This window comes from Acinetobacter dispersus, from assembly GCF_009884975.1.
GTDB classification, from domain to species: domain Bacteria; phylum Pseudomonadota; class Gammaproteobacteria; order Pseudomonadales; family Moraxellaceae; genus Acinetobacter; species Acinetobacter dispersus.
The window spans coordinates 865070-1095755 of record NZ_CP041970.1 but is presented as its reverse complement, the minus strand read 5'-3'; the positions used below and the strand labels follow the sequence as shown (position 1 = coordinate 1095755).

247 protein-coding genes, 1 other RNA gene and 2 pseudogenes (3 of these 250 running past the window's edge) are annotated in these 230686 nt (G+C 39.5%); 91 read left to right on the top strand and 159 right to left on the bottom strand.

All coding sequences use genetic code 11. The annotated features are described in order from the left end of the window. Positions 1-619: the 3' portion of a heavy metal response regulator transcription factor gene (locus FPL17_RS04875; RefSeq protein WP_005203769.1), read on the top strand. Its footprint begins 65 nt before the window's first position; the window shows 619 of its 684 coding nt (coding positions 66-684); its start codon lies beyond the left edge, outside the window; its stop codon occupies positions 617-619. After that, on the top strand, positions 609-1988 hold the full coding sequence (locus FPL17_RS04870; RefSeq protein ID WP_159883623.1) for a heavy metal sensor histidine kinase: 1380 nt from the start codon (positions 609-611) through the stop codon (positions 1986-1988). Before FPL17_RS04875 ends, FPL17_RS04870 begins: the two co-directional genes overlap by 11 nt. A gap of 85 nt (positions 1989-2073) precedes the next feature. Here the strand turns inward: FPL17_RS04870 and FPL17_RS18725 are convergent, their stop codons facing one another. The 5 genes from FPL17_RS18725 to FPL17_RS04850 all read right to left on the bottom strand — a co-directional run bounded on the left by FPL17_RS18725 (position 2074) and on the right by FPL17_RS04850 (position 6989). Further along, complete coding sequence (locus FPL17_RS18725) at positions 2074-2223, bottom strand: hypothetical protein (protein ID WP_005212443.1); 150 nt, start codon at positions 2221-2223, stop codon at positions 2074-2076. 147 nt (positions 2224-2370) lie between these two features. Beyond that, complete coding sequence (locus tag FPL17_RS04865; protein WP_159883621.1) at positions 2371-3402, bottom strand: M20/M25/M40 family metallo-hydrolase; 1032 nt, start codon at positions 3400-3402, stop codon at positions 2371-2373. A 183-nt stretch (positions 3403-3585) separates the two neighbouring features. Next, positions 3586-5049: an indoleacetamide hydrolase gene (gene iaaH / locus FPL17_RS04860; RefSeq protein WP_159883619.1), complete on the bottom strand. Its 1464-nt coding sequence runs from the start codon at positions 5047-5049 to the stop codon at positions 3586-3588. An 85-nt stretch (positions 5050-5134) separates the two neighbouring features. After that, positions 5135-5848 (bottom strand): response regulator transcription factor, encoded by a 714-nt coding sequence (locus FPL17_RS04855; protein WP_159883617.1) that lies wholly within the window; start codon positions 5846-5848, stop codon positions 5135-5137. Positions 5849-5963: 115 nt separating this feature from the next. Next, positions 5964-6989 carry an AraC family transcriptional regulator gene (locus FPL17_RS04850; protein WP_159883615.1) on the bottom strand — a complete coding sequence of 342 codons (1026 nt, stop codon included), beginning with the start codon at positions 6987-6989 and terminating at the stop codon, positions 5964-5966. Positions 6990-7104: 115 nt separating this feature from the next. Here FPL17_RS04850 and FPL17_RS04845 point away from each other — a divergent pair, with 115 nt between their 5' ends. From FPL17_RS04845 to cueR, 3 genes are all read left to right on the top strand, one after another. Then, positions 7105-8637 (top strand): flavin-containing monooxygenase, encoded by a 1533-nt coding sequence (locus tag FPL17_RS04845; RefSeq protein WP_159883613.1) that lies wholly within the window; start codon positions 7105-7107, stop codon positions 8635-8637. 177 nt (positions 8638-8814) lie between these two features. After that, positions 8815-11301: a heavy metal translocating P-type ATPase gene (locus FPL17_RS04840; protein ID WP_159883611.1), complete on the top strand. Its 2487-nt coding sequence runs from the start codon at positions 8815-8817 to the stop codon at positions 11299-11301. Positions 11302-11312: 11 nt separating this feature from the next. Next, positions 11313-11771: a Cu(I)-responsive transcriptional regulator gene (gene cueR / locus FPL17_RS04835; protein ID WP_159883609.1), complete on the top strand. Its 459-nt coding sequence runs from the start codon at positions 11313-11315 to the stop codon at positions 11769-11771. 101 nt (positions 11772-11872) lie between these two features. Here the strand turns inward: cueR and FPL17_RS04830 are convergent, their stop codons facing one another. The 5 genes from FPL17_RS04830 to FPL17_RS04810 all read right to left on the bottom strand — a co-directional run bounded on the left by FPL17_RS04830 (position 11873) and on the right by FPL17_RS04810 (position 16532). After that, positions 11873-12061 (bottom strand): heavy-metal-associated domain-containing protein, encoded by a 189-nt coding sequence (locus tag FPL17_RS04830; RefSeq protein ID WP_004653564.1) that lies wholly within the window; start codon positions 12059-12061, stop codon positions 11873-11875. A gap of 105 nt (positions 12062-12166) precedes the next feature. Next, positions 12167-12508: an ISC system 2Fe-2S type ferredoxin gene (gene fdx / locus FPL17_RS04825; RefSeq protein ID WP_159883607.1), complete on the bottom strand. Its 342-nt coding sequence runs from the start codon at positions 12506-12508 to the stop codon at positions 12167-12169. Positions 12509-12615: 107 nt separating this feature from the next. Continuing rightward, positions 12616-12927, bottom strand: a complete 312-nt coding sequence (gene copM, locus FPL17_RS04820; RefSeq protein ID WP_151716309.1) for a CopM family metallochaperone — start codon at positions 12925-12927, stop codon at positions 12616-12618. A gap of 280 nt (positions 12928-13207) precedes the next feature. After that, on the bottom strand, positions 13208-15412 hold the full coding sequence (locus FPL17_RS04815; protein WP_159883605.1) for an OsmC domain/YcaO domain-containing protein: 2205 nt from the start codon (positions 15410-15412) through the stop codon (positions 13208-13210). A 247-nt stretch (positions 15413-15659) separates the two neighbouring features. Next, positions 15660-16532: a LysR family transcriptional regulator gene (locus FPL17_RS04810; RefSeq protein ID WP_159886791.1), complete on the bottom strand. Its 873-nt coding sequence runs from the start codon at positions 16530-16532 to the stop codon at positions 15660-15662. Positions 16533-16621: 89 nt separating this feature from the next. On the opposite strand from FPL17_RS04810, the gene FPL17_RS04805 reads away from it, so the two are divergent. From FPL17_RS04805 to FPL17_RS04795, 3 genes are all read left to right on the top strand, one after another. Continuing rightward, a complete protein-coding gene (locus tag FPL17_RS04805) occupies positions 16622-17521 on the top strand; it encodes a DMT family transporter (protein ID WP_159883603.1) in 900 nt (299 codons plus the stop codon). 85 nt (positions 17522-17606) lie between these two features. After that, positions 17607-17966, top strand: coding sequence for an ArsR/SmtB family transcription factor (locus FPL17_RS04800; protein ID WP_159883601.1), 360 nt, complete (start codon positions 17607-17609; stop codon positions 17964-17966). Next, complete coding sequence (locus FPL17_RS04795) at positions 17944-18414, top strand: SRPBCC family protein (protein ID WP_159883599.1); 471 nt, start codon at positions 17944-17946, stop codon at positions 18412-18414. Before FPL17_RS04800 ends, FPL17_RS04795 begins: the two co-directional genes overlap by 23 nt. A 70-nt stretch (positions 18415-18484) precedes the next feature. On the opposite strand, the gene FPL17_RS04790 is transcribed toward FPL17_RS04795, so the two are convergent. The 6 genes from FPL17_RS04790 to FPL17_RS04765 form a co-directional block, all read right to left on the bottom strand. Continuing rightward, the gene (locus FPL17_RS04790; RefSeq protein ID WP_159883597.1) at positions 18485-19651 is read right to left on the bottom strand and encodes a hypothetical protein; all 1167 of its coding nucleotides are present in this window, start codon (positions 19649-19651) and stop codon (positions 18485-18487) included. Continuing rightward, positions 19651-20985: a TolC family protein gene (locus tag FPL17_RS04785; RefSeq protein ID WP_159883595.1), complete on the bottom strand. Its 1335-nt coding sequence runs from the start codon at positions 20983-20985 to the stop codon at positions 19651-19653. Before FPL17_RS04785 ends, FPL17_RS04790 begins: the two co-directional genes overlap by 1 nt. After that, positions 20982-22568 (bottom strand): GH3 family acyl-acid amido synthetase, encoded by a 1587-nt coding sequence (locus FPL17_RS04780; protein ID WP_159883593.1) that lies wholly within the window; start codon positions 22566-22568, stop codon positions 20982-20984. Before FPL17_RS04780 ends, FPL17_RS04785 begins: the two co-directional genes overlap by 4 nt. Further along, positions 22565-23386 (bottom strand): hypothetical protein, encoded by an 822-nt coding sequence (locus FPL17_RS04775; RefSeq protein ID WP_005188289.1) that lies wholly within the window; start codon positions 23384-23386, stop codon positions 22565-22567. Before FPL17_RS04775 ends, FPL17_RS04780 begins: the two co-directional genes overlap by 4 nt. A 151-nt stretch (positions 23387-23537) precedes the next feature. Next, positions 23538-25085, bottom strand: coding sequence for a DHA2 family efflux MFS transporter permease subunit (locus FPL17_RS04770; RefSeq protein ID WP_159883591.1), 1548 nt, complete (start codon positions 25083-25085; stop codon positions 23538-23540). A gap of 24 nt (positions 25086-25109) precedes the next feature. Then, positions 25110-26171 (bottom strand): HlyD family secretion protein, encoded by a 1062-nt coding sequence (locus FPL17_RS04765; RefSeq protein ID WP_151716299.1) that lies wholly within the window; start codon positions 26169-26171, stop codon positions 25110-25112. 745 nt (positions 26172-26916) lie between these two features. Between FPL17_RS04765 and FPL17_RS04760 the strand changes: the two genes are divergently transcribed. After that, entirely contained in the window at positions 26917-27789 is an 873-nt protein-coding gene (locus FPL17_RS04760) for a bile acid:sodium symporter family protein (protein ID WP_159883589.1), read from the top strand. 74 nt (positions 27790-27863) lie between these two features. Here the strand turns inward: FPL17_RS04760 and FPL17_RS04755 are convergent, their stop codons facing one another. The 12 genes from FPL17_RS04755 to FPL17_RS04700 all read right to left on the bottom strand — a co-directional run bounded on the left by FPL17_RS04755 (position 27864) and on the right by FPL17_RS04700 (position 41713). Then, entirely contained in the window at positions 27864-28865 is a 1002-nt protein-coding gene (locus FPL17_RS04755; protein ID WP_159883587.1) for a 2-dehydropantoate 2-reductase, read from the bottom strand. Between the two features lie 123 nt (positions 28866-28988). Then, positions 28989-29666: a winged helix-turn-helix domain-containing protein gene (locus tag FPL17_RS04750; protein ID WP_159883585.1), complete on the bottom strand. Its 678-nt coding sequence runs from the start codon at positions 29664-29666 to the stop codon at positions 28989-28991. A 237-nt stretch (positions 29667-29903) separates the two neighbouring features. Then, positions 29904-30779, bottom strand: a complete 876-nt coding sequence (gene hchA, locus FPL17_RS04745) for a glyoxalase III HchA (protein WP_151716295.1) — start codon at positions 30777-30779, stop codon at positions 29904-29906. A 100-nt stretch (positions 30780-30879) separates the two neighbouring features. Continuing rightward, a complete protein-coding gene (locus FPL17_RS04740; protein WP_159883583.1) occupies positions 30880-31893 on the bottom strand; it encodes an NAD(P)H-quinone oxidoreductase in 1014 nt (337 codons plus the stop codon). Positions 31894-31897: 4 nt separating this feature from the next. After that, positions 31898-32776 (bottom strand): AraC family transcriptional regulator, encoded by an 879-nt coding sequence (locus tag FPL17_RS04735; RefSeq protein WP_159883581.1) that lies wholly within the window; start codon positions 32774-32776, stop codon positions 31898-31900. 314 nt (positions 32777-33090) lie between these two features. Further along, positions 33091-33405 (bottom strand): hypothetical protein, encoded by a 315-nt coding sequence (locus FPL17_RS04730; protein WP_159883579.1) that lies wholly within the window; start codon positions 33403-33405, stop codon positions 33091-33093. A 70-nt stretch (positions 33406-33475) separates the two neighbouring features. After that, positions 33476-34180: a GntR family transcriptional regulator gene (locus tag FPL17_RS04725; protein WP_159883577.1), complete on the bottom strand. Its 705-nt coding sequence runs from the start codon at positions 34178-34180 to the stop codon at positions 33476-33478. Positions 34181-34186: 6 nt separating this feature from the next. Further along, on the bottom strand, positions 34187-37792 hold the full coding sequence (gene uca, locus FPL17_RS04720; RefSeq protein ID WP_159883575.1) for an urea carboxylase: 3606 nt from the start codon (positions 37790-37792) through the stop codon (positions 34187-34189). A gap of 19 nt (positions 37793-37811) precedes the next feature. Then, the gene (gene atzF / locus FPL17_RS04715) at positions 37812-39641 is read right to left on the bottom strand and encodes an allophanate hydrolase (RefSeq protein ID WP_159883573.1); all 1830 of its coding nucleotides are present in this window, start codon (positions 39639-39641) and stop codon (positions 37812-37814) included. 250 nt (positions 39642-39891) lie between these two features. Further along, positions 39892-40248 (bottom strand): winged helix-turn-helix domain-containing protein, encoded by a 357-nt coding sequence (locus FPL17_RS04710; RefSeq protein WP_005188250.1) that lies wholly within the window; start codon positions 40246-40248, stop codon positions 39892-39894. A 59-nt stretch (positions 40249-40307) separates the two neighbouring features. Beyond that, a complete protein-coding gene (locus FPL17_RS04705) occupies positions 40308-41417 on the bottom strand; it encodes an S-(hydroxymethyl)glutathione dehydrogenase/class III alcohol dehydrogenase (RefSeq protein ID WP_032859012.1) in 1110 nt (369 codons plus the stop codon). Positions 41418-41437: 20 nt separating this feature from the next. Further along, positions 41438-41713, bottom strand: coding sequence for a metal/formaldehyde-sensitive transcriptional repressor (locus FPL17_RS04700; RefSeq protein ID WP_004806866.1), 276 nt, complete (start codon positions 41711-41713; stop codon positions 41438-41440). Between the two features lie 296 nt (positions 41714-42009). On the opposite strand from FPL17_RS04700, the gene FPL17_RS04695 reads away from it, so the two are divergent. Next, a complete protein-coding gene (locus FPL17_RS04695; RefSeq protein WP_159883571.1) occupies positions 42010-43518 on the top strand; it encodes a phospholipase D family protein in 1509 nt (502 codons plus the stop codon). Between the two features lies 1 nt (position 43519). Here FPL17_RS04695 and FPL17_RS04690 read toward each other — a convergent pair whose 3' ends face one another. From FPL17_RS04690 to FPL17_RS04660, 7 genes are all read right to left on the bottom strand, one after another. Next, positions 43520-43966: a DUF6334 family protein gene (locus tag FPL17_RS04690; protein WP_159883569.1), complete on the bottom strand. Its 447-nt coding sequence runs from the start codon at positions 43964-43966 to the stop codon at positions 43520-43522. Between the two features lie 63 nt (positions 43967-44029). After that, positions 44030-44620: a uracil-DNA glycosylase family protein gene (locus FPL17_RS04685; RefSeq protein ID WP_159883567.1), complete on the bottom strand. Its 591-nt coding sequence runs from the start codon at positions 44618-44620 to the stop codon at positions 44030-44032. A 156-nt stretch (positions 44621-44776) separates the two neighbouring features. Continuing rightward, complete coding sequence (locus tag FPL17_RS04680) at positions 44777-45400, bottom strand: LysE family translocator (RefSeq protein ID WP_228277593.1); 624 nt, start codon at positions 45398-45400, stop codon at positions 44777-44779. Between the two features lie 70 nt (positions 45401-45470). Beyond that, positions 45471-46292 (bottom strand): AraC family transcriptional regulator, encoded by an 822-nt coding sequence (locus tag FPL17_RS04675; RefSeq protein WP_159883563.1) that lies wholly within the window; start codon positions 46290-46292, stop codon positions 45471-45473. A 188-nt stretch (positions 46293-46480) separates the two neighbouring features. Then, positions 46481-47278 carry a class I SAM-dependent methyltransferase gene (locus FPL17_RS04670; RefSeq protein ID WP_159883561.1) on the bottom strand — a complete coding sequence of 266 codons (798 nt, stop codon included), beginning with the start codon at positions 47276-47278 and terminating at the stop codon, positions 46481-46483. Positions 47279-47356: 78 nt separating this feature from the next. Next, a complete protein-coding gene (locus tag FPL17_RS04665; protein WP_159883559.1) occupies positions 47357-47617 on the bottom strand; it encodes a hypothetical protein in 261 nt (86 codons plus the stop codon). 179 nt (positions 47618-47796) lie between these two features. Continuing rightward, on the bottom strand, positions 47797-48888 hold the full coding sequence (locus tag FPL17_RS04660; RefSeq protein WP_159883557.1) for an LLM class flavin-dependent oxidoreductase: 1092 nt from the start codon (positions 48886-48888) through the stop codon (positions 47797-47799). Between the two features lie 318 nt (positions 48889-49206). Between FPL17_RS04660 and FPL17_RS04655 the strand changes: the two genes are divergently transcribed. Further along, entirely contained in the window at positions 49207-49692 is a 486-nt protein-coding gene (locus FPL17_RS04655) for a DUF2867 domain-containing protein (protein ID WP_159883555.1), read from the top strand. 81 nt (positions 49693-49773) lie between these two features. Here FPL17_RS04655 and FPL17_RS04650 read toward each other — a convergent pair whose 3' ends face one another. From FPL17_RS04650 to FPL17_RS04605, 10 genes are all read right to left on the bottom strand, one after another. Next, on the bottom strand, positions 49774-52104 hold the full coding sequence (locus tag FPL17_RS04650) for a TonB-dependent receptor (RefSeq protein WP_159883553.1): 2331 nt from the start codon (positions 52102-52104) through the stop codon (positions 49774-49776). A gap of 133 nt (positions 52105-52237) precedes the next feature. Next, complete coding sequence (locus FPL17_RS04645) at positions 52238-53113, bottom strand: MBL fold metallo-hydrolase (protein ID WP_159883551.1); 876 nt, start codon at positions 53111-53113, stop codon at positions 52238-52240. Positions 53114-53123: 10 nt separating this feature from the next. Then, positions 53124-53534 (bottom strand): DUF6691 family protein, encoded by a 411-nt coding sequence (locus tag FPL17_RS04640; RefSeq protein ID WP_159883549.1) that lies wholly within the window; start codon positions 53532-53534, stop codon positions 53124-53126. After that, complete coding sequence (locus tag FPL17_RS04635) at positions 53534-53950, bottom strand: YeeE/YedE family protein (protein WP_159883547.1); 417 nt, start codon at positions 53948-53950, stop codon at positions 53534-53536. Before FPL17_RS04635 ends, FPL17_RS04640 begins: the two co-directional genes overlap by 1 nt. Positions 53951-54083: 133 nt before the next feature. After that, positions 54084-54560, bottom strand: coding sequence for a DUF6438 domain-containing protein (locus FPL17_RS04630; RefSeq protein ID WP_005204016.1), 477 nt, complete (start codon positions 54558-54560; stop codon positions 54084-54086). A gap of 148 nt (positions 54561-54708) precedes the next feature. Next, positions 54709-55413, bottom strand: coding sequence for a 2-C-methyl-D-erythritol 4-phosphate cytidylyltransferase (ispD, locus tag FPL17_RS04625; RefSeq protein ID WP_159883545.1), 705 nt, complete (start codon positions 55411-55413; stop codon positions 54709-54711). Further along, a complete protein-coding gene (ftsB, locus tag FPL17_RS04620; protein WP_159883543.1) occupies positions 55397-55768 on the bottom strand; it encodes a cell division protein FtsB in 372 nt (123 codons plus the stop codon). Before ftsB ends, ispD begins: the two co-directional genes overlap by 17 nt. A gap of 126 nt (positions 55769-55894) precedes the next feature. Continuing rightward, positions 55895-57184, bottom strand: a complete 1290-nt coding sequence (eno, locus tag FPL17_RS04615; RefSeq protein WP_151715178.1) for a phosphopyruvate hydratase — start codon at positions 57182-57184, stop codon at positions 55895-55897. A gap of 45 nt (positions 57185-57229) precedes the next feature. After that, positions 57230-58087, bottom strand: a complete 858-nt coding sequence (kdsA, locus tag FPL17_RS04610) for a 3-deoxy-8-phosphooctulonate synthase (RefSeq protein WP_005153309.1) — start codon at positions 58085-58087, stop codon at positions 57230-57232. A gap of 33 nt (positions 58088-58120) precedes the next feature. Then, positions 58121-59752: a CTP synthase gene (locus tag FPL17_RS04605; RefSeq protein ID WP_004772379.1), complete on the bottom strand. Its 1632-nt coding sequence runs from the start codon at positions 59750-59752 to the stop codon at positions 58121-58123. A gap of 370 nt (positions 59753-60122) precedes the next feature. Here FPL17_RS04605 and FPL17_RS04600 point away from each other — a divergent pair, with 370 nt between their 5' ends. Then, entirely contained in the window at positions 60123-60602 is a 480-nt protein-coding gene (locus FPL17_RS04600) for a hypothetical protein (protein WP_005188213.1), read from the top strand. A 59-nt stretch (positions 60603-60661) separates the two neighbouring features. Here the strand turns inward: FPL17_RS04600 and FPL17_RS04595 are convergent, their stop codons facing one another. The 4 genes from FPL17_RS04595 to FPL17_RS04580 form a co-directional block, all read right to left on the bottom strand. Then, complete coding sequence (locus FPL17_RS04595) at positions 60662-61747, bottom strand: YheT family hydrolase (RefSeq protein WP_159883541.1); 1086 nt, start codon at positions 61745-61747, stop codon at positions 60662-60664. A 19-nt stretch (positions 61748-61766) separates the two neighbouring features. Next, positions 61767-62486: an SGNH/GDSL hydrolase family protein gene (locus FPL17_RS04590; protein ID WP_159883539.1), complete on the bottom strand. Its 720-nt coding sequence runs from the start codon at positions 62484-62486 to the stop codon at positions 61767-61769. Between the two features lie 39 nt (positions 62487-62525). Next, positions 62526-62933, bottom strand: a complete 408-nt coding sequence (locus FPL17_RS04585; RefSeq protein ID WP_159883537.1) for a nuclear transport factor 2 family protein — start codon at positions 62931-62933, stop codon at positions 62526-62528. Positions 62934-63003: 70 nt separating this feature from the next. Further along, entirely contained in the window at positions 63004-65028 is a 2025-nt protein-coding gene (locus FPL17_RS04580; RefSeq protein WP_216070850.1) for an NADPH-dependent 2,4-dienoyl-CoA reductase, read from the bottom strand. Between the two features lie 125 nt (positions 65029-65153). On the opposite strand from FPL17_RS04580, the gene FPL17_RS04575 reads away from it, so the two are divergent. Then, a complete protein-coding gene (locus FPL17_RS04575) occupies positions 65154-65714 on the top strand; it encodes a PadR family transcriptional regulator (protein WP_159883533.1) in 561 nt (186 codons plus the stop codon). Further along, entirely contained in the window at positions 65714-66634 is a 921-nt protein-coding gene (locus FPL17_RS04570) for an alpha/beta fold hydrolase (RefSeq protein ID WP_159883531.1), read from the top strand. Before FPL17_RS04575 ends, FPL17_RS04570 begins: the two co-directional genes overlap by 1 nt. A 51-nt stretch (positions 66635-66685) precedes the next feature. On the opposite strand, the gene FPL17_RS04565 is transcribed toward FPL17_RS04570, so the two are convergent. Continuing rightward, the gene (locus tag FPL17_RS04565; RefSeq protein WP_159883529.1) at positions 66686-67729 is read right to left on the bottom strand and encodes a 3-deoxy-7-phosphoheptulonate synthase; all 1044 of its coding nucleotides are present in this window, start codon (positions 67727-67729) and stop codon (positions 66686-66688) included. Positions 67730-68342: 613 nt separating this feature from the next. Here FPL17_RS04565 and FPL17_RS04560 point away from each other — a divergent pair. Beyond that, entirely contained in the window at positions 68343-69917 is a 1575-nt protein-coding gene (locus FPL17_RS04560; RefSeq protein ID WP_159883527.1) for an ATP-binding cassette domain-containing protein, read from the top strand. A 52-nt stretch (positions 69918-69969) separates the two neighbouring features. Here the strand turns inward: FPL17_RS04560 and FPL17_RS04555 are convergent, their stop codons facing one another. The 5 genes from FPL17_RS04555 to argC form a co-directional block, all read right to left on the bottom strand. Then, positions 69970-70332 (bottom strand): YnfA family protein, encoded by a 363-nt coding sequence (locus tag FPL17_RS04555; protein WP_005257818.1) that lies wholly within the window; start codon positions 70330-70332, stop codon positions 69970-69972. Continuing rightward, a complete protein-coding gene (gene clpA / locus FPL17_RS04550) occupies positions 70332-72617 on the bottom strand; it encodes an ATP-dependent Clp protease ATP-binding subunit ClpA (RefSeq protein WP_159883525.1) in 2286 nt (761 codons plus the stop codon). Before clpA ends, FPL17_RS04555 begins: the two co-directional genes overlap by 1 nt. A 685-nt stretch (positions 72618-73302) precedes the next feature. Further along, positions 73303-73716, bottom strand: a complete 414-nt coding sequence (clpS, locus tag FPL17_RS04545; protein WP_167515355.1) for an ATP-dependent Clp protease adapter ClpS — start codon at positions 73714-73716, stop codon at positions 73303-73305. A gap of 22 nt (positions 73717-73738) precedes the next feature. Beyond that, positions 73739-74488, bottom strand: a complete 750-nt coding sequence (locus FPL17_RS04540; RefSeq protein WP_159883523.1) for a DUF6776 family protein — start codon at positions 74486-74488, stop codon at positions 73739-73741. A gap of 81 nt (positions 74489-74569) precedes the next feature. Further along, a complete protein-coding gene (argC, locus tag FPL17_RS04535; protein ID WP_159883521.1) occupies positions 74570-75619 on the bottom strand; it encodes an N-acetyl-gamma-glutamyl-phosphate reductase in 1050 nt (349 codons plus the stop codon). 274 nt (positions 75620-75893) lie between these two features. Between argC and FPL17_RS04530 the strand changes: the two genes are divergently transcribed. After that, positions 75894-77405, top strand: coding sequence for a hypothetical protein (locus FPL17_RS04530; protein WP_159883519.1), 1512 nt, complete (start codon positions 75894-75896; stop codon positions 77403-77405). A gap of 198 nt (positions 77406-77603) precedes the next feature. After that, entirely contained in the window at positions 77604-78191 is a 588-nt protein-coding gene (locus FPL17_RS04525) for a CDP-alcohol phosphatidyltransferase family protein (protein WP_159883517.1), read from the top strand. Between the two features lie 41 nt (positions 78192-78232). On the opposite strand, the gene FPL17_RS04520 is transcribed toward FPL17_RS04525, so the two are convergent. Both FPL17_RS04520 and rpiA read right to left on the bottom strand, forming a co-directional pair. Further along, positions 78233-78925 (bottom strand): M48 family metallopeptidase, encoded by a 693-nt coding sequence (locus FPL17_RS04520; RefSeq protein WP_159883515.1) that lies wholly within the window; start codon positions 78923-78925, stop codon positions 78233-78235. Continuing rightward, a complete protein-coding gene (gene rpiA, locus FPL17_RS04515; RefSeq protein ID WP_005188157.1) occupies positions 78925-79596 on the bottom strand; it encodes a ribose-5-phosphate isomerase RpiA in 672 nt (223 codons plus the stop codon). The genes FPL17_RS04520 and rpiA overlap by 1 nt, the downstream gene beginning before the upstream one ends. Before the next feature lie 98 nt (positions 79597-79694). Here rpiA and ilvA point away from each other — a divergent pair, with 98 nt between their 5' ends. Next, complete coding sequence (gene ilvA / locus FPL17_RS04510) at positions 79695-81239, top strand: threonine ammonia-lyase, biosynthetic (RefSeq protein ID WP_171519511.1); 1545 nt, start codon at positions 79695-79697, stop codon at positions 81237-81239. A 107-nt stretch (positions 81240-81346) separates the two neighbouring features. On the opposite strand, the gene FPL17_RS04505 is transcribed toward ilvA, so the two are convergent. Further along, on the bottom strand, positions 81347-81778 hold the full coding sequence (locus tag FPL17_RS04505; protein ID WP_159883511.1) for a hypothetical protein: 432 nt from the start codon (positions 81776-81778) through the stop codon (positions 81347-81349). A 415-nt stretch (positions 81779-82193) separates the two neighbouring features. On the opposite strand from FPL17_RS04505, the gene FPL17_RS04500 reads away from it, so the two are divergent. Both FPL17_RS04500 and FPL17_RS04495 read left to right on the top strand, forming a co-directional pair. Further along, a complete protein-coding gene (locus tag FPL17_RS04500) occupies positions 82194-82844 on the top strand; it encodes a potassium channel family protein (protein ID WP_004653749.1) in 651 nt (216 codons plus the stop codon). A 1-nt stretch (position 82845) separates the two neighbouring features. Next, a complete protein-coding gene (locus tag FPL17_RS04495; protein ID WP_159883509.1) occupies positions 82846-84183 on the top strand; it encodes a TrkH family potassium uptake protein in 1338 nt (445 codons plus the stop codon). Here the strand turns inward: FPL17_RS04495 and FPL17_RS04490 are convergent. The 4 genes from FPL17_RS04490 to FPL17_RS04475 form a co-directional block, all read right to left on the bottom strand. Further along, positions 84171-84698, bottom strand: a complete 528-nt coding sequence (locus FPL17_RS04490) for a cysteine peptidase family C39 domain-containing protein (RefSeq protein WP_159883507.1) — start codon at positions 84696-84698, stop codon at positions 84171-84173. The two genes, FPL17_RS04495 and FPL17_RS04490, sit on opposite strands and share 13 nt — an antisense overlap. Further along, a complete protein-coding gene (locus FPL17_RS04485; protein WP_159883505.1) occupies positions 84699-85868 on the bottom strand; it encodes a phospholipase A in 1170 nt (389 codons plus the stop codon). 20 nt (positions 85869-85888) lie between these two features. Then, complete coding sequence (locus FPL17_RS04480) at positions 85889-88828, bottom strand: insulinase family protein (RefSeq protein WP_159883503.1); 2940 nt, start codon at positions 88826-88828, stop codon at positions 85889-85891. A gap of 128 nt (positions 88829-88956) precedes the next feature. Further along, complete coding sequence (locus FPL17_RS04475) at positions 88957-89391, bottom strand: GNAT family N-acetyltransferase (RefSeq protein WP_159886789.1); 435 nt, start codon at positions 89389-89391, stop codon at positions 88957-88959. 208 nt (positions 89392-89599) lie between these two features. Between FPL17_RS04475 and FPL17_RS04470 the strand changes: the two genes are divergently transcribed. The 8 genes from FPL17_RS04470 (at position 89600) to FPL17_RS04435 (ending at position 95450) form a co-directional block, all read left to right on the top strand. Further along, positions 89600-90613, top strand: a complete 1014-nt coding sequence (locus tag FPL17_RS04470) for an adenosine kinase (RefSeq protein ID WP_159883501.1) — start codon at positions 89600-89602, stop codon at positions 90611-90613. A gap of 16 nt (positions 90614-90629) precedes the next feature. Then, positions 90630-90935, top strand: a complete 306-nt coding sequence (locus FPL17_RS04465; RefSeq protein WP_159886787.1) for a Rieske (2Fe-2S) protein — start codon at positions 90630-90632, stop codon at positions 90933-90935. 22 nt (positions 90936-90957) lie between these two features. After that, positions 90958-91569: an OB-fold-containig protein gene (locus FPL17_RS04460; RefSeq protein ID WP_167515391.1), complete on the top strand. Its 612-nt coding sequence runs from the start codon at positions 90958-90960 to the stop codon at positions 91567-91569. Positions 91570-92122: 553 nt separating this feature from the next. Beyond that, positions 92123-92314, top strand: a complete 192-nt coding sequence (gene cydP / locus FPL17_RS04455) for a cytochrome oxidase putative small subunit CydP (RefSeq protein ID WP_004806751.1) — start codon at positions 92123-92125, stop codon at positions 92312-92314. Beyond that, complete coding sequence (locus FPL17_RS04450) at positions 92314-93891, top strand: cytochrome ubiquinol oxidase subunit I (RefSeq protein WP_159883498.1); 1578 nt, start codon at positions 92314-92316, stop codon at positions 93889-93891. Before cydP ends, FPL17_RS04450 begins: the two co-directional genes overlap by 1 nt. Then, positions 93888-95033: a cytochrome d ubiquinol oxidase subunit II gene (gene cydB, locus FPL17_RS04445; RefSeq protein ID WP_159883496.1), complete on the top strand. Its 1146-nt coding sequence runs from the start codon at positions 93888-93890 to the stop codon at positions 95031-95033. The genes FPL17_RS04450 and cydB overlap by 4 nt, the downstream gene beginning before the upstream one ends. A 14-nt stretch (positions 95034-95047) precedes the next feature. Then, the gene (gene cydX, locus FPL17_RS04440; protein WP_004653762.1) at positions 95048-95149 is read left to right on the top strand and encodes a cytochrome bd-I oxidase subunit CydX; all 102 of its coding nucleotides are present in this window, start codon (positions 95048-95050) and stop codon (positions 95147-95149) included. Between the two features lie 4 nt (positions 95150-95153). Continuing rightward, on the top strand, positions 95154-95450 hold the full coding sequence (locus tag FPL17_RS04435) for a cyd operon YbgE family protein (RefSeq protein ID WP_004806745.1): 297 nt from the start codon (positions 95154-95156) through the stop codon (positions 95448-95450). A 60-nt stretch (positions 95451-95510) separates the two neighbouring features. Here FPL17_RS04435 and FPL17_RS04430 read toward each other — a convergent pair whose 3' ends face one another. Next, positions 95511-97724: a TonB-dependent siderophore receptor gene (locus FPL17_RS04430; protein WP_228277592.1), complete on the bottom strand. Its 2214-nt coding sequence runs from the start codon at positions 97722-97724 to the stop codon at positions 95511-95513. A 230-nt stretch (positions 97725-97954) separates the two neighbouring features. On the opposite strand from FPL17_RS04430, the gene FPL17_RS04425 reads away from it, so the two are divergent. From FPL17_RS04425 to FPL17_RS04415, 3 genes are read left to right on the top strand one after another with little or no spacing between them, the layout of a single operon-like run. Further along, entirely contained in the window at positions 97955-98212 is a 258-nt protein-coding gene (locus FPL17_RS04425; RefSeq protein ID WP_159883492.1) for a hypothetical protein, read from the top strand. Continuing rightward, positions 98213-98500 carry a hypothetical protein gene (locus tag FPL17_RS04420; protein WP_005212618.1) on the top strand — a complete coding sequence of 96 codons (288 nt, stop codon included), beginning with the start codon at positions 98213-98215 and terminating at the stop codon, positions 98498-98500. A gap of 1 nt (position 98501) precedes the next feature. Further along, positions 98502-100163: a PepSY-associated TM helix domain-containing protein gene (locus FPL17_RS04415; protein ID WP_159883490.1), complete on the top strand. Its 1662-nt coding sequence runs from the start codon at positions 98502-98504 to the stop codon at positions 100161-100163. 50 nt (positions 100164-100213) lie between these two features. Here the strand turns inward: FPL17_RS04415 and FPL17_RS04410 are convergent. From FPL17_RS04410 to FPL17_RS04385, 6 genes and pseudogenes are all read right to left on the bottom strand, one after another. After that, a pseudogene (locus FPL17_RS04410) lies at positions 100214-100720 on the bottom strand (GNAT family N-acetyltransferase). Positions 100721-100783: 63 nt separating this feature from the next. Continuing rightward, positions 100784-101467 (bottom strand): YccT family protein, encoded by a 684-nt coding sequence (locus FPL17_RS04405; RefSeq protein WP_159883488.1) that lies wholly within the window; start codon positions 101465-101467, stop codon positions 100784-100786. A gap of 221 nt (positions 101468-101688) precedes the next feature. Next, complete coding sequence (locus FPL17_RS04400) at positions 101689-102285, bottom strand: nitroreductase family protein (protein WP_005188087.1); 597 nt, start codon at positions 102283-102285, stop codon at positions 101689-101691. A 182-nt stretch (positions 102286-102467) separates the two neighbouring features. Beyond that, positions 102468-103586, bottom strand: a complete 1119-nt coding sequence (ftsY, locus tag FPL17_RS04395) for a signal recognition particle-docking protein FtsY (RefSeq protein WP_005212624.1) — start codon at positions 103584-103586, stop codon at positions 102468-102470. Between the two features lie 119 nt (positions 103587-103705). Next, positions 103706-104035 carry a hypothetical protein gene (locus tag FPL17_RS04390; protein ID WP_151715205.1) on the bottom strand — a complete coding sequence of 110 codons (330 nt, stop codon included), beginning with the start codon at positions 104033-104035 and terminating at the stop codon, positions 103706-103708. A gap of 111 nt (positions 104036-104146) precedes the next feature. Beyond that, positions 104147-104506: a hypothetical protein gene (locus tag FPL17_RS04385; protein ID WP_004806721.1), complete on the bottom strand. Its 360-nt coding sequence runs from the start codon at positions 104504-104506 to the stop codon at positions 104147-104149. 226 nt (positions 104507-104732) lie between these two features. On the opposite strand from FPL17_RS04385, the gene FPL17_RS04380 reads away from it, so the two are divergent. The 3 genes from FPL17_RS04380 (at position 104733) to FPL17_RS04370 (ending at position 106319) form a co-directional block, all read left to right on the top strand. Further along, complete coding sequence (locus tag FPL17_RS04380; protein WP_159883486.1) at positions 104733-104966, top strand: SEL1-like repeat protein; 234 nt, start codon at positions 104733-104735, stop codon at positions 104964-104966. 405 nt (positions 104967-105371) lie between these two features. After that, positions 105372-105749 (top strand): DUF2750 domain-containing protein, encoded by a 378-nt coding sequence (locus FPL17_RS04375; RefSeq protein WP_005188075.1) that lies wholly within the window; start codon positions 105372-105374, stop codon positions 105747-105749. A 138-nt stretch (positions 105750-105887) separates the two neighbouring features. Then, on the top strand, positions 105888-106319 hold the full coding sequence (locus tag FPL17_RS04370; RefSeq protein ID WP_004806717.1) for a CBS domain-containing protein: 432 nt from the start codon (positions 105888-105890) through the stop codon (positions 106317-106319). 59 nt (positions 106320-106378) lie between these two features. Here FPL17_RS04370 and FPL17_RS04365 read toward each other — a convergent pair whose 3' ends face one another. Then, entirely contained in the window at positions 106379-107593 is a 1215-nt protein-coding gene (locus FPL17_RS04365) for an aspartate aminotransferase family protein (protein WP_159883484.1), read from the bottom strand. A 163-nt stretch (positions 107594-107756) separates the two neighbouring features. On the opposite strand from FPL17_RS04365, the gene grxD reads away from it, so the two are divergent. Next, positions 107757-108098: a Grx4 family monothiol glutaredoxin gene (grxD, locus tag FPL17_RS04360; protein ID WP_004639270.1), complete on the top strand. Its 342-nt coding sequence runs from the start codon at positions 107757-107759 to the stop codon at positions 108096-108098. Between the two features lie 51 nt (positions 108099-108149). On the opposite strand, the gene FPL17_RS04355 is transcribed toward grxD, so the two are convergent. Then, positions 108150-108473: a hypothetical protein gene (locus FPL17_RS04355; protein ID WP_005204097.1), complete on the bottom strand. Its 324-nt coding sequence runs from the start codon at positions 108471-108473 to the stop codon at positions 108150-108152. 79 nt (positions 108474-108552) lie between these two features. Between FPL17_RS04355 and FPL17_RS04350 the strand changes: the two genes are divergently transcribed. Both FPL17_RS04350 and FPL17_RS04345 read left to right on the top strand, forming a co-directional pair. Next, on the top strand, positions 108553-108981 hold the full coding sequence (locus FPL17_RS04350; RefSeq protein ID WP_159883482.1) for a guanosine-3',5'-bis(diphosphate) 3'-pyrophosphohydrolase: 429 nt from the start codon (positions 108553-108555) through the stop codon (positions 108979-108981). A gap of 55 nt (positions 108982-109036) precedes the next feature. After that, positions 109037-109957 (top strand): LysR family transcriptional regulator, encoded by a 921-nt coding sequence (locus FPL17_RS04345; protein WP_004806707.1) that lies wholly within the window; start codon positions 109037-109039, stop codon positions 109955-109957. Positions 109958-109983: 26 nt separating this feature from the next. Here the strand turns inward: FPL17_RS04345 and map are convergent, their stop codons facing one another. Next, on the bottom strand, positions 109984-110778 hold the full coding sequence (gene map, locus FPL17_RS04340; RefSeq protein ID WP_005313487.1) for a type I methionyl aminopeptidase: 795 nt from the start codon (positions 110776-110778) through the stop codon (positions 109984-109986). A gap of 360 nt (positions 110779-111138) precedes the next feature. On the opposite strand from map, the gene brnQ reads away from it, so the two are divergent. Together brnQ and FPL17_RS04330 are read left to right on the top strand one after the other, a co-directional pair. Beyond that, the gene (brnQ, locus tag FPL17_RS04335) at positions 111139-112440 is read left to right on the top strand and encodes a branched-chain amino acid transport system II carrier protein (RefSeq protein WP_159883480.1); all 1302 of its coding nucleotides are present in this window, start codon (positions 111139-111141) and stop codon (positions 112438-112440) included. A 413-nt stretch (positions 112441-112853) separates the two neighbouring features. Next, a complete protein-coding gene (locus tag FPL17_RS04330; RefSeq protein WP_004806700.1) occupies positions 112854-113114 on the top strand; it encodes a hypothetical protein in 261 nt (86 codons plus the stop codon). Positions 113115-113126: 12 nt separating this feature from the next. Here FPL17_RS04330 and FPL17_RS04325 read toward each other — a convergent pair whose 3' ends face one another. Further along, positions 113127-113582 carry a hypothetical protein gene (locus FPL17_RS04325; protein WP_159883478.1) on the bottom strand — a complete coding sequence of 152 codons (456 nt, stop codon included), beginning with the start codon at positions 113580-113582 and terminating at the stop codon, positions 113127-113129. 135 nt (positions 113583-113717) lie between these two features. Here FPL17_RS04325 and FPL17_RS04320 point away from each other — a divergent pair, with 135 nt between their 5' ends. Together FPL17_RS04320 and FPL17_RS04315 are read left to right on the top strand one after the other, a co-directional pair. After that, positions 113718-114575 carry an alpha/beta hydrolase family protein gene (locus FPL17_RS04320; protein ID WP_159883476.1) on the top strand — a complete coding sequence of 286 codons (858 nt, stop codon included), beginning with the start codon at positions 113718-113720 and terminating at the stop codon, positions 114573-114575. A gap of 702 nt (positions 114576-115277) precedes the next feature. Continuing rightward, a complete protein-coding gene (locus FPL17_RS04315) occupies positions 115278-115742 on the top strand; it encodes a MarR family winged helix-turn-helix transcriptional regulator (protein ID WP_004653790.1) in 465 nt (154 codons plus the stop codon). 67 nt (positions 115743-115809) lie between these two features. On the opposite strand, the gene FPL17_RS04310 is transcribed toward FPL17_RS04315, so the two are convergent. From FPL17_RS04310 to FPL17_RS04290, 5 genes are all read right to left on the bottom strand, one after another. Next, complete coding sequence (locus tag FPL17_RS04310; protein ID WP_159883474.1) at positions 115810-116472, bottom strand: SOS response-associated peptidase; 663 nt, start codon at positions 116470-116472, stop codon at positions 115810-115812. 76 nt (positions 116473-116548) lie between these two features. Further along, on the bottom strand, positions 116549-117169 hold the full coding sequence (locus FPL17_RS04305; protein ID WP_005313478.1) for a 2OG-Fe(II) oxygenase: 621 nt from the start codon (positions 117167-117169) through the stop codon (positions 116549-116551). 184 nt (positions 117170-117353) lie between these two features. Continuing rightward, the gene (locus tag FPL17_RS04300) at positions 117354-119516 is read right to left on the bottom strand and encodes a malate synthase G (protein ID WP_159883472.1); all 2163 of its coding nucleotides are present in this window, start codon (positions 119514-119516) and stop codon (positions 117354-117356) included. 288 nt (positions 119517-119804) lie between these two features. Then, positions 119805-120950: a cell division protein ZapE gene (zapE, locus tag FPL17_RS04295; RefSeq protein ID WP_005153415.1), complete on the bottom strand. Its 1146-nt coding sequence runs from the start codon at positions 120948-120950 to the stop codon at positions 119805-119807. Positions 120951-121068: 118 nt separating this feature from the next. Beyond that, complete coding sequence (locus FPL17_RS04290) at positions 121069-122088, bottom strand: AraC family transcriptional regulator (RefSeq protein ID WP_159883470.1); 1020 nt, start codon at positions 122086-122088, stop codon at positions 121069-121071. A gap of 155 nt (positions 122089-122243) precedes the next feature. Between FPL17_RS04290 and FPL17_RS04285 the strand changes: the two genes are divergently transcribed. Together FPL17_RS04285 and FPL17_RS04280 are read left to right on the top strand one after the other, a co-directional pair. Next, entirely contained in the window at positions 122244-123758 is a 1515-nt protein-coding gene (locus tag FPL17_RS04285) for a flavin-containing monooxygenase (RefSeq protein ID WP_159883468.1), read from the top strand. Between the two features lie 201 nt (positions 123759-123959). Beyond that, the gene (locus tag FPL17_RS04280; RefSeq protein ID WP_159883466.1) at positions 123960-125186 is read left to right on the top strand and encodes a multidrug effflux MFS transporter; all 1227 of its coding nucleotides are present in this window, start codon (positions 123960-123962) and stop codon (positions 125184-125186) included. A 28-nt stretch (positions 125187-125214) separates the two neighbouring features. Here FPL17_RS04280 and FPL17_RS04275 read toward each other — a convergent pair whose 3' ends face one another. Further along, entirely contained in the window at positions 125215-125784 is a 570-nt protein-coding gene (locus FPL17_RS04275) for a TetR/AcrR family transcriptional regulator (RefSeq protein ID WP_159883464.1), read from the bottom strand. 240 nt (positions 125785-126024) lie between these two features. On the opposite strand from FPL17_RS04275, the gene FPL17_RS04270 reads away from it, so the two are divergent. Continuing rightward, entirely contained in the window at positions 126025-126942 is a 918-nt protein-coding gene (locus tag FPL17_RS04270; protein WP_159883462.1) for a LysO family transporter, read from the top strand. 12 nt (positions 126943-126954) lie between these two features. On the opposite strand, the gene pyrF is transcribed toward FPL17_RS04270, so the two are convergent. Beyond that, positions 126955-127635, bottom strand: a complete 681-nt coding sequence (pyrF, locus tag FPL17_RS04265) for an orotidine-5'-phosphate decarboxylase (protein ID WP_159883460.1) — start codon at positions 127633-127635, stop codon at positions 126955-126957. 113 nt (positions 127636-127748) lie between these two features. Then, positions 127749-128297 (bottom strand): helix-turn-helix domain-containing protein, encoded by a 549-nt coding sequence (locus tag FPL17_RS04260; protein ID WP_005188020.1) that lies wholly within the window; start codon positions 128295-128297, stop codon positions 127749-127751. Between the two features lie 89 nt (positions 128298-128386). On the opposite strand from FPL17_RS04260, the gene FPL17_RS04255 reads away from it, so the two are divergent. Then, the gene (locus FPL17_RS04255; protein ID WP_151715334.1) at positions 128387-129043 is read left to right on the top strand and encodes an AzlC family ABC transporter permease; all 657 of its coding nucleotides are present in this window, start codon (positions 128387-128389) and stop codon (positions 129041-129043) included. After that, on the top strand, positions 129040-129366 hold the full coding sequence (locus tag FPL17_RS04250) for an AzlD domain-containing protein (RefSeq protein WP_005188015.1): 327 nt from the start codon (positions 129040-129042) through the stop codon (positions 129364-129366). Before FPL17_RS04255 ends, FPL17_RS04250 begins: the two co-directional genes overlap by 4 nt. Before the next feature lie 83 nt (positions 129367-129449). On the opposite strand, the gene FPL17_RS04245 is transcribed toward FPL17_RS04250, so the two are convergent. From FPL17_RS04245 to FPL17_RS04105, 29 genes are all read right to left on the bottom strand, one after another. Then, positions 129450-129815, bottom strand: coding sequence for a lipopolysaccharide assembly protein LapA domain-containing protein (locus FPL17_RS04245; RefSeq protein WP_004806665.1), 366 nt, complete (start codon positions 129813-129815; stop codon positions 129450-129452). Between the two features lie 14 nt (positions 129816-129829). Beyond that, the gene (locus tag FPL17_RS04240; RefSeq protein ID WP_005153429.1) at positions 129830-130132 is read right to left on the bottom strand and encodes an integration host factor subunit beta; all 303 of its coding nucleotides are present in this window, start codon (positions 130130-130132) and stop codon (positions 129830-129832) included. A gap of 156 nt (positions 130133-130288) precedes the next feature. Then, positions 130289-131971, bottom strand: coding sequence for a 30S ribosomal protein S1 (gene rpsA, locus FPL17_RS04235; RefSeq protein WP_005053831.1), 1683 nt, complete (start codon positions 131969-131971; stop codon positions 130289-130291). A 115-nt stretch (positions 131972-132086) separates the two neighbouring features. Continuing rightward, positions 132087-132767 carry a (d)CMP kinase gene (cmk, locus tag FPL17_RS04230; protein WP_151715217.1) on the bottom strand — a complete coding sequence of 227 codons (681 nt, stop codon included), beginning with the start codon at positions 132765-132767 and terminating at the stop codon, positions 132087-132089. A gap of 9 nt (positions 132768-132776) precedes the next feature. After that, positions 132777-133217, bottom strand: a complete 441-nt coding sequence (locus FPL17_RS04225) for an SRPBCC family protein (protein WP_005188009.1) — start codon at positions 133215-133217, stop codon at positions 132777-132779. Positions 133218-133283: 66 nt separating this feature from the next. Continuing rightward, entirely contained in the window at positions 133284-133793 is a 510-nt protein-coding gene (gene tadA / locus FPL17_RS04220; RefSeq protein ID WP_151715218.1) for a tRNA adenosine(34) deaminase TadA, read from the bottom strand. A gap of 5 nt (positions 133794-133798) precedes the next feature. After that, positions 133799-134923 carry an enoyl-CoA hydratase/isomerase family protein gene (locus FPL17_RS04215; protein ID WP_171067238.1) on the bottom strand — a complete coding sequence of 375 codons (1125 nt, stop codon included), beginning with the start codon at positions 134921-134923 and terminating at the stop codon, positions 133799-133801. After that, a complete protein-coding gene (ung, locus tag FPL17_RS04210) occupies positions 134920-135633 on the bottom strand; it encodes a uracil-DNA glycosylase (RefSeq protein ID WP_005188001.1) in 714 nt (237 codons plus the stop codon). The genes FPL17_RS04215 and ung overlap by 4 nt, the downstream gene beginning before the upstream one ends. A gap of 44 nt (positions 135634-135677) precedes the next feature. After that, a complete protein-coding gene (locus FPL17_RS04205) occupies positions 135678-136274 on the bottom strand; it encodes a 6-pyruvoyl trahydropterin synthase family protein (RefSeq protein WP_159883458.1) in 597 nt (198 codons plus the stop codon). Between the two features lie 107 nt (positions 136275-136381). After that, positions 136382-137416 carry a type II secretion system minor pseudopilin GspK gene (gene gspK, locus FPL17_RS04200; RefSeq protein ID WP_171519510.1) on the bottom strand — a complete coding sequence of 345 codons (1035 nt, stop codon included), beginning with the start codon at positions 137414-137416 and terminating at the stop codon, positions 136382-136384. Next, on the bottom strand, positions 137373-138083 hold the full coding sequence (gene gspJ, locus FPL17_RS04195) for a type II secretion system minor pseudopilin GspJ (RefSeq protein ID WP_159883456.1): 711 nt from the start codon (positions 138081-138083) through the stop codon (positions 137373-137375). Before gspJ ends, gspK begins: the two co-directional genes overlap by 44 nt. Continuing rightward, positions 138080-138433 carry a type II secretion system protein gene (locus FPL17_RS04190; protein WP_266095748.1) on the bottom strand — a complete coding sequence of 118 codons (354 nt, stop codon included), beginning with the start codon at positions 138431-138433 and terminating at the stop codon, positions 138080-138082. The genes gspJ and FPL17_RS04190 overlap by 4 nt, the downstream gene beginning before the upstream one ends. A 295-nt stretch (positions 138434-138728) precedes the next feature. Next, positions 138729-139277, bottom strand: coding sequence for a pilus assembly FimT family protein (locus FPL17_RS04185; RefSeq protein WP_005187985.1), 549 nt, complete (start codon positions 139275-139277; stop codon positions 138729-138731). 11 nt (positions 139278-139288) lie between these two features. Next, entirely contained in the window at positions 139289-139897 is a 609-nt protein-coding gene (locus FPL17_RS04180; protein WP_032857741.1) for a TetR/AcrR family transcriptional regulator, read from the bottom strand. A gap of 40 nt (positions 139898-139937) precedes the next feature. Further along, on the bottom strand, positions 139938-140711 hold the full coding sequence (locus FPL17_RS04175) for a TatD family hydrolase (protein WP_159883452.1): 774 nt from the start codon (positions 140709-140711) through the stop codon (positions 139938-139940). A 24-nt stretch (positions 140712-140735) separates the two neighbouring features. Continuing rightward, complete coding sequence (locus FPL17_RS04170) at positions 140736-141080, bottom strand: PilZ domain-containing protein (RefSeq protein ID WP_005187977.1); 345 nt, start codon at positions 141078-141080, stop codon at positions 140736-140738. Between the two features lie 601 nt (positions 141081-141681). Continuing rightward, complete coding sequence (locus FPL17_RS04165) at positions 141682-142191, bottom strand: hypothetical protein (RefSeq protein WP_159883450.1); 510 nt, start codon at positions 142189-142191, stop codon at positions 141682-141684. Between the two features lie 162 nt (positions 142192-142353). Then, entirely contained in the window at positions 142354-142659 is a 306-nt protein-coding gene (locus tag FPL17_RS04160; RefSeq protein ID WP_159883448.1) for a hypothetical protein, read from the bottom strand. Positions 142660-142847: 188 nt separating this feature from the next. Next, positions 142848-143831: a DNA polymerase III subunit delta' gene (locus FPL17_RS04155; RefSeq protein ID WP_159883446.1), complete on the bottom strand. Its 984-nt coding sequence runs from the start codon at positions 143829-143831 to the stop codon at positions 142848-142850. A 4-nt stretch (positions 143832-143835) separates the two neighbouring features. Further along, positions 143836-144597: a 3-deoxy-manno-octulosonate cytidylyltransferase gene (gene kdsB / locus FPL17_RS04150; RefSeq protein ID WP_159883444.1), complete on the bottom strand. Its 762-nt coding sequence runs from the start codon at positions 144595-144597 to the stop codon at positions 143836-143838. A 9-nt stretch (positions 144598-144606) separates the two neighbouring features. Next, positions 144607-145614, bottom strand: a complete 1008-nt coding sequence (gene lpxK / locus FPL17_RS04145) for a tetraacyldisaccharide 4'-kinase (RefSeq protein ID WP_159883442.1) — start codon at positions 145612-145614, stop codon at positions 144607-144609. Positions 145615-145616: 2 nt separating this feature from the next. Next, positions 145617-147344, bottom strand: coding sequence for a lipid A export permease/ATP-binding protein MsbA (msbA, locus tag FPL17_RS04140; RefSeq protein ID WP_151715227.1), 1728 nt, complete (start codon positions 147342-147344; stop codon positions 145617-145619). Further along, positions 147341-147769: an ExbD/TolR family protein gene (locus FPL17_RS04135; RefSeq protein WP_004806616.1), complete on the bottom strand. Its 429-nt coding sequence runs from the start codon at positions 147767-147769 to the stop codon at positions 147341-147343. The genes msbA and FPL17_RS04135 overlap by 4 nt, the downstream gene beginning before the upstream one ends. Before the next feature lie 14 nt (positions 147770-147783). Continuing rightward, positions 147784-148413, bottom strand: coding sequence for a MotA/TolQ/ExbB proton channel family protein (locus FPL17_RS04130; protein ID WP_005187949.1), 630 nt, complete (start codon positions 148411-148413; stop codon positions 147784-147786). A 47-nt stretch (positions 148414-148460) separates the two neighbouring features. After that, on the bottom strand, positions 148461-149348 hold the full coding sequence (locus tag FPL17_RS04125) for a ParB/RepB/Spo0J family partition protein (protein WP_159883440.1): 888 nt from the start codon (positions 149346-149348) through the stop codon (positions 148461-148463). After that, a complete protein-coding gene (locus tag FPL17_RS04120) occupies positions 149345-150127 on the bottom strand; it encodes a ParA family protein (protein ID WP_005187941.1) in 783 nt (260 codons plus the stop codon). Before FPL17_RS04120 ends, FPL17_RS04125 begins: the two co-directional genes overlap by 4 nt. Before the next feature lie 18 nt (positions 150128-150145). Then, positions 150146-150781 (bottom strand): 16S rRNA (guanine(527)-N(7))-methyltransferase RsmG, encoded by a 636-nt coding sequence (rsmG, locus tag FPL17_RS04115; protein ID WP_005212683.1) that lies wholly within the window; start codon positions 150779-150781, stop codon positions 150146-150148. Positions 150782-150955: 174 nt separating this feature from the next. Further along, positions 150956-151645 (bottom strand): N-acetylmuramate alpha-1-phosphate uridylyltransferase MurU, encoded by a 690-nt coding sequence (murU, locus tag FPL17_RS04110; RefSeq protein ID WP_151715230.1) that lies wholly within the window; start codon positions 151643-151645, stop codon positions 150956-150958. After that, positions 151645-152658, bottom strand: a complete 1014-nt coding sequence (locus FPL17_RS04105; protein ID WP_151715231.1) for an aminoglycoside phosphotransferase family protein — start codon at positions 152656-152658, stop codon at positions 151645-151647. The genes murU and FPL17_RS04105 overlap by 1 nt, the downstream gene beginning before the upstream one ends. A 118-nt stretch (positions 152659-152776) precedes the next feature. Here FPL17_RS04105 and FPL17_RS04100 point away from each other — a divergent pair, with 118 nt between their 5' ends. Next, positions 152777-155248 (top strand): LPS-assembly protein LptD, encoded by a 2472-nt coding sequence (locus tag FPL17_RS04100; RefSeq protein ID WP_159883438.1) that lies wholly within the window; start codon positions 152777-152779, stop codon positions 155246-155248. Next, complete coding sequence (locus FPL17_RS04095) at positions 155248-156561, top strand: peptidylprolyl isomerase (RefSeq protein ID WP_151715233.1); 1314 nt, start codon at positions 155248-155250, stop codon at positions 156559-156561. Before FPL17_RS04100 ends, FPL17_RS04095 begins: the two co-directional genes overlap by 1 nt. A gap of 100 nt (positions 156562-156661) precedes the next feature. On the opposite strand, the gene fba is transcribed toward FPL17_RS04095, so the two are convergent. The 3 genes from fba to FPL17_RS04080 form a co-directional block, all read right to left on the bottom strand. After that, positions 156662-157699: a class II fructose-bisphosphate aldolase gene (gene fba, locus FPL17_RS04090; protein ID WP_005153496.1), complete on the bottom strand. Its 1038-nt coding sequence runs from the start codon at positions 157697-157699 to the stop codon at positions 156662-156664. A 212-nt stretch (positions 157700-157911) separates the two neighbouring features. Further along, positions 157912-159063, bottom strand: coding sequence for an ATP-dependent RNA helicase RhlB (gene rhlB / locus FPL17_RS04085; protein WP_005187925.1), 1152 nt, complete (start codon positions 159061-159063; stop codon positions 157912-157914). Between the two features lie 109 nt (positions 159064-159172). Continuing rightward, entirely contained in the window at positions 159173-159385 is a 213-nt protein-coding gene (locus tag FPL17_RS04080) for a cold-shock protein (protein ID WP_004653893.1), read from the bottom strand. 356 nt (positions 159386-159741) lie between these two features. Here FPL17_RS04080 and FPL17_RS04075 point away from each other — a divergent pair, with 356 nt between their 5' ends. From FPL17_RS04075 to FPL17_RS04050, 6 genes are all read left to right on the top strand, one after another. Next, on the top strand, positions 159742-159981 hold the full coding sequence (locus FPL17_RS04075; protein WP_216070849.1) for a sulfurtransferase TusA family protein: 240 nt from the start codon (positions 159742-159744) through the stop codon (positions 159979-159981). Positions 159982-160112: 131 nt separating this feature from the next. Continuing rightward, the gene (rpoH, locus tag FPL17_RS04070) at positions 160113-160982 is read left to right on the top strand and encodes an RNA polymerase sigma factor RpoH (protein ID WP_005187919.1); all 870 of its coding nucleotides are present in this window, start codon (positions 160113-160115) and stop codon (positions 160980-160982) included. Between the two features lie 108 nt (positions 160983-161090). Further along, complete coding sequence (locus FPL17_RS04065) at positions 161091-161456, top strand: DUF423 domain-containing protein (protein ID WP_159883426.1); 366 nt, start codon at positions 161091-161093, stop codon at positions 161454-161456. 9 nt (positions 161457-161465) lie between these two features. Then, positions 161466-161663: a sulfur carrier protein ThiS gene (gene thiS, locus FPL17_RS04060; protein WP_005187915.1), complete on the top strand. Its 198-nt coding sequence runs from the start codon at positions 161466-161468 to the stop codon at positions 161661-161663. Between the two features lie 23 nt (positions 161664-161686). Beyond that, positions 161687-162472: a thiazole synthase gene (locus FPL17_RS04055; protein WP_004639328.1), complete on the top strand. Its 786-nt coding sequence runs from the start codon at positions 161687-161689 to the stop codon at positions 162470-162472. Positions 162473-162651: 179 nt separating this feature from the next. Next, on the top strand, positions 162652-162978 hold the full coding sequence (locus tag FPL17_RS04050) for a hypothetical protein (RefSeq protein ID WP_159883424.1): 327 nt from the start codon (positions 162652-162654) through the stop codon (positions 162976-162978). A 65-nt stretch (positions 162979-163043) separates the two neighbouring features. Here the strand turns inward: FPL17_RS04050 and FPL17_RS04045 are convergent, their stop codons facing one another. From FPL17_RS04045 to yaaA, 3 genes are read right to left on the bottom strand one after another with little or no spacing between them, the layout of a single operon-like run. Then, complete coding sequence (locus FPL17_RS04045; protein ID WP_159883422.1) at positions 163044-163664, bottom strand: HD domain-containing protein; 621 nt, start codon at positions 163662-163664, stop codon at positions 163044-163046. 9 nt (positions 163665-163673) lie between these two features. Then, entirely contained in the window at positions 163674-163937 is a 264-nt protein-coding gene (locus tag FPL17_RS04040; protein WP_004639332.1) for a hypothetical protein, read from the bottom strand. Positions 163938-163957: 20 nt separating this feature from the next. Then, positions 163958-164740, bottom strand: coding sequence for a peroxide stress protein YaaA (yaaA, locus tag FPL17_RS04035; protein ID WP_159883420.1), 783 nt, complete (start codon positions 164738-164740; stop codon positions 163958-163960). Positions 164741-164864: 124 nt separating this feature from the next. Here yaaA and FPL17_RS04030 point away from each other — a divergent pair, with 124 nt between their 5' ends. Together FPL17_RS04030 and FPL17_RS04025 are read left to right on the top strand one after the other, a co-directional pair. Beyond that, on the top strand, positions 164865-165494 hold the full coding sequence (locus FPL17_RS04030) for an alpha/beta hydrolase (RefSeq protein WP_033132930.1): 630 nt from the start codon (positions 164865-164867) through the stop codon (positions 165492-165494). Between the two features lie 92 nt (positions 165495-165586). Further along, positions 165587-166657, top strand: coding sequence for a DUF2157 domain-containing protein (locus FPL17_RS04025; RefSeq protein ID WP_005187898.1), 1071 nt, complete (start codon positions 165587-165589; stop codon positions 166655-166657). On the opposite strand, the gene rtcR is transcribed toward FPL17_RS04025, so the two are convergent. Continuing rightward, complete coding sequence (gene rtcR, locus FPL17_RS04020) at positions 166658-168259, bottom strand: RNA repair transcriptional activator RtcR (protein ID WP_159883418.1); 1602 nt, start codon at positions 168257-168259, stop codon at positions 166658-166660. Between the two features lie 67 nt (positions 168260-168326). Here rtcR and FPL17_RS04015 point away from each other — a divergent pair, with 67 nt between their 5' ends. The 6 genes from FPL17_RS04015 (at position 168327) to FPL17_RS03990 (ending at position 174139) form a co-directional block, all read left to right on the top strand. After that, positions 168327-169289 carry a ribonuclease Z gene (locus tag FPL17_RS04015; protein WP_159886783.1) on the top strand — a complete coding sequence of 321 codons (963 nt, stop codon included), beginning with the start codon at positions 168327-168329 and terminating at the stop codon, positions 169287-169289. A gap of 297 nt (positions 169290-169586) precedes the next feature. Next, a complete protein-coding gene (locus FPL17_RS04010) occupies positions 169587-170855 on the top strand; it encodes an RtcB family protein (RefSeq protein WP_159883416.1) in 1269 nt (422 codons plus the stop codon). A gap of 4 nt (positions 170856-170859) precedes the next feature. Then, positions 170860-171786, top strand: a complete 927-nt coding sequence (locus tag FPL17_RS04005) for a hypothetical protein (RefSeq protein ID WP_159883414.1) — start codon at positions 170860-170862, stop codon at positions 171784-171786. Positions 171787-171802: 16 nt separating this feature from the next. Continuing rightward, the gene (locus tag FPL17_RS04000; protein ID WP_151715244.1) at positions 171803-172261 is read left to right on the top strand and encodes a DIP1984 family protein; all 459 of its coding nucleotides are present in this window, start codon (positions 171803-171805) and stop codon (positions 172259-172261) included. A gap of 253 nt (positions 172262-172514) precedes the next feature. Further along, positions 172515-173564 carry an RNA 3'-terminal phosphate cyclase gene (gene rtcA / locus FPL17_RS03995; RefSeq protein WP_159883412.1) on the top strand — a complete coding sequence of 350 codons (1050 nt, stop codon included), beginning with the start codon at positions 172515-172517 and terminating at the stop codon, positions 173562-173564. A gap of 5 nt (positions 173565-173569) precedes the next feature. Next, complete coding sequence (locus tag FPL17_RS03990; RefSeq protein WP_159883410.1) at positions 173570-174139, top strand: RNA 2'-phosphotransferase; 570 nt, start codon at positions 173570-173572, stop codon at positions 174137-174139. Positions 174140-174157: 18 nt separating this feature from the next. On the opposite strand, the gene FPL17_RS03985 is transcribed toward FPL17_RS03990, so the two are convergent. The 4 genes from FPL17_RS03985 to pheA form a co-directional block, all read right to left on the bottom strand. Further along, positions 174158-175618, bottom strand: a complete 1461-nt coding sequence (locus FPL17_RS03985; protein ID WP_159883408.1) for an aminoacyl-histidine dipeptidase — start codon at positions 175616-175618, stop codon at positions 174158-174160. 103 nt (positions 175619-175721) lie between these two features. After that, positions 175722-176105: a hypothetical protein gene (locus FPL17_RS03980; RefSeq protein ID WP_004653914.1), complete on the bottom strand. Its 384-nt coding sequence runs from the start codon at positions 176103-176105 to the stop codon at positions 175722-175724. A gap of 289 nt (positions 176106-176394) precedes the next feature. Continuing rightward, positions 176395-178644, bottom strand: coding sequence for a bifunctional prephenate dehydrogenase/3-phosphoshikimate 1-carboxyvinyltransferase (locus tag FPL17_RS03975; protein ID WP_159883406.1), 2250 nt, complete (start codon positions 178642-178644; stop codon positions 176395-176397). Positions 178645-178719: 75 nt separating this feature from the next. Further along, the gene (gene pheA / locus FPL17_RS03970) at positions 178720-179829 is read right to left on the bottom strand and encodes a prephenate dehydratase (RefSeq protein WP_004653917.1); all 1110 of its coding nucleotides are present in this window, start codon (positions 179827-179829) and stop codon (positions 178720-178722) included. A 191-nt stretch (positions 179830-180020) separates the two neighbouring features. Here pheA and FPL17_RS03965 point away from each other — a divergent pair, with 191 nt between their 5' ends. Both FPL17_RS03965 and FPL17_RS03960 read left to right on the top strand, forming a co-directional pair. After that, positions 180021-180968: an alpha/beta hydrolase gene (locus FPL17_RS03965; protein ID WP_159883404.1), complete on the top strand. Its 948-nt coding sequence runs from the start codon at positions 180021-180023 to the stop codon at positions 180966-180968. A 104-nt stretch (positions 180969-181072) separates the two neighbouring features. Beyond that, a complete protein-coding gene (locus tag FPL17_RS03960; protein WP_159883402.1) occupies positions 181073-181693 on the top strand; it encodes a hypothetical protein in 621 nt (206 codons plus the stop codon). A 53-nt stretch (positions 181694-181746) separates the two neighbouring features. Here FPL17_RS03960 and FPL17_RS03955 read toward each other — a convergent pair whose 3' ends face one another. After that, positions 181747-182892 (bottom strand): acyl-CoA dehydrogenase family protein, encoded by a 1146-nt coding sequence (locus FPL17_RS03955; RefSeq protein ID WP_159883400.1) that lies wholly within the window; start codon positions 182890-182892, stop codon positions 181747-181749. 247 nt (positions 182893-183139) lie between these two features. On the opposite strand from FPL17_RS03955, the gene FPL17_RS03950 reads away from it, so the two are divergent. Then, positions 183140-184135: a glycosyl transferase family protein gene (locus FPL17_RS03950; RefSeq protein WP_159883398.1), complete on the top strand. Its 996-nt coding sequence runs from the start codon at positions 183140-183142 to the stop codon at positions 184133-184135. A gap of 149 nt (positions 184136-184284) precedes the next feature. Here FPL17_RS03950 and FPL17_RS03945 read toward each other — a convergent pair. The 6 genes and pseudogenes from FPL17_RS03945 to FPL17_RS03920 form a co-directional block, all read right to left on the bottom strand. Further along, positions 184285-184642: pseudogene (locus FPL17_RS03945) on the bottom strand (hypothetical protein). A 52-nt stretch (positions 184643-184694) separates the two neighbouring features. After that, positions 184695-185054 carry a hypothetical protein gene (locus FPL17_RS03940; RefSeq protein WP_159883396.1) on the bottom strand — a complete coding sequence of 120 codons (360 nt, stop codon included), beginning with the start codon at positions 185052-185054 and terminating at the stop codon, positions 184695-184697. Next, positions 185055-186332, bottom strand: coding sequence for a hypothetical protein (locus FPL17_RS03935; protein ID WP_159883394.1), 1278 nt, complete (start codon positions 186330-186332; stop codon positions 185055-185057). Beyond that, the gene (locus tag FPL17_RS03930; protein ID WP_159883392.1) at positions 186319-189084 is read right to left on the bottom strand and encodes a type VI secretion system Vgr family protein; all 2766 of its coding nucleotides are present in this window, start codon (positions 189082-189084) and stop codon (positions 186319-186321) included. Before FPL17_RS03930 ends, FPL17_RS03935 begins: the two co-directional genes overlap by 14 nt. Before the next feature lie 218 nt (positions 189085-189302). Beyond that, entirely contained in the window at positions 189303-189575 is a 273-nt protein-coding gene (locus FPL17_RS03925) for a YeaC family protein (RefSeq protein WP_159883390.1), read from the bottom strand. Continuing rightward, positions 189572-190480 carry an NAD(+) kinase gene (locus FPL17_RS03920; RefSeq protein ID WP_032858065.1) on the bottom strand — a complete coding sequence of 303 codons (909 nt, stop codon included), beginning with the start codon at positions 190478-190480 and terminating at the stop codon, positions 189572-189574. The genes FPL17_RS03925 and FPL17_RS03920 overlap by 4 nt, the downstream gene beginning before the upstream one ends. Positions 190481-190714: 234 nt before the next feature. Between FPL17_RS03920 and mrcB the strand changes: the two genes are divergently transcribed. After that, positions 190715-193123, top strand: coding sequence for a penicillin-binding protein 1B (gene mrcB / locus FPL17_RS03915; protein ID WP_159883388.1), 2409 nt, complete (start codon positions 190715-190717; stop codon positions 193121-193123). A 21-nt stretch (positions 193124-193144) separates the two neighbouring features. After that, positions 193145-193693 carry a tetratricopeptide repeat protein gene (locus FPL17_RS03910; RefSeq protein ID WP_159883386.1) on the top strand — a complete coding sequence of 183 codons (549 nt, stop codon included), beginning with the start codon at positions 193145-193147 and terminating at the stop codon, positions 193691-193693. A gap of 2 nt (positions 193694-193695) precedes the next feature. On the opposite strand, the gene FPL17_RS03905 is transcribed toward FPL17_RS03910, so the two are convergent. Continuing rightward, the gene (locus FPL17_RS03905) at positions 193696-194607 is read right to left on the bottom strand and encodes a thiamine phosphate synthase (RefSeq protein ID WP_159883384.1); all 912 of its coding nucleotides are present in this window, start codon (positions 194605-194607) and stop codon (positions 193696-193698) included. Positions 194608-194784: 177 nt separating this feature from the next. Between FPL17_RS03905 and hemP the strand changes: the two genes are divergently transcribed. Then, on the top strand, positions 194785-194955 hold the full coding sequence (gene hemP / locus FPL17_RS03900) for a hemin uptake protein HemP (RefSeq protein WP_004653932.1): 171 nt from the start codon (positions 194785-194787) through the stop codon (positions 194953-194955). Between the two features lie 94 nt (positions 194956-195049). On the opposite strand, the gene FPL17_RS03895 is transcribed toward hemP, so the two are convergent. From FPL17_RS03895 to tsaA, 5 genes are all read right to left on the bottom strand, one after another. Beyond that, positions 195050-196381 carry a sensor histidine kinase gene (locus FPL17_RS03895; protein WP_159883382.1) on the bottom strand — a complete coding sequence of 444 codons (1332 nt, stop codon included), beginning with the start codon at positions 196379-196381 and terminating at the stop codon, positions 195050-195052. 4 nt (positions 196382-196385) lie between these two features. Beyond that, positions 196386-197045, bottom strand: a complete 660-nt coding sequence (locus tag FPL17_RS03890; protein ID WP_159883380.1) for a response regulator transcription factor — start codon at positions 197043-197045, stop codon at positions 196386-196388. A gap of 107 nt (positions 197046-197152) precedes the next feature. Then, entirely contained in the window at positions 197153-197518 is a 366-nt protein-coding gene (locus FPL17_RS03885; RefSeq protein ID WP_159883378.1) for a NirD/YgiW/YdeI family stress tolerance protein, read from the bottom strand. Between the two features lie 88 nt (positions 197519-197606). Next, positions 197607-199385 (bottom strand): type IV pilus assembly ATPase TfpB, encoded by a 1779-nt coding sequence (gene tfpB, locus FPL17_RS03880; RefSeq protein WP_159883376.1) that lies wholly within the window; start codon positions 199383-199385, stop codon positions 197607-197609. Between the two features lie 49 nt (positions 199386-199434). After that, positions 199435-200166 carry a tRNA (N6-threonylcarbamoyladenosine(37)-N6)-methyltransferase TrmO gene (tsaA, locus tag FPL17_RS03875; protein ID WP_159883374.1) on the bottom strand — a complete coding sequence of 244 codons (732 nt, stop codon included), beginning with the start codon at positions 200164-200166 and terminating at the stop codon, positions 199435-199437. A gap of 100 nt (positions 200167-200266) precedes the next feature. On the opposite strand from tsaA, the gene FPL17_RS03870 reads away from it, so the two are divergent. Next, positions 200267-201046 carry a ferredoxin--NADP reductase gene (locus tag FPL17_RS03870; protein WP_005212762.1) on the top strand — a complete coding sequence of 260 codons (780 nt, stop codon included), beginning with the start codon at positions 200267-200269 and terminating at the stop codon, positions 201044-201046. Positions 201047-201181: 135 nt separating this feature from the next. Here FPL17_RS03870 and FPL17_RS03865 read toward each other — a convergent pair whose 3' ends face one another. Next, the gene (locus FPL17_RS03865; RefSeq protein ID WP_005187836.1) at positions 201182-201742 is read right to left on the bottom strand and encodes a TetR/AcrR family transcriptional regulator; all 561 of its coding nucleotides are present in this window, start codon (positions 201740-201742) and stop codon (positions 201182-201184) included. A 448-nt stretch (positions 201743-202190) separates the two neighbouring features. Between FPL17_RS03865 and FPL17_RS03860 the strand changes: the two genes are divergently transcribed. Beyond that, a complete protein-coding gene (locus tag FPL17_RS03860) occupies positions 202191-203045 on the top strand; it encodes a hypothetical protein (RefSeq protein WP_159883372.1) in 855 nt (284 codons plus the stop codon). A 168-nt stretch (positions 203046-203213) separates the two neighbouring features. Continuing rightward, positions 203214-203669: a DUF441 domain-containing protein gene (locus FPL17_RS03855; RefSeq protein WP_005187826.1), complete on the top strand. Its 456-nt coding sequence runs from the start codon at positions 203214-203216 to the stop codon at positions 203667-203669. A gap of 88 nt (positions 203670-203757) precedes the next feature. Here FPL17_RS03855 and FPL17_RS03850 read toward each other — a convergent pair whose 3' ends face one another. Then, positions 203758-204678 (bottom strand): LysR family transcriptional regulator, encoded by a 921-nt coding sequence (locus tag FPL17_RS03850; protein ID WP_159883370.1) that lies wholly within the window; start codon positions 204676-204678, stop codon positions 203758-203760. A gap of 391 nt (positions 204679-205069) precedes the next feature. Between FPL17_RS03850 and FPL17_RS03845 the strand changes: the two genes are divergently transcribed. Further along, positions 205070-205765 (top strand): epoxyqueuosine reductase QueH, encoded by a 696-nt coding sequence (locus FPL17_RS03845; RefSeq protein WP_159883368.1) that lies wholly within the window; start codon positions 205070-205072, stop codon positions 205763-205765. A 51-nt stretch (positions 205766-205816) separates the two neighbouring features. Here the strand turns inward: FPL17_RS03845 and FPL17_RS03840 are convergent, their stop codons facing one another. From FPL17_RS03840 to FPL17_RS03750, 22 genes are all read right to left on the bottom strand, one after another. Then, positions 205817-206608, bottom strand: coding sequence for a DUF4198 domain-containing protein (locus FPL17_RS03840; RefSeq protein ID WP_159883366.1), 792 nt, complete (start codon positions 206606-206608; stop codon positions 205817-205819). A gap of 173 nt (positions 206609-206781) precedes the next feature. Further along, a complete protein-coding gene (locus FPL17_RS03835; protein ID WP_032874652.1) occupies positions 206782-207234 on the bottom strand; it encodes a Mor transcription activator family protein in 453 nt (150 codons plus the stop codon). A 12-nt stretch (positions 207235-207246) separates the two neighbouring features. Further along, complete coding sequence (locus FPL17_RS03830) at positions 207247-207690, bottom strand: gp16 family protein (protein WP_159883365.1); 444 nt, start codon at positions 207688-207690, stop codon at positions 207247-207249. After that, positions 207687-207890: a hypothetical protein gene (locus FPL17_RS03825; RefSeq protein ID WP_032874648.1), complete on the bottom strand. Its 204-nt coding sequence runs from the start codon at positions 207888-207890 to the stop codon at positions 207687-207689. The genes FPL17_RS03830 and FPL17_RS03825 overlap by 4 nt, the downstream gene beginning before the upstream one ends. Next, positions 207890-208117 carry a hypothetical protein gene (locus FPL17_RS03820; RefSeq protein WP_032874646.1) on the bottom strand — a complete coding sequence of 76 codons (228 nt, stop codon included), beginning with the start codon at positions 208115-208117 and terminating at the stop codon, positions 207890-207892. Before FPL17_RS03820 ends, FPL17_RS03825 begins: the two co-directional genes overlap by 1 nt. Continuing rightward, positions 208114-208842 (bottom strand): DUF2786 domain-containing protein, encoded by a 729-nt coding sequence (locus FPL17_RS03815; RefSeq protein WP_032874644.1) that lies wholly within the window; start codon positions 208840-208842, stop codon positions 208114-208116. The genes FPL17_RS03820 and FPL17_RS03815 overlap by 4 nt, the downstream gene beginning before the upstream one ends. Before the next feature lie 58 nt (positions 208843-208900). After that, on the bottom strand, positions 208901-209155 hold the full coding sequence (locus FPL17_RS03810; protein ID WP_032874642.1) for a hypothetical protein: 255 nt from the start codon (positions 209153-209155) through the stop codon (positions 208901-208903). 16 nt (positions 209156-209171) lie between these two features. Further along, positions 209172-209240: hammerhead ribozyme type II (locus FPL17_RS03805), an RNA gene on the bottom strand. Continuing rightward, positions 209239-209421 (bottom strand): hypothetical protein, encoded by a 183-nt coding sequence (locus FPL17_RS03800; protein WP_159883363.1) that lies wholly within the window; start codon positions 209419-209421, stop codon positions 209239-209241. The genes FPL17_RS03805 and FPL17_RS03800 overlap by 2 nt, the downstream gene beginning before the upstream one ends. Next, positions 209421-209693 carry an HU family DNA-binding protein gene (locus tag FPL17_RS03795; protein WP_159883361.1) on the bottom strand — a complete coding sequence of 91 codons (273 nt, stop codon included), beginning with the start codon at positions 209691-209693 and terminating at the stop codon, positions 209421-209423. Before FPL17_RS03795 ends, FPL17_RS03800 begins: the two co-directional genes overlap by 1 nt. Then, positions 209686-209859, bottom strand: coding sequence for a hypothetical protein (locus tag FPL17_RS18720; RefSeq protein ID WP_167515354.1), 174 nt, complete (start codon positions 209857-209859; stop codon positions 209686-209688). Before FPL17_RS18720 ends, FPL17_RS03795 begins: the two co-directional genes overlap by 8 nt. Before the next feature lie 2 nt (positions 209860-209861). Then, the gene (locus FPL17_RS19060; protein WP_266095742.1) at positions 209862-209996 is read right to left on the bottom strand and encodes a hypothetical protein; all 135 of its coding nucleotides are present in this window, start codon (positions 209994-209996) and stop codon (positions 209862-209864) included. A gap of 11 nt (positions 209997-210007) precedes the next feature. Beyond that, positions 210008-210625 carry a DUF3164 family protein gene (locus FPL17_RS03790; RefSeq protein WP_159883359.1) on the bottom strand — a complete coding sequence of 206 codons (618 nt, stop codon included), beginning with the start codon at positions 210623-210625 and terminating at the stop codon, positions 210008-210010. 10 nt (positions 210626-210635) lie between these two features. After that, a complete protein-coding gene (locus FPL17_RS03785) occupies positions 210636-210992 on the bottom strand; it encodes a hypothetical protein (RefSeq protein WP_032874635.1) in 357 nt (118 codons plus the stop codon). Next, complete coding sequence (locus FPL17_RS18975; RefSeq protein WP_228277591.1) at positions 210989-211375, bottom strand: hypothetical protein; 387 nt, start codon at positions 211373-211375, stop codon at positions 210989-210991. Before FPL17_RS18975 ends, FPL17_RS03785 begins: the two co-directional genes overlap by 4 nt. Before the next feature lie 4 nt (positions 211376-211379). Continuing rightward, positions 211380-211589, bottom strand: a complete 210-nt coding sequence (locus tag FPL17_RS03775) for a TraR/DksA C4-type zinc finger protein (protein ID WP_159883357.1) — start codon at positions 211587-211589, stop codon at positions 211380-211382. 3 nt (positions 211590-211592) lie between these two features. Further along, positions 211593-212795 (bottom strand): ExeA family protein, encoded by a 1203-nt coding sequence (locus tag FPL17_RS03770; protein WP_159883355.1) that lies wholly within the window; start codon positions 212793-212795, stop codon positions 211593-211595. A 2-nt stretch (positions 212796-212797) separates the two neighbouring features. Further along, entirely contained in the window at positions 212798-214540 is a 1743-nt protein-coding gene (locus FPL17_RS03765) for a DDE-type integrase/transposase/recombinase (RefSeq protein WP_159883353.1), read from the bottom strand. 2 nt (positions 214541-214542) lie between these two features. Continuing rightward, entirely contained in the window at positions 214543-215484 is a 942-nt protein-coding gene (locus tag FPL17_RS03760) for a coiled-coil domain-containing protein (protein ID WP_159883351.1), read from the bottom strand. Continuing rightward, positions 215484-215801, bottom strand: coding sequence for a helix-turn-helix domain-containing protein (locus FPL17_RS03755; protein WP_032874621.1), 318 nt, complete (start codon positions 215799-215801; stop codon positions 215484-215486). The genes FPL17_RS03760 and FPL17_RS03755 overlap by 1 nt, the downstream gene beginning before the upstream one ends. Then, positions 215788-215934, bottom strand: coding sequence for a hypothetical protein (locus FPL17_RS18715; protein ID WP_167515353.1), 147 nt, complete (start codon positions 215932-215934; stop codon positions 215788-215790). Before FPL17_RS18715 ends, FPL17_RS03755 begins: the two co-directional genes overlap by 14 nt. A 55-nt stretch (positions 215935-215989) precedes the next feature. After that, positions 215990-216205: a DNA-binding protein gene (locus FPL17_RS03750; RefSeq protein WP_032874619.1), complete on the bottom strand. Its 216-nt coding sequence runs from the start codon at positions 216203-216205 to the stop codon at positions 215990-215992. Positions 216206-216306: 101 nt separating this feature from the next. Between FPL17_RS03750 and FPL17_RS03745 the strand changes: the two genes are divergently transcribed. The 8 genes from FPL17_RS03745 (at position 216307) to FPL17_RS03710 (ending at position 221413) form a co-directional block, all read left to right on the top strand. Beyond that, positions 216307-216966 carry an XRE family transcriptional regulator gene (locus tag FPL17_RS03745; protein ID WP_032874617.1) on the top strand — a complete coding sequence of 220 codons (660 nt, stop codon included), beginning with the start codon at positions 216307-216309 and terminating at the stop codon, positions 216964-216966. 14 nt (positions 216967-216980) lie between these two features. Beyond that, complete coding sequence (locus FPL17_RS03740; protein WP_159883349.1) at positions 216981-217574, top strand: hypothetical protein; 594 nt, start codon at positions 216981-216983, stop codon at positions 217572-217574. Positions 217575-217654: 80 nt separating this feature from the next. Continuing rightward, a complete protein-coding gene (locus FPL17_RS03735; protein WP_159883348.1) occupies positions 217655-218155 on the top strand; it encodes a glycoside hydrolase family 108 protein in 501 nt (166 codons plus the stop codon). Next, positions 218152-218601 carry a DUF7940 domain-containing protein gene (locus FPL17_RS03730; protein WP_159883346.1) on the top strand — a complete coding sequence of 150 codons (450 nt, stop codon included), beginning with the start codon at positions 218152-218154 and terminating at the stop codon, positions 218599-218601. Before FPL17_RS03735 ends, FPL17_RS03730 begins: the two co-directional genes overlap by 4 nt. After that, positions 218601-218906, top strand: a complete 306-nt coding sequence (locus tag FPL17_RS03725) for a hypothetical protein (protein WP_159883344.1) — start codon at positions 218601-218603, stop codon at positions 218904-218906. The genes FPL17_RS03730 and FPL17_RS03725 overlap by 1 nt, the downstream gene beginning before the upstream one ends. A 5-nt stretch (positions 218907-218911) precedes the next feature. Beyond that, the gene (locus tag FPL17_RS03720) at positions 218912-219208 is read left to right on the top strand and encodes a VpaChn25_0724 family phage protein (protein ID WP_159883342.1); all 297 of its coding nucleotides are present in this window, start codon (positions 218912-218914) and stop codon (positions 219206-219208) included. Between the two features lie 16 nt (positions 219209-219224). Further along, complete coding sequence (locus FPL17_RS03715) at positions 219225-219773, top strand: phage protein Gp27 family protein (RefSeq protein WP_159883340.1); 549 nt, start codon at positions 219225-219227, stop codon at positions 219771-219773. Beyond that, entirely contained in the window at positions 219773-221413 is a 1641-nt protein-coding gene (locus FPL17_RS03710) for a hypothetical protein (RefSeq protein ID WP_159883338.1), read from the top strand. The genes FPL17_RS03715 and FPL17_RS03710 overlap by 1 nt, the downstream gene beginning before the upstream one ends. On the opposite strand, the gene FPL17_RS03705 is transcribed toward FPL17_RS03710, so the two are convergent. Beyond that, positions 221391-222089, bottom strand: a complete 699-nt coding sequence (locus tag FPL17_RS03705; protein ID WP_050676016.1) for a hypothetical protein — start codon at positions 222087-222089, stop codon at positions 221391-221393. The genes FPL17_RS03710 and FPL17_RS03705 overlap by 23 nt on opposite strands. Before the next feature lie 299 nt (positions 222090-222388). On the opposite strand from FPL17_RS03705, the gene FPL17_RS03700 reads away from it, so the two are divergent. Then, positions 222389-223156 carry a DNA adenine methylase gene (locus tag FPL17_RS03700; RefSeq protein ID WP_159883336.1) on the top strand — a complete coding sequence of 256 codons (768 nt, stop codon included), beginning with the start codon at positions 222389-222391 and terminating at the stop codon, positions 223154-223156. A gap of 213 nt (positions 223157-223369) precedes the next feature. Further along, complete coding sequence (locus FPL17_RS03695; protein ID WP_159883334.1) at positions 223370-224962, top strand: DUF935 domain-containing protein; 1593 nt, start codon at positions 223370-223372, stop codon at positions 224960-224962. Next, positions 224955-226298, top strand: coding sequence for a phage head morphogenesis protein (locus FPL17_RS03690; protein ID WP_159883332.1), 1344 nt, complete (start codon positions 224955-224957; stop codon positions 226296-226298). The genes FPL17_RS03695 and FPL17_RS03690 overlap by 8 nt, the downstream gene beginning before the upstream one ends. An 89-nt stretch (positions 226299-226387) precedes the next feature. Next, positions 226388-226882: a phage virion morphogenesis protein gene (locus FPL17_RS03685; RefSeq protein WP_159883330.1), complete on the top strand. Its 495-nt coding sequence runs from the start codon at positions 226388-226390 to the stop codon at positions 226880-226882. Between the two features lie 59 nt (positions 226883-226941). After that, positions 226942-228021, top strand: coding sequence for a phage protease (locus FPL17_RS03680; RefSeq protein WP_159883328.1), 1080 nt, complete (start codon positions 226942-226944; stop codon positions 228019-228021). Then, positions 228021-228443 carry a hypothetical protein gene (locus FPL17_RS03675; protein ID WP_032874596.1) on the top strand — a complete coding sequence of 141 codons (423 nt, stop codon included), beginning with the start codon at positions 228021-228023 and terminating at the stop codon, positions 228441-228443. The genes FPL17_RS03680 and FPL17_RS03675 overlap by 1 nt, the downstream gene beginning before the upstream one ends. Next, positions 228443-229369 (top strand): Mu-like prophage major head subunit gpT family protein, encoded by a 927-nt coding sequence (locus FPL17_RS03670; RefSeq protein ID WP_159883327.1) that lies wholly within the window; start codon positions 228443-228445, stop codon positions 229367-229369. Before FPL17_RS03675 ends, FPL17_RS03670 begins: the two co-directional genes overlap by 1 nt. 14 nt (positions 229370-229383) lie before the next feature. Continuing rightward, positions 229384-229815: a gp436 family protein gene (locus FPL17_RS03665; RefSeq protein ID WP_159883326.1), complete on the top strand. Its 432-nt coding sequence runs from the start codon at positions 229384-229386 to the stop codon at positions 229813-229815. Then, a complete protein-coding gene (locus FPL17_RS03660; RefSeq protein ID WP_159883325.1) occupies positions 229809-230420 on the top strand; it encodes a phage protein Gp37 in 612 nt (203 codons plus the stop codon). The genes FPL17_RS03665 and FPL17_RS03660 overlap by 7 nt, the downstream gene beginning before the upstream one ends. Positions 230421-230423: 3 nt before the next feature. After that, positions 230424-230686, top strand: partial view of a hypothetical protein gene (locus tag FPL17_RS03655; RefSeq protein WP_159883324.1) — the 5' portion only. The gene runs 28 nt beyond the window's last position; the window shows 263 of its 291 coding nt (coding positions 1-263); its start codon is at positions 230424-230426; its stop codon lies beyond the right edge, outside the window. Next, positions 230684-230686, top strand: partial view of a hypothetical protein gene (locus tag FPL17_RS03650; RefSeq protein WP_159883323.1) — the 5' end (the start) only. 750 nt of this gene lie beyond the right edge of the window; the window shows 3 of its 753 coding nt (coding positions 1-3); it begins with the start codon at positions 230684-230686; its stop codon lies beyond the right edge, outside the window. Before FPL17_RS03655 ends, FPL17_RS03650 begins: the two co-directional genes overlap by 31 nt.

Here is a 230686-nt window from a genome sequence, read left to right as displayed (position 1 = left end):
AGCAGGCTATGTGACAGATTGGAGTCAAGATGGCATTTCTGGTCTGCATCATGCTGTGACAGAACAATATGACCTGATTATTTTAGATGTCATGCTTCCGAAGCTGGATGGCTGGAAAATCCTCACTGAAATTCGCAAAGTAAACACCTTCCTCCCAGTGCTGTTTCTTACTGCAAAAGATCAGATCGAAGATCGTGTCAAAGGCTTAGAACTCGGTGCAGATGATTTCCTGATTAAACCCTTTGCCTTCGCAGAACTACTTGCACGTATTAAAACCCTATTAAAACGTGGGCAAATTAAAGAAGAGCAAACCTTTTATGCCGTTGCAGACCTACATCTCGACTTGATTAAACGCCGTGTGGTGCGTTCTGGACAACGCATTGATCTGACCGCCAAAGAGTTTTCATTATTAGAACTGTTCATGCGCCGCCAAGGCGAAGTCTTGCCTAAATCACTGATCGCTGCTTTGGTTTGGGATATTAATTTTGATAGTGATACTAACGTGGTCGAAGTCGCGATTCGCAGGCTCAGAAATAAAATTGATACCGATTTTAGCCCCAAACTAATTAGAAACATCCGTGGCATGGGCTATGTCCTAGAGATCGAAGATGAGAACTAAATTATTTCGTTCAATCGGCTTTCGAATCAGTTTTATTTCCACCTTATTTACGATTCTGATCTTGATCGTTATGGGAATATTCGTCAATCAGCATGTGGTCAATTATTTTTATCAACAAAATCAAAAAGAAATTGAAGGTAAAATTCAGCTGATCGAAAACCTATTCCAACAGAAACCAAGTAATTTTAAAGATGGATTAGATGAGGCCTTGATTGGGCATGATAATCTGGTGATTCAGATCAAACTGGCCAATGGTCAAACCATTTATAATAAAAAGAATAATCACACCGATCTCAGCCAATTAATTCAAACTAAAAATGGGCAATGGATTAATTGGAAAAATAACAATCAAAGCTATCAAGGCATCATGGTGAATAAGGTTCTTCGCTATGGCGAAACCAATCAGAACATGCAAATCATTGCTGCAATTGAAGTCACCGATAATTTCTACTTCCTACATTCTTTTAAACAGCAACTACTGATTATTGGTCTTCTAGGTGTGATTGGTCTGATGTTTTTAGGCTGGTTAGCCACTTGGCAAGGTTTAGGTCCGATTCGGAACATGGCAAGACTTTCAGAAAATATATCTGCAAATAATCTGTCCAATCGTCTAGATCTGAAAAATATCCCGATTGAACTTGCACCATTAGCTACAGCATTCAATGACATGCTGGATCGCTTAGAAATTTCGGTAGATAAACTTTCTGCATTCTCAAGCGATTTAGCCCATGAGATCAGAACACCGATCAATAATTTAATGATGCAAACCCAAGTTTCCTTAACTAAACCAAGAACGATTGAGCAATATCAAGATGTACTCTTTTCAAATTTGGAAGAATACGAACACTTAGCAAAAATGATTTCAGATATGCTGTTTCTAGCAAAATCGGATCATAATCTGGCGCTAAAAAGTAAAAAGAATATTGATTTAGCGCAAGAAATGAAGATCCTATTTGAATATTTTGAAGCATTTGCTTCAGATAAGAATATTCATTTAGAGCAATTAGGTCAGGCACATATTGAAGCTGAACCTGCAATGATCCGTCGTGCCTTTAATAATTTGATCTCTAATGCAATTAAATATGGCGAAGCTGATTCTGTTTTGCAAATCCAGTTAAGTGAAGATGCTCAAAACTCTGTGATTCTGATTAAAAATAAAGTGCCCGCTGAAATGCAGACGCTCACATCTTTACAACTTTCACGTTTCTTTGACCGCTTCTATCGTCTGGACTCATCGCGACACAAGGCTGAAGATGGTACAGGTTTAGGGTTAGCCATTACCAAATCGATTATCGAAATTCATGATGCGGCAATTGATGTATTTATTGAAGGTGAAAACATCGTTTTTCGGATTATTTTCCATAAATAAAGGTGGCTAATTTAGCAGCCCAAATACGATAAAGGATCATAAAGCTCATCCCTAAGCGTTATGATCCTACTATTGAAATTCTGTATTACTTTGATGGATTCTGACCATCATTGCCTTGTATAACAGTATTACGTTCCTTATTTTTCTCTAGGAACATTAATCCACCATCTGCGTAGCTTAGACTTGCTGTTGATGCAAATGATACGATCAGGATGAGTTTAACCAATGCTTTCATTTGTATTTACCTGTTCTCTCTTAACTCTCTATAAGATAGAACAGGTAGCCCAACAGCAGCATGACCTGAAAATGACAATTTTGTCATTTTTATCAATGCTTAATACTACAGCGGTTGATCCAATATAGATGATCCCTTAGTTGGATATTAGTGTTGATCTAAAGATGTTAATAAATGAACCACAGCATCACCTGCCAGTTGCATTGACTTTGGATCGACCTGCTCAATCGTGTCACATGCTTTGTGATAGCAAGGTGCGAACTCAAGCTCATCGCCTTTCATTTGCTCATTAAATAAGATCACAGAGGTCACTGGAACTTTACCTAAGAACGGTGCTGTATCACTTGCGGTTAGGGTTGCAACATCTTCTTTAATTTCCAGATTTTTTGCTTTAAAAAATGCTTTGAGCGTATTCTCTAATGCTAAATCACCGCTATGACTTGGAATACTACGTAAACCATCAAGGAGTGGTTTATAGTCCTGTTCCTGCATGCCACGCTCTTTTAACATTTTTTCCATTTCATCTAGAGATGATTTATCACCATCTGCAATCAGGATTTCAGGATCTTTGGTGCCGACCATATCCACATTGATATAGGCTTTAATGGCTTTTAACTGTTCAGCAGTCAGTTTCTCCACATAAGCTTGAGAACCTGCAATCCCTACTTCTTCCGAATCCCAAAATACCAGATAAATGGTGTGTTTCGGTTTTACTTTTTGGCTCGATAATTGTGTCATCAAGTCGAGCAACAAGGCCACACCTGAAGCATTATCATTGATGCCAGGTCCCATTTTGACTGAATCATAATGTGCTCCCAGCAAAATTATGCTTTGTGCTGATTCTCCGGGAATCTCCACAATAATATTCTTGCCTTTGGTCTTTTCCCGATTTTCAAAAGTTTGAAGCTCTGTACTAAAACCTGCTTTCTTGGCTTGATCTAAAATATAATTTGCACTTGCCAAACCGCCTTGCGTACCCACAGCACGATTGCCACCATGCTGTTTGGCAATTTGTTCAAATGCATGTAAATGCGTCATCATCTGTGCCACATCCAGTTTTAAAACAGATTGACTGACATCTTCAACTTTTTCTTTAGAATGTTGCTCGTTTTTTTGACAGCCGCTGATTGCGAACATGCTAGTTAAAATACAAATACCTAAAATTTTCTTTAAAAACATAAAACAAACTTAAACCGTTTTTATAAAGTAAGCCTAATACTAGATTTGCACCTGTGGATTTGCCATTTCAATTTGTATCCTCTGTTCTTATCGATCTAATCAGAAAGATATCGGTGCTTATTTCAAGTGACAGACAAAGCCCATTCTCAATGAAACGGACTTTGTTATAAAACTGAAGTCATTTTAGCGATGATTTAAACTGTTAAAAATCTGCTCTAGTACTTGCCCAATTGCAAGAATGTCATGATCTGTATTCGGTAAACCATCAATTTCTAATCCGACAGGTAATTTTGATTTTGTACCACATCCAATCGGTAAGCTCAGCCCTGGTAAGCCAATATTACTCCCCGGATCGGTATTACGAATCAGCCTTTGAAAGTTTTCAATTGAACTCACCTGCTCATTCGCCAGTGGCGCAACAATGGCTGAGGTTGGAAAAATTAAAGCATTGAGTTGATGTTTATTAAAGGTTTTTTCATAGAGTGAAAGCAACTGTGGTCGCGCCGTTGTGATCGCATCCTGATATAAAGCTTCAACCGCCACAGACTGACCCGTTTCATCTACAATCCGTTCAGGCAAAATATTCTGCTGAAAGAGTTGCTGCACATCTGGGCTTGAAATTTGCTCTACGATAGCGTCTAGATCTATTCCAACTTCATGATTCTTTAAATATTCAATCAAGTCATATTTGCCTTCGTAGATCACCACTGGAAAAGAAATACGATGATTCAGCTGCTCTAACTCAGGCATTTCCACACTAATGATTTCAATCCCAGCATTTTTTAAAAGTTGCAGTGCCTGATCAGCCTGTTGCTGAACATCTTCATCCAGATTTTCCCAAAAATATGCACATAGCCCAAGCCTGATGGGTTGCGTCGATATACGAGCTGGGATTTGTTGTTGAGTAATCAATTGATCAATCAAGATGATATCAGATACCGAATGTGTTATTGGGCCTGCGGTATCCCGTGTATGCGAGATTGGCGTAATACACTCTTGAGCATAGCGCCCAACCGTTGGACGAAAACCAACACAGCCATTCAATGCACTAGGTAGTCTGACCGATGCACCTGTATCAGTTCCCATTGCAATCGGCACCATAGCTGCAGCAACTGCGACTGCACTTCCGGAAGAAGAACCGCCTGCAATATGTAAAGGATTAACCGCATTACGAGTGCCAATCACACCATCAATATGCATCGCGGTATTATAACCTGTCACGCCAAATGCCAATTCATGCATATTGGCTTTACCCACAACAATCGCACCTTGATCAATCAATGCTTGAATCACTGGAGCGGTTACTTTGGGTCTGAATCCAGTTAAGGCAGGTGTTCCCGCCGTATTGCTAAAACCAGCAACATGAATATTATCTTTAACCGCCAACAATACCCCAATTAATATAGGGCAAGGTTTCCCTTCCGCAATAGATTGATCCCAAAATTGAGCCTGTTGACGCGCTGCAGCATAATCAAGACTAATAAAAGCATTGAGTGACTGCTGCGCATCAATCTTTTCGAAATAGTGATCTACTAATTGTTCACAAGAAACTTTTCGCTCAGCAACCAATGCTGTAATTTCCTTGATTGTTGCTTTATCAAGATGAATACTTTGATCTAAAAATACTTTTTCTTTCATATTTAACATTGTGACTTAAAATCCATTTAAGTAATAATGTTTATAATTTGTACCGTTTTCAGTTTATTAGATATCCTCAAAATTGAGGAGACCATTAAGCATGCATCAATGCAGCCATTTCAGTACGATTATGACAATCCATTTTTTTCATAGCACTTTTTAAATGCGTCCTCACCGTGGTGAAGCTGATATCCAGTAAATTGGCAACATATTTATCACTCAACCCCTTACTCACTAGCATGACCACTTCTTGCTCCCGTGGGGTTAAAAAGTATTGGGTCAATAAATCTATCGGCAAAGCTTGAATCATATAAGGTTCAATTAGATTTAAGATTCTTTTCTCTCGTTCACTAAACATCACCGAATCTTGAGCACGCCAAATACGCAAGTCGCCAATATCTATCCCATCCCGAACAAAATAGATATTTAAACCATGATACAGACCATAAGGGCGTAGAAACTCATTGTAATAATCCGTTTTTTTTAGTTCTGATATCGAAATGATTTCATTCACGAAAGTTGCTTGTTGTCGTTCCCGCAGCCGAGACGTAATCGGGTCATCGTGCTGCCAAATACGATCATATTCTAGGATTGCTTTGGGATCGATTTGCCACATAATGCCTTGTTTGGATAGATGCTGTTTTGCATCCCAAATATAAGAAGCAGCAAAATCGGCTCTTAATAGAGTCGCAATATCTACCAAGACTGTTTCACGTAAATTCTCTTGTCCTTTTCCTGAACCTAGTTTCCATAATATTTCTGACAAAAGACTAAATTCGGATCGACTTAAGTCGTGTTCTAAAAGCATGGCCTGCTACCTTTCTATCTTCCTGACACCTGTCCACTCGAATAAAGATGAACAGTTATCCTTTTTGTTTATTTCGCTTTCCTCTATCTTTTATATGCCACTGAATCGTTATTTTCTACACTTTATTTTTTAGTCGGCTTGCATGAGGCGTTTTGCCATACCAGCGTTTATAAGCATGAATAAAACTGGAAGGTTCAGCATAGCCTAACCATTCAGAAATTTGCTCAATTGAAATTTGTGTTGATGACAAATAGGAGTTTGCCATCATTTTTCGGGCTTCCTCCCTGATTTTAATAAATGTGGTTTGTTCTTGCGCCAAATAACGACGTAAGGTGCGAGAGTTTAGATATAAATGATCTGCAACCTCCTCCATCGCTGGAATTTTCCCCTTGCTATTCATAAGGATGTGTTGCACTTGATCAGTATATTTTTTTTGAGATTGCCTCTTATCTAGTATTTCTCGGCATTGTTGCTCAGCTGAATGTAGCACCAGTTCATTTGCCATACTCAGCTTTTGATCTATTTTTTCTGCATTTAAGATAATAAAGCTTTTCGATCCACCAAATTCAGGCATCACCCCAAACAATTCATGATAAGGCAGCCGTTCTCCACAGGACTGAAAGCCAAATACTACTTTTTGGCAGAGATTCTCTGAAATCAAATCATGTTGGACTGTTATCAGTGCGGCAATATCTCGCTCAATAATGAATTGCCGTAATATTTGAGGAATTCCCTCATCTACCTCTATATCAATTCGAATATTATCAGTCTCAGGTAGTTCTGATACCACAAACTGACTAAAAGCAAAAGATAAAGGAAAATAGGCCAAAGCAAAGTTCAAAGCTTCACGAATATTCGCACTACTGATCAAGCCTAAGCCGAGAAAACCAAAGGTGGTAAAGTGATAACGTTGACCAACCTCCAAGCCAAGCGAAGGTCTCTGGCTAAATGTCTCAACTAAATTGCGAATCAGCTGGAATTCCTGTTGCCCAGTTACCAACATATTTGGATCAAGCAACTGTTGCTGCTCCAGTCCTGTTCCCTTGAGGATCTGTGCATGACTCACGCCCAGTTCAGCCGCAAAATCTGCCATGAGACGAATACTATGGATACTACGTTGATATGACCATAAGTAGTTCAAACCTATTTTCTCAATGTCCGCTAATCACAATATTTTGTCCTGATCCATCCTCTAAATCAATGCACGAAACGATTATTCTGCAAGCAATACATGATACTTTTCACTTGAGTCCGTTATGTTTAAACAACAATTATCTTCAAATAAAAATATTCGTATCGCCATTATTGGAACTGGATTTGGTGGATTAGGGCTAGCCATTCAGCTCAAACGTGCTGGATTTGAACAATTTACCTTATTTGAAAAAGCCAATGATGTCGGTGGTGTCTGGCGTGACAATACCTATCCAGGTGCTGCTTGTGATGTTCCGTCTCACCTATATTCATTTTCTTTTGAACAAGATCTTGGCTGGAAAAACCGCTATGGTTCATCGCAGGAAATTTATCAGTACTTAAAACACTGCACCGAGAAACATCAGCTTTATCCGCATATCCAGTTTAATACTGAGATTGCCAGTGCTGATTTTGATGCCACTCAAGGTGTTTGGCAGATTCAGAGTTCAACTGGGAAAAAATTTGAGGCAGAATTTCTGATTGCTGCGGTGGGTCAGCTCAACCGCCCCGCGTACCCGAAAATTAAAGGTTTGGATCGTTTCAAAGGAAAAGCTTTTCATTCAGCACGTTGGGAGCATGACTACGACTTAAATAATAAACGTGTGGCAGTCATTGGGACAGGTGCCAGTGCGATTCAATTTGTGCCTGAGATCGTTAAGCAAGTTGCACATTTAGATATCTATCAACGTTCCGCACCTTATGTTATTCCCAAACCAGACCGTGTATATTCAACATTGGAACGAAAAGCATTTCAAAAACTTCCAATTTTGCAAAGTCTTGATCGTGTATTTCAATATAGTTATAACGAGATTCGCCTTAAGAGCTTTACCGCCACGCTGAATGAAATTCCTTTGGCCGAATATATTTTTCAACGGCATATCCGTGAAGAAATCAAAGACCCGCATTTCCGCCACCGTCTGATGCCCGACTACCCGATTGGTTGTAAACGAATTCTGATTTCAAACTATTGGTATCGAAGTTTGGTTCGTCCTAATGTTGAGGTCATTAATAGCGCGATTCAGGAAGTCACTGAAACTGGTATTGTCGATAAAGATGGCAAACATCGCGAAGTCGATGCCATTATTTATGGAACAGGTTTTACGGCAACTGAGTTTATGGCACCCATGCAAATTACAGGACTGAATGACAAAAAATTAAAAGACCAATGGGTCGATGGCGCAGAGGCTTATTTAGGTTTAACTGTAAGCGGCTTCCCTAATTTCTTTATGCTGTATGGCCCAAATACCAATCTTGGGCATAACTCAATCGTGTATATGATTGAAAGCCAAGTAAATTACATCCTAGATGCACTTCAAGCCCATATCCAAAATAATTTATCCTTCACCGATCTGAAAGCTGAAATCCAAGTACAGTTTAATCAAGAAATTCAGGAGCGTATGAAGCCAACCATGTGGTCTCAAGGCTGCACCAGCTGGTACCAAACCGCGACGGGTAAAAATACCAATAATTGGCCAGGATTCACATTAGAATATCGTCAGCGTACCCGTCGCTTCGATCTGGAAAATTACACTCAAGTACAAAAGTCGGCACAGTCACAAACTCAGATAGACGATGAAGCCAAAAAAATAGCTGTTTAAATCCCCTCATTGAACCATTCTGCATTTGGATTGTCCTTGAATGAAATAAAGGACAATCCATGAGCCTGCCCCAACTCCGTTTGCATAAAATCCTAAAATTTGATAAATCCGCTTGACCTTCCCATAATGTTAAGGTCTATGCTGAAAGCAATCGGATTATCTCTATAGGTATAACTTATGGAAACGCAAACAAAAACATCGTCTAATAATATGAATGTCAGCCTTCAAGTCGAGGGCATGACTTGCGCCAGTTGTGTTGGACGCGTTGAAGCAGCACTCAAAAAAGTTGACGGCGTTCAGTCTGCATCAGTGAATCTAGCCACAGAACGTGCAGATATCACGCTTGCTAAGCCCATAGACCAACAAGTGCTAATTCAAGCCATAGAACAAACAGGCTATGACGTCCCTGCCAGCAAGGTCGAATTGTCGATTGAAGGCATGACCTGCGCTTCATGTGTTAGTCGTGTTGAAAAAGCATTGAATGCGGTTACTGGCGTAAAAACTGCCAACGTCAATTTGGCAACTGAACGTGCCACGGTAACGGGTACGGCTAAGGTCGAAAGCTTAATCGCAGCGATTGATAAAGCAGGTTACGATGCCAAAGAAATTCAGGCATCCATTCCGGATCAAAGTGAACAACTTGAGAAAAAAGATCAAGAAAGAAATGAACTCAAACGTGACCTGATTATTGCAACCATTCTAGCCTTACCTGTGTTTATCTTGGAAATGGGCTCACACTTGATTCCGGGTGTTCATCATCTGATTGAACAAAGCATTGGTATGCAAAATAGTTGGTACCTCCAATTCGTTTTAACCACCCTAGTGTTGATTATCCCGGGTCGTCGTTTTTATCTCAAAGGTCTACCCGCTTTAGTCCGTTTAGCTCCCGATATGAACTCTTTGGTTGCAGTCGGTACACTGGCGGCTTATCTGTTTTCACTGGTTGCAACCTTTGCACCAAAGCTATTACCTGCTGGCACGGTCAATGTTTATTACGAAGCTGCTGCTGTGATTGTGGCCTTGATTCTACTCGGTCGTTTTCTTGAGGCGAAAGCCAAAGGACGCACTTCTGAAGCGATTCAACGCTTAGTCAGCTTACAGGCAAAAGTTGCCCATGTTTCTAGAGATAATCAGATAGTCGATATTCCAATCGATCAAGTGCTTGCGGGCGATTTTGTGATTGTAAAACCAGGTGAAAGAATCCCTGTCGATGGTGAAGTCATTGAAGGCCAAAGCTTTGTCGATGAATCGATGATCACAGGTGAACCGATTCCTGTTGAGAAAAATATTGGTAGCCAAGTAGTGGGTGGAACCATTAACCAGAATGGTACTTTAAGTTTTAAAGCCGTCGCTGTCGGTGGCAACACCATGTTGGCGCAGATTATCCGTCTGGTCGAGCAGGCACAAGGTTCTAAAATGCCGATTCAAGCCGTGGTCGACAAAGTGACCTTATGGTTTGTACCCGCAGTGATGATTGCCGCTTTACTCACCTTCCTCGTATGGCTAGTTTTCGGCCCTTCACCTGCTTTAACTTTTGCATTGGTCAATGCAGTTGCGGTACTGATTATTGCCTGTCCATGTGCCATGGGCCTAGCAACCCCCACCTCGATTATGGTTGGTACTGGGCGTGGTGCGGAACTTGGCATCTTGTTCCGCAAAGGTGAAGCGCTACAACTGTTAAAAGATGCACAAGTAGTTGCCGTTGATAAAACAGGAACATTGACCGAAGGTCATCCCGTACTGACTGATTTTGAGGTGACATCAGCTTTTGAGCGTAATGATGTGCTCAGCCTCGTTGCTGCAGTAGAGTCGCTTTCTGAGCATCCCATTGCCAAAGCAATTGTCGATGCGGCAAAAAATCAAGGTCTGACCCTGCCTAAAGTTGATCGATTTGATTCAGTCACAGGGATGGGTGTTAATGCCACCGTGAATGAAAGCCAAAATATCTATATCGGTGCAGACCGCTATATGATTCAACTTGGTCTGGATATCACTCCATTTTCCCATACGGCACAACGTTTGGGTGATGAAGGAAAATCTCCACTCTATGTGGCAATTGATGGTGCTTTGGCAGGGATTATTGCGGTTGCCGATCCAATCAAAGACACCACACCTGCTGCAATTCAAGCCTTACATCAACTGGGTTTAAAAGTGGCAATGATTACGGGTGATAATGCTCGTACCGCACATGCCATTGCCAAACAACTTGGCATTGATGAAGTGATTGCCGAAGTGCTACCTGAAGGTAAAGTCAATGCCGTGCAGGAACTGAAAGCAAAATATGGCAATATTGCCTTTGTGGGCGATGGGATCAATGATGCACCAGCATTGGCTCAAGCAGATGTCGGCCTTGCAATTGGCACAGGTACAGACGTGGCAATTGAGTCTGCGGATGTGGTGTTGATGTCTGGGAACTTGCAAGGTGTGGCCAATGCAATTGCCTTGTCTAAGGCAACCATTGGCAATATTCACCAAAACTTGTTCTGGGCCTTCGCTTATAACACCCTATTGATTCCAGTGGCTGCGGGTGTGTTATACCCTGCTTATGGCATCTTGATGTCACCGATTTTTGCTGCGGGTGCGATGGCACTTTCAAGTGTGTTTGTGCTTGGGAATGCCCTACGTTTACGTCGTTTCCAACCGCCGTCAGTGCATATAGGCTAATGGAGGATCTTATGAATATAGGTAAAGTTTCTCAAGCTTCAGGTGTGACGGCCAAGATGATTCGTTATTACGAGCAAATTGGTTTGATTCCTGCGGCAGGACGTAGCAATGCAGGCTACCGTTCTTATTCAGAGAACGACGTGGAACGTTTGAAATTTATCAAACGTAGTCGCGAGTTGGGTTTCTCAGTCACGGAAATCACCGATTTACTGGATTTATGGAATAATCGCAATCGGCACTCTGCCGATGTAAAACAATTGGCTCAGGCACATATCCATAAATTGGAAGAGCGTATCCAAGACCTACAGCAAATGGCGCAAACCTTACAGAACTTGGTTGATTGCTGTGCGGGTGATAATCGCCCCGACTGTCCGATTCTCGAAGGCTTAAAAGAGCCAAGTCATGAAATGAAGGACATCCATCATCATAATGATCTGCTCTCACTGTCCCCACTCACTGGGCGCAAGTAGAACAGTATAAAAGGTGATCTTATGATTGCCTTTTATTTTTTAGAAGATTTTATCTCACAAAAAAAGCGGCTGTTTTAGCCGCTTTTGATTTACCCACAGAATTAACGAGGTGGAAAACCTGCTTCAGATAAAGCCTCGACCACTTGTTGCTGTGATGCTGTAGTTTCAACTTTAACACTGCGGTTAGGTGGATCAGTAATCACTTTTGCATTGGCATCTACGGCTTGAATCGCACGGGTTACGCCACGTGCACAACCACCACAGGTCATATTTTCGACATGAAATTCCATCGTAAAACTCCATTCAGTTATTTAAGAAGATAAACACACTATAAAGGTTGCCATAATGGTAAGGTCAAGCCTTTTACACATTAAAATAAACAATATTTCATCTAATCATTCCTTCTTTTCGGAAACATAATTGATCGTGTATTTGGGGATTTCTATTTCTAAAGGCTGATCCTGAATATTCACCTGACAAGACAGTCGAGACTCTGGACTTAACCCCCAAGCACGATCAAGCAAGTCTGCTTCAACATCATCCATTTCCTGCAAACTTTCAAAGCCTTTTCGAATAATGACATGACAGGTGGTACAGGCTCCTGAAAGATCACATGCATGTTCAATTTCAATGCCATGATCGAGTAAAGTTCGACACAGGTTTGCACCCGTTTTAATGTCTAGAATAATGCCTTCTGGACAGACTTTTTCATGTGGAAGCACGGTTATCTTCGGCATAATCGCTACCTTTCTATCTAATTACGAAAAGCTGTAATCCATAAAAGGCTGTTTTGATTCAGCCTTTTATGGATGAAACTATCAAATCAAGAATAAGATCGAAGGCTTTATAATAGATGCCGTTGTAACCAAGCATTGATCACTTTAATTTCAATATCTTGAGCTAAAATAATATTTTTTGCCAACATCCGAACTTCTGAATCATAACAATATTTCAAGGCAACCTTGGCCATATCTATGACCACTTGATGATGTGGAATCATTCCACGCATAAAGTCGATGTCCGCATTACCTGTGTAATTGATTTGCATATCAACATGCATACGGTTGGTTAGTTCCATATAAGCACGTGTAGAGAGACTATAAATATCACTTGCATCATTTGGGTTAGGCATTATTGCCGATTGTTGTTCACTCATTATTGTTTCCTTTCTATTCAGCAGCATCACATTCATTTCAGATGTGATTGACATGCTATATTGATGAAAATAAAGGAAGTGACACCATCAATAGATGAGGGTTTCTATCTCATGTGGCACAGTTACCTTTATGAAAGACACTGTAGTCCTTCCAATAATTGCAAGGTCAAGCAATCAATTTATTAAAATTTTGAGTGACCCAAAAAACAAAATTTTATAGGTTCTAAATAAAAAAAGTGCATGATCAACATGCACTTTTTAAAACAATATTTATTGAGTTTTAGCCATTTAAGCTAACTGCCTTAGCACGTGCTTTATGCAATTTCTTATAGCTGTCAATTAAACGTAAATGACGATCAAGCCCTTCCAGTTTCATACTGGTTGGTGTAAGACCATAGAAACGGACTGTGCCTTCAACAGAACCAACTACAGCATCCATACGCTCATTACCAAACATACGGCGGAAATTGGTTTCGTAGTCTTCAAGCTCCATTTCATCATCGAGTAAAACTTCTAACACCACATTCATGCATTGATAGAACAAACCACGTTCTACCGTGTTGGTATTGTATTGCAAGAAAGTCTCAACCAATTCTTTCGCTTCTTCAAACTGCTCTAAAGCAAGATAGATCAACAGCTTGAGTTCAAGCAGGGTTAATTGTCCCCATACCGTATTGTCATCGAATTCAATCCCGATCAAGGTGGTGATTTCGGTGTAATCATCCAATTCGCATTCTTCTAAACGCTCAACCAAAGCTTCCAGTTGCGCGTTATCTAAACGATGTAGATTAAGGATATCTTCACGGAATAAAATCGCTCTGTTGGTATTGTCCCAAATTAGGTCTTCAACAAGATAAATTTCAGAATAATCAGGCACCAAAATACGGCATGCGGTTGCACCTAAGTGCTCATATACCGCCATGTAGACTTCTTTGCCCATTTCTTCAAGGATGCCAAACAATTCTTCTGCTTCTTCAGCATTGGAGTTTTCACCTTCATTGGTGAAATCCCATTCCACAAAATCATAATCTGATTTGGCACTAAAGAAACGCCAAGAGACCAAACCGCTTGAATCAATGAAGTGTTCAACAAAGTTGTTTGGTTCGGTCACTGCATTGCTTTGGAAAGTTGGTTGCGGTAAATCGTTCAAACCTTCAAAACTACGGCCTTGCAATAATTCAGTCAAACTACGCTCTAATGCCACTTCCAAGCTTGGGTGCGCACCAAATGAGGCAAATACACCGCCTGTACGTGGGTTCATTAAAGTCACACACATCACAGGGAATTGACCGCCTAATGATGCATCTTTTACAAGGACTGGGAAACCTTGCTCTTCCAAGCCTTGGATACCTGCCACAATACTTGGGTATTTGGCCAATACCTCTTGCGGCACATCGGGTAATGCAATTTCACCTTCCAGAATTTCACGTTTAACCGCACGTTCAAAAATTTCAGATAAGCATTGAACCTGAGCTTCTGCCAAGGTATTGCCCGCACTCATACCGTTACTCAGATATAAGTTCTCAATCAGATTCGATGGGAAATAGACAATTTCATCATCAGATTGGCGTACAAATGGCAATGAGCAAATACCACGTGCTGTATTCCCTGAGTTGGTGTCATATAAATGTGTACCGAGTAACTCATCATCTGGATTATAAATTTCGAGACAATATTCATCCAAAATTTCTTTTGGTAATTCGCCATTTGGACCCGGTTTAAACCACTTCTCATCTGGATAATGCACAAATTCTGCATTGGCAATGTCCTCACCCCAGAATTGATCGTTATAGAAGAAGTTACAGTTTAAACGTTCAATGAATTCACCTAAAGCCGATGCCAAAGCACTTTCTTTGGTTGAGCCTTTACCATTGGTAAAGCACATTGGTGATTGTGCATCTCGGATATGCAAGGACCAGACATTCGGTACGATATTGCGCCAAGATGCGATTTCAATCTTCATGCCTAGACCTGCCAGAATCCCTGACATATTGGCAATGGTCTCTTCTAATGGCAGATCTTTACCCGCAATGTAGGTGCTGCTTTCAGAGGTAAGGCTTGGCATCAATAAGGCTTGTGCATCTGCATCAATGCTTTCAACCTCTTCAATGATAAATTCTGGTCCGGTTTGAATCACTTTCTTAACCGTACAGCGATCGATTGAACGCAAGATACCTTGACGGTCTTTTTCAGAAATATCAGCTGGTAATTCAACCTGAATTTTAAAAATCTGTTTGTAGCGATTTTCAGGATCAACAATATTGTTCTGTGATAAACGAATGTTGTCGGTTGGAATATCACGCGCAGCACAATACACTTTGACAAAGTAAGCTGCACATAACGCAGATGAAGCAAGGAAATAATCAAATGGACCGGGTGCAGAACCATCGCCTTTATAACGAATCGGCTGATCGGCGATTACCGTAAAGTCATCAAACTTCGCTTCTTGGCGAAGATTGTCGAGATAATTAACCTTGATTTCCATGCGAGCACCTAAATATTCTTATGTGTTGCAAGTACATAAGATTGAAAATATTAATCTATAAGCCGAATCGTGGATCACAAATGGACTTAAAAAACTGTGGCTAAGGTCGTCTTATGACTCTATCTAAACACTGACCTTAGTATTGATGGGCGCTATTATAGAAGTATTTTGTGTAATTGATAACTTTTGTCTGTTTTTCTAGCCTTTTTATGAACAATTAAACAAGTTTTACCATATTGACCTAAACTTAGAGCTGCACGGCAATCTCAACAAAGGCTTTTGCAATCGGTGTCATCTGTTGCTTGTTTTTGACTGCTAGACCTATTGAACGTTTAGTATTAGGAGATAATGGCCGTTTTACCACATTGGGATATAGCTGAAGAATATTGTTGTCTAGGGCTAAATCCGCCACGATCGAAACCCCAGCACCGTGATTGACCATATTTAAAATCGACAGGATTTGCGACAAGTTATACTTAATCTGCGGCGTCAATTGTGCAGCCTTAAAAAGTTCCATGACATGGTTTTGACTGCCCGCACTGGTCAGGATAAAAGGATGATCAATCAACGCTTGCAATTGCACTGCTGGCTTTTGTGCTATCTCTAAATCCTTTGGCAATAAAGCAACAAAGATATCCTCCAGCAAAGCAAAACTATCAAAGCGGGTTTCAGGCAGCACCACAAACCCAAGATCGACTTTGCGTTCATCTATCCATTGCAATACTTCTTTATCCGTACCTTCCATCATCAACACCTCAACATCAGGATATTGCCGCGCAAACTGTTTTAAAATCAGTGGAATCAGCACATTGGAAGATGATGCACCAAAGGACCCTATCCTTAACGTTCCCGCTTTTAGACCTTTTAGGTCCATTACTTCTTGATGAATAATGTTAGAAACATTCAAGATTTCATTCACATAAGGCAGTAAGCGTTGTCCTGCAGCAGTCAGTTCGACTTCATTGTTATTTCGATAAAACAGTTGGGTTTCCCACTTCTTTTCCAACGCTTTCAGTGCATGCGAAATCGCTGACTGTGAAATATTCAGTTGTTGTGCAGTATGGGTAAAATTTTTTAGTTCCGCGAGTTTTGAAAATATTTCGAGTTGGGTCAGCGTCATCATGATGCATTCATGAGTAAAAGCTCATTTTACTATAAAAATAAATTAGTTTTACGATTTGATTTAATTCTATATTGATTAAGACTTTCATGCGTCATTTAGCCATTTCTCTTTCAAGCTCCACTGTTTATTTTAAGCTGATCTGTGTTGCCATGATGTGGGGTGGTACCTTCATCGCAGGACGTATTGTTGCTGCGGAACTCTCTCCAAACTTATCTGCATTATTACGCTTTGGCTTTGCTGCGATCTTACTGGTCTTGATCTTGTTGAAAAGTACAGGAGGATTTCCCAATCTTTCTGTACAACAACATGTCTATGCCATCTTGATGGGATTGACGGGTGTGCTTGCTTATAATTTATTTTTCTTTGCTGCTCTATCCAGAATTGAAGCAGGCAGAACGGCACTGTTTGTGAGCTTATCCCCTATTTTAACCATCTTAGCCATGCGGATATTCTTTCAGGAAAGGCTTCGAAGCATAAATTATTTAGGTGTATGTCTCGCTTTAGTTGGCACACTGATCGTCGTGAGTAAAGGTGAACTTTTTGCTGCATTCACTCAATCTTTTGGCACAGGTGAAATGATGATGTGTGGCGCGGTCTTGAGTTGGGTCATTTACACAATCTGCTTTAAGCAGACCCATGCACCCGCTTTAACCATGACCACGTATTCAGTACTTTGGGGAACATTATTTCTATTCATCAGTCTTATGCCTGAATTTATGCAGTTTTCTCTGCCGCATATTTCTCTTCGTAGCGGGTTATCAATTGTATTTCTAGGTGCCTTTGGTACTGTACTGACTTTTGTCTGGTATGCCGAGGCGATTCACAGCATTGGTGCATCTCGAACCATCGTATTTAATAATTTAGTACCTGTATTTGCAGTCTTACTGGCATTTCTTATTCTGAATGAACCCATCACTTGGTCAATGCTGGTGGGTGGTAGTCTAAGTTTTATTGGGGTTATTTTAACCAATAAACAAGAAAAATAGAGCGATACAAACGGCAATAAAAACTTAGCTAAAAAGCTAAGTTTTTTATTGCAAGATGAGTATTTTTTGTGCAATACTTAGCTTTATGGCTAAGTATGATTCTAAACTCGATTTGTTATTCAGTGCTCTCAGTGATCCAACGCGCAGAGATATCTTAACGCGACTGTCTTTTGGGACGGCATCGATCACTGAACTGGCTGAACAACATGACATGGCCCTGCCATCTTTTCTAAAACATTTAAATAAATTAGAAGAAGCAGGACTTATTCATTCAGAAAAAAATGGACGAATCAGAACTTGTGCTCTGACACCCGATGCATTCATCCCCATGCAAAATTGGTTAAGTGAGCAACGGGCAATCTGGGAACAACGACTTAATCAATTTGATCGTTATGCACTCGAATTAAAAAGGAAAAGAGAAAATGAAACTGGATCCAAAAACTGATTTAAAACTAGAAAGAGTGATTGATGTGCCACGTGAACTGGTCTGGGAATGTTGGACCAAACCCGAACATATCCAACACTTCTTTATTCCTCGCCCTCACTCAATCAAAGCCTGTGAAATTGATTTACGAGTCGGTGGAAAATTCAATACCATCTTTGATGTTGATGGCAATGAAATCAAGAATGAAGGTGTTTATCTAGAAGTGATTGATGGCAAAAAATTGGTCTTTACCGATACTTATACTGAGGACTGGAAACCTGCTGAAAATCCATTTATGACTGCGATTCTGTTGCTAGAAGATGCAGGCAATGGTGCGACCAAATATACCGCAATTGCCAGACACCGTACTGCTGAAACTCGCCAACAACACGAAGACATGGGCTTCTTTGAAGGTTGGGGAACGGTGATTGATCAACTGGTTGAATATGCTCAAGGACTAAAAGCCTAATCTATTTACATATAAAAAAGCCTCAAAGCCCAATCATTTACGCACTTTGAGGCGTTTTTTATTGCTCCAATCAAATTCGCCCAACTTCTAAATACGGAATTAGACTCTTATCAAAGTTTGGACGTGGATCACCCAGAAAACTAATAAAGCCATGCATGCCTGTTAAGCGTTCACCCTTATAAAACTGATTCAGCTGAAAACGTGGATCTTGATGCGATAAGGTAAAACTGACGATTCCTACACCTCGTTGCTTAGAGAGTTTCTGCGCATCTTCAAGCATTAAATGATGCAGTGCTAACTGCTGCGGATGGCACAACAAGCTGTGTAACACATGATATTTTAAGGAATCACCGAGTTTAGGTAATGGCATAGCTTTAGTGACTTTGGTCAGTAAATTATAAATCGGACGCAGTACACCAATCGCTGAACTGTAATGCAAGATTTTGGTTTGTTTAAGGCCGTGTTGATCCCATAATCCAAACATTCCAACGAGTTTCGCATCTTGAAAATAAAGCTGAAAGTCTGAAAGCTTCAAGCCCGTAAAATACTGATGCCCTGCCTGTAATTCTTCGAAATTATAAGCAGGGATAAAATTATAATGCTGCGACATTTCACCAATAAACCGATTCATTGCCGTAATATGTTCAGGACGCGCCACACAAGATTTAATCTCGCTGACCTCTGTTTCAGTCTTGGTTTTACGATCTATAAAGGTTTTAATTTTTCTTTTGGCTCCAAGATGAGTCAAGGTTAAAGTCTCAATCAGGCCTTCGTCATAATAATCAGGAATTCCTGTTTTTCCAGTTTGTATTGCTGCTCGTGCCGCATAATTATCATTAAAAATAATCATCTGACTAAAATCAGGCTGGTGCATGGTTTGTTTGACATGTACACCCAAAGCCTTGACCAATGATTTACCACGATAGTTTGGATCAACACGCAAATCACTGGCATAGCGTACATTTTGTACCGCTTTATCGACATAGCATGGACGATGGCCATTACTGTAACAGGCGACATTTTTCTGACTTTCCGTATCTTCAATCACCACATGCAGCTTATGCCGATACAGAATATCTGAAGCCTTAAAATAACTTGGTTCACGCTGGAAACTGATTTGCACCCCTTTGGTGGTCATCGGCACCGCAATCAGTTGACGTAAAGCTTGATCATCAGCCAAGGTTGCTTCACGGGTAATCAACGGATTATTTTGAATATTTGGTGGATTTGTTTTCATTAATTATTCACCTGTTCAGTATTTTGTGTAGACACCAAATCATTGAGGTGTCCCATTTGGTCTAAGAGCTGATAAACAAAAACAATTTCATCCTGCTCGTTGACCGTTTTCTGAGTTTGAACATCCAATAACTTTTGTTCAGTATTCAATAAATCAAAAGTGGTTTTGGTCCCCAGCTCAAACTCTTTACGGGTATAAACAAAAGCAATTGAAGCAGCATCAATGGCATTTTGCAGTGCATCTTTGTTCTGACGGATCGTCTGTAATTGTGCATAGGTGGTACGTGCCCGTTGATTCAAATCCAGTTCAAGGCTACGAATCTTTTGATTGGCCAAATCAACATCCGCTTGTGCTTTACGAATATTGGCGCGATTCAAACCATCGTCATAGAGTGGCACATTAAGTTGCACTCCCACCATGTAGTTGTTACTTTCCGAACCAATATAACTGGCCTCATGCTGTGCGCCAGCACGACTGGTAAGCATAACTGTTGGCCATAGCTCTCGTTTGGTTAAAGCATATTGCTTTTCAGAAGCTTGTTTCTCATATTTGGCACGTAGTAAGGCAGGATGATTCTTGGTTTTAGTCAAGATCTCATCCAGATTATTGGAAACCTCTGGTAGACGCTTAACTGCGGTTAAATTATCCGCGTTCAGACCTGTAATTTGGTAGAATTGAGCTTCACTCACCGTGAGATTGGATTGGGCTTGCGTAATATCGGCTTGTCCCTGAGCGACTTGAGCCAGCACTTGCGCTAAATCTGCACGGGTAATCATCCCCACATCAAAACGTCGCTGTGACTCATACAGCGAACGCTGTAAGTTAGACATGGTTTTTTTTCTCAGCTCCAGAATCGCTTTCTTTTTCAGTACATCGGTATAGACCATAACTGTATTCAAAATCGTTTCAGAACGTTGATCTGAAAGACCCTGAGAATGTGCAGAAAGTTGATTTTTAGCAACATCAATACCCAAGCGATGTCGCCCTGATGTGTAGATAGGGTAATCCATTTGTAATTGCAAACTACGACCTTTTCGATTTCCTTCAGTTGGAAACATGACATTAGTCGGGGTCTCGACTCTTTCATAATCGAGTTGCCCAACCAAGTTCACTTTGAGGCCATCACGTTGTTTTGCCTGTTCCAGCATTGCTGTCGATTGATTGACACTTAAACGACTCACCTCCAATTGGCTTTCATGCCTTAAACTGGCGGACAAAGCTTCGTCTAAAGTCATGGCATCCACCATACTGGATGCCAACAACAATCCCATACAGAACGCGTATTGGGAGAACTTAAAGAATCGATGGTTAAATTTCGTCATCCTTTTCTTCATAGTTGTTCCAAACTATTCAAGGTAACTTTCTTAAGTGGTTCAGGCTTAATATTGCCCTCGATGATGCCATCGAACATAACCAGCTTTTTGTAGGCGTTCCAACCATTATTGGCTTGACGAATCTGAGGCTGATCTAACTGACCGAGATTACGAGCCAACTCATAATGAAAGTTTTGACGCAAAATCTGATCAATATAATCATCATCAATACTGTGATGAATCTCACCCTCAAACAGAACACAATAGAACGGCTTAACTAGTTGCTCAGTATCAATTGCCAACAACGAGATTGCTTTAGAGTCGGTTTCATTCAGTTGTGAAAGCAATTGCTGTGCTGTTTCTGGTGCAAGCTTCTCTCCCACTAAATCCACACCAAAACGGCGACCTTGAAACTCAAAACACGGTACTTGTTCAAGAAAACTGGTCACCCGTAAGCAGTCATCAAGGCAATAACGTAATAAACCATTGCCTGATGTGATAATTGGACTGACCACATCTCCGACCTTGAGCTCCCAAGATGGAATGATTTGTCCCGTTTTTTCACCTTCTAAATATTCAAATTCATAGAAATGACTTTGATAAGCCAGTGGATAATGATCGTTATATGGAATGGTGACTACACCTTCGGTGGCCCATAAGCCTTTACCTTCAAATTGTACAGATGGAAGGCGTTGCTTTAGTTTTTCCGCCCAAGCTTTAGATCCTGCGGTATCCCAACTCGATACTAAACTCAGTATTGGCCATAACCTTTTAAAATCAATGTGTTCACCATTTGAACTGTCCATCAGACACTTTGCACTTTCTGGACTGAATGGCGCTTTGACTTCTTTTAATGAAGCTTGGCGCGCTCCCCATCGACCTGTTTCTAAAACTTCAATCACCTCTTGCTGCATAGACTCTAAACGATCTAAAAGTTGCAAAGCAAAGGTCGGACTCCATACTGAAATCATGGCCAGATTGCGGTTAGCGACCAGATAGCAAATGGTGGCAAATAAAGCATCATCGGCATTGGCAGCAAAAGCCACATTACTGGGAACTGCTTGAGTAAATTTAGATAAAATACGCTTACCAATGCCCAGTAATGCACTGTCGTCATTGAGATTTTTATCTTTAAGTACCTCACGTTGGCTTTCTGGCAACCATGAAACTGACCAATAATGAGTGCCTGAACGTAACTGCGGGCATTTGCGATAGAGACTGGCCATCCATGGTGCAATCGCGTGATCTAGTTCATCTAAAAATAGTTTGGTGTAAGGGATAAATTTAATTTGCTCACTCGAACCACTAGTCGGTTGAAAACGAACCAGTTTACTGCTTGAGAGTTGTAATTCCTGGTCTCGATAACGCTGAATATTCTCACGCCATGCACTATAACGCGAAGCAGGAAAAGCCTGTACAAATTGCGCATAATCTTTGACATTGTGCTTTTTGGCAAAATGCGAGCTTTGCAAAATTGAGTTTAAAATTTGTCGTTGTGTCAGCTCTAAGCTGTTCGCATGCTTTTTAAAATCTCGATCAGAAACATCACACCATTGTTTTAGAATCAGGTGTGAACCTGAGGTCAACCATTCAGAATACTTCATTGTAAGACTCCTTGACGATTTGCAGGTGTCTTTAACAATGCTTCGCATCGACCTTTACTGGCAGGTTTGGTCATCAATTTAACTGGAAAACGTGCAATATCTTTCCAGCCTAAACGACCAATACACGGTAGCTCTGTACCTACTGTCCATGTTGGATTCATCTGTTCAAAGAAATGAATATTTGGATTCTTTGCTCTCATTTCTTCAGTAATAGGCGCAACTTCACCTTTCAGCGGTTGATAGTCATTTCCAAAGTTTAATAAACCTGCTTCTTTATCATAGTACTCACCAAAGAAATTCTCACAATAATGTTCAACCACTGTCGACAAATGCTGATTTTCATCTTTGATATTTGGATAGTACACATAATAGTTGTTCGCGAGCAGTAAATAGGTTTTATAACCTTTTGAAATCAGTAACCAATACAGCTCATTAAACGGATATTTCACCCGTAACTTAATCATCAGCTTAAGCATAGTACTTTGCAGTGTACGTGTGCCCCAATACGCTCTTAAAATCACCGTATCGCCACTAAATAACACCGTATAGTCTTTACCATTTAAATAAAAATGTTGAACCACCACTGTAGAGAACCCAACAATTTCATCCGTTTCTGAGTTGAAAATTAAGATCGCACCACTTTTCTTTTTAAAATCATCTACAAAGATGGAAAATTTGGTGTTCTCATAATACTGCTCATAAATGGAGTACATCACTTTTAAGCGGTCAATATCGATTTGTTCCTTCTCGACATATTGGCCATAGGTAGATTCTTTGTTATTGAATCTTGAGATCAGTTTATATGTTGTATTAATCATCAGCTTGTACCTCTAAATTTGGATATGCAAATTCCCCTATCTCATAAAGAAATATAAAAATGCGTATCACTGTTCTTTTTATGACGGGGTATGTTGTTATAGATGCCCCGATTATTTTTTCGTTATATGAAAACCCTCTAGCATTAAATCTCTATATGTCCATTTTCTTCCCCCTATCCATAAAAATGGTTAAGAAAGCCGCCACAAACATAATGATGGCCAACATACGCAATAAATCATTAAAACTTGAAGTAAGTGCTTGGTAGTGAATATCGCGATAAATCACACTCAGGGCGATTTGCTGCGCATTGGCACCGACTTCTTGGTACTGTGCAGTCAGTTGGTCTAACCTTTCAATAAAGATCCAATTTTGCGGTGTCATATATTGATTAATTTGGGTGACATGTAATGCCGTTAGCCAGTCCAGTGAAGAATTGATTAATGCCAATCCCACAGCACCACCAATGTTGCGCATCAGGTTGTAAATACCACTAGCATCAGCAACTTTAGTTAGTGGTAAGGTGCTCATCGCTAAATGCGAGACCACGATCAGACAAATCATCAGGCCAATGCCACGATAGATTTGCGGCCAGAACATAAAGTCATAATCGCTGTGAATACTGAGATGTGAATTGAGCCAAACACCAAAACCCGCCAAGACCATGCCAACAAATACGGTTTTTCGGGTATCAAAATTCGGAATAAGCCAAGCAAGAAATGGCGCAAAACAGAACATGACAATGCCTGTTACCATCATGATATGACCGATTTGACTACTGTTCATTTCTCGGACTTGCCCAAGAAATACAGGAATCATGTAGCCCAAGCCATACAGGGCCATACCAATCACAAAGGTAATCATGCAACTTAGAGCGAAGTTTTTATTTTTAAATACGCTGAGATCTAATAGCGGTTTAGGCTGAGTAAAACTGCGTGAGAAGAAAATCATTCCACCAATCAGGCAGATGATGAATGCAATACGTACACCAGTATCGGCTAACCAGTCATGACGTGCCCCTTCGTCCAAGAAATACTCCAAACCACCCAAGAACATCGCCATACCAATCAAGCTGAACCAGTCCATGGTTTTGATGAGTGAGTAATTCGCACGATCTATATTGGGGCCAGAGTAAATAATCGTCGCGATTAAAATGCCTGGGATGATATTGATCAGGAACATCCAGTGCCATGAAAAATTGTTGGTCAACCATCCGCCAATGGTTGGGCCAATGGCAGGACCTAAGGTACTGATCATGCCGAACATCACCAATGGCAAAGCACGTTTTGCTTCAGGAAACAGCAGGTATAACGCCGTCATTGAGGTTGGAATCATACCTCCGCCCATAAAGCCTTGAAACGCGCGAAATACCAACAGACTTTCCAAGTTCCAAGCCAAAGCACACAGTAAAGAACTGATCGTGAATCCAATGGCACAAATGGTGTAATAGATACGTGTCGAGAGTACCCGAGATACAATACTCGACATTGGAATGGCAATAATTTCAGCAATTAAGTAAACCGTTTGAACCCATGTCACCTCATAACGGCTGGCACTCATGCCTGCTTGTACTTCGTTCAAAGAACTCGCAACAATTTGAATATCCAGAATCGCCATGAAATTACCAAAAATCATGGCAGCAAAAATCAGCCAAGCTGTTTTTGGCGCAAACTTCCACTCATCTTGGTTCGATTTATTCATTTTCTTATACCTAAAACTTTCTGATTAAGTTCTTAGATCAACAGTCGCACTGACTGACATTCCAGGTTTTATAAGATCAATGTGTGGACTCGAATCAATTGCAATCCGTACAGGAATACGCTGTACTACTTTGTTAAAATTCCCCGTCGCATTGTCTGGTGGCATCAGTGAAAAAGTTGCACCTGATGCGGGAGAAAAGCTTTCAATTTTTCCTGTATAGGTCAGGCTTGGATAAGCATCAATTTTTAATTTAACTTCCTGCCCAATATGCATTTTTTCAATTTGGGTTTCTTTGAAGTTTGCTTGTACATACAAACTTTTCTCAGGAATAATCGCCATCAATCGTGTTTGCGGTGAAACGCGCGAACCTTTTTGGATTGCAAGACTGCCGACTTTGCCTGTTACAGGGCTGACCACTTTCGAAGATGAAAGATCGATTTGATAAAGATCTAAAGTGGCGTTGGCATTTTGGATATCAGCCAATAACTGCGCACGACTGGCTTGTAAGCTACCCAACTGAGCTTCAGCAGCATTCACCGTTGCCTGTGCTTTAGAAACCTGTGCTTGTGCAGTTAAGTACTGAGATTGGATACCTTCAAAATTCTGTCGGGTAATTACCCCATCTTTGAGCAAATCCTGATAACGGATGAAATCTTTTTTCAAGCGAGATAAATCCGCTTGCGCTGCAACAACCCCACTATTGGCTTCACTAATCGATGATTTTGCGGATTTTTCATTTTGTTGCTGTACTGCAAGTGCAGCTTGTTTGAGCGTCACCAAAGACTTTGCTTGATCATAACGCGCTTGATAATCACGGTGATCTAAAATTGCTAAAGCTTCCCCCTTTTTCACAAACTGATTGTCGTTAATAATCAGCTCGACAACTTCTCCTGATATTTTTGGCATCACCCAAGTGACATCAGCTTGCACATAGGCATTATCAGTAGATTGGTAGAATCGATAGACCAAAAAATAATATGCAATACCTAAGATCAGAAATAAGATGAGCACACTAAAAACAGCCCAAGTTATTTTTTTTCGACTTTGGAAATTAGTATCAGTTTCGAGCTGAGCTACGTTATCCATATTTATTCCGCTATTTGTAATAATACAGTTTTTATTTTGAGCCACACTAAAATGGTCATCTTTTCACATAACTATTCACTTATTTTTATATAAATAAATAGTTACAATGTAATAATCGGCGCAAATTATCTTTCTTAAAGTAACAAAGAGTCATTGACCTTTTTTACATCTGATTTTTATTTTTCTGCCAATTGGTCGCATATTATAAAGTTATTGTTTAAGAATCATGAAAGTTTGAAGAAAACCTAAATGATTCGCATTTTCATATGTGAGGATGCAGTATACACCATTGTTAATTATATAAATATTATTTTCATAAATTTAAATTTTGTTTTTACTATTTAGTCAAATAAACTTTGCAGTTTGGTTAATTTACACACAACAATTAGCCAATTAACAAAACTAATAAAGAGTTATAAAATGTAAAAATGCAAAAACTTGATTTTTCTCTTATTAATTTTTCTAAACTCCAATTAAATAAAATGTGATAAATCGCACACTTTGAAATAAAAATGAATAATTTTTTTTAGCTAAAGAAATCATTAGAATTAATAATCTAAATATGTTAATTGATTAGCTAGACAGTAAAAATCTTAAATTTTATGTTAAAACTGTTATTTAGATATGTTTTAAGGTTAAAAATGATATCAACTTAGATGCTGCTAAGTTGTGATTTGATCGGACAAAATCCTATAAAAATGATTGGGAAATAATATTGAATTGATCTAAAAAGGAATAACGAACTATGGATTCTGGACTAATTACACTTTTTTTACCCATCGCTTTGGCAATCGTAATGGCGGGCTTGGGTTTAGAACTCACCCTTAAAGACTTTGCACGGGTGAGTAAGCACCCTAAAGCGGTTTTAATTGCTCTGTTTTGTCAGCTGATTTTATTGGTTGGTATTGCATTCTTGATTTGTAAGATACTGGCTTTACCTCCATTACTTGCCGTAGGTTTAATGCTACTTGCAGCATCTCCTGGCGGCTCTACAGCAAATCTCTTTAGCTATTTATACAAAGGCGATATCGCACTGAATATTAGCTTAACTGCAATCAATGCCATTATTGCAGCCATTTTCTTACCTTTTATTGTGAATTTCTCGATTCTACATTTTATGAATGAAGGTCAGCAGCTTGGATTGCAATTTTCTAAAGTACTTCAAGTATTTGCAATCATTCTCGTGCCTGTAGCTATTGGGATGCTGATCCGACATTATGCCCCTCACACAGCTGAAAAACTGAATCGTCCTGTTCGCATCTTTGCAGTGGTTTTTCTTGTCATTATCATCCTTGGCGCAATTATAAAAGAGCGAAGTAATCTTATTGAATATATTGGTCAAATTGGACTAGCCACAGCGCTATTCTGTGCAATTAGTCTTTGTATTGGTTATTTTGTACCTCGACTATTTGGTATCAGCTCTTATCAAGCGAGAGCCTGTGCTTTTGAAATCGGGATTCATAACAGTACGCTCGCAATGACCATTGCATTGACTATTATGGCCAGTACTACTATTGCAATGCCTGCCGCAGTCTATTCAATCTTTATGTATATCTTCGCAACCATTTTTGGCATTTTGATTACTCGATTTGGACCACAAGAAACAGCCAAGATTTAAAGTCTTTTACATTTACGATCAAAACAGCCTTAGCATAGATCTCAATATGCTAAGGCTTTTATTTTGTTCGTGAATTAGGCAGTTTCTAACACCTTTTTTAGTTCTTTCGCAGACCAAGCTTTAGATATATTTTCTGCCTGCTTAACCAGTTGGATTAACTTACTATTGATGGGTGCCTGTAAGTTGAGCTGTGTGGCTAAGTTAACAATTTCACCATTAATCCAGTCAATTTCAGTGGCTCGACCCGCCGCAAGATCATCAGCCATTGAAGATCGAGCCAGTGGATCAATCGCCAACATTTTCTTGCTGAGTAGATTAAAAATAAAATTTGGAAGACTTAATACTTTAGGCAGAACCTGAGCAGGCACAGCAGTAAGTTGTGCAGGCTTAATTTTAGCAAATTTCAGAAGTTCTAAGGCTTCCGCCTGTGCCATTGCCAAACATTGACGATAGGCTCGAATAGAAAGTTGTTGCTTGAGTGGAAGCTGAGATAAAGCATTGACTGAATTATTCAGATTTAGCAGTAACTTTGCCCATTGAATCGCTTGCATATCTTGTTCAAGTTTAAGCTCAAGATGGGCTGCATTAAATGCGTTCACAAGCTCGCCTAAGGCTTCATGTTTTTTCACATACAAAGCCCCTTCCGTACCTTGATGAAAGACACCATTCCCTAAAGCAGCGACATTAAAAGGAACCATACCTTCAAGAATTGTATGTTCAGATAAAACCTGCTTTAGAATTCCGACATTAGTTAAGCCGTTCTGAAAACTGATGATGATGGTTTTTTTCTTCAGAATATCTTTTAATTCAGCAGCGACTTGCTCAGTCGCTGCTGATTTCACACAGACAAAAATGATATCAGTCTGAGCAGCAATGTTTGGATCTGTACCAAGTTGCAGCTTACTTGCTGGAACACTATTTTTTTCACAGAGATAATCCGAAACAGTCAGCCCATATTGTTCAAGTTGTTGCTGTATTTTAGGCCGAACAATGAAATCGACATCATACCCAGCGACGGCTAATCGCCCACCTAGATAGCATCCGATACTGCCTGCGCCATAAATACATATTTTCATTCATCATCCCAAACTAGTTGTTTTACATCTCAGCATTACTTTAATCAGAATCTTAATCCTGAATTGTCAAATAGCTGACAATTGATCAGTACAATTTATTTAATCATTTCTAATGACTGAATCTTAATGTTTTCTGGCACGAACCCGATTCCACTCTTCGAGTACATAACCCATTCCATAAATATTATGAATAAGCTTGGGTAAAAAGTTGCGATCAATTTTATTTCTTAAACGACTAATTGCCACTTCTACTGCTTTTGTATCACGATCATAGCTCATATCACAGATCTGAGACGCAATGAGGGCTCTAGGCAAAATTTCCCCACGTCTACTCATAAATAGTTCCATCAATGCGTATTCTTGGGCTGTGAGATTAATCCGTTGCCCTGCACGGCTGACACAACGTTTCCATAAATCCAATTCAAGATCTGCAACACTGATCTTGCTACTTTCACTACTTCGTGGCTCTCTGGCCAATAAGCTTTTAATCCGTGCGAGTAATTCTGCAAAAGTGAAAGAAAGACCAAATCCTTTAATACGCTCTCCAATTTGATCATGGGCTATCAAAAATAAAATCGGCATTTTTCTGCCATTTCTTCCGACATCATTCAGTATATTCCAGTCATTTAAACCAGAAAACATCACATCCAATACCACCAAATCATATTCGCCCAAGATGAGTGTCAGATGTTTTGCTGTAATTTCATCTGTCACCCAATCAATCATATAACCCGCTTCTGATAACGTTTGTTTAAGATAACTCCCTGTTTTCTGATCATCTTCGACTAGTAATATCTTCATCTTAAACCTGCTAAAGCTATGCTTAAGATGATAATAGCGTCTCAAAACTGGAAATAGGTTCAAATGACATAAATGTAATTTAGCTGTCAGTTAAATGTTACTTTGTCGAAGATTGGGCATGGAAAATACTGTGAAAATTAGACGGCGAGATAAGCAAATTTTAATCATGCTCATCAGAATCTTTTATATAAAAAAGCCCAACAATTGAGTTAGGCTTTTTACTTTTTCAGCAACTATTTAATTGAATTCTGGATCTGCCAATAAGGTTGTCGCAGCAAGTTTCCCAAGATTATTAGATGCAAGTGGACTATCACCTGTTAATAATTTTCGATCTTGATGTACTTGTCCTGTAATTCCCTTGTTCAAGATTTTGACGCCCAGCTTCTCAAGATTTTCACCAACCAACCATGGCAATTGACCCGGCATGTAACCAATCTCAATATTCGGACCTTTATCCAAAGCATCTGGGAACACACAAATCTGATAATCTTTAAAAATATAATCTTGTGGATTTTCATCAACAGCCGCAGCGAGTAAAGATGCAGGACCATGACACAGCGTAATCACATATTTATCATTTTCAACAGCCCACTTTAGCAGAGCTTTTACTTCTGCACTTTCTGGAATTTTAGCCAGTACACCATGCCCACCTGGAATAAAGATACCTGCATAAGGTGAATCTGGACTTAGGGCTTGTTCCAAAATATCTGCCAACTTCAGTGGTGCTTTGAGTTGCTTTTCATATTTTTTATAAGTATCTAAGACCACTTGTTCTTCATTCGGCATCGCCCACATTTCCAACTTAACTGGATTGCCCGAAAGTGTTGCCACATCAAAGGCAAAACCTGCATTATCCAAGTGGAACATTGGCAATAACATTTCTACTGGGTGATTTCCTGTAGAAAAGAATTTTTCGTTTTGCATCAAGATATAACGTTCATCTGTTGCAATCATTAAAATCCGTTTGTCGCCTTGATATGGGTTTGGATAAGTCGTGCCATCGTAATCTGTTTTTGCCGAGGTGTATTGGCTGAGCGAATATGGCGATGGGAAAAAAGCATTGTCTTCTGCATGGTCTGGACTTGGGTTGCGATCATCAGGATTTGTTGTCATTTTTGAGATTCCTCATCAGGTCGTTATGTTTATATACATACTGCTTGAGTGACCTGTCCCACTCAAGTTTTGAGTATGAACAGGCATGGATTGAACACAATTAGGCAAATTCAGATTTAATTTCGAGTACCACTTTGCCTGTATGTTGACTGCTTTCCAGACATTGATGTGCCTGAGCCACTTCATCAAATGCAAAAGTTTTGTAGATCATTGGCTTGCATTGATCTGCTTCAATCAAGGGCCAAACAAACTGCTCAAGCTCTTTGGCAATTTTAGCTTTTTCAGCATTGGTTCTTGCACGCATGGTTGAGCCAGTCACTACAGCACGTTTTAACATCAACTCCTGTATATCAAAGCCATCGACTTTTCGACCACCCATAAAGCCAATAATCACCAATCGCCCATCACGCTTTAATAATCTCAGATTTTGATTGAAGTAGGCTGCACCAATGATATCCAAGATCACATCTACACCTTGGCCATCGGTTTGAGCCAAAACCTCTTTTTCAAAATCCTGTGTTTTGTAATTGATCACCTGTGACACAGAGGATAATTTTTCAACTTTGTCATCACTTCCAACCGTGGAGAAGTTTTTGATGCCCATTGCATGGCATAAGCTGATTGCTGTGGAACCAATGCCACTGGCCCCACCATGAATCAACACAGTTTCATTCTTATTTAACTGTCCTATCTGAAACAAATTCGCCCAAACAGTAAAATAGGTTTCAGGAATAGCCGCAGCTTCGACAAAGCTCAAGTTCTTTGGAATTTTTAAAGTTTGATTGGCTGGAACTGCACAATATTCTGCGTATCCACCACCATTGGTCAGTGCACAGACTTTATCACCGACTTTAAATTTGCTGACCTGAGCACCCACTTGTACGACTACGCCCGATACCTCAAGTCCAGGAACCAATGTGACCCCTTTGGGCATTGGATATAGTCCTTGGCGTTGTAAAATGTCAGGTCTGTTGATCCCTGTTGCATAGACTTCAATGAGTACTTCGTCTTCTTTTATCTCTGGTCGAGGCCCTTGAGCCACTCGTAAAACTTCGGGACCGCCAGCTTGTGTAATTTCGATATATTTCATTTGTTCTACGCTATTTTGATTCATCTGATCATGACTCCGTTTCAGTATTAAATTCAGCATGTTTCGGTGGAAAACCAAACTGCTTTTTAAATTCTCGGCTAAATTGAGAAGAGCTCTGATATCCAACAGCATAAGCCGCCTGAGCCACACTTTGGTCTGCGTTTTGCAACAATTGTTTTGCCTTATGCAACCGAACCACTTTTAAATATTGCAATGGTGAATATTGTGTGACTTGTTTAAAGGCTTTATGAAATGCAGAAGTACTCATATTAGCTTGCTCTGCCAGCATCTCAACTGTTAATTTTTCTGTAAAATGATGTTGAATATATTCACAAATTTTATAAATCGGTCTGAGATTGCCCTGAGCGACCAAGCCTGTTAAGGCATCAGCACCTGAATGTTGTATCACTCGATAGAGCAACTCCCGTTTAATTTGATCTCCTAAGATCAATACATCCTGTTCAGACGTCAAGGTATTTAATAAACGGATGAGGACATTCGATATCGTTTGGTCATATTGGATCACACTCATTCCTGTGGTGAGTGGCTTAAACTGGTAATTCTCAAAATAGGTTTTAGCCAGTAGCTCATTTACAGTATCTGCCTCTAACTTCATGCTGATCGCAATCATTGGTGCTTCTGGACTGGCAATAGTGTCACAATCAAAGGGCATGGAAACTGAGACAATTAAACATTCGCTTTGCTTGAATGAATAAGTCTCTGTGCCGATATAGCCACGTTTTTGACCTTGCAATACAAACACGAGGGTTGGTTCTTGCAACACCGCAATCGGTGGTGTGTTGTGATCGACACGCATTAGGGTAATGCCATCAATGGCTGTAGCAAAAAAACCTTCTTTATGTACCAGTTTTAGAAATAATTTGATTAGGGTTTGGTCATTCATCATGTGTCATCTGATGATTTGAAATGTGATTTTTATTATTAAATAGCAAACAGATAAAAACTGTTAGTTTTATGCAGAATTAGGCATGGAAAAGAGAGTTTTGTGAAGCCTAGCTTTCATATACTACTTGGCTAAATCATCAAAACTAAAGCGCATGACTTGACCAGAAATCATTTTTTATTATCGGAAAAGATGATAGAAAAGTGACAAAAAAATATCCCAATCTCACTAAAATAATCTCCAAGTTCAGGCACTCTTTCCATACACCTGATGCTCCCCAGTCTTCTCCCTCAAAACCATGATTATTTGACCGTCTCCTAGCTTTCAGATAATTTAAAATATATTTGGTAGTTCTTAAAATATTTATTAATTAAACGGTCTTCCCATTCTTTTACATTATTGCAAGAGGCATCAATAGCTACATTAACACAAGAAAAAGGTGCATCTAGATATTTTGTAAAAACTACAAGAAATCCTTTTTCTTCATAGATATGAGTTGCTAGAACTTTTCCTAAGCCCTCCTCATAAAACTCGAAAAGTTCCAATTTTTGTTCTTCACAAAATTTATATATATTAAGCTCTACAGCTAATATTTCTTGATTGTCCTGCTCAGACCAAATTGATTCCGACATTGTTAACACCTTATTTATGTTATTCGATAATTTAGTTTAGATTCATCATATAAATACTAACACCGTCAATCTAATAAAACTGACTCGAATCCAGCATCTGTAAGGTAATTTTTTTCACTTCATCACGACTTTGCATAATATGCGCTTCAATCGCATTGATCGCTTGTTCAGTTAGTCTATCGAAAATAAAACCTAATATTTTTTGATGTTCCTGATAAGTTGCCTCCACTCGATAATCTTTGGAAAAATCCAAACGGCGGATGATTCGGATTCGCTCACTTAAGTCTCGATGGATCCTTGCCATCTCATTATTGCCTGAAGCTCGGACCAAAGCACAATGAAAATCCTCATCTTGCTGAGACAACTGTTTAATATCTTTTAGATACTCAGAAGGTTGTACTAACCAGAGGTCTTTTAACACCGACAGCTCAACCGAATTGTGGTGGTCAATCTGACAGAGTTTACGAATCGAATCTTTTTCCAAAACAATACGTACATCATAAAGCTCTTCATAGTAACGAAAATTGAGCGGTCGAATCTGCCAACCGCTCCGAAAGCTCACATCAACATAGCCCTCTTGTTGTAAGCGATATAAGGCTTGTCGGATTGGGGTACGACTCACATCATAGGCTTTGGCAACTTCAGACTCAGTAAAGCGTTCACCTGGCATCAATTTGAAATCAAAAATATCATTCTTGATGCGTTGGTAAACCAGCTCAGACAAATTGTCTGAGCCTTTGGTTGTGCTTTTTATGTTGATGTTCGCTTCTTTCATGCAAGCTTATTCCATATAGACCAATGGTTCGCCACTGTGTACAGTTTGCCCTGCTCGGCAAATAATGGCTTTAACAATACCATCCTCTTCCGCATAGACAGGTAACTCCATCTTCATCGCTTCAATAATAGCAACAGTTTCACCTTTTTTGATCTCTTGACCATGTTCCACAAAGATCTTCCAGATATTTCCTGTCATTGAAGCATTTAAAGAAGAAAGATGGCTGTAATCAACATGATTGGTTTGCTCAATATGTTGTTCTGGTTGTGTAGCAAATTCTTCTTTCCAACGACTCACCTCAGTGCTAAAGGCCTGTTGTTGCTTGTCCTTAAATGCCGCAATACTTTCCGCTTCATTGCCCAAGAATTGTACATAGTCTGCATAGTCAAACTCGGTTTGTTCAATCTGAATTTGAGCGCGACCATTTTCAAAATCTGCGCGCCACTCATTCAATTCAGCTTCAGTCACAGGGAAATATTTAATCTGGTCAAAGAATTGCAAGAACCATTGTTTATCACCAAATTGCTTGTTCTTTTTAAACTTGTTCCAGATCGGCAACGTGCGCCCAATCAACTGATAACCACCCGGTGAATCCATGCCATAAATACACATGTACATCCCGCCAATACCGACAGTGCCTTCCGCAGTAAAAGTACGTGCAGGATTGTACTTAGAGCTGAGTAGACGGTGACGTGGATCAATCGGTACCGCACATGGAGCTGTTAGATAGACATCGCCCAAACCAAGGACTAAGTAGCTGGCATCAAAAATAATATCTTTGACTTCATCACGATGTGCTAGCCCGTTAATACGTTGGATAAAATCAACATTATTCGGCAACCACGGTGCTTTGGCGCAAACACTTTCCTGATAACGTTCCACTGCACCCAGCGTCGCACTGTCTTCAAACGCCATTGGTAAATGAACAATACGCGATGGGATTTTCAGTTGGCTTAAATCGCCCATTTGATCTTCGAGTTTAAGCAATTGCTTAATGAGCTCAGCTTGAGGAATCATCAGACCATCATATTTAATTTGTAGTGAACGTACGCCCGGTGACAATTCCAAAACACCTGCAAGATTGGCATCACGAATCATTTGAATGAGTTGATGCACACGCAAACGAAGCGCCAAATCTAAAACATTTTCACCATATTCGAGTAAGATATAGCTATCACCCGCTTGGCGATAGACGGTTTTTGGTGATAAATCAGTTAGTTCACGTTGAGCCAAAATGGTGGTAAATACATCTTGAGCTGGTTCAATGGTTTCAACGACTTTAGCAGCATCGGCGAAGTTCTGGATATTGTCGATTTGCTTAAGTTCTAACTCGTTGGCCTGCTCGACTGTAATCGGATAAAAACGGATTTTGTCATCGGCTTTTAATTGCCCTACTTTCCACAATTCAGCTTTGGCAATCGTCACAGGACAAACGAAGCCACCTAAACTTGGGCCATCTTTTGCCAAAATCACAGGGAAATCACCTGTAAAGTTGATCGCACCAATGGCATATTCACAGTCATGCACATTGGATGGATGTAGGCCTGCCTCCCCGCCATTCTCTCTGGCCCAGCTCGGTGTCGGACCTGATAGTCTGACGCCTAAACGGTTTGAGTTAAAGTGAACCGTCCACTCAGAAGCAAAGAATTCTTCGACATATTCAGGTTTAAAGAAATCAGGTGCGCCATGCGGCCCATACAACACGGCAATTTCCCATTCATTGCTGTATTCTGGAATGAGATCTTTGGATAAGGCTTGTGGTGTCTCGGTTGCCAGTGGCAATTCCGCACTGGCAAGTTCTGCATCGACCATTTTGATCATGTCACCAACACGTAAAGTCCGGCCTGCATGACCACCAAAATTACCCAATGCAAAGGTTGATCGGCTACCTAAATATAAGGGTACATCTAGTCCATCACGTACAGCTAAGTATGTACGGCAGCCTGATGCTACTTGACCAATTTTCAAGGTTTGACCTGCTTTGACCTTAATCGGTTGCCAAAAAGCAATGCGTTGGTCATCCAACACGGCAGTACAGCTTGCACCCGTCAGTGCAATGGTGGTATCTGCATGAAATTTTAATGTTGGCCCAACCAAGGTAAATTCAAAACCCGCTGCTTTGGCATCATTGCCCACAATGCGATTAGCCAGTTGGAATGCATAATCATCCATAGGGCCAGATGGTGGTACACCAATATCCCAATAGCCTGTACGCCCAGGATAATCTTGAATTGAACTAAGTGTACCCGCTTGGATCACTTCAATGACTTTTGGCGAATAGTCAAAATCATCGAGCATACGTGTCCAGATTTGCATGGATTCAAAACGTTGGTCAGAAACAATCGCACGTGCATAATCCAAGTTGGTGCTGATGCCATTTAAACGTGTTTCCGCTAAAACCACTTTTAATTTTTCAATCGCAGTGGCTCGATCCTCCGCATGCACAATAATCTTGGCAATCATTGGATCAAAATACTGGGAAATTTCGGTACCTGTTTTCACCCAAGTATCAACACGGATACCTTCTGGAAATGAAACTTCAGTGAGCACACCCGGGCTTGGCTGGAAATTTTTCACAGGATCTTCGGCATAGACTCGGACTTCAATTGCCGCACCTTGCGGTTGGATATTGCTGAGATAGTCCCAATCCAATGCATCGCCAGCCGCCACTTTGAGCATACACTCGATCAAGTCAAGACCTGTCACCATTTCCGTTACTGGATGCTCCACCTGTAAACGGGTATTCACTTCAAGGAAATAAAATTCATCCCGCTTGGCATCATAAATAAACTCAACCGTTCCTGCACTGCGATAATTGACAGAGCGACCCAATTCAACTGCGGCTTGATGTAGCTTTTTACGGGTTGCTTCAGGCAAGTTTGCTGCGGGGGTTTCTTCAACCACTTTCTGGTTACGACGTTGCAATGAACAATCACGCTCTCCAAACGCAACCACTTGACCTTTACCATCACCAAAAATCTGTACTTCGACATGACGTGCTTTATCAATAAAACATTCAATAAAAACACCTGCATCTTTAAAGAACTGCTCACCTAGGCGTTTCACGCTTTCATAAGCATCGGCCAGTGCTTGTGGGCTGTCGCAACGGGTAAGGCCGATACCACCACCACCTGCGGTGCTTTTAAGCATGATTGGATAACCAATACGTTCAGCCGCAGTCAATGCTTCCTCTAAACTGTCTAGTAAGCCTGTACCAGGGGTCATCGGAACATGGGCCGCTGCGGCCAGTTCACGTGCACGGTGTTTTAAACCAAATTCCAGAATCTGTTCTGCAGTTGGCCCCATAAAGGCAATATTATTTTCTTCACAAGCACGAGAGAAATCTGCACTCTCAGACAGGAAACCATAGCCCGGAAAAATTGCTTCTGCCCCAGTTTGTTTAGCAGCTTGAATCAGTTTTTCGATACTCAAATAAGTATCAGCTGGTTTTAAACCATTTAGTGCAATTGCGACATCTGCATCCTGTACATGCTGTGCATAACGGTCGCTGTCTGAATAAACCGCGACACTGGTGATACCTAGTTTTTTTAGTGTTCGAATTGCTCTAACAGCAATTTCACCACGGTTTGCAATAAGTACGGTCTTAAACATGATGATTTCCCCCTAAAAATTAATTGGCTGCATTTGCTACTTGGTTATTGCGATGTTGGATATACGCTCTCCAACCGCCAAAATGGCTGATATTCTCTGCATCGCCTAAGCCATAGGGTTCACAAATAAAGCCTTTAACCCAACGACCATCTTCAAGTTCGACATTGCCCATGCCCAATGGGGTTGGAATTTCTGCCACAAACTCACCGAAGCGTGCTGTTGGTACATCCCAAAGCTCGACAATGATGCTTTGTCCATCTTGCTGACGAGCCAAACCCGGTTTTGGCGGAACCGTGCCATTTAAGGCATAAAGCGCATAATCCTGAGAAGTTTTGGTGGTTTCAACATGAACGGCACCGCGTGTGGTGAGCTGAAAATTCAATGGCATCCCTGTTAGATGAGCCCCTACAACTGCGACACGAATATGATGAGGTGACACCAAAGTCGGTGTACTTGCTACAGCTAATGTCTTATCTAAAGCGCCAAGTTTGAGTGCTAAATAGTTCTGCCATGCTTTACCAAAATGGACTAAGGCTGCATCGTGCCAAGCAGGTGCAATTAAGGTGATGCCAAAAGGTAGGTTGTCAGCTCTAAAGCCTGCGGGTAATGCCAAGGCACTTAAATCAGCGAGGTTGGTGAAATTGGTATACGTGCCGAAATGCGCGTTATATTCAATCGGATGCTGTTGCATTTGTTCAATGGTATAAATCGTTGGTGAAGTTGGCACGATCAAGGCATCAAACTCAGCCAAGCTGTCTTGAATTTTACGGGTCAAATCCTGTTTTAAATATTCAGCGTTGTAGGCATCCACGGCTGAATACTTTTCACCTTGTTGAATAATCTCTAAAACGGTCGGATCAAAATCAGCAGCATTGGTTTTGAGTAGATCAGCAGCCGCTGCAGTGCGTTCTGCCACCCAAGGGCCTTGATAAAGTTGTGCTGCAAGTTGTTCAAAAGCAGAAAAATCAATGCGAGTAATTTCAGCATTTAAGCTCTCCAGCAATTGAATGGTGTGTTGAAAGGCTTTTTCCGCCAGCTCATCACCAAAGAAATTTAATTGATTCGGAATGGCAAATTTCAATTTGCTGGAAAAACGCGCAGGTACGTTTTTAGGATGTTGACGTGAATAGCTATCTAAAGCGTCATAAGCTTCGACTTGAGCAGCCACCAATTCAGCATCAGTCACTGTAAGAGCAAAGATTGAAATACAATCAATACTTTTTACTGCGGGTAATAGGCCTCGATTAGAAAAGCGGCCTTTGGTTGGCTTTAAACCGACAATATTATTAAATGCTGCTGGCACACGTCCTGACCCAGCGGTATCAGTTCCTAAAGAAAATGGAACTAAACCTCTTGCTACCACACTGGCAGAACCTGAACTTGAACCACCACTGACATATTCAGGTTTAAAACTATTCGGTACTGCCCCAAATGGTGAACGTGTGCCAACCAAACCTGTGGCAAATTGATCAAGATTGGTTTTACCAACGACAATCGCGCCGGCTTGTTTAAGTAAACGAACAGTTTCAGCATCTTGTGTTGCAACAGTATTTAATGCCTTACATGCTGCTGTGGTAACAAAACCAGCCACATCAATATTGTCTTTGACTGCAAATGGCACACCATAGAGAGGAAATTGTTTTTGCAGATTTTCAGCATCTTGAGTCAGTTGCTTTAAAGATTGGATTTGTTGCTCAACTAAATCTGCACTCGCAAGAGAAATCCAAGCAACGTCCTTAGGATCAAGTGCAGAAACTAACTCCTTCAAAATATCGAGTTGAATTTCTTGCTTTAAGTACGCCGTTTGCCATTCAGAAATTGTCCAGCCTAAAGTTTTTATTTCGCTCACTTTATGAATCCTATCTTGTATACAAGTTTGAATAGATAAAAGCAGAAAGTGTGCCAATAATTTTTTTAACATATAAATTAATAGCTTAATAAATTTATTAAAGTTTTATGCGGTTTGAATGGTTTATTGATGGTGCTAAAAAGATCCGACAAGAATATGTATGCGCTATAACTCAGCAAATTTTTATTGAGAAAGAAAAAATCAAAACAAAGATGATGAAATACTGTTTAAATTATTTATATTTATAAGATTATTTATTTACTTTTAGATAATTGGCTAAATCTTCAAACTCAGTTGCAACAGCCTGAATTGCTTGCTGCTCCATTGCTCTAAATTTCTTGAGCACCACTTGCCCCAATTCGGTTACCACTGCACCACCACCATGCGTTCCGCCTGTTTGGGTATCGACCAGATTGGAATGAAAGCATTGATTCATGGTATCAACCAGTTGCCAAGCACGGCGATAACTCATGTCCATAGACTTTGCTGCTTGAGAAATTGAGCCTGTACGATAGATTGCTTCAAGTAGCTCAGCTTTACCTGGACCAAAAGCAATCTGCTCATCAGATAAGATTCGCACATGTAGCTTTAATTGTGCTTTTGACATTGCATATTACCCAAGATTTGATGATGTATTTCACACCATCAAATCCTATCATTTTTAAATTAGAAATGAATCACAGTACGAATCGACTTACCTTCATGCATTAGATCAAAGGCATGATTAATATCGTCCAACGGCATAGTATGTGTTACGAATGGCGCTAACTCAATTTCACCTTTCATTGCATCTTCTACCATTTTCGGTAATTGGCTACGGCCTTTTACACCACCAAAAGCAGTTCCCATCCATTTACGTCCTGTCACCAACTGGAATGGACGTGTTGAGATTTCTTGACCTGCACCTGCAACCCCAATAATAACCGATTGTCCCCAGCCACGATGTGCACATTCCAGTGCCGAACGCATCACATTGGTATTGCCAATACATTCAAAAGAATGGTCAACGCCCCAACCTGTCATTTCAACAATGACTTGCTGAATAGGTTGCTCATAATCTTTTGGATTAAGGAAATCTGTTGCGCCAAACTGTTTTGCCAGTTCAAATTTATCTGGATTGGTATCAATGACAATAATACGCCCAGCTTTGGCTTGACGTGCGCCTTGTACAACTGCAAGACCAATACCACCTAAACCAAACACAGCAACACTGTCACCTTCCTGTACTTTCGCAGTGTTCTGTACTGCACCAATCCCTGTGGTTACACCACAACCGAGTAAACACACTTGTTCGTGATTGGCTTCAGGGTTAATTTTTGCTAGAGACACTTCTGCAACAACGGTGTATTCACTAAAGGTTGAACAACCCATATAGTGATAAATCGGTTGTCCATTATAAGAAAAACGTGTTGTGCCATCTGGCATCACACCTTTACCTTGAGTTGCGCGAACAGCAACGCATAAATTGGTTTTGCCCGATTTACAGAATAAGCATTCTTTACACTCAGCGGTATACAACGGAATCACATGGTCACCGACTGCAACACTGGTCACGCCTTCACCAACCTGCACCACAACCCCTGCACCTTCATGGCCTAGCACTGCGGGGAAAACACCTTCAGGATCATCACCTGACAAAGTGAAGGCATCAGTATGGCACACGCCAGTATGGGTAATTTTAATCAGGACTTCACCCGCTTTAGGTGGTTCAACATCAAGCTCTACGATTTGTAATGGTTCGCCTGCGGCAAAAGCAACGGCTGCACGAGATTTAATCACAATGACACTCCTGAATTTTACTTTAAATAAGATTTAAGAATTTTACTGACTTGAATAAGCTCTTGACTGCGTTGCAACTCAGAAGATTCACCGACAACCAGTGTATCTTTTAAATGAATTTCGAGAAGTTCCGTCATCAAACCATTTAATGCACCACGAACTGCACAGATTTGCTGCAAGATATCAGCACATTCTGTGTCACTTTCCAAAGCACGTTCCACACTCTGAACTTGGCCTTGGATTCGTTTTACACGTGTGAGAATCTTTTTTTTATCCTCTAATTGTTTAGGCATAATGTCGACCACATTAAATCTAAAAATATACTATACACCAGTATAGTACTTAAGCTCAATATTTATTGATCTAGATTCTATTAGGCTGTACTCATTGGAACTTATTTACATATAAAATTAAATTATTAAAATGATAACTTATTGATTATATTTATAATTACATTTCACCCTTGGAACAAACAAACATTTAGATATATAAGAAAATCAATCATCTATACATTACTGTTGGATCCACACGCTTGATCAATAAAATGATAAACAATTCATACCATTTTAAGATAATGACACTTGTTATCATGTTAGGAATTGGTGGTTGTTCTTTGCCACCCAACCAGAACCATGATCGGAGTAACTCCTTGCATACGAAAACAAAGTGGATGAATGATCCACAAGCCGATCTTAATATTGAAAAAGGTTTAACTGCATTTTTAGCATTGGATGATGCCTTCTTAAGTATTGCCTCTCGTATTCATTTAATTCGAAATGCCAAGTATCAATTGGATTTACAATATTATATTTGGAATGACGACGCCATTGGCAACATGATGCTGCATGAGTTGCTCAAAGCAGCTGATCGCGGGGTAAAAGTCCGTTTATTGATTGATGATCAGAATGGCGTAAAACTAGATAAAACCTTAAAAGCCCTAGCCCAGCATCCAAATTTTGAAATCCGTATTTTCAATCCTTATAAGTTTAGGCACTTACGCTTTATTGATTATGTTTTTAGACTAAAACAGATTAATCATCGTATGCACAATAAGCTCACTATTGCCGATCATTCAATCGCAGTGACGGGTGGGCGTAATATCAGTAGTGAATATTTTGATGCCAGCGACCAGTTTCAATTTAGCGATATGGATATTTTGTTCTACGGTAAAGCCGTCGATCGCGCGGAACAGGTTTTCGATGAATTCTGGTCAGATAAGCTCAGTTATTCAACAGAACAATTAATGGGTTCTGGTACACCTCAACAACTGGAAAGTTTAAGAAATACTTATAAAGCCTTAGATCAGGTTGATACACCCACCGAAGATAAACTCGAAGCCGCTCAAGATTATTTAAAATTACGTCTACAAAACTATCCGATCCAATGGGCAAAAGCGCATTTTGTCGCAGATCATCCGAATAAGGCCTTAGGACAAGCCAAAGATCAGGAACTTTTATATGCTCAAGTTCTGAAAATTATGGGTAAACCAGAACAACATATGGAGTTGGTCTCCGCTTATTTCGTACCAACTAAACAAGGAACCACCTACCTCAATCAACTCACCAAAGATAGTATTCAAGTCCGTGTCTTGACCAATAGCTTAGTGGCGAATGATGTCGCCGTGGTACATTCTTTTTATAGCCAATACCGTAAACCACTTTTACAAAGTGGCGTACAACTCTATGAGTTTAAACCGAATATTGAACGTAAAAAACGGACTTGGTATGAAATTGCGACAGGTAGCGTGATTCCTGTAAAAGGCAAAAACCGTTCAAGTTTGCATGCCAAATTTTTTGATGTCGATGGAAAAGTTTTTATTGGATCGTTTAACTTTGACCCGCGCTCTGCTCATCTAAATACAGAAGTTGGTTTAGTGGTGGAATCTGATCATTTACAAGACCAGATCACCGCCATGCTTGATCAGCATTTGTTACAAGTGGCATATCAGCTCAAATTAGATCAAAATGGCAATATTGTTTGGTATGAGCATAAAGAAAATGGTGAAGTAGTTGAACATCATCATGACCCTGAAAGTACCAGATTTCAGCGTTTTACCATGCACTTTGTGTCTTATTTTCCTGTTGAATGGATGATGTAAATTAAATTAGATATGTATCAATTCCTACCGAACTCAACTCATATTGTAGACCTGAAGCTAAAGCAATCAATGTGAGTGTTCCACAAAAAGGAGGAGTTTCACTAGTTAATATCCCACTAAATAATTTCAATTTAACTCCATCGGTGTAACCTCTTTCATTAATAATTGCAAACAATGATCCAATCTCTAAGCCTTTCAAATTAGAGAGGCTATTAAATTCTTTATACTCTTCAAAATTGATCTCTAATTTAGTTTTAAGGATTAATTCAATTTCATCAAACTCTCGATTTACTTGAAAGACCCAAAGCTTAAAATCAATTTCAATCATTAATTGTTCTATAGAAAATGAGTTATCTTCACTATTTCCATCTCTATCTATATAAATATTATCGATCCTTCTGATGCCACTTTCATTCTGTATAGCCTCAAAAACATTACTATGAATCATACTTATATTCCTTTTATTTTATAGTAGCTTATAATCATGATTGGTCATTTTCATAACAACAAACTACACTAAACCAATTTGTCTAAAGAACTGTTGATAGGCTTCTGCTTTCTTATCCAGCGCTAAAGGATAGGCTCTTGATGATGATGGTAATCGGTATAAATTCAGCTCTCGATCATCAAAATTTACCTGTACCGACTGTCCAATCATAGGCTTACTAGCTTGCTCTGGAAAGTGTAGCATCAGCGTATCTGTCGCTTTATCGCCTGTAGTCATAATGGTATGGCACAGTGGAATTTGTTCCAGTAATTTGGATAAATCTGTAGGCGTAACAATTTCTAAAAATTTATCAGATGCATTACCTTGTAATCGTTTCACTTGATAGGCCGTGTCAAAGATTCCTACACCAATTTGAGTTAAGAACTCACGGATCAGTTGCTCTTTAAAATTTTTATTGGGTAAATCTAAAAAATGATTTTTATCTTTAAAGAAAACAAGACCAAATATCCGCCACATGTCATTTTGAAGGTTTGGATAGTAAAAATCCATCTTCCAGCGAGTTTGTGGCGGTGGAAAACTGCCAAGCATCAGCAGCTTTGCAGTCGCAGGTAAAAATGGTTGCAATGGATGTGTTTCTATTTCTATATCAGTCATTTATACAAAGAGCCAATTTTTAAATTGAGTGAAAATTTTCGTTTATTTTATAGAATCTTCTAGTGCTTTGCTTGGTTCTTTTTGTCCCCCAAAATTCATCGCAATAAAATACTCTAAATATCCTTTTTCATCCGACTTAAAATAAGGCCAACTTTGTTATAAGCGAACAAATAAAACCATTAAGCCTAAAAATACAATAATGACGCCAAAAAATCTGTTGATATAAATACCGTTTTTAGAGTTTGATTTGACATTAACAGCAATTTTTTCAGCTAAAAATACTAGAGGAATTTGTATTAACAACATGATAATGATCAACTCAACGCCAAGTATTAACATTTGCAACGTGACACCACCAGCCTCTATTTGAATGAACTGAGGAATAAAGGCCAGTGTAAATATAATCGCTTTGGGATTTAAGAGGTTGGTGAGTAATCCTTCTGCATAAAGCTTTTTATTGCTTTTCTTAGACTTGGTATTATCAATGTTAAGTGGATTATTATTTATAAATATACTAACACCAACCCACAAAATGTATAACGCACCAACAATGACAAAACTTTTATACAATACAGGAGAAGAATAAATTAATGCCGTTACACCAGCAATTGCAAATAGGATATGGAACATCACTCCAGTCACAGCACCCAATACAGTGATCAATCCAGCCTTAGCTCCCTGACTCATTGCATTTGATAATGCACGCAACATATCAGGACCCGGAATAAGCGTTAAGATCGTAGCAGAAATAGCAAACAGCCAAAGTATTGAAATATCCATAAACATCATTTGAAACGTTAATTGGACATATTTTCAATATCTCTAAACCAACAAGATAGAATGATATTGCTCAGCGACTGAAGTTGCGATAATTACGAGGAGTCGTCCCATAAGTAGATTTAAATGCTCTTCCTAAATGAGACTGATCAGAAAAGCCACAGCTAACTGCAATTTCTGCGATATCACGACCTGCCGAAAGCATTCTTTTCACTTGCTGTAGTTTAAGTTGCCGTTGATAACGACTTGGGGACAAACCAAACTTTGCTGTAAATTGGCGACATAGATGGAATTTCGACATACCTGCTGCTTGAGCTAATCTGTCTAGACTAATTCCTTCTAACTGATAATCATGAAGATATTCTTTTGCTCGTATTAAATGTGATGATGCTGAACTCTTTTCGCTTACAAGGTTTTGTACTCCAGCAGAAGAAAATACGTGAAGAAATTCAGCCATGCAGTTAGTCCAAACAACGTCTTTTTCAAATTTATCAGCGTCTATGTTTGTTAAAACTGTGGCAGCCTCACAAAGCTTTTCCGCAAATACAGTTTGTTTTAGGCCAGCCACAATATTCGGAGGTAAATGCATTTCCATACTTTCAGCCGTATTAAATACACTCTCCACCTTTGGATAAAACATAAAATAGCGACATCCTTGCTCGCCAACGACCGTTCCAGCATGAACTTCCCCTGGAGCAATGATGCTGACTTCACCACAGTGGACAATCCCTTCCATTTTTCGCTGTGCACTATTGTTATTTGCCCCTCGCAATACAACACCAACAGACCAAGTATCATGCCAATGCCTTTCAAACTCATGGTCAGAAAAATCTGCGATAAGTAGCTCTAAGCTATCCAGATCATCAAAACAATGTATTCGTGCAGAATTCTTCATATCAACTCAATCTTAAAGCTTTAGACAATTCATAATGAAAGTTAAATTGATTATACGTTTATCTTAAAGAAAAGCTTCATTAAGGAAGAGCCTTTAGCATGAAAACAACCATTAGATTTTAAAAAAAACACCTGCAAGCCAATTAAAGTATTTTAGTAATAAGCTATTAATATTTAATTAATTTAAATCTAAATATTTTGGTTCTTTTCACCCAATATTGAGAACATCAATGGTAATTTTTTGCCAAAATGCTCAATCCTGTATTTTTCATTCTCTTTCATCATATTGGCAAAACAGTTATAGGATGAGTAATCATATTCTTTGAATTCGAGAACATTTATTCCATGATTGATTAAACTTGTAAATATTTCACTCAGGCTATGATTCCAAGTGATTGTTTGATAGTTTATTTCCGCTGATTTATCAGCATAAGAGCCAGTAGATGTTTCATTTATAGGGTCATTTTTGAAGTAGCTAAATGTTATATTTTTAATCTCATCATCAAACATCCATATGACTGGATGAAATTCAACAATCAAAAATTTACCCCCAATCTTTAAAAAATTGGATATCACCTTAGCCCATAAATCTAAATTTTCTAACCATCCTATAACACCGTAGCTCGTAAAAATGTAATCGTATTTTTTGTCTAAAATATTGGGTAGTTCATAAATATCGGAGCAAATAAACTCTACATTTAAGCCTAGTTCATCGTTAAACTCTTTTGCTTTTTTTATGGCTTCTTCTGAAAAATCTATAGCTGTAACATTAGCTCCAAGTTGAGCCAAAGACATAGAATCTTGTCCGAAATGACATTGTAAGTGCAATATGGATTTGCCTGAAATATCCCCTAAAATACCCAACTCTATTGGATTTAGTGTGTTTCTTCCTTTTAGAAAGGAAAAATTATCATAAAACTCGCTGTTGATATGCGCATTTGTTTTTAAGTTCCAAGCATGCTTATTAATACTGATATAGTCACTCATCATTTATCCTTTTAGGAACTTAAAAATTAGTTTTAATTATAAAGAGAAAGCCCTTTAGGGCCTTCTTTTACATCTAACCTAAGCATTAAATTGCGATTCTGTCATTTCACCTAAATAGCAAATCGAGATCGCAAATAAATTCTCTGGTTCAGTCTTGGGATCATTCTTTTGAATCCACTCGGCGCCTATGACGCTTAATTCGTTCAATTTAGATTTAGAAACTGGTGGCAAGAATGTTTCTAGTGGCAGCTGAATGCTGAAATTCCTTGTATTGCCGTTATTACTCTTATCATTAAACGTATAACCAATTAAGTACCAATGATATTTCTGTTCAGACATTTGTTATTCTCAAGTTTAATTATTGAGCTAATCTTATAGCACAAAAAATATAGATTCCTACTCAAAATTCATTACTTTTTTCATATAAATAAAGGACTCACAACACATTGTGACAATCCTTAAATGGCTAAAGATTGTCACAAGTTCAACGAGCAATCAGAAAATTCTTTCAATCATAATTATGATTTTAGTAAACCTCTATCTTTTAAAATCGGTAAAACGTGATCCCTGAAATATGGAAATTCTTGCGTATAATTGAGGAAAGATAAGGTACTGCCTGAAAAACCTGTTTCATGTAACAGTATCAACCCTTCAGCAACTTGTTCAGGAGTACCAACCAATGGAAAACCGCCATGACCTACGGCAATACGTTGGCGCAATTCTTCCCGTAAATCAGCTGGGAAAGATTTACAAAACGAAAATAAGGTATCCATTAATTGCTGTATAGCACCATGATCTGCATTATTTAATTGTCGATCCCACTCAGCTTTCGCTTCTTCTTCAGTTGGCCGACAAATCACATGAGCAAAGGTCAGGACTTTAATTTTTCGACCTAAAGTTTCAGCCTCATCTTTAAGTTCTTTAATTTCTGTCACTGAGCGTGCTAAATCAGCGGCGGGTGTAAATAAAAAATCTGAGTTTTTAACTGCAAACTCGCGCCCTTCTTTTGAACCAGCGGCATTAAAAATGGGTGGAAAAACTTGAGGAGCTGGTTTGCCATAGGTGCCTTGGGTTTGAAAAAATTTACCCTCCCAATTGAATGGCTCAGTACTTTGCCAAGTTTTTTTAATTAATTCATACCATTCTTGTGCATAACCATATCGTGTCTCATGATCATCAGGTAATTGTAAACCCATAGCGTCGTATTCAGGTTTATTCCACCCTGCGACGATGTTTAGCCCAACACGATTATCACTGACTTGGGCCATGGTTGCGATTTGTTTTGCGACGACAATTGGATGATTCAATACTGTATGTAAAGTAGCGAAGATCTGAATATTTTTAGTTTTTGCTAATAATGCAGATGTCCATGTCACTGTCTCTAACACCGTTCCATGAAAATCCTTTTTGCCGCCATGACCAATAAAACGTGCCGCGGATAACATGAAATCAATTCCTGCATCATCGGCCATTTGCGCTAATTCTAAATTTTGGCTCCAACTGGCATCCCAGCCATCATCTAGAGTTGAAGGTGTTAAGCCTCCAGAACAATTAGAGGCAAAAATGCCCAATTTAAAATGATCAGATAAATTGAAGTTATGTTGATGCATGTTTTTTTCCTTTGTTAATATAAATCGTTAAAAATTTGGAATGAGAAAATCAACTTCCCGAAAAAAGCCAACCTTTATCAAAGTAAGGACTTATTTCTCTATGTTATAAAATCGGTGCTACTGTAGTTAAATTTTCTATAAATTATGTGAAATGTAATTTAGCTTAGCAAAATAAATATCAATTATAAAAGCCATTTTATACTAGAATATCAAGCCAAATTTAAAATAATCGTCAGATAATGTAATTGGCATACATTCAGTAATTCATCTATAAATTATTATAAATTTCATATATCTATAAGTCTAGGAATAAGTGCAATGGAACATCAGAATGATCTTCATCCTTTGGTTGCTCCATTAGCATCGCTTAACTACCTGCATGAAGCACATCAATACATCGACAAGAATCTGACAGTGATGCAAGTTTATAACTTAATGACAGGTCATCCACCTTTTTGGCTACGTATCGCCTTTAGGATTAGAGATTTTTTAAGTTTAAAGTTTGGAGGCGTTCAACCGATCAAAGGCTTTAATTCGGTTAAACCAGAAAATGTTACGATCAATGAAAAGTTGGATTTTTTTGATGTGGTAAAAATTACGGACAAGGAATTATATTTACAGTCTACAGATAAACATCTCAGTGTATTGGTCGCATTACAGCTTCGGGAACATGATGAGCTTAAGAATAAGTTAACTGTCACAACCAGTGTGATCACTTACAATCTTTTTGGAAAGATTTACATGCTTCCTGTCTCATTGGTGCATGATTTAATCGTCAAAAATTCATTAAAAAATCTAAATTAATCGTTCAAAAGAACAACCACTGGAAGTCTTTATTGAGTATTTCTTCCAGTGGATAAACTTTAAATTAGAAGATTCAAACAACTATATCTTCATATTAATCCCAAGCTGAAAACCGCGCCCTGGTAGTGGTGCAATATATTTCAAAGGAGAATTATGTGGTCTCGCTTCCTCATTCAGCAGATTTGAACCGTTTAGGAACACGTCAATATCAGAATTCTTTAATTTTAAATGCTTGCTAATCTGCATATCAACCATATTGAAGGCTGGTAAAGGCTTTTCTTCCGAAACATTCTTTCCTAGATATTTAGGTTTATCATAATAAATACTTGAGAGGCGTGCAGCCCAATCTCCGTTGCTCCACTCTACGCTTGCGCCATAACGGCTTGTTGGCATGTTTGGTAAATAATTGCCATCATTAAATAAGCTATATTGATTTGGATTTAAGTTTTTATTTTTTACAAAATCAGCAAACGTACCTAGGGTAAAAAGCCCCAAACGCTGTGTATTGATTTTCTGTTTTAGATCAACTTCAAAGCCTGTGATTTCTGTATCTGTTTGAGTCCAGTATTTGAGAGGTAAGCGGTTCGCCGTTTGCATGCCTGAATGCGTGAGATAGAGATAGTTTTCAAATTTCATCTTATATACAGTAGCCTCAAGATTAAAATCTTGATAATTGAACAAAGCTGTCAACTCTGTATTTTTAGATTTTTCAGGCTCTAACTTTTGATTTCCTTGCTCATTAATCATAATAGAATAATGGTTGCCACTCGCATAAAGCTCATTCAGCTCTGGTGCACGCTCCGATACTGAATATCTAAGCTTCATGCCTAGATAGTCATTCATTTTGAGATATGAACCAAAACTGTAGCTTTCTAAATCGAAATTGGTATCTTGCAACTTGGTATTCGGCGAGTTACGAGATACTTTAAAGTCACTGTCTTTGATCCTGTGATCAATACTTTCTTGGCGATAGCCTGCATCGAAAGATATACGATTCAGGTCAATTTTTTCTTGGATAAAGATCGCATGTGTTTTGGTTTTTACATTAGGAAGATAGCGTAACTTGCCCTGTCCTTCGATGGTTCGATTACTCTGACTCAGCCCAAGTAGACCATTTAAGTACGGCAAAGGTTGATGTCTGAATAGTAACTCAGCTTGTTTGGTATCAAAGCGGTAATCATTTGCAAGCTGCGTACCTAAATATTCACCTGAACGATTGATCACTTGATTCGCTTTGAAGTCGATTCCCTTCAAAAATGGCGTATCAAAATTATATTGACTATCCAATGTATATTTTCGTTGATCCGTCTTTATTCCTACAGGTAGACCATCATCATAAGAAGATTGAAACGACTTATTTTCTAAAGAAAATCCTGGTACGCCGTATGCATTTTTCTGGGAATCTGCACTCAAGCCAATATAGCCATTTTCCAGAAAGTAAGTACTTCCGATCGCATAATGCTGATTTTCCAAATAGCTATTGCCTAGCTTTCGATTGTAATTTGGTGTCACATCGTTATTAATTCTATTTTCTTTAAACTTGGGTGTGTCAGCAATATATTCAGGATTTACTGGGTTGATATATGTCTTACCACTCCAAACAGATGAGGGTTTATCGGTATAGAATGAAAACCTTCCATCTGCCCAATCTGGATTTTCAGTCATAAATTGGTCAATATATTTTTGCGATGCGGTGTTATAAATCTGCTGTATGCGCGTATCTTTTTGACAAGCATCTGCCAACGCTGAATTCACACCACCTGTTGTTGGGAAAACTGCACTATTACAAAGTTCGGCTTTGCTCTGCCCAGGAATCTTATAAGACGAAATGTCCTGTTTTGAAAATAAGAAGTTGGTTGAAAAGTTGCTTTGATTATTTAGATTCAGTTTAAAACCATGCGCATCTGCATTATTCCAACCTTTTCGAGCAGCCAACTCTAAATTATGATCTTTCTTGGGAATTTCTTTGTTAATCAGGCCATTCTCTACATTTACACTACCACCAATTGCATTTCCGCCGTATCGCACACTATCCGATGACTTATTCACCTGAATAGATTGATTAAATAAAGGATCAAAAGGAATTGCAATATTGCCACTGATTGCATTCATTCCATAAGCAGAGAGCCCATCCTCAAGAATTTGTACTCGATTACCACTTAAGCTGCGGATGATAGGTGCACCAGAATTCGGACCAAAGGCACTACTTTGCACGCCTGACACCTGCTTAAGTGCATCTCCTAAAGTTTGATTTTGTGTATTTCTATTCTCTACAACAGTATTGTTCCCGATTGAAAGATCAGTTTCTGCTTTTAAACTGATGTTTGGCAAGATTACAGGACTGTCCTGCTCATTTGCAGATGCTTGATGGTTAATAAATAGAATGGCTATTGCCAAGGCTTTGTAACGCACATTGAACTCCTTATTTTCAATTGTTATGTTATAACATAACAATTAAGTATTCAAACAAAACCTAAGCTTCATTTTTCATTCTCAATGTGCATGAAAAAGACATCGCTCAAATCCTTTTGAGCAATTAAGTATTCTATGATTGATTAAAGTAATTCAGAGGCAACTTTAAGTAGCGGATTCCATTAGACTCAGGTTCTGGCAATCTACCTGCATCCATATTAATTTGAATCGCAGGCAAAATCAGCTTGGGCATCGACAAAGTCGTATCACGTGCTTGGCGCATTTGTACAAAGTCATGCTTGAGCGTTTTTGCATTTAAGTGAATATTGCTTTGTTTTTGCGCGCGAATATCTGTTTCATAAATATATTTATCGCGACCTTCTGGCTTGTAGTCGTGACATAAAAAAACGCGGGTATATTCTGGCAATTGATACAGCTTTTGCACGGAATCAAATAAGATATTTGCACTGCCTTTTGGAAAATCACAGCGCGCCGTTCCATAATCTGGCATAAATAAGGTATCACCAATAAAAACAACATCGCCAATCACATAACTTAAGCACGCTGGCGTATGTCCAGGTGTAGGTATGTTATATGCCTCTAGGTTACCAATACGAAAATGTTCATTGTCCTTGAACAAATAATCAAACACCTGATGTGTATTAAAATACTTCATATCCATATGATAAATTGCACTAAATGTTTCCTGAACAATCGCAATTTTCTCGCTTATGGCAATTTTGCCACCAAGCTTGGATTTCAAATACTGTGATGCCGTTAAATGATCGGCATGAACATGCGTTTCTAATATCCATTCAACTGTAAGGGCTTGAGATTCAATATAAGCAATGATCTCATCTGCGTGCTGTGTAGATGTTGATGCCGAGGCAGCATCATAATCCAACACACTGTCTATAATGGCACAATGCTTTGTTTCAGGATCATGCACGGCATAGCTAAAGGTATTACTGTTTTCGTCGAAGAAAGCTTTGATGATTGGCTGTTGCACTGCATTTCTCCTACTGTTTGGCCCAAAGACGATGAATCAACATACCAAGCAGCATTGCTGCAATAAAATACCAAACCTCAAAATAACCTAGTCCAATCAAAGTCAATGCCGGTGCTGGACAAATACCTGCAATTCCCCAGCCAATACCAAATAATATCGCACCAGTAATCAACTTCTTATCAATTTGATTATTGTTTGGTAAAGCCAGCGGCTCTCCTAATAATGTTTTCGGGCTGCGCAAGGCTTTTTGAAATGGGATAAATGCAACTACAATTGCACCAATCATCACAAACATCAAACTAATATCCCACGCGCCAAAAACATCTAGAAAGCTTAATACTTTTTCTGGATTTGACATTCCTGAAACCAATAGGCCTAATGCAAATATGCTGCCAAAGAGAAATGCAAATAGATTTTTCATTATGCTATCCCCACAAGATGACGCACCACATACACAGTAACAAAGCCAGCAAACATAAATGTGATTGTGGCAATAATTGAACGTGGCGATAAACGGCTAATCCCACAGATCCCATGGCCACTGGTGCAACCTGAACCTAAACGTGTTCCAAAGCCCACCAACAGTCCAGCAAAAATCAAAGCGAGTGGAGACGACTGCATGATAATTTCAGGCTTTACAAACATTTGATAAATGAAAGGTGTAATGCTTAGACCTAAAAGAAACCAAAAAGCTGAACTTTTGAAAAAGGTTTTTGGCTGTAATAATTGTGCGATCAGCCCACTCACACCCGCTATACGCCCATTGACATATAGATAGCCAACAGCCGCCACCCCAATTAACGCGCCACCAAACAAAGCTAGAATAATACTTGTCATCATCCTCTCACCGATCATTATATATTTTTATAATATATTATTATGAATATTAACTAAAGAACAAATTGATCTACAATTAAAAAAAGGCTTAACTACCTTTGGTAATTAAGCCTTCTAAAGATCAAAACTGCACTTAACGTACTAGATCTTCAATACCAATCAATTTTGGTAATTTATCAATTACTTTATTCAACTCAGTGTTTGCTGGTGAAATACAACCTGTGTAATGGCTAAGCTTTGTTACAGTTCCATCAGGCTTTTTCCACGAGAAATAAGCACTTGGTTGGTCTGTTGCTGTTTCTTGACAACCAGTTGTTTTTACATTTGCACCGGTTGCAGGACGATAAGTTTTTAACTCTTGTTGCAGTTTCTTATAAACAGAAGGATCAACTGTTAAATCTTGAGTACCTGTCACCTTGGTGTATTGTTTGCCATCGAAATGGACAGCACCTTCAGGTGTAATCTCAACAGAATAAATTGGGCATGCGCCAAAACAAGGGCTAGATGAATAGCGGATTGTTTCTTGTACAGTATCTTGTGGCTGTTGAGGTGTTGTTGCGCAGCCAACTAAAGAAAAAGTAAAAAGGCCCGCAATTAATAATTTTTTCATTTGTTGATCCGTTATAAAGTATGTTATTCAAATTTAACAAATAGTAGAAATTTTGTCATTTAGAATGGTGTAAAAATAAGAAATTTCATCTAAATTTACTTAGGCTATTTTGCAATAACCCAAAAAATATTGCATCAATTGAAGAAAATTAAGAATGGCTTTGAGATTGCAGAATTAACCGAGCAAGCTCTAAATCATCTGCATAGGTAATCTTGATATTGTCTGAACGACCTTGTACCACTTTTACAGGCTCATTCACATGTTCTAAAGCACTTGCTTCATCTGTAATCACAGTATGGTCTGCTAAGGCCTGTTCAATTGCACTTTTTAACACATGTAATCGAGCCATTTGTGGTGTCTGTGCCTGCCACAAAAACTCACGGCTGACTGTTTTTCCAATCTGATTTTGGCTTACGACATGTTTAAGCGTATCACGCACAGGAATCGCTAAAATTGCACTTTGATTTGAATGCTGGGCAGATTCAACCAAACGGATTAAACAATCCGAAGTAACACATGGACGTGCAGCGTCATGGACCAACACCCAATCATCTTCATGAGCAATGTCAGATAAATAGATCAAGGCGTTTAAAACTGAATGGACACGCTCAGTGCCACCAATGCAAAAATGTAGCTTCTCTTTGTGCTGAAAAGAGAGGGTTTTCGCGAAATTATCTTGCTCACCAATGGCGAGTACACAACCTGCTAAATCTAAGGAATTCAGTCGACTAACCGTATGTTCAAGTACAGTATGATCTTGAATATACTGATATTGTTTTAATTCAGTTTTTGAAAAACGACTGCCCGAACCTGCTGCTGGTACAACCGCCCACAGCTTAGTCTGGGTTTTCATTTGTTGCTGTATCTTCTTTTGCGTTTGGATCGATATAAATTGGTTTGTAATGGGTACTAATGGTACTCATTTGCACAAAAGTTTCATTCGGCTTGACCAAACCTAAATCTAAACGGGCATGCTCTTCAATGGCTTCACTACCACTTTTTAAATCAAAAACTTCAGCGGCTAAAATACGATTTCGCTCTTTGAGCTCAGTATTAATTTCTGCTTGTTGGGTAATTTGTTGAGTCAAAGCTTGGTGAGAAAAATACCCTCCCTCACCTAGCCAAAATTGGTACTGCAAGCTTGCCACCAAAAAGATGACAAGCAACAGAATCAATTTACTCGAGGTCGATCGAAACATATCTAGCATGAAAAAATCCCTACATCCTTCTTACAAGGAAGATCATCTGCAAATTCTATATGATTATGAATTTGCAGAGTTTCTGTCTTTTGTAAAGAAAGACGATCAGAAGTATTCAACATAGATAAATTGACCTTAGTTTAGACCTTTGAATTCAGCTTTACCGCGGTAAGCTGCATTCGTTAATTCTTCGATACGAAGCAATTGGTTATATTTCGCTACGCGGTCAGAACGGCAAAGTGAACCTGTCTTGATTTGACCAGCTGCTGTACCTACTGCCAAGTCAGCAATCGTTGAATCTTCAGTTTCACCTGAACGGTGTGAAATTACAGTGCTATAACCATTTGCTTTCGCAAGGTAGATTGCATCTAGAGTTTCAGTCAATGTACCGATCTGGTTGTATTTGATCAGAATCGAGTTACCAACTTTCTCATTAATACCACGTTGTAAAATCTTAGGATTAGTTACGAATAAATCGTCGCCAACCAACTGGATTTTGTCACCAAGGATTGAGGTTAAGTAGCTCCAACCTTCCCAGTCAGATTCATCTAAACCATCTTCAATCGAAATGATTGGGTATTGGTTTACAAGACCTGCTAAATAGTCAGAGAACTGGTTACTTGTGAATGCTTTATTGCCTTCACCAGCAAGAACATATTGACCATTTTTGTAGAATTCTGAAGACGCGCAGTCAAGTGCCAGCATAATATCAGAACCAGCTTTGTAACCCGTTTGACCAATTGCTTCAAGAATAACAGTGATCGCTTCTTCATTTGAACGCAAGTTTGGTGCAAAACCACCTTCATCACCAACAGCAGTATTTAAACCTTTTTTGTTTAAAACTGATTTTAGAGAATGGAAGATTTCAGCGCCTGCACGTAATGCTTCGGCAAATGATGTGAAGCCTACAGGCTCAATCATGAATTCTTGAATATCAACATTGTTGTCTGCATGCGAACCACCGTTGATGATGTTCATCATTGGTACAGGCATCGTCAAAGTCGTTTGACCACGAAGATCTGCGATATATTGGAAAAGAGGGATTTTCTTTTCATCTGCAGCGGCACGAGCAGCAGCCAATGAAACAGCTAAAGTTGCGTTAGCACCTAGTTTTTCTTTGTTTTCAGTACCATCAAGCGCAATCATCGTATTATCGATGTCTTTTTGCTCAAATACTGATTTGCCCACTAAAGCATCACGGATAATGGTATTTACGTTATTAACCGCAGTTTTAACACCTTTGCCCAAATAACGTGCTTTATCGCCATCACGAAGTTCTAAAGCTTCACGAGAACCAGTTGAAGCACCAGATGGTGCACATGCACGACCAACAACCCCAGATTCTAAAATAACGTCTGCTTCGATGGTTGGGTTACCACGAGAGTCCAAAATTTCGCGTGCACGGATGTCAACGATTTGGCTCATGAACAATTCCTCTGTTGAATGAAAAACAAGATGCAAGTTATTGCATCAGTGGGTGTCTAACTTTTTGAATCCTTTAACTAAAGTATCCAATTCTTTTAATTGCGCCAAGAATGGCTCAAGCTGAGATAAACGCAATGCACATGGTCCATCACATTTTGCGATTTCTGGCTCAGGATGTGCTTCCAAGAATAAACCTGCCAATCCTGTTGCCATACCTGCACGCGCTAAAGTCGTGATTTGGGCACGACGACCACCAGCAGAATCAGCACGTCCGCCTGGTGTTTGCAATGCATGGGTAACATCAAAGAATACTGGCACATTCATTTCTTTCATGGTATCGAAGCCCAGCATATCAACAACCAAGTTGTTATAACCAAATGCTGAACCACGCTCACAAAGAATGAGTTTGTCATTTCCAGCTTCTAAACACTTATGCAAGATATGACGCATTTCATGTGGTGCTAAGAATTGTGCTTTTTTGATATTGATAATGGCTTGAGTTTTGGCCATTGCTTCAACGAGATCAGTCTGACGACTTAAAAAGGCAGGAAGTTGGATGATATCAGCAACTTCAGCAACAGGTGCTGCTTGGTAAGGCTCATGAACGTCAGTGATAATGGGCACATTAAAATGCTTTTTAATGTCTGCAAGCCATTCAATTCCTTTTTCTAAACCTGGTCCACGGTAAGAGTTCAGACTTGAACGGTTTGCTTTATCAAAGCTCGCCTTAAATACATAAGGAATATCTAAGCGCTTGCAAATATCAACATAAGTTTCAGCAATTTCAAATGCTAAATCTTTTGACTCTAATACGTTCATTCCGCCAAATAATACAAATGGCAAATGATTTGCCATTTGTATATCGCCTAAACGTACAACTTCTTGTGGTTTTAATTGTGACATTTAAACTTTCCCAGTTTATTTAAAACTCAGTACTTACTTTTGGTGCTGATTTTTAGCAGCCCCGATAAAACTAGCAAATAATGGGTGTCCATCACGTGGTGAACTTGTAAATTCTGGGTGGAATTGTACAGCAATAAACCAAGGATGTTCAGGGATTTCTACAGTTTCAACCAAATGTTGTACTGATGAATAGCCTGAAATTTTCATACCTGCTTCTTCAAGTGCTGGAATAAAACGATCATTCATTTCATAACGGTGACGGTGACGTTCAGTAATTTCAGCTTTACCATAAACTTCGCGAGTCTTGGTACCTTCAACAAGCTCAGACTTTTGCGCACCTAAACGCATGGTACCGCCCAAATCAGACTCAAGACTACGTTGTTGTAGCTCACCACGTTCATCCAACCATTCAGTAATTAAACCAATCAATGGATATTTTGTTGAACGGTTAAACTCAGTTGAACTCGCTTCAGGCATTGCAGCAACATTACGCGCATATTCAATTACCGCCAATTGCATGCCTAAACAAATACCAAGGAATGGGATCTTGTTTTCACGTGCATATTGAATGGCTTTCATTTTGCCTTCAGTACCGCGCTCACCAAAACCACCTGGAACCAAGATCGCATCAGCAGTACTTAAAATGCTAATGTCTTGCTGTTCAAGCTCTTCAGCATTGACATAGTCAATCTGAACTTTGACACGGTTTTGGATACCAGCATGTAAAAGTGCCTCATTCACAGATTTATAAGCATCTGGAAGTTCAACATATTTACCTACCATCGCAACACGAACTGTGTATTCAGGGTTCAGTAATGCTTCTACAACGTTATCCCAATCTTCAAGGTTTGCTTCTGGAAGATCATTAAAGCCAAAACGCTCACAGATCAAGTCATCAACATTTTGCTCGTAGAATGTACGCGGAATTTGATAAATCGTTTTCGCATCTTTACATACCACAACGGCACGCGCTTCCACATTCGTGAACAATGCAATTTTACGTTTAGTATCAACGTCAACATCATATTCAGTACGACAGATTAAGATATCTGGCTGAATACCAATTGAAAGAAGCTCTTTCACAGAATGCTGAGTTGGCTTGGTTTTTAACTCAGCCGCAGATTTGATATATGGCAACAAAGTTAAATGCATGAGCATGGTACGTTTATGACCAAGCTCTACCATCAATTGACGTACTGATTCCATAAATGGAAGTGATTCGATATCACCAACTGTACCGCCAATTTCAACGATTGCAACGTCGTAACCTTCACCTGCGCGAAGTACACGTTCTTTAATGTTGTCTGTAATATGTGGAATAACTTGAACCGTACCACCTAAGTAGTCACCACGACGTTCTTTATTTAAAACGTCTTGATATACGCGCCCACTGGTAAAGTTATTCAGTTTGGTCATTTTCGCACGACGTAAGAAACGTTCGTAATATCCCAAATCTAAGTCAGTTTCAGCACCATCCTCTGTGACGAAAACTTCACCGTGCTGAAATGGGCTCATGGTACCTGGATCGACATTAATGTATGGATCCATTTTTACCATAGTGACTTTTAAGCCACGAGCTTCCAAAAGTGCAGCAACAGAAGCAGCAGAAATACCTTTACCTAGTGATGAAACCACACCACCAGTGACAAAAATAAAATGGGTCATTGAGTTTCTCGTACAATCGAGCCGAAATCGGCCTACAATGTTGGGCAATTTTACTGTACTCTGCCCCTATAAAGCAAAGTCAAACCGCATCAATTCAAAGAACTATAAACAACTGGCTATTCTATCAGCATTTTCGATAAAAATTTACGGGTTTTGTGGATTTTTCATCCATAAATTACGTTTAACAGGCCAAAATCAGTTAAAGCGACACCTAAAATATTGCATTCATCACTTTTAAATTCTTTGCTGCTCGTCTGTTTAATTGCAAGCATTTATAAAATATAAACAAACTCAACAATTCACAGGGATTTCTTCACATAGATTTACTGTTATAATTGCTGCTGTCCTAATTTGATATGTTGTTTTAGCAATGGCGAATAAAAAACTTTTAATTTGTGCAGCACTTGCGACTGGTCTTTTATTAACTGCTTGTGTGAAAAAAGAAGAACCAAAAAACGAAGAGCAGCAAGAACAGGCAGCAACTGAGACTCAAACCCAGCCTGAGCCTGAAAAAATCCAAGAGTTCGAGTCTTTAGAAAGTGTTGATAAACACGAAGCTCCAGCGCCTGTTGTAGAAACAACGCGTGAAGAAACACAGAATACGACGACTGAGATTCGTCGTGAGACTCGTCCTGTTCAAACAGAAACCCCTGCTGCAACACAAACACCAACTGAAGCTCCACGTGCAGAAGAGCCGAAACCTGTAAAAGCTGAACAAAAACCAGCAAAAACAGAACAGCCTAAAGCAGAACAACCTGTGAAAACTGCAAAACCATCAGCACCAGCTCAAAGTGAAGATGACGCTGTCGCTGCTGCAATTGCCGCTGCAACGCCTGCTTTGAACAACTAATTGATTCGTGAATAGCAAAAAGCCAGTTGCTTTCAACTGGCTTTTTGCTATCAATAGATTCAGTAATTCTTAAAAAAATCTGCCATCAAACGTGAAGCCCACGACTTCACACTTAAGCTTTCATAAAAACCGCAATGGCTACCCTTTTTGGTCGTGACCACCGCAATATTCTCCATATGCTGGATCTGATCTTTATAAGGTTCCAAATTTTTAATTGAACAGACTGGGTCATCTTCTGAGTTCAGAATCATCAGTGGAATTTTGACATTCTCAAATACATAAATCGGGTTAATGGCTTGGCAGTAACTCTGATAATCCTGAAATCCAGCCATTTCAAAGTATTCTTTCTCAAATTCTTCAAGACTCGTTGTCGTCAACACTTTTTCTACAGAAGAAATCTGGCCCCATGTATTCTGATACGGGTAAATAAAATATTTAAATAATTTCTTGGTCATCATTTTGCTATAAAAAGGATGCACATTTTTAAAGCCGATCTCTGTGTTATAACCTGGGCACATAGCAAAAGCAGCTTTAAATGGCGTATTTTCACCCTCTTCACCCAAATATCGAACCAATAAACCCGTTCCTGCGGAAGAGCCAACCGCATAAAGATCAGATTTTGGAAACAAGTTTTGAATGTGACTAAGCTGTTCTTTCAGGTCACTGGTCGATCCAAAAAGTGAGATTCGAGGGACAGGCATCGGCAGGCCCGCATGACCACGGCGTAAACACAGTGCAATTCGCCAACCTGTATATTCATGCAGATCTTTGACCAATTCACGCATACTTTCAGGTGTCCCTGTAATGGTATGCATAATCACAACAGTTGGTGTTTCAGCAGGAAGATTATATCCATACCACGCAACTGCTGTAATACCACCATCCTGCATAATCAATCGATCAACACGGTCATATTCAAGCTTGATCGATTTCTTACGAATCACATCAAAATATAGCAGATGGATATGCGTGTTACTCAACCAAGGGGTTGGACGATATTTTTGCTTTAACTGTGGTAGTTTTTCCAAAACATCTTTAATTTTCCCTTTCGGGTCATAGTACATTTTGGGTTGCTCAGCACCGAGCATTGAATCGAATAACTCCGAACCTAACACTTTGATTTTATCTAAAGCAGATATACCCATATTCAATAACCGCCTCTATCTAAGCATGAGTAAATGTTTGTCGCACCAAAGTTGCGACCTGTTGTCCCCAAATGGCATAAATTTCTTTGCTTGGATGAAAACCATCGCTTGCCATTGGCAAATCCATTGCTTGAAAAGCTTCAATATCATATTGAATAAATCGAAATTGCGATTGTGGTGCTAGCCATTGTTGTAAGGCCTGATTCATTTGTTCTGCATACTTTCCAAATAACCAAGCCAAAGGATTTGGCAAAGCGGGAAAATGCTGCATTGGTGGTACACCCGATACAATAATAAGTTTAGGTTGAAAATGTCTTTGAATATAACTGAATAGCTGTTTTTGTTGTTTAAGCCAAGATTTTGCTGATGTTAGTTTAGTCACATCATTGACACCAATTGAAGTGATAACAACATCATAGCACTGCTGATCTAACTGTTGTACTGCTTGAAAAACCTGTTGAGTGGTATCACCTGTTTTAGCATGCAATTTCCATTGCAACTGATATTCATGTTGTAGCTCAGAGATAATCGCCCCAGATAAAGCCTGTTGCTGTGTTTCAACCCCAACACCCGCTGCTGCCGAATCACCGAGTATAAGTAAAGATAGTGGCTGACCCTGCCCAACAATACCATTGCGGTCGCCACTTGCTTCTAAAAGACGTGGTGTATTGTTACGAACTTTCATACCTTGTACGAGTAATACAGGTAATAAGGCAAAAGTTGAAAGCTTTAACCACATTCTAATTCTCTCAATATTACTTAGGCTATTTTATAGCCATTAATTCGGTTGGTATTTGGCGAATCGTGCACCCATTTTCTCTGCCAGTGCTGCCAAACCGCTCATTGGGCGAATCATCACTTCAAAATCAATGATTTTGCCTTGTTCATTAAAGCGAATCATATCGATGCCCTTCAATGATTTACCACTCACATTGGCACTGAATTCCAACACCACATTTTCACCATCTTCAGTGTAAAATTCACGGTGATAGGTAAAATTCTCAAAAACTTGAATCACATTGGTCAAAATAAAAAAAACCACATGTTTTCCCTCATAAGGGTTATAAGCAACGGGTGAACGAAACACCACATCATTAGCCAGTAAATCGTTTAAATTGGATAGATCACCTGTTTTAATCATCTGATGCCAATTTTCTAAAGCTTGTTTTGTTGTTTCCAGTGTCATTGTTTGCTTCCTTGAGATTTAATCGATATGTCCATGAGCATTTCCTCAATAGAAAATGCTCACGGTTTATTTATAGCGTTGCTGCTAATTCAGCACCTTGGCGAATTGCGCGTTTAGCATCCAACTCACCTGCTTCTTTAGCACCACCAATTAGGTGAACATTTTTACCGTCCGCTTTAAGCTGATCAAACATCGCGGTATAAGACTCTTGACCTGCACAAATCACCACGTTATCGACCTCAAGCACGCGGCTTTGCCCATCTACAGTGATATGCAAACCTTGATCATCCACTTTGTCGTAGCTTGCTCCAGCAATCATTTTCACATCACGATGCTTTAAGCCTGTGCGATGAATCCAGCCTGTAGTTTTACCCAGACCAGCGCCAACAGATGCACTCTTACGTTGCAATAAGTAAATTTCACGTTCTGACTTTTCTAACTCAGCTGGTTTTAAGCCACCCACATGCTCATAAGAAGTATCAATCCCCCATTCTGCATAGAACTTTTCAGGATTTAAGCTGCCACTATCACCTTCATGGGTTAAATATTCTGCCGTATCGAAGCCAATACCACCTGCACCAATAATGGCAACACGCTTACCTACAGCTACACGCTCTTTCAACACTTGGATGTAGCTCAATACTTTTGGATGATCAATCCCTTCAAATTGCAACTGACGCGGTGTCACGCCTGTTGCAACCACGATATCATCATAGTCAGCTTGGCTAAGTTCTTCATAAGTGGCTGTGTGGTTCAGTACCAGCTCAATATTTGGCTGTAATTCAATTTGACGCTTGAAGTAACGTAAAGTTTCGTAGAATTCTTCTTTACCTGGAATGGTCTTGGCAATGTTGAATTGACCACCAATTTGATTGCTTGCATCAAAGACTTTAACTTTATGACCACGACTTGCAGCATATACCGCAAAGCTCAAACCTGCTGGACCTGCACCAATCACCGCAATATTTTTTACCACATTCGCTTCTTTAAAGATCAGCTCAGTTTCGTAACAAGCACGTGGATTGACTAAGCAAGTGGCAATTTTCATTGAGAAAATATGGTCTAAACAAGCTTGGTTACAACCAATACAGGTATTGATTTCATCGCTACGACCTTCACTGGCTTTTAATACAAACTCAGGATCGGCCAGCATTGGGCGCGCCATAGACACCATATCTGCATGACCAGAAGCCAATACATGTTCTGCCATTTCAGGCGTATTAATACGGTTCGAGGTAATCAATGGAACTGAAACTTGACCTTTCAGCTTTTCAGTCACCCATGTAAATGCAGCGCGTGGTACTTTGGTTGCAATGGTTGGAATACGTGCTTCATGCCAGCCAATCCCTGTATTGATAATGGTTGCGCCAGCTTTTTCAATTGCTTTCGCCAGTTGAATGACTTCTTCTAAGCTTGAACCACCTTCAACCAAATCCAGCATCGATAAGCGATAAATAATAATAAAGTTTTCACCGACTAGATCACGGGTACGCTTTACAATTTCAATCGGGAAACGGATACGATTTTCATAACTACCACCCCATTCATCATCACGATGGTTGGTACGAGCCGCAATAAATTCATTAATTAGATAGCCTTCCGAACCCATGATCTCAACCCCATCATAGCCCGCGTACTGTGCAAGCTTGGCACAGTTGGCAAAGTCATCAATGGTTTGCTGTACTTCGGCAGAGCTTAATGCTTTTGGTTTGATTGGGTTAATCGGTGCCTGAATCGCAGAAGGTGCAACAATCTCAGGCTGATATGAATAACGCCCCGTATGTAAAATCTGCATCGCGATTTTACCACCTGCATCATGTACCGCTTGGGTGATCACTTTATGTTTTTCTGCTTCAGCAATACTATCTAATTTAGAAGCATGTGCAAATGTAAGACCTGCATCATTTGGAGCAATACCACCTGTGACGATTAACCCAACATCACCTTTGGCACGTTCCGCGTAAAATGCAGCCATACGTTCATAACCTTGTGGCGCTTCTTCTAAGCCAACATGCATAGACCCCATAAGGACACGATTTTTTAAGGTGGTAAAGCCTAAATCTAGTGGCTTTAGTAAATGTGGATAAGCTGACATGGTTTCTCCTTTGGCTCGCACTCTGCTAGCTAATGCAACTTGTTGCATAAAGTTATAAACAAGATTTGATTTTTATGCAACATATTGCATAATTCTGATGAGTCATTTTTTTATTATGGAACATCATGTCACTCGCCCATGTTTTACTGACCAGCTTATTGGAAAAACCAAGTACAGGTTTTGACTTGGCTCGTCGCTTTGACCGTTCAATGGGCTTCTTTTGGAATGCGACTCATCAGCAGATTTATCGTGAACTCAACGGTATGCTTAAAAAAGGATGGATTTCTACATTAGAAGAACAAGCTGCCAACAGCCGTAAAAAAACCTATCAAGTTGAACAACTTGGAAGAATACAACTGGCATCATGGATTGAACAACAAAGTGAACCTGCTCAACTCCGTGATGATCTCATGGTCAGGTTAAGAGCTGAAGCTCAACTCGGTGGCAATAATATTTTGCCCGAATTAGAGCGTCACTTAGTATTGCATAAGGAAAAATTAAGACTTTATCAAGCAATTCATGATAAAGATTTTAAAGATAACCAACCAACCAATCGTGTTTTGTTTATCCATAAGATGATTCTGGAACTCGGTATCATTAAAGAAAATGAATGGATAAAATGGTTGGAACAAATGATTCCTCAACTGAAAAAGTTTGAAGAAGCCAACGATAGTGGAGAAAAATAATGCCGTTTTATACCATGCCCGATCAAGAAAAATTATTTGTACGACGTGTTGGTGAAGGCGAACCTGTGCTTGTCTTATCCGGACTGGGCATGCAAAGCTGGCAATGGCTCCCTTTCTTATTTGCTAACCGTAAACAATATGAATTTATCATTCCCGACTGGCGTGGTTTTGGTGGTTCAAAGAATTGTGCGATTCCAGAGCTAGATGCGATCTCAAGTCATTGGAATGATGTAGATTCACTGATTAAACAATTAAAGCTCGATCAATTCATCCTAATGGGCTATTCCATGGGTGCAACTACAGCTATGCATGGTATGAAGCATGGTGGCTTAGCTGAGAAACTTAAGGCCTATCTGCATATTGATCAAACCCCTAAAATTGCGGTTGATGATTCTTGGCAATATGGTTTATTTGGCCCAAAACATCCTCAATTTAAAAATCTATTACTTGAGATTCAAACGCTATTACTTGACTATAAACATGCTCAGCAGCTAGAGGATTTACCCGATGATATCCGCTACAAGCTGGTCAGCTTATGGGGTGATTTTATTGAACTGCAAGGTAGCAATAATTATAGCCCTAAAATCCTTAAACTTGCCCTGCATCGTCCCTTCTTACAAAAATATCTACTACCGATTCAGCGTTTAGATTATTTACTGTGGTATGTAGAAAACTACCTAAACCATAATGAAGATTATCGTGAAGCCATCGGTCAACTCAGTTGCCCAACCACCTTCTTTATTGGTCGCGAATCGACACTCTATCCAGAAACGGGACAAACCCTCATTGCGAATAGCTTGAGTAATGCTAAAGCCGTGTATTTTGAACGTTCTGGGCATACCCCACTGATTACTGAACCGAGAAAGTTCAGCCAAGAGATTGGTCATTTTCTTGCAGCTCAATCCATCCAAGCTGCTTAGTTCTAGCACAAGAAAAAAGCCAGTCTTAAGACTGGCTTTTTTATGTCTGGTTTATTTTTTATGTCGCATTTTCTCAACAACATCCAACAACACTTGTGCTGTTTTATCCCAACCTAGGCAACCATCCGTAACCGACTGGCCATAGGTCATGTCACAGGAAATTTTTTGATTACCATCAATCAGATGACTTTCAATCATCACACCACGCACTTTCGACTCAGCACGCTCTGCAATAATTTGCTGTAAAACCTGTGGCTGTAATAAGGGATCTTTACCGCTATTACCATGACTACAATCAATCACCAATGCCGGTAATTGCTTATGCTTGAAATGCATCGCTTGAATTGAAGCCAAATCATAGTTGGTACCCTGATTTGAACCACGTAAAATTAAATGTGGTAACGGATTACCTTCACTATGCAAAATTGCAGGCAAACCTTGTTGAGTCATTCCTAAAAATTGATGACCATGCAGTGCTGACTGAATCGCATCCAAAGCAATTTGGATCGAACCATCTGTACCATTTTTGAAACCAATGCTGTATGGCATATGGCTGGCAATTTCACGATGAATTTGAGACTCACTGGTACGCGCACCAATTGCCCCCCAAGCCAATAGGTCATCAAAATAACCTGTCGCCATTGGACTTAAAATTTCGCTTGCGATTGGCAAACCTTTCTCGATTAGCTGCAAGTAAAGCTGACGAGATTTTTCTAAACCCAGTTGTAAATCTGATGATCCATCTAAATTTGGATCGTATAAGAAACCTTTCCAACCCACAGTCGTACGTGGCTTTTCAATATATGCACGCATCACCAAGAATATTTGATCTTTGACCTGTTCTTGTAGTTGTTGTAGGCGATCAGCATATTCGAGTACTGCGATAGGATCATGAATCGAGCAAGGACCTGTAATCACCATTAAGCGATGATCATGTCCAGATAAAATATTCTGAATCGTTTGACGATGTTTTGAAATTTGCTGCGCTAAAGTTGCAGACAAGGGATACTGCGCTTTGAGTTGTGATGGCAAGCTAAGCATTGATTCTTTTGTATGTGTTTGTGGTTGTGTCAAAGCAGTATTTAAAGCATTCATTTTCAATTCCTTTGGACTGGCCTTCTTCGCAGTCCTATCATTTATTTGAGCAAGTGTGATCTAAGCGATGTTGATTTTTTTGCAAAGTAAAACCAAGAAATCTTGCTAAAATATGAATAGTTAAATGTATACATGGTATTTCTCCTAAAATGATGTTTGTTAAAGCATAAAAAAACCTGATCGGTGTTGCCGATCAGGTATTAACTGGTTGGGCAACCCTTTTTGCTGCCCGAAACGCATCAGGCAACTAACAATATTGCCAAAAATAAAAGTATGCGTTTGTGTTTACAGTATGCTTTAACATGTTTATTTCAAATATCTAAAAAACTGTTCCTAACTCCTAAATTACGCACTATTTCAGCATTTGACAAGCACTTTTTATGTTTTTTTAATCAAAACTTGAAAATAGTAAAATTTGACCTTTATTGTTTTCATCCATAGAATAGCTGAAAAATAAACCATTCTGAGATTACGCCAATGAAGTAAGCCCTATTTTTATCATCAAAATCCTTTTTCTTTTTGATGTGCAAAATAGACTTATCTATCATTTAGCAACACCTACTAAAATTATCTATATTTTTCTATTTTGCATATCCTGTTTATGAGGTTTCTTATGACTCAACAGGCATGTATTGTTTCAAACCTATCACTCGAATTAGCCCAGCAAAAACTCTTCGATCAGCTTGCATTCCAATTACCCTTAAATCAGTTTTGCGGATTGATTGGACGTAATGGTCAAGGTAAATCACTGCTGATGTCTATTTTACAAAACCAATTCGCTTCTGAATTAACCTATTCAGGCCAAATCTCATGGCAATGTCCACATCAGCATCTTGCTCAACTCCAGCGTGTCCAAGCAAACACCATTGCTCAAGCCTTGGAGATTGAAGATTTGCATGCATGCTTTGAGCGCATCCAGCAAGGTACTGCTTCATTTAGCGATTATGATCAGGTTGAACATGTTTGGCACTTACCAATCGAATGGCAACAATTATTAGAAAGTGCGGGATTACCTACTGCACTGGATACACCAACTCAACATTTGAGTGAAGGCCAAAAAACCAAACTCGCACTGTGTCGGCTATTTCTACTCAAAGATCATTATCTATTACTGGATGAACCCAGTAATCACTTAGATACACGGGGACGAGAATGGTTAATCAGCCAAATGATACAGCATCCTACAGGTGGGCTTATCATTAGCCACGACCGACAGCTTTTGGCTCATGTACAGGGCATTTTTATGCTCAATCAGTTTGGCATACATTATTACGGTGGTAACTACACGCTGTATCAACAACAGCATCAAACACAAGTCGAAGCATTATCACAAACTGTTCAACAAGAAAAACGCGAGCTAAAACAGCTCAAAGAGCAACAGCTTCAAAGCCAGATGAAAGCACAAAAGCGCAAAAAAACGGGTGAAAAGTTAAGAGCCTCAGGATCTCAAGCTCCTATCTTATTGGATGCCAAGAAAGAACAATCTGAGCAATCTCTTTCTCACCTACGCAAACAACAGAGTAAACAGCTTGCAGATGCAAAAGATGAGTTACAGCAAAAACAAACGAAACTGGAATATCTTAAATCACAGTCTTTTGAATTTACTCAAACTACTGGTAAATCGGGTGAAATTTTACGCTGCCAGAAATTACAACTTGCTTATGTAAAAACAAGGCCGATTGACCTTGCGCTATCGACTGGTGAAAAATTACATTTAAGTGGCGCAAATGGCAGTGGTAAATCCACCTTACTTAAGACGATTCGAGGTTTAATTCCACCACTTGCTGGAGAGATTTATTGCAAAGTAAATTCTGTTTATCTAGATCAAAATCTTTCCTTACTCAATGAAAATCTATCTGCCGTTGAATATTTATGTGGTATAGATTCAAATCTGACCGAGCAACAGGCACGTACACTGTTAGGAAATTTACAAATCCGTAGAGACAAGGCACTTAGTCTTTTAGGAAATTTGAGCGGCGGTGAACGACTAAAAGCCGCCTTACTCGCTTTAAAACAACAAGCAGTAGATTTATTACTTTTGGATGAACCAGAGAATCATCTGGATATAGAATCTCGGGAGTTACTTGCACAAGCGATTCGCTCTTTTAATGGTGCTGTGATACTGGTCTCGCATGATAAAACTTTTGTTGAAGAATGCGGGATCAATGAAAGCTATGTACTCAGTTAGTTTTTATATGGTTTATATCAGCATGGATAAATAGCACCATGCTGATATCAATTTAACGAACCAATCCTTGTGGCTGTAAAATAATCAGGCAAGCGCCACACACAACCACAATACCACCTAAGATATCCCAACGCGTTAGCATAACTTGATCAACATAACGTAACCACATCAGCGCTGTAAAAATATAAATTCCGCCATAGGCCGCATAAATACGACCAGATGCTGCGGGGTGCAAAGTAAGTAACCACACAAAAACAGCCAAACTTAAAGCTGTAGGAATCCATAACCAATGTGATTTTCCTTGATTCAAAATCAAATATGGAAAATAACAACCTAAGATTTCAGCAATTGCTGTGACGAAAAATAACCCAAATACTTTAAGTACTTGGGTTATCGAGAAAGAAAGTTCAAACATTAAGCAGGTTCAGCACTCGGGTTAATATGATCTTCAAAGACTTCCAGTTTTAAGCCAACCTCTTTGCCATTTTCTGTTTTCACAGAAACCGCAACGTTACCACCATGCTCAGCAAGCTCACCAAACAGAATCATCTCAGCTAAAGGCTTTTTCAAATGCTCTTGAATTAAGCGTTGCATCGGACGAGCACCCATGAGGCGGTCATAACCATTGGTAGACAACCAATCACGTGCACTTTGATCCACCTCAAGCACGACTTGTTTCTCATCCAGCTGCGCTTGCAACTCGGTTAAGAATTTGTCTACCACTGAATCGATAATTGTGGTTGGAAGTGATTTGAATTGAATCACACCATCTAAACGATTACGGAATTCAGGTGAGAATGCGCGTTTCATCGCATCTTGGTTATCGGCACTGTGATCTTGCTCAGTGAAACCAATACTTGCACGGACAATACTCTCTGCACCAATATTGGTGGTGAGCACAATAATCACATTTCTGAAATCAGATTTACGACCATTGTTATCGGTCAAAGCGCCATGATCCATCACTTGCAATAACAAGTTAAATACATCTGGATGCGCTTTTTCAATCTCATCCAGCAACAGTACACAATGCGGATTTTTATGGATCGCATCGGTCAGCAAACCACCTTGATCATAGCCAACATAACCTGGAGGTGCTCCAATCAAGCGAGAAACCGCATGACGTTCCATATACTCAGACATATCGAAACGAACTAGCTCTACACCAAGCAATTTTGCCAGTTGTTTAGTGACCTCGGTTTTACCCACACCTGTTGGACCAGCAAAGACAAAACTACCTACTGGTTTATCTGGTGCTTTCAGACCTGCGCGAGATAATTTGATCGCTGATGCTAGTGCTGTAATCGCTTCATCCTGACCAAATACCACACGTTTAAGATCACGTTCCAGATTCTCAAGTACAGACTTATCATCTTTAGAAACAGTTTTCGGTGGAATACGGGCAATCTTAGAAACGATATCTTCGATATTCTCAACTGAGATGGTTGTACCATCGACTTCTGCTTTCAAACGGCGTTGCGCGCCAGCCTCATCAATCACATCAATCGCTTTATCTGGTAAAAAGCGATCATTGATAAATTTAGCTGACAGCTCAACAGCAGCAACTAAAGCTTTATCGTCGTATTCCACATGATGGAAATCTTCGAACTTGTTTTTCAAGCCACGTAGAATTTCAATCGTTTCGCCAACGCTTGGTTCATTCACATCGATTTTTTGAAAACGACGCGATAAAGCATGGTCTTTCTCAAACACCTGACGATATTCTTGGAAGGTCGTTGAACCAATGCAACGCAAGCTACCATTTGCCAATGCCGGCTTGATTAAATTCGATGCATCCATCGTACTGCCCATACTTGAGCCTGCACCAATGATCATATGAATTTCATCAATGAATAAAATCGCATTTGGATTTTTCTTCAACGCATTTAACAGTTGTTTTAAACGTTTTTCAAAGTCGCCACGATATTTAGTCCCTGCAACCAATGCACCGATATCTAAACTATAGACTTCAGCATTCGCAAGTGGTTTAGGCGCTTTACCATTCACAATTAACCATGCCAAACCTTCTGCAATCGAGGTTTTACCCACACCTGGGTCACCCACTAATAATGGGTTGTTTTTACGACGACGACATAAAATCTGAGCCGCACGCTCAATTTCTTTTTCACGTCCAATTAAAGGATCAGTTTTACCCTTTTGTGCTTCGATGTTTAAGTTAAGCGTGTATTGCTCAAGTGGTCCAGCATTCGCTGAAGCTGCACTTTCACCTTCAATATCCTCAACTTCTTCTTCAACTTGAATCTCATCTTTACGTGTGCCATGAGATAAATATTGAGTCAAAGTCAAACGGTTAATTTGATGACGCTTTAATAAATAAACTGCAAAAGAATCTCGTTCCGAATACATCGCAACTAAAACATCCGCACCTTCAACCGTACGATCACCACCACTTGACTGAACATGGAAAATTGCACGTTGCAAAATTCGATCAAAGCTCTCAGTTGGATGAGGTGCCTGTTCGCTATTATCACCAAGTTTTGGGGTATGTTGCTCTACATATTCCTCTAATTCTTTACGCAAAGTAACGATATCTGCACCGCATGCTTTTAATGCATTTACGGCTGAGTCGTTATCTAGCAAGGCAAGCAACAAATGTTCAACTGTCAGAAACTCATGTCTCTTTTGACGAGCCATGCTAACAGCCAAACGTAACGATACTTCTAATTGACGACTGAGCATGTAACCCCCTTATCTCTTGGGCTTAATCATAAAAGAGAAATCTTTTCATGAAAAAGCTAATTATTGACTTGATCCGCTGAGCTTCTGTAATCGTTTTAAAGACACGTCTACAAGCCTCTTTGCTTCATATCTTACTGTTAGCATTAGTTGAGTATCTTGGTCAAGATTCAAAACAAAGTATTGTTGTAAAAATTTAATTACAAAGAGAATAAGACTTATCTAATCGTTCAAAAAGCCAGCAAACCTGTTCTTTATTTATGAAAGCGTATTCAACCTATGAAAAATTGTAATACACCACGATCTTAATTAAAGCCTAACAAATCATTTATAGGTTGAATATAAAGATAGTCAGTATATTGATTCATATTTTTAGCATAAAACAATATATGCCTTAATTTACCGCTGAAATCACATATCGAAAGATAGCCTTATTTTCTAAAGACCCATTCGCAAGATATGATTGTCCAAAGTGATATTCAGCAGCTTTTCTTACGCTTTCACTCGTAATTTATAAGCCATATAGGGCGTAAGGGCTTGCGCATGAGGAAAATATTCCGCAAGTGCATTGCTTTTCTTAACGCCTTCACTCACAGCATAGCTGTTCGTCAAATAGATTCCTGATCTTAACGCTGTTACTCGCAACATAGTTGCTCGTCTTGCGCTCGGAACAAAGCTTCGCTTTGTTTTATCCTCGCTCAGGTTCGATCTGGCACAACAAAGGATGACCCTGAGCTCGTGCATAGTTATTCACTTGATTTGCTTTTGTTTCAGCAATATCACGTGGGTAAATGCCAGCAGTACCTTTACCTTCGTAATGAACTGTCAGCATGACCTGACTTGCTTGATCAAGGTCCATTCCGAAATAACTTTGCAATACTTCAATAACAAAATCCATTGGCGTGTAATCATCATTCATTAAAACAACCGCATATAAAGGCGGTCGTTTTAATTCTGGAGGGGCAGTTTGTACAACCACCTCACCCTCATGATCCTCTTGCGAATCACTTAAACGTGGACTTAAGTGCCAATCAACATAACCGGATTGATGAAAAGAATTTTTCACTTCACTTAAATTCATTTGACGTTTATATCTTCGCATATTGAGTTCTTAATCTAAAAAATTATTGAGCGTTAGCTTCAGCTTGCGGTATTTCTGACACGAAAGCAGAGCCAACATCGACAGGCTTGCCACGTTGCCAACTAAAACGTTTGATTACAGGCGTACCAGCCCCGGTTAAACGCACTTCGATAAATTGAGGCATAAAGCCCTTAGGCATTGTCCAACGACCTGTTAAACGTTCAAAATCATCAAAGTTAAAGTTTTTGTCTTCTAAAGGTACAACCAGAATTTCTGTATCTTTAATTAAGCGCAACTCAACCGAACCAGATGCACGGCGTTTATTTGGGCTGACTTGAACTAGATCAATCTGATATTCAAAAGCATTTTCTGGCAAAGACTTAATTGCCATATTTTGAATGGTTAGACTTACACCACCACGTTGTTTCAAAATGTCACGATAAATCGTATTCATTCCTTCAAACTGTGCTTTATCTGCATTAGCTTGGTTTACTGCTTTAAATAAATCATCAGCATTGCCTACCGCCATATCACGCTCTTGAACAGCAGCATTCAAGCTCTTCGTGACAGAATCCAACGCAGTCTTTTGTTTCTGAACAACATCTACCAATTGCTCGGCATCTGCATCATACCCAACCACAGTTAAACCCTGACGATGACCTATAGTATAACCAAGCGTAAAACTGCCGCCAATTAGAATTACGGCACCAATAATCAAAGGTAAATTCGTTTTTAAGAATTTATTTTTTTCAACGGAACTGTCTGGTGAAGTAGTCGGTTCAACGTTTTCCATCATCATCTCTATCTTTATGATCTACATCAAAGCACACATTAGAATCGAAATTTAAATGTGTGTGAAGTAAAAAAGCGTTTTTTATGGTAATAAACCAATACCTTCCAAACCAGCAGCTTCATCAAAACCGAACATTAGGTTCATATTTTGAATGGCTTGACCTGCCGCACCTTTTACCAAATTGTCTTGTGCAACCAAAATAATCAATTTATTCGGTTGTGGACGATATAGTGCAATTCTTAACTCATTCGCACCACGAACACTACGTGTTTCTGGTGAGCTATTTGCTGGCATAACATCAACAAAACGTTCATTTTTATAGAATTCTTCGTATAATGCTTGAAGATCAATTTGTTGAGCTTGTTCAGTAAGGTCGACATAAATTGTGCTCAACATGCCACGAATCATTGGGACTAAATGCGGCACAAAAATCAGTTGATCAAACTGCCCTTTTTGTCCTGAGATATTTTCAAGTGCTTCAACAATTTCAGGATGATGACGATGTCCTGCAACACCATAGGCTTTGAAATTATCGGCATTTTCGCTGTAGATCATGCCCAAGCTTGCTTTACGACCAGCACCAGACACACCCGATTTAGCATCAATAATAATAGTTTGTGTATGAATCAACTGATCTGAATTTTTAAGTAGTGGTGCTAAACCTAATTGTACAGTCGTTGGATAACATCCAGGATTACCAATCACTTGAGCTTGTTTAATTTTTTCACGATTTAACTCAGTTAAACCGTATACAGAGTCTTTTAACACAGCTGGACAGCTATGTTGCATGCCATACCATTTTTCAAATTGAGTTAGATTCTGTAAACGAAAATCTGCAGCGAGATCAATGACTTTTGTACCCGCAGCAATAAGCTCTTCTGCATGTTGCATTGCTACACCATGAGGTGTGGCAAAGAATACGACATCACATTGTTTTAATTGGTTTAAATCAAAATCTGAAAACTCAAGTGTGGTATGTCCACGTAAACTTGGGAACATATCAGCAACGCGCTTTCCTGCTTCTGTACGAGAAGTGAGAATACGAACTTGAACTTGTGAATGTCTTAATAAAAGACGTAATAGCTCAACCCCAGTGTATCCAGTTCCACCAACTATACCAACAGAAATCACGTGTGACACCTCAAGCGTTCATTTAGGCAAATAGTATGGCAGTTTGACCCGTTTTACACAATCTTCAAGTACCTAACTTTTAACAAAATAAAAGTACGGGCAATCCTGATGAAATGACCTAAATTCTAAAAATACAGACCAATGGATTTAATATATTTAAATTGATTCTACCATTGGTCAAGAAATACTATTGAATCCTTTCACTATTCGAATAGAATAAAAAAATGCGGTAATAATAAATTTCATGGATGCAAAATTTTTCTGGAGAGCTGGAATGCCTTCTTTGATGTCAAAACAAAGATTACATCATCATATTTGCTTAGGACTAAGTACGCTTTTACTCAGCTCAACATTGATTGGTTGTGGAAGCGGTGAAAGTAAAGCAACTAAAGAAACCACTCCAACGGTCTCTGTCCCCAAACCTAAAAATTTCAATATCAAAACCCCAGTTGAAATGCGCAATGTCACCCTAAAAGTTTTTGATAATTTTGATAATAGCTTGGTCTTAGAACGAGATTTAACAACAACTTCAGAAATCGATATTGTATTACCAAGAATTTTGGATAAAGATCGATTGTATCGAATTGAAATCTCAACAACTCCAAACTCATTGATCTATGACTATCAGAGTGGTCAATATCAAAATATTTCTATGACATTACACAGTCTCGTTGAAGTAAACACCAATTCGCTCACTCAAACGATTTATATCAATCCAAGTTCAGAAGCAATTTATCAGCGTGCCTTAATACGTTCTGGTATATTACCAACGGACACAAATAGTACTCCAATAAAAATCAGTGCATTACAACTAAGTCTTGCAACTACCGATGTAAACACGGCCTTAACAAATGCCTTTCATTATTTAGACATCCCAAATATTACCCCATCTTCCATTTTAAATGTATTCACACTACAAAATAATAATTTAAATTTATATATCGATACCTATCTAAGTTTTGGCTTTATTCAGCAATGGGCAGATGTCTATCCGAATAGTAGTTATGCTGAATTTACCAAGAACTTAGCCATCGATTTAAAAGATGGTTATCTTGATGGGAAAAAAATACGCGGTGATCAAAATACTTTAATAACATTGGTGACCCCCCCTCCAGATAATGTTGATTCCACTAAGAATGATGCGATATCTATTGCAGCAAATCAAAAGAATACGAGAGATACCTTTGCGATTTCTTTAAAACAATCTGTACTACAATTAGCCAATCGTTTTAATCAGGCAACAGAAAATCCACAGGGCTATACGCTATTACAGCAAAAAGCTTATGCTGGTAGTGACCCCACAAGCAATGCAGCTACCTCTTTCCGTATATTTGGCGCTGGTGATTATCGCCCTGCTGTCGGTTTTTCAGATACAACTCAAACATGTAATGGCTCAATTTATCCGTGTAAGCAAGGCATTACAGGAATTAATATTGTAAATGCTAGCTTACCTTCGATTGAATATTTAATTGGAAATTACAAAGATTCAACCAGCAACTGTCAACTCAATATTCGTGGCGATGGTTGGCTAGAGCTCACTAAAGATGGTAAGACCTACAGCTCTAAACTAGACGGTGACAGTACAGATAACTTATTACAAGTTGATAAAACCAATTTTGAATATTTATTGAATAGCAGTTCTACTGAACCAAACAATAGTACTTTGCAATATAATTTTGTCCAACTTAAAGTTAAAGCAAATCAGGTCTTAAGTGCCAGTGCTGGTTTAGATAGCCGCAAAGCACCTGATCAACTGCAAACAACGCAGTTACAGTGCAATTTCTAAGACTTAAGTCACACATGCAAGCAATGGATCAGCAAATTCATTGCTTGCAATAAGTACGCAATGTCATTATGAAAAAATAATCTGAATATTTGCGATTACTATGAAAGACTGTTGTTTTTTATAAAATATGTATTTGTTATCTTGATATTCAATACTGACTGCTATACTCAAATTAAACCGTTTTAATGTTCTTGATTCATGTCTTTAAAATATAAAATTCCAACTTTACTTGTTTATTCCAGATTACTCTTAGGTTTTCTGATCATTGCTGTGACCTTGCTACAACCACAATTCTATCCTATCTATACTGTGGTATTTTTAACACTGGGACTGATCAGTGATATCTTTGATGGCATCATTGCAAGACATCTAGGTGTTTCCAATGAAAAATTACGCCGACTCGATTCTAACGTTGACCAAGTCTTTTTTATTTGTGCAATTGCCTCAATTTATATGCAACAACCTGATTTCTTTAAGCAACATCTTTGGGCGATTGTTATTTTAATTCTGTCAGAAGTTGCAATCTATATTGTAAGTTTCATTAAATTCCGAAAAGAAGTCGCTACACATAGTCTAGGTGCTAAAATTTGGACCTTATTTCTTTTTGCTTTATTGGTACAAGTCACATTAACAGGTCATGCACAAATTTTATTTGTAGTCGTTTTCTGGCTAGGAATACTGACACGGGCTGAAATTATTGCAATTATCTTAGTACTCAAACAATGGCAAAATGATGTCCCCAGCCTAAAACAAGCCCTACGTATTCGAAAAGGTCTAGCTGTATAAAACAATCGCTTGTTTAATGGTTAAGGCAAACCTACACTTTATTATTTTTTATAATACCAACTCGGCAATTGAGTCTGTTTCAATTGCTTTCGATGCTCAAGGTAATTGGCATCATGCTTTTCCACTTCATTCCAAAACGCAGCACTATGATCAAAATGTTTGGTATGTGCCAACTCATGTACACAGACTGATCGTACAATATATTCTGGCATCAGCACCAATGCAGCATGTAACATGATGTCATGCTTAGAACTACAACTACCCCAACGCGTCTTTGGCTTACGGATACTACACTGTTGGTAAGACAAACTGATTTGCCGGCTTACTTGAGCTAAATATTCAGGTAAAAACTGTTTTGCATAAGCCATGACAGCAGCTTGTAAAGCCTGCTCGGACTGTTCATGCCGAATCAGTAATTGTTGTCGCTCGAAATCAAACTTAAAAATATGTCGTTGCTGTTGTTGAATAATCCTAAAAGGCTGCACATGGTGAAACAATGTCAACGATTCAGGAAATGCCGTCGTTTGATTAAATTGCTGTTGTTGTTTGCCCCACGTTTCTATCAACCATTGTTCAGACTGATGCAGAAACTGCTGAATCTGTCGTTTGCTACAGAACAAAGGAACTGTGAGGCGAATACCTGTTGGCTCAACACGCAAGCGCAAATTTCTTGCCCTTGCATGTCGAACAACTTTAATTTCAGGTAACAGCGTTTCTAATGAAACTAATGGCATTATTGTGCTGTACGCTCTTCGATACCACTGTCAGTTGCAACAACAGCAATGGTTGCTGCATTTAATGCAAAGATACCATTGGTCACAACGCCCGGAATATCGTTAATGGTTTTTTCCAACTCAATCGCATTTAGAATATTCAAATTAAATACATCTAAAATCACATTCCCATTATCAGTTACAACACCTTCGCGATAAACAGGATCACCACCTAACGCAACAATTTTACGAGCCACTGCAGAACGCGCCATTGGAATCACTTCAACAGGAAGTGGGAAATCACGTCCTAACTGATCTACCCATTTTGAGTCATCTACGATACATACAAATTTCTTTGCAATTGATGCCACAATTTTTTCACGGGTTAATGCCGCACCACCACCTTTGATCATATGCATGTGACGGTCAATTTCATCAGCACCATCAACATAAGCATCTAAACCACCGACAGAGTTCATATCGACCACTTCAATGCCCAGTTTTTTTAGACGATCAGCTGTTGCAGTTGAACTTGCTACTGCTGCTTCTAATTGCAATTCAGGCAATAAATCAATTAAAAAATTAACGGTACTTCCTGTTCCTACGCCCAAAATGCCGCCTTTAGGCAAATGTTTCAAGGCTGCTTTGGCCGCAGCTTGTTTTTTTTCATCTTGGGTTGCATATAGACTCATGACTTCACTCAACTATTTTGACATTTGCTTTAAGAAAACAGCGCAAATGCACAGGGGTTTGCTACAATGATTGCCTATTTTAAACTGTTATAGGGAAGATGAACATGCTGTCTCGTGTGGTACGACAAATTTTACAAGCAACGGTTTATGATGTTGCGATTGAAACACCGCTTGAAGCAGCTCCACGAATTAGTCAAAAAATTAATAATAACATTCGATTTAAACGTGAAGATCTACAACCTGTATTCTCTTTCAAGCTACGTGGTGCCTACAACCGCATTAGCCAACTACCAAAAGATCAACTCGATCGTGGTGTCATTTGTGCATCTGCAGGCAACCATGCCCAAGGCGTTGCACTGTCTGGAAAAAAATTAGGCATTCCTGCCATTATCGTCATGCCAAGCACGACACCTGACATTAAGGTTCAGGCGGTTAAACGCTTAGGCGGTCAAGTTGTATTACATGGCGATAGTTTCGATGTTGCCAATAAATACGCAAAACAACGTGCAGAAGATGAAGGTTTGGTTTTTATTCCACCTTATGACGATGAACTGGTGATTGCGGGTCAAGGCACAATCGCCAATGAATTATTGCGCCAATGGCGTGATGTTGAATATGTTTTTGTTGCAGTCGGCGGTGGCGGACTCATTGCTGGTGTTGCAGCATACTTGGGCGAAGTTGCACCACACGTCAAAGTAATTGGTGTTGAATACGAAGAATCTGCATGTTTAAAAGCAGCTCTTGAATCAAACGAGCGCGTTGTGTTGCCGCATGTAGGCCTATTTGCTGATGGTACGGCTGTTGCTCAAATTGGCGAATTGCCATTTGATGTAATCCGTTTACGGAAGTCTGATAATTCAGGCCCAATCGTTGAACCAGATATTGTCACTGTAGATACAGATGAAATCTGTGCTGCGATTAAAGATACTTACGATGAGAATCGCAGCATTGTTGAACCTTCTGGTGCTATGGCCTTGGCTGGGATCAAAAAATATGTTGCAGAACATCAAATAACAGATAAAAACATGGTCTCTATTGTTTGTGGTGCCAACATGAACTTTGACCGTTTACGCTATATTGCAGAACGTACTGAGTTGGGTGAACGTCGTGAAGCGATCTATGCGGTGACGATTCCTGAGCAAAAAGGCGCCTTCCTGCATTTCTGCCGTGCGCTACAAGGTCGTAACATCACCGAGTTTAACTACCGCGCCAGTGATAGTAATCTTGCTCAAGTCTTTGTCGGGATTAGCCTCAAAGGCGGTGAAACTGAACGTCATGAAATTCACGACATGTTAAAGCAACAATATGAAGTTGATGATTTATCTGATGATGAAGTTGCAAAACTCCATATTCGCTATTTGATAGGTGGCCACGCCAATATTGAACATGAGCGTTTGTTTCGTGTTGAATTCCCTGAACGTCCTGGTGCGTTATTGACCTTCCTAGAACGTTTAGGCCCAACACATAACATTACCCTTTTCCATTACCGCAATCACGGTGCGGCAGAAGGTCGTGTACTGGTCGGGCTTCAAGCGACTGATGCAAAGCAAAACCCTGATGGCTTAGTCGAAACTTTAGAAAAAATCACTTATCCATATGCTGAAATCAGCAACAATATTGGTTATAAGCGTTTCCTTAAATAAGCAGCATAACAACTTAAAGCCGACATGATGTCGGCTTTATTTTTGAGAGAACTCTGACAAGTCTAAATATTATTTGAAATTTTAATCATCCATTTGAAAATAGATTATTACTTAATAATAATTTGTTTAGCCCCTGTTACATTTTGTAAGTCTTCTTTTCCATTCAAAACTCTTACATTTACATTTACACATATTTTTCTCCCTATTAAATCAATGCCTCTCGTATCTCGATCAAAATCATCTTTCCCAATTTCAAAAATAAGCTGGCCATAATTTTCAACATTTATTTTCACTTCAAGAACTTTACCGGCTCCTTTCATCGAAGTTTTTGGAGAACTAATAGCATATTTCCCACAAATATTTTTCCTTATATAAGTATAATTTTCAGAAGACATTTTTAAATTGTATAAATATATTGTAAATGAGATTACGACTAAGAACATTCCCCAATAAAAAAATTTATTTTTCTTTGAAATTATTAAAAACAATCCCACAAAAAACAACACCTTATAGGCCAACGACATAGCAAAAACAGACATCCTCACCCCTTAACAGTATTAATTTTGCAATAAAAACAGTAATAACAAAAAACATATTTTTTCTTTTCTTCTCCATATGATCTTTATCCGAATTTCAAGGCTTCATCACTCCTCTTTTTATTCGTTATGCCGTTAAAGCCCCAAATGATTAAATTCCTACCTCAAATCTAACCCCTCCAAAGTACTACATACTTATCTCCTATATCATCCGTTATGCAGTGTAATCTAACGAAGCAATATTCCTCATACTCAATATGTTTGCAACAAAAATATTTTGATTGAGGCAGCTTTTTATTTTTATCAAAACAATAACTGGCGTATCTTTGCCAACCCAAACAAAATCATTACAAACTAAAAAATTGATCCATCTTAAAATGAATAAAAAGACATTTTTATCATTTAGTTAAGGACAGTTATGGCACAGTTTGCAGTCATTGGTTTAGGTAGTTTTGGGGCAACTGTTGCATTAGAGCTGACTAAATTGAATCATGATGTCATTGGGATTGATACGATCAAACGTAATGTCGAGAGCTTGGCTGACCGTATTACACACGCAGTGATTGCCGATGCTACCGATGAGCATGTCCTAGAAGAACTGAATATCCAAAATTGTGACGCTGTTGTTGTCGCAATTGGTGAAGATATTGAGGCCAGTATTCTCTGTGTTTTAAATCTCAAGAACTTAGGGGTTGAGAAAATTCTGGTCAAGGCTAAAACCAAAGCACATCACACCATTCTTTCTCATTTAAATGTCAGTAAGATTATCCATCCTGAAGAAGATATGGGTGTGCGGGTTGCTCAAGCTTTAAACTATCCAATGGTGAGCCGTTATATGGCTTTAGATGATGATCATTACATCGTTAAAGTTCCAGTTAATGAAAAACTCAACAATGTAAATTTATCAGGCATCTTAAAACAAGAGCCAAATATCAAGCTACTGCTACTGAAACGAGATCAACAGATTCACTATGAAACAGATGCAAATTTTACCTTGCAAACGGGTGATGTCCTGATTTTAGAAGGTTCACTCAGCCATCTTAGAAAACTTTCAGGATGTTTCGCATAACATGGCATTCAAAATAAACTCCCAGAAGATTTTCAATCTAAGCCCGCCATCTTTACTGGCAATTGGGTTTCTTAGTTTTATTATCATTGGCACGATACTGCTAAAAATGCCGATTGCAAATAAAGGCAATGTCAGTTGGATGGATGCCTTATTTACAGCAACTTCAGCCGTGACCATTACTGGCCTATCCGTGGTTAATCTGAATGAATCATTTAATCATCTCGGGCAGTTTATTATTCTTTTGCTAATTCAATCAGGTGGTTTAGGCTTTATGACCTTTGCCATCTTGGCAGCATTGAGTCTCGCACCTAAACTCGGCTTAAAACAACAAATGATGGCGCAAGATAGCTTGGGTCAAACCAGCCTATCCAAAGTGACCTTCGTTGCCAAAGGTGTCGTGCTATACACCCTATTTTTTGAGTTGATTGGCGTCATTATCCTGACAGCCTCCTTTGCGCCAATGTATGGTTTTGGTCGCGGGCTTTATTATGCTGTTTTCTATAGCGTCTCAGCTTTTAATAATGCAGGTTTTTCCTTATTTGATAACAGTCTGATTAACTTTCAAAGCCACTATCTGATTTGTCTCACCATCAGCATGTTATATACCCTAGGCGGGATCGGCTTCTTGGTTCTGATTGATGTTAAGCAAAATAAACGTTGGAGTAAGTTGACCCCAAACAGCAAACTGATTCTGAGTACCATCGCAATTTTAAATCTTGTTGCATTTATCTTAATTTGGTTATTAGAGTCCAACAATCCTCTCACGCTCGGCTCAATGGGCCTTGGTGAACAAGCCATGAATGCTTGGTTCCAAGCGACTGTGCCACGTTCGTCAGGGTTTAACACCATTGATACAGGTTCAATGGAACATAGTACCGCTTTATTGACCATGTTATTGATGTTTATTGGTGGTGGTTCTCTCAGTACCGCAGGCGGTATTAAAGTCGGTACTTTTGTAATTTTATTACTCTGTGTGATTTCCTTTCTACGCCGTAATGAAGAAATTCGGATTTTTAACCATTCAGTTTCACAAGAAACGACTTATAAAGCACTTGCAGTGACTGCCATTACAGGCATGCTGGTTTTTGTGGGGTGCTTTATTGTCTTTCTGCTTGAACCAAAATTAGATGTGCTCGACCTGATGTTTGAAGTGGTCTCTGCCGCATGTACTGTAGGGCTGTCACGAGGTGCAACAGGTCAGCTGCATGATGGTAGTTTGTTTGTGCTGAGTTTGCTGATGTTTACAGGACGATTGGGACCGTTAACACTGGCCTATTTAATTGCGACTCCAAAGAAGAGCCGCTTAAAACACGCCAATGCCAATATTCAGATAGGATAATGATCAACAGGCTGTTGAATCACAATCACTTGTCGACAAATTTCATCGCTTTGACGTTGTTGTTCAAACACTGTTTTAGACATCACGTCAAAATGATCACAAAAACTAATTTCGTGTTCATCGATTGAATAAATCAAGGACTGGTTCCCCATACCTTGTAATGTGTCATAAAACACGATCACGAAGTGGCCTTGTTCAAAAGCTTTCTGAATCTCTGAATATGTTAAAGCAGCCTGAACTGGGATCTGAAGACGCTGTGCATCAAGATAACTTTGCTTTTCCTTTTCATCAATATGAGGGTCAGGCGCCGTATAGAACGATACCTCAAACCCTAATTTTTTCAGTGCCACAGCCAAAGCAATAGTGAATGTCCCGTCTTCTCGATCATGGCCAGACAAACGAATCAGGTCAGCAATATCAATATGGGTATGATATTGCTTCACGATTAACCAGAGTGCAAAGACACCACAATTTGCTTCAAGCTGTAATAAGGACTCTGGAATATTTAAACTCATTTAGTACCAGTTCATTAAAGATACACCCAAGCCGACATAGGTTGCTCGGTGGTTATAATCAATCAAGCTCTCGCCATAGCCATCAAATATTTGCAAATGACCACGTAATTTATCTTTAATTGGGAAAGCCCAGTCAAACTGAACCGCTCCGTGCGAACGATCTCCACCTTTCAATGAATGACGTAACATCAGAGAAAAGTCGTTATCGCCTTTACGGTAGAATGCGGTTAAATCACCACGACCGATATAATCTTTAATATCTGGATTATTATCATCTTTGGCTTCTTCCTCTACCCGATACCAAGGACGAACCATCAAGGCGAAATTATCTTTTTCAAATCCAAGATTGAAAATGACACGGTTCCAACTACGTGATAATGGATCTGAACGACCATTAGACTGATGGTTCAAGGTCACACCAAGCAAACGGGCATTGAGACCTAAAATCTCATAGTTGGTCCTAAACATCAAACTTGCTTCAGGCTCATAATTGGTCTCGCGAAATGGTCGCGACTCTTCCGAATTATAGACTTGCCAACGAGATGACTGAGTATAACCCAACCAGAGATCACCATTATCACCAAAGATATTTTCCCAAGCCTTGGTCTTAAAGGAAAGCTGAAATTTGGCTTCACTTGACGTTAATTCTTGCTTCTCTTTGACCGTATTTTCTGGATTTGGGCTACTTGGAAATTCGTTTTTGTCACTGGTCCAAAACACTGGAAGCAAATAAACAGGTTGATAGGCACGAATGTTCCACACCCCGAGCTTGCTTTCTTCCGACAACTCCCAACGACGATCTAATAAAGAAACATTTGGATCAAATTTCGGTGCAGCCCCTAACAAATGCAAATCACTTACTTTTTGAACCACTTTATCTTTTAAAGATTCTGGCTTGGCTTTTTCATTAGACTCAATCACAGGCATCGCGGCTGCAACCACTGGTGCGGCATCCGTCTGAGCTTGTGTTGGAATAATGACAGGTGCTTTATACAGGCTATCATAACAAGCCAAGCGTTCAGCATTTGCAGCCAAAGCCACACATGCTTCAACACTCGCAGGGCTTGTCGGTGCTGTAGATTGTGCATTCGCCAACGATGTCGTTAAAGAGCCAAGTATCGCCATGATACTGAGCTCCAAATGACTACGTTCAAAAGATTTGAACGCCATAGATTTCTCCAATTTTTATTTTAATTGACTTGCTGAATACTAAATCCAAGTTTCTGCAATTCTTCACGTTTCGCAAATGGCGCAACCACGGCTTTCACAGGTTTTTGAGCCAATAGATATTGCTTCGCAACACGCTGTAAATCATCCAAGTTCACGTTGAGTAAACGCTCACGTAAAATTTTACGGAATTTTGGTGTGCGTGCGTGTAACAAGGCATAACATGCGGTAATTGCTTCCCCAGCCGGTGAACCTGGTTTATCCATACCTGCCACTAAACCTAAAATTGCTTCCTCAAGTTGATGTGGCTGTTGTTCGGTATTCAATAACCATTGCACACTAGCTTCAAAATCATTAAATGTTTCTGCTAAACGCGGATCACGATAGCTATAGAAACGGAACGAACACGCATTGCCATCATAGCTAGCTCCACCACCATATGCGCCGCCTTTTTCACGAATCGCACTGTGTAAGAAGCCGTTACGCAAATAAGCAGCCAATACCATTAAAGGTGCTGCATCAGGATGCGCGACATCGACTGCTTGATAAGCAGATGAACAGAATTGGACATTGGCTTGAATCAACCATGCTTCATCGTCGTTGGTATTGACCTGTTCTACTTGCGTTAAAATAACAGGTGCTTTATCAACAACCAGCTTATCCCAAACTTTTTGCACTTCTTCAACCAAACGATCAGATTGATGTTCTTCACATACTAACAAGAATTGTTTAGGTGCTTGCAGCAACTTACGATGAATCGACTGTAATTCAGTAATCAATGCTTGATAAGCGCTATCATCTTGATCAATTTTCGCAACCAAGTCACTGAGCCAGTTCAATGCACCTAAACCCGTATTGTGATAATCACGGCGCGCAAGTGCACTCATTTGACGTGAAGCCGCTTGCATCGCATAACTATGACCAGAACCAGACAAACGTGACTGCCAACGCGTTTTACGTTGCTGTAATAACTCGATAATGCGGTCTTTTTCATCAAAACGAAGTTGCTCAAATGCCAATTTTAATAATTGAATGGCATCTAGTTTTTGCGTCAGTGATTTGGTCGTTAAAGTCAGCCATGCACTGATACGGTCTTTATCATCGACCTTACTGCGCAATGATGCCCCCATACCTAAACCACCACTTACTGCGGTTTGGATTTGCTGGAATTCCAAATAATCATACTCACCTGCACCAACTTCTCCCATTAGAATTGAAAGTAAATTGAAGTATGGAGATTGTACGATTTCATCTGGAATCTGAATCAACACTTGTTGGTAGTAAATACCATTGGTTCCTGCATGATATAGATTCAATGGTGTATCTAAACCATTGCAAATAATTTCACGTAGTTGACCTTGCACAATTTGCAGTTCAGCAGGCACATCTTCCAAACCAACTTTTGGTAACAACTCAAGATCATCTGGTGTGTCTTGGCGTTGCTTTAATGCAGCCGTTTTTTCTTGGATTTCAACTTTCTGCGCATCAGTGAGATGAGCTGTAATCTCAGCCAAACGTGCTTGTTCAGCCTGTTGTTCTTTCACTGATTTGGTTGCGTCAGGTACCAAAGTCATTTGTACACGGTGTGGATTATCCAACAAGTGAGTTTGAATTAAGTTTGATAACCACATTGGGTCTTTTAACTCTTCTTTCACCTGCTCAATCGCAGAGTCCACATCCCAGACATGAACTGGATCACTGTGATGAATCGCACTACCTAACCCATTCAGAATCAGACTGAGACCATACGGTGTACCATCACCATTGATTTCACGTTGATGTAATTCAATTTGATGAAGAATGGCATCGACAAAATCAGTATCTACTGGCTTAGAAGCAACATCTTTCAGAATATCGAGAATGCCATTTTTAAATGTTTCTGCATGTTCAGCATTAGAACCTTGAACACCACAATAGAAAGTCATTTCAAAGTTGCTGTCATCAACACCCATTAAAGGACCTGTTGATTGTGCATAACCACAAGTTTCTAAATAATGGCGTAAAGGTGAAGCAGAGTTTTCTAATAGAATTCCCTCAACCAAACGCATACCTAGACGTAATTTAGTATCACTGGTTTCAGGTAATAACCACGACATGACATGGTAAGTCTTATCTTTCAGATCTTCACTATCAACCGCATAGCTTTCAGTCACTTCTACAGGTGCAGTTAAACGCTTTTCTGGTTTTGAATATAAAGTTGTTCCTTGAGAAAACTTATGCAGAGCTAGTTTCTCAAATTGCTCTTGCAAGTCGTATGCACTTTGATTGCCAAAGGTCACGAATACAGCATTGCTTGGGTGATAGTGAACTTTATAGAAATCCACCAATTGCTCATAGCTTAGGTCAGGAATATCTTTAGGATCACCACCAGAGTTGTAGTGATAGGTCGTTTCTGGGAATAAATGATGCGCCAGTTGATGATATAACTGATCTGAAGGAGAGCTCATTGCTCCTTTCATTTCATTAAACACCACACCTTTATAAACCGCTTGATCATTTTCCAGCTCAATACGAATACCTTCTTGCGCAAAATCCAAAGGGTTTAAATTCGCGGCAAAGGCAGCATCTAAATACACCGACAATAGGTTTTGAAAGTCCTTTTTGTTCTGTGTTGCAAATGGATAAGCCGTCCAATCCGCTGCTGTGAATGCATTCATAAATGTATTCAATGAACGGCGGATCATTAAAAAGAAAGGATCACGTACAGGGAACTTTTCAGAACCGCAGAGTGCCGTATGTTCTAAAATATGTGCAGCACCTTTGGAATCCATCGGCTGAGTTCTAAATGCCACCAAGAACACATTTTCATCATGCGTTGTGGCCAAATGGTAGTGAACTGCACCAGTCACTTTGTGCTTATATTCTGAAACTTGAATATCGAGTGCTTCTACATGGTGTTGACGTAATAGCTGAAACGCGGGATGAGTCGTTTGATTAATGCTTTCAGTAACATCGACAGTCATGTGATCTCCAATTTATCTATTTAAATCATTACAATTGATTATAGAGAGTCTACCGAAGAATACGTATGGATATCCATGTAAATTACTATGTTTTTGTAGAAAAATGCAGCGGCTAATCAAAACACACTTTATTCAAAAACTTTTCGAAAATTAGTATGTGCCCAGTTTATCCGTTCATACCCCATACTTTGATAGAAAAAAGCGGCTTCCTCGGTATCAGTAAACAAATGAAGCCTTTCAAAATAGGCTTGCGCATATCGTTCGATATGCATCAATAAGTAAGTTCCGATTCTTTTTCGACGATAATCTGGATGAATATAGAAACGGCGTAAACGACCCACTTTATTTGCGTAATCAAAAGGATCTTGATTGAGTCCACCTATCGCAATCAAATGATTTTTTACATATACAGCAAATAGAGCCTCTCCAACTTGATCAAAACGATTTCGACCTGTTTGAAAATCTTGTTTTAAACGTTGTAGAAAAAGAAAATCCTCTTGCTGGGCAAACTCAATCAACAAATCCAGCTCTGGCGGTAAATGATAAATACGTTCTGCTCTCAATAAAATGTCTTCCACGAATTCTTAAACCCTATTACTAATTGAGAATTATTATCAAAACAAGCCCATCTTATTTAATTCTTGTTATTGTCCTTTTTTGTTGTATATCTTTGGTTTTTAGAATAAATAAGATGGATTTCTTTCAACAAACTACTGTATTCCTGAGCATTAGTGTAAACTTTGCTTTTTGATTTTTACTGTGATGACAAACATGGCAACTGTTGATCTTTTTGCAATTGGTAATGCACTCATTGACCAAGAATTTAAGGTTTCAAATGAGTTTCTAACGCAACAGGGATTGCCAAAAGGCACAATGCATTTGGCCGATGGTGAAACACAGGCAAATTTATATCAAAAATTACAAGATACTCAAAGCTACAAGGGCCAAGCAAGTGGTGGTTCAGCAGCGAATACAACCGTTGCTTTTAGCGCCTTAGGTGGTACTGCATTTTATGGCTGTCGTGTAGGTAATGATGAACTCGGTCGCATTTATCTCGATGGCTTAAACGAAGCTGGCATTACAACCACAACACAATCAATCAGTGAAGGTGTTACAGGTACTTGTATGGTTCTGATCAGCCCAGATTCAGAACGTACCATGCAAACCTATCTTGGTATTACCGCTGAATTATCCGACGAACAAATCGACTTTGAACCGCTTAAAACCGCAAAATGGCTGTATATCGAAGGTTACTTATCAACCAGCGATACCGCACGTGTTGCAGTTAAACAGGCACGTGAACTGGCTAAAGCACACGGCGTTAAAATTGCATTATCACTCTCCGATCCTGCAATGGTGCAATATGCACGTCAGGGTTTGGTCGAACTCTTAGATGATGGGGTAGATCTGTTATTCTGTAATGAGCAAGAAGCGCTCATGTTTACCGAAACAGACAATCTTGATGCTGCAATTGAAAGCCTAAAATTAAAAAATCAACATATTGTGATTACACAAGGTGCAAAAGGTGCTGTGATTGTTGATCAAGTACACCACTTCCATGTTAATGGTCGTGCAGTTGAAGCCGTAGATACCAATGGTGCTGGCGATGCATTCTCTGGTGCATTTTTATATGCAATCAATGCTGGTTTAAGCTTGGAAGCAGCGGCACAACTTGCTATTTTGATCTCAAGTGAAGTGGTTGCTCAATATGGACCACGTTTAAGCGTAGACAATTACGCTAAACTCTTTGAACAATTCCAGAAAGCTCAACAGGAATGTGCATAACATGGAAAAGATTTGCATGACTGAAGAAGTCCCTGAGCGTGAGTCTCGTGCATACGACACCATGAAAGGGACCACGATTTTTATTACTCAAAAAGATGGCAGCTTCTATGCCTATCAAAATGTTTGCCCACACTTGCAAACTGAACTTGAGTATTTAGAAAATCAGTTCTTGGACCAAGATAAAGAATATATTCAATGTTCTACTCATGGTGCACTGTTTTTAGTCGAAACGGGTGAATGTATTTCAGGCCCATGTCTAGGTGAATTCCTTGAGAAAGTAAATTTGGAAGTCCACTCAGATGGTGGTATCTATATTGATTAAGCCCTAGATCATGAATTCTGCGATGACTGAGTTTTTCCTCAATTACTATCTGATGCCATTTCATATGAGTGTCGTGGCTTTAATTGTGCTCAGCATTGCAGAAACCATCGGGATTGTCATTGGCTTACGACCGAGTCAATTGGTTCAAAAGCTCACCCCAGATTGGTTACTGAATTCACCTCTACTCGACGTGAAATTTTCTAAATACCTGATCTTTGTTTTTTTACTGATTAATTTTAGTTTTGCAGGCTATTTTCTGGAACTCTCGTTCTTTGCTTTGCAGCACTACTTCATTTCACCTTACTATTTATTTGTTCCAGCATTGATCATCGATATTTTCTTTACCGTATTTATGATTCATTGCCTAGATCAGGTGATCAAACCCAAAGTCACTCATACACATACCAATTTGGTTGGCCGTTTAGCCACAATCTCAACTGGAAATGCACGCCCTGGTTTCTCAGCTCAGGCGCGTGTGCGTGATGAATTCGGACAACTCTATTATGTACAAGTTGAACCTGAGTACGGTGAATTGGAATTACAGTCCCAAGTGTTGTTAATTAGCCAAAAATCAAACTCACACTATCTGGCGAAAAAAATATCTCTCTCAAATAACTTATTCGCACCAGACTGATTTTTGTCTCAAAATTGCGATTGAGTAGTGAAAAACAGTAATTTTTACATTTTATTACAAATATATCCTGCAAAAGTTTTGAATTTAGCTCTTCCCTTCTTGTTGTTTTCATGATCTCACTGGCACAAAAAACACAACAGTGATACCTATCACATTTTTTAGAATAATCTCTACCTATACACTAGGTTTTGTAGAGACTTCATTGTAAGAATTATTTAATTATGTAATTAAAACGATAAGTCACTGTATCTATTATTAATTTTATATTCATACTGTTTTAGTTGGTTTAATATTTATTTAATTCAGTATAAACCTTATCTTTTTAATCAGATTTAAAAATATAAATACAACCATTTTGATCAGGTTTTAAAATTAATTCATATTATTTTAGTTGGTTAAAATAAATATTTTAAATATTTCAACAAAAACATTGCATCACATTGATTTAAAACAATTATTTTATTTTATATTATTTAAAAATTCTAAAGGTTTATTTTCAATGAATTTTATTTAATAATGTTTTACATCTTCTTTAAATATGAGGCTAGGTTCTATGAACACGAGTTCTCAAGATCCAAATCGGCGACTCATCAGAGAAATCACGATTATTCTTATTATTAAAGTTGTACTTCTCTTGGTGATTAAACACATCTGGTTTGATGCGCCAACGATTCCAAAAGATTTTAACAATGAAGTTGCCGAGCGTATTGCTGGTGACATGTCCAAAACTCAGGAGACACGTTGATGATTTCTGAAAGCGTGGTCGATCTTTCGCGGTTCCAATTTGCAATGACCGCAATGTATCACTTTCTTTTCGTCCCTCTAACTTTAGGTCTAGCTTTTATTCTCGCCATCATGGAAACCACCTATGTGATTTCTGGTAAAGAAATTTATAAAGATATGACTAAATTCTGGGGGAAACTCTTCGGGATTAACTTTGCCTTAGGCGTAACCACTGGTCTGACTATGGAATTCCAGTTCGGTACCAACTGGGCTTATTATTCTCACTATGTAGGCGATATTTTCGGGGCACCGCTTGCAATTGAAGGCTTGATGGCTTTCTTCCTAGAATCCACCTTTATTGGTTTATTCTTTTTTGGTTGGGATCGTCTATCGAAAGTACAGCACTTAGGTGTGACTTGGTTGGTGGCGATTGGCTCGAATATGTCAGCCTTGTGGATTCTCATCGCCAACGGTTGGATGCAAAACCCTGTCGGTGCTGCATTTAACTATGAAACCATGCGTATGGAACTGGTGGATTTTGGTGCACTGATCTTTAACCCTGTGGCACAAGTAAAATTTGTACACACAGTTTCTGCAGGTTATGTCACTGGTGCAATCTTTGTACTTGCCATCTCAAGCTATTACTTATTAAAGAAACGTGATTTACCTTTTGCGCGTCGCTCATTCGCCATCGCTGCAATCTTCGGTTTAGCGTCAACTTTATCTGTGATTCTTCTTGGTGATGAATCAGGTTATGAGTTGGGTGATGTTCAAAAAACCAAACTTGCTGCAATCGAAGCAGAATGGCATACCGAACCTGCACCTGCAGCATTCACCTTATTTGGCCTCCCAAATCAGCAGGAAATGCGGACCGACTATGCAATTAAAATTCCTTATGTGATGGGGATTATTGCAACACGTTCTACCGATAAAGAAGTGACGGGTTTGCGTGACTTGATGAAAGAGCATGAAGTGCGTATCCGTAACGGTATGGCAGCCTATAGCGAGTTAGAAAAACTGCGTGCAGGTGATCGCTCTCCAGAATTGTTAGCTTCATTTGAGAAAAATCAAAAAGACTTAGGCTATGGCCTACTTTTGAAAAAATATTCTCCAAATGTGGTTGATGCGACTGAAGAACACATCCAAGCTGCAACTAAAGATACCATTCCAAACGTAGCGGCACTGTTCTTCTCTTTCCGTGCCATGGTTGCTTCTGGCTTCCTCATGCTGTTGTTATTCTTGTTCGCGACTTGGGCTGTGGCAAAACGTAATGCCGAAGATAAACCTTGGTTACTCAAATTTGCTTTGTTTGCTCTCCCTCTCCCATGGATTGCAGCTCAAACAGGTTGGTATGTAGCTGAAGGTGGTCGTCAGCCATGGTCGATTGGTGAAATCTTACCAACACACCTCTCTGCATCAAGCGTAAGCGCTGGTGATGTGTGGGGCTCGATTATTGCGCTTGCAGCGTTCTATACCGTACTGCTGATTATTGAAATGTACTTAATGATCAAATTTGCTCGTTTAGGTCCAAGTTCTTTACATACTGGTAAATATCATTTTGAAAAACTAGAAGCAAAAACTGGGGAGGCTCAATCATGATCGAATATGAACTCCTAAAAATTATCTGGTGGGTGCTCGTTGGTGTACTACTGATTGGCTTTGCACTTACCGATGGTTTCGATATGGGCTCAATGGCACTGATGCCATTTGTAGGTAAAACTGACTCTGAACGCCGTGCTGCAATAAATACCATCGCGCCTCACTGGGATGGGAACCAAGTCTGGTTTATTACAGCAGGTGGTGCACTCTTTGCTGCTTGGCCAATGGTCTATGCAGTTGCCTTCTCTGGCATGTATTGGGCCTTACTACTGGTGCTATTTGCCCTGTTCCTGCGACCTGTCGGCTTCGATTATCGCTCTAAATTAGAGAATACCCAATGGCGAACCTCTTGGGATTGGGGCCTATGTATCGGTGGTGCCGTTCCTGCACTGGTGTTTGGCGTAGCATTCGGTAACTTGTTCTTAGGCGTACCATTTAGCTTAGATGACACTTTACGTTCGCAATACACAGGTAGCTTCTTCGCACTATTGAATCCGTTTGCACTGATTTGCGGTATCGTCAGCTTATCAATGCTATGTGCGCATGGTGGTGCTTGGCTGATGTTACGTACCGATGGTAATTTACATAACCGCTCTGCCAAAGCAACACAAATCATGGCAATCGTGTTCCTTGTGTGCTTCTTGGCTGCGGGCGCATGGTTAGTCTTTGGCAATATCTCAGGTTATAGCTATGCAACTGCGATCAATACCAACGCTGCGCTGAATCCGCTTGCTAAAGATGTGGTGACCAATGCCAATCATGGTTGGTTAAACAACTATGCAACATATCCGATCACCATGGCTGCACCTATCGCTGCAATCTTAGGTGCATTATTGGTGATTGTCAGTGCAGCGAAACATAAAGCGGCTGTGAGTTTTACCGGTACAAGTCTGATGATTGTTGGTGCAATTCTCACTGCTGGTTTTGCCTTGTTCCCATTCTTATTACCATCAAGCATTGATCCAACTTCAAGCTTGACTATGTGGGATGCGGTTTCTAGTCATAAAACCCTTGGTGTAATGACCGTTGCTGCATGTATCTTCGTTCCTCTCATTTTGATCTATACCTCTTGGTCGTATTACAAAATGTGGGGTGTCATCACCAACAAACATATCGAAGAAAATTCACATAGTTTGTATTAATCAGGAGATATGACATGTGGTATTTTGCATGGATTCTAGGTGTCTTGATGGCATGTTTCGCAGGCGTACTCAGTGCGCTGTATATCGAACATCATCAAGATTTAGATGAGGAATAATAGAATGGCTGAAGCAATGACAACACCGAAGAATAGTAAAGCGCAAGTACTTGCAATGACCATTTCGTTTTTGTTGGCATTGCCGCTTGCTGCTATTTTACTGGTCCATCCATCGCTGATGTTGGATGCCAACGGACATTACAATCATAGCTTACTGATGTTGGTGATGATTGGGATTTCTGGTGGCTTCGTGCATGGGGTTGGGTTTATACCAAGATTCTGGTTATGGAAATGGTTATTTAGTCCTTATATCGCTTGGCCATTAATGGTATTGGGATATTTCATTTGGATTGGAAATTAATTTCTGAGAAATCTAAAAAAGAGGAAGCAATATTGCTTCCTCTTTTTTATCAACTTGATATTAAAACTTAAAGGATACAGAACCCGTTACACTACGCGGTGCACCAAAGGTTTGATTTGAGGTATTCAAACGATAGCTTTTATCCGTAATATTATTGAGATTTAAACCTACGGTTAAATCTGGGCTGAGTTCATACTTCGCCATTGCATCAACCAATGTAAAAGCTTTTTGACCATTGCTATCACGGGCAAAGCCGTCCATATCATAGCTGTTATAAATTTTACTCTGCCATGTCACCCCAGCCCCCACACTCAGCTTGTCTAAATCACCAGAAAACTTATAAGTAGCGAAGAGCTTAAACTGATCTTTTGGAATATCGGTATTGATACGATCGCCTTTTTCTTTGGTCTCTGAATAAGTATATCCGCCATTTAGATTCAGATTAGGCAGCACTTCTCCTGAAATCGCAGCCTCAAAGCCTTTTGTTATCGCCCCTTTTGCTGAACGGTAATATGTCGTCCCTGCAACGGCACCAGGCACTTCTTCGCTCATTGTGTATTTGCCTGCATCAACAGCAACATTATCCATATTCGATTGGAATAAAGCCAAACTGGTGTTCACACGACCCGCAAATAGTTCGCCTTTAGCACCTAGCTCATAGCTATCACCTTGTTTAGGATCCAGCAATTTCATTTGATAGTCTTTATTCGCTTGTGGTGAGAAGATACTGGTATAGCTAGCATAAACCGCCCATTCAGGTGTGACATCAAAAACGATCCCTGCATAAGGCGTAAACTGATCATCAATTTTAATTTTTGTTCCACTATTTTTATTACCAGACTCGGCATAATAATCAATGCTCGAAACACGCCCACCCAATATAACTTTCAAATGATCGAGAAGATTTAAACGAGTTGCCAAATAACCGCCATATTGTCTAAATTGCAGCACAGAATTTCCTGCACTTGACGCTGTATATAACCCAGCAGGCTGTGCGGTATAACCATTCCAGCTTTTGATATTAATTACGCCTGTTTCACCCATTACCCGATTGTAGTAAGGATCATTTTGGTCTACATCCTGAAAGTTTGCACCAAGCATTAGCTCATGTTCACGACCAAAAAGTTGATATGGTCCAGTCACACCCAAATCAACAGAATGCTCAACAGGTTTAGTGTGCTGATAACCAGCAGTCACAGTTGATGTATTTTTTTCATAATCAGTGTAATAAATAGGTTTGCCATCAGCGCCAATGACCTGTACACGCTTGCCATCTTGCATCTTATAAACGCCAGATGTATTTGATCCAATCACACCATAGATGCTTTCTGTATCGGTTGTCGCAAAATTATAATTTGCATTCAACTTCCAACGATTTTCAAACTCATGCTGCAACTGCGCAAATGCATTTAGACTATCGGTATGAGTATAAGCCCATCGTGGGGCTGAGTTGTCGTTGCGTCCCATTGGAGAAAGAATATTCTTCGCATCAAAATTTGCGTAAGCGTGGATACTTTGGCCATCACTTTCATTACGGCTTAATGACGTACCAATACTTAAAACTGTTTTATCACTTAAATCAGCATCCACTACACCATATAAAATGGTTGATGCAGCATCGCCCCATTTCTGCCAGCTATCACCTTGTTGATGTGCTGCGACAACACGACCACGAATACTCCCGGATTCATTCAATGCTTGAGAGGCATCAATTTCACTACGCCAGGTATTCCATGAACCATAACTCAGCTTGGCAGATGATTGAGCATTTGCTGTTGCATGCTTACGGTTAAAATTAACACTGGCGCTTGGCAAACCACTACCATTTAACAAGCCAGTTGCCCCCTTAACAACAGTAATATTTTCAAAAATAGCGGTATCAATATTACTGAGAGCGGTGTTACTACGGCCTTCTATCGCAGGACTCGACAACAATCCATCAATCTGAAAGTTAATAATTTTAGAGCCACGCGAATAATACGAAGTATATTCACCACCCGTTCCCCAAGCAGATGCCGCACCATAACTTTGACGATAAATACCAGGAACCTGATCAAGCACTCCAGATACGCTTGTCAGATTTTGATCTTTCATTTGTTGTTCGGTTATCACACTCACTGACTGTGGCGTTTCTTTTAAAGACAGCTCCAGTTTAGTTGCCGATTTTGATTTTTTAATGGTATATGCAGAAGCTTCATGATCCGCTTTAAGATGAATAACAGGTAAAACATCCGATTTTTTTAAGTCTTCTAATTGATCTTCTGCCCACGTCATTGTTGTAGAAGCCCCAAATAGGCTAAACATAATCGCTATATATAAGTTGTGATGCTGCATTGCTCCCCCGATATGAAATATTTTTTTACATAGTACACAAATGATAACAATTATCAATAGCATTTGAATCATCATGTTCTGACTAAACCAATTAAGTTTTTGAATATAAGCTTTAATTTTTGTTGAATTTAAATAATAATTATTATCATTATAGTTAACAGATTAATAACATGACTTTAAAACTCTTAGGGATCATGGTTTCACTGCTTGCCTGTATGAGTGTCTATCTCAGCCACACCCATCAAATTTTTCTGAAAAAGCAGTTGTCTCGACCATTCTTCTACCTCGGACTTGTTGGCTTATTCGTCGGGTTAAGCATCTTGATTTATTGCTTACCCCTTTTGGTTGCTATTTTAATTTGGCTGGCAGTTGCTACGCTGGTTTGGTCATTTACCCCCTTCATTATGCTCATGAAAAGGCCAACTTAAATGAACATGCTTAAACAAAAACTACAACCTGATTGGTGGACCAAAACATTTGTTGGTGCCGTTCTCGGTCTCAGCTTTGCAATGGCGATGGGAGCAATCATTCTTTTACTCAGTAAATCCAATGCTGATTCTTCGATTGCACCACAATTGGGAATGTGGTCAATTCCTTGGATTTGGCTATGCGTCTTTTTTATTGTCTATTTCATCCCGAAAGGCTGGCAAAGCTTAGTGATCTACAGTATTGCCAATGTCCTTGCTTATGCCCTGTTATTTTGGATAAGAGCTTAAAATGAAAATTCGTGCGGATATTATTAAAACAGGCAAAAACCTCCATACATGGGTTGGCATAAGCGCAGGTATTTTATTATTTATCTGTTTTTTTGCTGGTGGGCTAACGATGTTTCAACATCAACTTAGTCAATGGGCAGCGCCTCCTCAGCAAAAGTTAGCAAAAATTCAAACCAACCAATACAACCAATTGGTCGAGCAAGTTCAGGCGAAGTTCCCTGAAACACAAAAGGCATTCACTTTAAGCTTTAACTGGCCAGAAGGACATAATGCACCTATCCAATGGGAAGTAGCGCATGAGGAATCTGAAGATCACCATGGCGTTGATATTGCTCAAACAAGCATGATGGCAACACTCGATAACAATGGACAACTGATTGCCAAAGAGGAAAATGTATCTAAATTAGGTTGGCTGATTGAACAACTGCATGAAACTGCGGGTATCCCTGGCATGATGGGACACCATACCACAGGTGTAATGGTGATGGGCGTTGTGGCTGTTTTATACTTTCTTGCCATAATGTCGGGATTAATCGTGTTACTCCCCACGCTGATCAGTGATTATTTTGCTGTGCGCAAAGGTAAAAACAAGAAACGCTTTTGGTTAGATACGCATAATGTCATTGGCATTACCAGCTTACCTTTTCATATCATTATTAGCGTTAGTGTCGTGGTTTTTGCTTTTCATGATATTTTTTATGGTGCACTCACCCAGCTAGTTTCGAAAGATAAGCCATTATTTGAACGTCCACCAGCCGTTAAGATTGTAGAGCCAAACCCACAACTCGATGTAGAAAAAATTTTCCTCAATATTCAAAAAGCAGCACCAGATTATCGTATTGATGGCATTCGTTTTAACCAACTTGATAATCCAGAACGTGCATCTGCCTTTGTTGCTTTATATCATCCGGATCGTATGCTTCGTGGTGACACTTTTGACTATATGTCATTTAATCCATATCAAAGTACACCTTATCCAACCAAAACCCTATCAACTGAAGAAAGCTCAGCGGCCTCACTGATTCGTTCAATGTTTGCCTTACATTTTGGTAATTATGGTGGTGAACCCATCCGCTGGATCTATTTGATCTTTGGCTTAGGTGGGGCTTATCTGTTCTATTCAGGCAATATTCTGTGGATTGAAACTCGCCTGCGTAAACAGAAGAATCCCAACCTGCCAGCACCACAACAGCGTAAAGACGTCATGTTTATTGCCAATCTGACCATAGGTGCTTGCTTAGGTTGTATGTTAGCGATATTTACCAGTATGTTGATTGGCCGATGGGCCTATGTCATACCATTGCAATTACAAAGTCATAACCATGTGTTTATGTATAGCTACTATTTAGTCTTTATTGCTTGTATTTCATACAGTTTTATTGTTGGGGCAGCAAAAGCTTTAGCTCAACTGTTCTTCGCCATTGCACTGGTTTTATTACTGATTCCTGCGACTTCTCTGCTTGCTTATGTGTTTCTAATCCAAGGACTTTGGTATTCAACAGGCCATTTGATTTGGATTGATATCACGGCTTTGATTTTTGCTTTAATATTTATACGTTTTTATCAACAAGCCAGAGATCGTGCACAGGCCGCGCCGATTGGTTCTATTTGGTCTACACAGAAAGTTGAGCAAACATCCACTCTTACTGAAAACCAAACTTAAACCGTTGTCGATAGAGCCTTGACTGTTGCAATCATGGCTCTTTTATATATTCAAGATTCAATCAGCTCAATAGGTACGATGGGTTGCCCGACTTCGGCCTCAATTGGATATTCGCTTTTCCGTCCCGTTATTTGGTAACCACGGCGCTGATAATAGACCAACAGCTCAGTTCGAACATCTAGAGCATGCATGACTAAATCACGAATCGTTGGATAATTTTGAGCAATCTATAACTCAGCATAATTGAGTAATTTACGCCCATAGCCTTGATTCTGTATGCTTGGATCAATCGTAAAAGTACCTATCTCGATACAATCAGCATTCAAGCTTAATCCGATGCAGGCAGCAATCTCATCATTATCTTGCTCACCCACTAATCATTCGAAATTTGCTTGCTGCAATATTTGCTCTAATTTAACTTTAGCAATGCGATCACCTTGAACATACGCTTTTTCAGTTGTCCAACTACGTTCTGATTGTTCTCTATAAGCGATATTAATCAGCTTAACCAATTGTTCCAAATCACTATTCTTTGCTTTTCTAATCGTTAAAGACATTTTTATTTTATTCCACACAAAACAAAGCCGATGATAACATCGGCTTTGTTATTAAATTTTAGATTAGTTTGTTTGACCAGCTAACCAAGCCATAAATTTTTGGCGTTCAGCTTTAGATGCTTTCTGCCACAATTCTGCCAATTGTTGATCTGTGGTTTTTGCTGTACCTACTGCCGCTGCTGTTGTTACTGCTACAGGCGCAGTTGCAGCTACTTGTGATGTAGTTCCTGCATAAACAGGTGCAGGTTGATTCGCAACATTATTCTTATTCTTTTGCGTTAAATCCAGAGTGCGGCTTAATAAATTATTGCCAGTAAACCATGGCTGTGCTTCATTATTTGCACCAGTTTGCTGGACCACCAGTTTTTTATTTTGATCATACAAAGCAACGGTAGGTTGATCTGCATATTTCTTTGCAGCATCGAAGTTTTTAGGTGCATTGACCAAACCTAGACTATAAGACTGATTGTCTTGTAAATCTTGTGCTTGAATGGTTACAACACCTGATTTAACGATGTCATGCTCACCATTTAAATGCTCAAAATATTCACGATAGCGAACATTAACAGTTAAATTGCCTGGATCTACTTGATAGTTATTCTTCTTTGATGGAATTAAACCATTATTTACTTCTTGACCATTTACAGCAAGAATCACGATTTCTTCAGGTGCAGTGATTGTGACTGCTGAAAAAACTGAACTACTTAATAATAACCCGAAAGCAGCAACACCAACTCTTAAAGACATTAGACTCTTCTCGATATAAACAATTTATGAAATCGTATGCACTATGCAATGCGATTGTGACTATTTTATGACAGAAAACAAAACTGTCTATTCCATCAATTCGGCTTATTTAAGATATATACAGCATTTTTGATTATAAGTGCCATACTTCTTTTGGCGAATATCCTATCCAAATAAAAAAAGAGCACTAAACAGTGCTCTTTTTTTCTACTCGTTTTAACTTAGTTAAAAGTTTTGAAACGTGCAGAATCATCCATATATGTTTTCTCGCCTGCCGCTGCTTCGATTGAACCGAATACAAGCTGAGCACGTAATTTCCAGTTTGCTGGAATATCAAAAGTTTCTGCAACTTCGGCATCAACAATTGGGTTGTAGTGCTGTAATGATGCACCTACACCGATTTCAGATAAAGCAGTCCATGTTGCGAACTGAGCGATTGCACTTGAATGTTCTGACCATACTGGGAAGTTATCAGCATATAATGCAAATTGCTCTTGTAAGCCTTTTACAACATCTTGATCTTCATAGAATAACGCTGTACCAAAACCAGCAGCAAAGCTATCAATTTTTGCACTTGTATTTGCAAATGCTTCTGCTGGTACCATTTTACGCAAAGTTTCACGTACGATTTCCCAGAATTTAACATGAGATTCACCGTACAAAGTCACAACACGTGATGTTTGTGAGTTGAATGATGATGGGCTTTGTTTTACCGCTTCACGAATGGTTTCTTCAACTTTTGTTTGGTCAACTGTAAGGTTTTTACCAATCGCATAAATGGTACGGCGTGATTTAATGCTATTTAAGAAGTTGCTCATGTTGTTATTCCTACCTTTGTGCCCTTTGGGGCGTTATCTTGGATTGAATGTAGTGTATAACGACGCATTTTTTAGGAATAGTCTAAAAAACATGACAGATCGTTTTATTTTTGAAACAGTCTTATTTTTTATTCGAAATAAAAAACTCCACATGTCGTGGAGTCTTTTTTAACACAATTTAATTACTTATCGGTTTCAAATAATGCAGCAACGAATGATTTAGCTGAGAAAGGACGTAAATCATCAATCTTCTCACCCACCCCAATATAACGAATCGGTACATGAGTACGACTTGCAATATTAAATAACACGCCGCCTTTTGCTGTACCATCAAGCTTGGTAATGGTAATCCCTGTTAAGCCAACCGCTTCATCAAACAACTGAACTTGGTTAATTGCATTTTGACCTGTGCCAGCATCAACGATAAGCATAATTTCATGCGGCGCAGTTGCATCAATCTTTTGCATCACACGCTTCACTTTTTTCAGCTCTTCCATCAAGTTGGCTTTATTCTGCAAACGCCCTGCAGTATCCGCGATCAAGACATCAATGCCTTTAGCACGCGCACTTTCAAAAGCATCAAAAATAACCGAAGCACTATCTGCACCGTGACCTTGAGCAACCACAGGGATGTCATTACGCTCCCCCCAAATTTGCAGTTGTTCAGTCGCTGCCGCACGGAACGTATCACCTGCAGCAAGCATGACTTTTTTGCCTTCGCCTTGTAAACGCTTCGCCAATTTACCAATGGTTGTAGTTTTACCCACGCCATTTACACCGACCATGAGAATCACATAAGGCGATTTGTTAGGATCGATATGCAGCGGTTTAACACGCGGTGCGAGTAAAGCGACTAATTCTTCTTGCAGTGCTTTGTACAACGCATGGGAATAGATCAAATCACCACGAGCTGTTCTTTCAGTTAAATTGGCAATAATGGTTTTGGTTGCATCTACACCAATATCAGCAACCAACATTTGCTCTTCAACTTCTTCTAATAACTCGTCATCAATCTCTTTGCCACCGATCAAGATATTGACCATACCATCGGTGAAACTACGACGTGTTTTAGTCAAACCATCTTTCATGCGGCCAAAGAATCCCGTAGCTTGGGTTTCTTCTTCAACAACAGGTGCTGTTGCTGCGATTGTTACAGGTGCTGGGGTCTCAACTGTAGTTTTTACAACTGGCTCATCAATAATGGGAACATCGACAGCAGGTAAATTCGGTAATGTGACATCATCATCACCAATGTCAGCATCTATCAAGAATTTATTTTGCATATTCGATTGCTGTTGCATGTCGATTCCTTGAGAATAAAGCAGCTTTTAAAAAAGACCGCTAGTCTAGCATAAATTGATTTCTTTTTTCCGACAGAGGCAAACCATTCATTTATAAATAAAAATGAATCGTTTAAAACTCACTCATCTTCTTTTGCCATTGCCGGGTATTGTTTAATACGATTCGATTCAAATTGGTAAGCATTTAAAAGCTTTAGATAATCTACACGTCGAATTTTAGCCTGCTCCAAAGTATCTTCGGCCAAATGCTGTGTTCTTGGATGGCTGGCCTGTTGTGCATACTGAACAACTTTTTGGTACTGCGCTGTGTTAATTGGACGTTGTAATGCGTTATACGCAAGTATAAAAATAGACAAAATAATAATACCGACCAAAACATTGTAAAATTGGTCCAACTTAAATCCTAATTTGGATTGCATAACCTTCTGTTTAAAAATTATAGACAACATAATCTACCTCGAATTAGAGGTAGTGTAAGTCTCTGATTCGCTAAGGACAAGCACAACGTTCAATAAGTCACAATTCCACAACTTATTGAACGCACACTACTTTAGCAATGATTAACTGACTAATGTACGAACAAAGGAAAAGTACAAAATAAATGCAATGATGACTAAGGTAATAAAAATGGCAAACATACCTACACCACTTTCAGCATCTGCAGGATGCAAGTCATCATCATCGGCAATATTTTTCAACTCTCCATCGTAGATCCTATAAAACTGATCTTTTTGTTCAGGACTTAAATGACTGGCAAAGTCATACACGCGTTTACGTTGTGCTAAGCAGTAATCACCCAAGTGGATTTCTTGATGGAAAATGGCTTCATCAAGTAATTGACGATGATGATGAGCTAACGCAATAATTTGACTTTCTAATGGTGGGACATCCACAGTTACGCCATCAATGACATTGGACATGTTATTCTCCTTTTCTATTATTCTCACTTTGATTTTACTTAAAATTATTTGCGACAAATGTTTAATCGTGTAAGATTTTATTTACGTAATGACACCGAATATATTTGACAATTCAATCAATTTTGTCATAATAATTTAACAAATCTAAGTTAAAGTAGCTTAAATTCAAAGTAGAGTAACTTTGAATAGAATTTGCGGTAATCATAATTAAAATAAGGAGTTATATATGATTCAACAATTTACACAACATGAACTAGAGCATGTATATGCAAATGCAGTAAATACAATTCAATCGCAAAAAAACTTCCAAGATGCAGTGAAAGAGCTTGAAGAAGTAGCTAAAGCAGGTCACGGTAAAGCGGCATTATTTTTAGCAGAGTTGTATTATCAAGGCTTCCGAGTAGAACGTGATTCCTTGAAAGCACAGTATTGGCAGAAGATGGCAACCTTACAAGCATAATGAAACGTCACTTAGGTGGCGTTTTTTAATACCTGCATAAAACGAATCAACATAGTTCTTTCATATTCCTAACTTGCGCTGTGCCAAAGCTTAATCGCTTTGTCTTGCTCAGGTGGCGTTTTTTAATACCTGCATAAAACGAATCAACATGGTTCTTTCATATTCCTGACTTGCGCTGTGCCAAAGCTTAACCGCTTTGTCTTGCTCAGGTGGCGTTTTTTAATACCTACATAAAACGGATTAACTTTATTCTTTCACGTTTCAGACTTGCGCTGCACCAAAGCTTTAGTCACCTGAATGAGATACCTACAATATTTGCTTACGATTTAGATCAATTGTTTAAACATAACTGCCATCTATCTTTCTTATAATAAAACATAAGTTTAAGAATATTAGTTTAATAACATGTATCGTTTTAGCCATTTCCAGCCAGTCTCACGTGAGTTGATGTTTAAAATTTCAATTCTAAAAACAATGATGTATTGTGGCGTTCTTTGGGGTTTATACCATCAGGGTTGGGCAATCAAATCGGATCAAGATGGTCACGTATTCCCCTTTTGGCTGAACGGCGTACAAGCTCATCGCTATGCTAAAGCACACTGGAAAAACTACACACCACGTAAGATTACGCCGAAAGATTTCCATGAATCCTTACTTCCAACTTTAACCCGTTTACAAGTTGAACCTGCTTTATTTAACTCTTCGCATCGTAAATTTAAACTTTCAACTCAGCAAATGCAGCATTTCTTCTTTATGCCACATCAATCAGTAGTGACGGTTTAATTATTCTTTCTACTCCAGTGATGACTTTTTAGGCACTCATGAAGAAAAGTTATCATTGGAATGAAATTAGGGCTTTGCATTTAAAAAAAATACCGTTAAGTTAAATGAAAATGACAATACAACACAGGTGGATAAACAATGACAATCGTTGCTCAAGTCATCAAGAATAAAGCAGTACAATCAATTTTTACCATTTCACCGAATGCGACTGTACTTGAAGCAATTAAAATTATGGCAGAAAAAGGTGTTGGTGCTTTAGTTGTCGCTGAAAATGAAACCGTGGTAGGTATTTTTTCTGAACGTGACTATACCCGTAAAATTGCCTTGATGGAGCGTTCATCAAACAATACACCTGTGTCGGACATTATGACATCAAAAGTAATTTCTGTAGGTTTAAACCATACGGTCGAAGAATGCCTTAACCTCATGACTGACCGTCATTTACGTCATTTACCTGTGCTTGATCAGGAAAAGTTAGTGGGATTCATCTCTATCGGAGACTTAGTTAAAGCTGCGATGGATGATCAACGTATTCTGATTGAGCAGCTTCAACAATATATTTCTGGCTGATACCCCATACAAATAAAAAAGGGCAAATGAATTGCCCTTTTTTAATAGACATTGTTTCGTTAAGCTTTAAGGAAATTTTGAATAGCAGGCACAAGACGTTTTAACAATTCATCTGCTTGTGCTTGTGTCATGTTTAATGGTGGTAATAAACGTACCACTGAACCTGCCGTTACATTGATAATCAGCTTATATTCATCACGTGCAATCGCAACCAGTTCAGCACAGTCTTTTGGTAGCTGAATCCCAATCATCATGCCAAAGCCACGCACTTGAACATTGTAATCGGCCAATTGCGCTCTGAGTTGATCGACAATATATGCACCCACTGTAGCAGCATTCTCAACTGCATTCTCCTTTTCCAGTGTATCAAGCACGGTATATACCACACGTGAACCTAACACTGTTCCACCATAAGTTGAACCATGACTGCCTGCACCCAGTAAACCCACAGCTTTACCTTGTGTCATCACCGCACCAATTGGGAAGCCATTCCCTAAGCCTTTGGCTGTAGTCATGACGTCAGGAATAATGCTGGTATGTTGATAAGCAAAGTATTTGCCTGTACGACCATTCCCTGTTTGAATCTCATCTAGCATCATCAACCAATTATGTTGATTACATAGCGCACGTACATCTTCTAAGTAACTAAACCCTTGTGGTGCTGTATTCACGCCACCTTCACCTTGGATAGGCTCAATCAGGATGGCAACAATATCTGGGTGGTTGATGGCTGCTTCTTGAATTGCTTCCACATCACCAAACGGCACACGAATAAAACCTTCAACCAAGGGCGCAAAGCCTTCCTGAACCTTTTTATTGCCTGTTGCAGACAAGGTTGCCAAGGTACGACCGTGGAAAGATTGTTCCGCGACTAAAATTTTAGGGTATGCAATGCCTTGTTGAGCACCAAATTTACGTGCAATTTTGATCGCACCTTCATTTGATTCAGCGCCACTATTTGAAAAGAAGATCTCTTCCATACCTGAAACTTCTGCCAGTTTCTGTGCTGCAGCTGTTTGCCAAGGAATTTCATATAGGTTACTGGTATGCACCAAAGTCGCAGCTTGTTCAGCAATCGCTTCTGCAATAACAGGGTGTGCATGTCCTAAACCGCACACAGCAATCCCCGTTAACGCATCTAAATATTCTGTACCCTCTGCCGTATATAGATACGCCCCTCGTCCTCGTACAAAGCTGATCGCTTGGCGACCATAGGTTGCCATAAGATGTGATGGTTGATCAGGTTGCACAGGAGCAAGAGTGATATTAGTCATAACAAACTCAATCTATCAGTAGTTGTGGTGAAAAAAGTTATATAAGCAAAAACTTGCGTAGATTGAAAGCCTAAAGTCACATTTATATAAGAAAAATCTTTCGCAATCCTCCGCCACGCTTTTTTTTAGGTATAATGCAAGGAGATTAGTTGAGGATCTATCTATGACGGAACAAGCGCGTGATACAGTAGCGTTAATTCGTGATCAAATTGCGAAACACCCTGTTTTACTTTACATGAAAGGCACTCCACAATTCCCGCAATGTGGTTTTTCTGCTCGTGCAGTAGAAGCACTTAGCCAAATTGGTCGTCCATTTGCCTATGTAAATATCTTGGAAAATCAAGATATTCGTGCAACTTTACCTCAAATTGCGAACTGGCCTACTTTTCCACAATTATGGATCAATGGCGAGCTCATTGGTGGTAGCGATATCATGCTTGAAATGTTCCAAAATGGTGAGTTAAAACCATTAGTTGAACAGTACAGCCCAGCACCTGAAGCATAAGCTGTTAAGCAAAAAGCCAATCAAATGATTGGCTTTTTTATTGGAAGGATTTTAATGTTGACTAAATCCAACATAGCGGAATAACCCTTCCACACCTAAATCTGCTTTATAAATGTGCATGTCGGCATAGTGAGCTTGAGTAACACTAGCAAAAATATTCATATTTGGATCTTCATGAATTTCATCTACTGACTGGGGTAAAACTTCTTCAAAACGATCAGCAATAAATTCAAAACCTAAATCCATTGCCATAAATAGCGTATGTTCACAAGGTTGAATATACTGCTCTTGATCCCAGTCGAGGACAGCATGCTGACAAAAAGGACATACAATGTTTTGAGTCGCATCGACAATATTGATAAGTTGATATGACATAATACTTAAGCGAAAAAAATTTCAGCCAGTTTAAAAGAATATGACGCGCTAATCTATCTTGAAGCGGAGGATTTAGCTGATGGCGACATTAGAACAAGCGATTGCATTTGCCGCAAAACAACATTCAGGGCAAGTAGACAAAGCCAATGCCCCCTATATTTTACACCCACTCAGAGTGATGCTGAATGTACCCAGTATGGATCATAAAATCATTGCTGTTCTGCATGATGTCTTAGAAGATACCGAAACAAGCATTGCAGATTTACAAGCTTTAGGATTCCAGGCACACATTATCGACGCAATCGTTGCACTCACAAAACAAGATGGTGAGTCTCGAATCGAAGCCGCTCAACGCACTGTACAAAACCCTTTGGCACGTGTTGTGAAATTGGCTGATATCACTGACAATATGAACTTATCTCGAATTCCATCGCCAACCGCAAAAGATTTTGAGCGAATGGAACAATATCAGCAGGTTCGGGCTATATTATTAGCCCACAATGTTTAATAATCACTTTTATATTCACTTAACTTGATCACAATAAGCTGGAGTTTATAGCGTAATGCTAACGGATTTAGATGATTTTTATTGCTTCGCGCTGGTTGTAGAACATGGTGGCTTTAGTGCTGCTGAACGTGCAACAGACATTCCTAAATCTAAACTCAGCCGTAGGGTTTACAATCTCGAAGAACAATTGGGTGTACGTCTAATTCAACGCAGTTCGCGCCATTTTGCCGTGACTGATATTGGGATGGATGTTTACCGACATGCACAAGTGATGATGAATGCAGCCCAAGCAGCGCATGATGTGGTCAATCATTTAAGTAGTCAACCACGCGGTGTCATCAAAGTCAGTGTACCAGTCGATATTGCTCAAAATCAGATGGCGAAAATCCTACCGGCATTTTTGAAGAAATATCCTGAAGTTCGGGTACAGATGATGATCAGCAACCGCCGTATTGATGTCATCAATGAAGGTGTCGATCTAGCGCTGCGTGTTCGTTCTAAATTAGATGATGATCCGAACCTAGTATTACGTCAATTTGAAGCAATTGAACAACGTCTTTTTGCCAGCCAAGCCTATTTAAATGAGTTTGGTAATCTTACTACGCCTGAACAACTGGCAGAACATCGTATTATCAGCATGGCAGAAGATCATCTCGATCAACAGTTCTTGTTGACAGGCCCTGATCATCAGCAGAAAAAGATCAAAGTAAACCCCGTGATTATGGGTTCAAATTTACTGATGCTGGCGGAATTAGCCACTCAAAACTGTGGGATCGCCCTGCTTCCCGATAGTATTGCCCAAGACTTTGTAAAAACAGGGCAACTTGTGACTGTCTTACCCGAATGGACGGCACCACACGGTATTTTCCACGCAGTTTATCCATCGAGACGCGGTCTATTGCCCGCTGTTCGTGTTTTTATTGATTATTTGGTTGAACAACTTACCCAATGCTCAACTAAAAAAAAGCGCGATTAGAAATCGCGCTTTTTTTATCGGACAACTTAAACGGCTGGATAATGTCCTGTGCCATTCGGCCATGGCGTTAATAGCTCAAAGCCATCATCCGTTACAGCAACCATGTGCTCCCACTGAGCAGACAATGATTTATCTTGTGTCACCACAGTCCAACCATCATTCAGCTCTCGGACATGGCGTTTTCCAGCATTCACCATCGGCTCAATGGTAAACACCATGCCTTTTTTTAGGACCAAACCTTGACCTTTCTGACCGTAGTGCAAGATGTTCGGCTGTTCATGGTAAATACGGCCGATACCATGTCCGCAGTATTCACGCACAATGCTATAACCTTCACGCTGTGCAACAGATTGGATGGCATAGCCAATATCACCTAAAGTTGCCCCAGGTTTCACTGTATGAATACCCGCTAACATCGCTTCATAAGTGGTTTCAACCAGTTTTTTTGCTTCAGGCTTTGGCTCACCAACAAAATACATTCGGCTGGTATCGCCAAAATAACCATCTTTGATCACAGCAACATCGATATTTAAAATATCACCCTCTTGCAAAATCTTTTTCGCTGAAGGAATGGCGTGACAAACTTCTTCATTGACAGAAATACAGGTCGTTTTAGTAAAACCGTGATAGCCCACATTGGCTGGAATCACCTGCAACGTATTCACAATATAATCATTGCAGATATCATCTAAATATTCAGTTGAAACGCCAGGCTTGATATAAGGCCCGATCATTTCTAACACTTGTGCCGCTAAACGCCCAGAGATACGTAATTTCTCCAGATCTTGTTCAGTTTTAATGGTCACAGTAGAAGCTCTCATTCGAGATTTTCCTTATTCATCAATCAGATTAAAATCACATGCAGAAAAATTAATATGGGGACTGCATAAAGTATTTCAATATTTGTACGCCTTCCTATTGAAATCTTCAATCTATTTAAGACTAAAAGAGCATTTTATTTTTGATATTTAAATTCAGTTAGGCCAATACGAAAGAATCTATACCCTTCTGCATTTTTCGAGTTTTGGAAAGCTTTTCAACACATTAGCTTTACCATTACTAATTATATGATTTTCATCATTTCTTTTTAGTCAAAAATCAACCAAATTTCACATAAATTAGTTTCAAAAGAACGCATTTTTGTTCTAAACTTCGCACTTTTATTTTATGCCTCCCTCTTTATGAATCAACTTCGTACAGGAGATATCATTGCTTTAGGTTTTATGACCTTCGCGTTATTTATTGGCGCAGGCAATATTATCTTTCCTCCAATCGTTGCTCAGCAGGCTGGTGAACATGTCTGGCTTGCGGCCTTCGGTTTCTTAATTACCGCAGTTGGTTTGCCTGTCATTACGATTATGGCCTTATCTCGCATGAAAGGTTCAATCGAAATCATCAGCTCTCCACTTGGACGCTTCTTTAGCTTACTGCTCACCATTGTTTGCTATTTGTCTGTAGGTCCACTGTTTGCAACACCACGTACTGCAACAGTTTCTTATGAAATTGGCTTCGCACCGTATTTTGGTACATCAGGTAGCAGCCTTCTTATTTATAGTATTGTGTATTTTGCATTTGTGACTGCAGTTTCACTGTATCCAAATAAACTACTCGATACGGTTGGTCATGTACTGGCACCTTTAAAAATCATTGCCTTGGCAATCTTAGGTATCGCCGCATTTGCGATCCCTACAGGTATGATTTCAGCACCAATCAACAACTATATCGCAAGTCCTGTTTCTGAAGGTTTCGTTAGTGGTTATTTGACCATGGATACCTTAGGCGCACTGGTATTTGGTATCGTGATTATTCAAGCGATCCAATCACGTGGTGTGACAGATACAAAACTGATTACCAAATATGCCATTATCGCAAGTTTGATTGCGGGTGTTGGACTTACACTTGTGTATATCAGCTTGTTTAAACTTGGCTTAGGCAGTCATGAGGTCGCGCCTAATGCAGCCAATGGTGCAATCATTCTACATGCGTATGTACAACACGCGTTTGGTGATTACGGATCGTATTTCTTAACTATCTTAATTTTCCTTGCATGTATGGTAACCGCAATTGGTCTTACCTGTGCTTGCGCTGAATATTTTACAGAATTAACAGGCTTATCTTATAAGTTACTTGTTTTTATCCTGACTGGCTTTTCTTTGTTGATTTCTAATCTAGGTCTAACAAAGCTGATTGCAATCTCAGTTCCTGTGCTCAGTGCAATTTACCCGCCAGCAATTGTCGTGATCATGCTCAGCTTCTTCTGGAAACGTTGGAACAATCCGTCCATCGTGGTTGGATCTGTGACTGCTGTTGCTTTCCTTTTTGGGATTTTTGAAGCAATTAAAGCGGCTGGTTTTACTGCGCAATTACCAACTTTTATTCAGCATTTGCCATTGAACGAACAAAATCTCGCATGGTTACTGCCATCGCTGATCGTTCTTGTTTTTGCAATTGTGGTCGATCGCGTATCAGCATCTAAAGATTAAAATGATTTGTCGTTAAAATGATGTTTTACCCAAACATGATTTTAGCTATACAAGAAATGTTCTTTTATCCAACGCTCATTTTTTGTTTACGACAAATCTTTCTTTTCTTAACTTAAAGCTGACGCTGTCAAATATGCCTCAATGTCTTTATTTGTGATCTAAAACAACTATTTCAATTCAATTAGTTGATTGGCAAATTTTTCAAAATGTAAAAATAATGGCTAATATTTAACTAAAAAATAGTATAAATCAATATAAAAAATACTTAAAAGTTATATAAATCAATACATTTAGAAATTTATTTTCAAAATAGTCACTATCCCTATTGAAATGCTCAGAAAATAGCAGTACAACTTAAAAAACAATTCAGACAAAAACACATGGTTTTGTCGTCACAACAAGGAGGGATGGAGATGTTATCAATACATTTCAGCAAGCAAGTCTTCATTAACACTCTGAAGGCAAATGATTCAATCGTATATGCAACTACAACGCTTGCCTTAATGGTTACGTTGTTATTTCAAGGCACAATTAAAGGTAATTTAAAACCCGAATATTTTGCATATGCATTGATTGTATCTCTGGCCTTTTGTATGTGGGCGATCGTCGATCGAAAGTTTCGACAGTTAAGCGCAGTGCGCCAAAAAAATTCTTTAGGAAAAATGGATGAGTGATCATCCATTTTTTTAATGTAAAAATTGAACAATTGTTCCCAATACTAAAATCCCAGTTGCACCCAACTCTACAATAATTAAACTCAACATCATCAACGTCATACACCATGCTGGTAAAGTCCATTTCCCCACTTGATGTGGTTGTTTGAATTGATTGGTTGTATCTCTTAAGAATCCATGCAAAATATAAATTAAAATCGACATCGCAAAGAAAAATAGATTTGCAACAACACAAAATAATGCGATTGAATCAGATAGAACTGTAAAAAAACTTAATGCTGCTAAAATTAAACTGGCTGCCGCGTAAAGTAGGCTGCTGCGATGTGCAATATCCACATAATAATGTGCTCTTGCCTGTGCTGTTTGTCTGATCTGATAATATTTCCAAACTCCAGTCAGCATCCCCACCCATAAAAAAATCCCACTAAATACAATAGCAAGCTGTGTTGCAGCATTTAAAACAAACATACAATCCCCGAAACTAAAAAATTCCTTTTGTGTGCGTATATTACATAAAATTTGACTTTTAAGTCATTTTTTAAACGAGTTTCTTTTTGGAACTTGTGTAAAGTAATACTATGCACATATAAGAGTATCTTTCTAATGAAGAGTTATGAATCTTTTTGGATGAGCTGCAAAGATGACTATCAACTTGCCGCACAATTTTATCCTGCACAAGATCATACCAACCCCTACCCGATCTTGATTTGTCCAGCGACAGGCATTACCAAAAATTTCTATCATGCTTTCGCAGAATGGCTTAACCAACAAGGTTATAGCGTTTTAAGTTTTGATTTTCGCGGTATTGGTGAATCGCTTCATGGCCCGCTCAAGAATTCTACGGCCAGTATAAATGACTGGGGAATTTATGATATTCCAGCCGCAATTGAGACCTTATTAGAGCGAACTCAAGCTGAAAAAGTGATTATTGTTGGGCATAGTGCTGGTGGGCAATTACTTGGGATTACTTCGAACTATAACAAAGTTGCTAAGGTTTTGGCGATTGCCGGCTCAACAGGTCATGTCAAAGGCTTGAAAGGTAAAACTAAAATCTTTGCGCCCGTTATGTTTAATGTTATTTTCCCAGTTTCCAGCTTCTTGAAAGGTTATGGCGCAACTCAATTTATTGGGATGGGAGAAAACCTCCCTAAAAATGTTGCAAAACAATGGGCTGAGTTTTGCAGTAAACCTGGTTATGTCATGAATGCAATTGGTAAAAGTATCTTCGAAGATTATCATCAAGAAATTCAATGCCCGATTACTTCTTTTTGGGCAACTGATGATGAAATTGCCACCCAAGCCAATGTCAAAGATCTACTGCGCTTATACCCCAATGCACCAACCAAATTGATTGAACTGAATCCACAACAACATGGCTATAAACAAATTGGACATATGTCGATGTTTAAAAAGTCACATCAAAAACTATGGCCCCTGATGGAAAGTGAACTTAAGCTTTAAGAAAAACATCAGTCATCACAATTTTGCACTTTACGCATCCAAACCTGTAATCCTGTTTAGATGCGTCTTTTTATCTATTTAATCTCCGAAGCTCGATTGTTATCCCTTTCATATCTCATTTTGATTTCCTGCGATTCGCCTTACACACCAAATTTATATATAAATTGACCCATCAAAATCTATTCAAAGCTGCAAATTTTAAAATTTCATCGAAAAAATGTGATAAAGAATGTATTTATTCAACTTTTTTAAAAAACTTTATGTGCTATATTTTAACCAATTGATTAATTCAAATAGTTGTATTATCTATTTTTTTAAGCGTTATTTATTTTATAAATATATTGATTTCGTATATTTATGACATTTTAGACAGAAAATATTATAAAAATGTCACGTCAAAAATCGTATTTTTTTTCTACAATATGATTATTCTACAAATAAGCAGTAATGCTAGGCTGTAGGACAACCTTGAAGGAAAGACGACTGGATAGTACATCATTAATAGCTGATTTATGTGAATTTTATGATGACTTATTCGTTGAGAATAAAGATAATTTCACCGTTATCTTTGAACAGATTTGTTAAAAAATGGAATGCTAAAAAAATCAGAGGATCGATTTTTTTAACAGGCAAGTTATAGACATTTCATGGAATCTAGGAGCGACTAGGAGTGGCTCCTTGTGCAAGTATAGGAAATAAGTGATGCCAAAAAAATATGCGCGTTTTTTACCTACAGCCGATTCATTTAACCTGGAAGACTTTCCTTTTTACTGGATTTCTCAAGTAAATGCTCAGTACGTTCAAAATATCGATAACGTGCTCAAAAAATATGGCTTAGACAATTCTCGTCGCCGTATTCTCATTGCCTTGCATGTCAAACCTCATGCCAGTGTGTCAGAGCTTTCCGACATGGTCATTTCCAAAATGTCGACCACAACCAAGATTGTTTATCGCCTCAAAGATGAAGGTTATATCGATACTTATTCGTGTAAGGAAGATGGTCGTATCACTCGCGTCTATCTAACAGACAAAGGTCAGGAAATGATTACCAAAATCAATGATCTTACCTCAGTTATCCTCGAACAATCATTTGATGGCTTAACGCCATTGCAAATTGAGAAGACAATGGAAATCCTGCGCCATATGTTTAAAAACCTTGCTCGCTAAGCAACTGATTAAAAAAAGGCTTCTAATAGGAAGCCTTTTTTTAATCTCATTAACTCAAATATTAAGCTCAATCAAACATATTCAGTTGCGGTGTTATTTTTACAATCTTTGCTTTAGGAACGTGGGAACACTCAAATTCCTCTACAGGAAAACCCCGCATAAACTCATAGAGCTGATGTGGTTGTTTTAAGCTTAACCATTCATCTAAACGCTCATGTGGAATAACCACCACTGACCGCTTTACATCTCCCGGCTCATGAAAGTCTTTCATCATCGGATGGTCTATCGCGTCCATCGTAAGCATGGTTGCCGAACGGATCACCTGATCGCCCAACTTTCTGATCTCATATAAAGCCGCGATAAAGAAAGCCTTTCCATCTTTACGGCGTACACCCCATCTTTGAGGCTTATTATCAATGTATTTACTTTCATAGAACTCGGAAACGGGAATAACACCAAATTTGCACTTTGAAGCCGCCTCCAAGAAACTAGGTTTCTGAAAAATGGTTTCGTGCCGAGCATTATAAGTATGCTTGGAAATATTGGTATCTTCCGACCATTTTGGTACCAAACCAAACAATACTTCCCGCCACTCCAGCCCTTGCTCTGATTTAAATAGTAAAGGCGTTGTATAACTTGGGTAAACTTCTTCCCCATATTCAAATGGAATCAAAGGTAAACCAAGCTGTTGAGCTTGCTCGACTGTTAATGGTTTATAGTTGGCACACATAGTTTTTTGCGTATTTATCCTTAAAAACAAAGTTAAAAAAAGGAGGTATCAAGCCTCCTCTTTTTAATTGCATAAATTAGCCAAATAACTTTTTCATTTTTGCACTTAAACCGTGGATAAAGCGGTGCTTGGCATTGGCTTTATCGCTGGTTAAAAAGTTAATTTGAATTGACTGACGCTGTCCTTCAAAAGGTACATAACCATGCCAACCATTATCAGTCACTTTAAATGCAACTAATGTACCAGGACCCGCATCAATTTCTTCGACGTAGTCATCCATGTTCTTTTCATCATTCAATATACGTAGACGACCTGTAGGTGCATCCCAAGACTCATTTAGATAAATCAGAATAGTCAGAAGTTTAGTTTTCGAGTCAGAATGAATGCGACCATCTTTTTGGCGTGAATAACCACGTAAGGTGATCATCATCGGATGTTCCATCACATCCACATCAAATTTTTCAGTCAAAATTTGACGGAATTCTTTGGTATCTAATGATTTTAAGAAACGATCAAAATTAGGTTTAATTTCAACATCTTCAATGTTGTAGCTACCACCCTGTTCAATCTTTGGAAAATCCTGAATAACAGCTTTCACTTCGCTGTCTATGATTGAATTTTCTACAACAAAGTAAGGATACGGCGAAGTAGAAACTTGCGCTTGTTTTAAAGCATCTAATTTTAAAATTTGTGACATCGTTATGATTCGGCTAAATGATCAAACTGCGAGAATTATAACAAAAATTTCATCAAGATGATGTTTTATCCTGTTCTAGATGAATTGGTGCACTTAAATTGAGCCTATATTTTTACAGTTAAAATCCATACGCAACATACAAAATAAAAAAGCCTCCGAAGAGGCTTTTTTATTTTAGATGAACTTAATCACCTGTATAACCTTTTAATTTTAAACGTGCAGCATGTAACAATGGCTCTGTATAACCTGATGGTTGCTCTGCACCTTTGAAGATCAAGTCAGAAGCAGCTTGGAATGCAATTCCATCAAAGTTTGGTGCCATTGGTGTATACAATGGATCGTTGGCATTTTGCTGATCAACAATCACAGCCATACGCTTAAGCACTTCTTCAACTTGTGCACGCGTTACGATACCGTGACGTAACCAGTTTGCAACGTGTTGAGATGAAATGCGTAAAGTAGCACGGTCTTCCATCAAACCAACGTTATTGATGTCTGGTACTTTAGAACAACCAACACCAAGGTCTACCCAACGAACCACATAACCCAAGATACCTTGACAGTTATTTTCAAGTTCGTTGTTTAACTCTTCCGCAGTCCAATTAGTTTCAGGTGCAAACGGTGGTGTTAACAAGTCATCTAATGACAACATGTTTTCAGCAACCAACTCATCTTGACGTGCTTTTACATTAATCTGATGATAATGCAATGCATGAAGTACCGCACCCGTTGGAGATGGAACCCATGCACAAGATGCACCTGCATTTGGATGTGCAGTCTTCGTCGCCAACATGTCTTTCATGCTGTCTGGTTTTGGCCACATGCCTTTACCAATTTGCGCTTTACCTTGTAAACCACATGCTAAACCAATTGCCACGTTACGGTTTTCGTAAGCAGCAATCCATTTTTGTGTTTTAACTGCTTCTTTACGAACAACTGGTGCAGCTTCCATAGATGTATGGATTTCATCACCTGTACGATCCATAAAGCCTGTGTTGATGAAGATGGTCCGATCTTTCGCAGCAGCAATACAGTTCTTCAAGTTTACAGAGGTACGGCGCTCTTCATCCATGATACCGATTTTGAGTGATTTTGCAGGCAAACCAATCGCTTGTTCAGCACGCTCAAATAATTCAACCGCAAATGCAACCTCTTCTGGACCATGCATTTTTGGCTTAACGATATACATTGAACCCTTACGAGAGTTTTGGTTTTCGTTTTGACCACGAATATCCGCAACTGTCAGTAATGGAGTCACTAGAGCATCCATGATGCCTTCAAACACTTCTTGACCATCAACAAGGATGGCAGGGTTTGTCATAAGGTGACCCACGTTACGAAGCAACATCAATGAACGACCATGTAATTTAGTCGTGCCACCAATCAGGTTCTGAACAGTACGGTCTTTGTTTAAGGTACGAGTAATGGTCTTACCATTTTTCTCGATTGACTCTTGTAAGTCACCTTTCATTAGGCCTAACCAGTTACGATAACCTTCAACCTTCTCTTCAGCATCAACTGCAGCAACTGAATCTTCCAAATCCTGAATGGTTGTTACCGCAGCTTCAAGTGTTAAATCTTTCACACCAGCAGCATCTGTCCTGCCCACTGGGCTGTTCACATCGATTTCGATAATCACATGCAAACCATTATTTAATAAAACAATCTCAGTTGGGCTTGCAGCTTCGCCATTAAAACCAACAAATTGTGATTCATGTGCCAAAGAAGTGGTTGAACCATCTTTTAAGGTTACAGCTAAACCGTTATTCACCACTGCATATTGAGTTGCATCTGCATGCGAACCTTGAGCCAATGGGAAAGTTTGGTTTAAAAAATCTTTTGCGAAAGCAATAACTTTATCACCACGAACTGGGTTATAACCTTTGCCTTTCTCTGCACCGCCTTCTTCAGAAATAACGTCTGTGCCATACAGTGCGTCATATAAAGAACCCCAACGCGCATTCGCAGCATTCAAGCTATAACGTGCATTACGTACAGGTACAACCAATTGTGGACCTGCCAATAAAGCAATTTCTTCATCCACATTTTCAGTTGTTACTTGAAAGTCAGCAACTTCTGGAACCAAGTAGCCAATTTCAGTTAAGAATGCTTTATAAGCATTTAATTCAAATTTATTATTGCGGTGCCATTCATCAATCTTTGCTTGAAGATCATCACGCTTAGCCAATAATGCTTTGTTCTTTGGGCTAAGGTCTACAACGACTTGCTCGAAGTTTTTCCAGTAAGTTTCACTATCTAAACCAGTGCCTGGTAAAGCTTCATTTTCGATGAAATCGTAAAGTTCTTTAGCAATCGCTAGCTTGCCTTTTTGAATACGTGCAGTCATTGTCTTTCCTGATGGTGCTAACTTTTTATAACAAGAATTCTAGTATACTGATTTATACTAGCCTGAATAGTAATATCACATTCCTAAATAGTAAGCATTTTCCCCATTAGAAGTATTGACAAACACAATTTTTTATACTTATCAAAATATCAAATAATGAGTTTTTACTATCGTTATGTGACACACTCCCTTTTTCAAACTCATCTAGTTATAGCAAAATTTGACCAAGAATAAAGCCTTATCCATGTAAGTTTATAAAAAAAGGCATTCCGAGGAATGCCTTTTCATTTATGAAGTCTGTGCGACCTGAATTTGTCGATGCTCCGAATGTAGATAATCATCCGATTGCATTTCTAATAAACGTGAACGCGTCCGTTCAATCTCAAAGGCCAGTTTCTCGCCTTCATACAGATCAATGATTGAATCTTCAGAGGTAAGAATCAGTTTTACACCACGGTCATAGAATTCATCGACCAGATAAATAAAACGGCGTGTTCCTTCTGACAGGAAATCGGTCAAATGCGGAACATTACTGACCAAAACCGTATTGTAGATATTCGCGATTTCAATAAAGTCGGCTGGGCTACGTGGCTTAAAGCATAACTCTGAAAATTCACACCACAATACGTCTTCCGTATGCCCTAAAGTTTCTACCACACGATTATTGATCATGATTGGAGAATTTGACTGTGTCTGGGTTTGTGTCAAAGCTTTAAAACGACCAGATAACCACGCTTGAGCATCATCGGTTAATGGATATTTGAACAATTGCGCCTGCTTCAATACACGCAAACGATAATCCACCCCAGCGTCAACATTCAGAACACTACAGTTCTTCTTCACCAGCTCAATCGTCGGTATGAAACGATCACGATGAATTCCATTTTTATATAGACCATCTGGTGCAATGTTTGACGTTGCAACCAATGTTATTCCACGCTCAAACAGCTTTTGGAACAGATCACTTAAGATCATGGCATCGGTTACATTCGATACGAAAAATTCGTCAAAACAAATGACAACGGCATTCTTATAAATTTGATCAGCAACCAAATCTAAAGGGTTACGTTGGCCAGAAAGTTTATTCAACTCTTTATGTACATGTTGCATAAAATGATGGAAATGCATACGTGTTTTACGGCGGAATGGTACAGATTCATAGAACTGATCCATTAGCCACGTTTTTCCACGACCTACACCACCCCACATATAAACGCCTTTAGGATAAGTCTGACGACGGAAACGTCGAAATGCTTTCTTTGAAGCCTTATAGCGAGTGTGTAACTCTTTCCATACTCGATCTAACTCTTGCACAGCCTGAGCTTGTGCTTCATCTGGCATGAATTGTCCTGACTCAATTGCTTGAGCATAACGCTCGGCAGGTGATGTTGGGATAAATGCAGTGCTATGTGAGTCTGGTTTAGAATTTGACATAAGGTGTTATTGCAATTTTAATTGGTGAAAATTATATCGAACATTCCGTTCAATGACATTAGATTTTAGGCTTAATTATCATAGAGTTTAAACATCATAATGTACCATTTTTAATCATTTAATGATTTCGATTATATTGACGAGGGCTCAGTCCAAACCATCTTTTAAAGGCATGATTAAATGCTGCAGGCTCAGAATAACCCAACATTTCGGCCACCTGTTCGATTGAATATGAACTGTTTTCAATGAACTTTATTGCCTTCTGTTTGATTAATCTTTCGCGAATTTCTTTATAGCTGGTCTGCATTTGCTGCAATTGATGCCGCAAAGTACGCTCAGGAATATCCAATGCGCAGGCTGTTTCCGCCATACTTGGAATCACTCCATTTTGCATTTCCAGATAATCCTCAACATACTCAACCACCGTCAATTTGAGACTGGCAGTTTTTTCTAAATGTTGAATATCCTGTAGGCATTTTTCTTCATAAATGCGATACGTCAAAATATCGGCAGACGGAATTTTTGTGTTTAAAATTTGTGTATTTTCTAAAATAAAAGCAGCTTGCGCACATCCAAATTTGACATCTTGCCCATAGTAATCTTGATATGCTGCAAGCAGTGTTAAGTCTTTAGGCCGATGAAATGGCAGTTCAATTTGAATTTGAGGAACTTCAAGTCCCATCATCTTAAAGATATCTTGTAAAAACTTATAAGTGCCCGAGATTTCGCATTGTGCTCTCAATTGACCTAAATGCATACTTAAATCAATCGGTCGATACAGTAAATGGATCAAGTCATCTTCGATCTTTAGCTGCAATGAACCAAAAAGATGAGTCAGTTGCTGATACTGAACCCCATTTAATAGGGCCTTATGCAAAGTATCACTCGTAACCAATAGCATCAGGAAAGGCCCATAACCCGCTAAGGCATAATGTTGTCCGATAAATAAACCTTGTTCAGGTGAAATATCCTGACTAATATGCTGCAAAATATCCCATTCAATCTCATCTGGAATAATTGAACTAGGATCTAAAGCATCGGCCTGTATTCCCATATTGGCTAAACGTGCATCCACGTCGATCCCGACATGACGCATGCCCTGAATCAAATACATCAATCCGAGGATAGATCTCTTCATAAGTCCGAATGCAGTTCTCAAAACTTTAATGTTTTACTATAAAACCTTGTGCAAATGAATTGCCGAAATGATCAAGTTTTACGTCTATACAATCATATTTAATCTCGTCAAAACCGTTAAACTTGCACAAAATTTAGCTGTGTAGGACGTAGACTATGCGTGATGTAACCAAAAATGCGATTCAAAAAACAAAAGTTGCAATTATTGGTGCGGGCTTTGGTGGCTTAGCGATGGCTATTCGACTATTACAAAGTCAAATCAATGATTTTGTACTTTTAGAAAAAACCAACGATGTTGGCGGTACATGGCGAGAAAACCAATATCCTGGCGCAGCGTGTGACGTTCAATCACATATGTATTCCCTTTCATTTGCACCCAAAACAGACTGGTCAAAACGCTATGCTGAGGCAGATGAAATTTTTGATTATATTCAAAATATTACCGAACAATACCGTCTTCGAGATTATTGCAAATTCAATCACGAAGTGACCAATGCCGAGTTTGACGAAAACCGCAATGTGTGGACGCTAGATTTTAAAAACCAGACAACTCTTGAGGCTCAATTTGTCATCTTTGCGTCTGGCCCTCTACATGTGCCACAAATCCCCCATATCAAAGGCATTGAGAAATTTAAAGGTAAAGTGTTCCATTCTTCACAATGGGATCACAATTACGATCTAAGCGGCAAAGCAGTCGTTTCAATCGGTACTGGTGGTAGCGCGATTCAATATATTCCTGAAATTGCAGCTGAAGTAAAACAACTTTATGTGTTCCAACGCACCGCAGCTTGGGTCATTCCACGTGATGAACGTAAATATTCTCAGCTAAGTAAAAGCTTATTTAAAGCATCGAATATTTATCGCCAGATTCATCGAACCCGTCTCTATTGGACTAATGAATCGCGTGTTGTACCAATCGTACAACCACAGATTATGAAATATGGTCAAAAACTTGCTGAAGCCTTTATTCGCTATCAAGTGAAAGATAAAGCGCTTGCGAAAAAATTGACACCAGATTTTGTCATGGGCTGTAAACGTATTCTTATTTCAAATAAGTACTTCCCAACCTTCAATCGTAAAAATGTTGAATTGGTGACAGATGCTATTCAGGAAATTACAGCGAACGGTATCATCACCAAAGATGGTAAAGAACGTCAAATTGATTGCTTGATTTATGGTACTGGCTTTATTACTGATCCACGCATTTACTTAAAGCATTTCAATTGCGTTGGCCGTAACGGCATAGAACTTAAGCAAGCATGGAAAGATGGTGCGGAAAGCTATTATGGTGTGAGCACCAAGAACTTCCCGAATTTGTTCCAGTTACTTGGACCAAATACCATTCTTGGCCATAACTCTGTGATTTTCATGATCGAGTCTCAGGTCAACTATATTCTACAATTGATCCAAACCGTTGATAAAACAGGTACACAAGCGGTTGAGATCAAGCACGAAGTTCAAGACCAGTTCAATGAACGTGTTCAAGATCAGCTCAAAGGTACCGTTTGGCAAGCAGGTGGCTGTAGCAGTTGGTATCAAGCAGCAGATGGTAAGAACTTTTCTTTATGGCCAACATATACATGGAGATATTGGCTAGAGACACGTAAAGTCAATGTTGCTGATTATAATTTTATCAGCGCAGCGGTTAATTCAAAAAACCATGCTGCTTAAGCAGAAATAGCTGAATTTTTCCAAATATCAAAAACACCTTTAAAAGCTTAAAGGTGTTTTTTTATTTCAACGCTTTATGGACCTGATTTAAATCCCTCTGTTCTCCTCTATACAAGTCCTAAATAATCATGCTAATATTTTAACTACCTACCGTTAGGTAGTTAAAATAAATATTGTTCCCCTCGAAAGAGTACACAAAACATGAACGCTGCTCCTCCCGTCACAAAGATCAGTTGGTCTTTGTTACTATTGCTCTCCCTTTTTACCGCCTTGGATGCATTGGCGATTGATATTTATTTGCCGGCATTTCCACTACTTGCAGAAAGTTTTTCGACAACGCCAGGTCATATACAACTCACCCTGTCGGTATTTCTGATTGGACTCGCCATTGGTCAAGGGATTTATGGTCCATTGCTTGATCGCTTTGGTCGCCGTAATCCATTACTGATCGGAATTGCTGTTTTTATCTTAGGATCAATATTGGCAGCCATCGCACCAACGATTGAGTGGTTACTGGCTGCACGTTTCTTACAAGCAATAGGTGCATCAGCAGGTCTCGTGGCTCCAAGAGCAATTATTTCTGATGTATGCGATGCTAAAACCAGTGCCAAAAATTTCTCTATTTTGATGCAAGTCATGATGATTGTACCGATTCTTGCCCCCTTACTGGGTAGCTTGATCCTACGTATTGGCTCTTGGCACTTGATTTTCTATACATTGGCAGTGCTTGGTTCCATCCTGTGGCTATGGGGAAATCAAGCCATTCCAGAGACATTGAAACCTCAATATCGACAAGCATTACAATTCACTGCGATCAAAAACAGCTATCAAACACTTTGCCTGAATAAAAGCTTTATCAGTTATACGCTTGCTGGTGGATTTATCTTAGGTGCTTTCTTTGTTTACCTCAGCCAATCGCCTTTTATTTTTATTCAGCACTACCATATTCACAATGAAAGTTTTAGTACCTTATTTGCAGCGAATGCGATTGGCTTAATTATTCTAGGACAAACTTCAATCCTGTTACTCAAACGTTGGTCAGCTCAACAATTGCTCGTCATCGGTATGTGTCTATTCAGCGGTTCTAGTTTTATTTTGATGCTCAGCCTATATTTTTATGACTTAAGTTTATGGCAATACATTGCACTTTTAGGATTAAGCATCTGGTCGACTGGATTCATTTTTGGCAATTTGACGGCATTAACCATGCAGCAAAGCCCACAGCATTTAACGGGGGCTGCATCCTCATTAATGGGCTTACTACAATATGCTTTCGCGGCACTGATCGGCTTTGTTGTGAGCTTAATAGAAATCAATGTCAGCCTACTTCCAAGCAGCTTGTTTATTTGTGGTGCTATCGCTCTGGGCTTATGTCTTTATGCTGCGCTAGAACAGCGCGAATCATTTGCTAGAGTAGAAACAGAATAAAGAAATTACACTTGATCAGTGTCTGAACTTAGGCGCTGATCAGAATATTTAATGCTTTTAAGATAGCATCCAATCTGAGGTGAAACTTCTCTCGCCCACCATAGATCAATTCACTTTGTAAGGCATCGACAAAGCTCATGCATACACGAGCCAGAGCAACACTATCCAGTTGATGCTTATTTTTCATTAAAATTGAGCCTTGAATGGCTTGTGAAAATACATTTTCCAGTTCCGCCATAAAGACATGCATCGGTTCAATTACCTGATCATATAAATGTACAGGCGGACTAATTAATGCATTCATCCAAAATTGAACACCGTATGATGCATCAAAACGCTGTTCGATACTTTCAAAGTAATGCAGTAATTGCTGCTGGATTTTTTCTCCGCCTTGCAACACAACCTTGGCATGTCCCAATTCTTCATCAATCATGATTGGAATCAAGCTCAGATACAATTCGTCCTTATTCTTAAAATGTGCATAAATCGAAGGCTTTTTTATCCCAACATCAGTCGCAATCTCGTTTAACGATGTTGCTGCAAAACCCTGTTTTGCAAAACGTTCTAATGCCACTTTTTGAATCTTAGCTGCTGTCACAAATCATCCACCTCTTTTACTGCTAAAAGTATATTTCAGCTAACAGGATATTCATAGCTGTATAAGATACTGTATTTATATGCCATCTATCTAAGTGACAACATAATCATCTACCCAGCAGCCCCCAAGTTTATTGTTATCCGTTTATCTTCAAAACTTTCTATATCAAATGATATATAAATCTATTCAAGTATCGGATTTCCCTGCATAATAAATCAGCACTTTCAACTTTCAGATTGTATGACCTCTCTTGTTTTAATCTTACAAATTTTTGCCTGCCTCAGTTTAGGCTATTTTTTAGCTCCCCATCTTTCACAACTACTAAAACAATTCGTATTTAAAATTCTGCCTTATTTTTCTTATATCTTACTCATCAGCGTGGCTTTTGAACTCACTCAAGCGCTCAACCATATTGAGAATCCAACTGCCATTCTTCCGCCTGCATTACTGATTGCCTTTACTACATCGGTGGGTTCATTCTTTATTTGCTTGATCACCTACAAACTGATTGATCGTCAAAGCGTACAAGGCAAAATTTCATTACACCTATTTTTAAATGCCCTAAAGAATATCGGCAAAGCATTTTTAGCTCTAGCAGTCGGGATTGTTTTAGGTATGCTAGTGAACGCCTCAGAACTTCAAATGACCTTTAATAGTTGGTACTTGTTACTGGTTTTTATCTTTTTAATTGGAGTCGAATTGGCTTTTACCCAATTTGATCGTAGCTGGTTAAGCTGGAAAATTTTGCTGGTTCCGGTGGCTGCATTTGTTGGTTCATGCTTGGCAGCTCTGTTAAATTATTTCATTTTATCCAATGATTATGGTCTCAATGAAGTCATGGCCCTAGCCCAAGGTTATGGCTGGTATTCAATGTCAGGGATTTTATTCACTGAGTTACACTCAGCCAAACTGGGTGGGATTGCTTTATTAACGGATTTGTTTAGAGAAATTTTTGCGATTTTATTGATGTATTGTTTGGGTTGGCGTTTTCCACGCTCTGCTATTTCAAGTGCAGGTGCAACGTCAATGGATGTGACTCTTGCAATGGTAAAACAATCATGTGGCACACATTATGTCCCACATGCCATGATGAGTGGATTGATCTTGTCACTTCTCGCACCACTCTTAATCAGCTTATTTTTAAGTATGAAATTTTAAAATCGTACTTTATTAGATTGAGGCCAAGATTGATTTCAACATCTCAGTTGGATTCTCAGCCTTGGTAATTGGGCGACCGATGACTAAATGCGTTGATCCATCTTGCATTGCTTGCTTTGGCGTTACAATACGTTTTTGATCATCTGCATTTGAACCTTCGGGGCGAATCCCCGGCGTAACCAATGCAAACTCTTGTCCTAACATTTCACGAAGGATCTTGGCTTCTTGTGCTGAACACACGACACCATCTAATCCGCTCTCTTGAGTAAGTTTTGCTAAACGCTTTACATGTTCAACAGGTTCTATATCCAAACCTAGATCACGTAAGTCTTCCCGCCCCATTGAGGTCAGAACCGTTACTGCGATCAATTGAGTTGAATAATTACCCGCTTTAAGTCGCTCTACACAGGTTTCCATCATTTTACGACCACCCGATGCATGCACATTCACCATCCATACACCGAGGTCTGCAGCAGCACACACTGCTTGAGCAGTCGTATTCGGAATATCGTGAAATTTTAAATCAAGAAAAACCTCAAAACCTCTGTCCTGAAAGTTTTTAACGATTGATGGACCTTCATGAGTAAAAAGCTCTTTGCCTACTTTGACACGACAAAGTGACGGATCAAGCTGATCTACAATTGTTAAGGCGTCATATTGGCTTTTTGCGTCTAGGGCAACAATAATACTCACGAATCTAGTTCCATCACATAAAAATCGGCTAATTATAAAGTGATTAGTAGAATGAACAAAGCAAGAAAATCATCATAATACAAAAAAGCTTTTCCAAAATGATGAAATGATCTTTATCTTTGCTCCGATATCAAGATCGCTCTGGTATCTACTTCCAGAGCTTCAAAGATATGCGCTTGATCTGCGGGATAACAAATATAATCCCCTTCATTCAACAAAATAGGTTCTGCAACCAACCCGACTTTTGCTCGCCCTTTCATAATAATAATATGTTCAACACTACCAATTGGATGTGGCTGACTGCAACGTGGTTCACCCGGTTGTGTCGTTAATATATATACATCCCGTCTAGCGCCGGTTGGACAATTGGCTAATAAAATTGCCTGATAATGTGCGATTTCAGAACTGACCGATGGTCCTTCACCAAAACGAATTACTTGAGTTTGTGCAATATTTGATTCCATCAATTTCGCAAATGGAATATCTAAAGCAACACATAAGGCCCATAAAGTTTCCAGACTTGGATTACCTTGAGCTGCTTCCAGTTGAGACAGCGTCGATTTCGCGATACCCGCTCGACGGGCAACTTCTGCTAAAGATAACCCAGACTTCTGTCTTTCTCTTTGCAATCCTTTTGCGACGATTTCAATTGGCAAACTCATATAACACCATAAAAAACGAATGTTCGTTTTGACGAACGATATAAAATTAATCTATTATATCGTACGTTCGTTTGATATAGAAACCAATGATGCAAGATAAAGAACAATTTAATCTAATCAAAGCCATCGTACTGATTTCAGTTGCAACAGGAATTGTGGGCATTTCCTTGGGTTCAGTTGCTGCAAGCTTCGATGTACCGATGTGGATTCCTTTGCTGCTATCACTCACAGTACTCGCTGGCGCTGCAGAATTTACATTTATTGGTATGGTTGCAACGGGTACCAATCCTATTTTTGCAGCATTGACTGGTATATTGATCAACCTACGCCATCTACCATTTGGTTTATCCGTTGCAACATTTATTGAAAAGAATGCTTATCGATTTATTGCCTGCCATATTATGAATGATGAAAGCGTCATGTTTGGATTGAGCCAACAAGAAGATCAAGCCAAGCAAAAAGCATATTGGATGTGTGGATTAGGGATTGCTATTCTCTGGCCAATTGGTGTTTTTATAGGTTATCTATTAAGTAAAAACATTCCTGATATCTACGTATTTGGTATTGATGCTGCATTTCCTGCCATTCTTTTCGCATTAATCTTGCCTATGCTTAAGAATAAAACCACACGACACCGTGTATTTTTAGGCAGCTCATTATCTCTGGCATCAATTCCCTTACTGCCAACAGGCTTACCCGTACTTATTTCCATGTTAGGTCTACTATTAAAAGGCAAGTCAAAATGAAATATAGTGAAAGTTATATCTTCGTTGGAATTGTTGTGCTTGCGCTTGGTACCTATTTGATTCGCTACTCAGGTTTTTATTTAGCCAATCGGATGACATTCAAAGAGCATCATAAACAACTACTGGCTGATTCTGCTTGTGTCCTACTGTTTACCCTAGCAGTGTTTAATACACTTTTTACTGAAACCCATTTTAGTGGCATCAGTAAAATCATTGGCGTTTTCGTTGCAATCATTTTTGCGTGGAAAAAATATTCACTCATCGTTGTTATTCTCGTGGCCATGCTCATTACTGCTACTTTAAGATATTTAGGCTTTCCATAAAAAATGGCCCTTTAAATCCAATAAAGGGCCATTTAATGGGGTTCTAAAATCTTCAGACTTTACAACCCTATAAATATTCTTAATTACAGTGGCGTACGAGTTTGACTCTCAGGATTAATATCCAACACTGTTTTTTCATGTCTTACACTTGCAGCAGCGTCTGCGGCAGCTTGTTGTGCCAACTGAATTTGCTCTTTGCGTAGATAGTCAATGTCTTTACGAAGTCGTTTAATTTCCCAGCTAGTTTGGAAAACTCGGAAAACTTGAACACCGAGTAATAAACCAACCACAATACCTAATGCTAAAGTCAATAAAAGGAGAAGACCTAAACGCATTGCTGGAACTTGGGTAAATAATAAATCTACTTGTAGTTCAGCTGGATTTTGAAGAACCAGAGCGAGTGAATAACCAAAAATGGCAACAAGTAATGCAATTAATACATAACGCATAAACACCTCAATTCTTATTCACCAGATTCGTTTACTGCATCACGAAGTGCTTTACCAGGTTTAAAGTGTGGAACTGCTTTCGCCGCAACATCAACAGATCGACCTGTTTTAGGGTTACGTCCTAAACGTGGCTCACGGTGATGTAAAGCAAAACTTCCAAAACCACGGATTTCAATACGATCACCACTTGAAAGTGCTTCGATCATTTGATCAATCATAATCTTAACTGCATCTTCAACCAAAGGCTCAGCTAAGTGTGGGTTTTTAAGTGCAATCCGTTCAATTAAATCAGATTTATTAAGTGCTTCAGTAGTCATTGATGACCTCTTTAATTATTGCTACTTTTCAATGTTTTTAATAATAACCTGTTTAAATACAAAACGGTAGCGCAGTATATAATTACTACGCTACCGTTTGCAGTATTTTTGTATAAAAAGTACATCTCTGTTACAAGAAACGTACCTTTCAACAAATTACTTCATTTGAGCTTTAATTAAGTCACCAATAGTCTTAGGACCATTGCTGTCTGCTGGTTGAGTTGCAGCAGCTTGACGAACAGTGTTCACCGCTTCTTTCTCTTCAGCTTCGTCTTTCGCTTTGATAGACAAGTTGATAGAGCGAGATTTACGATCAACATTGATGATCTTCGCTTCAACTTCTTGACCAACTTCTAAGAATTTAGTTGCATCTTCAACGCGATCACGGTTGATTTCAGAAGCTTTAAGAGTCGCTTCGATGTCATCAGCTAATTTAACTGTAGCACCTTTAGCATCAACAGCAGTCACAGTACCTTTAACTAAAGCACCACGTTCATTCGCAGCCAAGAAGTCATTGAATGGATCGCTGTTTAATTGCTTGATACCAAGGCTGATACGGTTACCTTCAGCGTCAACAGATAAGATAACTGCTTCAACTGTGTCACCTTTCTTGTAACGACGGATAGCTTCTTCGCCTTGTTCGTTCCAAGAAATGTCAGATAAATGTACTAGACCGTCGATTCCACCAGATAAACCGATGAAGATACCGAAATCAGTGATTGATTTGATCGTACCAGAAACTTTTTCGCCTTTTTCATTTGCTTTAGCAAACTCTTCCCATGGGTTAGCACGAGTTTGTTTGATACCCAATGAAATACGACGACGTTCTTCGTCAACTTCAAGAACCATAACATCAACTTCATCACCAATCTGAACAACTTTAGATGGGTGGATGTTTTTGTTCGTGTGGTCCATTTCTGAAACGTGTACTAAGCCTTCAACGCCTTCAGCGATTTCAGCAAAACAACCGTAGTCAGTTAAGTTAGTAACACGTGCTTTAACGATAGAACCTTTAGGATAACGGTTCATGATCGCTAACCATGGATCTTCGCCTAATTGCTTAAGACCTAAAGATACGCGGTTACGCTCGCGGTCAAACTTAAGTACTTTAACTGTAACTTCTTGACCAACTTCAACAACTTCTGAAGGATGCTTGATACGCTTCCAAGCCATATCTGTGATATGTAGAAGACCATCAATACCACCAAGATCAACGAACGCGCCGTAATCTGTAAGGTTCTTGATTGTACCAGTAACTGTTTGACCTTCTTCAAGTTGAGCAAGCAATGCTTCACGGTCAGCTGAAGATTCAGCTTCCATAACTGCACGACGAGATACAACAACGTTGTTACGTTTAGCATCAAGTTTGATTACTTTGAACTCTAACTCTTTACCTTCAAGGTGAGTCGTGTCACGGATAGGACGAGTGTCAACTAAAGAACCTGGTAAGAATGCACGTACAGGACCGATGTCAACAGTGAAACCGCCTTTAACCTTACCAGAGATAACACCAGTAACGATTTCGCCGTCTTCAAAGATTTTCTCAAGTTTAGTCCAAGTTTCAGCACGTTTCGCTTTTTCACGTGATAAAACTGTTTGACCCATACCGTTGTCAAGCGCTTCAACAACTACGTCAACAGTATCGCCAACTTGAACTTCAAGTTCACGTTGTTCATTTAAAAATTCAGCACGGTCAACTACGCCTTCAGATTTAAGGCCAGTGTCAACAGTAACCCAGTCAGAATCGATACTAACAACAGTACCTTGGATGACTGCACCCTTTTCAACGTTGAGGTTTAATTCACTTTCTTCAAAGAGGGCTGCAAAAGATTCGGTCATGATATACCTGATAAAGTCCGCGGTCTTGGATCAGACAAGGCCGGTTTAGTTAAGTTGTTACATTGTCCAAAAAATCTGATCAAGCAATGCTTCAACTGATAAAAAAATTGTGTATCTATTTTATACGGCTATTGATATAGTCAACCATCAACTGAAACACTTCATTGATGCCTATTGTAGAACTATCAATGACATAAGCATCCTCAGCGGGCTTAAGTGGAGCAACTGTACGCTCCATATCTCTTTTATCTCTAGCCTGTATGTTAGATAAAATGTCGCTTATTTTAGCATCAAGACCCATGCCCTGCAACTGTTTTACGCGTCGTTCAGCACGAGACTCGGCCGAAGCCGTTAAATAAATCTTGGCTTGAGCTTCTGGAAAGATCGAAGTTGCCATGTCGCGCCCATCTGCCACTAAGCCTGGCGCTTGTATAAATGCACGCTGACGCGCAAATAATGCCTTTCTTAATTCAGGAACAGTTGCAACTTTAGACGCATACTCTCCCACTTGTTCAGTGCGAATTGTATTGGTGACATCAACACCTTCCAGAAGAATCTTTGTCACAGCTTCTGAGGACTGAAACTCGATATCCAAATGTGTAGCGCATTCAACACATTCATCTAAATGTGCATCAATCTGATCCAGTAGACCACGTTGGAACAATGACAATCCAAGTAAACGATATAACGCACCAGAATCTAATAAATTAAAACCATAATGTGCGGCAATTTTTGCAGCCAATGTTCCTTTACCTGAACCACTTGGACCATCAATCGTAATTATATGAACTGTCATTCCCATCTCTTATGTAGCAACTGATTTGGCTAATTTTGAAAAACCTAGTGTAATCGCTGCTTTGAGTTGTGCAAGAACTAATTTGCTTACTAAAGGTGCTTTTGCTGTAAATTCAATCTTATACGTCACCAAAGTAATAAAAGGAGTGATTTCTTTAAAATCAATTTGCCCCAAGTGATGTTTCACCAAAGGGTTGTTGATTAATTTATACTCAATACGTTTATTTTCTTCCAATAAAGTAATTTCTTCTTGAAGTGGTTTGATTGGACCAAAGCCCATACGACGAACTGAGCCGATACCATCAGGACGTTTTGGATCAGCAGAATCTTTGACACGTACAACCTGTAAAGGTGCAAATGCCTTGTTATAGGTGGCATGTTTTGACAGCAAGTCAAAAACTTCAGAAATCGGTGCGTTAAATTCTTTTTGTACGGTGATTGCATTACGCATAAGTTCGCCTTTTGATGTGACCCAAAATCATCGGAGGCTTAGTTTGCCACAACTCATATGGCATTTTTAATCATTTAAGGACGTTTTTGACGAACGGATTTTCTTCTTTTCATTTCTTCTTTGTTTGAAAAAATTACTCAACTGCAATGAACATTGCGCTTGCAGGCAGCCTTGTTCAAAGACAAATTTATGATTGTAATAACCACTTTCAAGCAGTTGTCTAGCACTCACCAATGAACCTGCTTTGGGTTCAGTCGTAGCAAAAACCACACGCTGTATCCGTGCATGAATTAATGCACCCACACACATAGTACAAGGTTCAAGCGTTACATAAAGTGTTGTATCATCGGGCAAGCGATAGTTATTCAAAGACTGACAGGCAGCACGTAAAGCTTGTATTTCTGCATGCGCGGTTGGATCTGACAATTTAATTGGCGCATTATATCCAGCACCGATTACCTGTCCATTGCTGACCAGAATTGCCCCGACGGGTATTTCCCCCTGCGCTGCTGCTAATGCAGCCTGCTCATAGGCAAGCTGCATCCAATATTCATCATTAAAATTTTCAGAACTCATAACAATCAGGCAATTACACCGTATTGCTTTAATAAAGCATTCCAGCTCTCAATATTGGTCACAGGAGCACAGTCACCTAATATACTTTTTAAGCTTAATTGCTCAGTTGCTTTCCATTCTGGCGACAAGTCTTTATCAACCAAACGAGCACGAACACCTTCAACAAAGTCAGGATGACGAATCTTCCAATCAGAAATCTGTGCTTCTAATGCAAACACCTCATCCCATGCATGACCTTGTTTACCCCATTGCCATAACAGCCATGTGATCGCAGCTGTGCTTGGAGAGCCTTTTTGCAAGTTTTCACTAGCTTGACGCAACCAATCACTACTTGCATCACTCAAACCAATAATGGATTGATAATCATATTCAAAGCTTTGTCCACGACATACGCTATGAATTACATCAATTGAGTTTTGTAATGGACCAGAAGCAACTGGGCGATGCAAACTATTTAAAGTGTCATCAATGGCTCTGAATGCACCTGCTGGATAATGGTTCCAATCGACATTCAAGACTTTTTGAAGCACATTATCACGCTGCGCTTCACAAATATGTGTTGCCCAACCAATGCTAAATGCACCCGCTGCCGTCATGATGGAACCCGTCAAGCCAGTAAACAAACCAATTTGACCACGATCAGCCAAGAAACGGCTTGCCCCCACATCAGGGTATAAACCGATATTGATTTCTGGCATTGCCAAACGTGAATATGGTGTGACTAGACGGAATGGCGCAGCCATAAATAGACCAAGCCCACCACCCATGACATAACCTTCACCCCAAACGACGATTGGTTTGGCATAATTATGCAACAGTAAATCAAGCGCATATTCTTGCTGGAAGAACAAGTTCGCTGCATCAACTTCCTGATTAATCACCAACTGGCGTAATTTACGTACATCTCCACCTGCACAAAATGCTTTTGGTGTTGTCGAATCAAACCAAATTGCTTTAACAGTTTCATCTACGTGAAAATCTTCAAAAACTTGAAGTAGAGCACTTACGATTGGCTCATCTAAAGCATGCAAAGATTTAGGTCGATTAAGACGAATGATTCGCCAACCATTTTTTGCATGTTCAATAACTAAATCTGGATGATAGCTATTTAAATCAGGAGAAGTCATTATGCGTCCAATTGCCAGTCTATAGGCTCAATGCCATGTTGTTTCAAATATTGATTGGTTTTAGAAAATACTTTACAGCCGAAAAAACCACCACGATTCGCAGCAAGTGGTGATGGATGTGCTGCCGTTAGCACAAGGTGTTTATTACGATCAATGCGTTGACCTTTACGTTGAGCATAAGCTCCCCATAAAATAAAGACGATATGTTCACGCTGTTCATTTAATACATCAATGACTGCATCAGTGAAGTCTTCCCATCCCTGTTTCTGATGTGAAGTCGGTTGTGCAGCTTCTACCGTCAGTACGCTGTTAAGTAACAGCACACCTTGCTCCGCCCATTTGCTCAAATCACCATGACGTGAAACAGGCACGGCTAAATCCGTATGTAACTCATGAAAAATATTACGTAAAGACGGCGGTAATGCAACCCCTCTTTGTACCGAAAAACTCAAACCATTGGCTTGATTCGGACCATGATATGGGTCTTGTCCTAAAATCACGACTTTAACAGCGCTTTGCGGCGTTGTATTCATCGCATTAAAAATCTGTTTACTTGGTGGATAAATCGTTTTCTGTGCAAGTTTTTCTTGTTGTAAAAACTCACGTAAGTTATCCATTTTTTGACTAAGTAAAAACTCTGACAATGAGATTTTCCAAGACTCGTCCAACTGAACTTTACTTAATTTGTCCTGTTGCTGTTCAGTAAATTGCATCCATATTCCTTGAAAAGAAGTTCACTCACTTGGGTGAAAAGCACTCAAATATTAACTTGTAATTCTACGTTTGGATTTTGGAACTTGATTCCTTTTTTCAGGTTTTCATACATCTGAACATCACTCCATTCAGCCTGTACTTGCTCTGAAAATACGATTTGATCTAGGCTCAACGCACCCATTTGCTCATTATCGATATCTTCTTGAAAGCTTTGAGCATAACCCGTTTCTGTCTCATGTACGATCACAGAATAAACTTCAACATCACCCTCACCATTTTGAGTGGTTGTTGAGTTTAATACCTGCTGAGCAAGATAAAAGAAAATACGTGAAAACTGTTCTGCCGATGGTGAAACAGGCAAACCGATCCAACGCGCACTGAATGTTTTACATGCATCAATATAGGCAGGATCATCTTTCTGCCAAAAACAAATTGCATGATCAAAACTATCATACAACTCTTTGATCACGCCTTTGAGTAAGCCGAAATCATAAACCATTTGTCCGTGATCGAGCTTTGACGCTTTTAATAATAATTCAACTTTATAACTATGCCCATGAATCGAACGCTTACAGCGATCCGATGTACAGTTACGTACAATATGAGCATTTTCAAATTTAAACAATTTACGAATTAACATGCACCAAGCTAATCTTTATCTGCAAACGGATTTTATTATAAAGCAAAAAAACGTGCATTGGGATTGATTTTAAATCTTGTCACCATTTGATAAACCAATATCAAAACTCAGTAAAAAGGCGAAAGACTTCTTGAATATACAAAGACTTGCTTATCTTTCCGAACCAAAGCGCTTGTAAATTGTCGTTTCCGTTCGCTTAAAACAACTTCAATTTGTGCAGTAAAATAATTAGACTTACTATCCAACAAAGCAGCAGCATCTGTTTTATTTTGCTCATCTATGCCAGAAAAAGCACTTAATTTCCATAAATCATCAACATTATTGAAATAGGTCAAATTCACTTGCTTGGTTTTAAGCTCTTGTTCAACTGATTTAACATCAACTTTCGGATCAATACTGGCAAGCAATAATGCTGGTGCCGTATTCATATTTACTTTGGTTTGTTCTGGCAACGCTGTGACATAGGGCTTGATCAAATCGTAATTTTTTCCTTCAAAGCCTCTGACTAGCTTCAACTCTTCCACACTATGAAACTTGGTATTCGGCGCCAAATATGCAGGATCTAATCCTTGGTAATAATTACTCTCAGCACCCATTGCCCCAGTCGTTTCATCATCGACATCCTGCCAATCAATTACCGCTTGACTCAATTCTGCTGGCAAGCCAACCCGTTGTAGCAACTTCTCAAACCAACGACGGGCAGAGTCATCCACTTGACTTCCATCTGCTTTAACCAAATTATTAAGATTGAACTTGCCTGACTCATCCATTAACCGTCCAGAAACAGAGCCATCTTCAACAGGAAATGGAGGCATAGGTTTGGCCCAATTTTCTTGCAGATGATCAATACTGCTTCCATTATCACTATCTTGAATCAAGAGTTCAGAGAAGAAGGCCTCAGCACTTTTTGCATACAGTAAAGATTGATCTTGACGCATCAGATACCCTGTATTTTCAGAGGTATTGGTTTGTCGTTTAGCAATGGTCGCAGCAAGAATCGTTGCCAAAGCAACCATCACCAGAATAGTTAATAATGCAATGCCACGCTGAGCAACTCCATAACGTTGAGCTTTTCTAATCACTGAATATGCCTCTTGCTCATTGGGTTGGAAGTTGAGTAGGATTGGATGAATTTGATCCATCTTTATTATTTGGTGGATTTGTACCTCCACCCGTGGCATTTGAATTTCCTATCGCCTGCAAATACGCCTGCGTATTCAACAAGCTATAAATCCATTCATAGTCTGTACCTGCAACGGTCAGCTGTATCTTGATACCCAGCGGCAATTTTTTAAGCTCAGCAATATTGTTTGGATCACTATTTTCTGGCCATTGCGTCAATTCTTGTGGGTTCAAAACCAGTACTTTAAATTGATCTACATTTTCCAGTAAGGTGCTTGAAACAGGCTGTACACGATTCGGGATATTGAGATTCGAATATTTCAGTCGATATACTTTCTTCTGTGCAGAATCATAACGATATTCTATACGCTCATAGGGTGACAGCCCTTGCTTTAATGGATCCGAAACACCTGCCTTACTAAATACAAAACTTCGATCATTTAATAGCAAAGCTGCTTGCAGTTGTCGTCCATCATTCGCTGTAAGTGGAATAATTTGCAGACTATCCCTTAACACCTGCTGATAGGCATCTTGCAATGCAAATAAGTGCAACTCATGCTCCGCATTACGGTCTTTTACTTTTAATAAATAATCAAAAACCTTCCAACCCAACATAGAAAGTACCGCAAAAATTGCAATCGCAACCAGCAATTCAACGAGGGTAAATCCTGAGCGTGTATATTTCATTGTGTTCTAGCCTTTGCTGGATAGTTAAAGAACACAAGATTGGTAATACCCGCCTCAACCTTACCTTGCTCATTATTAAATAAGCTGACTTGCAATTCGATACGCTGTATCTTGGGGCTAATGGTGGATTGGGCTTTTTTGTCAATTTTCCAGGTTTCACCTTGAGAGGTGACTTGCTTTGATTGCGTTCCTTCCAACCATTCCTGATTAATTTCCATCATTGCGACTTCATTCATTCCCACAAATTGTGCTTTGGTCCGCAAGATCGCATTGGATGTTGACTGTGTGTACTGCATGGCAACTTTAGTTAAGGCAATTGCCGCAACCGCAAAGATCGCCAAGGCCACCATCACTTCGAGTAGGGTAAATCCTGAAGCAGGTCTCTGCCGAGCACCGCTCGGCCCTGCTGCAAGACCGAAAGCTATGCTTGAGGTGTGGTGTTTCAAATCTACTGCAAGGCGAGAAGCTATGCTTCGAGTTGCAGGATTAGTGAAACAACGTTTCTCCCTGAGAAGCACAGCTCCGCAAGAAGACAAAGAGCTATGCTCGAAGTGAACAGGTCTCGGTCCTTCTGAAAGACGAGAAGCTATGCTTCGAGTACAAAGGTTAACGTTGTAAGAACGCAAAGAAAGATCTTCTGAGTATTTAATTTTCATCTATTTTACCCAAGTGATCTAAGGCAAACTCGTGGCCAATCGGTTGCTGCTCATAATAAAACTGGATCCGGACAGGTTTCACCTCGCCATTCCCAAACCAAATCAGCTGAGGCGCTCTGCCCCCCAATAAATCTTCATTTTTTGCTTTATTATAATTTTCAACATCTAAGCTTTGAATACTAAAAGAGACACGATCTGGTAATTGACGTGTTTTAAACTCTTTATAAAGTTGCCAAGTACGATCGGCCTGCTGAATTTGTTCACGGCTTTGATCATGATATTCAAATAAATTATAACTAAATGGTGCAACATCAGTAGCGTTTTGAGTATTTAAAGCGAATACCTTGGCTTGATCGGTCGCTTCTTTATTAATTTTTTTGAGATCCAGAATAAACATCTCTCTGGCTTGCATCGCTCGGCGTTGATCGACTCCACCAATATTCAAGACGACCAATGATGCCATAATTGTCATAATGACAATCACCACCATGACCTCAATAAGCGTAAAACCTGTTTGTAATCTCTGTGGTGATTTCATTATATTTTCGACTATGGAACAGGTTGTTCAAGTAGCTTTGGCAATGCTAAAGCTTGCTCTATATAAGCGACACGCAATGTATCTCTCGAACCCAAATAACGCTGATAGAAACTTGAGTTCAGGATAACCGCAGCCCCATAGGTCAACGACCAAACTGATGCAAGATAATCACGTGTTGTCATCGTACTATTGATATCGAGCAAATAACTTTCAGTCATTCGGATAATAATACGCAAACGCTGTCTTCGTACTTTATACAACTCACTAAACAGTAATTGAATACCCTGTCCAGTGGTCGAGAGACGTTCTTCAATTTGGTGAAATAACGCTGTACGCTCAGGATGATGTAAATGATGCAGCATAAAGAAAGCCAAATGCTCTGGAAAAGCCTTTTCGGTATCTTGAATCATCTCGAGTAACATTCGCTCATTACGAATGATGAGTAACATATACAGCTCATCCTTACTCTGAAAATGCTTGTATAACGTACCCTTGGCAAGATCCAGCTCTGCTGCCAAAGCATCAAGCGTCATGCCAGCTTCACCATTTTCTAATAGGAGTTGCTCCGCGATTTGAAAAATTAATACTTCTCGTGCTCTAAACTGAGCTTGACGATCCATTTTCACGTAATAACTCTCTTTCCTAGTACAACTAAACCGTTTATTTCAAATTTAAGAGATTCTCAAAATTTTGCGTTGTAATCATGCCAATCTCTTCAACCGATTTATCATATACATCACTTAGCGCTTTTGCTACAAAAGGAACGTATTTCGGTTCATTGGTTTTACCACGATATGGTACTGGTGCTAAATAAGGGCTATCCGTTTCGATGAGCAAGCGATCAAGCGGTACCTTTTTAGCCACATCACGCAAGTCCTGCGCATTTTTGAAAGAGACAATACCTGAGAAGGAAATATAATAGCCGCAATCTAGCACAGCCTTTGCCGTTTCCCAGTCTTCGGTAAAACAATGCAAGATGCCATGTGTAGATTGTTCCGCTCGAATGATATCTACAGTATCGTGTTTTGCTGCTCGCGTATGAACCACTACAGGCTTTTTAACGATTTTCGATGCTTCAATATGACGTGCAAAGCAGCGCTTCTGTTCATCTACAAAATCAGTACTGTGATAATAATCTAGACCGGTTTCACCCAAAGCCCACACTTTGTCTGACTGAGCAAGATTAACGAGATAATCCGTTGTAGCACGTGCCATGATGTGCTCATCTTCGCATGGATGCACCCCTACAGAATAACCAACATCCTCATGTCGGGCTGCAATTTCTGCCAATTTAATATGATCTTCTAGATCAACTGAAATCCCCATGAATTTAGAAACACCTGCAAGTCGAGCTTGTTCAAGTGCTTGATCCAAATCCCCTTGATAAGGACTTAGATCTAACATGGTTAAATGGCAATGCGTATCAACAAACACTCTTTCTTCCTATTCTATTTACAACTACATCGTATAACTTGGACGATCCAAGCCTTTCATACCCGCTAATAACTTTTCAGCTTCATTTTTATAATACACACCTTTTTCACCAACAAGTTGGATTGCAAATCCTTGTGGCTTAAAATGTGTCTGCTTATGCGAAATCCAGATCACTTTACCTGTTAACGGAATTTTTTGTGATTGTTCAGGTAAGGTAGCCAATACAAAAACTTCCTGTCCCATTTTAACGGCTTGTTTCGTCGGTACGAACAAGCCACCGCCTACAACAAAAGGCATAAAACTAGATTGTAATGTTGCTTTGTCTGGAATATTGACCTGTATAATTCCGCCCATCATTTGTGGTTGCATAACATTCCCCTGTTAAATACTTAAGCGATTAAAACACTAATAATTTTATACCATTGATAAATCTAAAAAATATCATTCATTTTGATAAAATTTATAGAATTTCAATTGGTGACCGTTCAATAAAGATCTATACGTTATTTATGACCTGATTATAGAAAACAATCAAGCAAACAACAAATGCTGTTTCAGCAAAAGCCTTGTAAAACAACCCAAATAGCTACAATTAGCGTAAATAGTGCATTGTATAAGTCGTTATTTAAAATCTTATGACAGCACTATGAATGATTAGGATAATAGAAAGGCCCGCAATATAGACGGATATGGGTTTTAATGCATCTTTTGCTCGAATTAAGCAAAAAACAAACCCTGATCACGTAAGTTAAAATCTCAGTGCAATTTAGATAAACCAATAAAAAGATCGATCAGCCTAAAAACGACTTGACCTGAATAGAGATGAATGCTTTAGCGGCTAGGTAAGGCTAATATGAAACTTGACTTAGCCTGCTCCAATCGCAAAAGCTATAGAACTCGATAACAACATCCCAATTAGATTGCGAATGAAAGAGATATAGCAAAACTGGCTTGCTATATCTCTTTTAAACTATTTTGTCGCCTTTACAATTTCTGCCTTATCAAATGAGAACCAGCATTCGCCTTGGGTCGCCCACTTTGATTCTGTTGTACCTAATACACCAGTGACGACAATTCGATCGCCGACTTTTAAATTACTGATTTTGTCTGTATTTACTTTCAAATCATCTCGGGTAAGTCCTTGCCCTTTGCACTTCCCATTGCTTGGATCTTTAAAAATAATCGCAATCTGATTTTGAGAGATAATCTCACCCGTTTTAGTAATACGAGTAATAATTCCCGGTACTTCAAGGCGTTGTGAATCCCATTTTCGTTTTGCAGTGATTTCATTTTGCTGCCAGTCTTTCCATATTTCAGATAAGGTTGCCTTCTTTGCTGGCCCTAAACCGCGAAAGTCACCACTCAAAATATCTCCAGTTTTATTCAGTATCCCATCTGTTGCAGACATGGCCGAGTCTAAAGTCTGACAACCACTCAATGAAAGAAAGCTTAAAGCGACTAAAAATGTTTTTATTTGCATATCAAAATTCCCTAAAGTACATAGCAAAGCGCCATGTGAAAAAATAACATATTTAATAATAGATGTGAATTTTTAACATTCTTCGGAGTGGAAATTTTTTGCCATAAAAAAAACCGCCCTTAAGAGCGGTTTTTATCTAATCAGATTTCAGATCTAGACATTTCATTTTTCAGTGCATTTATAATCAAAGTTTAACTTACTAATCATTTGATCTGTATTTCGTGTAATCACTGAAATATTGTTGACTCCAGCCTCAATATAAAACTTACCACTAAACTGATTTCCAGCAGAACTTTGAGGATGATTAAAGGAGTAGCTATAAACACACTCGTATGCCTGTGCCCCAAAATTTGAAGCATTAATTTCAAAAGATGAGCCATTAATATTGGATACAAATTTTGGTTCAGCTTTTGTAATGCTTGGTATCATGGTAAGTGATAAAGCAATCGCGATAAATGTTGTTTTCATCTCTATATTCCTTATTTTTTAATATTATTGTGAAGTAACTCACATTTTATATGCTTTTAATAAGGTTTAAAGAGCCCCGAACAATTTATATACAAAAATTACATAAACTCAATAAAAACAAGCATCTATTAAGATTTTAATAAAACTTATTTAATAAAATCTAAATTAATTCTGTTTTTTAAAATGACTTAAGCAACATTCATAAGTTGAATGAATAACTCATCGAGAACCAATTGTGTTTGCACATTTTGTTCCACCATTAATTTCTTTTGCTGCAAATCTGAATAAAGTGTAAATAGCGCTTCCAAACTATAAAACTCTGCCAATGCGTTAAAATCTAAATCATCATTTTTTAACGATTGATTCAATTTTAAATTCACAATATCCGCTAAAAGATATTCAAACATGGTGATAAATTCAGAAAAATTCAGTTCTTTAGACCACTTATTTGAATAATTTAAAGGCATATTTTTTTCAGCAACCAACTTAAGCCAATCACTCAAAAATAAAGCTCGTTTTTGCAACCACACACTCTTTTCAATCTCAATGGCTGTCAGTGGCATATCATTGGCAAGATTTAATAATAGTTTGACCTGTTCCGTTGCAAGCTCCGGGATCTGTTGTTGTACAAATGCTTGTGCATCCTGAACTGTCATTCGGTCCAAGGCAAAATGCTGTAATCGACTCCGAATCGTTGCAGGAAGTTTTAAATAATGATCTGCAAGCAAGATCAAGACAACTTTTTCACCCGGTTCTTCTAAAGTTTTTAACAATGCATTTGCGGATGCGGTATTTAACGCTTCAGCAGGTTCAATCATTACAACGCGCCAGCCTTCACCAGTCTGCTGAACAAAAGGCAAAAGTTCTCGGATTTTTTCAATTTTAATTTTGGCGTTTTGTTTTTTATTATCTTCATCCGTGGTGATATGCACATAATTTGGATGAGTATCTGACCGTAACCACTGACAACTCGAACACTCACCACACGCCTGATGAGGCTGTTTATTCAAACACAATACCCAAGCGACAAACCGTTCCGCGAATTCTTTCTTCGCACAGCCCTTCTTTCCGTAAAATAATAGGCCATGCCCAAGTTCTGGAAATCGGGTACTTAACAATTCCCACGTTTGTGCATGCCATGGGTAAATCACTGTTGATTGAGTATCGACCATAATATTATTCAAATAAACTCACAGACATTGCATTTAATCGATCTAAATCCGCTTGCGTATCAACACCAGGAGGCAAGTTTGCTTCTGCCACAGCAATGGCAATACGATGACCATTTTCTAGCACACGAAGCTGCTCTAAGCTTTCCAATTTCTCAAGCTGCCCCTGTTCCCAAGTGACATACTCTTGTAGCAATTTGACACGATAGGCGTATAAGCCTAAATGACGGAAAGCTTGATTATGCAGTTGCTGTTCAGCCTGTTTAGCGCCATCTCGATCATACGGAATGGTTGCACGGCTAAAATACAATGCCTCATTGCGATTACTCATCACGACTTTAACGATACTATCGCGTTGAAACTCTTCAAGCTGATGAATGGGTTCACATAAGGTAGACATCGCACATTGTGGATGATCAATCAGGAGCTGACTCACCTGCTGTACAAGTTGTGCGGGAAGTAATGGTTCATCTCCTTGGACATTCACAATAATATCGCCTGCTGACCAACCTTTGATACGTGCGACTTCACTTAGGCGATCTGTACCCGATGGGTGATTTGGGTTTGTTAGAACCACATCAACACCTTCAGCACGACAAACTTCTGCAATACGCTCATCATCCGTAGCAACACAAAGGTCATCAAAACCAGCAACTTTTTTTGCTTGATCGACAACACGGAGAATCATTGGGCGACCATGAATGAGGAGTAATGGTTTTGCAGGTAGACGAGAACTCGCAAAACGAGCTGGAATGACGATATGTTTCATGGTCGCTCTCTAAGAAAATTGAATACCGAGGTGCTGTAATTGTTGTTTTAACAGGTCATAACAATCTGCTGACAAAACAGCTTCAACGGGTACGACCCAAATTGGGGTAGTAAACTCAGGATGTTGCTTTAATAAAGTTTTAAACTTTACGGCATCTTTTTCCGTGGTAATAATGGCATCATGATTTTCGAATATTAAATCATCAATTTCATAATCATGATGGTCTGGAAATTCATGTGCCTGATATTGCTGTACAGTCAAAGATGCTAATGTTTGATAAAAGCGCTGAGGGAAACCAATTCCAACAACAGCATTGAAATATTGATTGGGATCAAACCAATTTGTATCTGTATTTGCATTTAGAAGATAAGGTTGACCAACCGCTAAATGCATATTTCTTTGTGCTTGCGCAATTTTAGTATGCTCAATCACAGTACTTTCGCTTAAACGTGACTTAGGCTCGCGTAGATAACCTTCTGGCAATAATTTCTCATTTCCTAAACCACGATTTTGATCCAATACAATCCATTCAATCTGACGTGCCAAAGCCCAATGCTGCAAACCATCATCGCTAATGATTAGATCTAGCTGCTCATTTTCCAATAACAACTCGATAGATGCTTGACGATTGGGACCCACAGCCATTGGCACATGGGTAGATTGAACAATCAAACAAGGCTCATCACCAGCAGCATCAGGCTCAGATCTTTGAGTGACCAAAAGTGGGAATGGACCTTCACCACCATAACCTCGGCTAATTACACCCACTCGGACATGATGTTGTTGTAAATATTTGACTAATTGAATTAGCAATGGGGTTTTGCCACTGCCACCTACAGTAATATTTCCAATTACCATAACAGGTACAGGCGCTTTATATACAGGTTTAATCCCATGTTGATAAAGCGCTTTATTCGCACAAAACCCGAATCGGTATAACCATGACAATGGGCGCAACACCACCAACCACGAAGCTTGTTCATTCCAAGCATCCTGAAGACGCTGCGCCATCGACATACTTAGTTTTCCTCGAAATTACGTTGATGCAATTGGTAATACATTCCATGTTTTGCTAAAAGCTCAGCATGTGTACCTTGCTCAATAATCTGACCTTTATCCATTACTACGATCAAATCCGCATTTTCAACTGTAGATAAACGGTGTGCAATGACGATCGTTGTACGGTCTTGCATTGCTTTATCAAATGCTTGTTGAATGAAGTATTCCGATTCATTATCAAGCGCACTTGTTGCTTCATCTAAAATCAGGATTGGAGAGTCTTTTAAGATTGCTCTTGCAATTGCGATACGTTGACGCTGACCACCAGAGAGATTCAAACCTTGTGCACCAAGAATAGTGTCATAACCTTGTGGCAAGTTCATGATAAAGTCATGTGCATAAGCAGCTTTAGCCGCGGCAATCACTTGATCATCACTTGAGTCTTGTAACTGACCATAGGCAATGTTATCTCGTACCGAACGATTGAATAACACAACTTGCTGATTCACTGTCGCAATTTGTGAGCGTAAATAAGCCAGCTCAATATCTTGGACTGGAATGCCATCAAAATAGATTTGACCTTCGCTCAACTCTTGAAAACGTGGCAACATATTCACTAATGACGTCTTGCCTGCACCCGAACGGCCAACTAAAGCAACAGTTTGACCGGCTTTAATATCTAAAGAGAAATCTTTGATTGCATGCGTACCATCTTCATAGCGTAGGTTTGCATGATCGAATTGGATATTTCCCTTTAAGACCGGTCTAAGCTGACCATTATTCACTTCTTCAGGTGTATCCAACAATTCAAATACTGAATGTGCTGCGGCTAAACCACGTTGTAACTTTTCATTGATATCAGTCAAGTTCTTTACAGGCTTAGAAATTAAGCCTGCAGCAGTAATGAATGAAATGAACTCACCCGCAGAGGTATCACCAAAAACCTGTGGACGTAACGCAAGCCAAAGAATAATCGCCATTGCCATCGACAATAGCAGCTGAATGATCGGGCTATTAATATTTTGCACCACCACCATTTTCAAACCGCGACGTAAATTCTCTTCAGACGATTTATAAAAACGTTTCTGTTCGAATTCTTCGCCAGTAAAGCTTTTTACCACCGAGTTTGCAGTAATGGTTTCTTGTACCACATGGTTTACATCACCCATGGTATTTTGTACTTGGATCGACAATTTACGCATTTTCTTAGATGCGATTCTGACCAATATCCCAATAAAAGGCATGAAAACCACAATACACAGGGTTAATCGCCAGTTGGTATAGAGTAGATAACTCAATAAACCAACAACGATCAAGCCATCCTTAATCAAGGTCTGTAGAGATTCAGATGAAGCCGCAGTTAACTGCTCAACGTTGTACATCAACTTTGCGCTGATATGACCCGCACTGTTATCCAGATAATATTGCGCTGGCAATCTTAACAGTTTTGCATACACTTCCTGACGAATGCTAAACACCAAGCTACGTGAAATAACCGCGGAAAAGTAACCACCGAGAAAGAGGCCAACACCACGGAAAAACATCAATAGAACAATCAGTGCTGGAAACCAATCCAGATTGCTACGGCTACCTTCTTGAATAGCGTCAATGATGTATTTCAATAGCTTTGCGACGGAAACCTCTGTCGCTGCGTTGATTCCAAAACCAAGTAAGACTAATAAGGCAACGCCCCAATAAGATTTTAAATACGATATTAAACGGACATAAACCTTAAAATCCTGATTCACTCAGTAAAACCTCTCGTTGGAACTTTGGTGCTGATATTGACGTTAACAAAACCGAGTTGACCTGCGACATCCATCACTCGAATCACATCCTGATGTGCAGCTTTGGCATCAGCAGCAATAATAAACATAAAATCACGACGATCTTGTGCAACTTGCTTAATCGCTGTGCTTAAATCCGCGATATCTTTGCTTGATAACGCTTGACCATTCACAGAATAATGCCCAGTGGAGTCTACCATGATTTCAATTTTGTGATCGAATTGTTTAGGTGGAACACCTTGCGCATCGGGCAAAGTCAGGTTAATACGACTTTGTTGACTAAAAGTCGTTGATAATAATAAAAACACCAAAATAAATAACATACAGTCAATCATTGGCGTCAAATTGATATGAATATCTTCAACTTGAGAACGTTTAAACTTCATGATGCCACCTCGGCTTAGCTTGCACGACGGTGTTCTTGTACATGAGCCGCTTTTTTATAGAAAAGTGCAGCATGGAACAAGGTAGACTGTTGCTCTAATTCAGCAATATATTCATGTACAACACGCTGGAAATAACGGTATGCAATCATAGCAGGAATTGCAATGAGCATCCCGACAGCTGTTGTAATTAAGGCCTTAGAAATACCTGGCATCATCATACTGGCATTACCAGCAGAGCCAACATCAATCACCAAAAATGACTCAATAATTCCCAAAACAGTACCAAGCAATCCCAGTAAAGGTGCGATTGCACTCAAAGTTCCAAGGAAGTTAATATTTTTTTCGAGATAACTGATTTCTTGAGACGCGGTTGCTTCCATTTGAGCGCGGGCAAATTGCTCACCTTGTTCTCGCTGATCAAAACCAGATTTAAGAATACGTCCTAATGGGCTTTTTTGAGCATCCTCTTGTTCTAATCGTGTAATGACTGCATCCACATCAGAACCACTCACAAGCAAGGCTTGTGGTAACACTTGAGACCGTTTTAAACGAATGTATCGTTCAATTGTAATGGCAACCGTAAAAATTGATGAAAGAATAAGGGGCAGCATTAACCAACCGCCCGCTTTCACAAGTTCCCACATATTATTCCCCAATAATATCTAAAATATAAAAGGATGCACCCTCAATATTAGTTAGGTAAGCAAATATTGAGGATTCCATCCAACTCATCCAATGAGTGGTAGTGAATGACCATTTTCCCTTTACCTTTTTGGTTATGGTCAATTTTAACATTCGCTCCGAAACGCTCAGATAGTTTCTGAGTCAACTGTTCAATATCTGGAGATATTTGAGCTTTTTCCTTTTCAGGTTTTGGTTCACTCCACTCACGAACCAACTGTTCAGTTTGACGTACCGACAAACCTTTTTCAATTACGATTTGCGCAACTGCAATTTGATCTTTTACTTTTAGCGTCAGAATCGCACGGGCATGTCCCATGTCAATCTGACCTTGCTGTATTAACTCTTTAATCGGATCAGCCAAGCTCAACAAGCGCAACAGGTTACTCACCGTGGTACGTGCCTTGCCTACCGTATCTGCAATTTCTTGATGGCTTAAACCAAATTCATCATGGAAGCGCTGTAAAGCGACTGCTTGATCGATCGGATTGAGATCTTGACGTTGAATATTTTCAATCAACGCCAAAGCAATTGCGACTTGGTCATTTAAGTCACGTACAATCGCTGGAATTTCAACCAAACCAGCTAATTGGGCAGCACGCCAACGACGTTCACCCGCAATAATCTCGTAAGGATGTTGCTCATCATCCACAGGACGGATCACAATCGGCTGCATTACACCATGCTTTTCAATCGATGCTGCAAGCTCTTGTAAATCTTGTTCTTGGATAAAACTACGTGGTTGGTATTCACCACGTTTCAGTAAATTGACATCAATTTGCTTGAGTTGACCATGATCCAAGGCTTGTGCTTCAAGTTGCAATTTCTCTTTTTGAATTGAACCTAATAGCGCATCTAAACCACGACCTTTAGCCAATCCGCGTTTTTTGATGCTCATACAGCACTTCCTTTTTTCACTTTACTTTTCTTCAACATTTCTGCGGCTAAATTCAAATATGCAATTGCACCTTTTGAACTCTTTTCAAAATAGATTACAGGTAAACCATGAGCTGGTGCTTCTGCCAAACGAATATTTCGAGGAATCACCGTTTCATATAATTTTTTACCAAAATATTGCTCTAACTCTGCTGACACATCACGTGTCAACGCATTACGAGCGTCATACATGGTACGTAATACCCCAACAATTTCCAAGTTTGGATTAAGGGCTTTTTGTATACGATCAATGGTCTGTGTCAGATCAGCCAATCCTTCCAGAGCATAGTATTCACATTGCATTGGAATAATCACACCATTCACGGCAGCCAAGGCATTGACGGTAATTAAACTGAGGCTTGGTGCACAATCAACAATGATATAGTCAAATGCAGCATCTACTTCTTGTAAAGCATTCTTCAGAATGAACTCACGACCGTCTTGCTCAGCAATCGCAAGTTCAACCCCAGCAAGTTCACGGTTTGCACCTAAAACTTTATAACCGACTTCTGCTTTTTGAATAGCAGTTTCAATTGGAACTTCACCCAATAACACATCTGTGACTGAATAAAGTAAATCATTCTTTTGAATACCAGACCCCATGGTGGCATTCCCTTGTGAGTCCATATCGACCAACAAAACACGTTTTTTCAAGATCGCCAAAGAGGCAGCAAGATTGACTGCTGTCGTGGTTTTTCCCACACCACCTTTTTGGTTTGCAATCGCAATAATTTGAGCCATGACTACCCTTAATATTTTTTATTGAATACGTTGAAGTAAAAGTAAATGACGCTGTTCATCCAATCTTGGCACACGCAGTTCAATGATCTTACATGAATACTGATCTTTCATCTGCTCAACTTCATCCTCTGGGATTAAGCCTTTCATTGCAGCAATGATACTTTGTTGATGCATATAAGGTTGTGCTGCATCTACAAAATCGGTCAATGAAGCAAATGCTCGACTTGTAATGACATCGAACTGACCAAGTTCTCCAATGCTGTCTTCATTTTCAACACGTGTTTGAACTGCAATTACATTCTTCAGCTTTAAATCAGCAATAAATTGCTTCAAGAAACGAATCTTTTTCCCATTCGAATCTAATAGTACACAAGAACGTTCTGGTTGGCATAATGCAATGATCATGCCCGGCATACCACCGCCTGTGCCCACATCTAATAAACGACCTTGGGGCAAATCATTTAAGATACTTAAACTATCTAATAAATGTTTAACCAACATTTCTTTCGGCTCGCGGATCGCCGTTAAATTGTATGCCTTATTCCATAGCACTAGCGCATCTTGATATTTCAATAAGAGTGTTAGGGCTTCTTCACTTAGGTTAAGACCTAAAGCTTGGCTACCTTGCTTTAATTCTTGAAAAAAAGGATGCATAACAGTGCGACATCTCGATAAACTTGCTGTGCAGTATACCGATTTCTGATACAAGGCACAGCAGGACTTGTTGAACGATTATGCAGTTAATCATTTACAAGCATGATAAACTGCACAATCCTTTAAGTTTTTGTCTTTTCTTATGCAAATCACAGATAGACAAAGCATTTTTTATTATGCGAATGCGCCCTGCTTGATTTGTTGATCAAGCTGCTCCAAACGCTCAGGCGTACCAACATCGACCCAAATTCCTTGCAACTTTTCAGCTGAAACCTGCTGCTGCTGCATGGCTTGTTTCAATAATGGCGCTAAAGGTCGTTTGCCATTTTCCAAACCGGCAAACATCTGCGGTGCAAAAACAGCCACACCACTATAAGTTAAAGCTTCACCCAGTTGCTCTTGCTCAAAAGTGTAAGCTAAATCATGCGCTAGGATAAAGTCACCTTTTAAGTGCTGCGGTGGATTTTCAACCAACACTAAATGTGCCTGCTTATCTTCTAACTGAACATTTAACAATGAAGAAAAATCCATTGTGGTCCAGACATCACCATTGACCAAGATAAAAGGTTCATCACCCAACAATGGCAAGGCATTAATAATACCACCTGCTGTTTCCAAGCCTTCGCCTTCGTGTGACCATAAGATGGTTACACCAAATTGAGAGCCATCACCTAAAGCAGCAGCAAGTTTCTCACCCAACCAAGCCGTATTAATAACAATCTCGCTAATGCCTATTTTTTGCAACTTCTCAATATGCCAAACAATCAGTGGCTTCCCACCGACTTCCAGTAAAGGTTTTGGCGTATGCAATGTTAATGGTCGCATACGATTACCAAGACCTGCAGCAAGAATCATTGCTTTCATTATGCTGCAACCTCGTAATCACCATATTTTTCAATAAACTTCGGCATCACGATGTCACGAATGAACTGCATAAAGTCATTGAGCTCATCATAACCTTGGCTTTCTTCAAGCAAATACCACATCACACGCGGTAAATCTTTTAAATAGCCTGATTTGCCATCACGTTCAAATAAACGCACGAAGATACCCAAAATTTTCAAATGACGCTGGATCGCCATTAGATCTGCATCTCGCTTAAACTGCTCAAAACTACGATTTTCTTTCGCTGCTGCTGGCAATAAGTTATAGAACACTTCAAACCATTCGTAGACGCGCTCAGCATTCCACTGCACATAGGCATCACGCGTGATTGAAATAAGATCGTAAGTATCAGCACCGATCACTGCATCTTGGAAATCAATTACACCAAGCTCTTGTTCATTTTCGATTTTCATCAAATTACGACTGTGAAAATCACGATGTACAATTACTTGCGGTTGATTAGTCGCCTCGATCGCAAGGAAATCAAAAGCCTGCTCAATCGTTTCCAACTGCTGCTCTGTCGGCTGAATCTTCAATGATGGCAACATCCAGTCTGTCAACAGACGCATTTCCGTCATCAACTTCTCATAAGAATACGCTGGCAATTGTGTATCACCGTTGATCTGCTGTAATTCAATCAACTGCTTAAAACTTTGTGCATAGTATTGATCAACTGTTTGATCATTTAATAAGGTTGATAAAACAACATCACCAAAATCTTCTAACAGCAACAATCCTAAAGTTAAGTCTTTCGCAACGATATGCGGTACACGCACACCATTTTTATCAAAGAACTCATCAATGCTAACAAATGGAATACAATCTTCTTTTTCAGGAGGCGCATCCATGAGCATATATGTTTTGTTTTGTAACTTAATTCGCGCATAGCGGCGAAAGCTTGCATCTCCTGCCAAAAAGTTGATCTCAAATTGATCAGATTGGAGGGTGGCTTGAAGCCAAGTTTGTATCAATTGTTCACGTTGTGTATTCATTTGCAATAAAATCTAAAACTAGCTGAGATTTTGAAAGCTTAAGTGTAGCCACTTATCAACTTTTTCTCTATGATGCGACAATAATTAATTGTGAATTAGCGTATTGGTTAATGAGACAATGAAACATCAGTTTAAATTTAATCCTTTAGCAACAGCTATTTTGACACTCTTGTGTGGCGGCTCGATCCAATCAGGTTTCGCGGCACCAGCTGATGCTGTCTCTACGCTTGACAATAAACAGCTTAAAGCAGCGATCCCGAATCAGGGACAGCAAAATCAAGAAAGTTATCCTGGGGAAAGTTTTTTCCAGCAATATTATGTAGACAAATCTGCACCTGAAGCACAGTTACGTGATAATCGTTATTTAAGTTCTTCATTTTGCCAAGGAACTTGGGTCACCCCGATTAATCCTGAAGCAAAAGCGGGTGATGCAAATACAACCACTTCAGTACTCACCGCCGATTACGGGCATTACAACCCAACGGGCGATTCTGTTCTGCAAGGCAATGTTGTGATTGACCAAGAAGGTCGCACTATCCGTGCTGACCAAGTCACAATCGACTCGACACAAACTTATGCCAATGCCGAAGGTCGTGTCCAACTTGCTCAATCTGGCCTGCTTTCTCAAAGTGATGCGATTAACTATAATTTAAAGACACAAACAGGTGATTTAAATAATAGTTTCTATATCTCAGAGCAGCAGCATGCACATGGTCATGCTAGCCAGATTAAACGTGCGAATGAAAATTTAGTTATTTTTAAAGATGCAAGCTACACCGCTTGCCCGCCTGAGCAAAAGCCAGCATGGAAAATTCAGGCCAAAGAAATTGAACTCAACCAAGATACAGGCCGCGGTGTAACGCGTAATACCAAACTCTACATCAAAGATGTACCTGTACTGGCTGTACCTTACTTCAATTTCCCGATTGATGACCGGCGTACCACAGGTCTACTCAGTCCAAATTTTGGTTACAGCAATGATGGTGGTGCGCAATTAATCACCCCTATTTATCTTAACCTTGCACCGAATTATGACCTTACGCTTACACCAAGCTATATGAGCAAACGTGGTCCAAAGTTAGATGCAGACTTCCGCTATATGACTGAAAACTTTGGTGCGGGTCGTATTTGGGGTGGCTATATTGCAAGTGACAACCAGTATGGCGATGAAGCGCGTGATGACCTTCATTTTATTCACAATTGGCGAATTAGCGACCAGTGGTCAACCAATTTAGAATACAACTATGCTTCTGATAAAGATTACTTTGCAGACTTTAATAATAATCCAAACACACGAACGGATCTGAATTTACGCCGTGCTTGGGAACTCAATTATCAAAATGGAATTCCCGGTCTTAGAGCACAGTTAAAAGTTGAAGACTTCCAAACACTGGATAAAACGGTTAAAGATGTCGACAAGCCATATGCTCGTCTTCCACAATTTTTATTAAATTACGTTACAGGTGATGCACAAGGTCTACAGTACGAGTTTAATAACGATACGGCTTACTTTAAAAAGTCTGTAAATGATGGTTCAGCACTCGAATCGAGTGGTACCCGTATCTATAACCAGTTTGCGGTTCGCTACAACTACTTGACCCCATCTTGGTTCTATGTGGTTCCAGAAGTTTCTGTACGCAGTATTAATACGTTCTATGATCAAGACTCAAAAGAAGGTCGCGGACTCTCTAGTTCTGATGATTTAGAGAAATCAGTCGTTGTGCCTCAATTCACACTTGCGACTGGTTTAACATTTGAGAAAGAAGGCAAATACTTACAAAGTATTTCTCCTCGTGCCTTTTATGCATATTCACCTTATAAGAATCAAGACGATCATCCAAACTTTGATTCAACCACCGCATCAATCAACTATGATCAACTCTTCAACCCATATCGTTTTTATGGGCATGACCGCTTAGATGACAACAACTTCTTATCACTCGGCGTAACTTATAGTTTATTAGATACTGAAGGTTTAGAGCGAATTAAGGCAAGTGTAGGTCAAAGTTATTATTTTAGTGACCGTCGTGTAAGTTTAAATGAAAAGCTTGACGAATTTGATACTCAAAATCGTACAGGTCCGATCATTAGTCTATCAAGTCAGCTTAACCAAAACGTGACCATCACCTCAAACTCCGCGTGGATGTCGAATGGCGATAATGCACAAAGAGATTTTCAGGCTTATTACACAGGTGATAAAGGTAATCTCTATAACTTAGGCTATTTTTACCGTAAAGATATCCCTGATCGTCAGGATTCTTACGATCAAGTTGTTGCATCCTTTATACAACCTGTAAAAGACAATTGGCGTATTATGGGCCATGCTCAATACGACATCGACAATCAAGTTATGCGTGAATATTTACTTGGCGTAAATTATGAGTCTTGTTGTTGGGCTGTTTCGGTATATGGCCGTTCTTACTATAACGATCTGGATGATCCAAATGCTCCAGACGTTCGTAAAAAGAACGCAGTTATGGCTGAATTCACCCTAAAAGGTCTTGGTGCTTTAAACAACAAGCTTGCCTCTCTCCTCGAAAACAGAGTTTTAGGTTTCAACAAAATTAATCAATCTTGGACACAACGTTAATGAAGATAAAACCTTTTCAACATATCTTTAAAGCGACTGTTCTCGCTGCCCTAATTTCTTCATCAATGCAAAGCTTTGCACAACCTACGGATGAGGTTGTTGCAGTTGTGGATAGTAGTGTTATTCTAAAAAGTGATTTAGAACAAGGGATTGCCGAAACAGAACATCAGTTAAAAGCACAAAATAAAACTGTTCCACCACAGCAGTATTTACAAATGCAGGTGCTTGATCAACTGATCATTCGCCAAGCTCAATTGGAACAAGTTAAACGTTATGGTATTAAACCAGACGAAAAAAGTTTAAATGCTGCGGTGTTAAAAGTGGCAAACCAATCAGGTGCCAACAGCTTAGAAGCATTTCAACAAAAATTAGATGCAATTGCACCAGGGACTTACGAGAATTTGCGTAATCGTGTTGCAGAAGATTTAGCGATTGGTCGCTTGCGTCAACAACAGGTCATGTCGCGTATCAAAATCAGTGATCATGATGTTGAAAACTTTTTAAAATCGCCAGAAGGCCAAGCTGCACTAGGTACGCAAGTCCATGTGATTCACATGCGTATCGCGGGTGAAAACACAAACGATGTACAGCAAATTGCTCAACAAGTGAAACAAGCACTTTCAACCAGCGATGATGCCAAAGCAATTAGCTCAAAATTATCAACTGCAGCAGTAAAAGTTGATGGCGCAGATATGGGTTTCCGCTCATTATCAGAGATTCCAACTGAACTTTCTGCACGTATTGCACCACTGCAAGTTGGACAAACCACTGAACTAATCAATGTTCGTGATGGTGTGCATGTATTAAAGTTGCTTGAACGTAAACAGAATGAGCAAAAAGCATTAGTTCCACAATATCAAACTCGCCACATTTTGATTCAATCATCAGAAGTGGTTAGCTTGGATCGTGCAAAACAAATGATCGATAGCCTCTATAATCGCGCTAAAGCTGGCGATGATTTTGCAACATTAGCAGCAACTTACTCAAATGACACAGGTTCAGCACGTGATGGCGGCAGCTTAGGTTGGGTCAGCCCAGGTGTGATGGTACCTGAATTTGAAAAAGTAATGAAAGAAACGCCTGTTGGACAAATCAGTAAACCGTTCCAAAGCCAATTTGGTTGGCACATCCTACAAGTTCTAGGTACACGTGAACAGGATATGACCAAAGAAGTACAAGAACGTATGGCACGTCAAATTTTAGGTGAACGTCAATTTGATACTGAAGTTGATAGTTGGATGCGTGAACTTCGCGCCAATGCTTATGTCGAAATTAAAGATGCAAGCCTAGATTCAAAGGCACAACAAAAATAAGTAAATTAAAAATGCCAGCGATTGCTGGCATTTTTATTCTCTAGGATATAAATAAAAAAATAGCGGCTATTGCCGCTATTTTTTCTGCATTACAAATTAATTACTTGTAACGATCAACCATTTTCTCTAAAGAAATTGGGCGAATCTTATCTGCATTACCTGCTGTACCGAATGCTTCGTAGCGCGCAACACAAATTTCTTTCATTGCTACCACTGTTTCACCAAAGAATTTACGTGGGTCAAATTCACTTGGTTTTTCAGCCATCATGCGACGCATTGCGCCAGTAGAAGCTAAACGTAAGTCGGTATCAATATTAATCTTACGTACACCATGCTTAATCGCCTCTACAAGCTGATCAACAGGCACACCATAAGTTTCTTTAATATCACCGCCATACTGGTTAATCACCGCCAACCACTCTTGTGGTACAGAGCTTGAACCATGCATTACAAGATGCGTATTTGGTAACGCAGCATGAATTTCTTTAATGCGGTCAATTGCCAAGATATCGCCTGTAGGTGGACGCGTAAACTTGTAGGCACCGTGTGAAGTACCGACAGCAATCGCCAAAGCATCGACATTGGTATCAGCAACAAATTGTGTTGCTTCTTCAACTGATGTTAACAATTGAGAGTGGTCAAGCACACCTTCTGCCCCCACACCATCTTCTTCACCAGCCATACCAGTTTCAAGGCTACCTAAGCAACCAATTTCACCTTCAACTGAAACACCACATGCATGCGCAATAGACACTACTCGACGAGTTACATCAACATTGTAGTCATATGATGTTGGTGTTTTACCATCTTCACCCAATGAACCATCCATCATAACTGAGCTAAAGCCCAACTGGATAGAACGCTGACAAATATCAGGGCTAGTACCATGATCTTGATGCATTACCACTGGAATATGCGGCCATTCTTCAATCGCAGCCAAAATAAGATGACGTAAGAAAGGTGCACCTGCATATTTACGCGCACCAGCCGAAGCTTGCACGATAACAGGTGAATTGGTTGCATCCGCAGCGAGCATGATTGCACGCATTTGTTCTAAATTGTTTACGTTAAACGCTGGTACGCCGTAGTTATGTTCTGCAGCGTGATCCAAGAGCTGGCGCATTGAGATTAGAGCCATAATATCCTCCCAGGTAATGCGGCATATTCTACATGTTGATCTATTTCAATTCAGCAACTAATCACAGTAATTCTAAAAAAATCTTTAATCTTTTGTGTAATTTGAGTAGTAATTCCAACTAAATAATCAAAAAGGCCAAATCACAAAGTAATTTGACCTTTTCCAAAACAAATATCTAAGCCCTACACAGCTCAAATAGAGTCATTTAAGACTTAGCAATAACCCTCTAAACGAGTTAATGGCAATTTTTTACCAATCGCTTTTTCAATTTCTGGCAAATAGAACGCATCATCTTCCGACAAGAAACTAATACTCACGCCTTGTGCACCTGCACGTCCTGTACGGCCAATACGATGCACATAATCATCCGACTGCTCTGGCAAGGTAAAGTTAATCACATGTGAAACGCCATCCACATGAATACCACGACCAGCAACATCTGTTGCAATCATAATATTATTCTTACCTTGCTTGAATTGGTCCAACATTTTTAAACGCTTATCTTGTGCAATTTCACCCGATAGCATACCAACTTTATAACCATCACGTTTCAAATGATCATACAAGCGACGAACCTGATCTCGACGATTCGCAAAGATCATCACCTTATCAATTGGCTCTTCACGTAAGATTTCTTGTAACAGCTTATATTTGTCTTCTTTCGCTACGACGTATACACGCTGCTCTACATCACTATTCGTTTTTTGCTCTGGCTCAATTTCTACCGTAACAGGTTCAAATAGCCACTGACGTGCAAGATTTAAAACATCATAGCTAAATGTCGCAGAGAACATCAAAGTTTGACGTTGTTCTTTAAATGGCGAAAAGCGAACAATTCGTTTAACCGATGGAATAAAGCCCATATCAAGCAAACGGTCGGCTTCATCAATCACTAGGAATTCAATTTTGTCTAACCAAACTTCTTTCTGTTCAACAAAATCAATCAAACGCCCTGGTGTTGCAACAATAATATCGACGAAGTTGCGATCTAACATTTTCTTTTGCTTTTCAAAATCTACACCACCTAACAATGTAACAAGGTGCAAGTTTGAAAATTTCGTGAGTGCCTGAGCATCACTTTCAATCTGTAACGCCAACTCGCGTGTTGGTGCTAAAATTAACGCACGTGGCTCACCACGAAAACGTTGCTCTTGAACTGGATTATTTAATAGATCATTGATCACACTAATCAAAAAGGCAGCTGTTTTCCCAGTACCCGTTTGCGCTCGACCAATGGCATCATGCCCTGCTAATGTATATTTTAAAACCTTTTGCTGAATTGGGGTCATTTGTGTAAAACCCAAAGCATCAATCGCTTTCTTCAACTGCGGATGTAAATTTAAGGTTTCAAAACCAGATGTCATATATGCACTCGAACCATCAATGAGCAAAATAAAGTCGCTATTATAAACTATAAAAAACAAAAACGCCCCAATCTTATTGGGGCGTTTTTTATTGCGTTAAGGCAACAAATTAGTCTAAAGGCTGAACGTTTTCAGCCTGAAAACCTTTTTGTCCTTGAACAACACTGAATTCTACGCGTTGGCCGTCACGTAAAGAACGGTGGCCATCACCCATAATTGCGCGGAAATGAACAAATACGTCATCACCACCATTACGCTGAATAAAACCAAAGCCTTTAGTGTCGTTAAACCACTTTACTACGCCTTGTTCACGAGCTGTCATAAGTCAATCCTCAGATATTGAAAGATAAGGACCTTCCGGTGTTGCAAACAGCAGAGCCAACAAGGTTTTAAAATATTTATAATTTTAAAGCTTGTAATCATTCTGTAAAACTATCAACAATTTCCGGTTACATCCATTTGTTATAGAGTTTAATATAATAAAATTTAATTAAACACTTTCTAAAACGCATCGAGCTTATCATGGGTTTATCACAATTAATAGAAGTTTTTTTAGTTATTTCCGATATTTCTATCTGTTTTTTTCAATAATTTAGCTGTTTTTTTAATGGAATTTTTCTCTCAAAAATTACGCAAAAATTTGTTAAGATAAATTTGAAAAAATCGATTTAGATGAATATGAGCAACACACACAACTCGCCTATCATTATTGATGCTTTAGGACAACCATGCCCTATGCCACTATTGATGTTGAAGCGTGCTTTAAAGAAAGCCGACGGCATACAACAATATCTATTGAAATCTTCTGATCCACATAGTGAAATTGATGTAACACGATATTGCCAAATTCAGCAACTTCAATGTTTAACTCAAAAAATTTCAGACACTGAATTTCACTATTTAATTGAATCTATGTGATTCTTTGCTAAACTCTAGCTAAAGATAAACTAGACAACTTTACATTTTTATACTCAAATTTCCTTAGTGATGAAGAACATTCGCATTAAGATGAAATTGTTGACTTAAATGCCATCCTATAAGGAGACTCCATGACTACTGACAGCAGCAATCAATTGATGCCCCTGTCATTGTCTGCGCCAGGTGTAAACCTTGGTGCATATATCAGTACTGTCAATCAAATTCCAATTTTAACGGCCGAGCAGGAAAAAGAACTTGCTGAACGTTATTATTATGATCAAGATCTCGATGCTGCCAAACTATTGGTAATGTCGCATCTGCGTTTCGTTGTCCATATTGCACGTAGTTATGCAGGTTACGGATTGCCACAAGGTGATCTCATTCAAGAAGGTAACCTTGGATTAATGAAAGCAGTTAAACGCTTCGACCCCAATATGGGTGTTCGTTTGGTTTCATTTGCCGTGCATTGGATCAAAGCTGAAATTCATGAATACGTGATTCGTAACTGGCGTATTGTCAAAATTGCGACCACCAAAGCACAACGTAAATTATTCTTCAATTTGCGCAGCCTTAAAAAATCAAGCAAACGATTAACGCTAGAAGAAGCGAAATCAATTGCTAACGATTTAAATGTAACACCTGAACAAGTGTTAGAGATGGAAGGCCGTCTCACTGCTTATGATGCTGCTTTTGAAGCTCAAGGCGATGATGATGATGACACACCTCACACTGCACCTTCGCTTTATTTAGAAGATAATCGTTACGATCCCGCGCGTTTAGTTGAAGAAGAAGATTACGAACAGCAAAGCACCTCTGCTTTGCATGAGGCAATGGATCAGCTTGATGATCGCTCACGTAATATTTTACAACGTCGTTGGTTAGATGATGACAAATCAACGTTGCATGAACTTGCTGCAGAATATAACGTTTCAGCAGAACGTATTCGCCAGCTTGAAAAGAATGCGATGGAAAAAATAAAAACCGCAATGTCTGCGAGTTAAAATCAAACATAAACATAAGGGCTGCAATGCCCTTTTGTTTTATCTAGCTTTGTTTAAGCACCCGAATATGTTAACTTTGTTCATCAAATCTCTAGTTCCATTCTCATTATGTGGATAGCAATTTCTGCGCTTAATCTTGCGCTTGCAGTCATGTTAGGTGCTTTCGGCGCACATGGCCTCAAATCGTTTGCAACACCCGAGCAACTGGCTTGGTGGGGTACAGCAACTCAATACTTTTTCTACCATGCGCTTGGCTTACTGATTTTAGGTGTACTCCATAAAACCACACCTACTTTCCCAATAAAAATTCCTTTTATTTTGATGCAAATTGGTATCATCTTTTTCTGCGGTTCGTTGTACATTATGGCGCTTGGTTTACCTCGAATCTTAGGCGCAATCACGCCAATTGGTGGTGCATTTATGATTGCAGGTTGGCTGCTACTCGCATGGCAAGCAATTAAACATGCGAAATAAGGATTGATCATGCACATCTATTTAAACGGCGAGTCACTCGACACGCCTTGTGAAAACCTACAGCAATTGATTCAAAGCTTAGCGCTTGAAGGCAAACGCTTCGCTGTAGAAAAGAACCAACAGATTATTCCGAAAAGTAGACTTGAGCAAACAGCTATTGCTCCTGAAGATCGTATTGAAATTATTCAAGCTGTTGGTGGCGGCTAATCGGCTAAAAATGGAGTAAGCCCATGCAAGATTCCCCTTTAATTATTGGTTCACGTACTTTCCAATCTCGTTTATTGGTCGGAACTGGTAAATATAAAGATCTCAATGAAACTGATTTAGCTATTCAAGCCAGTGGTGCTGAGATTGTCACAGTGGCAATCCGTCGTGTAAATATCGGTCAACATGCCGATCAACCCAACCTTCTTTCAGTCATACCACCTGAGAAGTACACAATCTTGCCAAATACCGCAGGTTGTTTTGATGCTGATAGCGCGATTCGTACCTGTATGCTGGCACGTGAACTGCTTGATGGTCACAATCTGGTGAAATTGGAAGTGCTCGGTGATGAAAAAACATTATATCCGAATGTGACCGCAACGCTTAAAGCAGCTCAAACCTTGATTGATGATGGCTTTGAAATCATGGTTTACACCTCAGATGACCCAATTGTTGCGCAAGAACTTGAAAGCATGGGCTGTGTTGCCATCATGCCTTTAGGTAGCTTGATTGGATCTGGTCTTGGCATTTTGAATCCACATACCATTTCCATCATCAAAGAAAATGCCAAAGTCCCTGTTTTAGTGGATGCAGGTGTTGGTACAGCCAGTGATGCGGCGATTGCAATGGAACTCGGTTGTGACGGCGTGCTAATGAATACAGCAATTGCTGCTGCTCAAAATCCAATTTTGATGGCTTCTGCGATGAAAAAAGCAGTTGAAGCAGGTCGTGAAGCATTCTTAGCGGGCCGTATGCCACGTAAGCGTATGGCAAATGCGAGCTCGCCTGAGACTGGGTATTTCTTTAAGTAATTTGTTTAACGAAGGGATAAATTCTACTACCCCTTCGTTACTTTTCTCTTATGAACAACACTATTATGACGAAGCTGCATTCAACTTAACTCTAGTGAAATTAACTCATTAGCTAAAATTTTTTGCCCAAAAAGTCAAACTCTTTCTTATTTTATAATGCTGATATCCAAGAGTATAAAATGAAGTTGAATATAAAAAAAATTCTAACTTTTATAGTGTTAGCAATTTGCTTAGCATACTTTTCTAATTACATGATAAATAGGGATTATAAGAAAAATGAGAGAAATATTGTCCAAATATTCCAACAAGATACTGAATTACATGAAAAATATGGAACTATAGAAAATTATAAACTAAGAAAATCTGGCTGGTATTCTGGAGATAGTCAAGAACATACACCATATTATTACTATCATTTCTATATAAAAGGAAATCTGAAAGATGGAGTGATTGAATTAAAAATTTATGAAAACCAAGAAAAATATGCAATAAAATATATTCAATAAAATCTCAGATTAGGTATATCCTTGAATTTAATTATTTATTCAGAATATCCTTATTAAATGGCGATCTAATTTTCAACAACCTCTCTCAAATTCCCTTTCGCCCTTTGCTCAAAATTCTGTTGAAAATATTCAGTTTGATACAGCGGTTCTGTCTGATAAAAATGCGCTAGCACTTCTTTTCTTTTAATAGAATAGATATCTGGATCAACCCACGCATACTCTTTTTGAATCTGTTGCTCATATTCCGCAAAACGCGCTGGCGAAGCCGCTAGAATCGCCAAATCAATATCCAGTAAAAACTGTAAATCCAACTCATCTGTAGAAGCATGCTTTTGCGTCGCAATAATCCAGCGCTTTATCTTCTGAACATTATCTGCGGATAAATCTTGAACCAAATACTGCTCGAACAGCTCAGCACTTTTCATTTCATTATCTTTTGCTTGGGGATCGTAAACCGCATCGTGAAACCAGAGCGCCAAAGCAACCGTATACGCATCATTTAAATCAGCCCGAATCGATTCAAGCAAAACCAAACATTCATACAAATGCTGAACCGTATGATAAGCCCGCTGCTTTTCATTATAGGCGGCAATCAACTTATTAAAAACTTTCTGCGGCTCAGAAAAATTATAATACTGATGCAGCTCAAACCATGATTTTTCTAATGTAGATAAATACTGCTGCATTGCTCATCCTCATTGGATTTCTTTATTCAGCCATTTTGCCAATGATTCAGCATCTTTACGCTCTAAAAAAAGCTGATACAAGGTACAGGAACCAAACTCATGTTTTAGTTCCTGTTGGCGCATAGGATGATTACCAAATCGGAATCGTCGAGTACCATCCCGATCAAGCGGCAATGCATACACCCCATAACTACGAGGTTCTGTCAGGTGCCCTTTGACACAAACTTGATCAGACGATATCGCGTGTTTTAATAAATATTCTTTGGTTAACATCCCACCCTGCCTAAGGCAAACTAAGCTGCGTGTTGCTCATCTCGCTTAAAGACCAATTCTTTATTCGATGAACTTTCAGCATCAAAGTAATACCCTTCACTATCAAATGCTTTTAATTGTTCTACTTGGCTTAATTTATTTTCAATCAAGTATCTTGCCATCAGACCACGCGCTTTTTTTGCATAGAAACTGATGACTTTATATTTTCCGTTCTTCTGATCCAAGAATACAGGCTTAACAATTTCTGCCTGAATTTTCTTTTCATTCACAGATTTATAATATTCGTCAGAAGCTAAATTTACCAATACTTTTGCATCAATTTCAGCTAAATCTTGGTTAATTTGATCCGTGATAATACTACCCCAAAATTCATATAGATTATGACCACGTGTATTCTTTAGTTTAGTGCCCATTTCCAAACGGTACGGCATCATCAAATCCAATGGGCGTAATAAACCATAAAGACCAGAAAGCATACGTAAATGCTGTTGGGCAAAATCAATATCTTGATCTTTTAGATGATAAGCATCTAAACCGGTATACACATCACCTTTAAATGCAAACAAGGCTTGACGTGCATTGGAAAAATCAAAATCTGCATTCCAGTCACGGAAACGTTCTACATTTAAATTGGCAATTTTCTCACTCACGGTCATCAACGATGCAATTTCTGTCGCAGAAAGCTTGCGACAAACATCAATCAATTGTTGTGATTGCGCCAACAAACGTGGTTGGGTATGTGTATCTGTAGGAAGTACTGTGGTGTAATCGAGTGTTTTAGCAGGAGAAATTAAAGCAAGCATAATCAATCAAAATAAATTTATCTTGGTGAAACTATAACAGTTGATAATTTTTAATGCCAATTCGTGTTCTCGTTCAGTTTTATCGGTAAAATAGTGGATTCTTCCATTATCCATTGCGTATCTTATGTCTGAGCAATTATTCATCCAAGGTCCTGTTGGTCAAATCGAAATGTTTGTTGATCAGCCCCAAGGTGAAATCACAGGTTTTGCTGTCGTCTGCCACCCACATCCTTTGCAAGGTGGTACACCGCATCATAAAGTCCCTGTTTTACTGGCTCAGATTTTTAATGAAATGGGCTGTGTGGTGTATCGTCCTAGCTTCCGTGGTTTAGCTGGCAGTGAAGGTACTCACGACCAAGGGCATGGCGAAACTGATGATATTATGGCCGTGATTGAATATGCCCGTGCAAAACATGCAGGACTTACCTTCTATGCAGGCGGTTTCAGTTTTGGTTCTCATGTGCTCGCAAAATGCCAAGCGCAACTTAGCAATGAGTTACGTCCAAAGCAATTGGTATTATGTGGCTTACCTACAGGTTCTGTGGTTGATTTACGCCACTACACAACTCCTGCAATTGACGGTGATATCTTATTTGTACATGGTGAGCAAGATGACATTACCCTGCTCTCAGATATGATCGCGTGGGCAAAGCCACAAAAACATCCGATCACGATTCTGCCTGGCGCCAATCATTTCTTTACTGGTTATCTAAAACAATTACGTCAAGTGATTGCTCGCTTTTTAAAACTGTAGACTTAACAACAAATTACTAAGAAAAATATACGTGTTTTGAATCCAATGTCTGTTATATCAATATAGATGTACAGACATCAGGTTCTTTAATAATGAAATTAAATAAAAAACAGGGACTTTTTTTAAAGCAAACCATTGAGCAATGGCAACAGCAAGGCACGATTACACCTGATGTAGCCAATGAACTAGAACAGAGCTTTTCGATTCGGCCTTTTGATTGGGAGCGACTGGCAAAATATTCATTCTGGATTTCCATGATTTGTGCCGTGATTGCGGTTGCTGCAATTACTGCCGACAAATTCTTGATGGAGCTGATTGAAAAAATCTTTATTGATTCAAAAATTATTCCTTGTCTGATTTTTGCTGCAGTTGCGGCGGCCTTTTATGGCTTTGCATATCGTCGACGTAAAACCAAACCACTGCATCAATTTAGCAATGAAGCCATTATTTTTGCAGGTGTGCTCTCTACAGCAGCATCTGTGGCTTATTTCGGACAAGCGATTGATACAGGCAGCGGACATTTCTCTTTGTTATTCCTGCTCTCCACCATCATTTATGCCGCTCTTGCCTTCTGGTTTCCATCCAAACTGATTTGGGTATTTTCATTAGTTTCATTGGGTTTATGGTTCGGAACTGAAACAGGTTATATGTCTGGCTGGGGTGCGTATTATCTAGGGATGAACTTCCCTTTACGGTTTGTCTTGTTTGGTGGTGTACTGATTGGATTAAGTCTTCTCTTTGAACGTTATGCACATTTTAAAGACTTTGCGCACTCAACTTATGTCATGGGATTGCTTTATCTATTTATTGCCTTGTGGCTTCTATCAATCTTTGGCAACTATGGTGACTTAGGGAGTTGGTATAGCGTCAAGCAATATGAGCTGTTGCATTGGGGTGTTTTATTCGCATTTATTGCCATCATTGCAATTGTCTATGGTTTGAAACATGACGATGCCACCTCACGTGGTTTTGGTATCACCTTCTTATTTATCAACCTATATACCAAGTACTTTGAGTTCTTCTGGAATGGTATGCATAAAGCCATTTTCTTTATTATATTGGCAGCATCTTTCTGGTGGCTGGGTCGGTATGCCGAAAAACTCTGGAATTTAGAGTTTCTAGCCAGCCCATCTCAAAATAAGAAAGATAGTCTAGGAGAATGATTACTGGAAGTCACTCCAACTCAAGCCAAACCGAGCCAAATACTTTTTGACTCGGTCGCTGTCATTGGTGGTGTTACGTTGCTGGCGTGAAGCAGCAAACAGTTGGCGTCCAGCATCAGCCATCGATTTGGCATTTTCACAAACTTGAAGTACGCCACGCAGCTGAATCTGATCAAACTCATCGATATCGCCCAACTGGGTTTGATCTAAATATTTGAGGAGAATATCTACGTCTTTAGAGTGGTTTTGTGTAGTTTGAATAGACCACAGTTGCTTTAAACGCTGAATCTCTTTTTCCACCGTTTCTGAACGGATCAACTCCCCACTGGATAATGTTGCCAGCCGTGTCACACTAGCAGTCAAATCACGAAAATTTCCCTGCCATGATGCTTCCTTCGACTTGGCAAATTTCAAATACACATCAAGTGCATCACGTTGAAAACGTAATTGTCGCTGGTGATTTGCCGAAAAGCGTTGCAACTCGAACTCAACATTAGGGGCAAAATCTTCAATTCGATCTTTAAGATTCGGTAAAAAGAAAGTCCATGTATTCAATCGTGCCCATAAGTCCTCACGGAAACGCCCTGCTTGCACTTCGGTTCTTAAATCTTTATTTGTCCCTGCAATCAGCTGAAAATCGGCCTGAACCTCTTTGTCACTTCCGACAGGAAAAAAGGATTTATCTTCAAGTGCTTTAAGTAACATCGCTTGCTCATCCAGCCCAAGCTCACCAATTTCATCCAAAAACAGAATCCCTTGATCAGCACTTTTTAATAAGCCTGTTCTTGAAGCCGCTGCCCCTGTAAAAGCCCCTTTGATATGCCCAAACAAACTCGACATGGCACTATCACCACGAAGCGTCGCACAGTTCACATCAATAAAACGCCCACTTAGATGAAACTTGTCTTTCTTTAATTGAAAAATTTGTTTGGCTAAATGTGATTTACCTACACCTGTTGCACCCATAATCAAGATCGGAGCACTGGAACGCGTTGCCACCAACTCAACCTCGGTGATCAGTTGATTAAATTCATGGTTATAGGTTGAAATATTGGCTTTTAACTGTTGCCAGTTTTGTTGTTGCTCATCTTCAAAACGTTGCTTTAAAACATCATAGCGAGATAAATCTAAATCAATGATGCGATATTCACCTTCTGGCGTTTTCTGTTGATTTGGTGCACTTTGAATCAATTTGGCAGGTAAATAATTTGTATCGACCAGTAAATACCAACAGATTTGAGCAACGTGTGTGCCTGTGGTGATATGCAAAAGATAGTTATTTTTTTCAATATCAAAGGGATAGCTTTTCACAAAGTCATATAGCGCACCATAGACCTCGGCAAAATCCCAAGGATCACGAATACTCACTCGTTGACCTGATACTGTGGTTGATGGCGACACATCCTGAGCATCTTCAGCAATAAATTTGACTAGATTATGATGTTGTCGATCATGTAATAGTACCAATTCATCTACAATCATATCTTCATGCATCAGAAGGCTTAATGTCGGACGCCAGCGTTGCCAACGATCAGGACGCTTTCCTTGATCTAAAGTAGAGCCCACGAAGCCAATTACGACAGTTTTCTTTGCATTCGCCATAATTTCTATAATATTTTATATATATCTATCATATACAATACGCAATTCAATGAAAAATTCCAACAATATGCTTCATTTTACTTTTTTAGGCACATCTTCTGGTGTACCCACACTCACACGCAATGTTTCAGCTTTAGCGATCCGGAATAGCAAGAATAAAGATTGGATATTGGTTGATGCAGGAGAAGGTACACAGCATCGTATTCAACAAGCTAAACTCTCATTACAAAGCCTAGTTGCCATCTGCATCACCCATGTACATGGTGATCATTGTTATGGATTAGTCGGTTTATTGGCCAGTGCAGGAATGAATGCACGTACTGCACCTTTAACCATTATTGCTCCTAAGGAGATCCAACAATGGATTGACATGACTGCTCAACTGACGGATTTACATTTGCCCTATCCCTTAAACTTTATCGATGTGAATAAAGCTACTCAAATTCAGCAAATAACAGATGAACTTTCGATTCAAGTCCATCGACTCAGTCACCGTGTACCGAGTTTTGCATTTAGTATTATTGCGCAATACACTCAAAAGAAATTAGATACCCAGACTTTAATTCAACTCGGTGTAGCAAAAGGTAAAGTTTGGGGCGATTTACAGCGAGGCTTAGATGTCCAGTTTAATGAGCAAACCTTAAACGCGGTTGATTTTATTCAAATCCAAATGCAACGTGCACATGCAATTGTCGGTGGAGATAATGATCGTCCTGAGTTATTGGCACAAGCTTGCCAAGACGCCCAGCTCTTGATTCATGAAAGCACCTACACCCAAGCCATTTTAGATAAAGTGGGGTCAGGCCCTATGCATAGTTCAGCAAAGATGGTTGCAGAATTTGCTCAACAACAAGGTCTAAGCAATCTAATCCTGACGCACTTTAGCCCACGGCATCAAGATAATGCTGGACAACAAGCCATCGCTGAAGAAATCCGACAGTTCTATCAAGGCAACTTTTTCTTGGCTCATGATTTTGATCAATTTGGCTTAGACGAGACAGGCCGACTTTCAAAAATCGATAAACCCTAATAGATCACCTGATATATGATCTATCAATAAAATCCAAGGATAGATCATATATCATTTAAGATATTTAAATATCTTTTTAGATATATAAATATCAACAAAATTACCAACATACATGCTTGTGAAAAATATTTAAAAATTTATTTTAATTAATTATCAATATCTTAAAGTTATTCAGATTTGTTTTTTAAAAAGTTGGCACAGTCACTGCAATAGTATAAGCACACAATATCATTGGGATTTTGTGAATATCACCTGCCTGCAAACGCTTGGCAGGCAGGCTTTGAAAGGAAAATGAAAATGTCTGTCGTTGAACAAATCAACCAACAAGCTCAATTTGAACAAGAACAGCAACAACGTGCTTATCAAGTTTTAAAAAATGAAACGAGTATGCCAGTAAAAATGTGGACCAATGGTGTACTTGTTGATGACAACTCAAAAAGACAACTTTTACAGACAGCACAAATGCCCTTTATTTATAAATGGATGGCAGTGATGCCAGATGTTCACTTTGGTTTAGGTGCAACGATCGGAAGTGTAATTCCAACCAAAGGTGCGATTATTCCTGCTGCCGTAGGTGTCGATATCGGATGTGGAATGATGGCGACTCGTACTAGCTTAACCGCTTCTGATTTACCAGATAATTTGCATGCTTTGCGTACTGAGCTTGAACGGTTAATTCCACATGGAATGACCAAACGTGGACGAGATAAAGGTTCTTGGGAAACACCACCTGAAATGGTAGACCAAGCTTGGGCTGATTTAGTTGCAGATTTTGATTTCATCTGTGCGAAGCACCCTCGCCTAAAAAACACCAACAATCGAAAACAGCTAGGTACACTAGGTACAGGAAATCACTTTGTCGAAGTTTGTTTGGATGAACATGATCATGTTTGGATTATGTTGCACTCAGGTTCTCGCGGTGTGGGTAATGCCATCGGTAATCATTTTATCGAACTGGCGCGTAAAGATATGCAGAAGCATTTTATTAATTTACCCAATAAAGATTTGGCTTATTTAGTCGAAGGAACAGAACATTTTGATGATTACTGGTTTGCTGTGGGTTGGGCACAACGTTTCGCGATGAAAAATCGTGAAATCATGATGCAATCTGCCATTAAAGCCTTAGCAACGATTATTCCCAAGCCGTTCCAAGCACGATTAGAAGCCGTAAATTGCCACCATAATTACGTAGAAAAGGAAGAACATTACGGCGAAGAAGTAATGGTGACCCGCAAAGGCGCTGTTCGTGCACGTTTGGGGGAATATGGAATTATCCCAGGGTCAATGGGTGCCAAGTCCTTTATTGTTCGCGGGCTTGGAAATCAGGAATCGTTCTGTTCATGTTCGCATGGTGCAGGACGCGTAATGAGCCGCGCTGAAGCAAAACGACGTTTTACCGTGGAAGATCAGATTGCGCAGACTGAAGGTGTGGAATGCCGTAAAGATGCTGCTGTAATTGATGAAATTCCATCAGCTTATAAACCGATTGAAGATGTGATGAAAGCACAGCAGGATTTGGTTGAAGTGGTGTATACATTAAGACAAGTAGTGTGTGTTAAGGGGTAATAAAATGAATTCAATAGCCACAAAACTATTTAACGATTACGCTGAAATACTTAAAGCACAACTAGACTTTAGTGGGGTTAAGCTTATTCATAATAGAACCACACCAGAGGAAATTGTTCTTGCTTACTACACTTGGGAAAAGAAATTAATTTCCCAAAAACCAAGAAATATTTATATATCTAAGGAGTTTAATTGTCCTGAACATCTAAAAATACAACTAGACGAAATTAAAATATTATTAATGAGTGGTAGTGATACTTCAGGATTCTTGAGTAGAAATGTTCAAAAATCGGATAAGCATGATTTTCTTTTATATGATTGGGGTATACATCATCTTCATTTTTATGACTATAAATTATCAAAAAAAAGAAGTAGTGAATTACTATATATATTCATCACAGATGACACTGTGTATTTTTTAGATATAAAGGATCATAGTGCATTTGAAGATACAGATTTACTAGAAATAATGTATTCAAATTGGTTCCATTTAATAGAACCATTAATATTAAAAAATATTAATGGTTCCACTCACCATATAACCGAAGGAGATCGAAGAAAGTTAAGAAAACATAAGATTAATACGCCTGTTGTATTAAAAGATGGTACAGCAGTAATATCTATGTTACTTGGTGGTGGTATAACCTCTTCAGGTTATAGCTCAGATGCTGCTGATAGACTAATGAAAACACAAAGAGACATTAGTTTTGTTGGAGAATATCTTTTTAATGCTATTATTGAATTTCCAGTTGATGATGTGTTGTTATGTCTATTTACTAAATATAGTAAATTTAATCTAAGAGTTGAAATATGTACACAAGGATACCTAGAATTTGTAATATGCGATGAAATTACAGGTCTAGGAGCTACTTTTAATTCTATATTTGAACGTGCAAAATTAATGACTTCTTCCAATCAAAAAGTTTCTTAAAATAATAGGGCAAACAATGAAACTCGCAGAAGCACTTTTACTTCGAAGCGATCAACAAAAAAAGCTCGCTTCATTAAAACAACGGATCAACGCCAATGTATTGGTGCAAGATGGTGATGAACCGAGTGAAGATCCAAATGAACTAATCAAACAGGTATTTGCTTTAACCCAAGAAAGTAATCAGTTGATTTGTCGTATTCATTTGACCAATGCGCAAGCCAAGTTGGAAGATGGAAAAATTCTGCTGTCCCTACTAAGCTTGCGTGATAGTTATGCTGAACAGCATAAGATTCTGGTTGATGCGATTGCCAATACCCATCGTGAGTCTGATCGTTATAGTTCACGAGAGATTAAATGGAAGAAGGTTATCCCTGTTTCTAGCTTGCAAAAACAAGCCGATGATATCAGCGCGAAACTACGCGATTTAAATATCAAGATTCAGGCTGCCAATTGGCAGATTGATTTAGTCGAATAGACAACAGATTTTGTGAATTTAATTCACAATCACAGTTTGGACATACTGGGCGGGTACAAGATCCTGCATCCGCTTGAGGGATTGAAAATAATTCAGGCGGCTACGGCAGCATGTGAGCCGTGCATGAATCTTCACAGATTAGGCTCAGCACCATGTACCTCGTAAACCTTTGTTAAAAGCAAAGTCACGTGTTACTTCGCATTACCATGTACTGACAGTATGTTCATTAAATTAGAAAACAAGGAAAATAGACGTGAATAAAGCTTTGGCAAATATGCCAGCAACCATCCAGATTGATGGCTCACAAGGTGAAGGTGGTGGACAAATTTTAAGAACTGCCCTTGCCCTTTCGATGATTACAGGTCAGGCATTTGAATTAATCAACATTCGTGCTGGGCGAAAAAAACCAGGCTTAATGCGTCAACATTTGGTCTGTATACAAGCATCTCAACAGATTAGCCAAGCCTATGTGGAAGGTGCTGAGCTCCATAGCCAGCGTTTGTACTTCGCACCACAGCATGTACAAAGTGGAAAATACCAGTTCCAAATTGGTTCGGCAGGAAGCACAACACTGGTTTTACAAACGCTCTTACCGGTTTTGTTATTACAAAATGAAGCGAGTGAACTCACGATTTCTGGTGGCACTCACAACCCGCTTGCGCCAACGGCAGATTTTATCGAGCATTGCTTTTTGCCAGCATTAGAAAAACTTGGAATAGAGGTCGAATTTAAGTTAAATAAAGCAGGCTTCTTTCCGATTGGTGCTGGTGAAATTCAAATCATGATTCAGCCATGGCAACATCGAAACAAGCTAAGTTTGTTAGATCGTGGTGCTTTGCAAACGACTGAAGCTTTTGCGGCAGTATTAAACCTTTCCGAAGAAGCGCAAATCGCACAACGGGAATTAGCAACTTTAAATAAAAGACTAAAACTGGATACACAGCAGCAATTCCATTTAAGTGGGATCAGTCAGGGCAATACGATGTATGTCAAAGTTGAGCATAAAAATCACGTTCAGCTATTCACGGCTTTAGGTGAAATGCGGAAAAGTGCAGAACAGATTGCCAATCATTTGGCTGAACAAGTGAAGCAATATATTGTTTCTCAAGCTGCGGTGGATGAATATTTAGCGGATCAGTTGTTATTGCCTTTGGCATTAGGTCAAGGCGGTGAATTTACGGCACAATGTATTAGCGAACATACCCGTACACAGGCAGCGATGATTGAAAAATTTATTGATTGTGAAATTGAATTTATCGAACTGGACAAAAACCTATTTCAGGTCAAAGTAAACGTAGAATAGTGAATATGAAAGAACATACTCAAATAAGCAAATTTTTAAGCCTCATATTAAGACATAAGCCTGAACAAATTGGACTTCAGCTTGATCAAGAAGGTTGGGCAAAAATTGCTGAGCTTATTGAAGCTGCGCAACAACACAATGTTCTTCTAGATGAAGCATTACTCCAAGTAATCGTAGAACAAAATGATAAAAAACGCTTCCAGATCTCAAACGATGGTTTGATGATCAGAGCTGTGCAAGGCCACTCAACACATACAGTACAACGGCAAATGATTGCGCTTGAGCCACCACAATATTTATATCATGGCACAGCGAGTCGATTTATAGATTCAATTCAGACGCAAGGCCTAATCGCAGGACAGCGCCATTATGTACATCTAAGTGAAAATAAAGAAACAGCCTTGAATGTAGGCCAACGCTACGGTAAGCCTGTGCTCTTCTTAATCAATACGGTACAAATGCATAAAGATGGTTTTGAGTTTTATCAGGCAGAAAATGATGTTTGGCTAACAATACATGTACCAACACAATATTTATCGTTGATTGATCAGACCAAGACAGGATCATTGGTCTGATCTGATTCTAAGATTCAGTTAACGCACACTTTCCAAAGCTGTCACCAATAACTTCCAGCATTTCTCTACCGTGTCGACTTTAACTCTTTCACCGGGTGCATGTGCGCCCTGAATATCAGGACCAAATGACACCATCTGTAAATCAGGATAATGTTCCGCAATAATGCCGCACTCCAAACCAGCATGAATCACTTTCAAGTTTGGCTCAATCTTAAATGCAGATTGATACGCTTGTTGTAGACATTTCAATGCAGCCGATTCTGGATTCGGTGTCCAACCTGAGACTAAGGGCGTTAATTCAGACTGAATCTGGAAATGAGCAAAGTGCTGTTGAATATTCTGTGCAAAGGCTAACGCCTGCTGATTTACCATCGAACGAACCATGATCAAGGTTTTTGCTTCTTCTTTAGTGAGTTTGACTACACCAATATTATTCGAAGTCTCAACCACATCAGCTAAAGCAAGGCTCCACTGTGCAATGCCGTATGGACACGTTGCCAGTGCCAGCAACCAAGCGTGTTGCTGCTGCAATGTCATAACTTCATTTATCTGATTAGCATTTTGCTGTACGGTTATTTGCAACTGATCATCAACGCCCTGTAGCTTTTGTTGCCATTCAACCTGTGTTGCTGCGACGGCTTTTTCTAGACCAGTCAATTGATCTATTTTAATTGCAATGGTTGCCACAGCTTCACGTGGGATGGCATTGCGTGCTGTTCCACCGACAAATTCAACCAGTCGACCATTGGATTGTGTTAAATAGTCATTGAGGAAATTGGCTAAAATCACATTGGCATTACCACGCCCCAAATGAATATCAACCCCTGAATGGCCGCCTTTTAAACCTGATACCAGCACATCTACATAAATCAAATTTGCAGGTGTTGTTTCATATTCAGGTGATTGTCGTACTTCCAGATCAATACTACCTGCACAGCCAAGATACAACTCGCCCCATTCTTCGGTATCGATATTAAAAAGCCACTGACCAGTTAACACACCCGACTCAAGCAAACGAGCACCACTCATTCCTGCTTCTTCATCAATGGTGAGAAGAACTTCAATCGGTCCGTGGGCGATATCGCTAGATTCTAATACAGCAAGCGCGAGTGCAACTCCAATGCCATTGTCTGCACCTAGTGTGGTATTTTCAGCAATCAGCCAGCCGTCTTTTAATACAGGTTGAATTGGATCTTTAAAGAAATCATGTTGCGTGCCACGGTTTGCCTGAGTCACCATGTCTAAGTGTCCCTGCAAAATCACTCCTGCAACTTGCTCCTTACCTGCTGTAGCAGCTTTTCTAATAATTAAATTACCAATGTCATCGACATAGGTTTCCAAATTGCGCTGTTCAGCCCAATCTTTTAAATGTTGTCTGAGTTGTTGTTCATGCTTGGATGGTCGAGGAATCGTACATAAGGTCTCAAAATGTTGCCAAACTGCTTGGGGTGATAATTTAGAAAAATCGACCTGTATCATGCACCTATACTCTCAAATAAAGCGTTTAAATAAATATACACCATACACCCAAACGGTCATGATGTTAAATCACTTCAATTAAGATTTAATGCGCAAAATTGACTTAGCTTTTCCAGACAAATTGGGAAAAACTATGTTCCGCTTTTAAGCTATTTTCAACAGCCTGAGCCAATTGGCGGATAATACTTTGTGTCTCAATACGCTCAAACCAAGCTTGTTCTTGCTGTGGATTGGCTGAGATTTCACAGAGAATATGTCCTTCGGTATCCTGTTGTGAACATAGAATTGAAAGCGGTAATTGATGATTGTCGATACGCACTTCAATCTTTTCATGCTCATGACGAATATGTTGTGCATCAAAACCATATTGTTCTAATTGTTTATACAGCAATGCAGCCACGTACTCTTGCGTGATATAGCATTCATTCGGTGGATGATCAACCACCCCATGTTTTGGGCAATCTGCTATAAATTGCAACGTTTTCATGCTATTCCCTCTATTTTTATGTTTTAACTCTGGATCACAGAGTAAATCCGACGCGAACGGTAAGAATTATTATATATACAATTGTCTTTAATAGATTAGCTGATTGTCTTAGTTCTATTGCTAAATTGATAAATTTAGACCCGATTAGATATGTACATCTACAAACTCAGCATTTTTATTATTTAAGCGTTTTCGCCTTATGTTTAGCCAATTGTTTTTCTGAATATGCTTATAAAAAAAGCAGCATTTAACTCATTAACCAAGCTAAACACTGCCTTTTCAGATCAATCTATGGATTCACAACTTGCAAGTCCAAACCTGCTGTATTTGCAAGTTCTGTAAAAGTTGGGAAGCTTGTCGCCACAGTTTCTGTACCATGAATGGTGATGTTACCCGAAGTACGCAAACCAGCCATACTGAAACTCATGGCAATACGGTGGTCATGATGTGATTCAATTTCACCGCCAGTGAAAATGGCTGACCAGTCACCAGACTTACCCTTACCTTCAATGATGATGCCATCGTCGGTTGGGGTACAGTCAATGCCCATGGTTTTTAAACCATCTGCCATTACTTGGATACGGTCAGATTCTTTAACACGAAGCTCAGCCGCACCTGTCAGAACCGTTTGACCTTCTGCACAAGCCGCCGCTATAAATAATGCAGGGAACTCATCAATTGCTAATGGTACTTGGTCTTCTGGCATATGAATGCCTTTCAACGTTCTAGAACCTTTGATATGAATATCTGCAATGGGTTCACCACCTGCAATACGTTCATTTTCTACAGTTAGATCAGCACCCATTTGCTTCAAGATTTCGATCACACCTGTACGCGTTGGATTGATTCCAACCGCTTCGAGGATCACATCAGCACCTTCAGTAATCGCAGCACCGACCATAAAGAATGCAGCTGATGAAATATCAGAAGGTACTTGAATATCGGTACCGACTAATTTGCCACCACCTACAAGCGAGATTTTATTGCCTTCGGTTTTCACATCATAACCAAAAGCACGCAACATACGTTCAGTATGATCACGGGTTGGTTCTGGCTCAGTCACTAAAGTTTCACCCGCAGCCCATAAACCCGCCAATAAAATGCCTGATTTCACTTGGGCAGACGCCATTGGTAAATCGTATTGAATCCCTTTAAGGGCTTGGCTACCTGTAATGCTGACTGGAGGTGTGCCTTTCTCACCTGTGGTTTGGATGAGTGCACCCATTTCACGAAGTGGTTTAGCAATACGCTCCATTGGACGTTTAGACAATGACGCATCACCGGTCATCACTGAATCAAACTTCTGCGCTGACAACATACCTGACAGCAAACGCATACTGGTGCCTGAGTTACCCATATACAAAGCGCTTGCTGGTGCTTTTAAGCCTTGCATGCCCACGCCATGAATGGTCACCTCACCATTCTTTGGTCCTTCGATGCTCACGCCCATGTCACGGAAAGCTTGCAAAGTTGCGAGTGCATCCTCACCTTCCAAGAAGCCTGTTACATGTGTTGTGCCTTCTGCAATCGCCCCAAACATGATTGAGCGATGTGACACAGATTTGTCACCCGGTACGGTGAATTTACCTGTAAACGTTTTCTTTCCCGGTAAAATGGTAAATTGCTGTGTCACCTTGTTTTTCTCCATCAAAGGTTTTTTGGCCAACATATGATTAAAGTGCTGACGTGCTGCTTGAGCATGCCCGAGCAGTCCCATCAACGCTTGCGAATCTTCCTGTGCAATCAATTTCTTTAAAACGGACAATTGCTGTTCAAAGCCATCAACAGCATTCAGAATTGCGGTTTTATTGGCAAAGAAAATATCATGCCACATCTGTGGATCACTGGCTGCAATACGTGAGAAGTCACGAAAACCTCCTGCAGCATAGCGGAAAATATCTAAATTATCTTCACGATTAGCCAATTGCTCGACCAGATTGAATGCCATCAAATGCGGTAAATGACTGGTATGTGCCAACACTTCATCGTGTTTGGTAACATCCATGCAAATCACTTCTGCTTTTGCTGCAGACCAAAGTTGAATTAGTTTTTCAACTGCCCAATCGGCACTGGTCGGAAGTGGTGTCAAAATCACTTTATGATTGACGAATAAATCAACTTTACCTGCATGTACGCCTGTATGCTCGGCCCCTGCAATCGGATGTCCTGGTACAAAACCAACAGGTAGCTTTTCACCAAATACAGCTTTTGCCGCTTCAACCACATTGCCTTTGGTACTACCGACATCGGTAATAATGACATTGTCTGCAAGATAAGGCTTGATCTGTTCCAGCACTTTTTGTGTCGCACGCACAGGCAATGCTAAAACAATTAAATCCGCATCCTGAACTGCTTCTTCTGGCGTTGCATAACCGTGTTGAATAAGGCCGAGTGCCTTAGCATCTTCTAATGTTTTTTTTGAGCGTGTTGAAGCTACAATTTGAGATGCAAGTTGTTCTGCCACAATCACACGAGCAAGACTCGACCCAATCAGTCCAAGCCCAATAAATGCAACTTTCTTAAATAATGGTTGAGACATAAAACATATTTGCCTAATGAGACGACATTGATATGGATAGATACCGAAGTCATCTATCCATTCGATAAAACGGGATTATAAAACAGCGATTGGATACGAACCGAGTACACGTAACTCTTTCACCATTGGACGGATTTCTTCCAATGCCGCTGCAACATTTTCCTGACCGATATGTCCTTCTAAATCGATAAAGAATACATAAGCCCATTTTTCAGGTAATGCTGGACGTGTTTCAATGCTAGTCAAGCTGATTTGATGCTTCGCAAACGGTGCAAGAATTTCCAATAAAGCACCAGCACGATCATGCGCAGAGATCAATAACGAGGTCTTGTCATTACCACTTTGAGGAATCTTCTCACGACCAATCACAAGGAAACGTGTGGTATTTTCAGGATTATCTTCGATATTGCTATGTAAAATCTCAAGATTGTACATGCTTGCCGCAATATCAGATGCAATAGCAGCTGAATGCCATTCGTTACGAATACGGCGTGCCGCTTCCGCATTTGAGTTTAGTGCAACACGCTCTACCCCAGGATAATGTGCATCTAACCATTTGCGGCATTGAGCTAAGGTTTGCTGATGCGCATAAATCTGCTTAATACTATCTTTACGCGTATTTTCAGATACAAGGAACTGATGATGAATACGAAGTTCAACTTCGCCAATTACATTAACAGTCGATGATTTAAAGCAATCCAGCGTATGGTTGACGATACCTTCAGATGAGTTCTCGACTGGAACAACACCATAATGTGCGCTGCTCGCTTCAACTTCACGGAATACTTCATCAATGGTTGGCAATGGACGTACAACAGCATCTTTACCAAAATGCTTTAACACAGCCGAATGGGTATAGGTCCCTTCTGGTCCGAGGAATGCGATGCTTTGTGGTGCTTCAAGTGCCAAACATGCAGACATAATTTCACGGAACAAACGTGCCATGGTTGCATCAGACAAAGGTCCCTGATTACGCTCCATCACTTTACGCAACACTTGAGCTTCACGTTCAGGGCGATAAAACAGCGGATTCTCTTCGGATGCAAATTTCGCTTTGGCTACAGCTTCTGCAAGCGTCGCACGGCGGTTGAGTAACTCTTGGATTTGTTGATCAACACTATCAATATCGTTACGAATTTGTTCTAAATTAAGTGAATTCGATGTGTTTTGTCCATCGTTTACCATTGAATGCAGCCTCAGCAAAATCATCTATAAGAATGGATTACAATTCATCTGTGAATTGATTATCCAAGCTAGTATAACAACACTTTAAGCTATTAAACACGCTGAGTTTTAACTCTTTTTATTACCGAACTTTATTGATAATGATTTTCATTATATATTGCTAGCAAAATTTCAATGCTTGCGAATAAATTATGTTTAAACCACTTGGTATTTTGACTTTTTCTCTGCTCATAGGAACACCATTGGCTTTTGCTCAACCAACTACGTTGAGCTCAAATAAAGCGCCTCTTAAATCACAAACCAATATTCAACAAAGCTTTGTAATCGCATCCAAATATACAAAACATGATTATTTGATTCAGATCTCGGTTCCTGCTGGTGAAGTCCCAAGTGAAGGTTTTCCTGTGCTGTATGTATTGGATGGCAATGCCGCATTTGATAGTGCTGCCAATATTGCTAAGTCGGTGGGTGGTGGTGCCAATCGTTTGGGCTTGAGTCCAGTCGCTATTGTTGCAATCGGCTACCCACAGCAAAACAGTTTTGATGTAGAAAAGCGTGCTTTAGACTACACACCAAAAGCATCGGCTGAATTTCAAAAACAAGCCAAGCACACTTATGGTGGTGCAGACCAATTTATTCAATTTATAGAAAAAGAGCTAAAACCTGCGATTCAAACCAAAATTAAAGTTAATCCACAGCAACAGAGTTTATTTGGACATTCCTTTGGTGGACTATTTGTTTTACACACTTTCTTTAGCCGACCGCAAATGTTTCAACGTTATATTTCGGCCAGCCCTTCACTCTGGTTTGATAATTATGCGTTGCTCAATCGGCAGGCAGATTGGTTAAAGAATCAAAATAAAACTCAAGATATCATGCTGATGACCACAGTGGGTACACATGAACATGGTCGAAGTCCAACACCAGACGCTGAATCCTTACAGAAGCAGAACAACTTCTATCAAAACTTTAATCAGCAACGTTCAAAGCATTTCTTGTTCTGGAATTACCGCCATCCTGCTGAACAGCATCTCACCAATATGTATGCCAGCTTACCGAAAGCGATTATGTTGGCAGGTTGTCAGCCACAAAGTTGTTCAAAACTATTTGATGAACCGACACAACTAAGTGCTGAATAAACTCAGCTGAATTTAGGCGGACGATTCGCTCCGCTTAAATTTGAACATTTCAATAGAATAGATTGGTTATACTGCGAGAAGATATCATAACAACAGTTAATACAATGAATAAGATTTTCAGCTTAGCTTTACTGAGCCTAATTAGTATCGGTTTAACGGCATGTAGTGGCTGCCCCATGATTGCAGGTTGCAATGGCACCGATCGCTCGCCTTTCTTTATCACCCCAGTGGACAGTCAAGTTCGGGGAATAGCTGTACCGCCTCAAAGCAAACTCACTTATCAATCACAGCACTTTAAACAAGAATTTCAGCAAACTCATGCCTTAAAAGAACAAAACTTAACCGGCATCGCCTTGCCCGAAAACACTACAATCCTTTGGGGAGGTATGCCCGTTGAGCGGTTTATTCAATTTTCTAATCCCAAAATGACAGGCTTTACGGTTTACCCTGCAACAGGATTTAAATCAGAACAATCCAATGCATTCTTAAATTTATGGAAAAGTTGTGAAAGTGACTTAGATATCAACTTAAAAAACACCAATGACTGGTCATTTAATCCATCTAATATGCAAATACGAGGCTGTGGCCGCTTTCAACAACGCAGTGAATATACGGAAGATATTTTTCGGCAAGATGAAGCCGATGAGTTTCTACGCAAGATCAATCAGGCCTTACAGCAATTGCCTAAACAACAAAATTATCCAGTTCTTCAATCTAGTAAATAGTGAAAACAAAACAGCCTGCTCGAAAGCAGGCTGTTTGACTAGATAAATGCGGATTAAACTTTACCGATAATGCCACGCGCCACAATTTCTTTCATGATTTCGTTAGTTCCGCCATAAATACGCTGAATACGCGCATCCACAAAGAAACGTGAAATTGGATATTCAGTCATGTAACCATAGCCACCGAATAATTGAAGTAAGTTATCTGCCACTTTCATTTGCATATCGCTACTAAAGCTCTTCAATGCTGCAGCAGTCTCTACATCTAGTTTACCTTCATTATATAAAGCCACGTTTTGGTTATAGAAAGCGGCTGTTGCCAACTCATCAATCTTCGCTTGTGCCAATACAAAACGTGTATTTTGAAATTGCGAAATTGCCTGACCAAAGGCTTGGCGTTCTTTTACATATTGCGTGGTAATATCAATCGCACCACGGATTGCACCCAACGCCGTTGAAGCAATTGCTGTACGTTCACGTGGAAGCTCCTGCATCAAGTAAGCAAAACCTTGTCCTGCTTGACCCAACAATTGATCTTTCGGTACTTTGACATTATCAAAGAATAGTTCTGAGGTGTCTTGTGAATGCAAACCGATTTTGTCGAGGTTAGTACCCTTTTTAAAGCCTTCTAAATGCGTGTCAACTAGCATCAAAGACACACCTTTCGCACGTGCTTGCGGATCAGTTTTCACTGCAAGAACCACAAGATCCGCATGCTGACCATTTGAAATAAAGGTTTTTGAACCATTTAACACATAGTGGTCATCTTGCAAGATGGCACTGGTACGCATCGCCTGTAAATCTGAGCCAGCACCCGGTTCAGTCATACCAATGGCACCGACTACTTCACCTGATACCATTTTTGGCAACCAATACTGTTTTTGTTCTTCTGTTGCAATGTGTTGGATATACGGCGCTGCAATTTCAGAGTGACATGAAATCGCGGTTGATAATGCACAGTAACCTGCACGTGCAGACTCTTCAACCAACATCAATGAATAATGCGTTGGTACACCATAACCGCCATATTCTTCTGGGACATCAACACACAAGAATCCATTGTCACCCAATGCGTTCCATACTGAACGCGGCATGATGCCTTCACGTTCCCATTGCTCATAATGCGGTGCAATCTGCTCGCTCATAAAGCGTTTAAAGTTATCGCGGAAGAGTTCCAAATCTGAATCGTAAGCTAACATCATTATTTCCTTTCGCTTTCATTGTTCTTAAAAATTCGTTCGCAGTCATGCTAATAACTTTTAGATAGGTTGTCATGTCCCGTTTACATCAAATCACTAGACTGATTCGGTCAATAATTTTGTTTGCATCGCTGATCTTTAGACAACAGTTGCTTATTGATTAAACAGCTTGTTGGTTTTTTTATGCTACACAGCTCTGTTTTATGTCATATTCGTTTTATTCTTTGTGACAACCTTCAATACGACCATGAACACAAAACGTAATATCTATAAAACCGCTGAACATCCTTTTGCTCAATATGTGCGTATTTTAGGTAAAGGCAAAACAGGTTCCCGTTCACTTAGTTATGAAGAAGCCTATCAAGCCTTTAGCATGATTTTAAAAGATGAAGTCTTAGATGTGCAGCTTGGCGCATTCTTAATGCTATTACGAGTGAAAGAAGAATCTGTCGATGAACTGGCAGGTTTTGTCCAAGCCACACGTGATCAACTCAACTTTCAACCGCTTGATGTGGATCTAGACTGGTCTTCTTATGCAGGCAAGCGTAAGCACTATCCATGGTTCTTATTGGCAGCACTGACTTTAGCGCATCATGGTTACAAGATTGTGATGCATGGTGCATCAGGTCACACCATTAACCGTGTCTATACCGAGCAAGTTTTACAATACTTAGGCTATTCGATTTGTCAAAATCAACAGGATGTCCGTGAACAACTTGAACAGCACAATTTTGCTTATCTACCACTTGAAGCCATTTCACCAATTTTAAGTGAATTGATCTCGCTAAGAAATGTGATGGGACTACGCTCTCCAATCCATACTTTGGCACGCTTAATTAATCCATTTAATGCCAAAGCGACCTTACAAGCGATCTTCCATCCAGCTTATCGTACTTCACATCAACAGACTGCGTTCCGCTTGGGTTATCAAAACAGTGCAGTGATTAAAGGTGAAGGTGGTGAATTTGAACGTAATCCTGATGCCAAAACGTTAATTTGTGGCATTAAAAATGGTGAGTTGTACGAACACGAACTACCAAAGTTAACCCCTGACCGTAGTCCGATTGAAGAAGAGCTTGATTTAACTGTGTTTAAAGCAGTTTGGCTTGGCGAACAGTCTCATGAATATGGGGAAATGGCAGTCATTGAAACGATGGGAATCGCGTTGTATGCCATGGGTGTAGTCCATAGCTATGATGATGCAATGGAAAAAGCAAAAGAGCTTTGGGAAAGTCGTCTTTAATATGAATGACCGAGGTTACAATTATGTAATCTTGGTCATAATTAATAATCAAAATTTAAAATAATTTTTCGACTTCGCTACTCTATAAAAGGCAGTATACGTTAAGTTATTAAAATTAAACTCTACTATGCAAACCACATAAAGTTATCTTAATCTTCAACAGTCAAAGTATATTCTTTATTTATTTCAGCACTACCACCACCATAAAAACCAGCAAGCACATGAATTTTAAAGATACCTTTATACTTTGGTGTTCCTTTAATTTCGATAATATTATATCCATCCAAATCATTAACAGGCTGAACGGTAATACCTAAATTTTCCGGTATCTCAGTACTTGATAGGTTATCTTTATCAATAACTTTCCCCCCCAGAGATTATTAAGCTCTGCTGATATGGTTGCCCTACTCTAGCATTAAGCAACTCGTTAGGCTCTATTTTATACCCTTTACTACAACCAACCAAAATATTAATAAAAATGAGGACGTAAAAAATACCTTCCTTCATCATCTACTTACCAATCGATTCAATCATCACATCATTCTTATACATAGTTCTTCTAATCCTCAACTTTTAGAACAAAATCCTTATTAAAATCTTTCAGCCCATCCCTAACAGTGCCAGAAATATTTATCTTATAAACCCCAGATCTTTTGGGTGTACCTTTAATTATTGTTAAAGCATGAGGGGCAAACTCTTTTTCACCTTGGTCTGATGAAACGATCAGACCACTCTTTTGATCGATATTTGACTGTACGAGAAAAGTATCCTCAATAACACGATATTCCTTCATTTTTATTTCTGCAAAATAAGGACTTCCAACTTTTGCTACTGGAATTTCTTTTGTCAAAAACACATCATTGTTTACATTAGAACAACCTAATAGAAATAAAAATGTTAGTGCCAAAAATTTTTTCATCTATTTTAACTCTCTTTTTACAACAATAACGGCCCAAATAAAACGACTCAAAGTTTTTAAGCTAACAGATTTAATTCTATCCTGCTTACCCCAGTTAAAACATGTAGCATTAACGATAGTATCATCAGAGGTAAGTTTATTAACAACCCCTGAGTCTGTCTTTAAATCTGAATTAATTACGATATAATGTGAAGGGCCTATTGCTACAGAAGGTAGATCTGAACCACCTTGTGTTATCGCTCCAACAGTTAACAAAACGTAATAATAATCTTGTGATGGATAAGATGAAAGACTTCTCAAGACATCAAGCCAATTAACATTTCTTGGAACCTTTTGGCGAATAAAACTTTGGTATAAAGGAACACTATACCCTATCGAAGAAAACCAATTTTTTATTTCATCTGGCATTGTAAATGCTGTTAAACCATTTAGCTTATCTGCTATCCACCCAACTGCTTCTGCTTGATTGTACTTTGTAACCGAATTAGAGCTATCTCTTAAACTTCCCATTGTAATCCAGTCAACGGCAGATATTCTTGCAACCTCTTTATCATCATAAAAATTATGAACAAGGCGTGCACCATTTAGATCAGGTTTTATATTTAACCTTCCAATTAAAACTTCTCCTTTTTCCCATAAAGCCTTAACAATTTTTTTATAAATTTCTTTATTACTATTTAATACACAATAAAAAAAAGCAGCCGGACCACATAAATAAGTAAATCTTTGATCAGGATAAGGTTCTTTTAAACGGCTAAATAGACTTGCTTCTACTGCCTCTTTTGTAAAAGGGTCTTTTTTAGAACCTGGCGGATGCTCCACTGAAACAAATATTGGTGTCGTAGAAATATTAACTACAACAGTATTTGGATTTTTAGGCTGTACAACCTTAGTTGCATCATTTTTTTCAGAATATTTAACAATATCTAACTTAACATTTCCGACAATACTTTTTTCAAACTCTTCAACCATATTATTTACGTAATAATTTTTTATTACATGGTGCCAATTTCCACCATTATCTGACCTATAAAGATTAAAAATTAAAACATAATCTTTCAAAACTTCAACTCTTGAACGATTATTTTTCAAAGTTATCATTGCAGTCCTAAAATTAGAACCAGATTTTTTAAAAAGATACTTAACATTATAATCAGAGTTTTTATATTTTTGATTTACAGTATCAAATATAGATAAAGTATAGCTTAATTTAGTAATATCCACTTCAGTTTTTAACTTCACATATAGAAGATACTCTTTTATATTATTGCTCAACATCTAACTCCTTATCCAAGAAAACATGAATTGATACATCTTCTTTTTGTATGGTTCTTATTTCATTGGTAAAACCATTGGAATCAGTTATACCTTCAGCCGTTTTCCCAGAATCCAAAAAAGCAATATATTTTTTATTTATCAAAGGATTACCACTATCATCCAGCATTTGGTATTTTAAGCTATATTGATTTTTTTCACCAATTTTAGGTAGTGAATATTTTGGTATAGCTAGCTTACTTCCACCCATAAACAAATGCTGCCCCGCCTTCGCCTCAAACTTGCCACCTGTGGTCGGGAAAATCCCTGAGCTATTCAGTTTGATCTGAGAGCCACCCGCAGTAATCACAATCTCTTTAGAGCTGGTAATCTCAATACGGTCTTCGGTCGAGATAATCTGAATACCCTGCTTGGCAAGTAAATCCATTCCATCCGACTGGGCATGGGCTTCATACTTGCCTTTTGCAGCAACCTGCTTGATCCCACCTTGCGCTGCAAACAGACTGATTCGGTTTTGAGCATGTGTAATCAGGTTTTTTTGTGTGCTGAGATTAATACTGTCGCCCGCAAACTGATTAATCTGTCCATCAGCAGATAAATGAATATCTTCATTGCTACTTAAACCAATACCTTCAGGAGAATTGAGTAATAGGACTGCCTTGTTAAATTTGGCAATATTAGACTCCAGCGATTCAAAAAATGCTTTCAGCTGATCCAGCGATTCAATTTCATCAGTCTGCTGATTCTTCGCAACTTCACTGAGTGCCTTGGCATTGCTTTGGTTGCCTTCAAGCTGTTGCTTAGCAGGTTGTGCATCAAGATGTTCGCCTTGGGCTTGATCCTGTTTATGCGTGGAAAGCAGTAAACCCTCGCCTGCACGTACTGCACCCCATTGGTCGGTGCGCAGTTCAAAGCCTTCACCACGATCTTCACTTTCTGCCTTGTCTTTCGGATGGCTCAGTTTTCCAAGGTTCAACTGGCTGGCAGCGTGACTACTTTGGAGTTGTGCACTGATCTGCCCTGTAGTGTCATCAAAGCGCAGTTGGTTAAAGCCTTCGCCTTGGTATTCCTTGGACTTGATCCCTGCCAGTTTTTTGGTGTCTGGCAGCTTACCTGCATTGTCGAACTTGGTTGGGCTACGATGGGCTTCGTGAATTCTTCCCACCACAAATGGACGGTCGATATTGCCATCAAAGAAGTCGATCACTACGATTTCATCAATACGTGGCAAGAAGCGTGCGCCATAGCCTTCACCTGCCCAAGGTGTCAGTACATCCACCCAAGCTGAATCAGTGTCATTGTTATTGGCCCCTGCACCACCATCGTGGCTGTGATCATCATTACGGGTAAATAAGAAACGAACTTTAATCCGCCCCCATTCATCCACATGTATTTCTTCACCGCTTGGCCCAACCACTTTGGCACGTTGTGGTGAAGCGGCTGGGCGGTGTTGTAATGGGTTAAATTCAGGAACGGTTTTAATGCTACGGCGTTGCAGCGTTAGTTGATTGGCCTGGCGTTCTTCTGTGCTGCTTTGCTGGGTTGGCTGCCAGTTGCTTTGTGCTAATAGTTGATTGATCTGTTGATGTAGATCTTTAGGCAAGTTATTTTGGTTATAGAAGTTTTTGCCTGTAATCAGGAATTCTTTGTCTGCACCATCGTGTTGATCAATTTCAGGATGTTCGGCTAATTCAAACCAGTAACCCACATGGGTGTCGCGCACGGTGGTATTGGCAACGAACTGCTTGGATTGCAGGTCGTAGTATTGACCGAGATTCTGATTCAGTTTTTCAATCTGTGCATTGCCCGATTGGGTTGCCCCATCTTCGCCATTTAAATCTTGCATCCAAGCAGGTGAAAAATGCCATGCCTGCTCTAAACCAAGACTGGCATTGTCATGCTGATCACTGTGCTTATGGGTGCTCTGCACACTACCTGCACCATCTTCTTGTTCTAGTGCATCGGCTTGCCAGCGTTGTACATGGACACTACTAGGTTGCAATGAGCGTTGTCCCACCAGACTGGTCATGCTGTCGTACTGTTCAGTGGCACTGCTGCGGTGGTAACGAATCTGTCGACGATTGAGCGCTTGGTATTGGCTATTATCATCAATCAAACGCATTTTTTGTGCTTGGATAGCGGCACTGCTGAGAGGAACTGTGCGCTCCGCTTCATCGATGAGCCAGTTAATCCCTTCACTTCTCATCAAGCGGGTGAGAAAGTCATAATCACTTTCATTGGACTGCATAATGAATGGGCGGACATCATAGTCTTGACTGAGTCCGCTTAAATCTAAACTTAAGCTTGATGCAAAGAGTGGACTCTTTTGTTGCCATTCCTTGAAGATGGTTTCCACCACATCGCGCACACTCTTATTCATAAACACGCGGCTGTTACGGCGTTGTTTCCACAATGCAGTTGGGTCTTCTAAAGTCAGCTTATATAAGGTTAGGCTACCGTCGGATTGTCCCTGTAGTGCCTGAGTGATAATACCTGTAACACGGCTGAGTTGCCCCTGATCAGTCACGCTATCTATCGCTGCTTGGCTACCAATAAATTGCTTTAGTGGAATGGTGGCATTGGTCGATAGGCAAATCAATTCTGCCTTAAATCCATCATTCAGTTGATGCTGGCCATCAATACGTTGCAGAAAAACCTGCGAATTTAAATTTTGATTAGAAAATTGAATATGAATCGCACGTTTTTGTGCTGTAAGGCCGAGACTTTCTAACGCTTGAAAGATGTTGTTCAACATTTTTATAGGTTTTTTTGCTTAAATTTACGGCATTTTACCGATAGCAATACGCCTCTGTCTATACAGCATTGTCTGTTTATGACATTTTTCGTCACTTTTTTAGTACCATCTAACTCAATATTTTTTATTATTATGATCATTTTCAGGCAATTACCTTCAAACATAGAGTAATAAAAATGCCCTCAAAATTGAGAGCATTTTAAATATTTCAATTCATTTTAAACAAACCGAATTGGCTTAAATTCAGGTTCATTTTTGTGATGATCATCATCACATTCCTCACCTTCTTCTTTAGTACCGCGATCAATATAACCGCTACGCTGCTCTTTTGGTAAATGTTCCATTTCCCATGCGTACACCGCTTGCATACAGATTTCACGCTGTTCTTTGGTTAATGCAATCCCATTTGGCCATTTACCAATTTCAACAGCAGTACGAAGACGCTCAACAATTTCAGGATTTAAAATAGCGAGCATTTGTTCAATATTCATGAGTCATCCTGTTGAAAAGATTCAAAATCTTGATTCCACCCTAATTTGGTACGACATGCCATATAGAAATCATAACCTGGTGGATGTAATAAGCTTAGTTTAAACGGATGTTTGCGAATATGCACCGTATCACCGACATTTAATGCAACACTATGTTGACCATCGGCACTGACCATCGGCAAAACACGGTTTTCACGAATGGTAATTTTAACTTCACTGTGACCACCCACCACGATCGGTCGTGACGACAAGGTATGTGGATGCATCGGCACTAAGGCTATCGCATCCATACTCGGATGCAAGATTGGCCCACCACCTGACAATGAATATGCAGTTGAACCTGTTGGGGTTGAAACAATTAAACCATCACTGTGCTGACGATAGACATATTGCCCATCGATATTCAGCTCGAAATCGATCATATGAACCGATTTACCTGAGTGCAAAACCACATCATTCAATGCAATCGCATCGTAAATCGTTTCGCCATTGGTACGAACTTCCATTTCCAATAAGAAACGGCGATCGAGTTGAAATTGACCTTGTAGCACCTGATCAAGTTTAAAAATAGCTTCAGCAGGCTTAATGTCAGTTAAAAAACCCAATCGACCACGGTTAATACCGATCACTGGCGTGTTATGTCGTACTAAGGCACGTGCGGCATGCAGCAATGAACCATCACCACCAACCACAATCACTAAATCAACGACTTCACCCAATAAATTTCGGCTTACCGTCTGCCCATGACCATAAGGCACTAATTTCGCTGTTTCCTGATCAAAAACGGGGTTTAAACCTAAAGTGATCAAATGATCATGAATTAAACATAACGTTTCTACTACAGAATACTTGTCTGGTCGTCCAATTAGACCAATATTTCGAAAGGATTTATGTGAAATTTGCACGAATAATTCAGCTCCGTCGCGATTACCGACTATCATATCATTAACAACCAATGTTGCGTTGATGATTGATTAAAAAGTATAAAAATGTCTATCCGTTGTTTTTTTATACGTTTAATGTCAACACATTCTTAAAGTTTTTATTGCATGTTGCTATTTATTCACAGTTTTATGATTGCAAAATGACAATAAGCTATCGCATCATTACCGACATTGTTTTGGTTTTAACGCAAATCTATGAAGTTTGAACGTGGTATTGGTTTTCTAGCACTCATTTTCTCAATGTTAGTGATAGGTGTCTTTGTTGCTTTTAGTATCTATCTGATCCGCTTGGATAATATTATTCGTGACAAATTTGAAGGTCAGCGTTGGGACATCCCTGCCAAGGTGTTTGCTCGCCCATTAGAAATCTATTCTAGTGCACCGATTACTCAAGAGAATTTTACCCAAGAGTTAAAATTACTGGGTTATAAAAACACAGCGAATTATGACAAGTCTGGTAGCTATGTAGTACAAGGCAACCAGATGTATGTACATACCCGCGGTTTTGACTATGGCGACAGTAATGAACCTGAGCAGGTACTAGAACTTGCTTTTGCCGATGGTCAGGTGAGTGAAATCCGGTCAACCAAACCTTCGAATACAGGTGTTGCTCGTTTAGAACCTTTATTGATTGGTGGTATCTATCCACAACACAATGAAGACCGCGTTCTTATCAAATTAAATAAAGTACCAAAAACCCTGATTGAAGCACTAATTTCAACAGAAGATCGTAATTTCTATCATCATCATGGTATTTCGATCCGTGGTACAGCACGTGCCTTGGTCAGTAATGCCACAGGTGGTCGCCGTCAAGGTGGTTCAACTTTAACGCAGCAGTTGGTCAAGAATTTCTATCTATCACCAGAGAAAACGCTGAAACGTAAAGTTAATGAAGCCCTAATGGCCATATTAATTGAATTACATTACAGCAAAGATGAGATTCTGGAAGCCTATTTAAATGAAGTGAATCTAGGCCAAAATGGTAGCTATTCGATTAATGGCTATGGTCTAGCATCACAGTTTTATTTTGGCTTACCTCTACGTGAGCTGAATATTTCACAGCAAGCATTCCTTGTTGGTTTAGTTCAAGGCCCTTCTATATACAACCCTTGGCGCAACCCAGAATCTGCAAAAAAACGTCGTGATGTTGTGTTAAACAACATGAAAGTGATGGGTTATTTAACTGAAGCGGAATACCAAGATGAAATTGCTCGTCCATTAAATGTGGTGAGTAAACCAACCTTAGGTCCTGCAAAGTTCCCAGATTTCTTGGATATTGTGCGTCGTCAACTCCGCACTGAATATCAAGAAAGTGATATTACCAATCAAGGTTTAAGAATTTTCACTACGCTTGATCCAATTGCACAAACACAAGTGCAAAATGCATTTAAAAGCACTGTCGATCGTTTAGCCAAAGCCAACCCTGCCCGTTTGAAAAACTTGCAAGGTGCGGTTCTAGTTGCTCATCCTGAAAATGGTGAACTGGTTGCGGCTGTTGGCTCAACTCAAGACTTTACAGGCTTTAACCGTGCCTTAGATGCTAAGCGCCAAGTGGGTTCATTACTGAAACCAATTATTTATTTAAATGCAATTGAGTCTGGCCGCTATACATGGGCAAGCCCGATCGAAGATAGTGCTGTAAATATTCCGATTGATGGCGACAAGAGCTGGACACCGAAGAACTACAGTGGTGGTGAACATGGTGTTGTGCCAATGCAACAAGCATTGGCTAACTCGTATAACCTTTCTACGGTACGTTTAGCCAATGAATTTGGTTTATCTGCATTCAGTAATAAGCTCAAACAGTTCGGGGTAAGTTCTGATATCCCTGCCTACCCTTCGATTTACCTTGGTGCTGTAAATATGTCACCAATGGAAGTATTGAGCATTTACGGTAATTTTGCGACGGGCGGCTTTAAATATCCACCACGCTCAATTCGTACCGTTGTCGATGCCAAAGGACATTTACTTGAGCGTTATGGCCTGAATGTTCAACAAACGATTGACCCTGCTGCTGCATATATTATTAATTATGGTTTACAGCAAGTGATGCGTTCTGGTACGGGTCGTTCTGCATATAACAGCCTACCAGAATCACTGAATTTAGCAGGTAAATCAGGAACCACAAATGACACCAGAGATTCATGGTTTGCAGGTTATTCAGGTAACCATGTTGCAGTAGTTTGGTTAGGTCTGGATGATAATAAAGTCACTGGCTTAACAGGTTCTTCAGGCGCATTACCTGTATGGATCAATGTGATGAAACAACTCCGTCAAGAACCTGTCAATCTGCGTCAAACTGATAATGTTCAATGGCAATGGATTGATAGTGCCAGCGGTGACTTATCTGCTCAAGGCTGTGATGGTGCGATGTATATTCCATTATTGCGTCAAACCGTACCACGTCGTGCAACCTTGTGTGGTCAATCTCACTATGAAGTTGAACCGACTTATATTCCACAGTCAGATGAAACACCTACTGATGATCATAACGATGGTATCAGCAACTATATTCGCGAAAGTGAAAACCAAATGGATACAGATTTATCCAATCACACCCCAACCCGCGTTATCTCTAGTGGCAGCTATAACGGTGAAAATTAAGTTTAATAAGGATAATTGGAGATGATGAAAAAAATCACGGTTATTGTTAGTGTATTGCTGATCGCAGGTTGTACTGCAACACCTGAAAAAGTGGTCAATAAACCGACCAGCAATCCTCCGCCAAAAAAGAAGGTGACTCAGCCTTCTTCTGGCGTGAAAATCACGCCATATGAGCAAAAAGAAATTAAACGTCAAAGTGTTCCTGTTGTTGTTCCACAACAAAAGGTTCAGCAAAAGTTTAATGATGGCAGCCAGTTACCTGCATTTAAAACTTTAATGCAGAAAACTCAAGTGGCTTATAAGCAACAGCAACTCGCAGAAGCTGAGCGTTATGCCTTACAAGCACAACGTATTGCACCACAAGCCACAGAAACTTATTTGTATTTGGCGATGATTGCTGATCAGCGTAAAGAATATGCCAATGCCGAAGCATTGGCACGTCGTGGCTTAAGTTATGCGCAAAGCAACGCGATGAAAAAGCAATTATGGACCATTATCCTCAAAGCGAGCGAAGCACGCGGTCATACCATTAAGGCCCAAGAAGCACGTAGAACGATTCAGACACTTTAAGTTTAATCAATTGAACTAAATTGACGAATCCCAGCAAGCCCATAAGCATGATGTTTTTGGGCTTGTTCTAAATCTGCAGGTGCAACCCCACCCAATGCGAATATAGGGATATCACTGTTCTGTGCCAATTCCTGAAAACGATCCCACCCCAATACTTTCGTATCTGGATGCGTCTCAGTGGCATGTACAGGACTCAAAAGCACGGCATCACACCCAATCTGCTGAGCGTGTTGTAAAGACACGGCATCGTGACAAGCAGCAATAAAGCGCTTCCCTACAATCAAACCACCTTTGCTTAAACTCATCAGCTGCGATTGCTTTAAATGAATGGTCTGTATCTTGTTTTGCAGCTCTACATTCAATTTTTTCCACAGATCAAGATTGATAATGAGTTTTCTCAATTGATCATCCTTCAAAGCGTCAAGCTGTTGCTCAATTTGCTGAATATCATCCGTTTGTATACGCCAATACAATAGCACCTGTTGTTGAGGCAAAGCGTCGATTTGATCACTAATCTTAATCAGATGTGGCCAACTCAAACGTTGCAGAATTGCGGCATTTGCTTTCGGAAAATTTAGATCAATCAATTGATCACGACTATACCAAGCCCAAGGTTGATGAATAAGATTGAGTAACTCATCTGGAACGAAAGCATGGAATAAGTGTAAATTGACAATGATGTCTTCATATTCATGTCGAATCACATCAAAAGCATGCCACTCTTTTAAACCAATCCCAACTTCCTCATAAATTTCTCGACGACAAGCTTGTTCAGGTGTTTCACCCGCCTCAACTTTGCCACCAGGGAATTCATGTTTGTTGCCCTGATGCTGGTTTGCCTGTCTCCAACCAACCAAAACTTTTGCTTTATGTAATAAAATTGCGATTGCAACATCAACTGTAGCTTTTGCCATAACAGTTTAAAATCCCTCATTTTTCTATAGCCATTTTAAGGAAAATGTCACCGTATTCCCATGTCAAAAAACAAAATTAATGAATGATTTTGTAAATTCTTAAAATTTCCGTTGACAGGTCTATTCGATAATGATTATCATTTAAAACATTAAAAAACACACCACGGAGCATAACAAATGAACGCACCATTCAGCCTATTCACTCGTAGTACAGATGCAGCTCAATCATTGCCAATGTTGCATTCAAACAACCTTTTTGCCTTAGGACGCGAGATCCGCATCATGCATGCTGGTGAGGAATATCGCTTACGTTTAACCCGTAATAATCGCCTGATTTTAACGAAGTAATATAATAATAATCGGACAACAATAAAAAACGTGGGAATAGCAGTATGTCAGCGCATACTGCTTTTTTAATATGGTTGCGGAATAAAAAATAAGATCAAATTTTGAAACTTATCGTGACTTTGAGACCACCATACTCAGATTGCTCAAACGCCATTCTTCCATGATGCAGTTCAATAATTTTTTTACAAATCGAAAGCCCTAAACCAGAGCCTTGTGTTTTCGTCCCCAAAGCACGATAGAAACGTTCGCCCAACCGTTCTAAAATTTCAGTACAAATACCATTCCCATCATTTTCAATACACAGCTCTAGCCCATCAGAACGCTGATTTAACGCAATATAAACTGTTCCGTTTTCTGGTGTATATCGAATCGCATTGTCTAAAATATTGCGTACACAGGTAAAGATCAGCTGTTGATTCGCTAAAACCATAGTGTCTTTTAGAATCGACGTTTGCTGGAGTTGAATTACCTTCTCATGTGCAAATAAGCTTAATGCTTGGGTTGCCTCATCTATCACTAATTGCAATGCAAAATGAGTTTTGGGAAGATTGTCTGAATGCTCAGGGTCCAATCTTGCCAGTAACAACAGATTTTCTAAAGTTTGGATTCCACGGCTCACGTCTTGCTGCATTTGCGAAAAATCTGCTGCACGTTCTGGATATTTACGCTGCAACAATTGTAAGCGCATCTGGATTGCGGACAATGGTGAACGTAACTCATGTGAAGCATCTGCCGTAAAGCGTTGCTCTGCCTGCAAAGCATGATCTAGTCGCTGTAACAGTCGGTTTAACTGACCCAACATCGGTTGTAATTCTTTTGGTTCAACTTCACCTGCTTGAATCGGTGACAAATCATCTGCACTCTTGGCAGAGATTTCCGTAGATAATTGATGGATAACTTTGAATTGGCGTTTAATCAAAAAATGCAACATGATCCATTGCATCAACCACACCAAGATTAAAATCAGTGCATAGCCCGCAAAACTATTCAGCAAGTCTTTAAAACGTTCGCCTAACGGCTGTAAAATCAACACCTGCATAGGTGCATGCTCACCTTCACCAGCATAGCTCCGCCATAGCTGCCCCTGCTGCCAAATCAGGCCAAAGTCACCCTGTGTTGCATTAATCAAAGTGTAATACTGCGGATCAAGATGAAAATCTTCTGATTGAGTTAAGGTTTGCTGTGCATTGCTCAAGCGGTATTGAATATCAAATTGCTCACTCAACTCATCAATCTGCTGCCCTGAGGTTGTGGTCAAATCGGTAATTAGCAGCATATCTGCAATCTCGTCCATGATTTCATCTTGCACTTGCATGGTTTGATACACTGAAATGACGGCGAATAAAAGTAATGCCACGCAACCAGCCAGAATTGAACTGATCAAAGAGGTTTTCACCAACTTGGTTTGCAAAGACACCACTTTCATTGTGCTATTCCTGATGCATGCGGTAGCCTAAACCACGGATGGTTTTAATATATTGGCCGCCAATTTTCTTACGAATTTGATAAATGAACACTTCAATTGCATTACTTTCGATTTCATCACCCCAAGCATATAAAGACTCTTCCAGTTGCTCACGTGTCAGAATATGATCGGGCTTTTGCATCAATTTATGTAAAATTTGGAACTCTTTTGCAGTCAGGTTAATGGTCTGTCCTGCTTTGGTGAGTGTTTTCGCCTGCGGGTCCAGTTGTAAATCCAAGAAACTAAGATACTGCCCAGCTTGAGCTTGATGCTGACGCAACTGTGAACGAACCCGGGCTGATAATTCTTCCAGATTAAATGGCTTAACCAGATAATCATTAGCACCAAGATCCAAGCCTTCAACTCGGTCGTGAATATGGTCTTTAGCGGTAATAAAAATGACAGGCGTTTTCGAGTTTTGACGACGAATAAATTTCAAAATGTCATCCCCAGAAGCTTGCGGCAAGCCACGATCGAGTAAAATGCAATCGTATTCATGCTGTTCGACCGCCAAAATTGCATGATCGCCTCGTTCGACCCAATCGACGCTATAACCATCCATTTCTAGCCAGTCTTTAATACTTTCTGCCTGCGAAGCATCATCCTCAGCCAATAAAATTCGCATAGAACCTTACACCCATCAAACGACTACGATTAATCATGCCTTTAAACAGCACAACAAGCAAAAAAACCACATGATCAATCATGTGGCTTTTTGCTATAAATTACGGCTTAGAACTTCACTTCATTGACATCAACTTCAACACGTTTGGCTGGTTTATAGTCGATGTCAATTTCACCAATAAGGGTCACAGGTGTTTTTGCTGAGATTGGTTTGCCCATCCATAAGTCATCATCAATATCTACCGTAATGCTGCCTGTTTGATCGCTAAACTGATATTTCTCATCACCTGTTGCTTTCACCACATAGCCTTTTAATTGCACTGGCGTATCATCTTTCAATGTTAATGCTTGTTTAACTGTGGTGGTTTGTGTTGGTGCTAAAGCTTGTTGATTCACAGCACCTGTATTTGCCACTGCAAATGTTGTAACACCAACCAAACCAGCGATTACAGCAGCTTTAGAAAAAACGTTCATCTTGATACCCTCATTGTTGCTTCTTCATTTCGATGTAGGCATTAAAACAAATGAAGATGAGGTGAATCTGAAGATTAAATTTTTCTCATTAGCTGAGTGGCACCACACGCAAGACTTCCTCTAATGTGGTCACACCTTCAATCACTTTACGTGCACCAGCAATACGCAAAGGTTCAATCCCTTCCTTCTTGGCTTGCGCCCTTAAATCGTTGAGTGTGCCATGAGCACTGATCAGTGATTTTGCCTCTAAGCTGACAGGCATAAACTCATAAATTCCAACACGACCTTTATAGCCAGTATGGCGGCAAGCTTCACAACCGACAGCCTTATACATGCTGGTTGGCATATCCATCATATAATCAAAGGTCAAATGCTCCCATTCATGCTCATTCATTTGTGTTTCTTGTTTGCAATGTGGGCAAAGTCTACGCACTAAGCGTTGCGCCAAGACACCGAGAATGGTTGCTGCAGTCAAGAAAGGCTGTATTCCTAGGTCATGTAAGCGGGTTAGGCTTGATGGCGCATCATTGGTATGAAGCGTAGAAAGTACCAAATGCCCCGTTAATGCTGCTTGAATCGCCATATTTGCAGTATCGTGATCACGAATCTCACCGACCATAATAATATCGGGGTCTTGACGCATTAAAGCACGCACACCATCCGCAAAGCCTAATTCAATATTCGGATTGACCTGCATTTGGTTAAAGCTTGGCTCTAGCATTTCAATCGGATCTTCAATAGTACAGACATTGACCTGCTCGGTTGCCAATTGCTTTAAAGATGAATACAGCGTGGTGGTTTTACCTGAACCTGTTGGGCCTGTTACCAAAATGATGCCATGGCTATGCTGGGTCAGCTGCTGCCAGCTCTGTAATAAATGCCCTTCAAAACCGAGTTGCTGGAAACTACGCACCAACACTTCTGGGTCAAAGATACGCATCACTAACTTTTCGCCAAAGGCTGTCGGCAAAGTCGAAAGACGTAACTCAGTCTCCTGTCCTTTCGGTGTACGCGTTTTTAAGCGACCATCTTGCGGTTTACGCTTTTCTGCCACATTCATACGACCAAGAATCTTAATACGCGAAATCACGGCTGTAAGTGTATTGGCAGGCATGTTATAGATGGTATGTAACACACCGTCTATACGGAAACGCACCTTCCCTTTGTCTTTGCGTGGCTCCAAGTGAATATCACTAGCGCCTTGTTCAAAAGCAAATTGCAGCACCCAATCTACCAGTTTCACAATATGCTGATCGTTGGCATCAGGATTTTGCGCATCGCCCAATTGCAATAATGCTTCAACACCCTTGTTTTCACGGTCATAGACACTTGCATTTTGCGATGAACTAACCGCACGGCTAACTTGATAATATTCGATAATATAACGTTGTAGCTGTTCTGGATTGAGTAGAACTTTTTCAATCTTCTTCGGTGCTAAGCTACGCTCCAGATTATTGAGCCATTCCGTAGTAAAGGGTTGATCTGTACCAATCAAAATTCGATTAGGTTGAACATCTACGGCTAAAATGTGATTACGCACCGCAAATTCTTGTGACATGACACTCGTAAGAGCAGCCACATCCGCTTTGAGTGGGTCAATCACAAACAATGAAATCTCTGCTTTTTCTGCAAGCCACAGACACAACCGATTCAGCGTCAAGGCTGAGCCAGCATTGAGCTGATCTTTTAAATTAAAATTGGCAATCCATTGCAATGGGTGCCATTTCAACTGTTCTTTTTGACGATGCGTGGTTTGGACGAGTAATTTATCCCGTTCAGTGATACGACCATCTTTCAGTAGCTGTTCTAAACACCACGTCACATCAATGGTAAAAGAAAAATTTGCAAATTTTGCCTGCGCTTGCATTACCGTCAGTTCCCCAAATTTATAACTCAATTATATTTTTTAAAGTTTTTTAACTTTGCTCTACAGCAAGCACTGTGACATTCCTATCATCGAGTGTAAAACGAATATTCAATTCTGAAAAACACATGCCATAAACCCGCTCAGCGTCATTTTGATACGCAGGTCTTGGATCTAAAGATAACACTTGTTCGAGTTCATCGAATATCTTTTTATCTAAAATCCTCTGCTTTAATAGCTGTTGCTGTTGTGACTGTGCAGTTTCCGTCCAAAGTACTATTTTACGGATTGGCTCTTGTTGTGCATAGCCACTCTGTGAATCTGCAATAGAATCGGAATATTGAATATACGGTTTGATGTCTAAAATCGGTGTGCCATGCAGCAAGTCGCTGCCCATAACATAGAGTCGAACTGACTTAGCCTGCTTTTCAATACGTAAAAAACGTACTACAGACAAGCCTATTGGTGATGGACGATACATACTCCGCGTTGCAAAAACACCGATTTTTTGATTGCCGCCTAGTCGCGGCGGACGTACTTGTGAACGAAATTTAGACATTTGATTCAAAGAGTTATCTTGATTTTTGTTTTCATGAAACTGCCAAAGCAACCATAAATGACTAAAATTTTCAATACCGTCAAAAGCCAGAATATCGTTATAAGGCTCCGCCATCTCTATATAGGACTCGACTTGAACCAGATTTGGCTGTCGCGGAATACCAAACTTCTCACGATAAGGTGAATGCATATGGCCAATGATCGGCATGACTACTGAGTTGCTCATCACTTTTTCTTATAAACACAATTAAATATATTCAGTTTATCGAGAATGATTTTAGATTAGAATAGCCATCTGTTTCTTTTAACTGTGATCGAGACCTTTAATGGCTGCTTTTAACGTTGAACGCATTACTCATGTTCACCACTGGAATGACACGCTTTTCAGTTTTAAAACTACACGCGATACCAGCTTACGTTTTAAAAATGGTCAGTTTGTGATGATCGGCCTTGAAGTGAATGGTAAGCCTTTAATGCGTGCTTATTCGATCGCGAGTGCGAATTATGAAGAAGAACTCGAATTCTTCTCTATTAAAGTACAAGACGGTCCATTAACTTCTATTCTACAAAAAGTACAAGTGGGCGACGAAATCCTGATTTCTAAAAAGCCTACAGGCACATTGGTCCATGACGACTTATTACCTGGTAAAAACTTATACCTTTTATCTTCTGGTACAGGCCTTGCACCATTCCTTTCACTCCTTCGTGATCCAGAAACTTACGAAAAGTTTGAAAAAGTGATTATGGTTCATGGTACACGTTATGTATCAGAACTTGCTTATCAAGATTTGATCTTAAATGAGCTTCCAAGCCATGAATTCTTTGAAGAGCTAGGCATCAAAGATAAACTGGTTTACTACCCGACTGTGACACGCGAACCGTTCCACACTCAAGGTCGTGTAACAACTGCAATTGAAACTGGCGAACTGTTTGAAAAAATTGGTTTACCTCGTTTCAACCGTGAAACTGACCGTGCGATGCTATGTGGTAGCCCTGCATTCCTTAAAGATGTTGCAGCGCTTCTTGATGAACATGGTTTAGTAGAATCTCCACGTATGGGCGTTATGGGTGATTATGTCATCGAACGTGCATTCGTAGAAAAATAATGCTGATTAAATAAGCAGAAGAAACCGAGGTTTTATCCTCGGTTTTTTCATTTTAATAATTTTAAAATTAGGTTTAAGATTTTATTTATATTAATTTTAATAAAGCTATTATTTAACAAAACTAAATATATTATTTTAAGCTGCCTCCAAATGAATTAATCGCTCAATATAATACCAGCACTCTTCTATTTGGGCATGATCCTTATTTACTTTTGCATAAGCCGTCATACCATCCAGTATATTGATATACATGGCTGTAAGTACGTGCGGTTGAAATACCTTGGCTTTTTCGAATAATTCCTCAACCAACCCCATTAACCATTCTCGATATTCTACAATCGGTCTAATAATAGATGGATATTGTTGTAGGATTTCCAATGAAGCCTTTTGAAACATACACCCATGAAAATCATCTGAGTTGAACCAGCCTAAGTGCCAAAAATAGACGGCTTTAATTTTCCCCAAATAATCATCTTCCTGCTTCAGGTTAACTTCGTGTTCAATCGCCTCCTGAATACTTTTATTCCTTCGAGATAGACATTCTTCAATCAGGTTCTCTTTGGAAGGAAAGTATTTATAGAAAGTCATCTTCGCAACACCTGACTCACTAATAATTCGATCCACACCCACAGAGCTGTAGTTATGGCGGTTAAAAAGGTCTAGAGCCGTTGCAATAATATCTTCTTTTTTTGACATTTTATTATCCTTTTAGAATTCTATCAAAAAACTTAATGCATTATTTAGACATAGTTTACATGCTGGAAAGTTCTGGCCACTATGTATGTTTATGTTATTTTAAGAGCATTATCGAAAAGTCGTATTTTCTTTATTGTCCCTCTTATAGGGTATGTAAAAATCTGTCTATACACAAGATCATTTGTAAAAAAATCTTTCTATTTTTAAAATAAAAAAATATATCGTGAATCAATTCACCTTTTGTTTACAGTTAAGTTAATTGATAAACTTTCTTATTATTTTTTAGCCGACTTAATAAATTGATTTCACAAAAAAATCATTTTATATTTAAATCATCCAATAAAAAGATGTTTGGTTGAACCAATAGTTATATTCATAAGCAACCAAAAAAAATCTAACTAAATAATTGGAAAAGCAATAATATTATTAATCCATCGAGTATAAGACTATGCCAAAAAAATTTGAAAACTTTAACAACCCAAGACAGAAAGCTATTGAAGGAATGAAGAATAGTATTTCTGCAGAACAATGGAACAAGAACCTGAACTTTCTAAAACAATTACGTGAGGAAATTTCAAATCATCCTGTTTCACGTCACCCAGCCATTCAACTTTTAAATGACGGTGTAATTGATAAAGAAACCTTAAAACACATTCATTTAGAATATCGCCACGCTATCGTACAAGTATTTACTGATGCGTTATTGATGGCGCAATTCCAAACCAAACAACTTGAGCCACGCTTACTCTCTGGTTCAAAAATGTTCCCGCGTTTTTTACTTAATCTTAATATTCTAGATGAGTTTGGATTCCGCCCAGGCCTTGATGAAGAAGGATACTATTCTGGTAACCCAGAATATGCACACTATCCTTTGTTTGAAGAGGTGTTAAATGACTTTGAACTCAGTCAAACGGAACGAAATGACTATCAACCGTCACTGATCTCTCAACGTGTTCGCAATTATCTGGAAAACTCATTTCACAGTTATCAAGCCGTTTCTGCCCTGTTAGCAGTGGCAGAAGAAGAAGTCATTTTGTTTAGCCCTGCATTACGTCAAGCAACCAAAGCTGTCGGTTTTGATGTTGATAGCGGTTATTACTATGTTCATGGCGTTTCACATGATGCATCTGCTGAAGCGGCTGATGATGACCATGAAGATGATTTATGGTTCGTATTGGCACAAGCGTGTGTCGAGTCTGAATATGCATCGATTCGCCAAATTTGCCTTGAATATTGCGATTTGTGGGAACAATTCTGGGATGAACAAATTGCATATTATGGAACATTTAAAAAATTGGCTTAATTTCCCTACAACAAGGAGCCATCTTCAACATTTCTGTTGAATGATGGCTTTTTACAAATTCAGAAAAACAGAATATCGATGAGCTAAAAAGTTCAAATGCTAATTTAGCCAAAGTCAGCTGGCAATTTACGATATAATTCAACTTTCTTTCCCGCAAATATTTCGCGCATGTTTTCACAATTTGATGTCAACTTATTGGTGCTGCTTGTTTTATTAGGCTGCGGTATCTTTAGTCAAAACACAGCAGTAACGATAGCCGCAGCTTGCCTGATCTTGGTTAAGCTCACACCTTTAAATCAGTTTTTCCCTTATATTCAAAATCATGGTTTGAATATTGGCATTATCATCCTAACCATTGGTGTGCTGGCACCGATCGCAAGTGGCAAAATCAGCGGTGAAAGCATCCTGAAATCATTTATAAGTATTAAATCATTAGCTGCAATTGCGGTTGGCTTACTAGTCGCATGGTTAGGCGGACGCGGTGTGAAATTGATGAGTAGCCAACCTGATGTCGTTGCAGGTTTATTGATTGGCACAGTTGCAGGTGTGGCATTGCTAAGAGGTGTGCCAGTTGGACCACTGATTGCGGCAGGAATATTATCCCTTCTCATTGGCAAGTCTTAACTATTGGATGCTTGCAATGCATTATCTTATTGCTGAAAGGTAGAAGGCTATTTCCCTCTACCTTTTATAAATTGCAATCAAAACTCAATTATTGCTCGTAATAAACCGTTCGCATCTTAGAAAACTTTTCAAGTTGCTTAATAAAGCCCTCGAAATAGTTCTTTTCCTTATCTTCTGTTCGATAACCTGCATATAAGGTACGTCTCAATCCTTGTGGTGAAACACAGGTTAAACGACGACTCACGACCCAGCCTTTTTGCTCATATTCGTTCACGACCCAATCAGGCAAAGCTGCTATACCACGCCCACTCGCCACCAATTGAATCAACATCTGAGTCAAATCAGTAGTACGAATATGCTTAGGTTGAATATTTTCAGGAATAAATAAATGCGCCATGATATCCAAGCGATGCTTATCAACTGGATAGGTAATCAAGGTTTCTTCAGCTAAATCTTGTACTGAAACCTGCTCGGCACGTACCAAAGAATGGGTATTTGATAGCACCAAACGTGATTCATATTCAAAAATCGGGAAGTATTCAATCCCTTTTAATGCAATTGGATCTGCCGTAATCAATAAATCAAACTCAGCATTTTGCAAGAGTTCATGCGGGTTGGATTCAAAGCCCGCTGCAAAATCCAAATCTACATCAGGATATTGCAGACGATATTGATTGAGTAATGGCATCAACCAATCAAAGCAGCTATGACATTCGGATGAGAAAATAATTCGTCCAGTTTGCCCATGCACAATACGGGTAATATCGGTTTGCGCAATTTGCACCTGTGGCAATACATCATCTGCCAGTTTCAATAAGCGCTCGCCCACATTGGAAAAACTCACAGGGCGGCTACGGCGGTTAACCACTTCTACCCCATACCAATGATCAAGTTCTTTTAATTGATGTGAAATTGCCGATGGCGTGAGACATAAATCTGTTGCAGCAGATACCAATGAACCGTGCTCTCTTAAAGCAATTAAAGTTTTTAAATGACGAAGTTCTAACATAGTAATGGCCTAGCAGTTAAATCCTCCAAATTTCTCTTTTTAAGGGAAACTTAGCACCACACATCATCAGATTTTGAATACTGGGTTATCCATCCATTTAAAATGGTCAGAAAGGATTTTGTTGAATATAATTCATCTTAGCATTAAATTAATGAGCTTGTCTCAACATTGATTTTAATTCCTTATTTTTATATTAAATGCGATCTATCGATCTTAGCTGATGCAAACATTCCCGTATGGATAGAAAATTGAAACCCAAACAAGAAAAATAGTGTAAAGATTGAACCAATCTTTATTAAAAAATTTTCAGCATGAACTGAGAACATTTCATTTAATTCAACCGCTACAGGCTTTTAAAACTTTTACAATATACAATTACCTGCTGCAGACCATGCCTACGATGACCCAACAAAGTCAAAAGACGCTTGAACGCCAAATACTCAGCCTACCTGAAGGACACGATAAGCTATTGCTACATTCATGCTGTGCACCGTGTTCAGGTGAAGTCATGGAAACATTGATTGAGTCAGGCATCGACTTTTCGATCTTTTTTTACAATCCCAATATTCATCCAGTCAAAGAATACCTAATCCGCAAAGAGGAAAATATTCGCTTTGCTGAGAAGCATAATATTCCATTTATCGATTGTGACTATGACACGGATAACTGGTTTGCACGTGCCAAAGGCATGGAAAATGAGCCTGAAAAAGGCATTCGTTGCACCATGTGTTTTGATATGCGCTTTGAACGCACCGCGTTGTATGCCTATGAAAATGGCTTCAGCTTAATTAGTAGTTCACTGGGCATTTCACGTTGGAAGAATATGCAGCAAATCAATGACTGTGGTCTGCGTGCAGCGGCGCATTATCCAGATATCCAATATTGGGATTATAACTGGCGTAAACATGGCGGCGCAGTCCGTATGTTGGAGATCAGCAAACGTGAAGAGTTCTATCAACAGGAATACTGTGGCTGTGTTTATTCGCTCAGAGATAGTAATCGCTGGCGTATGAGCAATGGTCGAGATCGAATTAAATTGGGCGTTAAATTTTATAGTAATGCAATGGATGACGAGTCAAATCAATAAAAGTGACATCAAAATAAAAGGCTAATTCAGATGAATTAGCCTTTCCGCTTCTTAGTATACAGCAACACTGATAATGCTATAGAACTGACTACTTGGTTTTTGCTTCACATCCACAGCTTCACTGACTTCAATCAGATACTCGCCTGCTTTAGCAAAGACTAAATCAGCACTGCCATCTGCGGCTGTCTTCAAACTAATGCCTTGCTTATCAGTTGCACCTTTAGCACGAATAACCACATTGGCATTGGCCAATGCTTGATTGGTTTTTGATACTTTGATTTTCACCGTTTGATTGGCCTTTAGCTCACTTGGATGGGTTAAAAATTCAACTTTAATCGGTGCTGTGCTTGCTTGCACTGGCGTATTCTTCTCTTTAGACACATAAGTCAAAAATGTCCATTCACGGGTAATTTCAACAGGTGTAAATTTTTTCGCTTTTAAATCTGAAGGAATGACAAAATCACGCTCAGCTTTTGCAGGTGCTTTATCTGCTGGCATATCAAAGAACATTTTCCATTCTTTTTGATCTTGCACATATTTTAAAGGATAACTGGCACTGGTTTTGACCGTATAAGTCCCAGCTTCAGGCAGTTTCAAGTCAAATACAGTTGCCGAACTGAGCTTAGAATCTGGCTCAATTGTGGTTTTGGTATTATTGGGTGCGGTAATTTCAAACTTCGCATTTTTTAATGCATATTCACTTTGTAAAGCTTCTTCTGCATAGCCTGATATAACAGTCACTTGCGTTTGTTCCGTTGTATATGCAAGCGGTGCAACATAGGGTTCATGAGCAAAGCTATAACCTGACAACACAACCAATGAACTGATTAATAATTTTTTCACTTTCTTCCCACCCTTTATAAAAGCTCAGCTAAAATGAGTAAGAATAATATAACTAGACAGGAATGTTGAGATAATTGTGGGATTAGTTGGGATATTGTGGGACTTAGTGGGATGAGATTTGAAAAGGCGTTTCAGATTTTGAAATGAGAAAGCGGATTGTGAGTCCGCTTTTTTTAATCGCTGAATAAATCAAGGTTGGGGCTTTCATGGACGCTGAGCTTCTCTTCTGAATTAATGACACTGCGGATCGTCCGTAATGTCACGCTGAACTTTCGAGCGAGCTGGGGTTTGGTCATTTTGGCTGCGTGATCTTTACGGATCGCTCTATTTCGCATAGCAACGGTGATCGGTGTCCCCATTGGAATCTCAATAGTTTCGTTGCCAAGTTGATCTGCTAGCATCTGGAGCTTGCTCAAGCCTATCACTTGAGCAAGTTCTGAATTCACGTTTAATGCCTGCCGTCTTGGAATAAAGATTTTAGTCCCACCAAAAGCATCAATTAAGTTCAGTGCATTTTCAACCTTGATCAAACGTGCAATGAATATGAAATTTTTAGGCATCAAGTTAATGATCTCATCGTCTGAGAAAACCTGTTGGGCATCTGTAATGTGTGGACGATAAGCCATAATCTAAATCTCCTATGCTTCGATTGTGAGACGTTCAATGCCGCAACGTTTACACCACTCACGCAAATGATTGATGATCATATCGGCATGTTTAGTACTCAGAAATTGTAATGCACTCACATGGACACGGTTTTCTACAAACTTTGCCAATGCTTGCTCACTACCATTTTTGACTACACCAGCCTGATGAAGTTGCAACCATAAATGACGGATCAATTTACTTTGCTTATCGCCAGCTAAGTTTTTAACACCAGTTTTATCTTTTGACTCAACTGCAAAGCCAAGTTGTTTTAAACGTTCCAGCACAGCTTCAAGTTGTGCTGGTGTCAAAAGTTTAGAACTGTCTTTTCCAGTAGTACTTTTGAGAATGTCACGATAGATTTCATCATCTAGACCAAGCTTCGTCTTTGCGACATGGATCAGCTTGATCAGGTTCGCTTTATTATTGAATTTCATTTTGATGATCTCCTTTCAGATTCCAAAATTACCTGTGGAATAGATTTATCTGCGTCATTATTTTCGATAGCTATGCATTTAAATGTACTGCCATCAACAAAGAATCCGCCAAGTCGTCTGCACTCTTCAGCAATCATAAGATGCACATATCTATTGCATAGAAACCAAGCAAGGATAAAACCTAGTAAAAATTTACCCATTACCAGAACACTCCCTTAGCTGCGTCTGCAAGACCGATCAAAGCAAGTACTGCAAGGCTTAAAGATGATCCTGCTTTGAGACCATAAGCTTTACGCTCAAAGACTGTCTGACCAGTAATTTTGCGTGCCGCCCAAGCTTTTTTCGCTTCAGCACAACAAGTAACTAAGCCGATGGCAAAAACAGCAAATAAAGCTAAGACACTCAAGCAATTCATAGTTTCACTCATGAATTCGCTCCTAACTTTTCAAACTCTTGCCCACCATTCATAGCTTTATTGAGTTGAGCGTTTCTTCCAGCTTTTAGACCATTTCCATAATCATTTTGGTTACGGTCACTATTCATATTGGTTTTTTCATTACGGTCTACTGGTGCAAATGTCGTAACTTCATGCTTTTTGGAAATATAAGCGTCAATCTGTTTGATTTTGTCTTTATTAGGACTAATGTTGCTAATCTGTTTAATAGCCTCAATCACCCAGCCTTCACAGAATAGGTCAGCACGTTTGGTTTTATTTGATGTGATTTTGACTCGATTCAAAGATGTATCGATAAACTCTTTACGCGCTTTTTTTAGTTGACGAAACAGTACATCAAAAGCATAAGTGGCGATTTCTGGTGCAGGATCAAAACCGATAAACTTCCAGTGGTTAATTTTTTTGAAGGAGAATTTTTCGTGATTGAACTCAATTTTTTGGGTAAGTAAAACTTCGCAATCCATCATTCTTGCAATTGCAGTTGCAAGTCGCGATTCATAAATCGTTGGCTTCCGTGAGCCACTGCCAATTATTATTGCTTCTTGAATGCCTAGAAGTTCAGCATCATCTACATCAATATTAAATTTTTCCATCAATGCTTGGGCTTGGCGTAAAGCAGTTGCTGCTTCATGTTGATTGGCTGATTTACTCAATGCCAAGCACTTTTTGATTTTTTCGATAACTTCTTTTTTATTCACGATGTCTCTCCAATACTTATTACAACTTCAGGGGGTAATTTTTCTAAATCTTCAATTGCTACCATAAGTATCCAGCTCCGTAATCGTTCATTTTTATTACCTGTTCGTCAGTTTCAGGATTCGACTCAATACCTAAAGTTTCAGAACGTCCTTCTGGTAGTAAATTAAGTGGGCTAATTGATCCAGCAGAGTGAATCGTGCAGTCCTTTAAAACTTCCTTTTGCAAGGCATCAGCTATATCTTTATGCACTAACTTATTAGGGAAAATGACTGGTATAAGCTCAACTAGATCGTTAATTTCTTTTCTAAACATGATGTATTTCATATAAACCTCGCTGCTCGTCAGTACCAGTCCACGACGACTGGCAGACACAGGCATGAATGCCTGTGTTTCGCTTATGCTTGAAGGGTGTTTAGTGCTATATCAATCGCAAATTGTTGAACGGTATTCTTTGCAATTGTTTGATTTGCATCGTTCAAAACGTGCCACTCAAAAAAACCGCAGAGGTTCAATTTCCGCTCAACTCTTAGTCCATTCATTCGCAGTTCACACTCAGAATGTTTAGTATTGGTCGCCATTAATTAACAGCATCCTTCAAGCCTTTACCTGCTTTAAAACTAGGTACTTTGCTTGCTTTAATTTGAAGTTCTTCACCCGTTTTAGGATTGCGACCTGTACGCGCTGCGCGTTCTTTAACACTGAAAGTACCAAAGCCTGTTAATGCGACTTGACCACCATTTGCCAATGTATCAATCACACCCGTTTCAACTGCTTGAAGAGCTGCTGTTGCTTGAGTTTTAGAAATGCCAGCTGCTGCTGCAATATGGCTAATTAATTCTGATTTATTCATGATTTGAATCCTTTGTTTCTAATGATTGGTTAAGTGCTGCACATGAAATTTCTGCATGTTCAGGATGGTAAAAGTGACCGACTAAAACTCCATCTTCACGTTGGATAGCAAAGAGAGCTTGTGGATCACCATTTAGTTTTGGTTCTGTTGGAGTAACGCTGTACATAATCAATTACCTTTTAATTGAGTTGAGCTAGCTGACAGCAGTGCAAAAAGCACAAAAACAAATTCAGTAAAGCCAGTTGCGTTTAAGCTTCCTGCGATGAATCCACAGGTGATAATTGCAATAGATAGTTGTTTCATTGCTTGAGCCTTTAAATAGAAGCGATGTCGAGTGATAGTGGTAAGTAACCACCAGTTGCGTCATCACGGTTGTAAAAACGTAGGTAGGCTTTGCTGCCGATAATGTTGATGCTGTCTGAAATGGCTTGCATTGCTTGCTTCCATTTCGGGTGGTTGATGTCATGGCGTTTTAAGCCAAGCACTTTAGCTGTACTAATTTCTCCTTTTTTATCCACGTTAAATGCTGCGCTGATAATGACTTTAATTTCATCGCGGCTGCCTTCTGTCCATTCTTCAAGACATTGATCAATCAGTTCTTTAGCTGCTTGAAGACGTTCATCAAAGTTGATGGTCTGTGCGATATTGCGTTGAACTTTTAAACGCCCGTCGAAGCTATGAAGGGTGACATTGCCTTTACTGCCTCCGACGGTTACGCCATATTGGTCTGCTGAAATGGCGCAAAAGCTGGCTACTTCTTCAAAGCTTTGAATTTTGAAATCTTTTAAAAGCTCATGGATTTCATTTACTTTTTCAAAAAGCTTACGAACTGTTTGATCGCGCAATTTGTCAATTTCTTTGACGTTGGCTTCAGGTACAAGAGCACCTTGTGAGTTTTCCCAATAGCCTTCGGGAATAGTGTGAATTGTCATTGTGTTGCTCCTAAAGTAAGTGGCTTGCTAGCTTGTAGCGTGAAATTTGTTTTTCTAACTTTTCAGCAGTAATGTTGCTGATAGTGTCCTTTGGGGTTAAATAAATGATGTTTTTGAATCCATTGTCTTTAGCTCTCTGTAATGCTTCCTGTGCTGCGTCAATACCGCCAAGACAAATAACAGCCATGCTTCGAACTACAGGGATTTGCTGAGTCCGTATCATTCTGTGAATAGTTGCTAAAACTGCACATTTAGAACGATTTGTTGCCGCTGCAATTTCTGTTGATGGCTTACCTGCGAGGTACATCGTCTTAAGAAGCTGAAGCTCTTTATTGGTAAAATATTTGTAGTGTCTGAGAGCTGTCATTTCGAAGCTCCTTCAGCTGCTGCACACATCGTTTTAAAAATTTTGATTGATAGAAAACCGCCACCAGCACTCATGCCAGCTCTTTCCATTTCAACAGTGGGTTGCTTAGGGACAAGGACATAGTCACCACTCAGTAACTTGTCTAAATCCTTAATAAAGTTAGAACGTTTGCTAGGCTTTAATTCGTTAATCCAATCTTCATAAGCTTGTTGAACAGTTGAAATTGCAAATTTTCCGTTGTTCATTTCAAAAATTTCCATGATTGGAAATTGAGAGTTCAACACCTCAAAAGTTTGAGTTGATGCAAACTCAATTTTGAATCTTTCATGACGATATGATTGACGTTCAGCCATGCCTTTTTCTACTGGAGTCATTGTTCCCATAGGGCTATCCTCGAAAATGTTTTTGTTTTGCTTCGAGTGCAGACTGGCAATCAATACATAAAGTCACACTGCCAAGTCTGCGTCGTTGTTCTGGAATTTCAGTGCCACATTCACACTCGAAGTAGCTGGTAAATTCCACACGCTTTGCATTTTGCAAAGCATGGTCTAAATCTGTTTGAGCGATGTCTGCTGCTACGTCTGCAAAATCAGCCATGAGTTACACTCCCATGATCACGTGGCGGTCAATCACTGGCACATGAAGTGCAGCAGCTGCATTCATCGCGCCCGTAATGAGGTTGCCGACAGCAAGTGGATATAGAAGTGAAGTCTTTGCATTACCCGAACCATCGAATTGAACTAAACGCTCCACGATTGCTTGAATGCCATCGTCTGTGATGATGTCTGAAAGCTTTTTGTCTATAGACTGGGCACGATGTTGTAAGTACTGCTCAAGACCATTTAAGGTGAGTGGTGAAAGCGTGATGTTCTCGCAACGTTGAACCACTTCACGAATGTGTGGATTACGTTCACTGAGCTTGGTTGCCAACTCTGTCTGTCCGATCAAAATGATAGACAATAGATTTTTGAAGCCACTTTTCAGTTCAAAGAAACGTTTTAAATGTTTAAGGGTTGGGATAGGCAAGCTATGAGCTTCTTCAATCAAGATGACATGACTATTGCCGCCTTCAGCTGACGCTTTTAGCAATTGATGGACTTGGCGAAATTTAGCTTCAGCTGATTGCTTGGGTTTATCTTGACCCATAGAAATTGTCGAAATGATTGCTTCAGCAATATGGGCAGACTTTAGGGTTTTGCCTTTAATATCGTTATCTTCAGCAGCGATGATGTAAGGTTCAATCAAAATGATTGGTAAACGTTCACGTGCAATTCGATCCTCAAGATCAAGTCTTAAAGTTGTTTTACCTGAACCTGATTCACCCGATACGGCAATGAAACCGCCATGCTTTGCAGTTTGGTACATTGCCTGACGAACGTAGTTGATGTCGTCATTGACGAAGAGCTGGTCATGTGACTGCACATCACCAACAAAGGGATTGATAATTAAACCAAACTGTTTTTTAGCTTGCTGTGTTAGTGATTGTTTTGCGAGTAACATGATTTCTTCCTCTTCAGGTACTTCAATTTTTTTGGGTTGTATTGGTGTTTGAGTTGGTGTCGGTGTTGGGTTCATTGCTTTCAATAAATTGAAAGCAGCCGTGATGCTTAATTGATCAATACCTTTTTCGAGCAATATTTTTGTGATGATTGCTTGAGCATCTTTCTGTTTCGGAAACCAGCCTTTTAGAACGAGTTGGTTTAATCCAGCAGTACTCATTCCGACCACTTTTGCGAATTCACGTTGGCTGTGACCAGTTGCTTCAATGAGTTGTTTAAGTGTTTTAGTCGTTGCATCGGACATGTTTATCCCCCCACAACTTTGAGCGCAGGACGCTTATTCTGATTTTTGATTTCATTGACGATCTCTCGAATGTCATCCGCTGGCACTTCGCCATTCGGATATCTTTTTTGGAGTAACTGGTAGGTTTCTGCGGTGTAGAGTTCACCTAGCAAGCCACGCAATTCGCTGGCTGCTTCAAAAATAGATACAGGTGCAGAAATACGACGCTGTTGTGGCGTTGTAAGCTGTTGACCAGCACGTGGAATATAGGTAGGGACTTCTGTCGCTTTCACATCTGCCATCACATCAAGTGAGCCTTGATATGCTGTGTGCTTTTTAGCAATTGCTTTATCGACTTGTTCTAGCGTGTCAGCGTCATACGCTTTTTTCATGATGCTTTTACGCTTGGCATCGATAGTACTTTGAGGCATTGCTGCTGGTGTTTCACCAATCACCGTTGCATCTACACTGAAGCCGACCCAATCGGTCTGCATTGGTTCGCATGTATAAGCGATTTCTTCACCATGTTGGTTGATAACCAATACATCCACACATGGTGCGCGGTATGGGTTTACCACGACTTTAAGCTTGGCTTTTACATACACACCTTCAATGTGTCGTACATCATATTCATGTGATCCATAGCCTTTGATTGCATATGTAATACTGAGATTTCCAGTAACTGTACGTTCAACAGGTACAGTTGTGAGCAGCTCTTTGCATAGCTCTAAAGGCGGTGCAATACGCAATTGTTGGGTTGATATAGTTTGCCAAACAGCATTGCGAGAGCGACCAGTGCGACTATGATTTTTGGTTTCATTCCAATTTTCACGCCAAGCCTTAGCTAGCTCATTTAAATGGGCTATGTCTTTGACTTCGACAAAGCGCAAGCGACCTTCAAATTGTGTCTCAACAATATTTTGAGCATTTTCAACTTGACCTTTGGCACGTGAATTACCAGTAGCGTGAGCTATAAAAGTCACATCCAAACCATTCAATAAATTCTTGAATAGCCCTGATGTGTTGGCACATCCTTTATCTGTTGAAAGGATAAAAGGCACGCCATGCATTGGCTCTTGAGCAGACCGTTTTTGAATGCAGTTTAAGAAAATCTCTGTTAAGTTCTCCGCACTTTCACTGCCGTAGACATATTCAACATAGACTGAACCACTAAAGTGATCTGTGATCACGTAGCGAATCACACGGTCATTTTCAATTTTCTTTACATTGGCTGGTTTGTTCTTATAGAACTTTTTCTCGTCCATGACTTGAAGACCAGCTTTTGGCAAATAGAAGATGACGCAGATTGATGCATCAACTTGCCAAACATGATTCGGGTGCAATGATTTTTGTTGAGTGTGAGCGGTTGGAGTAGCTAGTTGCTTGGGGTGGCACATGTTGTTTTTCATGACACGTGCAATCGTTGCAGCTGATACTTTTGGTGCTTGACCGCCAGCAACCAAAATCTCCAAAGCCGTCGTAACAGGTAAGGTTTTTTTACCATTGGCGCGTGTTGCGACATGTACCATGCCACCAATCTTTTCAGCCACATCAACCGATACAACAGACTTGCCTTTGTCAGAACGTTGTTTACGTCCAGTTGTATATCCAACAGTTTCTAATTCTCGGTAAAGTTGAGCATTGCTGATGTTTAAGAATTCACAAGCAGTAGCGACAATTTTCCCCTTCATGCCATGACCAGCATTCTGAAGCTTTGTTGCTACTTCTCGTAGATAGTCCTGAATTGCAATCTCTGGGGTTGTCATGGTTACTGCTCCGTAGTTGTTTCGACTTCAAGAGCAGCTACTGGTTGAACTTCAGCAATTGTTGCTAACCATTCAGGCGTAACCATTTCTTCAAAGTTGATTTGAATACCGAACTCGGTACTTGTTTGTGCGATCTGTTGGAATGCTGCATTTACGTTTGATTCAAGTGACTGCTGAATGTCATAGAGACCATGTGTGTCAATCGCTTCGATTACGCTGTTGACTTGATTTCTGAAACGCGAAGTCGCATTGAGTATGAGCTGACATGCTTCATGTAATTCTCTGATAGCAGATGCTGCTAATTGTTGATGCTCAGATTCAGCACGCTTTTGGATTGCAGCTGGACTTTCAAGCTTGGCAAGCTTGCTGTCGAGTTGATTGATTTTTTGGTCTTTCTTTTGAAGAAGCTGCTCTTTGGCTTGATCATTAGATTTAAGCTCAGCAACTTCCTTGTTCAATATTTCTTTGTCCTTGGCGTGTTTTGCCGACATCTCTTCAATAAGATCAATTAAGCTCTCACGGTCTCCAGTTTTGACAGACTCGCCATTGATCAAGACCTCACGGTCTTCTTCAGGAAGCTTGCGAAGTTTACGTAAGTCGCGGTAACCCAAGCCCATACGCTGGCTTGTTTCTAAGAAGTCTTCACCAAACGTTCCAAGGTTGCGAATATCTTCATCAATGTGTTCGCGACTTTTACCCAAATACTGGCAAAACTCCTCAAAAGTGGTAACCGTCACCAGTTTTCCAGCAGAGTCAAGAACCTTTAAACCTTTGTATTGTTTAGATTCTTTGATTTCAGCGATCAACTTAATTTCGGTGACCGTCACCAGTTTTTTAATAAAGTTGGTCGCTTTAATTGCACCAAGCTTTTCTGAAAGTTGAATCTGTTCAACAGAAACTGATTGCTCAATTTGAGCGAGTTGATTTTGAGTTACATCCTTCATTATTTATTCCCCGAATTGATTTGATTCACACCTGCAAACACTCGTTGTAAATGCTCTGATAATCTGCCTTGAGCTTTTTCAATCTCTTGTGTATGTGCATGTGCAACTGATACAAAACGATTACCTAGCGCGTATGTGCCATCATCAAGCTGCTGCGCTAAGCCCTCAGCTGCGAGTGTTTGTAAAGCACGAGTGATTTGTGCTGGTGGTTCATCTAACTGCTTTGCTAGCTCTTGATTGGTCACACCAGATAAGCTGTGTCCAGTTAAGGCTTTTAAAACTTTGAGAACTTTTTCTGCTGATTTAACGGTGCTCATTTCTCATATCCTGTAGTTGTAGGGATAAGATTTTGTTTTCTTGAAGCAACAATTCGTTGTCATTTTCTGCAAAACACCAGCCCATAAATGCAACCACCATTAGTGCAAAAATGATCCCTGTTAATATATTCATGACACTTTCTTCCTAAATTTATAAAAAAAAGGGTTAAAAAAAGGTTAAAAAGCGGTTAATCTATATCGGTTGGTTTTGGAATAACTTTTAAACCCAAAGCAACTGCAATCTCGTGACCTTTGCCATAAAAGCCTTTTCGAGCACCTGTCATTACTCGATAGACATCATTTGGATCAAAGTCATTCTCGATTGCGAATTGTTTAAGTGTTTTGCCTTGAGCATTTAGGTTCTTTTTGACCTGTGCTTTTGTAAGTGCAACTTCACCAGCCATTTTATGGACTCCTATCAGTGTTGATGTGGTGCATATATGCACCTTATTAATCCGATATTAGTTCATATATAACCTTATTTCAACTTATTTAAGGTCTATTTATGCCGATTCTGACTTCTGAAAGATTTAAATCTGAGCGAAAGAGGTTAAATCTGAGCCAAGAAAGCTTGGCTAAGCTCATTGATGTAAGTGAATCGACTATCAAACGTTGGGAAAATGGTGCGTCCATTCCAAGTGACAAACTTGCACAATGTGCCAATGAGGGGTTTGATATTGTTTTTGTTCTGCTTGGAAAAAAAATTGAAGAAGTAACATTTCCTAGCTCACATTTTGAAGATGAGTTTGCACTTGTTAATGTTTTCGATGTCGATATTTCTGCTGGTCACGGATCAATTTGTGCAGGTGATGCAAAACCTGTTAGCCGTTTAGCTTTTAGAAAGGATTGGCTTTCTAAAAATGGTCTATATTCAAAAGACCTATTAATTGTTTATGCCAAGGGAGATTCAATGCTTCCTACCATCCAAGATAAAGAAAAGCTGTTGGTTAATTCTGCTGATAAAGAATTAACAGATGGATTCATTTATATAATTCGTAATAATGAAAATTATTGGGTGAAACGTGTGCAGCGACAATTTGATGGATCGTTGCTTTTAATCTCTGATAATAAGTTGTATCCACCTATGCAACTTGATTTGAATGAAGCAAATGATGTAGAGATCATTGGTCGTTGGATTCCACCAAGCCGTGCAACTTTCTACTAACTAGGTCATTAGAAATGAAAAAGTTTTTATTGTTGGGTGTAATTTTATTGGGTGCTTGTTCAAAGCAAGAGCTACCAAAAACTGATAATCAAGATGGAAGCAAGATAAAGTCCTATATCAATAAACATTATGGGGAAAATGACCCAGCTGCTGTAATTGATTTTATACAACTTGCAGAGGTCACTATTAAAAGCCTGCCTAATGCTCAGGCGAGCTATAATCCCAATGCAACAGAAGTTAAATTGCTACCAAATAGCACACCCTCTGATAGTAAATTTGAAAAGTTTAATGACTGGTATAGCGTTAAAATAATTAGAGATGCTGATTCAGTAAAATGGAAAAGTTTTCTAGTTGAAGTTTTAGATAAACAAGGATATGTACAGTCTAAAAAAGCTGCTTTTAGTGCTTGTAAGGATGTTTGGAAGAACATTGATAATCGTGTGCCAGCCGTAATTGATGAGCTTGCTGCAAAAATTGAAGGTTATGAAAAATCAGAATCAACGGCAGCAACTATACAAGTCCGAAACGGGTATAGATTTAATCTTGATGCAAGTCATTTCCAAGAAGGATATCCAGTCGTTTGCGCCATTGCATACGAGAAAAATTAAAATAAACGGAAGCCTTTCCGCCTAATATAAAAAGTACCAACTAGACAAACTAGCCTCATCATTTGATGAGGTTTTTTGTTGTGGCTAAAACATTTCAAGACGCTCTAAAACGAGTGCTTCAACATGAAGGTGGTTATATTAATCATCCTTCAGATCCTGGGGGTGAAACCAACTACGGTATCACTAAAGCAACAGCCCAAAATTATGGCTACAAAGGCTCAATGAAAAACATCCCAATGGATGTGGTTGAACGTATCTATAAAAATCAATTTTGGGATGCCTTGGATTGTGACAACTTTCCATATTCTTTTGCATTTCAATATTTCGATGCTGGTGTGAATCATGGCTTGAGCAATGCACGAAAGATTTTGCAGCGTGCTCTTGGTGTCAAAGATGACGGCATTATTGGCTCAATTACTCTAAACGAAGTACGCAAACAGCCACAGTTCGCTTTGATCAATCTATTCAATGCTGAACGTATTCAATTTTATACACGTATCAAAACCTTTAGCACATTTGGTAAAGGCTGGATGAGCCGTGTCTCTGGCAATCTTAAATATGCTGCGGATGATATGCGATGAAAAAAACTCAATTTAAACGCCCACGTAATCTTGTACCTTCAGCAACGACTATTGGCACAATCGCTGTCGTTACTGAGAAAGTAGAACAGCCTGTAGTCGAAAATACTGAAACGGTTAACGAGTTAAAACAAAAAATATTGGATCAAGCTAAACGCCATCAAAAACGCGTTGAAGAACTCCAAACTGAACTTGCCAACAAAGATCAAATGTTGAAACCAATTCTGGGTGTATCGAACTCTCATGAGGGCTTTTTAGTTAAGAACTGGCATACCGCTTGGAAGTGGATCTCGACTTGGGCATTCGGATTAATCGGATACATTTCTTTGTTCGGTATTCCTCAAGAAGTCCTTGCATTAGTTCCTGAAACTTACCAAGTGAAAGTCATGGGCATTCTTGCATTAATTGGTTTTCTAGGTCGCTTTATCAATCAAAGCCGAGGGAAATAATGCAGCCCAGCTATATCGGTATAACTATTACTTTGATCAGCTTCCTTTTTAATTTTGGACTTGCTGCCTATGTCTATATTTCAAATAGGCAGGCGGCAAAAGATAAGGAATTACAAGAGACTAAAGAGCGATTAAGTCGATTAGAAGAGCGTGTCAGCAACATGCCTGATCATAAAGTGATTAGTGATATGGCTGGTGATATGAAAGCCCTCAAAGAATCTGTAGCGGGGTTAAAAGAAGTTATAGCCCCTTTAGCTAAATCAGTGGATCGTGTGAATGACTATCTGCTGCACCACAAGGATTAATAATTATGAGTTTCGCAGAACATTTAAAAGAAGATATGCGCTTGGTTATGCTTCGTACCTTGGCTGAAATGCCTCAGTATCGATTGAATTCTTCAGTGCTGCATAATTTTGTTATTCGATATGGGCATAGTTTAAGCCGCGACCAATTGCGTACAGAACTACATTGGCTTGCAGAACAAGGCTTACTTGTGATTGAAGAAAACTTGGGGTCGGTGCTGGTCGTTAAGCTCACTGAGCGTGGGGCTGATGTTGCACAAGGTTTAGTGGTTACTCATGGCGTTAAACGTCCATCTGCATCATAGGTGAAATATGTCATTTATGAGAAAGATTTCTGACGATGCCCGAAAGTATCTTGAGTCTTTATTAAGAGAAGACCGCTATACGATTGACGACCTCATGGACATGTTTGGTGAGAAATTTCCTGACGAAGCCCCAGCACGTTCAACGATGGGACGAACTAAAAAGAAATGGGACGAGGAAGCACAAGCCTTACGCAATTTTGCTTCAGCTTCTGAAGTGTTGGTCAAAGAGCTAGGTCACGACATAGATGATAAAGGCGGCATGCTTTTAGCTCAGGCAGTTCAAGCTATTGTCACCAATGTAGCTTTGAATGAATTGACCAATAGTGGTGATGATCCCGAAAAACCCAAAATGAATATTGATGATGTCGGTCAATTGGCGCGAGCTGCACGTGCAGCAATGATGACAAAGTCAAAAGCTACAGAAAACCGTGAAGATATTCGTCGACTAGCTCGTGAAGAGTTGCTGAAAGAACAAGATGAAAATCTTAAAAAAGCGGCTATATCTCAAGGGTTGGGTGCAGAACAACTTCAGTTCTGGCGTGAGAAAGTACTGGGAATTAAATAATGACAGCATTGAAGGCTCGCCAAGATACGGTTCGCGTCATTGAATGGGATGAGCTTCCTGAACGCGCACGTAATATTCCGAATAATCTAAATCCATTTGAGGAAGGTGTTTTGATGAAACACCAAGTCGAATGGTTAAAGATTAAAACGGATATAAAAGTCTGCCCCAAAGGTCGACGAACTGGTATTACATTTGCCGAGAGCTTTGATGCTGTATTAACTGCTGCTGCAAGCAAGGAAGCTGGCGGCATGAGTGTTTACTATATTGGTGACACGAAAGAAAAAGGTTTGGAGTTCATTGGCTACTGTGCCAAGTTTTCCCGTGTAATTGCTGAAGCGCAAGGTCAAGGCATATCACAAATAGAAGAATTTCTATTTGATGATCAGGATGAAAAAGGCGAAACACGCAAGATCACAGCCTATCGTATTCGATATTCAAGTGGCTTTCAGGTTGTGGCTCTCTCAAGCCGTCCTGAAAACATTCGCGGTCTGCAAGGTAAAGTTGTAATTGATGAAGCAGCCTTTCACCCGAACGTACAAGGTGTGATTGAAGCTGCCACAGCATTGCTGATTTGGGGTGGTCGTATTGTTATCATTAGTTCTCACAATGGCAAAAACAATGCCTTCAACCAGTTTGTTAAGGATATTGAAGCTGGTGTATTTGGAGAAGATGCTCAAGTTTTGACTGTTACTTTTGATGATGCAGTAGCCAATGGCTTGTATGAGCGTGTCTGCTTTATGCAGGGCAAAGATGCAACTATTGAAGGCAAGCAGAAATGGTATAAGAAAATTCGCAAAGCGTATGGTAGCCGTAAGGCTGCTATGCGTGAAGAGCTGGATGCTATTCCACGTGATGGATCGTCAGTGTGCTTACCAACGCTTTGGGTTGAGCGAGCCATGACTGAAGTAAGGACAGTTCTTCGATTATCCCTTGGCGATGATTTTACAGCACTTACACCAGATGAGCGTGATGCGTACATTGATGACTGGATTCAACGATATTTAGAGCCTGAGCTGCAAAAGCTTGATAAATCCAAACAGCACTGTGCTGGGCAGGATTATGCACGTCATCGGGACTTTAGTTTTATTCTACCATTCTACATTGCTCAGGATTTAAGACGGATTGCACCTTTTGTGATTGAGATGCACAAAGTGCCATCACGCTTACAGCAAAAAATTCTTTGGTACATGTTAGAGCGATTGCCGCGCTTTGGTGGCATTGCAATGGATGCCACTGGTAATGGTGAAACCTTAGCGGAAAATACAGCAGAGAAATTTGGTGAGCATATGGTGCATCAAATCAAACTTAGCCGCGCATGGTATGGTTTATGGACTCCAAAACTGGTCACAGCCTTTGAAGAAGATATGATTGACTTGCCAATAGATGCGGACTTAAAAAATGACTGTTCTGCGATTGAGGAAGTTGACGGCATTTACATGGTTTCAAAAGTGCGTGCAAAAGATATTAAAGACCCTGAGTTATATCGTCATGGTGATGGTGCAGTGGCAATGATCCTTGGATGGTTTGCCAGCCTGCACCTATCGAGTCCTATTGAGTTTATGGCACTTCCAACTCGCGAAGAGTTGGAGTTGAATCATGATGATTATGATGGGTGGTTTAGTGAGACTGGGTGTTTATAGTTTTGAAATACCCTAGATTGCTTTCACCCCTATGAAACTCTGTACTATATGAATTTCCGTTTTCATCTTGATATGAAATAGTTAAAAAATCTACTTTAAAGTCGGTGTGAAAATTTGTATTTCCATTTTTTTGTAGAGATGAAATCTCAATCTTAGGTCTTGTACATTTAATATACTTAGCATTGCCACCTAAATTTTTTATATTGAAGGTATCGCCCGTAGTACTGCTAGACCTACGGTTCAAGGTAAATTCTGGTTTTGCCTTTAAAGTTTGTAATTTGTGATCATGTAAATCTTTTTCTTGGTAATATCTGAGTTGTTCATTAGAAATTTTCACTAATTCTATTTGTTGTTCTACATTGTTTTTGAGTTCAATAGCTTGTGCTTCAAGTGCTTTATTACTTGTTATTAATTCCCGTGCTTGAATGTCAATTGCTTTCGTATTTTGCTTATAACCTAAGTATAAAAATAAAAAAGCTAATGGTGAAAAAACACCCGATAAAAAGTCACCTAATTCATTTAGGGGCATTATTGTTTTGTTACTTACAAAAATAAGCATGTAAAAAAGATATATAAATAAGTATGAAAAAATGAAAAATAAGTATCCTGAAACTAATAAAAATAAAAAGGGTTCATTTTTTTTTACTTTTAAAACTTCTAAGCAAATTTTATTCATTTGGAAATTACCATTCTAATTGAAGAGGATGAGTTAGCTTGGAATTTTAATATCAACCACACGGTCATTACATCTATTTTTATATGTTTCACAAGTTCAAAAACTTCACAAATTTTCAGGGAAAGAGTTCCACCTTACAAATAAATAAAAAAAATAAATAATTAAAAGCGAGGTGACGATCCTTGCTCCAACAAGAATCGCCCCCTTTGGTATGACGCTACCGCAGGCTAAGCCTCGCTACTGTGCACACAGTCATAGCAGGCTATCAAAAATGAAAAGCTTTTGCAGTAGGTGAAATCATGAAAACCAAGCCAATTGTTCCGTGGTTAGGTGGTAAACGTCGTCTGGTGTCGCAATTGATTGAAAAGATGCCTGAACATAAGTGTTATGTGGAGTTGTTTGCTGGTGGTGCAGCATTGTTTTTTATGCGTGAGCAGCCATCAAAAGTTGAAGTCATTAATGATGTAAATGGTGAGTTGGTGAATCTGTATCGAGTTGTGCAGCACCACCTTGAAGAATTTGTCCGTCAGTTCAAATACGCAATTATTAGCCGTCAGATGTTTGAATGGTTGAAAGCAGCAAGCACTGACTTGATGACTGACATACAGCGTGCTGCTCGGTTTTATTATTTACAGCACACTGCTTTTGGGGCAAAGACCTCTGGTCAGTCTTTCGGTACAGCGACCACTTCAAAAGCTCCAAGCTTCTTGCGTATAGAAGATCAATTGACTGATGCGTATTACAGGTTATCTGGAGTCACTGTTGAGAATCTAAGTTGGGAGGATTGCTGGCTGAAGTATGACCGCCCACATAGCTTTATGTATGCTGATCCACCATATTGGAAATTAGCTGGTTATGGTGTTGAGTTCGGTTGGGATCATTACTTGAAGATGGCTGAGATGATGCGAACGTGCCAAAGCAAAGTCATGCTGTCGATTAATGATCATCCTGATATAAGAAAAGCATTTGCTGATCTAAATTTTAGTACCACTAAAATTAATTACTCAGTGGGTAAAGTTGGAGCTAGCCGTGATGAAAAACAGGAATTAATCATCACCAATTATTAATCGCACTGATTTATGGATTTATAAACGTTCATGAACACGTTTTTAGCGATTTAAAGACAATTCTGCATCAATGAGCCGTATTTGTTTTTTGATCGCTAAAAACGCCCATTCTGTGCGAAATAAAAATTCTAAAATAAATGGAAGTCTTTCCGCCTAATTTTAAAAAAGCCAAAAAACAATAATGGTGCAAAATCCTCAAATTGTGTTTGCGCTATGTCTAAGAAAAAAACTCAATCCAAAACTCAAGATCGTACTGCACTGGAGCAGAATCAGACTGCCGAGGTCGCTTGGTTAGCTAACCAATGGCAAGACCACCCTGTAGTTGGTTTGACTCCACTCGCAATGCATCGATTATTGACTGATGCTGAACAAGGAAATTTACAGGCTCAAGCGGACTTATTTTCTGATATGGAAGAGCGTGATGGTCATATCTTCAGTGAAACGGATAAACGCAAAAAGGGATTGAATGGCTTGTCTTGGGGAGTCAAACCACCTAAAAATGCCTCTGAAGCTGAGCGCAAAATTGCTGAAGAAGTTGCTGAGTGGATTGATGACATCAAAGATTTTGAAATGTTCTTATTCGATGCAATGGATGGTGTCGGTCATGGTTATTCATGCCAAGAGATTGTATGGCATCAACTCGGCAGCTTGTGGCTGCCTAAAAGTTTTGATCATGTAAACCCTCGTAATTTCATGACTCCATACAATAAGCCTAACGTATTGAAGCTAAATGATGGATCACCAGAAGGCGCAGATTTTTGGGACTTTGGTTGGTTTATTCACCGCCATAAAGCCAAGTCAGGCTATATCGCTCGCTCTGGTTTGCATCGTGTGCTTGCATGGCCGTTCTTATTTAAGAATTATGGCATCCGCGATGTGATGGAGTTTTTAGAGACTTATGGCTTGCCGAGTAAAATTGGTAAGTATCCATCTGGTGCAACTGAAAAAGAAAAACTAACCTTACTCCGTGCAATTATGAGTATTGGGCGAAATGCTGGCGGTATTATTCCTCAAGGCATGAGCATTGACTTTCAGGCTGCAACGGATGGCGACACTAAAAACCATTTTGATCTAGTCAAATGGTGTGAACAGACACAGTCAAAAGTGATTGTGGGCGGAACGTTACTTTCTCAAGCGGATGGCAAAACCAGTACCAATGCCCAAAGCCATACCCATGAGCTTGGGTTTGAAGCCATTAAGAAATCTGATGCCAAGCAGCTTGCTCGGTCAATCACGGATTGCTTAATTCCGAATATGATGCGACTCAACTATCCGAATGTTACCCAAGACCGTTATCCAGAGTTTTATTTTGATACAACAGAAACCGAGGATATTCAGGTCTTCAGTGAAGCATTACCTGAACTTGTAAAAATTGGTTTTAAAATCCCACGTACTTGGGCGCATGAAAAACTAGGCATCCCTGAGCCTGCTGATGAAAAAGAAGCAGTACTGGCATATACACCAGAGCCGACTACAACACTTCCTAATTTGGCGGCTAATACTTATATTCCACAGCTGCTAAATGGATTGATTGCAGCCAATAATCAAATACCACTTGAAGAGCAAGCCATTCAATTATTGCTTAAAGATCAAACTGATCAAGCACAAAAAACTGCTGAAGAATGGATGAAAGATTTAATAGTAAAAATCCAAGCTGGGCAAAGTGATGAAGAAATCTTAGCCGTTTTGTCTGATCTTTACCCCACTGATGAAGAGCCTGCACTTCAAGATAAATTAACCAAGCTTTTTTTTGCAGCTGAAGTATTTGGTCGTTTGAGCGCGGAGGCTGAAGCAGAAAATGGCTAACATACCACAGCGTCCTGAACTTAATGCTTTGTTTAATTCTCCGCCTGAAGATGCAATTGCTTATTTAAAATCAAAGGGTTTTAAAATTGGTTGGGATTGGCATGAGACTCTTGATGAGGCACACAGCCGTGCATTCACGGTTGCCAAAGTAGCAAAAATTGATTTGTTGCAAGACATTAGAAAATCTTTAATTACAGCATTGGAGCAAGGACAAAACCTAGAACAGTGGAAAGCTGGCATTACACCTGTGCTTCAGCAAAAAGGTTGGTGGGGAAAAAAGAGTGTCATTAATCCAGCTGGTATCGTGCAAACGGTGCAGCTTGGAAGTCCGCGACGTTTAAAAACCATCTTTGACACCAATGTGCATAAGAGCTTGGCGGCTGGTCGCTATAAAGCACTTATGGCGACGGTAGATACTCGCCCCTTATGGGAGTGGGTTCATATTTCAATTTCTAATCCAAGAAAAGTGCATCTGGCTCGTAATGGTGAGACACGTCGTTATGATGATCCATTCTGGCTTTATGCCTATCCACCAACAGAATTCGGCTGTAAATGTAAAGTAAGAGCGAGACGTGCCAGTGATGCAATTGCTTTAGATTTACATGTTGTAGAGACAGCTCCTGAAGATATTGAACAGCATCAAGTTGTCATTGGTAAAAGTAGCTTTACTGGTCAAGATGCTATTGCAACTCAGACACGTATTCGAATCAAACAGGCAGATGGTCAAGTCACATATTTTTCACCAGCTGCTGGCTTTAATAGTCACCCAGCTTCAAGTTATTTAATCGATGTTGAGTTGGCTAAGCGAGCAGCCGATCTGCTTGGTGCTGAGAAGGGTTTGCAGCAAGTTCAAGAAATGTTATTGAGTCCGCCTCGACTTAAAGCGCATGAAGCTTTTGTTAAAAACGCCATCAGTTTTGGCAAACAGCAAAATAAGACCAGCACTGTTGGTGTTATTGATATGCGTGATATTAAATTTTTGGCTAAAAAGAATGTTGCTGTAGAAAGCCCAATTCTTACTATTTCAGATCATTTACTTGTAGGTCAAAAAGCTAAACGTCATGGTGCGGCTGGTAATGCACCCACATTGGTTGAATGGCTTGTTTTACCAACAGACATCATTCAGCTTGACCGTGTTTTGTGGGATGTGAGTAATGAAAGCATGTTGTATCTGTTGCCTGTAATGAAGGAAGACCTAACAGAATACACAGATGAATTTTTAAAGCTTTCAATACGCTCAAAAGATGGTGTGATGGAGATTGTGAGTATTTTTAAAGTTCAGAAGAAAGCAATTGTTGATGGGCTTAATGCTAATTTTTATGAGGTTATAAGATAAAGGCGGTGGACGACTTGCACGTCATAATACTGAATGAACCGTAACCTTTCTATTAGGAAACTACCGCCTTGTTAGGAACAGTATAATTTATGAGCACTATCAAAATCAATGATCAGGCGTTAATAGATCGGCTACACCAAGTAGCTGAGCGATTGTTTGATACAAGCCCATTGGCTGCTGCGATTGCAGGAACATTTGCAACCGTAACGGATGATAATTTTGAAAAAGGTGGTCGCCCTGAATGGGCTGGACGATCAATTACTACGCTTAAAATCTATGAATACAAAGGTATTAAATACAGTGGTGTTTTGCAGGCTTCAGGAAATTTAAGAGCCAGAGTTGTGACCAGCCATACTCAAGATGAAGCAATAATCAGCAATAACATGCCATATGCAGCAGCAATGCATTTCGGGATTAAGCAAGGCGCATCGGGTAAAACAAGTCGCGGAGCACCAATACCATTCGGTGATATTCCTGCACGTCCATATATGCCAATGGATACAAATGGCATTCTTCAACCTGAAGCTGAACGTGAGGTTTTTTTAGACGTAGACCATTATTGGCAGAAAATTTTTAACCCATAAAAAATAAACGGAAGTCTTTCCGCCTAATAAAAAAAAGCTGGTGGTGCGATTCTGCCAGCATGAAAAAGAACTTATTAGTAGCCGCGTGCTCATTCGCCCTAGATGCGACATCGACTTATCTTGTTTTGATTCCTGAAGGAGTCTTTCGTGGTATCGATGGTCGCCCCATAGATGCTCCACACTGGATTTTGACACCAGAACGTGGTCGTCAAATTGCTGCCGCATTAAGTCAACGCTCTATCGATTTAGTGGTGGACTATGAACACGCGACTTTAAAAGCTCAAGAGTCTGGTGATCCTGCACCAGCATCTGGCTGGCTCAAACCAGCTGGATTCCAATATGTTGAGGGAGTCGGATTATGTAGTACTCAATTTGAATGGACAGAAAAAGCAAAAGGATATATCGAGGCTAAGGAATATAAATACACTTCGCCTGTTTTCTTCTACAACCAAGCTGGTGAAATCCTCGGACTTCACAGCTTCGCCTTAACCAACACCCCGAATTTAGACACCTTGCCCGAAGCACGTCTTGCTGCTGCGGCTCAGGACTTTTTGTCTCAACAATCCAATGAGGACACAACAATGAACGAGTTTTTAGAACTCATGCGTAAATGTCTAGGGCTGCCCGAAACAGCTACAGAACAAGAGTTATTAACTGCTGCAAATAGTGCATTTGCCAAAATGGATGGTGCATTTGGAACAACATTGATTGCTGGTCAGGCACTTTCAATTGCGATTGATAAGGCGATTGAAGTAAAGACCGCAGCAAATAGTCAAACGCCTGATCCATCAAAGTTTGTGCCAATTGAAATGTACACCGAAGCTAAAGCACAAGCTGCATCTGTAGCTTCTCAAGGTCAAGAAAAAGAAATCAATGATTTGATCACGGCAGCTTGTAGTGATGGTCGCTTGACTGGTGGTAAAGCCACAATCGCTTGGGCAAATGATTTTGCAAAACGTGATTTCGATGGCTTTAAAACGCATATGGAAGGTATTCCCAAAATTGCCGCTTTAAGTCAAAAGCAAACGTCCACTGTCAACCTCACTACTCAACAAGAGAAGGTTGATGAATTGCAAGATGATGTCTTCAACATGTTGGGTGTGTCAAAGGCTGATATCGAAAAATATGGAGCAATCTAATGACTAAAGCTACCGCAGGAATCAATACCGAATATCGTGATGGGATTAAGTTTCCAGTCGCATTACTTGCTTCAGCAATCGTGCTTCAGGGGACATTTGCAGTTGTTGGCTTGAATGGCTATGCAATTTCGTCAGCAGATGTAGGTGGTGATGATCAAAAATGCATAGGTATCTGGGACTTTGACGCTGTAAACACTGGTGCAAATGGTGAAGCATTTGGTGTGGTTTGCCGCAATAAGCATTTTCTTGTTGCCAACTCTTCAACTGATCCAGTGACTCAAGCTGAATTGGGATCATTAATTTATATCGAAGATAACCAGACTGTTGCTAAAACGGATGGTGCTGGAACTCGTTCTGTTGCTGGCATCTTTATGGGCTTTGACACTGAATATACAACCCACGTTTGGGTGGAGATCGCATAATGAAATTTACCGCAGAAAATGCAAAGCAGGTATTGGCGCATTTATTTACTGGCTTTAAAACAACCTTTAATAAAACATTTACAGAAACAGAAACTACTTGGCAGCAAATCGCCACAGAAGTCCCTTCCAATAGCAAAGCAGAAAATTATGCTTGGCTAGGTAAGTTTCCAAAGTTGCGTGAATGGATTGGTGAAAAAGTCATTAAACGTCTTGAAGGTTATGGTTACACCATTACCAATAGAAATTTTGAATCAACCATAGCCGTCCATAAACATGAAATTCAGGATGGCGACATTATTGGGCTGCCAATTATTTTCTCTTCAATGGGTGAAGAAGCAAAGCAATTTCCACAAGATATTGTTTTTGAGGCTTTAACTACAGGGTTTAAAAATAAATGCTTTGACGGCAAAACTTTTTATGCAACTGATCATCCTGTTGGGGATAAAGGTAAAACGACCTTTTCAAATAAACTAACTGAAAAATTGTCATGGGCAAGTTTGGCAGATGCTGAGGCAAGCTTCGGTCAAGCTAAAACCATGATGACAAGTTTAAAGGACGAAAATGGTCGTAGTCTGAAAATTAAACCTACTTTGTTGGTTGTACCTCCAGCACTTGAATCGATTGCTACAGCTTTAATGACCGCATCAAAGTTTGCTGATGGTACAGAAAATATCTACAAAGGTAATGCTGAAGTATTGGTTGATGCAGGATTGGCTACTGATACGGAATGGCATTTGTTGTCAACCAAAAAAGTCATTAAACCGATTATTTACCAAAACCGCCAAAAGCCTGAACTCATGTCAAAAACTGATATTCAGTCTGATGATGTCTTTAAGCGTGGTGAATATCTATTTGGTGTTGAAGCACGTGGTGAGGCTGGATACAGCTTACCTCATCTTGCAGTTGGCTCGACTGGTACAACCTAAAGGCAGGTGCTGAAATGACTTATGTAACGGCAGATGCGATGCGTGAACGCTTTGGTGATCAAGAGCTTGTTGAGTTGACAGATAACCGCGAGCCATACCTAGGCGAAATTAACTTTGACAAGTTGAATGCTGCACTAAGTGAGGCAAACAGCGAAATCGATGGTTATGTACAAGTCCGCTATAAACTGCCGTTATCTATCATTCCGCCTTATCTAGTCGCTATTGGTTGCCATGTCGCTCGTTATCATCTTTGTACAATGGTTTTGACTGAAAATGATCCAATCAAAATCCGCTATGACAATGCATTAAAAACCCTTAAAGCTATTTCTAAAGGTGATATGGCTTTAGGAGGTGCGCCTGCTGGTGAATCTGCACCTATAGAGTCCTCGTCTAACAACGTCATGATTACTGTAGGTCGTAGAGATTTTGGAGGTAATGCATGGTAGACCTAGACCTTTCAATTGTTGAGCAAGGCATCAAGGATGTTTTAGCTCAACAGATTAAAGAAAAAAAGTGGAACTGGATTCGAGACATCAAAACCTATGGTGGCGAGTTTGATGACGGAACACTTGCATGGGTTAAAACGTTCCCAGCAATTTGGGTGACGTTTCAAGGTTCGGGAACACCTAAAAAAATTGGTCATAGTACAACTGAGTACCCTGTGACTTTCGTTGTTTTAGTTGGTGCACGTTCTTTGCGGAATGAAGAAGCACAACGTCATGGTGCATTAAATGACATTGGCACTTATTTAATGCTCAAGCATGTGCAGAAGCTTTTAATTGGCAATGACTTGTCATCGAGAAAAGTCAAAGGTCTTGCTCCGCTGAGTCTTGGACGTACTAAAACCATTTTTAATGGAAGAACCCAAGGGCAATCAATCAGCGTTCTATCACAAGAATTTCACACTCAATACGTCATTGAAGCTTCAGATCGCGTGCGCGAAGAAGAAGAAACTGAAGCTGATCTCATCAAAATTAATGTCGACTATCACTTTGAGCCAGATGATGGCTTTAAAGATGAGTCTGATTTAATTCAATTAAAGGAAGTATAAGCAATGCCTATTCCTCAAATTAAAACGCCAGGTACTTATCTGGATGTAAATATCAATACTCAGCGCAGTGGTTTGCCAGCAAATACTCAAAAAGTTTTATTTATCACTAACGATGTGCAATTTCAGCCTGAAAATGGAGCTGTACCACTCGATATTTATGATAAAGCACAGGCGGATGCACTCTTTGAGAATGGACCAAATCCTAGTGAAGCTGGTCGAATGATTACTGCTGCGATTAAGACAAATCGATTTGTGAGTGTTCAGTG

Excerpts from the sequence above, each read along its gene's own strand:
- FPL17_RS04250 (WP_005188015.1), top strand. The coding sequence starts at position 129,040 with ATGAAATATAGTGAAAGTTATATCTTCGTTGGAATTGTTGTGCTTGCG.
- FPL17_RS03980 (WP_004653914.1), bottom strand. The coding sequence starts at position 176,105 with ATGAAAACGTTGCAATTTATAGCAGATTGCCCAAAACATGGGGTGGTT.
- FPL17_RS04120 (WP_005187941.1), bottom strand. The coding sequence starts at position 150,127 with ATGGCTCAAATTATTGCGATTGCAAACCAAAAAGGTGGTGTGGGAAAA.
- hemP (WP_004653932.1), top strand. The coding sequence starts at position 194,785 with ATGAACGCACCATTCAGCCTATTCACTCGTAGTACAGATGCAGCTCAA.
- FPL17_RS03770 (WP_159883355.1), bottom strand. The coding sequence starts at position 212,795 with ATGTCCGATGCAACGACTAAAACACTTAAACAACTCATTGAAGCAACT.
- FPL17_RS04155 (WP_159883446.1), bottom strand. The coding sequence starts at position 143,831 with ATGGTCGATACTCAATCAACAGTGATTTACCCATGGCATGCACAAACG.
- kdsB (WP_159883444.1), bottom strand. The coding sequence starts at position 144,597 with ATGAAACATATCGTCATTCCAGCTCGTTTTGCGAGTTCTCGTCTACCT.
- FPL17_RS04630 (WP_005204016.1), bottom strand. The coding sequence starts at position 54,560 with ATGAAAAAATTATTAATTGCGGGCCTTTTTACTTTTTCTTTAGTTGGC.
- FPL17_RS18720 (WP_167515354.1), bottom strand. The coding sequence starts at position 209,859 with ATGTACAGCGTTACTCCAACAGAACCAAAACTAAATGGTGATCCACAA.
- FPL17_RS04675 (WP_159883563.1), bottom strand. The coding sequence starts at position 46,292 with ATGAAGAATTCTGCACGAATACATTGTTTTGATGATCTGGATAGCTTA.
- FPL17_RS03670 (WP_159883327.1), top strand. The coding sequence starts at position 228,443 with ATGAAATTTACCGCAGAAAATGCAAAGCAGGTATTGGCGCATTTATTT.
- cmk (WP_151715217.1), bottom strand. The coding sequence starts at position 132,767 with ATGACAGTTCATATAATTACGATTGATGGTCCAAGTGGTTCAGGTAAA.
- lpxK (WP_159883442.1), bottom strand. The coding sequence starts at position 145,614 with ATGTCGATGGCGCAGCGTCTTCAGGATGCTTGGAATGAACAAGCTTCG.
- FPL17_RS04355 (WP_005204097.1), bottom strand. The coding sequence starts at position 108,473 with ATGTCATATCAACTTATCAATATTGTCGATGCGACTCAAAACATTGTA.
- FPL17_RS04815 (WP_159883605.1), bottom strand. The coding sequence starts at position 15,412 with ATGGAAATCAAGGTTAATTATCTCGACAATCTTCGCCAAGAAGCGAAG.
- FPL17_RS03685 (WP_159883330.1), top strand. The coding sequence starts at position 226,388 with ATGAGCACTATCAAAATCAATGATCAGGCGTTAATAGATCGGCTACAC.
- FPL17_RS04135 (WP_004806616.1), bottom strand. The coding sequence starts at position 147,769 with ATGAAGTTTAAACGTTCTCAAGTTGAAGATATTCATATCAATTTGACG.
- FPL17_RS04365 (WP_159883484.1), bottom strand. The coding sequence starts at position 107,593 with ATGACTAATATCACTCTTGCTCCTGTGCAACCTGATCAACCATCACAT.
- FPL17_RS03785 (WP_032874635.1), bottom strand. The coding sequence starts at position 210,992 with ATGACAGCTCTCAGACACTACAAATATTTTACCAATAAAGAGCTTCAG.
- yaaA (WP_159883420.1), bottom strand. The coding sequence starts at position 164,740 with ATGCTTGCTTTAATTTCTCCTGCTAAAACACTCGATTACACCACAGTA.
- FPL17_RS03665 (WP_159883326.1), top strand. The coding sequence starts at position 229,384 with ATGACTTATGTAACGGCAGATGCGATGCGTGAACGCTTTGGTGATCAA.
- FPL17_RS04420 (WP_005212618.1), top strand. The coding sequence starts at position 98,213 with ATGAACATGCTTAAACAAAAACTACAACCTGATTGGTGGACCAAAACA.
- tadA (WP_151715218.1), bottom strand. The coding sequence starts at position 133,793 with ATGAGTTCTGAAAATTTTAATGATGAATATTGGATGCAGCTTGCCTAT.
- FPL17_RS04870 (WP_159883623.1), top strand. The coding sequence starts at position 609 with ATGAGAACTAAATTATTTCGTTCAATCGGCTTTCGAATCAGTTTTATT.
- FPL17_RS03750 (WP_032874619.1), bottom strand. The coding sequence starts at position 216,205 with ATGGCTGGTGAAGTTGCACTTACAAAAGCACAGGTCAAAAAGAACCTA.
- FPL17_RS04660 (WP_159883557.1), bottom strand. The coding sequence starts at position 48,888 with ATGCATCAACATAACTTCAATTTATCTGATCATTTTAAATTGGGCATT.
- FPL17_RS04065 (WP_159883426.1), top strand. The coding sequence starts at position 161,091 with ATGTGGATAGCAATTTCTGCGCTTAATCTTGCGCTTGCAGTCATGTTA.
- FPL17_RS04425 (WP_159883492.1), top strand. The coding sequence starts at position 97,955 with ATGACTTTAAAACTCTTAGGGATCATGGTTTCACTGCTTGCCTGTATG.
- mrcB (WP_159883388.1), top strand. The coding sequence starts at position 190,715 with ATGAAGTTTGAACGTGGTATTGGTTTTCTAGCACTCATTTTCTCAATG.
- FPL17_RS04845 (WP_159883613.1), top strand. The coding sequence starts at position 7,105 with ATGTTTAAACAACAATTATCTTCAAATAAAAATATTCGTATCGCCATT.
- FPL17_RS03960 (WP_159883402.1), top strand. The coding sequence starts at position 181,073 with ATGAATAAGATTTTCAGCTTAGCTTTACTGAGCCTAATTAGTATCGGT.
- FPL17_RS04460 (WP_167515391.1), top strand. The coding sequence starts at position 90,958 with ATGACTGAGTTTTTCCTCAATTACTATCTGATGCCATTTCATATGAGT.
- FPL17_RS04540 (WP_159883523.1), bottom strand. The coding sequence starts at position 74,488 with ATGGAAAACGTTGAACCGACTACTTCACCAGACAGTTCCGTTGAAAAA.
- FPL17_RS04260 (WP_005188020.1), bottom strand. The coding sequence starts at position 128,297 with ATGAGTTTGCCAATTGAAATCGTCGCAAAAGGATTGCAAAGAGAAAGA.
- copM (WP_151716309.1), bottom strand. The coding sequence starts at position 12,927 with ATGAGTGAACAACAATCGGCAATAATGCCTAACCCAAATGATGCAAGT.
- FPL17_RS03870 (WP_005212762.1), top strand. The coding sequence starts at position 200,267 with ATGGCTGCTTTTAACGTTGAACGCATTACTCATGTTCACCACTGGAAT.
- FPL17_RS03990 (WP_159883410.1), top strand. The coding sequence starts at position 173,570 with ATGAAAGAACATACTCAAATAAGCAAATTTTTAAGCCTCATATTAAGA.
- cydX (WP_004653762.1), top strand. The coding sequence starts at position 95,048 with ATGTGGTATTTTGCATGGATTCTAGGTGTCTTGATGGCATGTTTCGCA.
- FPL17_RS04770 (WP_159883591.1), bottom strand. The coding sequence starts at position 25,085 with ATGAATAAATCGAACCAAGATGAGTGGAAGTTTGCGCCAAAAACAGCT.
- FPL17_RS04795 (WP_159883599.1), top strand. The coding sequence starts at position 17,944 with ATGAAACTGGATCCAAAAACTGATTTAAAACTAGAAAGAGTGATTGAT.
- FPL17_RS04015 (WP_159886783.1), top strand. The coding sequence starts at position 168,327 with ATGCTTCATTTTACTTTTTTAGGCACATCTTCTGGTGTACCCACACTC.
- FPL17_RS04255 (WP_151715334.1), top strand. The coding sequence starts at position 128,387 with ATGCAAGATAAAGAACAATTTAATCTAATCAAAGCCATCGTACTGATT.
- FPL17_RS04185 (WP_005187985.1), bottom strand. The coding sequence starts at position 139,277 with ATGAAATCACCACAGAGATTACAAACAGGTTTTACGCTTATTGAGGTC.
- FPL17_RS03800 (WP_159883363.1), bottom strand. The coding sequence starts at position 209,421 with ATGGCGACCAATACTAAACATTCTGAGTGTGAACTGCGAATGAATGGA.
- FPL17_RS04670 (WP_159883561.1), bottom strand. The coding sequence starts at position 47,278 with ATGAGTGACTATATCAGTATTAATAAGCATGCTTGGAACTTAAAAACA.
- FPL17_RS04530 (WP_159883519.1), top strand. The coding sequence starts at position 75,894 with ATGCCTTCTTTGATGTCAAAACAAAGATTACATCATCATATTTGCTTA.
- FPL17_RS04755 (WP_159883587.1), bottom strand. The coding sequence starts at position 28,865 with ATGAAAATATGTATTTATGGCGCAGGCAGTATCGGATGCTATCTAGGT.
- zapE (WP_005153415.1), bottom strand. The coding sequence starts at position 120,950 with ATGTCAAATTCTAAACCAGACTCACATAGCACTGCATTTATCCCAACA.
- FPL17_RS04095 (WP_151715233.1), top strand. The coding sequence starts at position 155,248 with ATGAAGATAAAACCTTTTCAACATATCTTTAAAGCGACTGTTCTCGCT.
- FPL17_RS03740 (WP_159883349.1), top strand. The coding sequence starts at position 216,981 with ATGAAAAAGTTTTTATTGTTGGGTGTAATTTTATTGGGTGCTTGTTCA.
- FPL17_RS18715 (WP_167515353.1), bottom strand. The coding sequence starts at position 215,934 with ATGAATATATTAACAGGGATCATTTTTGCACTAATGGTGGTTGCATTT.
- FPL17_RS04190 (WP_266095748.1), bottom strand. The coding sequence starts at position 138,433 with ATGGTGGCCTTGGCGATCTTTGCGGTTGCGGCAATTGCCTTAACTAAA.
- FPL17_RS04300 (WP_159883472.1), bottom strand. The coding sequence starts at position 119,516 with ATGACTGCACGTATTCAAAAAGGCAAGCTAGCGATTGCTAAAGAACTT.
- FPL17_RS04130 (WP_005187949.1), bottom strand. The coding sequence starts at position 148,413 with ATGTGGGAACTTGTGAAAGCGGGCGGTTGGTTAATGCTGCCCCTTATT.
- rhlB (WP_005187925.1), bottom strand. The coding sequence starts at position 159,063 with ATGACATCTGGTTTTGAAACCTTAAATTTACATCCGCAGTTGAAGAAA.
- FPL17_RS04245 (WP_004806665.1), bottom strand. The coding sequence starts at position 129,815 with ATGCGTTATGTATTAATTGCATTACTTGTTGCCATTTTTGGTTATTCA.
- FPL17_RS04840 (WP_159883611.1), top strand. The coding sequence starts at position 8,815 with ATGGAAACGCAAACAAAAACATCGTCTAATAATATGAATGTCAGCCTT.
- iaaH (WP_159883619.1), bottom strand. The coding sequence starts at position 5,049 with ATGTTAAATATGAAAGAAAAAGTATTTTTAGATCAAAGTATTCATCTT.
- hchA (WP_151716295.1), bottom strand. The coding sequence starts at position 30,779 with ATGACAACAAATCCTGATGATCGCAACCCAAGTCCAGACCATGCAGAA.
- FPL17_RS04180 (WP_032857741.1), bottom strand. The coding sequence starts at position 139,897 with ATGGATCGTCAAGCTCAGTTTAGAGCACGAGAAGTATTAATTTTTCAA.
- rpoH (WP_005187919.1), top strand. The coding sequence starts at position 160,113 with ATGACTACTGACAGCAGCAATCAATTGATGCCCCTGTCATTGTCTGCG.
- FPL17_RS04570 (WP_159883531.1), top strand. The coding sequence starts at position 65,714 with ATGCCGTTTTATACCATGCCCGATCAAGAAAAATTATTTGTACGACGT.
- FPL17_RS04525 (WP_159883517.1), top strand. The coding sequence starts at position 77,604 with ATGTCTTTAAAATATAAAATTCCAACTTTACTTGTTTATTCCAGATTA.
- rtcR (WP_159883418.1), bottom strand. The coding sequence starts at position 168,259 with ATGGCGAATGCAAAGAAAACTGTCGTAATTGGCTTCGTGGGCTCTACT.
- FPL17_RS04205 (WP_159883458.1), bottom strand. The coding sequence starts at position 136,274 with ATGTTAATTCGTAAATTGTTTAAATTTGAAAATGCTCATATTGTACGT.
- FPL17_RS04865 (WP_159883621.1), bottom strand. The coding sequence starts at position 3,402 with ATGTTTTTAAAGAAAATTTTAGGTATTTGTATTTTAACTAGCATGTTC.
- FPL17_RS04605 (WP_004772379.1), bottom strand. The coding sequence starts at position 59,752 with ATGACCCATTTTATTTTTGTCACTGGTGGTGTGGTTTCATCACTAGGT.
- FPL17_RS03965 (WP_159883404.1), top strand. The coding sequence starts at position 180,021 with ATGTTTAAACCACTTGGTATTTTGACTTTTTCTCTGCTCATAGGAACA.
- FPL17_RS04040 (WP_004639332.1), bottom strand. The coding sequence starts at position 163,937 with ATGTTAACCAAAGAATATTTATTAAAACACGCGATATCGTCTGATCAA.
- map (WP_005313487.1), bottom strand. The coding sequence starts at position 110,778 with ATGAGAGCTTCTACTGTGACCATTAAAACTGAACAAGATCTGGAGAAA.
- FPL17_RS04100 (WP_159883438.1), top strand. The coding sequence starts at position 152,777 with ATGAAACATCAGTTTAAATTTAATCCTTTAGCAACAGCTATTTTGACA.
- FPL17_RS04500 (WP_004653749.1), top strand. The coding sequence starts at position 82,194 with ATGGCACAGTTTGCAGTCATTGGTTTAGGTAGTTTTGGGGCAACTGTT.
- tsaA (WP_159883374.1), bottom strand. The coding sequence starts at position 200,166 with ATGAGCAACTCAGTAGTCATGCCGATCATTGGCCATATGCATTCACCT.
- FPL17_RS03845 (WP_159883368.1), top strand. The coding sequence starts at position 205,070 with ATGCCTACGATGACCCAACAAAGTCAAAAGACGCTTGAACGCCAAATA.
- FPL17_RS03795 (WP_159883361.1), bottom strand. The coding sequence starts at position 209,693 with ATGAATAAATCAGAATTAATTAGCCATATTGCAGCAGCAGCTGGCATT.
- FPL17_RS03710 (WP_159883338.1), top strand. The coding sequence starts at position 219,773 with ATGACAGCATTGAAGGCTCGCCAAGATACGGTTCGCGTCATTGAATGG.
- FPL17_RS03955 (WP_159883400.1), bottom strand. The coding sequence starts at position 182,892 with ATGTTAGCTTACGATTCAGATTTGGAACTCTTCCGCGATAACTTTAAA.
- FPL17_RS03680 (WP_159883328.1), top strand. The coding sequence starts at position 226,942 with ATGAAAAAGAACTTATTAGTAGCCGCGTGCTCATTCGCCCTAGATGCG.
- FPL17_RS03705 (WP_050676016.1), bottom strand. The coding sequence starts at position 222,089 with ATGAATAAAATTTGCTTAGAAGTTTTAAAAGTAAAAAAAAATGAACCC.
- FPL17_RS03820 (WP_032874646.1), bottom strand. The coding sequence starts at position 208,117 with ATGAGTGAAACTATGAATTGCTTGAGTGTCTTAGCTTTATTTGCTGTT.
- FPL17_RS04370 (WP_004806717.1), top strand. The coding sequence starts at position 105,888 with ATGACAATCGTTGCTCAAGTCATCAAGAATAAAGCAGTACAATCAATT.
- FPL17_RS04785 (WP_159883595.1), bottom strand. The coding sequence starts at position 20,985 with ATGAAGAAAAGGATGACGAAATTTAACCATCGATTCTTTAAGTTCTCC.
- thiS (WP_005187915.1), top strand. The coding sequence starts at position 161,466 with ATGCACATCTATTTAAACGGCGAGTCACTCGACACGCCTTGTGAAAAC.
- FPL17_RS04225 (WP_005188009.1), bottom strand. The coding sequence starts at position 133,217 with ATGCGTAATGCAATCACCGTACAAAAAGAATTTAACGCACCGATTTCT.
- FPL17_RS04505 (WP_159883511.1), bottom strand. The coding sequence starts at position 81,778 with ATGTCTGTTTTTGCTATGTCGTTGGCCTATAAGGTGTTGTTTTTTGTG.
- pheA (WP_004653917.1), bottom strand. The coding sequence starts at position 179,829 with ATGGTAAACGATGGACAAAACACATCGAATTCACTTAATTTAGAACAA.
- rpiA (WP_005188157.1), bottom strand. The coding sequence starts at position 79,596 with ATGAGTCTATATGCAACCCAAGATGAAAAAAAACAAGCTGCGGCCAAA.
- FPL17_RS04485 (WP_159883505.1), bottom strand. The coding sequence starts at position 85,868 with ATGGCGTTCAAATCTTTTGAACGTAGTCATTTGGAGCTCAGTATCATG.
- cydP (WP_004806751.1), top strand. The coding sequence starts at position 92,123 with ATGAACACGAGTTCTCAAGATCCAAATCGGCGACTCATCAGAGAAATC.
- FPL17_RS03905 (WP_159883384.1), bottom strand. The coding sequence starts at position 194,607 with ATGGCAAAAGCTACAGTTGATGTTGCAATCGCAATTTTATTACATAAA.
- rpsA (WP_005053831.1), bottom strand. The coding sequence starts at position 131,971 with ATGACCGAATCTTTTGCAGCCCTCTTTGAAGAAAGTGAATTAAACCTC.
- FPL17_RS03950 (WP_159883398.1), top strand. The coding sequence starts at position 183,140 with ATGAACACAAAACGTAATATCTATAAAACCGCTGAACATCCTTTTGCT.
- FPL17_RS04165 (WP_159883450.1), bottom strand. The coding sequence starts at position 142,191 with ATGCAAATAAAAACATTTTTAGTCGCTTTAAGCTTTCTTTCATTGAGT.
- FPL17_RS04600 (WP_005188213.1), top strand. The coding sequence starts at position 60,123 with ATGGCGAATAAAAAACTTTTAATTTGTGCAGCACTTGCGACTGGTCTT.
- FPL17_RS04170 (WP_005187977.1), bottom strand. The coding sequence starts at position 141,080 with ATGCAACCACAAATGATGGGCGGAATTATACAGGTCAATATTCCAGAC.
- FPL17_RS03725 (WP_159883344.1), top strand. The coding sequence starts at position 218,601 with ATGCAGCCCAGCTATATCGGTATAACTATTACTTTGATCAGCTTCCTT.
- FPL17_RS18975 (WP_228277591.1), bottom strand. The coding sequence starts at position 211,375 with ATGGGAACAATGACTCCAGTAGAAAAAGGCATGGCTGAACGTCAATCA.
- FPL17_RS04270 (WP_159883462.1), top strand. The coding sequence starts at position 126,025 with ATGACCTCTCTTGTTTTAATCTTACAAATTTTTGCCTGCCTCAGTTTA.
- ung (WP_005188001.1), bottom strand. The coding sequence starts at position 135,633 with ATGCAATTTACTGAACAGCAACAGGACAAATTAAGTAAAGTTCAGTTG.
- kdsA (WP_005153309.1), bottom strand. The coding sequence starts at position 58,087 with ATGTCACAATTAAAACCACAAGAAGTTGTACGTTTAGGCGATATACAA.
- FPL17_RS04555 (WP_005257818.1), bottom strand. The coding sequence starts at position 70,332 with ATGTTTGAACTTTCTTTCTCGATAACCCAAGTACTTAAAGTATTTGGG.
- FPL17_RS04640 (WP_159883549.1), bottom strand. The coding sequence starts at position 53,534 with ATGAAAAATCTATTTGCATTTCTCTTTGGCAGCATATTTGCATTAGGC.
- FPL17_RS04760 (WP_159883589.1), top strand. The coding sequence starts at position 26,917 with ATGGATTCTGGACTAATTACACTTTTTTTACCCATCGCTTTGGCAATC.
- FPL17_RS03940 (WP_159883396.1), bottom strand. The coding sequence starts at position 185,054 with ATGAAAAAATTTTTGGCACTAACATTTTTATTTCTATTAGGTTGTTCT.
- FPL17_RS04765 (WP_151716299.1), bottom strand. The coding sequence starts at position 26,171 with ATGGATAACGTAGCTCAGCTCGAAACTGATACTAATTTCCAAAGTCGA.
- FPL17_RS04655 (WP_159883555.1), top strand. The coding sequence starts at position 49,207 with ATGGAACATCAGAATGATCTTCATCCTTTGGTTGCTCCATTAGCATCG.
- FPL17_RS04830 (WP_004653564.1), bottom strand. The coding sequence starts at position 12,061 with ATGGAATTTCATGTCGAAAATATGACCTGTGGTGGTTGTGCACGTGGC.
- FPL17_RS04030 (WP_033132930.1), top strand. The coding sequence starts at position 164,865 with ATGTCTGAGCAATTATTCATCCAAGGTCCTGTTGGTCAAATCGAAATG.
- FPL17_RS04010 (WP_159883416.1), top strand. The coding sequence starts at position 169,587 with ATGTCTGTCGTTGAACAAATCAACCAACAAGCTCAATTTGAACAAGAA.
- FPL17_RS03910 (WP_159883386.1), top strand. The coding sequence starts at position 193,145 with ATGATGAAAAAAATCACGGTTATTGTTAGTGTATTGCTGATCGCAGGT.
- FPL17_RS19060 (WP_266095742.1), bottom strand. The coding sequence starts at position 209,996 with ATGAAACAACTATCTATTGCAATTATCACCTGTGGATTCATCGCAGGA.
- FPL17_RS04075 (WP_216070849.1), top strand. The coding sequence starts at position 159,742 with ATGAGCAACACACACAACTCGCCTATCATTATTGATGCTTTAGGACAA.
- FPL17_RS03850 (WP_159883370.1), bottom strand. The coding sequence starts at position 204,678 with ATGTTAGAACTTCGTCATTTAAAAACTTTAATTGCTTTAAGAGAGCAC.
- fba (WP_005153496.1), bottom strand. The coding sequence starts at position 157,699 with ATGGCTCTAATCTCAATGCGCCAGCTCTTGGATCACGCTGCAGAACAT.
- FPL17_RS04740 (WP_159883583.1), bottom strand. The coding sequence starts at position 31,893 with ATGAATCAAAATAGCGTAGAACAAATGAAATATATCGAAATTACACAA.
- cueR (WP_159883609.1), top strand. The coding sequence starts at position 11,313 with ATGAATATAGGTAAAGTTTCTCAAGCTTCAGGTGTGACGGCCAAGATG.
- FPL17_RS04240 (WP_005153429.1), bottom strand. The coding sequence starts at position 130,132 with ATGACTACTGAAGCACTTAATAAATCTGATTTAATTGAACGGATTGCA.
- FPL17_RS03760 (WP_159883351.1), bottom strand. The coding sequence starts at position 215,484 with ATGAAGGATGTAACTCAAAATCAACTCGCTCAAATTGAGCAATCAGTT.
- FPL17_RS04315 (WP_004653790.1), top strand. The coding sequence starts at position 115,278 with ATGCCAAAAAAATATGCGCGTTTTTTACCTACAGCCGATTCATTTAAC.
- FPL17_RS04635 (WP_159883547.1), bottom strand. The coding sequence starts at position 53,950 with ATGACAAGTATTATTCTAGCTTTGTTTGGTGGCGCGTTAATTGGGGTG.
- ispD (WP_159883545.1), bottom strand. The coding sequence starts at position 55,413 with ATGAAAACCCAGACTAAGCTGTGGGCGGTTGTACCAGCAGCAGGTTCG.
- FPL17_RS04375 (WP_005188075.1), top strand. The coding sequence starts at position 105,372 with ATGTATCGTTTTAGCCATTTCCAGCCAGTCTCACGTGAGTTGATGTTT.
- FPL17_RS04735 (WP_159883581.1), bottom strand. The coding sequence starts at position 32,776 with ATGATGAATGACCAAACCCTAATCAAATTATTTCTAAAACTGGTACAT.
- FPL17_RS03790 (WP_159883359.1), bottom strand. The coding sequence starts at position 210,625 with ATGACAATTCACACTATTCCCGAAGGCTATTGGGAAAACTCACAAGGT.
- FPL17_RS04520 (WP_159883515.1), bottom strand. The coding sequence starts at position 78,925 with ATGCCATTAGTTTCATTAGAAACGCTGTTACCTGAAATTAAAGTTGTT.
- FPL17_RS04045 (WP_159883422.1), bottom strand. The coding sequence starts at position 163,664 with ATGCAGCAGTATTTATCTACATTAGAAAAATCATGGTTTGAGCTGCAT.
- FPL17_RS03720 (WP_159883342.1), top strand. The coding sequence starts at position 218,912 with ATGAGTTTCGCAGAACATTTAAAAGAAGATATGCGCTTGGTTATGCTT.
- ftsY (WP_005212624.1), bottom strand. The coding sequence starts at position 103,586 with ATGCAACAGCAATCGAATATGCAAAATAAATTCTTGATAGATGCTGAC.
- FPL17_RS03865 (WP_005187836.1), bottom strand. The coding sequence starts at position 201,742 with ATGTCAAAAAAAGAAGATATTATTGCAACGGCTCTAGACCTTTTTAAC.
- FPL17_RS04580 (WP_216070850.1), bottom strand. The coding sequence starts at position 65,028 with ATGTCAGCTTATCCACATTTACTAAAGCCACTAGATTTAGGCTTTACC.
- rsmG (WP_005212683.1), bottom strand. The coding sequence starts at position 150,781 with ATGCATCCTTTTTTTCAAGAATTAAAGCAAGGTAGCCAAGCTTTAGGT.
- FPL17_RS04690 (WP_159883569.1), bottom strand. The coding sequence starts at position 43,966 with ATGATTCATAGTAATGTTTTTGAGGCTATACAGAATGAAAGTGGCATC.
- FPL17_RS04560 (WP_159883527.1), top strand. The coding sequence starts at position 68,343 with ATGACTCAACAGGCATGTATTGTTTCAAACCTATCACTCGAATTAGCC.
- FPL17_RS04855 (WP_159883617.1), bottom strand. The coding sequence starts at position 5,848 with ATGCTTTTAGAACACGACTTAAGTCGATCCGAATTTAGTCTTTTGTCA.
- FPL17_RS03660 (WP_159883325.1), top strand. The coding sequence starts at position 229,809 with ATGGTAGACCTAGACCTTTCAATTGTTGAGCAAGGCATCAAGGATGTT.
- FPL17_RS04390 (WP_151715205.1), bottom strand. The coding sequence starts at position 104,035 with ATGTTGTCTATAATTTTTAAACAGAAGGTTATGCAATCCAAATTAGGA.
- FPL17_RS03755 (WP_032874621.1), bottom strand. The coding sequence starts at position 215,801 with ATGAGCACCGTTAAATCAGCAGAAAAAGTTCTCAAAGTTTTAAAAGCC.
- FPL17_RS04385 (WP_004806721.1), bottom strand. The coding sequence starts at position 104,506 with ATGTCCAATGTCATTGATGGCGTAACTGTGGATGTCCCACCATTAGAA.
- FPL17_RS04685 (WP_159883567.1), bottom strand. The coding sequence starts at position 44,620 with ATGACTGATATAGAAATAGAAACACATCCATTGCAACCATTTTTACCT.
- FPL17_RS04350 (WP_159883482.1), top strand. The coding sequence starts at position 108,553 with ATGGCGACATTAGAACAAGCGATTGCATTTGCCGCAAAACAACATTCA.
- FPL17_RS04125 (WP_159883440.1), bottom strand. The coding sequence starts at position 149,348 with ATGAGCATCAAAAAACGCGGATTGGCTAAAGGTCGTGGTTTAGATGCG.
- FPL17_RS03835 (WP_032874652.1), bottom strand. The coding sequence starts at position 207,234 with ATGGCTTATCGTCCACACATTACAGATGCCCAACAGGTTTTCTCAGAC.
- FPL17_RS03830 (WP_159883365.1), bottom strand. The coding sequence starts at position 207,690 with ATGAAATTCAATAATAAAGCGAACCTGATCAAGCTGATCCATGTCGCA.
- FPL17_RS03895 (WP_159883382.1), bottom strand. The coding sequence starts at position 196,381 with ATGAAAGTGGTGTCTTTGCAAACCAAGTTGGTGAAAACCTCTTTGATC.
- FPL17_RS03810 (WP_032874642.1), bottom strand. The coding sequence starts at position 209,155 with ATGTTTAGAAAAGAAATTAACGATCTAGTTGAGCTTATACCAGTCATT.
- FPL17_RS03675 (WP_032874596.1), top strand. The coding sequence starts at position 228,021 with ATGACTAAAGCTACCGCAGGAATCAATACCGAATATCGTGATGGGATT.
- FPL17_RS04305 (WP_005313478.1), bottom strand. The coding sequence starts at position 117,169 with ATGTCACAAATTTTAAAATTAGATGCTTTAAAACAAGCGCAAGTTTCT.
- FPL17_RS04405 (WP_159883488.1), bottom strand. The coding sequence starts at position 101,467 with ATGTCTTTAAGAGTTGGTGTTGCTGCTTTCGGGTTATTATTAAGTAGT.
- FPL17_RS04160 (WP_159883448.1), bottom strand. The coding sequence starts at position 142,659 with ATGAAAACAACATTTATCGCGATTGCTTTATCACTTACCATGATACCA.
- FPL17_RS04810 (WP_159886791.1), bottom strand. The coding sequence starts at position 16,532 with ATGACGCTGACCCAACTCGAAATATTTTCAAAACTCGCGGAACTAAAA.
- FPL17_RS04790 (WP_159883597.1), bottom strand. The coding sequence starts at position 19,651 with ATGAAAACAAATCCACCAAATATTCAAAATAATCCGTTGATTACCCGT.
- clpA (WP_159883525.1), bottom strand. The coding sequence starts at position 72,617 with ATGCTCAGTCGTCAATTAGAAGTATCGTTACGTTTGGCTGTTAGCATG.
- FPL17_RS04310 (WP_159883474.1), bottom strand. The coding sequence starts at position 116,472 with ATGTGTGCCAACTATAAACCATTAACAGTCGAGCAAGCTCAACAGCTT.
- FPL17_RS04665 (WP_159883559.1), bottom strand. The coding sequence starts at position 47,617 with ATGTCTGAACAGAAATATCATTGGTACTTAATTGGTTATACGTTTAAT.
- FPL17_RS03730 (WP_159883346.1), top strand. The coding sequence starts at position 218,152 with ATGAAAAAAACTCAATTTAAACGCCCACGTAATCTTGTACCTTCAGCA.
- clpS (WP_167515355.1), bottom strand. The coding sequence starts at position 73,716 with ATGCGAAGATATAAACGTCAAATGAATTTAAGTGAAGTGAAAAATTCT.
- FPL17_RS04725 (WP_159883577.1), bottom strand. The coding sequence starts at position 34,180 with ATGAAAGAAGCGAACATCAACATAAAAAGCACAACCAAAGGCTCAGAC.
- FPL17_RS04320 (WP_159883476.1), top strand. The coding sequence starts at position 113,718 with ATGAAGAGTTATGAATCTTTTTGGATGAGCTGCAAAGATGACTATCAA.
- FPL17_RS03975 (WP_159883406.1), bottom strand. The coding sequence starts at position 178,644 with ATGTCTCAACCATTATTTAAGAAAGTTGCATTTATTGGGCTTGGACTG.
- ftsB (WP_159883543.1), bottom strand. The coding sequence starts at position 55,768 with ATGCTAGATATGTTTCGATCGACCTCGAGTAAATTGATTCTGTTGCTT.
- FPL17_RS04595 (WP_159883541.1), bottom strand. The coding sequence starts at position 61,747 with ATGGGTATATCTGCTTTAGATAAAATCAAAGTGTTAGGTTCGGAGTTA.
- FPL17_RS03885 (WP_159883378.1), bottom strand. The coding sequence starts at position 197,518 with ATGAACGTTTTTTCTAAAGCTGCTGTAATCGCTGGTTTGGTTGGTGTT.
- FPL17_RS04025 (WP_005187898.1), top strand. The coding sequence starts at position 165,587 with ATGAAATTAAATAAAAAACAGGGACTTTTTTTAAAGCAAACCATTGAG.
- FPL17_RS04575 (WP_159883533.1), top strand. The coding sequence starts at position 65,154 with ATGTCACTCGCCCATGTTTTACTGACCAGCTTATTGGAAAAACCAAGT.
- FPL17_RS18725 (WP_005212443.1), bottom strand. The coding sequence starts at position 2,223 with ATGAAAGCATTGGTTAAACTCATCCTGATCGTATCATTTGCATCAACA.
- FPL17_RS04430 (WP_228277592.1), bottom strand. The coding sequence starts at position 97,724 with ATGACGTGGGCAGAAGATCAATTAGAAGACTTAAAAAAATCGGATGTT.
- FPL17_RS04105 (WP_151715231.1), bottom strand. The coding sequence starts at position 152,658 with ATGAATACACAACGTGAACAATTGATACAAACTTGGCTTCAAGCCACC.
- uca (WP_159883575.1), bottom strand. The coding sequence starts at position 37,792 with ATGTTTAAGACCGTACTTATTGCAAACCGTGGTGAAATTGCTGTTAGA.
- FPL17_RS04490 (WP_159883507.1), bottom strand. The coding sequence starts at position 84,698 with ATGAGTTTAAATATTCCAGAGTCCTTATTACAGCTTGAAGCAAATTGT.
- FPL17_RS04470 (WP_159883501.1), top strand. The coding sequence starts at position 89,600 with ATGGCAACTGTTGATCTTTTTGCAATTGGTAATGCACTCATTGACCAA.
- FPL17_RS04000 (WP_151715244.1), top strand. The coding sequence starts at position 171,803 with ATGAAACTCGCAGAAGCACTTTTACTTCGAAGCGATCAACAAAAAAAG.
- FPL17_RS04565 (WP_159883529.1), bottom strand. The coding sequence starts at position 67,729 with ATGAATGCTTTAAATACTGCTTTGACACAACCACAAACACATACAAAA.
- FPL17_RS03860 (WP_159883372.1), top strand. The coding sequence starts at position 202,191 with ATGCCAAAAAAATTTGAAAACTTTAACAACCCAAGACAGAAAGCTATT.
- murU (WP_151715230.1), bottom strand. The coding sequence starts at position 151,645 with ATGAAAGCAATGATTCTTGCTGCAGGTCTTGGTAATCGTATGCGACCA.
- FPL17_RS04710 (WP_005188250.1), bottom strand. The coding sequence starts at position 40,248 with ATGTCAAAAGCACAATTAAAGCTACATGTGCGAATCTTATCTGATGAG.
- cydB (WP_159883496.1), top strand. The coding sequence starts at position 93,888 with ATGATCGAATATGAACTCCTAAAAATTATCTGGTGGGTGCTCGTTGGT.
- FPL17_RS04400 (WP_005188087.1), bottom strand. The coding sequence starts at position 102,285 with ATGAGCAACTTCTTAAATAGCATTAAATCACGCCGTACCATTTATGCG.
- grxD (WP_004639270.1), top strand. The coding sequence starts at position 107,757 with ATGACGGAACAAGCGCGTGATACAGTAGCGTTAATTCGTGATCAAATT.
- FPL17_RS04005 (WP_159883414.1), top strand. The coding sequence starts at position 170,860 with ATGAATTCAATAGCCACAAAACTATTTAACGATTACGCTGAAATACTT.
- FPL17_RS04590 (WP_159883539.1), bottom strand. The coding sequence starts at position 62,486 with ATGTGGTTAAAGCTTTCAACTTTTGCCTTATTACCTGTATTACTCGTA.
- tfpB (WP_159883376.1), bottom strand. The coding sequence starts at position 199,385 with ATGCAAGCGCAGGCAAAATTTGCAAATTTTTCTTTTACCATTGATGTG.
- FPL17_RS04050 (WP_159883424.1), top strand. The coding sequence starts at position 162,652 with ATGAAGTTGAATATAAAAAAAATTCTAACTTTTATAGTGTTAGCAATT.
- FPL17_RS04680 (WP_228277593.1), bottom strand. The coding sequence starts at position 45,400 with ATGGATATTTCAATACTTTGGCTGTTTGCTATTTCTGCTACGATCTTA.
- FPL17_RS03745 (WP_032874617.1), top strand. The coding sequence starts at position 216,307 with ATGCCGATTCTGACTTCTGAAAGATTTAAATCTGAGCGAAAGAGGTTA.
- ilvA (WP_171519511.1), top strand. The coding sequence starts at position 79,695 with ATGAACATGCTGTCTCGTGTGGTACGACAAATTTTACAAGCAACGGTT.
- FPL17_RS03825 (WP_032874648.1), bottom strand. The coding sequence starts at position 207,890 with ATGGGTAAATTTTTACTAGGTTTTATCCTTGCTTGGTTTCTATGCAAT.
- FPL17_RS04700 (WP_004806866.1), bottom strand. The coding sequence starts at position 41,713 with ATGCCTAAACAATTAGAGGATAAAAAAAAGATTCTCACACGTGTAAAA.
- FPL17_RS04805 (WP_159883603.1), top strand. The coding sequence starts at position 16,622 with ATGCGTCATTTAGCCATTTCTCTTTCAAGCTCCACTGTTTATTTTAAG.
- FPL17_RS03985 (WP_159883408.1), bottom strand. The coding sequence starts at position 175,618 with ATGATACAGGTCGATTTTTCTAAATTATCACCCCAAGCAGTTTGGCAA.
- FPL17_RS03690 (WP_159883332.1), top strand. The coding sequence starts at position 224,955 with ATGGCTAACATACCACAGCGTCCTGAACTTAATGCTTTGTTTAATTCT.
- FPL17_RS04585 (WP_159883537.1), bottom strand. The coding sequence starts at position 62,933 with ATGACACTGGAAACAACAAAACAAGCTTTAGAAAATTGGCATCAGATG.
- FPL17_RS03935 (WP_159883394.1), bottom strand. The coding sequence starts at position 186,332 with ATGTTGAGCAATAATATAAAAGAGTATCTTCTATATGTGAAGTTAAAA.
- FPL17_RS03775 (WP_159883357.1), bottom strand. The coding sequence starts at position 211,589 with ATGGCTGATTTTGCAGACGTAGCAGCAGACATCGCTCAAACAGATTTA.
- FPL17_RS04330 (WP_004806700.1), top strand. The coding sequence starts at position 112,854 with ATGTTATCAATACATTTCAGCAAGCAAGTCTTCATTAACACTCTGAAG.
- FPL17_RS04415 (WP_159883490.1), top strand. The coding sequence starts at position 98,502 with ATGAAAATTCGTGCGGATATTATTAAAACAGGCAAAAACCTCCATACA.
- FPL17_RS04280 (WP_159883466.1), top strand. The coding sequence starts at position 123,960 with ATGAACGCTGCTCCTCCCGTCACAAAGATCAGTTGGTCTTTGTTACTA.
- FPL17_RS03890 (WP_159883380.1), bottom strand. The coding sequence starts at position 197,045 with ATGCGAATTTTATTGGCTGAGGATGATGCTTCGCAGGCAGAAAGTATT.
- eno (WP_151715178.1), bottom strand. The coding sequence starts at position 57,184 with ATGAGCCAAATCGTTGACATCCGTGCACGCGAAATTTTGGACTCTCGT.
- FPL17_RS04325 (WP_159883478.1), bottom strand. The coding sequence starts at position 113,582 with ATGTTTGTTTTAAATGCTGCAACACAGCTTGCTATTGTATTTAGTGGG.
- FPL17_RS03695 (WP_159883334.1), top strand. The coding sequence starts at position 223,370 with ATGTCTAAGAAAAAAACTCAATCCAAAACTCAAGATCGTACTGCACTG.
- fdx (WP_159883607.1), bottom strand. The coding sequence starts at position 12,508 with ATGCCGAAGATAACCGTGCTTCCACATGAAAAAGTCTGTCCAGAAGGC.
- FPL17_RS04285 (WP_159883468.1), top strand. The coding sequence starts at position 122,244 with ATGCGTGATGTAACCAAAAATGCGATTCAAAAAACAAAAGTTGCAATT.
- FPL17_RS04345 (WP_004806707.1), top strand. The coding sequence starts at position 109,037 with ATGCTAACGGATTTAGATGATTTTTATTGCTTCGCGCTGGTTGTAGAA.
- FPL17_RS03715 (WP_159883340.1), top strand. The coding sequence starts at position 219,225 with ATGAGAAAGATTTCTGACGATGCCCGAAAGTATCTTGAGTCTTTATTA.
- FPL17_RS04800 (WP_159883601.1), top strand. The coding sequence starts at position 17,607 with ATGGCTAAGTATGATTCTAAACTCGATTTGTTATTCAGTGCTCTCAGT.
- FPL17_RS03700 (WP_159883336.1), top strand. The coding sequence starts at position 222,389 with ATGAAAACCAAGCCAATTGTTCCGTGGTTAGGTGGTAAACGTCGTCTG.
- FPL17_RS04750 (WP_159883585.1), bottom strand. The coding sequence starts at position 29,666 with ATGAAGATATTACTAGTCGAAGATGATCAGAAAACAGGGAGTTATCTT.
- FPL17_RS04380 (WP_159883486.1), top strand. The coding sequence starts at position 104,733 with ATGATTCAACAATTTACACAACATGAACTAGAGCATGTATATGCAAAT.
- FPL17_RS03765 (WP_159883353.1), bottom strand. The coding sequence starts at position 214,540 with ATGACAACCCCAGAGATTGCAATTCAGGACTATCTACGAGAAGTAGCA.
- brnQ (WP_159883480.1), top strand. The coding sequence starts at position 111,139 with ATGAATCAACTTCGTACAGGAGATATCATTGCTTTAGGTTTTATGACC.
- FPL17_RS04480 (WP_159883503.1), bottom strand. The coding sequence starts at position 88,828 with ATGACTGTCGATGTTACTGAAAGCATTAATCAAACGACTCATCCCGCG.
- FPL17_RS04055 (WP_004639328.1), top strand. The coding sequence starts at position 161,687 with ATGCAAGATTCCCCTTTAATTATTGGTTCACGTACTTTCCAATCTCGT.
- FPL17_RS04730 (WP_159883579.1), bottom strand. The coding sequence starts at position 33,405 with ATGTCGGAATCAATTTGGTCTGAGCAGGACAATCAAGAAATATTAGCT.
- FPL17_RS04290 (WP_159883470.1), bottom strand. The coding sequence starts at position 122,088 with ATGAAGAGATCTATCCTCGGATTGATGTATTTGATTCAGGGCATGCGT.
- FPL17_RS03930 (WP_159883392.1), bottom strand. The coding sequence starts at position 189,084 with ATGTTGAACAACATCTTTCAAGCGTTAGAAAGTCTCGGCCTTACAGCA.
- FPL17_RS04495 (WP_159883509.1), top strand. The coding sequence starts at position 82,846 with ATGGCATTCAAAATAAACTCCCAGAAGATTTTCAATCTAAGCCCGCCA.
- FPL17_RS04695 (WP_159883571.1), top strand. The coding sequence starts at position 42,010 with ATGTTAGGAATTGGTGGTTGTTCTTTGCCACCCAACCAGAACCATGAT.
- FPL17_RS04775 (WP_005188289.1), bottom strand. The coding sequence starts at position 23,386 with ATGATTAATACAACATATAAACTGATCTCAAGATTCAATAACAAAGAA.
- FPL17_RS04450 (WP_159883498.1), top strand. The coding sequence starts at position 92,314 with ATGATTTCTGAAAGCGTGGTCGATCTTTCGCGGTTCCAATTTGCAATG.
- gspJ (WP_159883456.1), bottom strand. The coding sequence starts at position 138,083 with ATGAAATATACACGCTCAGGATTTACCCTCGTTGAATTGCTGGTTGCG.
- FPL17_RS04780 (WP_159883593.1), bottom strand. The coding sequence starts at position 22,568 with ATGAAGTATTCTGAATGGTTGACCTCAGGTTCACACCTGATTCTAAAA.
- FPL17_RS03925 (WP_159883390.1), bottom strand. The coding sequence starts at position 189,575 with ATGAATATTGAACAAATGCTCGCTATTTTAAATCCTGAAATTGTTGAG.
- FPL17_RS04465 (WP_159886787.1), top strand. The coding sequence starts at position 90,630 with ATGACTGAAGAAGTCCCTGAGCGTGAGTCTCGTGCATACGACACCATG.
- FPL17_RS04080 (WP_004653893.1), bottom strand. The coding sequence starts at position 159,385 with ATGACAGCTCGTGAACAAGGCGTAGTAAAGTGGTTTAACGACACTAAA.
- gspK (WP_171519510.1), bottom strand. The coding sequence starts at position 137,416 with ATGGATCAAATTCATCCAATCCTACTCAACTTCCAACCCAATGAGCAA.
- FPL17_RS04435 (WP_004806745.1), top strand. The coding sequence starts at position 95,154 with ATGGCTGAAGCAATGACAACACCGAAGAATAGTAAAGCGCAAGTACTT.
- FPL17_RS03855 (WP_005187826.1), top strand. The coding sequence starts at position 203,214 with ATGTTTTCACAATTTGATGTCAACTTATTGGTGCTGCTTGTTTTATTA.